218 protein-coding genes and 5 tRNA genes (2 of these 223 cut by a window edge) are annotated in these 223,433 nt (G+C 63.3%); 113 read left to right on the top strand and 110 right to left on the bottom strand.

Translation table 11 applies throughout. The features are described from left to right. A protein-coding gene (gene trpE, locus ACQY4G_RS13185; protein ID WP_421991500.1) for an anthranilate synthase component I crosses the window boundary here: on the bottom strand, positions 1 to 1,479 show its 5' portion. Its footprint begins 60 nt before the window's first position; the window shows 1,479 of its 1,539 coding nt (coding positions 1-1,479); its start codon is at positions 1,477 to 1,479; the stop codon falls past the left edge of the window. Further along, positions 1,448 to 3,382 (bottom strand): SurA N-terminal domain-containing protein, encoded by a 1,935-nt coding sequence (locus ACQY4G_RS13180; protein WP_421991498.1) that lies wholly within the window; start codon positions 3,380 to 3,382, stop codon positions 1,448 to 1,450. The genes trpE and ACQY4G_RS13180 overlap by 32 nt, the downstream gene beginning before the upstream one ends. Before the next feature lie 196 nt (positions 3,383 to 3,578). On the opposite strand from ACQY4G_RS13180, the gene tpiA reads away from it, so the two are divergent. From tpiA to ACQY4G_RS13165, 3 genes are all read left to right on the top strand, one after another. Beyond that, entirely contained in the window at positions 3,579 to 4,340 is a 762-nt protein-coding gene (tpiA, locus tag ACQY4G_RS13175; RefSeq protein ID WP_291176385.1) for a triose-phosphate isomerase, read from the top strand. Positions 4,341 to 4,418: 78 nt separating this feature from the next. Beyond that, positions 4,419 to 4,775, top strand: a complete 357-nt coding sequence (gene secG / locus ACQY4G_RS13170; RefSeq protein WP_291171170.1) for a preprotein translocase subunit SecG — start codon at positions 4,419 to 4,421, stop codon at positions 4,773 to 4,775. A 106-nt stretch (positions 4,776 to 4,881) separates the two neighbouring features. Beyond that, complete coding sequence (locus ACQY4G_RS13165; protein ID WP_421991496.1) at positions 4,882 to 6,516, top strand: CTP synthase; 1,635 nt, start codon at positions 4,882 to 4,884, stop codon at positions 6,514 to 6,516. Between the two features lie 327 nt (positions 6,517 to 6,843). Here ACQY4G_RS13165 and ACQY4G_RS13160 read toward each other — a convergent pair whose 3' ends face one another. Beyond that, positions 6,844 to 7,320, bottom strand: coding sequence for an Hsp20 family protein (locus ACQY4G_RS13160; RefSeq protein WP_067689215.1), 477 nt, complete (start codon positions 7,318 to 7,320; stop codon positions 6,844 to 6,846). 165 nt (positions 7,321 to 7,485) lie between these two features. Here ACQY4G_RS13160 and grxC point away from each other — a divergent pair, with 165 nt between their 5' ends. The 4 genes from grxC to ACQY4G_RS13140 all read left to right on the top strand — a co-directional run bounded on the left by grxC (position 7,486) and on the right by ACQY4G_RS13140 (position 9,154). Further along, positions 7,486 to 7,749, top strand: a complete 264-nt coding sequence (gene grxC, locus ACQY4G_RS13155; RefSeq protein ID WP_291171164.1) for a glutaredoxin 3 — start codon at positions 7,486 to 7,488, stop codon at positions 7,747 to 7,749. Next, the gene (locus ACQY4G_RS13150; RefSeq protein ID WP_421991494.1) at positions 7,750 to 8,568 is read left to right on the top strand and encodes a carbon-nitrogen hydrolase family protein; all 819 of its coding nucleotides are present in this window, start codon (positions 7,750 to 7,752) and stop codon (positions 8,566 to 8,568) included. Positions 8,569 to 8,577: 9 nt separating this feature from the next. Continuing rightward, complete coding sequence (locus ACQY4G_RS13145; RefSeq protein ID WP_421991492.1) at positions 8,578 to 9,039, top strand: DUF1178 family protein; 462 nt, start codon at positions 8,578 to 8,580, stop codon at positions 9,037 to 9,039. Positions 9,040 to 9,077: 38 nt separating this feature from the next. Beyond that, positions 9,078 to 9,154, top strand: a tRNA-Arg gene (locus tag ACQY4G_RS13140). Here the strand turns inward: ACQY4G_RS13140 and ACQY4G_RS13135 are convergent. From ACQY4G_RS13135 to hppD, 5 genes are read right to left on the bottom strand one after another with little or no spacing between them, the layout of a single operon-like run. Next, positions 9,155 to 10,333, bottom strand: coding sequence for an MFS transporter (locus ACQY4G_RS13135; protein WP_421991490.1), 1,179 nt, complete (start codon positions 10,331 to 10,333; stop codon positions 9,155 to 9,157). Further along, a complete protein-coding gene (locus ACQY4G_RS13130) occupies positions 10,330 to 11,244 on the bottom strand; it encodes a haloalkane dehalogenase (RefSeq protein WP_421991488.1) in 915 nt (304 codons plus the stop codon). The genes ACQY4G_RS13135 and ACQY4G_RS13130 overlap by 4 nt, the downstream gene beginning before the upstream one ends. A gap of 48 nt (positions 11,245 to 11,292) precedes the next feature. Further along, positions 11,293 to 12,219 carry a mechanosensitive ion channel family protein gene (locus ACQY4G_RS13125; protein WP_421991486.1) on the bottom strand — a complete coding sequence of 309 codons (927 nt, stop codon included), beginning with the start codon at positions 12,217 to 12,219 and terminating at the stop codon, positions 11,293 to 11,295. A 57-nt stretch (positions 12,220 to 12,276) separates the two neighbouring features. Then, entirely contained in the window at positions 12,277 to 12,858 is a 582-nt protein-coding gene (locus ACQY4G_RS13120) for a VOC family protein (RefSeq protein WP_421991484.1), read from the bottom strand. Beyond that, positions 12,855 to 13,976, bottom strand: coding sequence for a 4-hydroxyphenylpyruvate dioxygenase (gene hppD, locus ACQY4G_RS13115; RefSeq protein WP_421991482.1), 1,122 nt, complete (start codon positions 13,974 to 13,976; stop codon positions 12,855 to 12,857). The genes ACQY4G_RS13120 and hppD overlap by 4 nt, the downstream gene beginning before the upstream one ends. A 191-nt stretch (positions 13,977 to 14,167) precedes the next feature. Between hppD and ACQY4G_RS13110 the strand changes: the two genes are divergently transcribed. From ACQY4G_RS13110 to ACQY4G_RS13090, 5 genes are all read left to right on the top strand, one after another. Further along, positions 14,168 to 14,464, top strand: a complete 297-nt coding sequence (locus ACQY4G_RS13110; RefSeq protein WP_234002287.1) for an FtsB family cell division protein — start codon at positions 14,168 to 14,170, stop codon at positions 14,462 to 14,464. Positions 14,465 to 14,591: 127 nt separating this feature from the next. Then, positions 14,592 to 15,668, top strand: a complete 1,077-nt coding sequence (gene pdhA / locus ACQY4G_RS13105) for a pyruvate dehydrogenase (acetyl-transferring) E1 component subunit alpha (RefSeq protein WP_421991480.1) — start codon at positions 14,592 to 14,594, stop codon at positions 15,666 to 15,668. Positions 15,669 to 15,671: 3 nt separating this feature from the next. After that, positions 15,672 to 17,072, top strand: coding sequence for a pyruvate dehydrogenase complex E1 component subunit beta (locus ACQY4G_RS13100; protein ID WP_421991478.1), 1,401 nt, complete (start codon positions 15,672 to 15,674; stop codon positions 17,070 to 17,072). Positions 17,073 to 17,208: 136 nt separating this feature from the next. Beyond that, on the top strand, positions 17,209 to 17,751 hold the full coding sequence (locus tag ACQY4G_RS13095; RefSeq protein ID WP_421991476.1) for a hypothetical protein: 543 nt from the start codon (positions 17,209 to 17,211) through the stop codon (positions 17,749 to 17,751). Between the two features lie 32 nt (positions 17,752 to 17,783). Then, positions 17,784 to 18,242 carry a hypothetical protein gene (locus tag ACQY4G_RS13090; RefSeq protein ID WP_421991474.1) on the top strand — a complete coding sequence of 153 codons (459 nt, stop codon included), beginning with the start codon at positions 17,784 to 17,786 and terminating at the stop codon, positions 18,240 to 18,242. Here ACQY4G_RS13090 and trmFO read toward each other — a convergent pair. Continuing rightward, on the bottom strand, positions 18,239 to 19,606 hold the full coding sequence (trmFO, locus tag ACQY4G_RS13085) for a methylenetetrahydrofolate--tRNA-(uracil(54)-C(5))-methyltransferase (FADH(2)-oxidizing) TrmFO (RefSeq protein ID WP_421991472.1): 1,368 nt from the start codon (positions 19,604 to 19,606) through the stop codon (positions 18,239 to 18,241). The two genes, ACQY4G_RS13090 and trmFO, sit on opposite strands and share 4 nt — an antisense overlap. Positions 19,607 to 19,659: 53 nt before the next feature. On the opposite strand from trmFO, the gene ACQY4G_RS13080 reads away from it, so the two are divergent. After that, the gene (locus ACQY4G_RS13080; protein ID WP_421991470.1) at positions 19,660 to 20,328 is read left to right on the top strand and encodes a lysoplasmalogenase family protein; all 669 of its coding nucleotides are present in this window, start codon (positions 19,660 to 19,662) and stop codon (positions 20,326 to 20,328) included. Here the strand turns inward: ACQY4G_RS13080 and ACQY4G_RS13075 are convergent. Continuing rightward, a complete protein-coding gene (locus ACQY4G_RS13075) occupies positions 20,325 to 21,167 on the bottom strand; it encodes a TauD/TfdA dioxygenase family protein (RefSeq protein ID WP_421991468.1) in 843 nt (280 codons plus the stop codon). The genes ACQY4G_RS13080 and ACQY4G_RS13075 overlap by 4 nt on opposite strands. Next, positions 21,164 to 24,001, bottom strand: coding sequence for a DNA gyrase subunit A (gene gyrA / locus ACQY4G_RS13070; protein WP_421991466.1), 2,838 nt, complete (start codon positions 23,999 to 24,001; stop codon positions 21,164 to 21,166). Before gyrA ends, ACQY4G_RS13075 begins: the two co-directional genes overlap by 4 nt. 306 nt (positions 24,002 to 24,307) lie before the next feature. On the opposite strand from gyrA, the gene ACQY4G_RS13065 reads away from it, so the two are divergent. Continuing rightward, positions 24,308 to 25,600 carry a hypothetical protein gene (locus ACQY4G_RS13065; protein WP_421991464.1) on the top strand — a complete coding sequence of 431 codons (1,293 nt, stop codon included), beginning with the start codon at positions 24,308 to 24,310 and terminating at the stop codon, positions 25,598 to 25,600. A 57-nt stretch (positions 25,601 to 25,657) separates the two neighbouring features. Here the strand turns inward: ACQY4G_RS13065 and ACQY4G_RS13060 are convergent, their stop codons facing one another. From ACQY4G_RS13060 to ACQY4G_RS13045, 4 genes are read right to left on the bottom strand one after another with little or no spacing between them, the layout of a single operon-like run. Next, complete coding sequence (locus ACQY4G_RS13060) at positions 25,658 to 26,377, bottom strand: NYN domain-containing protein (protein WP_067689122.1); 720 nt, start codon at positions 26,375 to 26,377, stop codon at positions 25,658 to 25,660. Between the two features lie 54 nt (positions 26,378 to 26,431). Continuing rightward, entirely contained in the window at positions 26,432 to 27,073 is a 642-nt protein-coding gene (locus tag ACQY4G_RS13055) for a carbonic anhydrase (RefSeq protein WP_421991462.1), read from the bottom strand. Next, a complete protein-coding gene (locus ACQY4G_RS13050; RefSeq protein ID WP_067689112.1) occupies positions 27,073 to 27,381 on the bottom strand; it encodes a P-II family nitrogen regulator in 309 nt (102 codons plus the stop codon). The genes ACQY4G_RS13055 and ACQY4G_RS13050 overlap by 1 nt, the downstream gene beginning before the upstream one ends. Continuing rightward, the gene (locus ACQY4G_RS13045) at positions 27,378 to 28,361 is read right to left on the bottom strand and encodes a sodium-dependent bicarbonate transport family permease (protein WP_291171126.1); all 984 of its coding nucleotides are present in this window, start codon (positions 28,359 to 28,361) and stop codon (positions 27,378 to 27,380) included. Before ACQY4G_RS13045 ends, ACQY4G_RS13050 begins: the two co-directional genes overlap by 4 nt. 97 nt (positions 28,362 to 28,458) lie before the next feature. Between ACQY4G_RS13045 and lipA the strand changes: the two genes are divergently transcribed. Next, positions 28,459 to 29,400: a lipoyl synthase gene (lipA, locus tag ACQY4G_RS13040; RefSeq protein WP_421991460.1), complete on the top strand. Its 942-nt coding sequence runs from the start codon at positions 28,459 to 28,461 to the stop codon at positions 29,398 to 29,400. After that, positions 29,400 to 29,855, top strand: coding sequence for a type II toxin-antitoxin system RatA family toxin (locus tag ACQY4G_RS13035; protein ID WP_067689106.1), 456 nt, complete (start codon positions 29,400 to 29,402; stop codon positions 29,853 to 29,855). Before lipA ends, ACQY4G_RS13035 begins: the two co-directional genes overlap by 1 nt. Here the strand turns inward: ACQY4G_RS13035 and ACQY4G_RS13030 are convergent. Then, the gene (locus ACQY4G_RS13030) at positions 29,852 to 30,355 is read right to left on the bottom strand and encodes a CinA family protein (protein WP_291171122.1); all 504 of its coding nucleotides are present in this window, start codon (positions 30,353 to 30,355) and stop codon (positions 29,852 to 29,854) included. The two genes, ACQY4G_RS13035 and ACQY4G_RS13030, sit on opposite strands and share 4 nt — an antisense overlap. 8 nt (positions 30,356 to 30,363) lie before the next feature. Beyond that, on the bottom strand, positions 30,364 to 31,506 hold the full coding sequence (locus ACQY4G_RS13025) for a bifunctional 2-C-methyl-D-erythritol 4-phosphate cytidylyltransferase/2-C-methyl-D-erythritol 2,4-cyclodiphosphate synthase (RefSeq protein WP_421991458.1): 1,143 nt from the start codon (positions 31,504 to 31,506) through the stop codon (positions 30,364 to 30,366). Positions 31,507 to 31,588: 82 nt separating this feature from the next. Between ACQY4G_RS13025 and dusB the strand changes: the two genes are divergently transcribed. The 7 genes from dusB to hflX all read left to right on the top strand — a co-directional run bounded on the left by dusB (position 31,589) and on the right by hflX (position 40,816). After that, positions 31,589 to 32,608, top strand: coding sequence for a tRNA dihydrouridine synthase DusB (gene dusB / locus ACQY4G_RS13020; protein ID WP_421991456.1), 1,020 nt, complete (start codon positions 31,589 to 31,591; stop codon positions 32,606 to 32,608). Then, entirely contained in the window at positions 32,605 to 33,663 is a 1,059-nt protein-coding gene (locus ACQY4G_RS13015; RefSeq protein WP_421991454.1) for a two-component system sensor histidine kinase NtrB, read from the top strand. Before dusB ends, ACQY4G_RS13015 begins: the two co-directional genes overlap by 4 nt. Before the next feature lie 9 nt (positions 33,664 to 33,672). Further along, the gene (gene ntrC / locus ACQY4G_RS13010; protein ID WP_421991452.1) at positions 33,673 to 35,085 is read left to right on the top strand and encodes a nitrogen regulation protein NR(I); all 1,413 of its coding nucleotides are present in this window, start codon (positions 33,673 to 33,675) and stop codon (positions 35,083 to 35,085) included. Positions 35,086 to 35,169: 84 nt separating this feature from the next. Continuing rightward, a complete protein-coding gene (locus ACQY4G_RS13005; RefSeq protein WP_421991450.1) occupies positions 35,170 to 37,401 on the top strand; it encodes a sensor histidine kinase in 2,232 nt (743 codons plus the stop codon). A 6-nt stretch (positions 37,402 to 37,407) separates the two neighbouring features. Beyond that, positions 37,408 to 38,793, top strand: coding sequence for a sigma-54-dependent transcriptional regulator (locus ACQY4G_RS13000; protein WP_067689082.1), 1,386 nt, complete (start codon positions 37,408 to 37,410; stop codon positions 38,791 to 38,793). A 167-nt stretch (positions 38,794 to 38,960) separates the two neighbouring features. After that, positions 38,961 to 39,500, top strand: coding sequence for an RNA chaperone Hfq (gene hfq, locus ACQY4G_RS12995; RefSeq protein WP_291171105.1), 540 nt, complete (start codon positions 38,961 to 38,963; stop codon positions 39,498 to 39,500). Positions 39,501 to 39,517: 17 nt separating this feature from the next. After that, positions 39,518 to 40,816 carry a GTPase HflX gene (gene hflX / locus ACQY4G_RS12990; protein ID WP_421991448.1) on the top strand — a complete coding sequence of 433 codons (1,299 nt, stop codon included), beginning with the start codon at positions 39,518 to 39,520 and terminating at the stop codon, positions 40,814 to 40,816. Here the strand turns inward: hflX and mazG are convergent. Further along, positions 40,813 to 41,577, bottom strand: a complete 765-nt coding sequence (gene mazG / locus ACQY4G_RS12985; RefSeq protein WP_421991446.1) for a nucleoside triphosphate pyrophosphohydrolase — start codon at positions 41,575 to 41,577, stop codon at positions 40,813 to 40,815. The genes hflX and mazG overlap by 4 nt on opposite strands. Before the next feature lie 312 nt (positions 41,578 to 41,889). On the opposite strand from mazG, the gene ACQY4G_RS12980 reads away from it, so the two are divergent. Then, the gene (locus tag ACQY4G_RS12980; RefSeq protein WP_421991444.1) at positions 41,890 to 43,572 is read left to right on the top strand and encodes a BCCT family transporter; all 1,683 of its coding nucleotides are present in this window, start codon (positions 41,890 to 41,892) and stop codon (positions 43,570 to 43,572) included. Positions 43,573 to 43,642: 70 nt separating this feature from the next. On the opposite strand, the gene ACQY4G_RS12975 is transcribed toward ACQY4G_RS12980, so the two are convergent. From ACQY4G_RS12975 to ACQY4G_RS12935, 9 genes are read right to left on the bottom strand one after another with little or no spacing between them, the layout of a single operon-like run. Then, on the bottom strand, positions 43,643 to 43,810 hold the full coding sequence (locus tag ACQY4G_RS12975) for a hypothetical protein (protein WP_157075049.1): 168 nt from the start codon (positions 43,808 to 43,810) through the stop codon (positions 43,643 to 43,645). Beyond that, positions 43,807 to 44,574, bottom strand: a complete 768-nt coding sequence (locus ACQY4G_RS12970; protein WP_421991442.1) for an MBL fold metallo-hydrolase — start codon at positions 44,572 to 44,574, stop codon at positions 43,807 to 43,809. The genes ACQY4G_RS12975 and ACQY4G_RS12970 overlap by 4 nt, the downstream gene beginning before the upstream one ends. Continuing rightward, the gene (locus ACQY4G_RS12965) at positions 44,571 to 45,347 is read right to left on the bottom strand and encodes a TatD family hydrolase (RefSeq protein ID WP_421991440.1); all 777 of its coding nucleotides are present in this window, start codon (positions 45,345 to 45,347) and stop codon (positions 44,571 to 44,573) included. Before ACQY4G_RS12965 ends, ACQY4G_RS12970 begins: the two co-directional genes overlap by 4 nt. Further along, a complete protein-coding gene (metG, locus tag ACQY4G_RS12960) occupies positions 45,347 to 46,906 on the bottom strand; it encodes a methionine--tRNA ligase (protein WP_421991438.1) in 1,560 nt (519 codons plus the stop codon). The genes ACQY4G_RS12965 and metG overlap by 1 nt, the downstream gene beginning before the upstream one ends. Beyond that, positions 46,899 to 47,849: a DNA polymerase III subunit delta' gene (locus ACQY4G_RS12955; protein WP_421991436.1), complete on the bottom strand. Its 951-nt coding sequence runs from the start codon at positions 47,847 to 47,849 to the stop codon at positions 46,899 to 46,901. The genes metG and ACQY4G_RS12955 overlap by 8 nt, the downstream gene beginning before the upstream one ends. After that, a complete protein-coding gene (gene tmk, locus ACQY4G_RS12950; RefSeq protein ID WP_421991434.1) occupies positions 47,849 to 48,487 on the bottom strand; it encodes a dTMP kinase in 639 nt (212 codons plus the stop codon). The genes ACQY4G_RS12955 and tmk overlap by 1 nt, the downstream gene beginning before the upstream one ends. Further along, on the bottom strand, positions 48,484 to 49,632 hold the full coding sequence (locus ACQY4G_RS12945; RefSeq protein ID WP_421991432.1) for a D-alanyl-D-alanine carboxypeptidase family protein: 1,149 nt from the start codon (positions 49,630 to 49,632) through the stop codon (positions 48,484 to 48,486). Before ACQY4G_RS12945 ends, tmk begins: the two co-directional genes overlap by 4 nt. A 46-nt stretch (positions 49,633 to 49,678) precedes the next feature. Next, the gene (locus ACQY4G_RS12940) at positions 49,679 to 50,674 is read right to left on the bottom strand and encodes an SPOR domain-containing protein (protein ID WP_421991430.1); all 996 of its coding nucleotides are present in this window, start codon (positions 50,672 to 50,674) and stop codon (positions 49,679 to 49,681) included. Further along, positions 50,658 to 51,680, bottom strand: coding sequence for a lytic murein transglycosylase (locus ACQY4G_RS12935; RefSeq protein ID WP_421991428.1), 1,023 nt, complete (start codon positions 51,678 to 51,680; stop codon positions 50,658 to 50,660). The genes ACQY4G_RS12940 and ACQY4G_RS12935 overlap by 17 nt, the downstream gene beginning before the upstream one ends. A gap of 126 nt (positions 51,681 to 51,806) precedes the next feature. On the opposite strand from ACQY4G_RS12935, the gene ACQY4G_RS12930 reads away from it, so the two are divergent. Further along, positions 51,807 to 51,896 (top strand) — tRNA-Ser (locus ACQY4G_RS12930). A gap of 1 nt (position 51,897) precedes the next feature. Here the strand turns inward: ACQY4G_RS12930 and ACQY4G_RS12925 are convergent. From ACQY4G_RS12925 to ACQY4G_RS12900, 6 genes are all read right to left on the bottom strand, one after another. After that, a complete protein-coding gene (locus ACQY4G_RS12925) occupies positions 51,898 to 52,083 on the bottom strand; it encodes a hypothetical protein (RefSeq protein ID WP_421991426.1) in 186 nt (61 codons plus the stop codon). A 48-nt stretch (positions 52,084 to 52,131) separates the two neighbouring features. After that, positions 52,132 to 53,991 (bottom strand): cation:proton antiporter, encoded by a 1,860-nt coding sequence (locus ACQY4G_RS12920; RefSeq protein WP_421991424.1) that lies wholly within the window; start codon positions 53,989 to 53,991, stop codon positions 52,132 to 52,134. Positions 53,992 to 54,024: 33 nt separating this feature from the next. After that, on the bottom strand, positions 54,025 to 55,440 hold the full coding sequence (gene lpdA / locus ACQY4G_RS12915) for a dihydrolipoyl dehydrogenase (RefSeq protein WP_421991422.1): 1,416 nt from the start codon (positions 55,438 to 55,440) through the stop codon (positions 54,025 to 54,027). Positions 55,441 to 55,611: 171 nt separating this feature from the next. Continuing rightward, on the bottom strand, positions 55,612 to 55,989 hold the full coding sequence (locus tag ACQY4G_RS12910; protein WP_421991420.1) for an acyl-CoA thioesterase: 378 nt from the start codon (positions 55,987 to 55,989) through the stop codon (positions 55,612 to 55,614). Continuing rightward, positions 55,982 to 56,335, bottom strand: coding sequence for a hypothetical protein (locus ACQY4G_RS12905; protein ID WP_421991418.1), 354 nt, complete (start codon positions 56,333 to 56,335; stop codon positions 55,982 to 55,984). The genes ACQY4G_RS12910 and ACQY4G_RS12905 overlap by 8 nt, the downstream gene beginning before the upstream one ends. A gap of 47 nt (positions 56,336 to 56,382) precedes the next feature. Next, positions 56,383 to 57,690 carry a pyruvate dehydrogenase complex dihydrolipoamide acetyltransferase gene (locus ACQY4G_RS12900; protein ID WP_421991416.1) on the bottom strand — a complete coding sequence of 436 codons (1,308 nt, stop codon included), beginning with the start codon at positions 57,688 to 57,690 and terminating at the stop codon, positions 56,383 to 56,385. Positions 57,691 to 57,822: 132 nt separating this feature from the next. On the opposite strand from ACQY4G_RS12900, the gene ACQY4G_RS12895 reads away from it, so the two are divergent. Beyond that, complete coding sequence (locus ACQY4G_RS12895; protein ID WP_067689007.1) at positions 57,823 to 58,275, top strand: universal stress protein; 453 nt, start codon at positions 57,823 to 57,825, stop codon at positions 58,273 to 58,275. A gap of 4 nt (positions 58,276 to 58,279) precedes the next feature. Here the strand turns inward: ACQY4G_RS12895 and ACQY4G_RS12890 are convergent, their stop codons facing one another. From ACQY4G_RS12890 to radA, 9 genes are all read right to left on the bottom strand, one after another. Further along, a complete protein-coding gene (locus tag ACQY4G_RS12890; protein WP_421991414.1) occupies positions 58,280 to 58,801 on the bottom strand; it encodes a peroxiredoxin-like family protein in 522 nt (173 codons plus the stop codon). A gap of 50 nt (positions 58,802 to 58,851) precedes the next feature. Continuing rightward, on the bottom strand, positions 58,852 to 61,170 hold the full coding sequence (rnr, locus tag ACQY4G_RS12885; protein WP_425061764.1) for a ribonuclease R: 2,319 nt from the start codon (positions 61,168 to 61,170) through the stop codon (positions 58,852 to 58,854). Positions 61,171 to 61,316: 146 nt separating this feature from the next. Beyond that, on the bottom strand, positions 61,317 to 62,858 hold the full coding sequence (proS, locus tag ACQY4G_RS12880) for a proline--tRNA ligase (RefSeq protein WP_421991412.1): 1,542 nt from the start codon (positions 62,856 to 62,858) through the stop codon (positions 61,317 to 61,319). A gap of 132 nt (positions 62,859 to 62,990) precedes the next feature. After that, on the bottom strand, positions 62,991 to 63,545 hold the full coding sequence (gene phaR / locus ACQY4G_RS12875; RefSeq protein WP_421991410.1) for a polyhydroxyalkanoate synthesis repressor PhaR: 555 nt from the start codon (positions 63,543 to 63,545) through the stop codon (positions 62,991 to 62,993). 74 nt (positions 63,546 to 63,619) lie between these two features. Then, positions 63,620 to 64,654, bottom strand: a complete 1,035-nt coding sequence (gene alr, locus ACQY4G_RS12870) for an alanine racemase (RefSeq protein ID WP_421991408.1) — start codon at positions 64,652 to 64,654, stop codon at positions 63,620 to 63,622. Positions 64,655 to 64,661: 7 nt separating this feature from the next. Then, positions 64,662 to 66,308: an MFS transporter gene (locus ACQY4G_RS12865; protein ID WP_291176262.1), complete on the bottom strand. Its 1,647-nt coding sequence runs from the start codon at positions 66,306 to 66,308 to the stop codon at positions 64,662 to 64,664. A 45-nt stretch (positions 66,309 to 66,353) separates the two neighbouring features. Continuing rightward, on the bottom strand, positions 66,354 to 66,791 hold the full coding sequence (locus ACQY4G_RS12860) for an iron-sulfur cluster assembly scaffold protein (RefSeq protein WP_421991406.1): 438 nt from the start codon (positions 66,789 to 66,791) through the stop codon (positions 66,354 to 66,356). Then, positions 66,788 to 67,309, bottom strand: coding sequence for a CvpA family protein (locus tag ACQY4G_RS12855; RefSeq protein WP_291176256.1), 522 nt, complete (start codon positions 67,307 to 67,309; stop codon positions 66,788 to 66,790). The genes ACQY4G_RS12860 and ACQY4G_RS12855 overlap by 4 nt, the downstream gene beginning before the upstream one ends. A 21-nt stretch (positions 67,310 to 67,330) precedes the next feature. Next, positions 67,331 to 68,698: a DNA repair protein RadA gene (radA, locus tag ACQY4G_RS12850; protein WP_421991404.1), complete on the bottom strand. Its 1,368-nt coding sequence runs from the start codon at positions 68,696 to 68,698 to the stop codon at positions 67,331 to 67,333. 72 nt (positions 68,699 to 68,770) lie between these two features. Here radA and ACQY4G_RS12845 point away from each other — a divergent pair, with 72 nt between their 5' ends. Beyond that, on the top strand, positions 68,771 to 71,086 hold the full coding sequence (locus tag ACQY4G_RS12845) for a patatin-like protein (protein ID WP_421991402.1): 2,316 nt from the start codon (positions 68,771 to 68,773) through the stop codon (positions 71,084 to 71,086). Here the strand turns inward: ACQY4G_RS12845 and ACQY4G_RS12840 are convergent. From ACQY4G_RS12840 to dnaK, 3 genes are all read right to left on the bottom strand, one after another. Next, positions 71,083 to 71,706, bottom strand: coding sequence for a DUF6445 family protein (locus tag ACQY4G_RS12840; protein ID WP_421991400.1), 624 nt, complete (start codon positions 71,704 to 71,706; stop codon positions 71,083 to 71,085). The genes ACQY4G_RS12845 and ACQY4G_RS12840 overlap by 4 nt on opposite strands. A 38-nt stretch (positions 71,707 to 71,744) precedes the next feature. Then, entirely contained in the window at positions 71,745 to 72,857 is a 1,113-nt protein-coding gene (gene dnaJ, locus ACQY4G_RS12835; RefSeq protein ID WP_421991398.1) for a molecular chaperone DnaJ, read from the bottom strand. A gap of 68 nt (positions 72,858 to 72,925) precedes the next feature. Then, positions 72,926 to 74,857, bottom strand: a complete 1,932-nt coding sequence (dnaK, locus tag ACQY4G_RS12830; protein ID WP_291171047.1) for a molecular chaperone DnaK — start codon at positions 74,855 to 74,857, stop codon at positions 72,926 to 72,928. Positions 74,858 to 75,034: 177 nt separating this feature from the next. Here dnaK and ACQY4G_RS12825 point away from each other — a divergent pair, with 177 nt between their 5' ends. The 3 genes from ACQY4G_RS12825 to ACQY4G_RS12815 all read left to right on the top strand — a co-directional run bounded on the left by ACQY4G_RS12825 (position 75,035) and on the right by ACQY4G_RS12815 (position 77,331). Then, complete coding sequence (locus ACQY4G_RS12825) at positions 75,035 to 75,514, top strand: copper chaperone PCu(A)C (protein WP_291176244.1); 480 nt, start codon at positions 75,035 to 75,037, stop codon at positions 75,512 to 75,514. 80 nt (positions 75,515 to 75,594) lie between these two features. After that, positions 75,595 to 76,050 carry a vgr related protein gene (locus ACQY4G_RS12820; RefSeq protein WP_291176241.1) on the top strand — a complete coding sequence of 152 codons (456 nt, stop codon included), beginning with the start codon at positions 75,595 to 75,597 and terminating at the stop codon, positions 76,048 to 76,050. 114 nt (positions 76,051 to 76,164) lie between these two features. Next, on the top strand, positions 76,165 to 77,331 hold the full coding sequence (locus tag ACQY4G_RS12815; protein WP_421991396.1) for an indoleamine 2,3-dioxygenase: 1,167 nt from the start codon (positions 76,165 to 76,167) through the stop codon (positions 77,329 to 77,331). Between the two features lie 52 nt (positions 77,332 to 77,383). On the opposite strand, the gene ACQY4G_RS12810 is transcribed toward ACQY4G_RS12815, so the two are convergent. The 5 genes from ACQY4G_RS12810 to hrcA form a co-directional block, all read right to left on the bottom strand. After that, complete coding sequence (locus ACQY4G_RS12810; protein WP_067688952.1) at positions 77,384 to 77,674, bottom strand: glycine zipper domain-containing protein; 291 nt, start codon at positions 77,672 to 77,674, stop codon at positions 77,384 to 77,386. A gap of 67 nt (positions 77,675 to 77,741) precedes the next feature. Next, positions 77,742 to 78,968, bottom strand: coding sequence for a threonine synthase (locus ACQY4G_RS12805; RefSeq protein WP_421991394.1), 1,227 nt, complete (start codon positions 78,966 to 78,968; stop codon positions 77,742 to 77,744). Then, complete coding sequence (locus ACQY4G_RS12800; protein WP_421991392.1) at positions 78,968 to 80,719, bottom strand: DUF885 domain-containing protein; 1,752 nt, start codon at positions 80,717 to 80,719, stop codon at positions 78,968 to 78,970. Before ACQY4G_RS12800 ends, ACQY4G_RS12805 begins: the two co-directional genes overlap by 1 nt. A 23-nt stretch (positions 80,720 to 80,742) precedes the next feature. Further along, positions 80,743 to 81,336 (bottom strand): nucleotide exchange factor GrpE, encoded by a 594-nt coding sequence (gene grpE, locus ACQY4G_RS12795; RefSeq protein WP_421991390.1) that lies wholly within the window; start codon positions 81,334 to 81,336, stop codon positions 80,743 to 80,745. A gap of 12 nt (positions 81,337 to 81,348) precedes the next feature. Then, positions 81,349 to 82,392 carry a heat-inducible transcriptional repressor HrcA gene (hrcA, locus tag ACQY4G_RS12790; RefSeq protein ID WP_291171037.1) on the bottom strand — a complete coding sequence of 348 codons (1,044 nt, stop codon included), beginning with the start codon at positions 82,390 to 82,392 and terminating at the stop codon, positions 81,349 to 81,351. A gap of 85 nt (positions 82,393 to 82,477) precedes the next feature. Here hrcA and rph point away from each other — a divergent pair, with 85 nt between their 5' ends. Together rph and rdgB are read left to right on the top strand one after the other, a co-directional pair. Further along, positions 82,478 to 83,194 carry a ribonuclease PH gene (gene rph, locus ACQY4G_RS12785; RefSeq protein ID WP_067688941.1) on the top strand — a complete coding sequence of 239 codons (717 nt, stop codon included), beginning with the start codon at positions 82,478 to 82,480 and terminating at the stop codon, positions 83,192 to 83,194. After that, on the top strand, positions 83,191 to 83,817 hold the full coding sequence (gene rdgB / locus ACQY4G_RS12780; RefSeq protein ID WP_421991388.1) for an RdgB/HAM1 family non-canonical purine NTP pyrophosphatase: 627 nt from the start codon (positions 83,191 to 83,193) through the stop codon (positions 83,815 to 83,817). Before rph ends, rdgB begins: the two co-directional genes overlap by 4 nt. Positions 83,818 to 83,820: 3 nt before the next feature. Here rdgB and ACQY4G_RS12775 read toward each other — a convergent pair whose 3' ends face one another. Then, positions 83,821 to 84,417: a CAP domain-containing protein gene (locus ACQY4G_RS12775; RefSeq protein ID WP_421991386.1), complete on the bottom strand. Its 597-nt coding sequence runs from the start codon at positions 84,415 to 84,417 to the stop codon at positions 83,821 to 83,823. A 47-nt stretch (positions 84,418 to 84,464) separates the two neighbouring features. On the opposite strand from ACQY4G_RS12775, the gene hemW reads away from it, so the two are divergent. Together hemW and ACQY4G_RS12765 are read left to right on the top strand one after the other, a co-directional pair. Next, positions 84,465 to 85,619 carry a radical SAM family heme chaperone HemW gene (hemW, locus tag ACQY4G_RS12770; RefSeq protein ID WP_421991384.1) on the top strand — a complete coding sequence of 385 codons (1,155 nt, stop codon included), beginning with the start codon at positions 84,465 to 84,467 and terminating at the stop codon, positions 85,617 to 85,619. Beyond that, positions 85,616 to 86,512, top strand: a complete 897-nt coding sequence (locus ACQY4G_RS12765) for a tyrosine recombinase XerC (RefSeq protein ID WP_421991382.1) — start codon at positions 85,616 to 85,618, stop codon at positions 86,510 to 86,512. Before hemW ends, ACQY4G_RS12765 begins: the two co-directional genes overlap by 4 nt. Here the strand turns inward: ACQY4G_RS12765 and ACQY4G_RS12760 are convergent. The 4 genes from ACQY4G_RS12760 to rsmI are packed head-to-tail and all read right to left on the bottom strand — an operon-like array spanning position 86,509 to position 89,340. Beyond that, entirely contained in the window at positions 86,509 to 87,102 is a 594-nt protein-coding gene (locus ACQY4G_RS12760) for a DedA family protein (protein ID WP_421991380.1), read from the bottom strand. The two genes, ACQY4G_RS12765 and ACQY4G_RS12760, sit on opposite strands and share 4 nt — an antisense overlap. 19 nt (positions 87,103 to 87,121) lie before the next feature. After that, the gene (gene gshB / locus ACQY4G_RS12755; RefSeq protein ID WP_421991378.1) at positions 87,122 to 88,090 is read right to left on the bottom strand and encodes a glutathione synthase; all 969 of its coding nucleotides are present in this window, start codon (positions 88,088 to 88,090) and stop codon (positions 87,122 to 87,124) included. 33 nt (positions 88,091 to 88,123) lie between these two features. Next, complete coding sequence (locus ACQY4G_RS12750) at positions 88,124 to 88,474, bottom strand: YraN family protein (RefSeq protein ID WP_421991376.1); 351 nt, start codon at positions 88,472 to 88,474, stop codon at positions 88,124 to 88,126. Then, positions 88,471 to 89,340, bottom strand: coding sequence for a 16S rRNA (cytidine(1402)-2'-O)-methyltransferase (rsmI, locus tag ACQY4G_RS12745; protein WP_421991374.1), 870 nt, complete (start codon positions 89,338 to 89,340; stop codon positions 88,471 to 88,473). Before rsmI ends, ACQY4G_RS12750 begins: the two co-directional genes overlap by 4 nt. 19 nt (positions 89,341 to 89,359) lie before the next feature. Here rsmI and ACQY4G_RS12740 point away from each other — a divergent pair, with 19 nt between their 5' ends. Together ACQY4G_RS12740 and parE are read left to right on the top strand one after the other, a co-directional pair. Then, on the top strand, positions 89,360 to 90,517 hold the full coding sequence (locus tag ACQY4G_RS12740; RefSeq protein WP_067688915.1) for a penicillin-binding protein activator: 1,158 nt from the start codon (positions 89,360 to 89,362) through the stop codon (positions 90,515 to 90,517). Positions 90,518 to 90,580: 63 nt separating this feature from the next. Then, positions 90,581 to 92,557 carry a DNA topoisomerase IV subunit B gene (gene parE / locus ACQY4G_RS12735; protein WP_421991372.1) on the top strand — a complete coding sequence of 659 codons (1,977 nt, stop codon included), beginning with the start codon at positions 90,581 to 90,583 and terminating at the stop codon, positions 92,555 to 92,557. Between the two features lie 41 nt (positions 92,558 to 92,598). Here parE and ACQY4G_RS12730 read toward each other — a convergent pair whose 3' ends face one another. Both ACQY4G_RS12730 and ACQY4G_RS12725 read right to left on the bottom strand, forming a co-directional pair. Continuing rightward, on the bottom strand, positions 92,599 to 93,495 hold the full coding sequence (locus tag ACQY4G_RS12730) for a hypothetical protein (protein ID WP_421991370.1): 897 nt from the start codon (positions 93,493 to 93,495) through the stop codon (positions 92,599 to 92,601). 157 nt (positions 93,496 to 93,652) lie between these two features. Continuing rightward, a complete protein-coding gene (locus tag ACQY4G_RS12725) occupies positions 93,653 to 94,882 on the bottom strand; it encodes an alpha/beta fold hydrolase (RefSeq protein WP_421991368.1) in 1,230 nt (409 codons plus the stop codon). 102 nt (positions 94,883 to 94,984) lie between these two features. On the opposite strand from ACQY4G_RS12725, the gene ACQY4G_RS12720 reads away from it, so the two are divergent. Then, the gene (locus tag ACQY4G_RS12720; protein WP_291171015.1) at positions 94,985 to 95,851 is read left to right on the top strand and encodes an AAA family ATPase; all 867 of its coding nucleotides are present in this window, start codon (positions 94,985 to 94,987) and stop codon (positions 95,849 to 95,851) included. Between the two features lie 76 nt (positions 95,852 to 95,927). On the opposite strand, the gene ACQY4G_RS12715 is transcribed toward ACQY4G_RS12720, so the two are convergent. Continuing rightward, positions 95,928 to 97,325, bottom strand: a complete 1,398-nt coding sequence (locus ACQY4G_RS12715) for a methyl-accepting chemotaxis protein (protein ID WP_067688899.1) — start codon at positions 97,323 to 97,325, stop codon at positions 95,928 to 95,930. A gap of 126 nt (positions 97,326 to 97,451) precedes the next feature. Here ACQY4G_RS12715 and ACQY4G_RS12710 point away from each other — a divergent pair, with 126 nt between their 5' ends. Next, complete coding sequence (locus tag ACQY4G_RS12710; protein WP_067688896.1) at positions 97,452 to 98,636, top strand: vWA domain-containing protein; 1,185 nt, start codon at positions 97,452 to 97,454, stop codon at positions 98,634 to 98,636. 1 nt (position 98,637) lies between these two features. Continuing rightward, on the top strand, positions 98,638 to 99,471 hold the full coding sequence (locus tag ACQY4G_RS12705; protein ID WP_421991366.1) for a DUF817 domain-containing protein: 834 nt from the start codon (positions 98,638 to 98,640) through the stop codon (positions 99,469 to 99,471). Here ACQY4G_RS12705 and ACQY4G_RS12700 read toward each other — a convergent pair. The 3 genes from ACQY4G_RS12700 to ACQY4G_RS12690 all read right to left on the bottom strand — a co-directional run bounded on the left by ACQY4G_RS12700 (position 99,468) and on the right by ACQY4G_RS12690 (position 102,653). Next, entirely contained in the window at positions 99,468 to 100,754 is a 1,287-nt protein-coding gene (locus ACQY4G_RS12700) for a spinster family MFS transporter (protein ID WP_291177893.1), read from the bottom strand. The genes ACQY4G_RS12705 and ACQY4G_RS12700 overlap by 4 nt on opposite strands. A 157-nt stretch (positions 100,755 to 100,911) precedes the next feature. Beyond that, positions 100,912 to 102,114, bottom strand: coding sequence for an exo-beta-N-acetylmuramidase NamZ family protein (locus tag ACQY4G_RS12695; protein ID WP_421991364.1), 1,203 nt, complete (start codon positions 102,112 to 102,114; stop codon positions 100,912 to 100,914). After that, positions 102,111 to 102,653 (bottom strand): DOMON-like domain-containing protein, encoded by a 543-nt coding sequence (locus ACQY4G_RS12690; RefSeq protein WP_421991362.1) that lies wholly within the window; start codon positions 102,651 to 102,653, stop codon positions 102,111 to 102,113. Before ACQY4G_RS12690 ends, ACQY4G_RS12695 begins: the two co-directional genes overlap by 4 nt. Before the next feature lie 32 nt (positions 102,654 to 102,685). Here ACQY4G_RS12690 and tyrS point away from each other — a divergent pair, with 32 nt between their 5' ends. From tyrS to ACQY4G_RS12665, 5 genes are all read left to right on the top strand, one after another. Continuing rightward, a complete protein-coding gene (tyrS, locus tag ACQY4G_RS12685; RefSeq protein WP_421991360.1) occupies positions 102,686 to 103,915 on the top strand; it encodes a tyrosine--tRNA ligase in 1,230 nt (409 codons plus the stop codon). Between the two features lie 113 nt (positions 103,916 to 104,028). After that, the gene (locus tag ACQY4G_RS12680) at positions 104,029 to 104,367 is read left to right on the top strand and encodes a PilZ domain-containing protein (protein ID WP_421991358.1); all 339 of its coding nucleotides are present in this window, start codon (positions 104,029 to 104,031) and stop codon (positions 104,365 to 104,367) included. A 75-nt stretch (positions 104,368 to 104,442) separates the two neighbouring features. Further along, positions 104,443 to 105,735: an MFS transporter gene (locus tag ACQY4G_RS12675; RefSeq protein WP_421991356.1), complete on the top strand. Its 1,293-nt coding sequence runs from the start codon at positions 104,443 to 104,445 to the stop codon at positions 105,733 to 105,735. A 13-nt stretch (positions 105,736 to 105,748) separates the two neighbouring features. After that, positions 105,749 to 106,666, top strand: coding sequence for a cysteine synthase A (gene cysK, locus ACQY4G_RS12670; RefSeq protein WP_067688872.1), 918 nt, complete (start codon positions 105,749 to 105,751; stop codon positions 106,664 to 106,666). Further along, positions 106,666 to 107,361, top strand: a complete 696-nt coding sequence (locus tag ACQY4G_RS12665; protein WP_421991354.1) for a dienelactone hydrolase family protein — start codon at positions 106,666 to 106,668, stop codon at positions 107,359 to 107,361. Before cysK ends, ACQY4G_RS12665 begins: the two co-directional genes overlap by 1 nt. A gap of 57 nt (positions 107,362 to 107,418) precedes the next feature. On the opposite strand, the gene ACQY4G_RS12660 is transcribed toward ACQY4G_RS12665, so the two are convergent. From ACQY4G_RS12660 to ACQY4G_RS12645, 4 genes are all read right to left on the bottom strand, one after another. Then, positions 107,419 to 109,224 carry an acyl-CoA dehydrogenase C-terminal domain-containing protein gene (locus tag ACQY4G_RS12660; RefSeq protein WP_421991352.1) on the bottom strand — a complete coding sequence of 602 codons (1,806 nt, stop codon included), beginning with the start codon at positions 109,222 to 109,224 and terminating at the stop codon, positions 107,419 to 107,421. A 51-nt stretch (positions 109,225 to 109,275) separates the two neighbouring features. Then, on the bottom strand, positions 109,276 to 109,734 hold the full coding sequence (locus ACQY4G_RS12655) for a MerR family transcriptional regulator (RefSeq protein WP_067688863.1): 459 nt from the start codon (positions 109,732 to 109,734) through the stop codon (positions 109,276 to 109,278). Between the two features lie 32 nt (positions 109,735 to 109,766). Further along, on the bottom strand, positions 109,767 to 110,099 hold the full coding sequence (gene hisI / locus ACQY4G_RS12650; protein WP_421993660.1) for a phosphoribosyl-AMP cyclohydrolase: 333 nt from the start codon (positions 110,097 to 110,099) through the stop codon (positions 109,767 to 109,769). A gap of 396 nt (positions 110,100 to 110,495) precedes the next feature. After that, positions 110,496 to 111,248, bottom strand: coding sequence for a double zinc ribbon domain-containing protein (locus tag ACQY4G_RS12645; RefSeq protein ID WP_421991350.1), 753 nt, complete (start codon positions 111,246 to 111,248; stop codon positions 110,496 to 110,498). A 55-nt stretch (positions 111,249 to 111,303) separates the two neighbouring features. On the opposite strand from ACQY4G_RS12645, the gene ACQY4G_RS12640 reads away from it, so the two are divergent. Then, positions 111,304 to 112,062 carry a methyltransferase gene (locus ACQY4G_RS12640; protein WP_421991348.1) on the top strand — a complete coding sequence of 253 codons (759 nt, stop codon included), beginning with the start codon at positions 111,304 to 111,306 and terminating at the stop codon, positions 112,060 to 112,062. Here the strand turns inward: ACQY4G_RS12640 and ppdK are convergent. The 3 genes from ppdK to ACQY4G_RS12625 all read right to left on the bottom strand — a co-directional run bounded on the left by ppdK (position 112,059) and on the right by ACQY4G_RS12625 (position 118,027). After that, entirely contained in the window at positions 112,059 to 114,722 is a 2,664-nt protein-coding gene (gene ppdK, locus ACQY4G_RS12635; protein ID WP_421991346.1) for a pyruvate, phosphate dikinase, read from the bottom strand. The two genes, ACQY4G_RS12640 and ppdK, sit on opposite strands and share 4 nt — an antisense overlap. Positions 114,723 to 114,781: 59 nt before the next feature. Continuing rightward, entirely contained in the window at positions 114,782 to 117,004 is a 2,223-nt protein-coding gene (glyS, locus tag ACQY4G_RS12630) for a glycine--tRNA ligase subunit beta (RefSeq protein WP_421991344.1), read from the bottom strand. A 111-nt stretch (positions 117,005 to 117,115) separates the two neighbouring features. Then, entirely contained in the window at positions 117,116 to 118,027 is a 912-nt protein-coding gene (locus ACQY4G_RS12625) for a glycine--tRNA ligase subunit alpha (RefSeq protein WP_421991342.1), read from the bottom strand. Between the two features lie 139 nt (positions 118,028 to 118,166). Between ACQY4G_RS12625 and ACQY4G_RS12620 the strand changes: the two genes are divergently transcribed. The 4 genes from ACQY4G_RS12620 (at position 118,167) to pth (ending at position 121,533) form a co-directional block, all read left to right on the top strand. Continuing rightward, complete coding sequence (locus ACQY4G_RS12620) at positions 118,167 to 119,096, top strand: TraB/GumN family protein (RefSeq protein WP_421991340.1); 930 nt, start codon at positions 118,167 to 118,169, stop codon at positions 119,094 to 119,096. Positions 119,097 to 119,163: 67 nt separating this feature from the next. Further along, positions 119,164 to 120,051 (top strand): TraB/GumN family protein, encoded by an 888-nt coding sequence (locus ACQY4G_RS12615; protein WP_421991338.1) that lies wholly within the window; start codon positions 119,164 to 119,166, stop codon positions 120,049 to 120,051. A 134-nt stretch (positions 120,052 to 120,185) separates the two neighbouring features. After that, positions 120,186 to 120,878, top strand: a complete 693-nt coding sequence (locus ACQY4G_RS12610; RefSeq protein ID WP_067688843.1) for a 50S ribosomal protein L25/general stress protein Ctc — start codon at positions 120,186 to 120,188, stop codon at positions 120,876 to 120,878. 85 nt (positions 120,879 to 120,963) lie between these two features. Next, complete coding sequence (gene pth / locus ACQY4G_RS12605) at positions 120,964 to 121,533, top strand: aminoacyl-tRNA hydrolase (RefSeq protein WP_421991336.1); 570 nt, start codon at positions 120,964 to 120,966, stop codon at positions 121,531 to 121,533. On the opposite strand, the gene ACQY4G_RS12600 is transcribed toward pth, so the two are convergent. After that, positions 121,530 to 122,561, bottom strand: a complete 1,032-nt coding sequence (locus ACQY4G_RS12600; protein ID WP_067688837.1) for a magnesium transporter — start codon at positions 122,559 to 122,561, stop codon at positions 121,530 to 121,532. The genes pth and ACQY4G_RS12600 overlap by 4 nt on opposite strands. Before the next feature lie 150 nt (positions 122,562 to 122,711). Here ACQY4G_RS12600 and ACQY4G_RS12595 point away from each other — a divergent pair, with 150 nt between their 5' ends. The 6 genes from ACQY4G_RS12595 (at position 122,712) to ACQY4G_RS12570 (ending at position 128,264) form a co-directional block, all read left to right on the top strand. Next, positions 122,712 to 123,707: an SDR family oxidoreductase gene (locus ACQY4G_RS12595; RefSeq protein WP_421991334.1), complete on the top strand. Its 996-nt coding sequence runs from the start codon at positions 122,712 to 122,714 to the stop codon at positions 123,705 to 123,707. Positions 123,708 to 123,771: 64 nt separating this feature from the next. Then, positions 123,772 to 124,872, top strand: coding sequence for a redox-regulated ATPase YchF (gene ychF / locus ACQY4G_RS12590; RefSeq protein WP_421991332.1), 1,101 nt, complete (start codon positions 123,772 to 123,774; stop codon positions 124,870 to 124,872). A gap of 10 nt (positions 124,873 to 124,882) precedes the next feature. After that, a complete protein-coding gene (locus ACQY4G_RS12585) occupies positions 124,883 to 126,151 on the top strand; it encodes an ectonucleotide pyrophosphatase/phosphodiesterase (protein ID WP_421991330.1) in 1,269 nt (422 codons plus the stop codon). Positions 126,152 to 126,214: 63 nt separating this feature from the next. Further along, positions 126,215 to 127,012, top strand: a complete 798-nt coding sequence (locus ACQY4G_RS12580; protein WP_421991328.1) for a DUF1206 domain-containing protein — start codon at positions 126,215 to 126,217, stop codon at positions 127,010 to 127,012. A 36-nt stretch (positions 127,013 to 127,048) separates the two neighbouring features. Next, complete coding sequence (locus tag ACQY4G_RS12575; RefSeq protein ID WP_421991326.1) at positions 127,049 to 127,789, top strand: MauE/DoxX family redox-associated membrane protein; 741 nt, start codon at positions 127,049 to 127,051, stop codon at positions 127,787 to 127,789. Positions 127,790 to 127,805: 16 nt separating this feature from the next. Beyond that, a complete protein-coding gene (locus ACQY4G_RS12570; protein WP_067688820.1) occupies positions 127,806 to 128,264 on the top strand; it encodes a MaoC family dehydratase in 459 nt (152 codons plus the stop codon). A gap of 1 nt (position 128,265) precedes the next feature. Here ACQY4G_RS12570 and ACQY4G_RS12565 read toward each other — a convergent pair whose 3' ends face one another. Beyond that, a complete protein-coding gene (locus ACQY4G_RS12565; protein ID WP_421991324.1) occupies positions 128,266 to 128,751 on the bottom strand; it encodes a hypothetical protein in 486 nt (161 codons plus the stop codon). A gap of 281 nt (positions 128,752 to 129,032) precedes the next feature. Further along, on the bottom strand, positions 129,033 to 129,911 hold the full coding sequence (locus ACQY4G_RS12560; protein WP_421991322.1) for an SDR family NAD(P)-dependent oxidoreductase: 879 nt from the start codon (positions 129,909 to 129,911) through the stop codon (positions 129,033 to 129,035). Positions 129,912 to 129,968: 57 nt separating this feature from the next. On the opposite strand from ACQY4G_RS12560, the gene ACQY4G_RS12555 reads away from it, so the two are divergent. Then, positions 129,969 to 130,571, top strand: a complete 603-nt coding sequence (locus tag ACQY4G_RS12555) for a TetR/AcrR family transcriptional regulator (protein ID WP_421991320.1) — start codon at positions 129,969 to 129,971, stop codon at positions 130,569 to 130,571. A gap of 143 nt (positions 130,572 to 130,714) precedes the next feature. Here ACQY4G_RS12555 and mutL read toward each other — a convergent pair whose 3' ends face one another. Next, on the bottom strand, positions 130,715 to 132,517 hold the full coding sequence (mutL, locus tag ACQY4G_RS12550; protein WP_421991318.1) for a DNA mismatch repair endonuclease MutL: 1,803 nt from the start codon (positions 132,515 to 132,517) through the stop codon (positions 130,715 to 130,717). Between the two features lie 195 nt (positions 132,518 to 132,712). Here mutL and ACQY4G_RS12545 point away from each other — a divergent pair, with 195 nt between their 5' ends. The 5 genes from ACQY4G_RS12545 to rodA are packed head-to-tail and all read left to right on the top strand — an operon-like array spanning position 132,713 to position 138,407. Next, positions 132,713 to 133,756 carry a rod shape-determining protein gene (locus tag ACQY4G_RS12545; RefSeq protein WP_067688804.1) on the top strand — a complete coding sequence of 348 codons (1,044 nt, stop codon included), beginning with the start codon at positions 132,713 to 132,715 and terminating at the stop codon, positions 133,754 to 133,756. Between the two features lie 13 nt (positions 133,757 to 133,769). After that, on the top strand, positions 133,770 to 134,660 hold the full coding sequence (gene mreC / locus ACQY4G_RS12540) for a rod shape-determining protein MreC (RefSeq protein WP_421991316.1): 891 nt from the start codon (positions 133,770 to 133,772) through the stop codon (positions 134,658 to 134,660). Beyond that, positions 134,660 to 135,211 (top strand): rod shape-determining protein MreD, encoded by a 552-nt coding sequence (locus ACQY4G_RS12535; protein ID WP_421991314.1) that lies wholly within the window; start codon positions 134,660 to 134,662, stop codon positions 135,209 to 135,211. The genes mreC and ACQY4G_RS12535 overlap by 1 nt, the downstream gene beginning before the upstream one ends. Further along, the gene (gene mrdA / locus ACQY4G_RS12530; RefSeq protein WP_421991312.1) at positions 135,211 to 137,292 is read left to right on the top strand and encodes a penicillin-binding protein 2; all 2,082 of its coding nucleotides are present in this window, start codon (positions 135,211 to 135,213) and stop codon (positions 137,290 to 137,292) included. Before ACQY4G_RS12535 ends, mrdA begins: the two co-directional genes overlap by 1 nt. A 41-nt stretch (positions 137,293 to 137,333) precedes the next feature. Then, positions 137,334 to 138,407, top strand: a complete 1,074-nt coding sequence (gene rodA / locus ACQY4G_RS12525) for a rod shape-determining protein RodA (protein ID WP_067688795.1) — start codon at positions 137,334 to 137,336, stop codon at positions 138,405 to 138,407. Here rodA and ACQY4G_RS12520 read toward each other — a convergent pair. Next, positions 138,404 to 139,084, bottom strand: coding sequence for a LuxR C-terminal-related transcriptional regulator (locus ACQY4G_RS12520; protein ID WP_421991310.1), 681 nt, complete (start codon positions 139,082 to 139,084; stop codon positions 138,404 to 138,406). The two genes, rodA and ACQY4G_RS12520, sit on opposite strands and share 4 nt — an antisense overlap. A 164-nt stretch (positions 139,085 to 139,248) precedes the next feature. Here ACQY4G_RS12520 and ACQY4G_RS12515 point away from each other — a divergent pair, with 164 nt between their 5' ends. Together ACQY4G_RS12515 and ACQY4G_RS12510 are read left to right on the top strand one after the other, a co-directional pair. Further along, a complete protein-coding gene (locus ACQY4G_RS12515) occupies positions 139,249 to 139,569 on the top strand; it encodes a hypothetical protein (RefSeq protein ID WP_291170951.1) in 321 nt (106 codons plus the stop codon). A 99-nt stretch (positions 139,570 to 139,668) separates the two neighbouring features. After that, a tRNA-Lys gene (locus ACQY4G_RS12510) sits at positions 139,669 to 139,744 on the top strand. A gap of 291 nt (positions 139,745 to 140,035) precedes the next feature. On the opposite strand, the gene ACQY4G_RS12505 is transcribed toward ACQY4G_RS12510, so the two are convergent. From ACQY4G_RS12505 to ACQY4G_RS12490, 4 genes are all read right to left on the bottom strand, one after another. Continuing rightward, positions 140,036 to 141,256 (bottom strand): esterase/lipase family protein, encoded by a 1,221-nt coding sequence (locus tag ACQY4G_RS12505; RefSeq protein WP_291173474.1) that lies wholly within the window; start codon positions 141,254 to 141,256, stop codon positions 140,036 to 140,038. Positions 141,257 to 141,279: 23 nt separating this feature from the next. Then, the gene (locus ACQY4G_RS12500; protein WP_421991308.1) at positions 141,280 to 142,284 is read right to left on the bottom strand and encodes an alpha/beta hydrolase; all 1,005 of its coding nucleotides are present in this window, start codon (positions 142,282 to 142,284) and stop codon (positions 141,280 to 141,282) included. Next, complete coding sequence (locus ACQY4G_RS12495; RefSeq protein ID WP_428483071.1) at positions 142,284 to 144,557, bottom strand: TonB-dependent receptor; 2,274 nt, start codon at positions 144,555 to 144,557, stop codon at positions 142,284 to 142,286. Before ACQY4G_RS12495 ends, ACQY4G_RS12500 begins: the two co-directional genes overlap by 1 nt. A 65-nt stretch (positions 144,558 to 144,622) precedes the next feature. Further along, entirely contained in the window at positions 144,623 to 145,621 is a 999-nt protein-coding gene (locus tag ACQY4G_RS12490; protein ID WP_421991304.1) for a helix-turn-helix domain-containing protein, read from the bottom strand. Positions 145,622 to 145,970: 349 nt separating this feature from the next. Here ACQY4G_RS12490 and ribB point away from each other — a divergent pair, with 349 nt between their 5' ends. Further along, on the top strand, positions 145,971 to 147,215 hold the full coding sequence (gene ribB / locus ACQY4G_RS12485; protein WP_067688755.1) for a 3,4-dihydroxy-2-butanone-4-phosphate synthase: 1,245 nt from the start codon (positions 145,971 to 145,973) through the stop codon (positions 147,213 to 147,215). Positions 147,216 to 147,220: 5 nt separating this feature from the next. Next, a complete protein-coding gene (gene ribH / locus ACQY4G_RS12480) occupies positions 147,221 to 147,643 on the top strand; it encodes a 6,7-dimethyl-8-ribityllumazine synthase (protein WP_421991302.1) in 423 nt (140 codons plus the stop codon). Here the strand turns inward: ribH and ACQY4G_RS12475 are convergent. Then, on the bottom strand, positions 147,640 to 148,731 hold the full coding sequence (locus ACQY4G_RS12475; protein ID WP_421991300.1) for a hypothetical protein: 1,092 nt from the start codon (positions 148,729 to 148,731) through the stop codon (positions 147,640 to 147,642). The genes ribH and ACQY4G_RS12475 overlap by 4 nt on opposite strands. Then, a complete protein-coding gene (locus ACQY4G_RS12470) occupies positions 148,731 to 149,780 on the bottom strand; it encodes a phosphotransferase family protein (RefSeq protein ID WP_421991298.1) in 1,050 nt (349 codons plus the stop codon). Before ACQY4G_RS12470 ends, ACQY4G_RS12475 begins: the two co-directional genes overlap by 1 nt. A gap of 78 nt (positions 149,781 to 149,858) precedes the next feature. On the opposite strand from ACQY4G_RS12470, the gene ACQY4G_RS12465 reads away from it, so the two are divergent. Next, entirely contained in the window at positions 149,859 to 150,104 is a 246-nt protein-coding gene (locus ACQY4G_RS12465) for a hypothetical protein (protein WP_067688743.1), read from the top strand. A 75-nt stretch (positions 150,105 to 150,179) separates the two neighbouring features. On the opposite strand, the gene eno is transcribed toward ACQY4G_RS12465, so the two are convergent. Continuing rightward, complete coding sequence (eno, locus tag ACQY4G_RS12460; protein ID WP_421991296.1) at positions 150,180 to 151,469, bottom strand: phosphopyruvate hydratase; 1,290 nt, start codon at positions 151,467 to 151,469, stop codon at positions 150,180 to 150,182. A gap of 162 nt (positions 151,470 to 151,631) precedes the next feature. Between eno and ACQY4G_RS12455 the strand changes: the two genes are divergently transcribed. The 6 genes from ACQY4G_RS12455 to ACQY4G_RS12430 all read left to right on the top strand — a co-directional run bounded on the left by ACQY4G_RS12455 (position 151,632) and on the right by ACQY4G_RS12430 (position 154,474). Beyond that, positions 151,632 to 152,282 carry a hypothetical protein gene (locus ACQY4G_RS12455; RefSeq protein WP_291173447.1) on the top strand — a complete coding sequence of 217 codons (651 nt, stop codon included), beginning with the start codon at positions 151,632 to 151,634 and terminating at the stop codon, positions 152,280 to 152,282. A gap of 22 nt (positions 152,283 to 152,304) precedes the next feature. Then, complete coding sequence (locus ACQY4G_RS12450) at positions 152,305 to 152,739, top strand: phage holin family protein (protein ID WP_067688734.1); 435 nt, start codon at positions 152,305 to 152,307, stop codon at positions 152,737 to 152,739. Beyond that, a complete protein-coding gene (locus ACQY4G_RS12445; RefSeq protein WP_421991294.1) occupies positions 152,736 to 153,059 on the top strand; it encodes a hypothetical protein in 324 nt (107 codons plus the stop codon). The genes ACQY4G_RS12450 and ACQY4G_RS12445 overlap by 4 nt, the downstream gene beginning before the upstream one ends. A gap of 48 nt (positions 153,060 to 153,107) precedes the next feature. After that, positions 153,108 to 153,638, top strand: coding sequence for a hypothetical protein (locus ACQY4G_RS12440; protein WP_067688727.1), 531 nt, complete (start codon positions 153,108 to 153,110; stop codon positions 153,636 to 153,638). Between the two features lie 108 nt (positions 153,639 to 153,746). Beyond that, positions 153,747 to 153,977: a DUF4170 domain-containing protein gene (locus tag ACQY4G_RS12435; protein WP_067688724.1), complete on the top strand. Its 231-nt coding sequence runs from the start codon at positions 153,747 to 153,749 to the stop codon at positions 153,975 to 153,977. An 8-nt stretch (positions 153,978 to 153,985) separates the two neighbouring features. Then, the gene (locus tag ACQY4G_RS12430; RefSeq protein WP_421991292.1) at positions 153,986 to 154,474 is read left to right on the top strand and encodes a GNAT family N-acetyltransferase; all 489 of its coding nucleotides are present in this window, start codon (positions 153,986 to 153,988) and stop codon (positions 154,472 to 154,474) included. On the opposite strand, the gene greA is transcribed toward ACQY4G_RS12430, so the two are convergent. From greA to carA, 5 genes are all read right to left on the bottom strand, one after another. Next, entirely contained in the window at positions 154,467 to 154,934 is a 468-nt protein-coding gene (greA, locus tag ACQY4G_RS12425; RefSeq protein WP_067688718.1) for a transcription elongation factor GreA, read from the bottom strand. The genes ACQY4G_RS12430 and greA overlap by 8 nt on opposite strands. A 114-nt stretch (positions 154,935 to 155,048) precedes the next feature. After that, positions 155,049 to 158,372, bottom strand: coding sequence for a carbamoyl-phosphate synthase large subunit (gene carB / locus ACQY4G_RS12420; RefSeq protein WP_421991290.1), 3,324 nt, complete (start codon positions 158,370 to 158,372; stop codon positions 155,049 to 155,051). Further along, positions 158,372 to 158,980, bottom strand: coding sequence for a hypothetical protein (locus tag ACQY4G_RS12415; RefSeq protein ID WP_421991288.1), 609 nt, complete (start codon positions 158,978 to 158,980; stop codon positions 158,372 to 158,374). Before ACQY4G_RS12415 ends, carB begins: the two co-directional genes overlap by 1 nt. Positions 158,981 to 159,086: 106 nt before the next feature. Continuing rightward, complete coding sequence (locus ACQY4G_RS12410) at positions 159,087 to 159,794, bottom strand: hypothetical protein (protein ID WP_421991286.1); 708 nt, start codon at positions 159,792 to 159,794, stop codon at positions 159,087 to 159,089. Between the two features lie 53 nt (positions 159,795 to 159,847). Next, the gene (gene carA, locus ACQY4G_RS12405) at positions 159,848 to 161,026 is read right to left on the bottom strand and encodes a glutamine-hydrolyzing carbamoyl-phosphate synthase small subunit (protein WP_421991284.1); all 1,179 of its coding nucleotides are present in this window, start codon (positions 161,024 to 161,026) and stop codon (positions 159,848 to 159,850) included. 150 nt (positions 161,027 to 161,176) lie between these two features. Here carA and ACQY4G_RS12400 point away from each other — a divergent pair, with 150 nt between their 5' ends. The 5 genes from ACQY4G_RS12400 to rpoD are packed head-to-tail and all read left to right on the top strand — an operon-like array spanning position 161,177 to position 167,060. Further along, positions 161,177 to 161,629, top strand: a complete 453-nt coding sequence (locus ACQY4G_RS12400; RefSeq protein ID WP_291178012.1) for a GatB/YqeY domain-containing protein — start codon at positions 161,177 to 161,179, stop codon at positions 161,627 to 161,629. Next, complete coding sequence (locus ACQY4G_RS12395) at positions 161,626 to 162,357, top strand: hypothetical protein (RefSeq protein WP_421991282.1); 732 nt, start codon at positions 161,626 to 161,628, stop codon at positions 162,355 to 162,357. The genes ACQY4G_RS12400 and ACQY4G_RS12395 overlap by 4 nt, the downstream gene beginning before the upstream one ends. A 22-nt stretch (positions 162,358 to 162,379) precedes the next feature. Then, positions 162,380 to 163,078, top strand: a complete 699-nt coding sequence (locus tag ACQY4G_RS12390; protein WP_421991280.1) for a hypothetical protein — start codon at positions 162,380 to 162,382, stop codon at positions 163,076 to 163,078. 36 nt (positions 163,079 to 163,114) lie between these two features. Continuing rightward, on the top strand, positions 163,115 to 164,995 hold the full coding sequence (gene dnaG, locus ACQY4G_RS12385; protein WP_421991278.1) for a DNA primase: 1,881 nt from the start codon (positions 163,115 to 163,117) through the stop codon (positions 164,993 to 164,995). Between the two features lie 52 nt (positions 164,996 to 165,047). After that, positions 165,048 to 167,060 (top strand): RNA polymerase sigma factor RpoD, encoded by a 2,013-nt coding sequence (rpoD, locus tag ACQY4G_RS12380; protein ID WP_067688689.1) that lies wholly within the window; start codon positions 165,048 to 165,050, stop codon positions 167,058 to 167,060. Positions 167,061 to 167,069: 9 nt separating this feature from the next. Here the strand turns inward: rpoD and ACQY4G_RS12375 are convergent, their stop codons facing one another. Further along, positions 167,070 to 167,336 (bottom strand): hypothetical protein, encoded by a 267-nt coding sequence (locus tag ACQY4G_RS12375; protein WP_421991276.1) that lies wholly within the window; start codon positions 167,334 to 167,336, stop codon positions 167,070 to 167,072. 124 nt (positions 167,337 to 167,460) lie between these two features. On the opposite strand from ACQY4G_RS12375, the gene rpiB reads away from it, so the two are divergent. Genes rpiB through ACQY4G_RS12350 form a run of 5 tightly spaced genes read left to right on the top strand, consistent with a single transcriptional unit; the run spans position 167,461 to position 170,650 of the window. After that, on the top strand, positions 167,461 to 167,898 hold the full coding sequence (gene rpiB / locus ACQY4G_RS12370) for a ribose 5-phosphate isomerase B (RefSeq protein WP_421991274.1): 438 nt from the start codon (positions 167,461 to 167,463) through the stop codon (positions 167,896 to 167,898). A gap of 37 nt (positions 167,899 to 167,935) precedes the next feature. Then, a complete protein-coding gene (gene glyA, locus ACQY4G_RS12365; protein WP_421993658.1) occupies positions 167,936 to 169,213 on the top strand; it encodes a serine hydroxymethyltransferase in 1,278 nt (425 codons plus the stop codon). An 11-nt stretch (positions 169,214 to 169,224) separates the two neighbouring features. Further along, on the top strand, positions 169,225 to 169,464 hold the full coding sequence (locus ACQY4G_RS12360) for a hypothetical protein (protein WP_291178029.1): 240 nt from the start codon (positions 169,225 to 169,227) through the stop codon (positions 169,462 to 169,464). Continuing rightward, entirely contained in the window at positions 169,465 to 169,935 is a 471-nt protein-coding gene (nrdR, locus tag ACQY4G_RS12355) for a transcriptional regulator NrdR (protein ID WP_421991272.1), read from the top strand. Beyond that, positions 169,922 to 170,650 carry an RNA methyltransferase gene (locus ACQY4G_RS12350; RefSeq protein WP_421991270.1) on the top strand — a complete coding sequence of 243 codons (729 nt, stop codon included), beginning with the start codon at positions 169,922 to 169,924 and terminating at the stop codon, positions 170,648 to 170,650. Before nrdR ends, ACQY4G_RS12350 begins: the two co-directional genes overlap by 14 nt. Here ACQY4G_RS12350 and ACQY4G_RS12345 read toward each other — a convergent pair. Next, positions 170,640 to 170,951, bottom strand: coding sequence for a chorismate mutase (locus tag ACQY4G_RS12345; protein ID WP_291178034.1), 312 nt, complete (start codon positions 170,949 to 170,951; stop codon positions 170,640 to 170,642). The two genes, ACQY4G_RS12350 and ACQY4G_RS12345, sit on opposite strands and share 11 nt — an antisense overlap. A 205-nt stretch (positions 170,952 to 171,156) precedes the next feature. Here ACQY4G_RS12345 and rpsD point away from each other — a divergent pair, with 205 nt between their 5' ends. Next, complete coding sequence (gene rpsD, locus ACQY4G_RS12340; protein ID WP_067690276.1) at positions 171,157 to 171,771, top strand: 30S ribosomal protein S4; 615 nt, start codon at positions 171,157 to 171,159, stop codon at positions 171,769 to 171,771. 89 nt (positions 171,772 to 171,860) lie between these two features. On the opposite strand, the gene ACQY4G_RS12335 is transcribed toward rpsD, so the two are convergent. The 7 genes from ACQY4G_RS12335 to ACQY4G_RS12305 all read right to left on the bottom strand — a co-directional run bounded on the left by ACQY4G_RS12335 (position 171,861) and on the right by ACQY4G_RS12305 (position 180,175). Further along, complete coding sequence (locus ACQY4G_RS12335; protein ID WP_421991268.1) at positions 171,861 to 173,864, bottom strand: alpha/beta hydrolase family protein; 2,004 nt, start codon at positions 173,862 to 173,864, stop codon at positions 171,861 to 171,863. A gap of 252 nt (positions 173,865 to 174,116) precedes the next feature. Then, on the bottom strand, positions 174,117 to 174,878 hold the full coding sequence (locus ACQY4G_RS12330) for a M50 family metallopeptidase (RefSeq protein ID WP_421991266.1): 762 nt from the start codon (positions 174,876 to 174,878) through the stop codon (positions 174,117 to 174,119). Between the two features lie 26 nt (positions 174,879 to 174,904). Further along, positions 174,905 to 176,029 (bottom strand): tRNA guanosine(34) transglycosylase Tgt, encoded by a 1,125-nt coding sequence (gene tgt / locus ACQY4G_RS12325; RefSeq protein WP_421991264.1) that lies wholly within the window; start codon positions 176,027 to 176,029, stop codon positions 174,905 to 174,907. A 2-nt stretch (positions 176,030 to 176,031) separates the two neighbouring features. Then, positions 176,032 to 176,979, bottom strand: a complete 948-nt coding sequence (locus ACQY4G_RS12320; RefSeq protein WP_421991262.1) for a DUF481 domain-containing protein — start codon at positions 176,977 to 176,979, stop codon at positions 176,032 to 176,034. Between the two features lie 56 nt (positions 176,980 to 177,035). Next, positions 177,036 to 177,800 carry an ABC transporter permease gene (locus ACQY4G_RS12315; protein WP_291173381.1) on the bottom strand — a complete coding sequence of 255 codons (765 nt, stop codon included), beginning with the start codon at positions 177,798 to 177,800 and terminating at the stop codon, positions 177,036 to 177,038. Beyond that, the gene (locus ACQY4G_RS12310) at positions 177,797 to 178,738 is read right to left on the bottom strand and encodes an ABC transporter ATP-binding protein (protein WP_421991260.1); all 942 of its coding nucleotides are present in this window, start codon (positions 178,736 to 178,738) and stop codon (positions 177,797 to 177,799) included. Before ACQY4G_RS12310 ends, ACQY4G_RS12315 begins: the two co-directional genes overlap by 4 nt. A 6-nt stretch (positions 178,739 to 178,744) precedes the next feature. Then, a complete protein-coding gene (locus ACQY4G_RS12305; RefSeq protein WP_421991258.1) occupies positions 178,745 to 180,175 on the bottom strand; it encodes a carotenoid oxygenase family protein in 1,431 nt (476 codons plus the stop codon). Positions 180,176 to 180,220: 45 nt separating this feature from the next. Here ACQY4G_RS12305 and ACQY4G_RS12300 point away from each other — a divergent pair, with 45 nt between their 5' ends. Then, complete coding sequence (locus ACQY4G_RS12300) at positions 180,221 to 180,787, top strand: TetR/AcrR family transcriptional regulator (protein ID WP_067688654.1); 567 nt, start codon at positions 180,221 to 180,223, stop codon at positions 180,785 to 180,787. Here the strand turns inward: ACQY4G_RS12300 and queA are convergent, their stop codons facing one another. The 5 genes from queA to ACQY4G_RS12275 form a co-directional block, all read right to left on the bottom strand. Beyond that, entirely contained in the window at positions 180,788 to 181,816 is a 1,029-nt protein-coding gene (gene queA, locus ACQY4G_RS12295) for a tRNA preQ1(34) S-adenosylmethionine ribosyltransferase-isomerase QueA (RefSeq protein WP_421991256.1), read from the bottom strand. Positions 181,817 to 181,857: 41 nt separating this feature from the next. Further along, positions 181,858 to 182,541 carry a peptidylprolyl isomerase gene (locus tag ACQY4G_RS12290; RefSeq protein WP_421993656.1) on the bottom strand — a complete coding sequence of 228 codons (684 nt, stop codon included), beginning with the start codon at positions 182,539 to 182,541 and terminating at the stop codon, positions 181,858 to 181,860. An 83-nt stretch (positions 182,542 to 182,624) separates the two neighbouring features. Continuing rightward, positions 182,625 to 183,134, bottom strand: coding sequence for a pantetheine-phosphate adenylyltransferase (gene coaD / locus ACQY4G_RS12285; RefSeq protein WP_291178065.1), 510 nt, complete (start codon positions 183,132 to 183,134; stop codon positions 182,625 to 182,627). Continuing rightward, positions 183,134 to 184,024 (bottom strand): polyprenyl synthetase family protein, encoded by an 891-nt coding sequence (locus ACQY4G_RS12280; protein ID WP_067690269.1) that lies wholly within the window; start codon positions 184,022 to 184,024, stop codon positions 183,134 to 183,136. Before ACQY4G_RS12280 ends, coaD begins: the two co-directional genes overlap by 1 nt. 14 nt (positions 184,025 to 184,038) lie before the next feature. Continuing rightward, entirely contained in the window at positions 184,039 to 184,296 is a 258-nt protein-coding gene (locus ACQY4G_RS12275) for an exodeoxyribonuclease VII small subunit (RefSeq protein WP_291173363.1), read from the bottom strand. Positions 184,297 to 184,359: 63 nt separating this feature from the next. Between ACQY4G_RS12275 and ACQY4G_RS12270 the strand changes: the two genes are divergently transcribed. The 6 genes from ACQY4G_RS12270 (at position 184,360) to ACQY4G_RS12245 (ending at position 189,779) form a co-directional block, all read left to right on the top strand. Continuing rightward, a complete protein-coding gene (locus tag ACQY4G_RS12270) occupies positions 184,360 to 184,755 on the top strand; it encodes a DUF2177 family protein (RefSeq protein WP_291173360.1) in 396 nt (131 codons plus the stop codon). A 3-nt stretch (positions 184,756 to 184,758) separates the two neighbouring features. Continuing rightward, positions 184,759 to 185,439 (top strand): hypothetical protein, encoded by a 681-nt coding sequence (locus ACQY4G_RS12265; RefSeq protein ID WP_421991254.1) that lies wholly within the window; start codon positions 184,759 to 184,761, stop codon positions 185,437 to 185,439. 10 nt (positions 185,440 to 185,449) lie between these two features. Continuing rightward, positions 185,450 to 187,696: a phosphoribosylformylglycinamidine synthase subunit PurL gene (gene purL, locus ACQY4G_RS12260; RefSeq protein ID WP_421991252.1), complete on the top strand. Its 2,247-nt coding sequence runs from the start codon at positions 185,450 to 185,452 to the stop codon at positions 187,694 to 187,696. Beyond that, positions 187,693 to 188,610, top strand: coding sequence for a GFA family protein (locus tag ACQY4G_RS12255; protein ID WP_421991250.1), 918 nt, complete (start codon positions 187,693 to 187,695; stop codon positions 188,608 to 188,610). The genes purL and ACQY4G_RS12255 overlap by 4 nt, the downstream gene beginning before the upstream one ends. An 80-nt stretch (positions 188,611 to 188,690) precedes the next feature. Then, the gene (locus ACQY4G_RS12250) at positions 188,691 to 189,068 is read left to right on the top strand and encodes a hypothetical protein (protein ID WP_291173924.1); all 378 of its coding nucleotides are present in this window, start codon (positions 188,691 to 188,693) and stop codon (positions 189,066 to 189,068) included. Positions 189,069 to 189,107: 39 nt separating this feature from the next. Continuing rightward, on the top strand, positions 189,108 to 189,779 hold the full coding sequence (locus ACQY4G_RS12245) for a nitroreductase family protein (protein ID WP_421991248.1): 672 nt from the start codon (positions 189,108 to 189,110) through the stop codon (positions 189,777 to 189,779). Between the two features lie 85 nt (positions 189,780 to 189,864). On the opposite strand, the gene ACQY4G_RS12240 is transcribed toward ACQY4G_RS12245, so the two are convergent. Continuing rightward, positions 189,865 to 190,698 carry a Coq4 family protein gene (locus ACQY4G_RS12240; RefSeq protein WP_421991246.1) on the bottom strand — a complete coding sequence of 278 codons (834 nt, stop codon included), beginning with the start codon at positions 190,696 to 190,698 and terminating at the stop codon, positions 189,865 to 189,867. A 69-nt stretch (positions 190,699 to 190,767) separates the two neighbouring features. Then, positions 190,768 to 191,664, bottom strand: a complete 897-nt coding sequence (serB, locus tag ACQY4G_RS12235) for a phosphoserine phosphatase SerB (protein WP_421993654.1) — start codon at positions 191,662 to 191,664, stop codon at positions 190,768 to 190,770. On the opposite strand from serB, the gene miaA reads away from it, so the two are divergent. The 8 genes from miaA (at position 191,657) to ACQY4G_RS12195 (ending at position 199,003) form a co-directional block, all read left to right on the top strand. Next, positions 191,657 to 192,610 (top strand): tRNA (adenosine(37)-N6)-dimethylallyltransferase MiaA, encoded by a 954-nt coding sequence (gene miaA / locus ACQY4G_RS12230; RefSeq protein WP_421991244.1) that lies wholly within the window; start codon positions 191,657 to 191,659, stop codon positions 192,608 to 192,610. The two genes, serB and miaA, sit on opposite strands and share 8 nt — an antisense overlap. A 108-nt stretch (positions 192,611 to 192,718) precedes the next feature. Beyond that, positions 192,719 to 194,470, top strand: a complete 1,752-nt coding sequence (gene ilvB, locus ACQY4G_RS12225) for a biosynthetic-type acetolactate synthase large subunit (protein WP_421991242.1) — start codon at positions 192,719 to 192,721, stop codon at positions 194,468 to 194,470. Continuing rightward, the gene (locus tag ACQY4G_RS12220) at positions 194,470 to 194,769 is read left to right on the top strand and encodes a hypothetical protein (protein ID WP_067688617.1); all 300 of its coding nucleotides are present in this window, start codon (positions 194,470 to 194,472) and stop codon (positions 194,767 to 194,769) included. Before ilvB ends, ACQY4G_RS12220 begins: the two co-directional genes overlap by 1 nt. Further along, a complete protein-coding gene (ilvN, locus tag ACQY4G_RS12215; protein ID WP_067688612.1) occupies positions 194,766 to 195,281 on the top strand; it encodes an acetolactate synthase small subunit in 516 nt (171 codons plus the stop codon). Before ACQY4G_RS12220 ends, ilvN begins: the two co-directional genes overlap by 4 nt. A gap of 133 nt (positions 195,282 to 195,414) precedes the next feature. Further along, a complete protein-coding gene (gene ilvC, locus ACQY4G_RS12210) occupies positions 195,415 to 196,449 on the top strand; it encodes a ketol-acid reductoisomerase (RefSeq protein ID WP_421991240.1) in 1,035 nt (344 codons plus the stop codon). A gap of 30 nt (positions 196,450 to 196,479) precedes the next feature. Continuing rightward, positions 196,480 to 197,082: a DUF6151 family protein gene (locus ACQY4G_RS12205; RefSeq protein WP_421991238.1), complete on the top strand. Its 603-nt coding sequence runs from the start codon at positions 196,480 to 196,482 to the stop codon at positions 197,080 to 197,082. Positions 197,083 to 197,166: 84 nt separating this feature from the next. After that, positions 197,167 to 197,811 (top strand): YceI family protein, encoded by a 645-nt coding sequence (locus ACQY4G_RS12200; protein ID WP_421991236.1) that lies wholly within the window; start codon positions 197,167 to 197,169, stop codon positions 197,809 to 197,811. 43 nt (positions 197,812 to 197,854) lie between these two features. Further along, positions 197,855 to 199,003, top strand: coding sequence for an alpha-hydroxy acid oxidase (locus tag ACQY4G_RS12195; RefSeq protein ID WP_421991234.1), 1,149 nt, complete (start codon positions 197,855 to 197,857; stop codon positions 199,001 to 199,003). A gap of 124 nt (positions 199,004 to 199,127) precedes the next feature. Here the strand turns inward: ACQY4G_RS12195 and ACQY4G_RS12190 are convergent, their stop codons facing one another. Further along, the gene (locus tag ACQY4G_RS12190; protein WP_421991232.1) at positions 199,128 to 200,255 is read right to left on the bottom strand and encodes an epoxide hydrolase family protein; all 1,128 of its coding nucleotides are present in this window, start codon (positions 200,253 to 200,255) and stop codon (positions 199,128 to 199,130) included. A gap of 2 nt (positions 200,256 to 200,257) precedes the next feature. After that, on the bottom strand, positions 200,258 to 200,680 hold the full coding sequence (locus tag ACQY4G_RS12185; protein WP_067690257.1) for a PaaI family thioesterase: 423 nt from the start codon (positions 200,678 to 200,680) through the stop codon (positions 200,258 to 200,260). Positions 200,681 to 200,905: 225 nt separating this feature from the next. On the opposite strand from ACQY4G_RS12185, the gene leuA reads away from it, so the two are divergent. Further along, a complete protein-coding gene (leuA, locus tag ACQY4G_RS12180; RefSeq protein WP_421991230.1) occupies positions 200,906 to 202,588 on the top strand; it encodes a 2-isopropylmalate synthase in 1,683 nt (560 codons plus the stop codon). Here the strand turns inward: leuA and ACQY4G_RS12175 are convergent. Further along, positions 202,585 to 204,402, bottom strand: a complete 1,818-nt coding sequence (locus ACQY4G_RS12175) for a sensor domain-containing diguanylate cyclase (protein ID WP_067688598.1) — start codon at positions 204,400 to 204,402, stop codon at positions 202,585 to 202,587. The two genes, leuA and ACQY4G_RS12175, sit on opposite strands and share 4 nt — an antisense overlap. A gap of 392 nt (positions 204,403 to 204,794) precedes the next feature. On the opposite strand from ACQY4G_RS12175, the gene ACQY4G_RS12170 reads away from it, so the two are divergent. After that, on the top strand, positions 204,795 to 205,844 hold the full coding sequence (locus tag ACQY4G_RS12170; protein WP_421991229.1) for an amidohydrolase family protein: 1,050 nt from the start codon (positions 204,795 to 204,797) through the stop codon (positions 205,842 to 205,844). Between the two features lie 82 nt (positions 205,845 to 205,926). Continuing rightward, the gene (locus ACQY4G_RS12165; protein WP_067688593.1) at positions 205,927 to 206,895 is read left to right on the top strand and encodes an NAD(P)H-dependent flavin oxidoreductase; all 969 of its coding nucleotides are present in this window, start codon (positions 205,927 to 205,929) and stop codon (positions 206,893 to 206,895) included. Here ACQY4G_RS12165 and ACQY4G_RS12160 read toward each other — a convergent pair. From ACQY4G_RS12160 to ACQY4G_RS12150, 3 genes are all read right to left on the bottom strand, one after another. Continuing rightward, positions 206,892 to 207,425: an AHH domain-containing protein gene (locus tag ACQY4G_RS12160; protein ID WP_421991228.1), complete on the bottom strand. Its 534-nt coding sequence runs from the start codon at positions 207,423 to 207,425 to the stop codon at positions 206,892 to 206,894. The genes ACQY4G_RS12165 and ACQY4G_RS12160 overlap by 4 nt on opposite strands. A 6-nt stretch (positions 207,426 to 207,431) precedes the next feature. Continuing rightward, positions 207,432 to 208,130: a hypothetical protein gene (locus ACQY4G_RS12155; protein WP_421991226.1), complete on the bottom strand. Its 699-nt coding sequence runs from the start codon at positions 208,128 to 208,130 to the stop codon at positions 207,432 to 207,434. Positions 208,131 to 208,336: 206 nt separating this feature from the next. Continuing rightward, the gene (locus ACQY4G_RS12150; protein ID WP_421991224.1) at positions 208,337 to 208,822 is read right to left on the bottom strand and encodes a flavodoxin family protein; all 486 of its coding nucleotides are present in this window, start codon (positions 208,820 to 208,822) and stop codon (positions 208,337 to 208,339) included. Between the two features lie 80 nt (positions 208,823 to 208,902). On the opposite strand from ACQY4G_RS12150, the gene recJ reads away from it, so the two are divergent. From recJ to ACQY4G_RS12090, 12 genes are all read left to right on the top strand, one after another. Next, positions 208,903 to 210,681 carry a single-stranded-DNA-specific exonuclease RecJ gene (recJ, locus tag ACQY4G_RS12145; protein ID WP_421991222.1) on the top strand — a complete coding sequence of 593 codons (1,779 nt, stop codon included), beginning with the start codon at positions 208,903 to 208,905 and terminating at the stop codon, positions 210,679 to 210,681. Between the two features lie 84 nt (positions 210,682 to 210,765). Further along, positions 210,766 to 210,840, top strand: a tRNA-Glu gene (locus tag ACQY4G_RS12140). Positions 210,841 to 210,886: 46 nt separating this feature from the next. Continuing rightward, positions 210,887 to 210,961 (top strand) — tRNA-Glu (locus tag ACQY4G_RS12135). A 62-nt stretch (positions 210,962 to 211,023) separates the two neighbouring features. Then, entirely contained in the window at positions 211,024 to 212,211 is a 1,188-nt protein-coding gene (locus ACQY4G_RS12130; RefSeq protein WP_291170360.1) for a sensor histidine kinase, read from the top strand. A 135-nt stretch (positions 212,212 to 212,346) separates the two neighbouring features. Then, entirely contained in the window at positions 212,347 to 213,690 is a 1,344-nt protein-coding gene (locus tag ACQY4G_RS12125; protein ID WP_421991220.1) for a porin, read from the top strand. Between the two features lie 117 nt (positions 213,691 to 213,807). Beyond that, on the top strand, positions 213,808 to 214,854 hold the full coding sequence (locus ACQY4G_RS12120; RefSeq protein WP_421991218.1) for a substrate-binding domain-containing protein: 1,047 nt from the start codon (positions 213,808 to 213,810) through the stop codon (positions 214,852 to 214,854). A 15-nt stretch (positions 214,855 to 214,869) separates the two neighbouring features. Further along, positions 214,870 to 216,255 (top strand): phosphate ABC transporter permease subunit PstC, encoded by a 1,386-nt coding sequence (gene pstC / locus ACQY4G_RS12115; RefSeq protein ID WP_421991216.1) that lies wholly within the window; start codon positions 214,870 to 214,872, stop codon positions 216,253 to 216,255. Then, the gene (pstA, locus tag ACQY4G_RS12110; RefSeq protein WP_291170368.1) at positions 216,248 to 217,498 is read left to right on the top strand and encodes a phosphate ABC transporter permease PstA; all 1,251 of its coding nucleotides are present in this window, start codon (positions 216,248 to 216,250) and stop codon (positions 217,496 to 217,498) included. Before pstC ends, pstA begins: the two co-directional genes overlap by 8 nt. Before the next feature lie 38 nt (positions 217,499 to 217,536). Next, complete coding sequence (gene pstB, locus ACQY4G_RS12105; protein ID WP_234002319.1) at positions 217,537 to 218,283, top strand: phosphate ABC transporter ATP-binding protein PstB; 747 nt, start codon at positions 217,537 to 217,539, stop codon at positions 218,281 to 218,283. A 13-nt stretch (positions 218,284 to 218,296) separates the two neighbouring features. Next, positions 218,297 to 218,968, top strand: coding sequence for a phosphate signaling complex protein PhoU (gene phoU, locus ACQY4G_RS12100; RefSeq protein WP_067690248.1), 672 nt, complete (start codon positions 218,297 to 218,299; stop codon positions 218,966 to 218,968). A gap of 70 nt (positions 218,969 to 219,038) precedes the next feature. Further along, positions 219,039 to 219,725 (top strand): phosphate regulon transcriptional regulator PhoB, encoded by a 687-nt coding sequence (phoB, locus tag ACQY4G_RS12095; RefSeq protein ID WP_067690245.1) that lies wholly within the window; start codon positions 219,039 to 219,041, stop codon positions 219,723 to 219,725. Between the two features lie 63 nt (positions 219,726 to 219,788). Then, positions 219,789 to 220,703: a hypothetical protein gene (locus ACQY4G_RS12090; RefSeq protein ID WP_421991214.1), complete on the top strand. Its 915-nt coding sequence runs from the start codon at positions 219,789 to 219,791 to the stop codon at positions 220,701 to 220,703. Positions 220,704 to 220,765: 62 nt separating this feature from the next. Here the strand turns inward: ACQY4G_RS12090 and ACQY4G_RS12085 are convergent, their stop codons facing one another. The 3 genes in view from ACQY4G_RS12085 to ACQY4G_RS12075 are tightly spaced (at most 47 nt apart) and all read right to left on the bottom strand, a layout consistent with a single transcriptional unit that may run on beyond the window. Then, the gene (locus tag ACQY4G_RS12085) at positions 220,766 to 221,440 is read right to left on the bottom strand and encodes an extensin family protein (protein WP_421993652.1); all 675 of its coding nucleotides are present in this window, start codon (positions 221,438 to 221,440) and stop codon (positions 220,766 to 220,768) included. Positions 221,441 to 221,487: 47 nt separating this feature from the next. Continuing rightward, entirely contained in the window at positions 221,488 to 222,123 is a 636-nt protein-coding gene (locus ACQY4G_RS12080; RefSeq protein WP_421991212.1) for a LysE family translocator, read from the bottom strand. A gap of 10 nt (positions 222,124 to 222,133) precedes the next feature. Further along, positions 222,134 to 223,433, bottom strand: partial view of an error-prone DNA polymerase gene (locus ACQY4G_RS12075; protein WP_421991210.1) — the 3' portion only. It continues 2,540 nt past the right edge of the window; 1,300 of the gene's 3,840 nt are visible here — the last part of the coding sequence; its start codon lies off the right edge, out of view — the gene reads right to left on this strand; its stop codon occupies positions 222,134 to 222,136.

Genomic DNA, 223,433 nt, shown 5'->3' with positions numbered 1-223,433 from the left:
CGCACCCGCCTTCGCTTCGCATTCTCTTTGTTCATAGGCTGGATCGCTATCGGCGACGATCCCGGCGCCTGCCTGCACATGCATCGTACCGTCTTTGACCACGGCGGTGCGCAGGACGATGCAACTGTCGACAGAGCCGTCCGGCGCGAAATAGCCCACACCGCCGGCATAGGGGCCGCGGGTGGCCGGTTCGAGTTCCGCGATGATCTCGCACGCACGCACCTTGGGCGCGCCGCTTACGGTGCCTGCCGGAAATCCGGCGAACAGCGCGTCGATCGCATCCTTCGACGGATCGAGCCGTCCGGTGACATTGCTGACGATATGCATGACGTGGCTGTAACGCTCGACGGTGAAGCTCTCGGTGACGGTGACGCTGCCCGATTCAGCCACCCGGCCCACGTCGTTGCGCCCCAGGTCGAGCAGCATCAAGTGCTCGGCCCGCTCTTTCGGGTCGGACAACAGCTCTAGTTCGGCGAGCCGATCTGCCGCCTGCGTTGCGCCGCGTGGACGGGTGCCGGCAATCGGCCGGATCGTCACTTCGCCGTCGCGCACGCGGACGAGGATTTCCGGGCTCGATCCGACGATGGCGAAGCCGGGCATGTCGAGGAAATAGAGGAATGGTGACGGATTTACGCGCCTCAGCGCGCGATAGAGCGCCATCGGTGGCAGCGCGAAGGGCGAGGTGAAGCGCTGCGAGAGCACGACCTGGAAGATGTCGCCAGCCTCGATGTAGTCCTTCGCGCGCAGGACCATGGCCTCGTAATCGGCTGCCGGCATAGTGGGGTCGAGCGCCGGTTCGGGATGGTCGGCAAGGTGATCGCTCGCATCCGCATGGGGCTGGACCAGCTTGCGCAGAACTTCGTCGATCCTGTCGCCTGCTCGCTCGATCGAGCCGCCCTGCCATACCGGTGCAATGCAGAAAAGCGCATCGCTGAGCCGGTCGAACACCAGCAAGACGGTGGGGCGCACGAACAGCATGTCTGGGAGGTCGAGTGGATCTTCAGGTGGGCGCGGCAGCTTTTCGACCAGTCCGATGGTTTCATATCCGAAATGGCCGACAAGGCAGGCCAGCGCCGGCGGCAGTTCCTCGGGCACGGAGCAGCGGCACGAGTCGACCAGCGCGCGCAGGCTGTCGAGTGTTCCGTGCTGGCAAGGTTCGAAGCCATCGCGCGCGAATTGCCATTGCGGATTGATCTCGGCGCGGTCGCCGGTGGCGCGGAACACCAGGTCGGGATCGAGCCCGATGAGGCTGTAGCGCCCGCGCACCTCGCCGCCCTCCACCGATTCGAGCAGAAAGTCGCCGCGACCGTCCTCGAACAGCTTGAGCGCAGCGCCAACCGGTGTTTCGGTATCGGCCACGATTTCGCGCCACACCAGCGCGGGAGTGCCCTGCGCCAGCGCTTCGCGCGCCCGTTCGACGCCCTTCAGGCCGCTGCCCAAGCGCGCCTCAGTTGCCGGTGAGCTGTCTGCGGACAGCATCGATGGCCGTCTGATTGCGCGACACGCCCAGTTCCTGCCGCATCGCCAGCCCGAGCTGTTCGGCATATTCGTCGCCCAGCAGCGGGCCCATCTGGCGCTGAGCCTGCGCGATCAGCGGGTCGTCCTGGGCGATATCGTCCATCGCGATCTCGTCGACCTTGACCACGAAGAAACCGGCATTCCCTCCCGCGTCGAGTTTTTTGACCGTGCCTTCGGCCATGCTGAAGAGCAACGCAATTGGCGGTGGAATGCGCCGCTCGCGCTGGCGCGCGAGGTCTTCGCGGGTCATGTCGATCGACTGGGCTGGGGGCACCCGGCGGTCTTCCGCAGCGAGAGCATCGGCGATCGAGTCGCCATTGCGGAGGCGGGCAATCACGCGGTCGGCCGCTGCCTGTGCCGCCTTCATCCCTTCGCTGGACCGCCAGCGCGCCTCGACCAGTTCCTCGATTTCTGCATAGGGAGCCACGGCAGCAGGGGTGATGTCGCCGACCTCGTAGACGAGATAGGTCTGTCCACCGTTGACCGGAGCGATCTCGGGCTCTTCCTCGTCCATTTGGAATGCCGTTGCCAGCGCGGGCTGCAAGACTTCGGGAACCGTTTGCTGCGGATTTTCGAACAGGCGGCCGTTGGCGAGCGCCGGGCCGACGGTCGTCAGCTCAAGGTCGATTTCGTCGGCCACTTCGGCCAGCGTGGCGCCATCGGCGAGCTGATCCTCGATTTCGGTCGCAAGGTCGGCGAGGCCGCGAACGCGCTTTTCCTCGCGCAAGCTGTCGGCGATCTCGCCTCGAACTTGGGCGAGGCTCTGGGCCGGTCGTGAGTCGATCGAATCGATGCGTGCCAGGTGCCAGCCGAGCGGGCTGCGTGCCGGTCGAGTCATCTCGCCACGTGCGGCGGAGAAGTAGGCGGCGGCGACAGCTGGCGAGGCCTGCGCGGCCAAGCCCTCTCTTGCGACATCGACGACCGGCGCAGCGCGCAGTCCGGCTTCGCGGGCAACCTGTTCGAAGGGTGCTCCGCCCTCCACCCGTTGCCGGATCGAGTTGGCCGCGGCTTCGGTGGGCACGATCAATTGGGTGAAATCGCGTGTCTCGCTAGCCGCATATTGCTCGGCGTCGCGCTCGTAACGTGCAGCGATCTCGGCAGCAGTCGGTTCGATGCGGTCGCCCAACGCAGCCGAATCGAAGGTTGCATAGCGGATCGTGCGACGCTCCGGGCGGACGAAATCGTCTCGGTTGTTATCGTAAAAGGCGCGTAGCACTTCCGCATCGGGCTCGCCCGAGGGAGCATAGGTTGCCGCGGGGAGGAGCGCGATCGAGCCCTCCCGGCGTTCCTTGAATAACTGCGCGTAGCGATAGGCCAGCTTGTCCGGAACGGTCGCGCCGAAGCCTGCCGGAAACAACATCTGCTGGGAAAGGAGGCCGATTCCGAGGTCCTCACGCACCTGTGCATCGGTAATGCGCTGTTGCGCCAGCGCCTGGCGATAGGTGTCTTCGCTGAAATTGCCATCGGGCCCGCGGAAGGCCGGGATCATCCGGATCTCGCTGTTGACCAGATTGTCGCCCGCACGAATGCCATGTTCGTCGGCATAGGCCTTGATCGCAGCCCTATTGATCAGGGCCTCCAGAGCCGAGTTCAAACCGCCGTCGCGAAGAAATTCCCGCATTGTCGCAGTGGGTTGTTCCTGCCTTACCCGGTCAAGGCTGTTGTTCGCGCCGCGCAACAGGTCCGAAGTCGAGATTTTTTCGTCACCCACCACCGCGACGCGGTCGCCGCCGGCAATACCACCGAAGGTCCCGGTGCTCGAAACATCGGCGCTGGCAAAGGCAAGAGCGATCAGGCCGAGGAACGCCAGCGCAATGGCAAGGCCGAGCTTCGTCTTGAAGAAATTGCGAAAAAACTGGAACATGGCGTGCGGGCGATCCCGTTGGCTGGCTGCTGTCGGTCAGGCGGTGCCTGGATGGGTTGGGGCGCTTTATCCCCCCTGCGACCCGTCGGCAACAGGTTGCAAAGGGTTTTGACGTGGGAACAATCCTTCTCTAGCGGAGCGCAGCTCAAGCCCCATATAGCGGGCCATTCAACCAGACATATCGCAGGATCTACCCATGGCCGAACGGCCCTACATCGTCGGAAACTGGAAAATGAACGGCACGCGCGCAATGCTTTCCGAAGCGCGCGCGATCGACCGTGCTGCGCAGCGCTATATGAAGGTCGAGGTAGCTGTGGCGCCTCCCTACACGCTGATCCATGCCGTGCATAAGGAGGCCGAGCAGATCGGTGTCGGGGCGCAGGATTGCCACCCGGGCGCGGAAGGCGCGCATACGGGCGACATCAATGCTTCGATGATCGCCGACGCTGGAGCGAAGTTCGTAATCCTTGGCCACAGCGAGCGGCGCCAGGGACACGGGGAGTCCAACGAGCTGATCAACGCGAAGATCGAATCGGCGCTCGAAGCCGGCCTGCGCGTCATCCTGTGCTGCGGGGAAACGCTGGAGACGCGCGATGCCGGAGATGCCGAGAGCTTCGTACTGAATCAGATAAAGGCGGCTCTGCCGCTGTTCGGGGAGCCGGCCGAGCGGCTGACGATTGCCTACGAACCGATCTGGGCAATCGGCACCGGTCGCACCGCCACCCCGGAAGACATCGAGGCGATGCATCGTTCGATCCGCGAACTGCTTAACGAGACATACGGTGAAGAAGCCTCCGCGGCGGTCCGGATACTCTATGGCGGATCGGTAAAGCCCGATAACGCGCCCGAAATTCTTGCGACGCCCGAAGTGGGCGGGGCGCTCGTCGGCGGGGCCAGCCTCTCTGCCGAGACCTTTCTTGGAATCGTCGTCGGCGCCTCTGAATCCGAAGAGGCCTGATCGCCCGCCGCTTGCCGTTTTGCCGAGGCGCGCCTAAATGCGCCTCAGCCCGTTGATACCAGTCCCAAGAGTACCCGCATGTTCCTCTTCCTCACCGTCCTCCAGGCGATCGTCGCCGCCGCGCTTGTCGGCGTCATCCTGATGCAACGCTCCGAAGGTGGCGGTCTGGGTATCGGCGGCAGCCCCTCGGGCATGCTGAGCGCGCGCGGTGCGGCGGACTTCCTGACCCGTTCGACAAAATGGCTGGCGGTCCTGTTCGTGATCCTCTCGATTGCGCTGGCTGCCGTCGCGGTGGACACGACGGGCGGCGATGCCATCGAATCGACGCTCGATCGGTCAGTCGCTCCGGCTGCGCCCGTCGATCCGCTCGGCCCGGCAACCACTGGTGAAGAGGCCCCGGCAAGCGACGATCCGCTTGCCGACGTCACCCAGTAACTCACACCCCAATCGCTGGTGCTTTCGATTGCGCCGCCCGCGCGGTGCGATTTGCGGTGCTTTGCGCTTGCCCCGACTCAACGAATAAGCTTAAGGCCCGACTCCCATGGCGCGGTATATCTTTATCACCGGCGGCGTGGTCTCCTCGCTTGGCAAAGGTCTCATGGCAGCATCGCTTGCTGCCCTCCTCCAGGCGCGTGGCTACAAGGTCCGCATTCGGAAATTCGACCCCTATCTCAACGTCGATCCGGGCACGATGAGCCCGTATCAGCACGGCGAGGTCTATGTGACCGACGACGGGGCGGAAACCGACCTCGATTTGGGCCATTACGAACGCTTCACCGGCGTTTCGGCGCATCAGGGCGACAACATCACGAGCGGAAGGATCTACCAGGACATCATCGCCAAGGAACGCCGCGGCGATTACCTCGGTGCGACGGTCCAGGTGGTCCCGCACGTGACCGACGAGATCAAGGCTTTCGCGCTGGCGGGCCAGGACGACCACGATTTCATCCTGTGCGAGATTGGCGGCACGGTGGGCGACATCGAAGGCCTGCCCTTCATGGAAGCCATCCGCCAACTGCGGAACGAGCTCGAGCCGTGGCAGACGCTGAGCGTCCACGTTACGCTTGTGCCCTACATCGCTGCAGCAGGCGAGCTGAAGACCAAGCCGACCCAGCACTCGGTGCGCGAACTCGCCAGCCTCGGTATCAAGCCCGACGTGCTGCTGTGCCGCGCCGAGCACCCAATTCCCGATGGCGAGCGCCAGAAGATCGCCAACTTCTGCAACGTGCGCAAGGAAGCGGTCATTCCAGCGCTCGACGCTCCGTCGATCTACTCGGTACCGCTGCAATATCACGGCGAAGGCCTCGATACCGAGGTGCTGCGCGCCTTCGGCATCACCGATGCACCCGATCCCGATTTGTCGCGCTGGTACGATGTGGTCGATCGCCATTCCAATCCCGAAGGCGAGGTCACGATCGGTGTGGTCGGCAAGTATGTCGGCCTGCAAGACGCGTACAAATCGTTGAACGAGGCGCTTGTCCACGGAGGTATGGCGCACCGCGTCAAGGTCAACCTCAAGTGGATCGACGCGGAAGTCTTCGAAGGCGACGACGCGGAAATCGCCGCCAAGCTAGAGCCGATGCACGGCATTCTCGTTCCCGGCGGCTTCGGCGAGCGTGGCAGCGAGGGCAAGATCGCGGCGGTGCGCTTTGCGCGCGAGCGCAAGGTACCCTTCCTCGGTATCTGCCTCGGCATGCAGATGGCATGTATCGAGGCGGCGCGTTCCGCCGGTTACGAGCAAGCCTCGTCGACCGAATTCGGCGAGACCGAGCAGCCTGTCGTCGGGATCATCACGGAGTGGATGACCGAAGAGGGCCTCCAGACCCGCGAGGCCGGCGGCGACCTCGGCGGCACGATGCGGCTTGGAGCCTACGACGCCAAGCTGGCTGCCAACAGCCATGTGTCCGGCATCTATGGGGGTGAGACGACGATCTCCGAACGACACCGCCATCGTTACGAAGTCAACGGCGCCTATATCGAACCGCTAGAGAAGCAGGGCCTGATCTTTTCGGGCATGTCGCCCGATGGCCTTCTGCCGGAGATTGTGGAGCGTCCCGACCATCCCTGGTTCGTCGGCGTGCAGTTCCATCCGGAGTTGAAGTCGAAACCGTTCGATCCGCACCCCTTATTCGCCGGATTCGTCGGAGCTGCGCTGGAACAGGCGCGCCTGGTCTAGCAGCCCTGAAAACCCGGAAATCTCTAAGATTATGATATCGTTGAGTTCCGTGAGCCGGAACTTGTAAGCACGCGACAAAATCCAATCGGGCCCGCGCAGCGGGTTTATCTTTTGATACATGTCGGGCACTATGACGTTGTTTCCCGGCGGATTTGCGCGGGTTTTCGAGACAGACGCTTCGCCAGCAAGCGGTGGGGCTTGCCTCGATGACGGTTGTCTTCTGCGACCCGGACGGCCGATTTCGGGGTAGGGCGGCGTACAACGTCGCGGGGGCGGAACCAGGTTCCGCCCCCTTTTTCGTATTCAGTCTGTGTGTTGGAACGAGGCTCAGGCAGCCTTGCTGTCGCCGCCCTGGTCTTCGTCCTTGACCACTTCGAGCGGCTGCTGGCCGCCGATGGCGATCTTCTTGGGCTTCATCGCATCGGGCACTTCGCGCACGAGGTCGATCACCAGCAGGCCATCGGCCAGGTCGGCATTGGCGACCCGCACGTAGTCGGCCAGTTCGAAGCGACGCTCGAAACCGCGGTTGGCGATGCCGACATGCAGCATTTCGCCTTCGTTCGACTCGTCGCGCTTCTTGCCGGTCACGACCAGCAGGTTCTGCTGCGCGACGATATCGAGATCGCCCTCGCGGAACCCGGCCACGGCCAGCGTGATGCGATAGTCGTCATCGCCGCGGCGCTCGATGTTGAAGGGGGGGTAATTGTCGCCGCCGGCGTTGCGCGCCTGGCGTTCCATCAGGTCGAACACGCGGTCGAATCCGACGGTTGAGCGACGGAAAGGGGTAAGATCCATACGGTTCATCGAAACAAATCCTCTTGTGAGCGATTCTATCAGGGCGGGGCCCGTGATCGGCACCCCGGCGCCGCCACACCCATTGTGGCGACACACTCGAGATAGGAACGCCGAAATCGCTTTCAAGTGGTCCGACGGCGCGCTAGCTTGATCGCTGAAAACAAGGGAGTTTCGATGAGCCAGCCCCAGGTCGACATCTATACCAAATTCGGCTGCGGATACTGTTTCCGCGCCAAACGCCTGCTCGATGAGAAAGGCGTGGACTATGCCGAACACGATATCACCATGGGTGGCCCGAAGCGCGAGGAAATGCTCCAGCGCGCGCCCAATGCGATGACCGTACCGCAGATATTCATCGGTGAAACGCATGTCGGCGGGTCGGATGAGCTCGCCGCGCTTGAGCGTGCGGGCAAGCTCGACACGCTGCTGACCGGCTGAATGCCGAAAATCGCGGTCCTCCAGATGACCTCGGGCATCGATCCTGAGGCGAATGCCGACGTGCTTGCCGGAGCGGTCGAGCGCGCTGCGGGCGAGGGTGCCGAAATGCTGTTCACGCCGGAGATGTCGGGCCTGCTCGACCGCGATCGCAAGCGCGCTGCGCCTTCGATCCAGCGCGAAGAGGATACTGCTGCGCTGACAAGGGTCCGCAATGCCGCGCACAAGGCGGGGATCTGGGTTTCGCTTGGTTCGCTTGCCGTGGAAAGCGAAGGAACACGCTGGGCCAATCGGGCTTTCGTGATCGATCCGCTAGGACAGATTGCCGCGCGTTACGACAAAATACACATGTTCGATGTCGACCTCGCCAGCGGCGAGAGCTGGCGCGAATCGAATGCTTACAAGTCCGGCGCGCATGTCGTCACGGTCGACGACACGCCTGTCGGCAAGCTTGGGCTCACAGTCTGCTATGACATTCGCTTCCCGGCGCTGTTCGAGGCGCTTGGCCGGGCCCGGTGCGATTCTATTGCGATTCCCGCAGCCTTCACCGTGCCCACGGGCAAGGCACACTGGCACGTACTCCAGCGCGCCCGCGCGATCGAGGCGAGCGCTTTCGTGGTGGCCGCGGCACAGGTCGGCGAACATGCCGACGGGCGGCGGACCTATGGCCACAGCCTGGTGATCGATCCTTGGGGCGAAGTGTCGCTCGACATGGGTGGCGAGAAACCGGGATTGGGCTTTGCCGATATCGACCTCGCCCGCATCGCCGAGGTGCGGGCACAGGTTCCGAGCCTTGCCAACCGGTGCGAAATCCCCAAATAGGCCGCAGCAATGATCGTATTCGACCTCTCCTGCAGCGAAGGCCACCAGTTCGAGGGTTGGTTCGGTTCTTCGGACGATTTCTCCGAACAGAAGGCCGCCGGCTTGTTGTCGTGCCCGCAATGCGGCTGCGCGCAAATCGGTAAGGCGCCTATGGCTCCTTCGGTCCCGGCGAAGGGCAATGCCCGCACGGCCGATCGCACCAAAACCACGCAGATGGCCACGGGCGAAATGCCTGCCGCGGTCAAACAGGCGCTCGAAACGCTTGCAAAAGCGCAGGCCAAGGCGCTGGAAAGCAGTACGTGGGTCGGTGACAAATTCGCGGAGAAGGCGCGTGAAATGCACTATGGCGAGGCCGACGAAGCCCCGATCCATGGCCGCGCCACGCGTGACGAGGCCGAGGACATGGTGGCCGAAGGGATCGCGGTGGCTCCGCTTCTGGTGCCCGTCGCCCCGCCGGAAGAACTCAACTGATTGCCACGCGTTTTCGAAGCGCTATACGGGGGCGGGAAGCGCCCGTAGCTCAGTAGGATAGAGCATCAGATTCCTAATCTGGGGGCCACAGGTTCGAATCCTGTCGGGCGCACCATTACCTTCCATAGTGACGCCCCACCATGGCAAGGCCGCTGAGCACCAGCGAGCACGCTCCCAGCAGGATGCAGGTGCCGGCCCAGCCGAAGGCATCGTAGGCGGCGGTGCCGGCCCAGCTGCCGAGCCCGCCGCCAATGAACATGATGACGACATAGACCGTGGTCAGGCGCGTCCTGATCGCGGGATCGAGCGCGAGGAAGGTCATCCGTCCCGTGACGTCGACGCCCGGCCCGACGAGGTTGGCGATGAACAGCGGCACGAGCAGGCCCCATAGCGACCCTCCCAGCGGCCATAAGAGGAGGATGCCGATGAGTTGTACGACCGCAAAAATGGTGCGGGCCTTTCGCGGGCCGATATGGTCCGCCCATCGCCCCAGTCGCGGGGTCGACACGATGCTGACTGCGGCGAGACCCGCCAGATAGCCCACCGTATCCGTACCGTAGCCCATCTTCGGCGAGGTCAGGTAGAGCGCGAGTCCGAGCCAGACCGCGATGAATTGCGCGAAATTCAGCCCCTGGATGGCGCCCGACAGCAGGATCTCGCGGTTGCGGGTGACCAGCGGAAAGACCGAAAGAAGCAGGCTGCCGTAGGATTGCCGGTCGCCGGCCGATCGTTCGCCGCCCTCCATCAGGCGGGGGAGGGCGAGGGTGACGGACAGCATCAGCGCTGTCGCGATCCAGTATACGGCGCGCCAACCATAATATTCCGCGACGACACCGGCGCCAACCCGCGCAATCAGAATGCCGAGAATGACGCCGGCGGCGAGTTTGGCCGTGACTTGGCCGAGCCGTTCCGGCGCGACGCGTTTTGAGGCGTAGGCGGGCAGGAGATAGGGCGCGATGGTGAAGTAGCCGAGCAGGGTGGAGCTAATCACGAACAGGGTGAAGCCCTGTGCCAGCGTCATGATAGCCAGCGAGGCGGTCTGACCGGTGGCGAAGGCGATCGTTAGCCGGCGGTTGGAAATCCGGTCGCCCAGTGGCAGCAGCATGAAGATGCCGACCGCCAGCGCGAGCTGGTTGAGCGCGGGCACGAGCCCGATGCGCGCATGGCTCACGCCGAAATGGCCGGCAACTTCGCCGATGATCGGATGGATGTAATAGGCATTGGCCGTCACCACCGCGGCTGCGATGGCGAGCGATGTCTCCTGCGCTTCGGTCAGTCGCGCGGGGTGGTTCAAGCCAGATGGCCTGCCTTGCCCGCCATCTCGATGACGCCCTGGGCAAGCGCTTCTGGCTGGTCTTCCTGACAGAAGTGCCCGCATGTCGGGAGCGTGCGATGGGGCTGGCCTTGCGCTCCGGCGATCCGCTCGATCAAGAGTTTCTCGCTGCCCTTGGTGATCGGATCGTCTTCGCCGAACAGGGTCAGAAAGGGTTTGTCGTAAGCGGCCAGCGCTGGCCAGGCCCGCTTGTTGTCCTCGACCCCGGGCATGCCATCCTCGACCGGAACGAGCGCGGGGAAGGCGCGTGCTCCGGCCTTCGAGGGTTCATCGGGGAAGGGCGCATCATAAGCGGCGATTTCGGCTTCGCTGCGGGGCGTTGCCGTGGCGCGATCGAGCAGCGGCCCGATGTGGAAATCTGGCGAGCTCTTGGCAAATTCGCGCCAGGCGAGGAACGCCTGGCTCGGCGTCCCGCCCGCAGGCAGGAAAGTGTTGCTGGCAACGACGCAGGCGAAGAGATTCGGATCGTGGGCGACCATGCGCAGCCCAAGCAATCCGCCCCAGTCCTGACAGAACAATGCGGCGGGCCGCGGTTCGACTGCCGCGCGCCACTGCTTGAGCCAGTCGACGTGGCGAGCATAGGTGTAGAACGCAATGTCGTCCGGCTTATCGCTTTTGCCGAACCCGATGAGATCGGGCGCGAGGACGCGGAAACCGGCATCGGCGAGGATCGGGATCATCTTGCGATAGAGAAAGGACCAGCTGGGTTCGCCGTGGAACAGCAGCACCGGCGGGGCATCCTTCGCGCCCTCGTCCACATAATGCTGCCGCGCCGTCAGCCCGTCGCCGAGATCGACCTCGAACCAGTTCTCGGCAAAGGGATAGTCGGGAATATCGGCAAAGCGTTCGGCGGGTGTGCGCAGGATCTGCATCGGTCTCTCCTCCCAGGAGACCGAAAAACCCGGTCTCGATTCGAAACCTTAAGGGGTCTTGCGACTGGTGTCACCCAATTGGCTGACCGGGACGGTCTCCTTGAAGGTGTGGGTGACATAGGGGAAGGGAATTTCGATTCCGGCTTCGTCCAGCGCGGCCTTGATCGCGCGAACCACCTTGTCCTTGCTCTCCCAGCCGTCGCGCGGGGTCGAACCCGCCCACCAGCGCACGAGGAAATCGACCGAGCTGGAATTGAATTCCTGCGCGAAGATATCGATGCCCTTGCTCGCCAGCACATCGTCGATGTCCTCCACCGCGCGGCGGATGACGTCGGCCGCATGATCGAGTTGCGTGTCGTAGGAGACGCCAACCACCACTTCGTGGCGCCTTTGCTCTTCGTCGGTGAATATCTCGACCGGGTTCTTGAACAGGATCGAGTTGGGCACGACGGTCAGCTCGCCCGACAGCTTGCGGACATGCGTTTCGCGCAAAGTGATGTGTTCGACCTTGCCGGTGATGCCCTCGCACTCGATCACGTCGCCGATGCGCATCTTCTCGCGCACCATTATGAGCACGCCGGCGAGGAAGTTTTCGAAGATGTCCTGGAAGGCGAAGCCGATCGCCACCGCGCCGATGCCGAGACCAGCAAGCAGGCTCGCGGGCGTCATGCCCGGCATCACCACGATCAGCGCGACCATCAGCCCGATGATCCAGATCGCCAGGCGCACGATAGTGTCGATCAATTGCTTGAGGCTGGGGCGGATTTCCGAGCTGCCGATGAGCCGGTCCGCGATCCGGACGGCGAATTTGGCCACGATCCAGGTCAGCAGCAGGACGAGCAGCGCGATCACCATGCCGGGAACCGCGCGTACGAGCCCTTCGGCCATGTCGACCAGCTGGTCCTGCAATGTCGAGAATGTGTTGACCGTCTGGTCGTAGGTTTCGCCGGCCGGCGTGGTTTGCGTTGCTTGCATGAAACTCCCCGCTTGTTCCGATCTCAACGGGACAGGCGGAGCCGGGTTCCGGCGTAATTAACCCTTTACCTTTTCGGCGTGTTCCTTGCGCGCGATCTCATGCAACCAATCGGCATGGCGCGGCGCTTTCTTGGTCTCGCTCCATTCGTCGAGCATCAGCGGCGCGACGCGTTTCAGTTCGGCATATTGCTCGTCGGTTCCGATGTCGGCCGTCAGTTCGACGCGGTGGCCGTTGGGATCGAAGAAGTAGATCGACTTGAAAATGCCGTGATGCGTTGGGCCGAGGACGTCGATGCCGAGGCTCTCGATATGCTCCTTCGCGGCGATGAGGTCTTCCTCGCTTGCGACGCGAAAGGCCAGATGCTGGACCCAGGCGGGCGTGTTCTCGTCGCGGCCCATATCCTTCTGGTTGGGCAGCTCGAAGAAGGCAAGGATATTGCCGTTACCCGCGTCGAGGAAGACATGCATGTAGGGATCGTATTCCCCGGTCGAGGGCACGTGGTCTTCGGCAAAGGCGGTGGTGTAGTCCATTCCCAGCACCTTGCCGTACCACTCGACGGTCTCTTTCGCGTCCTTGCAGCGGTAGGCGGCGTGGTGGACCCCGCCCAGCTTTACGGGATGGTCGGCAACGTCGCTCATTCGGCAGGCTCCGATTCGACCGTTTCCGCGTCCTCGACATTGAGCACGCCGCGGCGAACCTGGTCGCGCTCCATGCTTTCGAACAGCGCCTTGAAGTTGCCTTCGCCGAAGCCTTCGTCACCCTTGCGCTGGATGAATTCGAAGAACACCGGACCGACCTGCGCCTCGGCGAAAATCTGTAGTAGCAGGCGCGGCTGCCCGCCTTCGGTCGTACCATCGAGCAAGATGCCGCGCATCTTGAGTTCGTCGACGTTCTCGCCATGGCCGGGCAGGCGTTCAGACAGCATCTCGTAATAGGTTTCGGGCGGGGCGGTCATGAAGGGCACGCCCAGTTCCTTGAGGTTGTCCCAGCACTTGACAAGATCGTCGCAGATCAGCGCGATGTGCTGGATGCCTTCACCGTTGAATTCGCGCAGGAACTCTTCGATCTGGCCCTTGCCGCCTTCGCCTTCCTCGTTGAGCGGGATGCGGATCTTGCCGTCGGGCGCGGTCAGCGCCTTGGATGTCAGGCCGGTGTACTCGCCCTTGATGTCGAAGAAGCGGATTTCGCGGAAATTGAAGAGCGTTTCGTAATAGTCGGCCCAGTATTTCATGCGACCGTTGTAGACGTTGTGCGTCAGGTGATCGATCACGTTGAAGCCCGCACCCTCGGGCCACTTTTCTACGCCGTCGAGATATTCGAAATCGATGTCGTAGATCGACAGGCCTTCGCCTTCATCGTCTGCATAGCGATCGATCAGGTAGACGATCGCGCCGCCGATACCGCGGATGGCGGGGATGCGCAGTTCCATCGGGCCGGTCTCCACCGCCACCGGCTCTGCGCCGCGCTCGAGCAGTTCGTCGTAGGCTTTCTTGGCGTCGCGGACGCGGAAACCCATGCCGCAGGCCGAAGGACCGTGTTCGCGCGCGAAGAACCATGCCGCGCTCTTGGGTTCGTAATTAAGGACAAGATTGATCTGACCCTGACGCCACAGATGCACGTCCTTCGAGCGGTGCGTGGCGACATGGGTGAAGCCCATAGCTTCGAAAACCGGCTCGATGACGCCCTTTTCCGGTGCGCAGAATTCGACGAATTCGAAGCCGTCGAGGCCGATGGGGTTTTCGAAGAGATCAGGCATTTCAATCCTCTGGAACTGCGGTTTGGTTTCAATGGAAACTAGTTACGCCTCAACCGGCGCCCTGTCAAGGAACCAACGGGTCGATACCATGCGATGTTCCGCGCGTGAGACGAGCCGTTCGAGCGAACGAGAATTGGCTTGCGCGAGTGGTTTAACTGTGATTCTGTGCCGCCATGAGGCGATTGGGTTCCATGGCTGCGATTCAGAAGGGGAAGGCCACCCAGCATGCGGCGCTGGCGGTGCTGCTCGTCATGGGCGGGTTTGCCATTGCCGGTCCCTCTGGCCTTCTCGCATGGAGCGAGAATCTGCGCTTGCTCGACCAGCGTGAGGCCCAGCTCGCCGAGCTCGAGGCTGAGCGCAAGGCACTCGCCAACCGCGTGGCACTGCTCAATCCCGATGCGGCCGATCCCGACATGGTCGGCGAATTGCTGCGCAAGCAACTCAATGTCGTCCATCCAGACGAAGTGGTCATAAAGCTCGAGGACTGAAGCGGGCGCAACCTTCGCTTTCCGTAAGGGTTTTCGTATGCACACGCGCTCTGCCGTTGCGCGTGGCCCGCGCCTGTGCCTATAGGCGCAACCGATATTCCTCCCCGGAAGAACAAGGACAGAAGTCTTGGCCAAAGCCCCCCGGAGCAAGAAGAAGCCCGCGAAGTCGCCTGCAGAGGATACCGACTTCGTTCTCCACTCGCTGCAAGACGCGCTGGAGAAGGATAGGCGTTACGATGCGACCAAGGAGCAGATGCTCCATTTCTACGAGCAGATGCTGCTCATCCGCCGCTTCGAAGAGCGTGCCGGCCAGCTCTACGGCCTTGGCCTGATCGGTGGCTTCTGCCACCTCTACATCGGCCAGGAAGCGGTCGCGATCGGCCTGCAATCGGCGCTCGACGGTGACAAGGACAGTGTCATCACCGGCTATCGGGACCATGGCCACATGCTTGCTTATGGCATCGATCCCAAGGTCATCATGGCCGAGCTGACCGGCCGCGAAGCCGGCATTTCGAAGGGCAAGGGCGGGTCGATGCACATGTTCTCGACCGAGCACAAATTCTACGGCGGCCACGGCATCGTCGGCGCGCAGGTGGCGCTTGGCGGCGGGCTCGCGCTGGCCCACCAGTACAACGAGGATGGCGGGCTGTGCCTCGCCTATTTTGGGGACGGTGCGGCCAATCAGGGCCAGGTCTACGAAACGATGAACATGGCCGCCTTGTGGAAGCTGCCGATCGTTTTCGTGGTGGAGAACAACCAGTACGCCATGGGCACCAGCACCGCCCGTTCCAGCGCGGAAACCGAGTTCCACCGCCGCGGTACAGCCTTCCGCATCCCCGGCATGGATGTGAACGGCATGGACGTGCTCGAAGTGCGGCAGGCTGCTGAAATCGCGTTCAAGCACGTGCGCGAGGGTAAGGGGCCGGTACTGATGGAATGCAACACCTATCGCTATCGCGGCCACTCCATGTCCGATCCCGCGAAGTACCGGACGCGCGAAGAGGTGCAGGACGTGCGCGAGCACAAGGACCCGATCGAAGGGCTCAAGAAAGTGTTGATCGAAAAGGGTTCGAGCGAAGACGAGCTCAAGGCCATCGACAAGGATATCCGCAAGATGGTGACCGAGGCCGCCGACTTCGCCGAGAATTCCCCCGAGCCGCAGGCATCCGAACTCTACACCGATGTTCTGGTGGGGGAGTATTGAGCCATGGCTATCGAACTCAAGATGCCCGCGCTGTCGCCCACCATGGAGGAAGGCACGCTTGCCAAGTGGCTGAAATCCGAAGGTGACGAGATCGTCGCCGGCGACATTATCGCCGAGATCGAGACGGACAAGGCAACGATGGAATTCGAAGCGGTCGACGAAGGCACGCTCGGCAAGATTTTGGTGGAGGAAGGCACCGAAGGCGTGAAGGTCGGCACGGTCATCGCCATGCTGGCGGGCGAGGGCGAAGACGCGTCCGATGTGGAAGCGCCGGCCGCAAGCGAACCGGTCGAAGACGTTCCCGGTGAAGGCAAAAACGTTGGCCGACCCGACAACTCGGGCGAGGGCAGCGAAGCGGATATCGCCAAGCCTGCACGCAAAGCTGACGTGAAGGACCCGGACGTTCCGGAAGGCACGGACTTCATCTCGACCACGGTCCGCGAAGCCCTTCGCGACGGCATGGCCGAAGAGATGCGCAAGGACGAACGCGTATTCGTCATGGGTGAGGAAGTCGCCGAGTACCAGGGCGCCTACAAGGTCACGCAGGGCCTGCTCGACGAATTCGGTGCCAAGCGCGTCATCGATACGCCGATCACTGAATACGGCTTTGCCGGAATCGGCACGGGTGCGGCGATGGGCGGCCTGCGCCCGATCGTCGAGTTCATGACCTTCAACTTCGCCATGCAGGCGATCGACCACATCATCAATTCGGCGGCCAAGACCAATTACATGTCGGGTGGCCAGATGCGCTGCCCGGTGGTCTTCCGCGGACCCAATGGCGCAGCGAGCCGGGTCGGCGCGCAGCACAGCCAGAACTACGGCCCGTGGTATGCCAGCGTGCCCGGCCTGATCGTGATCGCCCCCTATGACGCGGCCGATGCCAAGGGCCTGATGAAGGCCGCGATCCGCTGCGAGGACCCGGTGGTTTTTCTTGAGAACGAGCTGGTCTACGGGCGCAGCTTCGATGTCCCCGACATGGATGATTACGTCTTGCCGATCGGCAAGGCCCGGATCATGCGCGAAGGCTCGGATGTAACCATCGTGGCCTATTCGATCGCCGTCGGCCTGGCTCTGGAAGCGGCTGAGGAATTGGCAGACGAGGGCATCGATGCCGAGGTGATCGATCTGCGCACGCTGCGCCCGCTTGACAAGGAAGCGATCCTGACCTCGCTCGCCAAGACCAATCGACTGGTGATTGCGGAGGAAGGCTGGCCGACCTGCTCGATCGCCTCGGAAGTCATCGCGATCTGCATGGAGGATGGCTTCGACCATCTCGATGCACCGGTTCTGCGGGTGACCGACGAGGACGTGCCGCTGCCCTATGCCGCCAATCTCGAAAAGCTCGCGCTGATCGACACGCCGCGCATCGTCAAGGCTGCGAAAAAGGTCTGCTATCGCGACTGACGCGCAAGGAAGCGGGGCGGGCGCCGGCAACCTGCTGGACGAATGTCCGGAGGTAGCGCGCGTCGCTTTCGCCAGCGCGCGGCCCAACCCGGATCTCTGGCTCGGCGCGCTTGCGCTCGACGGGCGAATCGGGCGCATGGTGCTTGGTGCCAGCGAACCCTTGCTCGGCCAGATGCGCTTGGCATGGTGGCGCGACCAGCTTGGCAAGACTGTTTCGCAGCGGCCACGTGGAGATGTCCTGCTCGACCTGCTCGGCCAGGCCTGGGAGGGCGGCGAGCCTGCGTTGCTGGCGCTGGTCGACGGTTGGGAAGCCCTGCTTTCGCCGCGGCCGCTGGAGGATGCTGCGATGGCCCGGTTCGTCGATGGCCGCGCGGCACTCGCGACGGGTCTGGCCGAACGAGCGGGACAGTCAGCATACCGACCAGAGGCCCAGCGCGCCGGTAAGCTGTGGGCATTCGCCGACTTGGCCATTCGCGCACAGGACGAAACAGAACGGGACGCCGCGCTCGATCACGGGATCCGACTCGCGGAGCAGCGATTGGCGCTGCCCGGCGAATTACGCCCGCTGGCCATGATCGGCGGATTGGCGCGTCGCTCTCTACGTTCGGGCGGGCGCGAAATGCTCGGCGACCGATTCAGCCCACTTGTGGCCTTGCGGTTGGGACTGTTCGGACGCTAGGTTAAGCGCTTGGGGCTACAGGGGTTTGTCCGTTGAACCGGATCGTGCTCGGAGCATTGGTGACGCTTGCGCTGGTCGGGCTGGGGGCCTTCTGGTGGCAGGGCAGGGCCGCGATCGAGCGCGGCGCGCCGCCTCCCCAACCCGTCGAGACCAGCGAACCTTTGCCCGAGATTCCAGCTTCCGATCCGGGCGACATGGTCGGCCCCGAGCCGCCGACCGCATCCGAATTGACCAAGGAACAGCGCCGCTTTTTCCGCTACGATCGCAACCGCGACTGGCGTATCACGCGCACCGAGATGCTTTCCAGCCGGACTGCCGGGTTCCGAAAGCTCGACAGGGACGGCAACAACCTCCTCGATTTCGAGGAATGGGCCGTGGCCACGGTCGAGAAATTCGAAGGGGCCGATGCGGATGGCGACAACCAGCTTACCCCTGGCGAATTCGCGACCACCGCGCCCAAGCCAAAGAAAACGCTGCGCTGCGCCTGCTAGGCGGGCACTGCCTCCATTCCCGTCAGCCATTCGCCGAAATCCGACTTGGCGCGGGTCGTATAGGCTTCCTTGCGAACCTTCTTGCTTACATCGTGCAGCGGCGGGAAGAGGCCGAAGTTGACGTTCATGGGCTGGAAGGTGTCTGCTTGGGCATCGCCGGTGATGTGCGCCAGCAGCGCACCGAATGCGGTCGTGCGCGGTGGTGCGGCCCAGTCACGGCCCGACAGTTCGGCAGCGGCCATGAGACCGGCCATCAGTCCGACCGCCGAGCTTTCGACATAGCCCTCGCAGCCGGTGATCTGGCCGGCGAAGCGGATATGCTCCGACCCACGCAGGCGGAGCTGGCGATCGAGCACGAGCGGAGAATTGAGGAACGTATTGCGATGCAGCCCGCCGAGCCGCGCGAATTCGGCATTTTCCAGCCCGGGAATCGTCCGGAACAGCTCGACCTGCGCACCATATTTCAATTTGGTCTGAAAGCCGACCATGTTCCACAGCGTGCCGAGCTTGTTGTCCTGGCGCAGCTGGACCACGGCATAGGGCCAGCGGCCCTGCGGATGCTCATCGGTTGTGTCGTAGGGATTGTCGAGCCCCACGCCCTTCATCGGACCGTAGCGTAGCGTTTCGACCCCGCGCGCCGCCATCACCTCGATCGGCATGCAGCCATCGAAATAGGGGGTCTCCGCCTCCCATTCCTTGAACTCGGTCTTCTCGCCGTCGATCAGCCCTTGGTGGAAGGCGAGGTATTGCTCCCTGGTCATCGGGCAGTTGATGTAATCGCCGTCCTCGTTGCTGGCTTCGGTCCGCTTGTTCCAGCGCGACTGAATCCAGCACTTGCTCATGTCGATGCTGTCGCGATGGACGATCGGCGCAATCGCGTCGAAGAATGCGAGGCGGTCCTGACCCGTGGCGCCGACGATGCTTTCGGCCAGCGCCTGAGCGGTCAGCGGACCGGTTGCAACGATGGCGGGGCCGTCGGTGGGCAGCGCATCGACCCGCTCACGTACCACCGTCACATTGGGATGCTCTTCCAGCGTCCGCTGGACCTCGGCGGAGAAGACGTCACGATCGACCGCCATCGCTGAACCGGCGGGTACGCGTGCGACTTCGCCGGCGCGCATGACGATGCTGTCCAGCCGCCGCATCTCGTGATGCAGCAGGCCGACGGCGTTCTTGGTGTCATCGTCGGAACGGAAGCTGTTGGAGCAGACGAGCTCGGCCAGCCCGTCGGTCTGATGGGCAGGGGTCATCTCACCGCTGCCGCGCATTTCGGAGAGGCGTACCGTAAACCCGCGCCGGGCGAGTTGCCACGCCGCCTCGCTGCCAGCCAGCCCGCCGCCGATTATGTGGATATCATGGGTCATCGCGCGCGCCCTAATGCTTGCATGGGCCATTCGACAAGGCCTAGCGAGAGATCATGCCGCACGCTGCCCTTGCCAAACATCGCCCCTGGCTGCTTGCCAGCCTCGTCGCGGGCGTCAGCTATTTCTTCGTCTCCGACGATCCCATCGGAGGCGTCTGGCTGATGCTGTGGAAGGGGGCGGGCGTGGCCTTCCTCGCTATTTACGCGGCGTTTCGTGGACATGGGCTCGATGGGCTTCTGATTGCAGGCGTCCTGACCTTCGGGGCGCTCGGCGATGTCGCACTCGAAGTCAGTTTCCTGATCGGAGGGGCATTCTTCGCGCTGGGCCACCTCGTCGCGATAGCTCTCTATCTGCGCAATCGGCGCTCGCGGGCCAGCGGCAGCCAGACGATGACGGCGCTGTGCCTACTGCTCCTCACCCCCTTGATCGCGGGACTGATGACCTATCCGCTGGACAACTGGCTCCTTGCGACTGCCTATTCGGGCCTTGTCGGAGCCATGGCGGCGGCGGCATGGACCAGCCGTTTCCCGCGATATCAAGTAGGAGTGGGCGCGGTATTGTTCGTGGTCAGCGACCTTCTGATTTTCGCCCGCGAAGCGACGGCTCTGCCCAAAGCGATCACGGGCTGGCTGATCTGGCCTCTCTATTTTGGGGGGCAGTTCCTGATTGCGGTCGGCGTCGTACAGACGCTCCGCATGGACAGGAACCGGATACCTGCTTAGCCCTGCCAGGCAGCGATGGTGGTCCGGTGCAGTTCCCTGCGATGCGCCTCGTACCCACCGGTTGCCTTGTGCAAGACCGAACGATTGTCCCATATCACCAGCATGTCGGGCTCCCACTTGTGTCGATAGACGAACTCGTCGCGCACCTGCCACTGCGCGAGTTCGGATAGCAAGGCGAATGCTTCGGCCTGCGCCATGCCCTCGATGCCGACGATGTAGCCGAGCGTCGAATAGAGGCATTCGACACCGGTTTCGGGATGGCGCTGGACAAGTGGGTGGGGTTGCGTGGCTCGCGCGCTGTCATCGGTCTTGATCGCCATGGACCGACCCACGTCGCGTTCGCCATAGGTGCCTTCGGGTGCGTAGGCGAGCTTGGCACTATGGATGGCCGTCAGCGTACGCAGATAGTCTTGTCTTGCTTCAGGCAGCGCGGCGAAGGCGGCGGCTTGATCCGCGAACAGCGTGTCGCCGCCGGATGGCGGTATGTCGATCGCCAGCAGACAGGTTCCGGCAGGCGGACGCTCCAGAAAGCTCCAGTCGCTGTGCCAGTTTTCCGCGAAGAGCGGACTTTGCTCGTCCGCTTCGCGCAGGATCGCGGCGACATGCTCGCGCCCCTCGATCGGTGCGAAGAAGGGATCGTGGCCGAACCCGCCCATCGCCTGGGTGAAGGCTTCGAGCGCGTCATCGTCCATGGGCTGTCCCGGAAAGGCGAGCACCTTGTGTTCGAGCCAGATCGAACGAATTTCCGCCGCCAGTTCATCCGTTATCGGTCGCGACAGGTCGAGCCCGGTGACGCGTGCGCCGCACGCCTCGCCACTGGGCTCGACCAGCAGGTTCATCCGCCGGCTTCCCCATCGATGTTCCGGTCAGAATGCTTGGTCGTATAGGGCTCGGTTCTGTCGAGCCCGCCCCGTTCGGCGATCTCTTCGGCCACCGCGGCTTCGGCTTCGTTTTCCGGTTCTTCTGTCTCGTCGATTCGCGCCGCTTTGACGATCTGCTCGCCCTTGGCGACATTGAATATGCGCACGCCCGAGGAAGTGCGGCCGGAGATCGCAAAACCCTCGTGGCTCTCGAAACCGCCTTCGATTAGATGGCGGAAGGCGAGCGGCAAACGGATGAGCTTGGCCTGGTCCGTCACGAGCATCAGCTGCATCCCATGCCGGACCGGGAAGCTGGCGACCACATGACCGTTGCGTTCGGGATTACTCGACGGTTCGCCGATATTGGTCAGGCCCTGGCCGCCGCGTCCGGTGGTACGGTATTCGTAGGCCGAGGAAATCTTGCCGTACCCATTCGCGGTGAGCGTGAGAATGAACTCCTCCGCCTCGGCCATTTCAGCGACCTTTGCGGGGTCGAGCGTCGGCTCGTTATCGTTGTTTTTCCACTCAGCTGCGCGCAGATAGGCATCGCGCACTTCGGTATCGCGTTCACCGGCATCGAGCACTGCCATGGAGACGACCTGCTCGCCGTCCTTTAGTTTCATGCCGCGCACGCCAATGCCGGTGCGGCTCTTGGTTTCGCGAGCGTCGGTGGCGGAGAAGCGGATTGCCTTGCCGGCGTCGGACGCAAGGAAAATCTCCTGGTCCTCCGTCAGCAGGCGCACACCGATAAGCCGGTCGCCGCTACCTTCGACGAAGCCCATCGCATATTTGCCGTTGCTGGGAACATTGGTGAACGCATCCATCGAATTGCGGCGCACCATGCCCTGCTCGGTCGCGAAGACGATATTGAGGTTGGACCACTCGCCTTCGTCCTCGGGAAGGGGCAGGACATTGGTTACGCGTTCATCGTCGCCCAGCGGCAGCAGATTGACCATCGGCCGGCCCTTGGTCTGCGGGCCACCTTCGGGCAGCTTCCACACCTTCAAGCGGTAGACGCGGCCGGTATTGGTGAAAAACAGCACGGGATTGTGCGTCGAGGTGACGAACATCTCGACCACGGCGTCTTCTTCCTTGGTGGCCATGCCGCTGCGGCCCTTGCCGCCGCGTGCCTGCGCGCGGAAGGCGTCGAGCGGGGTGCGCTTGATGTAGCCGCCATGGGTCACGGTGACGACCATCGCCTCGCGCTCGATCAGGTCCTCGTCCTCGATCCCGTCCCATGCCGGGGCGATCTCTGTGATGCGCGGGGTGGCGTAGGTGTTGCGAATCTCTTCGAGCTCTTCGCGCAACACCCCATAGAGCTTCACACGATCGGCGAGGATCGAAAGATATTCCTCGATTGCGAGGCTGAGCTCCTTGAGTTCGTCGCCGATCTCGTCGCGGCCGAGCGCGGTGAGACGATGGAGACGGAGGTCGAGGATGGCCTTCACCTGTCGTTCCGACAGGCGATAGGTTCCGCCGGCCTGTTCGTCGGTCGGCTCGATCGCCTCGACCAGCGCGATATATTGCGCGATGTCGCCGATCGGCCATTCCTTGGCAAGCAGCTTGGCGCGCGCGTCGGCCGGATTGGACGAGCCGCGGATCATCGCCACAACCTCGTCGAGGTTCGAGACCGCGACCACGAGACCGAGCAAGATATGCGCCCGCTCGCGCGCCTTGTTCAATTCGAACTTGGTGCGGCGGGTGATGACCTCCTCGCGGAAGCCGATGAAGGCCTGCACGAAATCGCGCAGGGTGAGCACTTCGGGCCGTCCGCCGCGGATCGCCAGCATATTGGCCGGGAAGCTCGCCTGCGCCGGCGAGTACCGCCAGATCTGATTCAGCACGACTTCGGGAGAGGCATCGCGCTTGAGGTCGACAACAACGCGCACCCCCTCGCGCGAAGATTCGTCGCGGATGTCGGAAATGCCCTCGATCCGCTTCTCCTTCGCCGCTTCGGCGATCTTCTCGACCAGGCCGCTCTTGCCGACCTGGAAGGGGATCGAAGTGAGTACGATCGACTGGCGATTGCCTTTGGTTTCGACCTCGTGACGGGCGCGCATGAGAATGGAGCCGCGGCCCGTGGTATAGGCAGCGCGCGCACCCGACTTGCCGAGGATCAGCGGGGCGGTGGGGAAATCGGGCCCCGGGATGATTTCGAACAGCTCTTCCGACGTGATCGCCGGATTCTCGATAAATGCCAGGCAGCCGTCGATCACTTCGCCGAGATTATGCGGCGGGATATTGGTCGCCATGCCGACCGCGATACCGCCAGCGCCATTGACCAGCAGGTTGGGGAAGCGGGCTGGCAGCACGGTCGGTTCCTGACGCGAACCGTCGTAATTGTCGGCGAAGTCGACCGTGTCCTTGTCGAGATCGTCGAGCAGGGCATTGGCGACCCGGGCGAGGCGCGCCTCGGTGTAGCGCATCGATGCCGGCGGGTCGGGGTCCATCGACCCGAAATTCCCCTGACCGTCGATCAGCGGCACACGCAGCGACCAGTCCTGCGTCATGCGGGCGAGGGCATCGTAGATCGCAGCGTCGCCGTGGGGGTGGTAGTTACCCATGACATCGCCGACGATCTTCGCGCTCTTGCGATAGGGGCGACCGGCGACGAAGCCGCCTTCCTGGCTGGCGAAGAGGATGCGGCGGTGGACCGGCTTCAGCCCGTCGCGCACATCGGGCAGTGCGCGGCTGACGATCACGCTCATCGCGTAATCGAGGTAGCTTGTTTTCATCTCATCGACGATGTCGATGCGTGCATAATCGTGACCGCCAGGGGCGGGGGTATCCAGGATGTCGGTATCGTCGGACAAAACGTATAATTCCGTATTGCGAACTGCTTATGTTCTGGTCGGATGAAGCTTAGGCGAAAGGGGGGGGCAACGCCACTCGGGGGCGGGAACCAAACCCCTCTATCGCGCGCTTTTCCACATATGGGTAGCCATCCGACGGATAGTAACCATGAACCGCGGGCGGGGTGGGCATTCAATGGCCGTTCAGCCCGGTACCGCTAGAAGAATTTGCAATGAGAGCCCGCACGCGGCATGTGCCGCCCGGACAAGTCCGAACCGGAGCCGGGAGCGCTCGATCCCCCCTTTCCACTCTTGGGAGTTCAATACATGATTTTCACTAATCTCGCCCGCAAGAATGGTGCGGCCTCGACCCTTGCTCTGGCTATAGCCCTGGCCACTGGTGGTGCGCTTGCAGCGACTGCGCTGGGAACACCCGCTTTCGCGCAGAAGAAGGAAGAGGAATCGAAGCCTGAATATTCTTCGGGTTTCATCGAGGCCTACAAACCGCTCGAAGCCATCGCGGGGACGGAGCCCCTCGACTACGCAACGCTCAAGGCCGGCTTCCCGGGATTGATCGCGGCCATCGAGAACGATGACGATCGCTATGCCGCCGGCAGCTTCATTTACTCGAATGCAGCCAAGCAGCAGGACCAGGCTGTCGCGCTGCAGGGCATGGAAATGATGCTTCAGAGCGGCAATGTTCCTCAGGCTAACCTTGGACAGTTCAACTTCGTGGCCGGCCAGCTGGCTTATTCGCTCGACGATTACGCGAAGGCGCGCACCTATCTCCAGACAGCAGCCGATGCCGGTTACACGGACAATGACCCGCTCATTTTCGTTGCCGAAAGCTACTTCGCAGAAGGTCAGCCGCAACAGGGCCTGACTTACCTCAGCGAACTCATCAACGCCAAGGTCGCGGCAGGTGAGACGGTTAGCGAAGAATGGCTCCGCCGCGGTCTGGCCCAAGCCTACAACAACCAGCTGGCCTCCGAGGCGAACAAATATTCGAGCTGGTATGTCAGCCAGTATCCGGGGGCGGACAGCTGGGGCGATGCAGTCGCCATCCTGCTCAATACCGGCGGATACGAAAATCCCGAGATCCTCGACCTTCTGCGCCTCGGTCAACGCGTAGGCGTGCTGCGCGACGACCAGCTCTATCTCGAATATGTCGAGGCTGCCGACTATCGTCGCCTGCCGGTGGAAGTCGTCTCGATTATCGACGAGGGCTATGCTGCGGGCAAGCTCGACAGGACCGATCCCTATGTAATCGATACGCGCCGCCAGGCGGCGGAACGTGCCGCGCAGGACCGTGCGGACATCGACGGCCTCATCGCGGATGCCAATGCGGCGGGTGCATCGATCAACACGGTGCTTGCGGCTGGGGACACGCTCCTCGGTCTGGAACGTCCCGCCGATGCGGAAACCTTTTATGCCAAAGCGCTCAACATGCCTGGTGTGAATACGCCGATGGTCATGACGCGCCTGGGCATCGCGCAGTTCGACCAAGGGAACTATGCCAAGGCCGAGGCGACCTTCAACAAGGTCGAGGGCGCGCGCAAGGCGATCGCCAACCTCTGGGCCATCTACGCGACCCAGCAGGCTGCCGAAGCGACCATGTAAGGGCTGAAAGCCTGTCTCGAAACGAAGGGCGCGGACTGTGGTTCGCGCCCTTTTTTCTTAGCGCAGTCGCTTGACGAAGCTCTGCCCGTTGGCGCGCCGTTCAACCGAGAAATTGGGGATCGCCTCTATCAGGTCGGTGAGGCGCGCGAAGCCGTAATTGCGCGTATCGAAGCTGGAGCGGTTGCCCGCACGCTGACCGACCTCGGCGAGCTTGGCAAACCCGTTCTCGTCGCGTTTGCTGGCGGCGTAGGCGTCGAACAGCAGGTCGAGCAGGTCCTGATCGAGCACGTTTGAATCCTTGCTCGGGCCGCTCTTGCCGTTGCCCTCCTTCTCTGCCCTGACCAGCGCGTTGACGTCGATGAAGCGGGTGCAGGCTTGGCGGAAAGCCTCGGGCGTCTTGGCTCCTCCAAAGCCATAGACGGGTAGGCCGTCCTGTCGGATGCGCATGGCGAGCGGCATGAAATCGCTGTCCGAGCTCATGATGCCGAAGCCGTGGACCCGCCCGCGATAGAGCATGTCCATGGCATCGATGGTCATCTTCATGTCCGTCGCGTTCTTGCCCTTGGTCATGTCGAACTGCTGCTGCGGCTCGATACCATAGCGGTGCATCAGGTCGATCCATCCCTTGAGGCTCGTTTTGCGCCAATTGCCGTATGCACGCCGGATGTTGACCTGGCCGAGTTCTGCAAGGACGGTCAGGACCGGATCGATACCGGCCGGGCTCGCATTGTCCGAGTCGATCAGGAGGGCGATGTTGCGCTGTTCGAATTCTGCCATAGGCGCGATACATGGCCGTGCGAACAGGGCGGGGCAAGGCCATTGTCCAGCGTTTCAATCTTCGGGCAGGAACTCGCCGGTTTCTTCGTCGAGTGAGTAGAGCACGCCTTCGTAGATCGAGAAATGCGCGCCGCGCAGCTTGAGGTCGCCCGCCTGCTCCTTCTCGGCAAGCCACGGGAAAGTCCGCAGATTGGCAAGACTCTGTCGGATTGCGGCGAATTCCATCGCCATTTCCGCTTTGCGACCGCTGGTGCCATACTTGCGGGCCACCGGCTCGCGCACCCCGGACAGCAGGTTGATCCAGTTGGCCACGAAGCCGCCTTCACCCGGAGCTGCACTCGAGAAATCCTGTGTAAGCGCCGCCTTGCACCCGCCGCAGCGTCCGTGGCCCATGACGACGATCTGCTTCACTTCAAGCATCTGCACCGCGAATTCGACTGCGGCGGAGACGCCATGCAGGCCCGGCGTCGTCTCGAACGGCGGAACGAGCGCCGCGACATTGCGCACGACAAAGATATCGCCGGGATCGACGTCGAAGATCTGCGCGGGATCGACACGGCTGTCCGAACAGCCGATCACCATCAGCTTCGGGTGCTGGCCCTCCATCGCAGTTTCTTCGAACCGAGCGCGCTGGCGCGGATATGTGTGTTCGCGAAAGCGCTGATACCCCTTCAGCAGCTCGGCATATTCAGGCATCAGAATCGCTCGCCACGGATCACCTGAACGTCCCACATCGACAAGAGCAAGCCATGGCTGGTGAGGATGGGGGCGATGTCCTCGGCCAAGGCCATCGCTTTGTCTTCCGGCGCGATGGTCAGGACGAGGACCTTGTCCGTCCCCATCACCCGCTCCTCGCGCCAGTGGCCGTCGCGGCCCTTGCCCGATTGCACCGGCGTAATCGTCCAACCCGTAATATCGGCACGGTCGATCGCGTCGGTCACGCGGCGTACCAGAGCTACGTCGGAGAGGATTTCGATCCGCTTGCGGATTACCGTTTCGATCATGGGACGAGACCTCCCTGGCCGGCGATCATCGATGCGAAGGCGCTGATCAAGCCGATATTGACGAGTACGTTGAAGGGGAAGGTGATGCTCAGAGACATCGTCAGATAGATGCCCGGATCCGCTTCGGGCAGGGCAAGCCGCATAGCGGCCGGGACGGCAATGTAGCTGGCGCTGGCGCACAGCACGCCCAGCGCGGCGGCCGAGCCGACGTCCAGTCCCACAACGGTGCCCAGGATCGTACCCACCGCGCCGTTCACCAGCGGCAGGAAGATCGCGATCGCGCCGAGGCGCCAGGTCACGGCGCGCGAATCCATCATCCTGCGGGCGGCAATCAGGCCCATGTCGAGCAGGAAGATGCACAATACGCCCTTGAAGCCCGCCTCGAAGAAGGGGCTGACATCGGCAAAGCCATCGGTTCCCCCGATGAGTCCGATCGCGAAGGCACCGAGCAACAGCACCACCGAGGAGTTGAAGAACACCTCATGCAGCATCTCGCGCATGCTCTGGCCGTTCTCGGCGCCGAAGCCGCGCGCCAGCAGCAGTCCGGCAAGGATCGCGGGGCTTTCCATGGTGGCCATCACCGCCACCATGTAGCCCGCCGAAGGCTTGCCCTGGAATTCGAGGATTTCGACTGCGGTGACGAAGGTCACGACGCTGATCGAGCCGTAATGGGCGGCAACGGCACCGGCGTTGATCCGGTCCAACCGTCCGAAACCGCGGATCAGCCAGAACGCGAAAATCGGAAGAATGAAGCCGGCGGCGATGCCGGCTACCAGCGCGATGACGACGGTTACGCTGAACCCTGATTCGGATACCGCTACCCCGCCTTTCAGGCCGATCGCGGCCATCAGGTAGAGCGACATGCCCTTGGCGATGGCTTCGGGAATGGCAAGGTCGGATCGGGCAAGGGCTGCCAGAATGCCGAGCACGAAAAACAGAACCACGGGCGAGGTGAAGGTCTGTAGCGTTGTCGCGTCCATGGCGGGGCCGTAGCGCGGGGTCACGGGCCCGGCAAGAGCGGTGCGAATAGCTATGCCGCTTGCCCGCGGGCGGGTGGCCCCCTAGATGGGCCTCGACATGAACGATCTCTCCTCTGCACCCCGACCCGATGGCGAACGCCCCAAGATGCAGCGCAAGCCCGACTGGATCCGCGTCAAGGCTCCGGTCAGCAAGGGCTATCAGGAAACGCGCAAGCTGATGCGCGAGCTGAACCTGCACACCGTGTGCGAGGAAGCCGCCTGCCCCAATATCGGCGAATGCTGGACAAAGAAGCACGCCACGGTGATGATCCTCGGCGACACCTGCACGCGCGCCTGCCGGTTCTGCAACATCAAGACGGGCATGCCGATGCCGGTCGATCCGCTCGAACCCGAACACACCGCTGCCGCCGCGGCCGCGATGGGCCTCGAACATATCGTCATCACCAGCGTAGACCGCGACGATCTGCCCGATCGCGGAGCGGGACAGTTCGTCAAGGTCATCAACGCCCTGCGCCGCGAAACACCTGACACGACGATCGAAATACTGACCCCCGACTTCAAGGGCCGGATGAAGCAGTCGATCGCCGAGATCTGCAAAGCGGGGCCGGACGTCTTCAACCACAATCTCGAGACGGTGCCGCGGCTCTACCCGACGATCCGCCCGGGCGCACGCTACTATGCCTCGCTGCGCCTGCTCGAAGAGGTGAAGGTGCACAACCCGCTGATCTTCACCAAGTCGGGCATCATGCTCGGCCTTGGGGAAGGCCGGCTCGAAGTGCATCAGGTGATGGACGACATGCGCAGCGCCGACATCGATTTCATTACGATGGGCCAGTATCTCCAACCGACACCCAAACATGCCAAGGTCGAGGATTTCGTCACGCCGAAACAGTTCGCCGCCTATGGGTCGATCGCCCGGGCCAAGGGGTTTCTGCAGGTCGCTTCGAGCCCGCTGACGCGTTCGAGCTACCACGCGGGCGACGATTTCGCCGAGATGCGTGCCGCCCGAGAAGCGAAGCTGGCCAAGCAAGGCGCCTGATGCCCGGAATTCGCGAGAAGCGCCGCCTACCCTATAGCCAGGAGCAGATGTTCGACCTGGTTGCCGATGTTGGCAACTATTCAAAGTTCCTGCCCTGGGTGATCGCCACGCGGGTGAAAACCGATAGCGAGACGGAAATGATCGCCGACATGCTGGTCGGCTTCAAGGCGATTCGCGAGAAATTCACCTCGCGCGTTCTCAAGAACCGTCCCGAGCATATCGAGGTGATCTATGTCGACGGGCCGCTAAAGGACCTCGACAACAACTGGACCTTTTCTCCGACCGAAGACGGCGGATGCGAAGTCGATTTCTGCGTCGACTTCACCTTCCGCAATGCGGTGTTCGAAGCGCTGGCGGGGCAATATTTCGACCGCGCCTTCCGCAAGATGGTTCAGGCCTTCGAGGACCGCGCGGACGAGCTTTACGGGCGCGAGAACGCGGCAGCCAACCTCTAGGGCAGCAATAGCTCCAGCGCGCAAATCGTCGCCTTGCGGCGAATGTCGGCGCGCGTAGTCGGGTCGAAGAGTTTGAGTTCACCTTCCGGTTCGCCGTCTTCACCCCGCACGACGCGCGCGAAGACAACCGTTCCGACAGGCTTGAGGTCGGTTCCTCCTCCTGGGCCGGCTACCCCGCTGATCGCCACTGCGACATCTGCGTTGCTCTTTTCGAGGGCGCCCTTTGCCATGGCCCAGGCGCAGGCAATCGATACCGCGCCGAAAGTCTCGATGATCTCCAGCGAAACATCGAGGCATTCCATCTTGGATTCGTTCGAATAGGTCACGAAGCCGCGGTCCAGCACCGCAGAAGACCCTGCAATCTCGGTCAGTGCGGCGGCTACCAGACCGCCGGTGCAGCTTTCGGCCAGCACGACCTTGCGCCCGGCGGCGGTGTTCTCTTCGACCACGCGTTTCGCCAGCGCATCGATATCTTCGGGGAGGAGGGCTTCGAGGGGCATGGTGTTCCTCAATTGCTCAGGACGGTAGCGATCGCCTGCGCCGCGATCCCCTCGCCGCGCCCGGTGAAACCAAGGCGCTCGGTAGTGGTGGCCTTTACCGATATCGCTCCGATGTCAACGGCGAGCAGTTCGGCGATACGCCTGCGCATGGCGTCGCGGTGGGGGCCGATCTTCGGTGCCTCGCAAATGATCGTGAGGTCGATATTGCCGACACGATAGCCAGCGTCGCGGACCAGACTGGCGGCGTGGCGCACGAACCGGTCGCTGCTCGCACCCTTCCATTGCGGGTCGTTGGGCGGGAAATGGCTGCCGATGTCACCATCGGCAATCGCACCGAGAAGTGCATCGACGATGGCGTGGAGCGCAACATCCGCATCGCTGTGCCCGGCAAGGCCGCGATCGTGTTCGATACGCACGCCGCCCAACCACAGCTCCTCTCCTTCGGCCAGGCGGTGGACATCGAAACCCATTCCTGTCCGCACGGCAGGCAATTCGGTCATGAAATCCTCCGCATATGTCAGTTTGGCGAGGCGTTCGTCGCCGGGGACATGCACGACAGAGCCACCCGCCGCGCACAGCACCTGCGCATCGTCGCCCGCGCCAGCGTCGCCCTGCCAGGCGGCATGGGCGGCGAAAATGTCGTCAAACCGGAACGCCTGCGGTGTTTGGACCCGGCGCAGGCTCTCGCGCTCTGCAGAGCCCGTCATCACGCCGTCGGTGTCGATCGACAGGCTGTCGACCACCGGCAGGACGGGTATGGCTCCCGGATGATCGGAAAGAGCGGCGAGCAGGCGTGCGATCACCTCGCGCGGCAGGTCCGGCCGGGCGGCATCGTGAATGAGGACCCGCTCAGCCCTCCCAACCGCTTCGAGCGCGCGGGCAACGGATTGCTGCCTGGTCGTTCCACCGATCACGAGATCATAGCCGTCGAGGCCTACCAAGACTTGCTGCGCGGCCTCTTCACCGTTTTCGGGAATGGCGACGACCAGTGGGCTGGCACCCGCCGCCAGCAGGGTTTCGACCGAATGCCGCACGACCGGTTTCCCGCGCCATGGCGCGAACTGCTTGGGCAGCGGCTGCCCGGCGCGCAGGCCTTGCCCGGCAGCGACCACGATTGCGGCGAAGGAGGGGAGGGGACTCGTGTCCTGCATACGAAAGCTGCGCGCTAGCCGCTTGCCGTTTTCGCTGCAACGCACTATGTGCCTGCCCAATATTTAGGCAATGAAACCCAGCATGACCACGCATCCCCTTCCTCCGGCGCCGCCGAAGCCGATCCTCGTCGGCGACGTGTCGATCGACACGCCGGTCGTGCTCGCGCCCATGACGGGTGTGACCGACCTGCCGTTCCGCAAGCTCGTGCGCCGCTACGGCTCGGGGCTCAACGTCACCGAGATGATTGCCAGCGAGGCCGCTATCCGCGAGACGCGGCAGAGCATCCAGAAGGCGGCGTGGGATGCGACCGAAGAACCGGTCTCGATGCAGCTCGTCGGCTGCGATCCCGTGAGCATGGCCGAGGCGGCCAAGCTGCAGGAAGGCAATGGCGCCGCGATCATCGACATCAATTTCGGCTGCCCGGTCCGCAAAGTCGTCGGCCAGCTCGCCGGTTCCGCGCTGATGCGCGAGGTCCCGCTCGCGACCAGACTCATGGAAGCGACCGTCAAGGCAGTCGACGTGCCCGTCACGGTAAAGATGCGCATGGGCTGGGATCATGCCGATCTCAACGCCCCCGAACTCGCGCGAATTGCCGAGGACCTCGGGGTCAAGATGATCACGGTCCACGGCCGCACGCGCAACCAGATGTACAAGGGGCATGCCGACTGGGCCTTCATCCGCAAGGTCAAGGAAGCGGTATCGATCCCGGTCATTGCCAACGGCGACATCTGCACGGTCGACGATGCTGCAAAGGCGCTCGATCAGTCCGGTGCCGACGGCATCATGATCGGCCGCGGCGCCTATGGAAAACCGTGGCTCTTGGGTCAGGTCATGCATTGGTGGCGCACGGGCGAAGTGCTCGAAAGCCCGAGCTTCGACGAGCAGTACGAGACGCTGGTCGAGCATTATACAATGATGCTCGACCATTATGGCGAGGGAGTCGGAGCCAAGATCGCGCGCAAGCATCTGGGCTGGTACACCAAGGGAATGCACGGTTCCGCCGAGTTCAGAAATCTCGTCAACTTCATCGACGATCCTACCAAGGTTCTTGAGGAAATCGAACGCTTCTACGAACCGTTCCTCCGGCGCCGGGCCGCGTGAGCTCGCCTGTCGGCGCACCCGACGCGCGGGCCCAGATCGCCGCGCTGATCTTCGCCGTCCTGCTGCTCGACGAGGACGACCGGATCGTCGAAGCGAACCACGCGGCGGAAGAAATGCTAGGCCGCAGCGCTCGCAAGTTGTGCGAAAAGCGGATTTGGGACGTGGTGGGGATTTCCGACCAGCGTCTGAGCGACAAGCTTTCGACCTCCGACTCGCAAGTCATAGCGCGCGGTGTCACGATAGCGACGTCGATCGGAGACCGCCGGGTGAACATCAGCAGTTCGCCGATGCACGGCGCTGCGGGATGGCGGGTCGTCACGCTCTCCGATGCCGGCCAGCAGGACAATGACGAGGACGAGACCGAGCGGGTCGAGCTCCGCGCGCCTGCCGTCCTAGCGCACGAAATCAAGAACCCGCTATCCGCCATTCGTGGGGCCAGCCAGCTGCTGACCCGGCGGGCGGCCGGCAAGGACAAGCCGCTCGCACGGATGATTTCGGCCGAAGTGGACCGCATCGCGGGGCTGATCGATCGCATGCAGCAGCTGGGAGCAAAGCCGGTCGAGATCACCGGCCCCTGCAACCTCCACCAAGCGATCCGCAACGCTATGGCCACTGTGAGGGCAGGGCGCAGCGAGCCCTGCGAGCTGGTCGAGGAGTTCGACCCCTCGCTCCCGCCCGTGGCCGCCGACCAGGGTGCGCTCGAGCAGGTACTCATCAACCTGATCGCCAATGCTTGCGATGCGAGCAAGGATCGGGACCAGCCCGTCATCGTTCGAACTCGCTTCGTCAGCGGTCTCGTGTTCAACACCATCCGCCTGGGAAAGGCGACGCGCCTGCCCATTGAAATCACTGTTACCGATAGCGGTCCGGGGATCGATCCGGCGTTGCGCGACCATGTCTTCGAACCCTTCGTTTCGAGCAAGCCGCACGGCCAGGGTCTGGGCCTCGCCCTCGTCCGCAAGCTCTTGCGCGACATGGGTGGTCGCATCTCGCACGAGCGCGACGATCGTGCGGAGCTAACGCATTTCCGCATTAACCTGCCGGTCGTGGGTTAGGGGATAACGATGACGCACTCAGTTCTGCTGGTCGAGGACGACAAGGGCATTGCCACGGTCATTACCGAGGCCCTGCGCGAGGAAGGCTTCGACGTAACGACTTGCGAAAGCCTCGCCAAACGCGACGCCTTGCTCGCCGAACACCGATTCGACGTCATTCTCACCGATGTTATGCTCGAGGATGGTGACGGACTTGCCTCGATCCATACCGTCCGCGCTCTCGCGCCCGATGTCCCGGTAATCGTCCTGTCCGCGCAGAACACACTCGATACGGCGGTCCGCGCCAGCGACAGCGATGCCTTCGAATACTTCCCCAAGCCGTTCGATCTCGATGAATTGACACAGGCGGTTGCGCAGGCGGTCGCCAGCCGACCTGCCCCGGAGAATGTGGGCGAGGGTGAGGACAGCGCCTTGCCCCTGATCGGGCGGAGCCCGGCGATGCAGGGCGTATTCCGCATGATCACCCGTGTGCTGCGCAACGACCTTACGGTGTTGATTACCGGGGAAAGCGGCACCGGCAAGGAACTCGTCGCCGAAGCGATCCACGAGCTCGGCGCACGCAAGACCGGTCCGTTCGTCGCAGTCAATATGGCGGCCATCCCGCACGAATTGCTCGAAAGCGAATTGTTCGGACACGAACGCGGCGCCTTCACCGGCGCTATAGGCCAGCAGATTGGCAAGTTCGAACAGGCCAATGGCGGGACACTGTTTCTGGACGAGATCGGCGACATGCCGGCCGAGGCGCAAACTCGGCTATTGCGCGCTCTGCAATCGGGCACCATCCGCCGGGTCGGCGGGCGACAGGAAATCGGGGTCGACGTCCGCATCGTCGCAGCAACCAATCGCGACCTTGCACCGATGATTGCGGATGGCCGGTTCCGCGAAGATCTCTATTATCGCCTCAATGTGGTGCCGATCCACCTGCCTCCCCTGCGCGAGCGCCGCGAGGATATCGCCGCGCTGGTGCGGCATTTCCTCGGCCAGGCGTCGGATGAGGGCTTGCCTGCCCGGGTGGCGAGTGCCGATGCCATTGCAGCGCTCACCGCGCGCGAATGGCGGGGAAATGTGCGCGAATTGCGCAATGCTGTGTTCCGTCTCGCATTGATGGCACGCGAAGATACGATCGACAAAGGCGCGGTCGACGATATCCTTCCGCCTACCAAACCCCGCGACGAAGGGGACGACAGGGTCGGCCTCGAATCAGCCGTGGAAGCGTGGATCGAGAGCGCCCGCCCGGCCGATGGCGCATTGTATCACGCCGCACTGGCAGCCTTCGAAAAGCCGCTCTTCGAACTCGCTCTCGAACGCACCGAGGGCAATCAGCTGCGTGCAGCGCGGCTTCTGGGCATAAATCGCAACACGCTGCGCAAGAGGCTCTCGGAACTGGACATCGCGCCGGAAGCATTCGCGCGTAGGCGTTAGTCGCTGCGCTGCGGCTGGCGCGGACCTCCGTTTGTCGATTTTATACTTGCAAATGTGCAACAGGGCAGTTGTAAGCGCGCCACGATGGCGACGAGCGTAGCAGGAACGAGGCGGCAGACGCCGCGCTGGTGGCGCAGGTTCGTCGTGACGGCGCGGCGGCAGAACATCTTCGCCTATATCGAAGCGCTGGCTGCCATTGCCTTCCTCGTGATGGTGGCGAGCACCTGGGCTACCTTCACCAACGCCCCACCCAACGGCGCTCTGCTGCCTTCGCGACAAGTCGCGGGCCTGCTCATCGGCACGCTCGTTCCGGCGATGGCGCTGCTCGTCCTCGCAGGTCGCCGCATAGCATTGCGCCGCGCCGCGGGGAGCACGGCGCGGCTGCATGTCAGGCTGGTGTTTTTCTTCTCGATGATTGCGGCCGTGCCGACGCTTTTGGTGGCGGGATTTGCAGCCTTCCTGTTCCAGTCCGGCGTCGATTTCTGGTTCTCCGACGATTCGCGCGGGCTGATGGAGAATGCAAACCAACTTGCCGAGGGCTATTACGAGGAGAACCAGCTCGATCTGGCCAACGAAACCATCTCGATGGCGATGGACATGCGCGCGATTCTCGGTCGGGTACAAGTGACCGATCCGAATTTCGCGCTGGTATACCAGTACCAGGCCGAACCGCGCGATGTCATCGAGAGCGCCATCCTGCAGGCAATGCCCGACGCGACGATGCGCACCGCTGTCGTTTATGGCCTCAACGAGGAGAGCGACCCACGGGCCTTCGCGCAGGATTCGCTGGCGCAGCTTTCGGGCGGGGCGCAAGTAGCGGTGCGTGGCAGTCCCGAACGGATCGAGGCGGTCGCGCCGATCGACCGCGAGGCCGGGATATACCTATACACCGCACGCAACGCCGAGGCGGGCACCTTTCGCAGCTGGCAATCGGCGCGTTCTATCTCGACCGCCTATGATGAATTGACCAAGCGCGCTCGCGCGCTGCAGCTACGCTTCAATCTCGCGCTATTTTTTGTATCGCTGGCCCTGGTCGGACTGGCTGTATGGTTCGCGCTGCGGTTTGCCGACCGTCAGGTGGAACCCCTGACAGACCTCGTCGCAGCCGCAGACAAGGTGGGCGCGGGTAACTTTGCACTACGGGTCGAGGGGCGCACTGGTGCGGATGAAATCGGCCTGCTCAACCGGGCCTTCAACCGGATGACCGCACAGCTCGAAAAGCAGACCGATGCGCTTCTGTCCGCGAATACTGAGCTAGAGGAGCGCCGCAGCTTCATCGAAGCGGTGCTGGAATCGGTCAGTGCGGGCGTGATCTCGGTCGACAGCGATCTTAACATCCTTTTGATGAACGCCCCGGCGCAATCCATGCTCGGCCAGGACACGGATGTGAAAAGCCCGCCGGGTACGCTCGACGAATTGGCGCCTCAGATCGGTGCCATGGTAAAGGCGGGGCTGACGCAGGGCGTCGTATCGCACAACCGTAGCGGCGAATTGCTGACACTCGCGGTGAAGATCGGCCGCGAAAGTGACGGGCACGTGATCACTTTCGAAGATATCACGCGCCAGTTGCTCGACCAGCGGCAGGCCGCCTGGTCCGATGTCGCGCGGCGTATCGCACACGAAATCAAGAACCCGCTGACTCCGATCCAGCTCGCCACAGAACGTCTCAAGCGTCGCTATCGCAAGCAAATCGAAAGCGATGGCGAACTGTTCGACGAATTGACGAGCACGATCGTGCGACAGGTTGGCGATCTGCGTAAGATGGTGGACGAGTTTTCCAGCTTCGCACGGCTTCCGAAGCCAAGCTTTCGGCCCGAGGATGCGCTCGACCTGGTGCGCCAGTCGCTGTTCCTCCAAGAGGTTGCACATCCGGAAATCGACTACCGGCTCATCGCGCCCGATGGCGGCCCCATTCGCATCCAATGCGACCGGCATCAACTCGGCCAGGCACTAACCAATACGTTGAAAAATGCCTACGAGGCGATCGAAACGAAGGCGCAGTCCGCGGATGTTGACTATCGCGGGAAGATCCTGGTCGAGGTCCAATCCGACGATGAGGCACTGGCCGTATCGGTACAGGACAACGGAATCGGCTTGCCACAGGACCGAGAAAACATCCTCGATCCCTATGTCACCACGCGCGAGAAGGGCACGGGACTGGGCCTCGCGATCGTCAACAAGATCGTCGAGGAACATGGCGGCGAAATGACATTCACCTCGGTCGATACCGGGGGCACGCGCGTGACGATGCGGTTTGCGCGCGACCCGCTCGCCAGCGTTGGCGATGCGCAGGCAAGCATGAGAAGAGAAGGATAGGGACGCATGGCGCTGGATATTCTGATCGTCGACGACGAACGCGACATCCGCGAACTGGTCGCCGGAGTGCTGAGCGACGAAGGCTATGAATGCCGCACCGCCGGTGACAGTACGTCGGCCCTCGATGCGGTCGACGAAAAGCGGCCGAGCCTCGTCTTGCTCGACGTCTGGTTGCACGGCAGCCCGATGGACGGGCTCGAGGTGCTCGACGCGATCAAGGTACGCGAACCGGACCTGCCGGTGATCATATTTTCCGGTCACGGCAATATCGATACCGCGGTCAGCGCAGTCAGCCGCGGAGCTGTCGACTTCATCGAAAAGCCATTCGAAGCCGAGCGCTTGCTCCACCTCGTGGAACGCGCGACCGAGACCGAGCGCCTGCGCCGCGAGAACACGCGTCTGCGCGAAAACCTTGTTCAGGGAGACGAGTTCACGGGGAATTCCGCGGTCATCAACGCGGTTAGGGCGACGCTCAAGAGGGTTGCCGGCACTGGCAGTCGGGTTCTCGTAACCGGCCCGGCGGGAGCCGGTAAGGAAGTCGCCGCGCGCCTGCTGCACAGCTGGAGCCATCGGGCGGACAAGGCCTTCGTGATCGTGAACTCGGCCCGCATCACGCCCGAACGTTTCGAAGAGGAGCTGTTCGGAGAAGAAGCCGAAGGAAAGCTGGTTCGGCCGGGCCTGCTCGAGACGGCGGATGGGGGCACCCTTTTTCTCGATGAAGTGGCGGACATGCCGCTTTCCACCCAGGCGCGCATCCTGCGGGTGTTGACCGAACAGAGTTTCGTCCGTGTTGGCGGCACGCGTCAGATCGGCGTCGATGTTCGGGTAGTTTCGTCCACGTCGCGCGACCTTGCGACGGAGATGGAGGAAAAGCGCTTTCGCGAGGATCTCTTCTATCGCCTCAACGTGGTCCCGGTGGAGGTTCCATCACTCGCCGAGCGACGCGACGATATACCCTCGCTCGCCGACAGCTTCTTCGCCCGCTATGCGACCGAGCAGGGTTTGCGTCCGCCCACGATCAGCGAGGAGGCGATGGCGGCGCTTCAAGCCTATGACTGGCCGGGTAATGTGCGCCAGCTGCGCAATGTGGTCGAACGCACCATCATCCTGACGCCGCGCGAAAACCTCGAGCAGATCGAGGTCGACATGCTGCCCGAAGAGGTGCTGGGCGGGAAGGCCGGAGGAAACGGCGGTGTCGGAGCGATGATGGGCGCCCCGCTACGCGAAGCGCGCGAGAATTTCGAGCGCGAGTATCTTACCGTGCAGATCCGCAGGTTCTCGGGAAACATTTCCAAAACCGCGAATTTCATCGGCATGGAACGATCGGCGCTGCATCGCAAACTCAAGCTGCTCGGCATGGTCGAACGCAAAGGTGCCGATCGCAAGAACTGATGCGCACGGCCCAAGTTGCGCGTTCTCTGACACAATCAGGAATACGTTGCGCCATTTGAGATTATCTTCCACGATACCTATGTTCCTACCGATTGGCGAACACACTCGGGCGTGGTGGGCGCCCAGATTGCGGTCTTTCGAAAGGCCGCCAAGAAACGGGAAAAGACATGTCCGGCGATCGAACACTCTCGGCACGACCGCGTTCAAAACCGCCCGAAAGCGGGCAAGGTAACCGTCCTCCGAACCTGCAGGACGCATTCCTGAATTTATTGCGCAAGAACAAGGCGCCGGTGACGATGTTTCTCGTCAAGGGCGTCAAGCTGCAGGGCATCGTAACCTGGTTCGACAATTTCTCGATCCTGCTGCGCCGCGACGGCCAGTCGCAACTGGTCTACAAGCACGCGATCAGCACCATCATGCCCGCGCAGCCGATCGATACCAGCCAGTTCGTCAGCCAGGGCTCGGGTGCCAAGCAGCGCCTGCTGCAGGACGTTTTCCTCAGTCGCGTGCGGCAGGCCGAAGCACAGGTGACGATGTTTCTCGTCAACGGCGTGATGCTGCAGGGCAAAATCGCTGCTTACGACCTGTTCTGCATGCTCCTGGAACGCGACGGCTATGTGCAACTGGCTTACAAGCATGCCGTATCGACGATCCAGCCAGCCACTCCGGTCGATCTGACCGAGGATTGGGAAGAGGACGACAGCTGAGTTTCGACGATGATTTGATGGGCGAGGTCTCCCGCGGGGCGCGGGCCCTCGTGGTGTGTCCGGATATCCGTGGCATGGCCTACGACCTCGATGCCCATTCGCGCCTCGCGGAAGCGGAGGGGCTTGCTCTCGCGATCGGGATAGTGATCGCCGAAAGCTTCGTCCTGCCGGTGCGTGACGTGCGTCCCAATCTCCTGTTCGGCGCCGGGCAGGTCGACAATATCCGGACCTCCTGCGAGCAGAACGAGGCCGAACTGGTCGTCGTCGACGGGGCGCTCAGCCCGATTCAGCAACGCAATCTCGAGGAAAAACTCGGGCGCAAGGTGATCGACCGAACCGGGCTGATCCTGGAAATCTTCGGCGAACGCGCAGCCACCGCGGAAGGTCGCCTGCAGGTCGAACTGGCGCATCTCGATTACCAGCAAAGCCGCCTGGTGCGCAGTTGGACCCACCTCGAACGCCAACGCGGCGGTTTCGGCTTCCTCGGCGGGCCGGGCGAAACGCAGATCGAAGCCGACCGGCGAATGATCCGCCAGCGCATGGGCCGCCTGCGCAAGGAGTTGGAGCAGGTCCGCAAGACGCGTGGCCTGCACCGCGAGCGGCGTGAGCGTGCGCCGTGGCCGGTAGTCGCGCTGGTCGGCTATACCAATGCGGGCAAATCGACGCTGTTCAATCGCCTGACAGGGGCAGGGGTGATGGCGGAGGATCTGCTTTTCGCCACTCTCGACCCGACGATGCGCGCGATTGCCTTGCCGGGGGTCGAGAAGGCGATCCTCTCGGATACGGTCGGGTTTATTTCGGACCTGCCCACACAGCTCGTCGCGGCCTTTCGCGCGACATTGGAGGAAGTGACATCGGCGGATGTCATCTGTCACGTGCGCGACATTTCGAACCCTTCGACTGCTGCGCAGAAGGCGCAAGTGCTGCAGGTCCTACGCGACCTCGACGTCGTCGGGGGGGAGGGGGAGGATGCCTCGATACCGATCCTCGAAGTCTGGAACAAATGGGACCGCCTAACTCCCGAAGCCGCAGACGATCTGGCTGCGCAGGTAGAGGCCGATGAGCATATCGTCGCCACATCTGCTGTAACGGGCGAGGGCGTCGATCTCCTGCTCGAACGGCTAGGAGAAATGCTGACCCGCAATGCCTCGCTTCGAACCTTCGAGGTTCCGGCCAGCGACGGTCGCAGGATCGCTTGGCTGCATGCCCATGGGGAAGTGATCGAGGATGTCGCGGACGATGAGGGCGGCGCCATGCGGCGCATTACGGTGCGGCTCAATCCCAAGGAGCTGGGCCAGTTCGAGGCGATCGGCTAGCCTATCTCGCGCTTGGCGCGCTGCCAGTATTCTTCCTGCGAATCGAGATCGAGACGAGAGAAATCCTCTTGCTCACTTGCAGCTATCTTCTCCATCTTCCTGAAGCGCCTCTCGAATTTTGCATTGGAGGCGCGCAAAGCCTGTTCGGGATCGACGCCGTAACGGCGCACGATGTTGACCGCGGCGAATAGGACGTCGCCGGCCTCCATCAGGCGATCCTCGCCCGTCTTTGCCTGGTCGAGTTCTTCGATTTCTTCCTGAAGCTTCGCGATTGGTCCTTCGACATCGGGCCATTCGAAACCGACTCGTGCCGCTCGTTTTTGGAGCTTGTGCGAACGAAGCAGCGCCGGGAGCGCCTTGGCCACGCCATCCATGGAGCTCGTCGCGCCGGAAGCCGCGCGCTCGGCCGCCTTGAGGTCTTCCCAGCGCCGATCTTCCATAACGCCGCCTTCGTCGCCGAAGATATGCGGATGGCGAGCAACCATCTTGTCCGCAATGTCGCGCGCGACGTCCTCGTAGCCAAAATCTCCGCTTTCTTCGGCCATCCGGGCATGGAAGACGACCTGGAAGAGCAAATCGCCCAATTCGCCGCGCAGGTCGTCCATGTCGGCGCGCTCGATGGCGTCGGCGACTTCGTAGGCTTCCTCGATCGTGTAAGGCGCAATGGTCGCGAAGCTCTGGGCGGTATCCCATTCGCAGCCCGTTTCCGGGTCGCGCAGCCGCGCCATGATTTTCAGCAGTCTGTCGGTCTGGTCGGACATCGGGCCAATCTAGCCAGTGGGGCAGGAGCGCGATAGAGGACGCGCGACACCATCCCCACCCTGACTACTGCGACGATAATATATATTATGTTAAATGAACGATGTCGGGAAACATTGGCTGAGGCGAACGATAGAACGTCGCAGGAGGCCGGCTGATTGGCGTCGGCCCCATCAAATTTCCGCCGTGAACCGCGTCATTTGCATTGCCAATCTCGCTTTCTATGCTGACTAGCTATCGCAAAACTCGCGCCGCCATGCGAATTGCAACAGCGCCAAAGACGGCACCCACAATCCAAGAGGAAATTCTCCCCGATGACAGCCCGAAGCGACACTCCGGTTGCGCCACCCCTGGTCGAACTTCCGATCGAAACGCATGACCGCGGTTTCTACGATGGCTTCAGCCGGGCGGTAACGATCCCATCCAAGGTGATCGTTTCACTGCTGATAATGTGGGCGATCTTTTTCCCGGTCAGTGCAAGCGAGACCCTGACCGCCGCCAATTCGAACATCATCGCCTCCTTCGCGGGCTGGTACGTCTATCTCGTCGCTTTCCTCATGTTCACCTGTTTCATGCTGGCCCTCGTGCCCCAGTCTGGTAACCTGCGCATCGGCAATCCGGGCGAGAAGCCGGAATTCGGGCGTTTTTCCTGGTTCGCGATGCTGTTCGGAGCCGGCATAGGTATTGGATTGCTAACCTATTCGACCGGCGAACCGCTGGCGCATTTCACGGACAATCCAGAAATCATCCGCGGCTCGATCGAGACGCGATCGGCAGAGGCGGTACGCTCTGCCTATACCTTTACATTCCTGCACTGGGGGTTCGCCGCTTGGGCAACCTACGCGCTGGTCGGCCTGGCGATTGGCTATGTCGCCTATCGTCGCAACCTGCCGCTCACGGTTCGCTCGGCGCTTGCACCGCTGTTCGGTCTGCATTTGTCGGGCAGATGGGGTCACCTGATCGATATCGTCGCGGTCGTCGCGACCATTCTCGGAGTGGCCGTGACCATGGGTCTCGGCGTAGAGCAATTCGTGGCCGGCCTCTCTCGCCTCGGGCTTGGCGACTGGCTGCTCGAGCCCGACGGTTCATCTTCGGCCATGGCGATCATCGTGGCCCTGGTAGTCCTCATCGGTGCCTCGACCCTCAGCGCTCTGTCGGGCGTGGGCCGAGGAATCAAGTGGCTGTCGAACCTCAATATGGGCCTGTCGTTCGCGCTCTTGGCCCTGTTCGCCATCGCGGGCTCGGGCTTCTTCGGCCTCCGGCTGCTGGGTGTAGGCCTGTGGGATTACCTGCGCACGCTCGTGCCGAATTCGCTCACTTTGTTCGAGCCCGGCGGCGCATTCGGCGCTGCGCTGGTGCAATGGCAGCTCGACTGGACGGTCTTCTACTGGGCCTGGTGGATCGCTTTTGCACCCTTTGTCGGCATGTTCATCGCGCGCATCTCGCGTGGCCGGACGATCCGTGAATATGTTCTGGGCGTGATCCTAGTGCCCTCGCTCATGTGTTTCGTGTGGATGACCATCGTCGGCGGCACCGCGATCGATCTCGAACTCAGCGGAGCCGCGCAAGGCAGAATCGTCGATACCGGCATTTCCGACCAGCTCTACGCCACGCTTGCCGTGCTACTTGATCCTGCGATCGCCGCGATCGTTTCGGGCCTCGTCGTTGTCCTACTGATGACCTACCTCATCACTTCGACCGACAGCGCAATCCTGATCGTCAACACGATCAACGGGGCGGGAGATACCGAAGGCGCTCGCCGCTTTCACATCCTGTTCTGGGGCGCGGCGCTGGCCTTCATCGTGGGCAGCATGCTGATCCTCGGCGGAATCGATGCGATCCGCATCACCATGATCATCGGAGCCTTGCCGTTCAGTTTCGTCGTGGCCTTGATGGGGGTCTCGATCTTGAAGGCGGTTGCCTTCGACATTCGCCGCAAGCGTCATGGCGTCCCGACTACTGCGGATGGCTGCGCGGATATGGAAGTCCAGAAGTAACGGAATTCTCGGCGTATTCTCTACGCCAGTGCTTCATCGCCATGCGATCCAATCGACGCCCAAAGTGCGATTAGCGCACCATATCGATGAACAGGATCACGATTGCGAAGATGCCTGCCCACGCGCCCGCCATGAAGAAGCCTTTCTTCCATCCCACATTGTGCGAACGAAAACCCGACGCGATGAAGATCAAGAAGCCGACCAGCGAGACCAGGGAAACGATCTGATACTCGTTCATGCCACCATCTCCAGTCCGTCATACCCGACCGTGACGTGATCGGGGACCTCGGCGCATAGGCTGCGATAATCCATGCTTTTGTCCATATGCGTTAGTACCGTCCTGCGAACCTTGGCCTTGCGCGCCAGCTCAAGGGCCATGTCGAGATTGGCATGTGTGGGATGCGGTCGCCTGCGAAGGCAGTCCACAACGAGTATGTCGGCGCGTTCGAAGCAGCGGACCATGGCGGGCGTTATCTCGCTGAAGTCGGTAGCGTAGACAATCGACTTGCCATCCGCTTCGAAACGGAAACCGGTACTGGTCACCGGCCCGTGCGGCATCTCGACATGGTCGAAGGAGAAACCCGCAACCAATTGAACGCTCGCGATATCCTTGAGCCCGACGATTGTAGGATAGCCGAACTGGCCCTCGAAGACGTAGTCGAAACGCCGGCGCAGCCGCTCGCAGGTGACCTTGCTGGCAAATCCGGGCAATGGGTTGCTGCGATCATAGCGCATGACGCGCAGATCATCGATGCCGTGGCAATGGTCCGCATGGTCGTGCGTCCAGAAAACCGCGTCGACTTTTTCGATCCGATTGGCCAACAATTGAGCGCGCAGATCGGTCGAGGTGTCGACCAGTATCTTCTGGCCCGTGTCGTTCTCGACGATGATCGACACACGCGAGCGGCGATTGCGCGGTTCGCGGGGATCGCATTCGCCCCAGTCATTGCCGATCCGCGGCACCCCGGTAGAGGTGCCCGAGCCGAGCATCAGCAGCTTCATGCGGTCGCCTTGTTGAACAGCGTGTAGAAGTTTCGTGTGGTGTAGCCTGCCAACTCGTCGAGGCTTTCGGAGCGCAGATCGGCGAGGAACTGCGCCGTGTCACGCACGTAACCTGGCTCGCACGTCTTGCCGCGATGCGGGACGGGCGCGAGGAACGGGCTGTCGGTTTCGACCAGCAACCGGTCCTCGGGCACGCCCTTGGCAAAATGCTGCAAGTCCTTCGCGTTCTTGAAGGTGACGATGCCCGAGATAGAAACCGATAGGCCGAGGTCGAGCACACGCTCGCCGAACTCGGCCGAGGCGGTGAAACAGTGGATCAGCGCGGGGAAGGCCCCCTTCCCCAATTCATCCTCTAGTATTGCCAGCGTGTCCTCTTCCGCATCGCGCGTGTGGATGATCACGGGTAGCTGAACCTCACGCGCCACATCGATGTGGAGGCGGAAAAGCCTCTGCTGCGCCTCGCGGTCCGAATGGTCGTAAAAATAGTCGAGGCCAGTTTCGCCAATACCGACGACCTTGGTATCGCGGGTCGCCTCGAGCAATTCTTCGCGGGTCAGGTCGAGATGCTGGTCCGCATGGTGCGGGTGGATCCCGACGCTGGCGAAGACATCGGGCTTGGCCTGCGCCGTGCCGACGACCTGACCCCACTCCGCCCGCTTGGTCGAGATATTGAGGAAAGTCTGAACACCCGCGTCCCGTGCGCGATCGAGCACACCGGCTTGGTCATCGACCAGGCCTTCGTATTCGAGGTGGCAATGGCTGTCGACCAGCATCAGGCCGGCTCCTCGGCCAGTAACTCGAGACGCGGGAAGACAGGGGTGGGTTTGGCGATCGCGTGCCCGGCGGAAACGAGAGCGTGGAACCACCCGGCATCGGCGAGATCGGCGTAGCTGCGACGATCTGCATCGACACCGAGTTGGTCGAGCACCGCAGCGGCTTTCTCCGGCACCACGGGCTGGATCGCGATGGCGAGGTCGCGAATGGCGATGAAAAGTGTCTGCAGCACGGCCTTCATGCGCTCCGGATCGGCTTTCTTGAGCGCCCAGGGCGCCTGCTCGTCGACATAGGCATTGCAGGCGTAAACGGCCTTGAGCCAGGCTTCGATCCCGACCGAAAAGGCGAACTGATCGAATTGGCGCGGCAAGGTTTCGGCGCACGCTTCGCCTACCTTGGCGAGCAGCGCCTTGTCGTCACCCTCCGGCTCGAAGGTCTCGAGCTTGCCGTTCATGTTCTTGGCGATCATCGAAAGCGTGCGCTGCGCGAGGTTTCCGAAGCTGTTCGCAAGCTCTGAATTGACCTTATTTACAAGCGCTTCCGCCGAATAGCTTCCATCTTGTCCGAAGGTAACCTCGGCCATCAGGAAATAGCGCAACGCGTCGACGCCGAATTTGTCGGCCAGTTCCATCGGATCGGTCACATTGCCGGCCGATTTCGATTCCTTGACTCCGCGGTTGAGCAGGAAGCCGTGTCCGAAGACCTTTTTCGGCAAGGGCAGGTCCGCACTCATCAGGAATGCGGGCCAGTAGATCGTGTGGAAGCGGACGATGTCCTTGCCGATCAGGTGGAGGTCGGCGGGCCAGAATTTGTCCCACAACTCGCCGCCATCGGGGTAGCCTACGCCGGTAATGTAGTTGGTCAGCGCATCGACCCAGACGTACATTACGTGGTCGTCGCTATTGGGCACCTTCACGCCCCAGTCGAAACTTGTGCGGCTGACGGAGAGGTCCTGCAGCCCGCGCTCGACAAAGGCGATCATCTCGTTGCGGCGGCTTGCCGGTTCGAGGAAACCCGGTGTGTTGAGCAATTCGAGCAGCGGTTCGGCATATTGGGAAAGGCGGAAGAACCATGTTTCTTCTTCGGTCCATTCGACCGGCGTGCCTTGGGGCGAGAGCTTTTCGCCCCCCTCGCCTTCGACGAGTTCTTTCTCGTCATAATAGGCCTCGTCCCGGACCGAGTACCAGCCTTCGTAGCGGTCGAGATAGAGGTCGCCTTTCGCCTCCATCGCCTGCCAGATGGCCTGGCTGGCGCGATGGTGGTCGGCATCGGTAGTACGGATGAACCGATCGTAGGAGATGTTCAAGACATCGAACAGCTCCCTGAAATGGCCGGACATTTCATCCGCCAGCTCACGCGGGGTCTTGCCCAGTTCGCGCGCCTTCTGGGCCATTTTCAAACCATGCTCGTCGGTGCCGGTCTGGAAACGCACTTCACGTCCACGCAGGCGCTGGAAGCGGGCGATTACGTCGGCCGCGATCGTCTCATAGGCATGGCCGATATGCGGCTTGCCGTTGGGATAGTGGATCGCGGTGGTAAGGTAATAGGGTTCAGCCATCGGCCCGCTCGCTAGCCGCAGCCGCCTTCGCGAGCAAGGTACCGATTTCCATTGCGAGCAGTCCGGCATCGAAATTATAGGTCGGCTGCTCGCCCGTGAGCCGGACGAGTTCACCATGCGTGTCGATAACCGGCCGCGGGTCGGCTATCGGGCCGTCCAGACGTTGAGCGATCACCGAACGCGCGAGTTCGAGCACCGCGCGGATGCGATCGCGATCGGGCCGCGCGCCGATCAGTCCGGCAAGCGTGCCGCGCAACCGAAAATCCGCATCGCCGCGCTCGAGAATATCGCGCATCGCCTGCGCGACCTTGCCCAGCTCCATGTCGACGAATTGCAGCGCGGCGCCCGGCGATCCGGCGGCAGCGGCAATGGCGGCCGCGCGGGTTGGATCGTCGGCCTGGGGCGAAAGGTCGCGCAGCAGCCGGTCCATCTCGGAATCGGGAATGGTCGGGAACCGCAGCACGCGGCAGCGCGAACGGATTGTCGGCAGGAGCCGTGCGGGACTGTGCGCGACCAGCAGAAAATAGGTCCCGACCGGCGGTTCCTCGAGGCTCTTGAGCAGGGCATTGGCCGCGTTGCGTTCGAGGTCGTCTGCCGGATCGATGATGATCGCGCGCCGCTCTCCCATTGTCGGACGCGTGCCGAGGCGGGACTGCATCGCGCGGATTTGCGCGATGCGGATGCTGCGCGCCAGCTCGAAGGGTTTGCCGTCGGCGCGCTTCCGCTCTTCCTTGTCGTCCTTGGGCGCATAGGTGAGCGTGTGGATATCGGGATGGTGCGCCCCCTCCCCATCCGCCGCGCCCACGAGTTCGCGTGCCGCGGAGAGCGCGAAGCTGCCCTTGCCCACGCCGCGCCGCCCGGCGAGCAGCCATGCATGGTGCATCCGCTCACCGGCCATCGCCTTGCGCCATTCACGCCATGCTTCATCGTGCCCGAGCAACATCACCCGGTCCCCGCCAGGCGGTAGCCAACCGTTTCGAGAACCCGTTGGTGCACCTCTTCGACCGAGCCGCTGCCATCGACAACCGCGAACTGATCCGGTTCCGCACGCGCAAAGTCGAGGAAAGCCGCATTAACCGCGGTATGATAGTCGGCTGTCCGCCCGCCGATGGCATCGCTGGTGGCGCCATCCCGCGCAGCGAGGCGGTCGGCGACATCGGCGGTCGGCACGTCGATCACGATGGTAAGGTCGGGCAGCAGACCGGCGCTTCCGAATTCATGCAGTGCTCTTACCGCGTCATCGCCGAGACCTCCCGCAACGCCTTGGTAGGCGCGGCTCGAATCGAGAAAGCGGTCGCAAATCACCCAGGTCCCGCGATCGAGCGCCGGACGGATCTTGCGCGCCACGTGGTCGGCGCGCGCTGCGGCGAAGAGCAATGCCTCTGCCTCCAATGTCCATCCCTCGCCCGGCGGTGCCAAGAGAAGCTCGCGGATTGCCTCGGCACCCGGCGTGCCGCCCGGCTCGCGCGTCTGCTCGACCGTCAGGCCGCGCTCGCGCAGGTGTTCGGCAAGCAGGCGGGCCTGTGTCGATTTGCCCATGCCCTCGCCGCCCTCGAACGCGATGAAACGACCGCGGCTCACGTAATCCAACTCCGGAAAGCGTTGAACACGCGCTGGAGCATCGTCGCATCGAGCACTTCCTCGCTCGCCACCAGCGGTACGCGGTGTTCGGGCATCCCGGCGATCGTGACGACCAGCTCGGCCACCTGCTCACCCTGGGCGATGGGCGCCCGCAACGGGCCTTCGTACCGCAGCGAAAGGGCGACCTCGGGATCGGTCCCTTTGGGTATGGAAATCCGCACGCCGCTCGGCGCCTCGAGCCCCACCTCGGGAGCGCCGCCGCCCTGCACGCGGGCGCTCGCGATCCGTGCCTCGGGGGCGAAGAGGGTCTTGCCCTCGAACGCCTGATAACCCCATTCGATCAAGGATCGCGAAGCGTGCGCGCGTTCGCGACTTCCGGGGCTTCCCGCAACAACCATAATCAGTCGCCTGCCGTCGCGTTGCGCCGATCCCAGGAAACCGAAGCCAGCCTGGTTGGTGTAACCGGTCTTGATGCCGTCGGCGCCGCGCACCACGCCCGAAATCGGATCGTGGTTGCGCTGCGCGATTCCGTTGTATTTCAGTTCGCTGGCGCCGACGAAATGGCGATATTTGGACGGATGACGCGTCACCATGGCCTGAGCCAGAGTGCCCAGGTCGCGCGCGGTCACGAAGGTCCTGCCCTCGTCCATCCAGCCATTGGGATTGCCGAAATGGCTGTTCGCCATCCCGATTTCACTGGCCTTTGCATTCATTGCCGCGACCCAGTCCTCGACCGATCCGGCCGCCCCTTCGGCTAGGACGATTGCGCCGTCATTGGCCGATACTGTCGTTACACCGTGTATCAGGTCATCCACCGTGACCCGCGCATCGGCAGGGAGGAACATGGTCGATCCCTTGCGGCTCCATTGCCGGAAGGTTTCCGGCCTGATGCCGTAGACCTGTTCGGGAAAAATCCTCCCCTCCTCCATCCATTCGAAAGTGAGGAATGTCGTCATCACCTTGGTGATCGAGGCGGGCATGAAACGCCGGTCGATATCGCGTTCGAACAGGGCCTGACCGCTCGATGCATCGAGCAGGTAGGCGATCGGTGCATCGTTTTCGTTCGGAACCGCTGGTGCAGGCGATTTCTGGGCACCCACCGGCGCCGCGAGCATTGCCGTTGCGAGGGCAGCTAACGATTTCACGCAGTAACGCAAGTGTGCTCCCGTGCCGGGCGAGAGCCGCGGCGTATCAGTCGATTAATCGGATCAGGGCGTCGCTATAACCGCGCTCGCGGAGCTTGGCGAGCGCCTGCTCGGCCTGTCCACGGGTTGCGAATGGTCCGACTCTCACCAGCGCGAGACTGCCGCTGGTTTCGACATAGCCCTGAACTTCGCGGGCCAGGCGATCGGCATTCCCACGTATGGCGAAGGCTCCAAGCTGGATGGCAAACCGGCCATCCGGGTCGGTCGGAACCATCACGGGTGCACGCGCCGGACCGCCATCGACCGCCATCGGCAATTGCGGGCGTAAGACCTCAGGCGCGGGGGCGGCAGGTTGCTCGTTCACATCGTCTGGTGCGGCAGCAGTCACGGCGGCCTCCTCGTCGGGATCGAGTGTGGCGATGGTGCCGGGCGTTGGCACGACCCCGCTGACCTGTGTCTGGCGGGGATCGCCTAACGGAGCCGAACCGCGTGCGGGCAGGCGCCGTTTGAGGACTTCGAGCAGGCCCGTGGGCGTATCCATGCGCAGCGGCGCCTCACGCCCCGCGCGCAGGTCTGCCCGGTGTTCCTCTGGCGGATTGACTCGGCGCATTCGGATGGGGGCACCCTCGCCCACGCGAAGCTGTGTCAGCGCCGCGCTCGACAGGGCCAGCAGCCGGTCGTTGGTCATCGGACCGCGCCGTTCGAGCCGCACGAGGATGGTCCGTCCCGTATCGAGCGCGGTAACCTCGACATAGCTCGGCAAGGGGAGCGTGCGATGCGCGCCGGTCACGCCCATCGCTCCGGGCTCGTCGCCCGTCACGTAGCCGACCTGGTCGTAATTGAGCGTATCGACCGGCGTGTAGGTCACGCCATCGATGGTAAACGGATCGCCGAGGACGATCGGGTAATCCGCTGCCGGACCGTTCTCGATGGAGCGTGTCGCCGGTGCCGGCGCCGTCTGCGCAGTGCTCGCGCATGCGCCGAGACCGATCGCGCCAAGTCCCGCCAATGCAGCGAAAACGATCCTATTCGGCAATCTCATCGGCCAGCAGCCCCACACTCATCGCGTAATAATTAGAGCAGTTGTATTCGAGGATGACCCGATAATTCGAGGTTAACAACCACGCCGATGTCCCCGGCCCATCGGGCTGGAAGAGAGTCACCAACACATCGTCGTCGATCGCGCGCTGGGGCTGCACGCCCAGATCGCGCCATTCGCGCACGGTCTTGTAGACGCTGTGGCGCCCATGAACGCGCGAACAGACCGGCGCGACCAGCCGGGTTCGATAGGCCGAGACGTCGAAGCCGGAGGGAACGTAGGCGCCCACCCCCCATGGCTGCCCTGTCCGCCAGCCCGAGTCGCGAAAATAGTTGGCGATCGATGCCAGGGCGTCGGCCCCGTTGTTCATGATATCGGCGCGGCCATCGCCATTCCCGTCGGCCGCGAGGCGCAGATAGACGGAGGGAAGGAATTGCGGATTGCCGAAGGCGCCCGCCCAGCTGCCTTTCAACTCGCTTCTGGAATAGCCTTTATCGGCGACCTTCATCAGCGCGACCCATTCGCCCGCGAACAGATCGCGCCGCCGCCCCTCCCAGGCCAGCGTGGCCAGCGCCTGAGACAGGTCGAACCCGCCCTTTACCGCGCCATAGGCGGTCTCGTGCCCCCAGATCGCGACGAGGATTTCGCTCGGCACGCCGTATTCGCGCTCGATCGCGCGAAGGGTGCGCGACCAGCTTGCATGCGCATCGCGCCCTCCCCGGATACGCGCCGCATCGACATGCCGTGCGATATAGGGAGCTAGCGCTGGATAGCCCGCGCGCGTCGGGGCTCCGGGCTGGCCGCGATCGAGTTCGATCACGCGGTAGTTCGGTTCCAGCCCGGCGGTCATGCGCTGCAACGTGGTCTCGCTGACGCCCTCGGCGCGGGCCCGAGCGATGAGCAACTGGAGATAGGCATCGAAACTCAGGCTGCCCTGCGCCTGTGCCGGCATTGCGGGGAGAGAGAGGGCGAGCGCCCCGAGGGCGGCGAGCAAGCGGCGTGAAATCATGCGGCGATTGTCGCAGAGCGAAGCTTAACGGCAAGTGTCATTTACCGAATACCAAGAACCTCTTGTCGATGTTCCCGCAAGGGACGTGACAATCTTCGCCGATGTGACTAGCGAGGGCGCGCTCGCGGACAGGTGGCAGAGCGGTTGAATGCACCGGTCTTGAAAACCGGCAAGGGTGCAAGCCCTTCGTGGGTTCGAATCCCACCCTGTCCGCCAGCTACTCCTTCTCTTCCCCGGATTTGCGAATCAGCGACTGCGCCTGACGGTCCTTCTTCGGATAGTCCGCGGGATCGACCGCCGACTGGTTCTTCAGCGCCCGGTGATCCTTGATGATCGCGCTGTCGCCGGATTCTGCGCCGGCGTCCTTCTCGCCCTGCTGCCGGGGCCTGTCAGGGTTTCTCATTGGTATCTCCTTTCAGCACCAACGCCCGAGCCGGCAAGCGGTTGCACATCAGCGGCCGCGCTGCGCGATCTCGTCCATTGCATCGCGCAGCTTGGGATCCCACTCGGCCTTCAATTCCCTGATCTTGGCGAGCAGTTCCTCGTTCTCATAGGGCGGGATGTCGAGCCGATAGGCATCGGCGACTTCGCGCATCGATGTGCGGTCCATCTCCTCGAAGGCGTCGGCCATCGCGATCGCGGCCTGCCGGTCGTGCCCCAATGCCTCGTAGACCGAACGGCCCATTCGCAAGGCGCTGTCGTAGGTCTCGCGGATGATGTCGCGGCAGCCCATTGCCCACAGGTGGTAGACATGGTCGCGGTCCTTGGCGCGGGCGACGACGTGGAGCTTGGGGAAGTTGTCGCAGGCATAGCGCACGAGCTTGTCGATCTGCTCGCGCTCGTCGAGCGCGACGACGAGGATCCGCGCACGCTCGATCCCGGCGCTCGCCAGCAGGTCGGGCCGCGTTGCATCGCCGTAATAGGTGGTGATGCCGAACTTCTTGAGGTTTTCCAGATGCTGGCTGTTGTAGTCGATCACGGTTGCGCGGTGCCCTGCGGCGTCGAGCATGCGATCGACTATCCCGCCGACCCGCCCCCGCCCGGCGATGATGATCGGGTTCTCCTCCTCGATCGGGTCGGCCTCGTCGGGCGCCTGGCCGGTGCAGTAGGCATGCGCGATCAGCTTGTCGTAGAGGATGAACAGCAGCGGGGTGACGAGCATGGTCAGCGCCACCACCAGCAGCAACTGGTCGGCAAAGGCCTGGTCGAACACGGCGTTGGCGACGCCGAAGGCGATCAGCACGAAGGCGAATTCGCCCGCCTGGGGCAGGCTCAGGCAGAACAGCCACAAGGCCTGGCGGCGCAGGCCGTAGAGCCAGCCGACGACCAGCAGCACCGCCATCTTGGCCGCGATCGTCACGGCCGCCCAGAAGACCACCGATTGCCAGATGGTGCTGGCCAGCACGAAGTCGATTCCCGCGCCGACCGTGATGAAGAACAGCCCGAGCAGCAGGCCCTTGAACGGGTTGATGTCGCTTTCGAGTTCGTGGCGGTATTCGCTGGTTGCGAGCACCACGCCCGCCACGAAAGCGCCGAGCGCGGGCGATAGCCCCACGAGCGACATCAGCAGCGCGATCCCGATCACCACCAGCAGCGCCGCGGCGGTAAACAGCTCGCGCAGGTTCGCCTTGGCGATATAGCGGAACAGCGGACGGATTGCGTAGATGCCGATGGCGATCACTGCGGCGACCGCGCCGATCCGCGTCACGCCGGCCAGCCATCCCGGCATATGCGCGGTGAGGTCGATACCGCCATGCGCGCCGCCCCCGCCATACGCCGCAGCAGCGCCGGCAAGCTCCGGCACGGCAAGCAGCGGCAGCAGCGCGAGGATCGGGATGACCGCCACATCCTGCACCAGCAGCACCGAGAAGCTGGCTTCTCCGCCCTCGGTCCTAAGCAGCCCTTTCTCGGTCAGTGTCTGGACGATGATCGCGGTCGAGCTGAGCGCCAGCACCATCCCGATCGCCAGCGCGGTCTGCCAGGGCTGGCTGTCGATCAGCGCAATCCCGGTGATGATCAGTGTGGTCAGCAGCACCTGTCCGCCGCCCAGCCCGGCCAGCTTGCCGCGCATCGCCCACAACCGCCTAGGTTCCATCTCGAGACCGATGATGAACAGCATCATCACCACGCCGAACTCGGCGAAAACCTGCAGCGCCTCGACATCGACATCGAACCGCGCAAGCAGCGGGCTGATCGCCATGCCTGCCAGCAGGTAGCCGAGCACCGAACCGAGCCCGAACCGGCTCGCCAGCGGCACCGCCAGCACGCCGGCGACGAGGATCATGAAGGCGAGGATCAGGAAGCTCGTCACTCTTGTCGCACCCTCCCCCTCGACCTCGCCCCGTCAGATATGCAGCGCGCGCCCGTAGCTCGCAAGCACGCTTTCGTGCATCGATTCGCTGATCGTCGGGTGCGGGAAGATGGATTGCATCAGCTCCGCCTCGGTCGTCTCAAGCGTCTTGCCGACGACGAAGCCCTGGATCATTTCGGTCACTTCCGCGCCCACCATATGCGCGCCGAGCAGTTCGCCGGTCTTCGCATCGAACACGGTCTTGCACAGGCCTTCCGCCTCGCCCAGCGCGATGGCCTTGCCATTGCCGATGAAGGGGAAGCTGCCCGCCTTGACCTCGTAACCCGCTTCCTTCGCCTTGGCCTCGGTCATTCCGACGCTGGCGATCTGCGGGTGGCAATAGGTGCATCCGGGAATGTTGTTGCGGTCGAGCGGGTGCGGATGAACGTCCTTGTTGCCCAGCTCCTGCGCGATGGCTTCGGCGCAGGTGACGCCCTCGTGGCTGGCCTTGTGCGCCAGCCAGGGGCCGGGCGTGCAGTCGCCGATGGCCCACAGGCCCTTCGACTTGGTGCGGCCGTAATCGTCGATCTGGATGAAGCCGCGATCCATTTCTGCCAGCTTGTCGAGCCCGATGTTCTCGGTGTTGGGCACGATGCCGATGGCCACGATGCAGTGCGTGAACTCGGTTTCGCTTGTCTTGCCGTCCTTGTCCTTGATCTTGGCCTTCACGCCCTTGTCGGAAACCTTGAGGTCCTCGACCCCGGCGCCGGTCATGATCGACATGCCCTGCTTGGTCAGGCTCTTCTCGAGGAAGGCGGAGACGTCCTTGTCTTCCACCGGCACGATCCGGTCGAGCATTTCGACCACGGTCACCTCGCAGCCCATGTCGTTGTAGAAGCTGGCGAACTCGATCCCGATCGCACCCGATCCGATGACGAGGAGCTTCTTGGGCATTTCGGGCGGGGTCATGGCGTGACGATACGTCCACACGCGCTTGCCGTCGGCAGGGGCAAACGGCAGGTCGCGCGCGCGTGCGCCGGTGGCGACGATCACGTGCTTGGCGCTGAGCTTCTCTTCGCCCTTCTCGCCCTTCACGGTGAGGCTGGTGGGGCCGGTCAACGTGCCCTCGCCCATATGCACCGCGATCTTGTTCTTCTTCATCAGCCCGGTGACGCCGCGATTCAGCTGCTTGGCCACCCCGCGGCTGCGCTTCACCACGGCTTCGAGGTCGACCTCGATCTTGCCGGCGATCTTCAGCCCGTAATCGCTCGCATGCTGCGCGTAGTGCAGGATCTCGGCCGAACGCAGCAGCGCCTTGGTCGGGATGCAGCCCCAGTTGAGGCAGATGCCGCCGAGCAGCTCGCGTTCGACGATGGCGGTCTTCAGGCCCAGCTGCGCGCAGCGGATCGCCGCAACATAGCCGCCGGGTCCGGAGCCGAGAACGATGACGTCGTATTGAGTATCAGCCATTCAGATTAAGCCTTTCAAGCCTGAATGATGTTACACCTGTTACACGGTCCAAGCGCAAAAAAGCCTGGGGTCGCAGATGCGGAATCTGGGGTTCGATGGGTGCAGGGTTCATGGCGCAGCCGAGAGATCATGCAGGCACCCTGGCACGATCGGCGCACTGTAGGACAGCGTTCATGCCCACCGCTCCGAAATCGCGCGCGGACGGTCGTTCTCGTCGAGCAGGACGAATTTGAACCTGCCCTCTGCCACCTTGGTCTCGGCCTCGCCATTGCGCTCGCGAGCGATGGCTTCGGCGGTGATGGTGAGCGAGGTGTTGCCCGTCGCGGCGATGTCGCAATAGACGGAGAGCTCGTCGCCCACCTGCATCGCGCCGGGGAAGGCGAAATCACTTGCCGAAACGACCACCGCCTTGCCCTTGCCGTGGCGACTGGCGAGTGAACCGGCGCCGAGCGCCATCTGGCTCATCAGCCACCCGCCGAACACCCCGCCATAGGGGTTGAGGTCGGTCGGCATGGCCGTGACGCGGATGAGGGGGGAGCGGTCAGGCACTAAGGCTTTCCCGCTTGAGATACCGCCAAATAGCTGCAGCTACCGCGCCTAAAACAGCTGAGATTGTCACCCAAATCGCGAAAGACTTAGGAGCCTGCGAGAAGCCCTCGCCATACATTGCGATAACAAGCAGGAACATTGTCAAAGTGCCTGCAATGGCGGAGAGAACTGTAAAGTTGCGGTCACTGCTCAGCAACTCGATCCTCTTAGACAGCGCAACAAGGGGGATCCCAACGACAGCGATTGAAATTGGAATTATGATCAATGAGCCAAGAGCGCCGTAGAGCCACTCTGCCGTTTCAAATGGACCACCCATAATGAGCCGATGCAAAGGATAGAGAATCAAGGACGCAGCCCACGTGCCCCCGGCAACGGCGACAAATTCCCGCATTCCTAGACCACCAGCCCCATCGGGTTTTCGACCAGCTGCTGGAAGGCTTCCATCAGCTGTGCGCCGTCGGCGCCGTCGATGGCGCGGTGGTCGAAGCTGCCGGTGGCACTCATCACCGTGGCGACACCTAATGCGCCGTCGATTACATGCGGGCGCTGCTCGCCCGCGCCGACCGCGAGGATCATCGCCTGCGGCGGGTTGATCACTGCGTCGAACTGCTTGGTGCCGAACATGCCGAGGTTGGAGAGCGAGGCGGTGCCGCCCTGGAATTCATGCGGCTGCAGCTTGCCGTCGCGCGCCTTGCCCGCAAGCTCTTTCATCTCGGTGCTGATCTGCGCGAGGCCCTTGCGGCCTGCATCGCGGATGATCGGCGTGATCAGGCCCGAAGGCGCGGCCACCGCGACCGAGATATCTTCGCGGGTATACTGGAACAGCTCGTCGCCCTGGAAGCTGACATTGCAGGCAGGCACACGCTGGAGCGCGCGGGCCAGCGCCTTGATGAGCAGATCGTTGACCGAGAGCTTTATGCCGTCCGCCTCGAGCGAAGCGTTCAATTGCTTGCGCAGGTCGAGCAGCGCATCGAGCCGCACGTCCACGGTAAGGTAGATGTGCGGGATGGTCTGCTTCGCTTCGGTCAGGCGCTTGGCGATGACCTTGCGGACATTGTTGAGCTTGGTCGCTTCGTAGGGCGCGTCGAGATCGCTTTGGACCCGATCCCCTGCGGAGGCAGGGGCCTCGGCCGGTTTCGCCTGGCTGCTGGAGGCCCCAGCCTTTGCTGGGGTTCCGGCGCTTTCGACATCCGCTTTGACGATGCGGCCGTTGGGACCGCTGCCCTCGATCGAGGACAGGTCGAGACCCTTCTGCTCGGCAATGCGCTTGGCCAGCGGCGAGGCGATGATGCGGTCGCCCGAGGGTTTGGGAGCCGTCTCTTTCCGAGCCCCTGCGGAGGCAGGGGCCTCCTTCGGTTGCGCGTCATCGTTTGAGGCCCCAGCCTCCGCTGGGGACCGGTCGGCATCGGATTGCGCATCCTTGGAAGGCGCCGCCGCGGCCGCCTCCTCCAGATCCTCACCCACTTCGGCGAGCATGGCGATGACCGTGCCGACCTTCACGCCCTCGGTGCCTTCCTCGACCTGGATCGCGGCGATCGTGCCTTCGTCCACGGCTTCGAATTCCATCGTCGCCTTGTCGGTCTCGATCTCGGCCATGATGTCGCCGGCTTCGACCGTGTCCCCCGGCTTCACCAGCCATTTGGCGAGCGTGCCCTCCTCCATGGTGGGCGACAGGGCGGGCATCTTGATCGGCGTGGGCATGGTTGTGACGTTACGTCCTCGCTGGGGAGTGAGTTCGAAGGCACCTCTGGCGAAAAGGTCGGTGCGCCGCAAGGTCCTTGCGCAGAATACGAATTACCGGATAGGTCGCGCGCAAGGGGGCCGGGGAGCACTATGCGTACATACCTTGTCGTGATGGACGAGACCGAGGAGGCGAGGATCGCGCTGCGTTTCGCCTCGCTGCGCGCGCAGAAGACCGGCGGATCGGTGCATATCCTCGCGCTGGTGCCGCAGCAGACCTTCAACGCGTTCGGCGGCGTGCAGGCGACGATCGAACAGGAAGCGCGCGAGCGGGCCGAAGTCATGGCCAATAGCGCGGCGGGGAATATCTTCGGCGAAATGGGTAAGATGCCCACCATCGCGGTGCGCCCCGGTCCGCCCGCCGACGTAATCCGCAAATATATCGAGGAACACGGCAATATCGCCGCGCTGGTGCTGGCGACGAGCGCCGAGGGCGGCTCGGGCCCGCTGGTGACGCATTTCGCGGGCCATGCCGGGCACCTGCCCTGCCCGCTCTACCTCGTCCCCGGCGGTCTCAGCCGCGAACAGATCGACGCGCTCGCCTGACCGCTCAGCTCAGCGTTCCGCGCGTCGGATAGTCGTTTTCCAAAGTAAAGCTCAGACCGCTGAGCAAGTCGTCGAGATCGGGCCGTGTGAAGGGCGCGTTCTGGACTACCGCGAAATGCAGCGTGCCATCGGGTTTGACCAGGAACAAGCCCGGCTCTGAGAAGACGTCGGGTTCCTCGCTGCCCTCGCGCTTTTCACTGATGTAAAGGCCCCATTCGCGGGCCGTCTCCTCGCTCAGCGAATGCGCGATCGGCACATCGCCCGTGTCCCATTCATCGTGGCTGACGGCGGCGCGCTCGGGGCTGTCCATCGATACGGCGAACACGTTGATGCCCTTCTCGGTAAATTTGTCGAGCTTGCTGCCGAGTTCGCTCAAATATTTCTTGCAGATCGGGCAGTGCTTGCCGCGATAGAACACCAGCATGGTGAAGGCGTCGGGCGATTGCTTGGACAGTTCGAAACGCGCATCGATGGTGAGCGGCAGGTCGAGATCGGGGACGGGCTTGCCGGGTATGAGCTGGGTCATGGGTTTGTCTCCTTTACCCAGCCAATGAGCAGCCCGCCCTCCCCGTTCCGTTACTTCTTCTTGCGCCCCTGGTGGCGGATGTTACCCGGCCGCCCGCGCTTGCCCTGCGGGTGTGACTGGCGCGGGGCGCCGGTTCCTTTCTTGGGGCCGCGCTTCTGGTGGCTGCGCTTCTTCGCCGGAACCCGGTTGCCGCGCGGCTCGATACCCGAACCATCGCTGTCGGGCACTTCGAATTTCAGTGCACCGGTCAGCGCATTGGCCTCGGCGAGCTTCAGTTTCAGCCGGTCGCCCACGGCATATTCGGTTCCGCTGCTTTCGCCGACCAGCTTCTGTGCCTTCTCGTCATAGCTGAAATATTCGCGGCCCAGCGTGCTGACCGGGACCAGCCCGTCGCCGCCGAGTTTCTCGATCGTGGCGAAAAAGCCGAAGCCCTGCACCCCGGTGATGCGCGTATCGAACGTCTCGCCCACGCGGCCCGAGAGCCATGCCGCGACATAGCGATCGATCGTGTCGCGTTCCGCCTCCATTGCGCGGCGCTCGGTCTGGCTGATCGCATCGGTGATCTGGTGCAGCGCGGTCCTGTCGCGGTCGGATAGGCCCGAGGTATCGGGTAGGTCCAGCTTGGGCTTGGGCTGCTCCAATTTGTAGGCATCGACCAGTGCGCGATGGACCAGCAGGTCGGCATAGCGGCGGATCGGCGAGGTGAAATGCGCATAGCTGCCGAGCGAGAGGCCGAAGTGGCCCGCATTCGCCGGGCCGTAATAGGCCTGCGTCTGGCTGCGCAGCACCGCTTCCATAATCAGCGCCTTTTCGGCCGGGTCTGCGATGTCCTTGAGCATGCGGTTGAACAGGCCCGGCGTGATGACCTGCCCCAGCGCGAATTTCTTGCCCTGCGTGGCGAGATATTCACGGAAGGCGAGCAGCTTTTCGCGGCTCGGCTGTTCGTGCACACGGTAGACGACGGGCGCGGCCTTGGCCTCGAGCGCCTTCGCCGCGGCGACGTTGGCGGCGATCATGAAATCCTCGACCACGCGGTGCGCATCGAGCCGTTCGCGCACGGCGATCTCCTCGATCACACCCTCGTCGTTGAGGCGTACCTGCCGTTCGGGCAGTTCGAGATCGAGCGGATCGCGCGCCTGCCGCGCCTTGAACAGCAGCTTCCACGCACCCCACAGGTTTTGGAGGTATTCGGGCGCGTCGCCCGCATCGATGGCGGCCTGCGCATCCTCATAGGCGATGTTCTTTGCGAGCCGCACGATCGCGCGGGTGAAGCGCCAGTCGCTGACCTTGCCGTCCTTGTCGATGCGGATGTGGCAGGCCATCGCCGCACGGTCGACGTCCTGCTTGAGGCTGCAGACGTCGGCGCTCAGCAGTTCGGGCAGCATCGGCACGACGCGGTCGGGGAAATAGACCGAATTGCCGCGCTTCCTCGCCTCGCGGTCGAGCGCGCCGCCAGGGCGGACGTAATAGCTGACGTCGGCGATGGCGATGATCGCGCGGTAGCCGCCCTTCCCATCGGGCTCGGCCCAGATCGCATCGTCATGGTCGCGGGCATCGGCGGGGTCGATCGCGACGATGGGTATGTCGCGCAGGTCCTCGCGATGGTCGGGCGAAAGCGGTAGGTCGACCGCCCGCTCCGCCTCGGCGATGGTTTCCTGCGGGAAGATGTGCGGGATGCCGTGCTTGGCGATGGCGATCAGGCTGAAGGCCTTGGGTGCAAGCGGGTCGCCGATGACCTCGACGACCTTGACCTTGGAGCGGGCGGATTTGCCCATGCGCTCGGCCAGCACCAGCTCGCCTTCCTTGGCCTCGCCGACATCGCCGATGGGCGCACTGTCGCGCACGCGCTTGTCGACGGGGGCGAGCCAGTAATTGCCGCTGCCATCCTTTTCGACGACGCCCATCAGCCCTTCAGTGCGCGCGGGCAGCTTTTTCATCGGCGTCGCGCGCCATCCGCGCTCGGTTTCTTCATTGCGCGCAAGAATCCGGTCGCCGCGCTTGAGAGCGGCCATCTTCTTGCTTTCCCTCACCATCAGGCGCGGCGGTTTTTCCTTGTTGTCCGGAGCCCAGTTCTCGGGCTCGGCGACAGGCTCGCCATCCTCGATCGCGACGATCTTGAGGACGGTGACCTTGGGCACGCCGCCCATGCGGTGATAGGCGGTGCGTTTGCCGTCGATCAGGCCTTCTTCGGCCATGTCCTTGAGGCGCTTTTTCAGCGCGATCTTTTCCTGACCCTTCAGCCCGAACGCCTTGGCGATCTCGCGTTTGCCGGCGGGTGTGTCGGAGGTCTGGATGAATTCGAGAATTTGTTCTTTGCTCGGCAGTCCCTTGGGCCGCCGATGTTTGTTCTGTTTTGTCATTCGCACCATATGGGGATGGGCAGGCGACATGTCACCTCTTCCGCCTCACTGCGTCAGCCTCCCCATTCCTGTCGAGCGAAGTCGAGACACTCTGACACAGCGCAGCAGTATCTCGACTACACGCTCCGCACTCCGCTCGATACGAACGGTTGGTGTCAGTAGGCCTTGGCCAACAGGATCCGTTCGACCGCCGCATCGCCGGTGAAAATGCAGGCCCCGTCGACCGGCGCGGCATCCATCGGCACGTTGCGGATGGTGAGCTTGTGTTCCTTGAGCCGCTCGACCACAGCGTCCAGCGCGTCGCCCGTAGGCTTCGACCACTGGACCTCGACCCAGCCCGGATAGCGCGAGGCCGCGAAGTGCTTTTCGACCTCGGCGAAATCGGTGACGCCGCGCGTGATGTTCGCATCGCGGCGTTCGGTCGCTTCGGTCAGCAGCGCGGCCTGCATGTCGGCAAGGATATCGGGAATGGTCTGCCCGGCCACTTCACGGGTCGGGTTCTGGAAGGCGGGCTTGCCGGTCTCGGGATCCCATAGCCGGTCGCGGCGCAACATCGAGACCATGCCATTGTCCATGTCGCGTCCACCGATCTCCACGATGATCGGCGCGCCCTTGCGAACATAGTCCCAGCGCTTTTGCGCGGCCTTGCCGGGGCGCGTGTCGAGCAGCACGCGCAGCGGCTCGCCGAGCACGTTCTGGCTCGCCAGGGTCGCGCGCAGCGCCTCGCAATAGTCGATCAGCGCCTCGTCTTCGGGCTTGTCGCGCAGCATGGGCAGGATCACGACTTGCTGCGGTGCGATCTTGGGGGGCAAACGCAGGCCGTCGTCGTCGCCATGGGTCATGATGACACCGCCGACCATCCGGGTGGAGACGCCCCAGCTCGTCGTATGGGCAAGACTTTCGCGGCCTTCGCGGTTCTGGAATTTGATCCCGCTCGCTTGCGCGAAATTGGTCCCGAGATAGTGGCTGGTGCCGGCCTGAAGGGCCTTTCCGTCCTGCATCATGGCTTCGATCGACCAGGTCTCGACCGCGCCGGGAAAACGCTCGTTCTCGGGCTTCTCGCCGGGAATGACGGCCAGCGCCAGATCCTCGTCCGCAAAGGCGCGATAGACCTCGAGCATGGTGAGAGTGTGCTCCTTCGCCTCGGCCTCGTCGGCATGGGCGGTGTGGCCTTCCTGCCAGAGGAATTCGCTGGTGCGCAGAAACATGCGCGTGCGCATTTCCCAGCGCACGACATTGGCCCACTGGTTGAGTTTCAAGGGAAGGTCGCGCCAGGACTGGATCCAGCGAGCCATCGCATCGCCGATGATGGTCTCGGAAGTCGGGCGGACGACCAGCGGTTCCTCCAGCTTGGCTTCCGGATCGGGTATCAGCCCACCATCCTTATCCGCGATGAGGCGATGATGTGTCACGACCGCCATTTCCTTGGCGAAGCCTTCGACGTGTTTCGCTTCGCGCTCGAAGTTCGATAGCGGAATGAAGATCGGAAAATAGGCGTTCTCGTGACCTGTCGCCTTGATCCGGTCGTCCAGCAAACGCTGCATGCGCTCCCATATGCCGAATCCCCATGGCCGAATGACCATGCAGCCGCGCACCCCCGATTCCTCGGCCATCTCGGCAGCGCTGATGACTTCCTGGTACCATGCGGCGAAATCGTCTTCGCGGCGTGCATTCAAGGCATGGCGGATCTGGGCCACGGTGCGGTCTCACTTCAAAGTTGAATTCGCATCGCCCCTAGCCGCTCGTGTCGCGCGAAGTCGAGACACCAATTTGCTCTGCCAGCCAGTCTCTCGACTACGCCGGAGACGAACCGAGCTGGCAGGCTTGGCCTACTTGCTCATCTCGTCGAGCTTCTTCTGCATTTCCGCCATTTGCTTGCGCATCTGGGCCAGTTCGTCCGACTGGTCCGCGCCACGATCCTTCTGGGGCGTGGCGCGATTGCCCGGAATGAACGCCTCGGCCGCGTTCTGCATCATCTTGAAGTTGGCCTCCGCCATCTTGGCGAGCGGATTGCTTTCGATCCCCTTGGCGAAGGCCGCCTGGAGCTGCTCGCGGTTCTTGCGCAGGTTCGCCATGCTCGCTTCGAGATAGCTCGGCATCATCGCCTGCATCGAATTGCCGTACATACTGATCAGATCGCGCAGGAAGCTGACCGGCAGCATTTGCGTGCCGTGGCTTTCCTCCTCGACGATTATCTGCGTCAGGATGGTATGCGTGATATCGTCGCCCGTCTTGGCATCGAGTACATGGAAATCGACGTTCTCACGGACCATTTTCGCCAGATCGTCCAGCGTGATGTAGCTGCTGGTATCCGTGTTGTAGAGCCGCCGGTTGGCGTATTTCTTGATGATGATCGGTTCGCCTTCGGCGGTCCGCTTGGCCATGTGCGCCTGCTCCCAATTGTGCGTTGCAAGAGGCTTAGCACGTGCACAAACTGCGGCGCAACATGACGCGAAGGTCAACCGAAGCGATTGCCCAGCAAGGTCAGCAGTTCATATTGCGAAACAGCGGTTTGCTGCGCAGCATCGGGAAGGTGATAGGGCAGTTCGACCCAGTCGCCTTCGGTGAGCTCGGACGCCCCGGAAAGATCGAGGACGATCATGTCCATCGACACCTTGCCGAGGATCGGAAGGCGGCGATCGCCCGCGATGAAATGCGCACCGCCCCAACTGCGCAGGATGCCGTCGGCATAGCCGAGCGAGACGACACCCACCCGCATCCGCTGCCTTGCAGTGAAGGTGGCATTGTACCCGACCGTCTCCCCCGCATCGATCTCGCGGGTCTGGATCAGCGCGGCTTGCGGGTGGACCACCTGCCCGATCTTGCCTTGCAGCTCTGGGCGCTGGATTCCGCCGTATAGCGACAAGCCCGGCCGGGTTAGGTCGAAACGATAGTCGCTACCCAGCGCAATGCCCGCGCTGTTCGCGAGGCTGGCCTCCTCATGCGACACTATCGGAAGGCAGGCCCGGAATGCGTTCAGCTGGCGCGCGTTCATTGCGCTGTCCTCGTCGGCACAGGCAAGGTGGCTCATCACCACTTCGACATCGAGCGCCTGAATCGCGGGATCGCTCGCTTCGGCAGGGGCAATGCCAAGCCGGTTGATGCCCGTGTCGATCATCAAATGGCAGGGTCCGCCCCCGCCCTCGTTCCAGAGCTTCGCCTGCCGCAGGCTGTCGATGACGGGCCGGACACCCTTCGCACGTGCATAGCCGACCTCATCCGCAGTGAGGGGCCCGTGAAGTACCGAAATCCGATCCGCCGGGACATGCGCGAGGACAGCGGGCACCTCGCTCCAATGCGCGACGAAGAAATCGCGACAACCCGCCTCGTGCAGGACCGGCACGCACCGGTCCACGCCCAGGCCATAGCAATCGGCCTTTACAGCCGCCCCCGCGCGAGCCTTTCCGGAAAGCGTGTCGAGTGCGCGCCAGTTGCTGGCCAACGCGCCGCTATCGATACGCAGCCGCAGGGTGGGCGGCGGGAGGTCGGTCATCGCAAGCTCACGGAAGGACCGGCGATGCGGGCGGATCCTGCCCGCTATCCTCGAAATCGCGCGGCGGACCGTCGGGGAGGCCCCACCAGGCGACTATCAGGCCGAAACCGACGACGGCGATGGTGTACCAGAGCCCTGAATAGGCATTGCCGGTCATCGCCACGATATAGCCGGCGATCAGCGGCAGGAAGCCGCCGAGATACCCTGCCCCGATGTGGTAGGGGATCGACATCGAACTGTAGCGGATTTTGGCCGGGAACATCTCCGACAGCAGCGCCGCAACCGAGCCGTAAGTCAGCGCGGACAGCACGCCGAGTACCAGCAGCAGACCGATGATCCCGAGGATGCTCGTCAAAGGCGGTGTCTGGCGCGCGAAGTCGTAGCCATTGGTCTCGAGCCAGGCCTGGATGATCGCCCGGCGCGTTTCGTCGGGCAGGTCTTCGTAGCTGTAGCTTTCGCTGCCGATCGTGACTTCGGCGGCATCCGCCTCGCCGATCGAATAGGGTACGCCCAGCGCGGTCAAATCCTGCAGCGCGCGGCCGCAGGGACTGGCCTGGACCTCGGCGAAGGGATCGTACTCGCAAGCGGCGCCGCTGACGGTGACAGGCGCCGCGCGCGCGCTTTGCTCCAGCCCCGGATTGGCGAGCGAACCGATGCCCCAGAAGATCGGAAACAGCAGCGCGAGCGAGGCGATCGCGCCGATGATGATCGGTTTCTTGCGCCCGACCCTGTCGGACCATTTGCCGACGACGATGTAGAAGCTCATCGAGATCGTGCCCGCGATCAGCAGCATCCATTCGACCACACTCTCATCCACGCGCATCGGTCCGCGCAGGAAGGACAGGCCCGAAAAGAACGCGGTGTACCAGATCGTCGTCAGAATACCGGTGATCCCGAACAGGGCGACGAAAATGCGCTTGGGATTGCCCGGATAGGTCAGGCTCTCCTTGAACGGATTGGCGCTGGTTTCGCCCGCGGCCTTCATTGCCTGGAACACCGGGCTCTCGGACAGCTTGAGGCGCATCCACAGCGAGATGAACAGCAGGATGATCGACAGCAGAAAGGGAATGCGCCAGCCCCAGTCGAGGAAATCCTGCTCGGGGATCAGTGCGCGGCAGGCGATCACCACCGCGATCGACAGGACGAACCCGCCGACCACGCTCGCCTGGATGAAGCTGGTATAAAAGCCCCGCTTTTCCGGTGGAGCGTGTTCGGCGACGTAGATTGCCGCGCCGCCGTATTCACCGCCCAGCGCCAGCCCCTGCAGGATGCGCAGGCAGATGACGATGATCGGTGCGGCGAGACCGATGCTCGCCGCGCTGGGGATCAGGCCGACACCCGCCGTGGCGATCCCCATTAGCGTGACGGTAACGAGGAAGGTATATTTCCGTCCCAGCCTGTCACCGAGGAAACCGAACAGGATCGCACCCAGCGGACGGAAGCCGAAACCGACCGCGAAGCCGGCCCACACCAGCAGGATCTCGAGCGTTTCGTTGTCGCTCGGGAAGAAGGCCGCGCCGATCAGCCCGGCCAGCGTGCCGTAGATGAAGAAATCGTACCATTCGAAGACCGTCCCCGCGCTGCTCGCGGCGATGACGAGGCGGATTTCCTTTTCGGTCGGTTCCCTCTGCAATGTGGCGGCACCCTCGGCCATGTCGCGCTCCCTCCCTCGCGATTGTTTTCGTTGTGGGAAGCGGGTCTAGCGGGGGGCGGAGGGCTTGGAAAGCGCGTCCAGCGCGGCTCTCCACGGCAGGAGGATCGCCTCGTGCCGTCCGCGATGGGGCCGGGCGGGTTCGAGCAATTGGAGGCGCGGGAGAATCGTGCTCGGCACGTCGCCTTCGAGCCAGTCGCTGAGGGAAACGAGGACGCCCCGGACATCGTCCGTGTTCATCCCCTGCGCCTCGCGCGCGAAGATGGCGGCCGAGGCCTGGCCGACGGCGCAGGCAGTGACCTTGAGGCCGACCTTGGCCAGATAGTCGTCCTGCGCAGAAGAGAGTTCGATCACGCTGCCACAGCTGCGCGAGCGGGCATTGCCCTGCGCAATCGCCTCGCGATCGAGCGGATGATCGGCCAGCTCCACGGCCAGCGCCAGCAATTCGGGCGAATAGAGGACGGGCGCGCGCGTGGCCGCCATCATTCTTCGCCAGCGGCCTGTTCGCGCAGGCGCGCCCGCCGCTCGGCGAGCGCCTCGACCAGCGCGCGCGAGCTTGCATCGACCAGTTCGTAACTCCGCGCGGTGGTGATCCAGCTCGGCCGCCCCTTGAAACTCCACACAGAGTCGTACCCAAGCACCAGCAGCGAGAAGGCGATGACTACGATCACCGTGCCCTTCAAGGCCCCGAAACCGAAGCCGAGAACCCGGTCTACCGGACCCAGCACCGACCCGCGCGATACGCTGCCGACATTGTTGGCGATGACCTTCATCGCGGCATAGGGGATCAGCAGCAGAAGCGCGAAGGCCAACAGCGAGGTGGTGATATCCTCGCCCAGATGATCCTGCAGCGCCAGCGTAAGCGGCGTGTGCAGGAAGCGGATGGCAAAACCGGCCAGCACCCAGGCGGCGAGCGACAGCACCTCCTGCATGAATCCGCGCATGAAGCCGCCCGCCGCGGCAATGCCGACGATCAGCAGCACCAAATAGTCGAAACCCGTCATTACCCTTCCTTGGGCCGGGACTTATGAATTCCCGATTATCCGGTCAACGAGATTGGCCAGTTGTCCCAATCCGTCAAAGGTCAGCTTGGACGAGCTGCCCTTCACGTCCGACGGCCCGAAACCGCGATCGAAGCCGAGCTTGGCCGCTTCGCGCAGCCGCAGTCCGCCATGCGCCACGGGCCGGATCTCTCCGGCGAGCGAGACCTCGCCCAGCCATACGCTGCGCGGCGGCAGCGGTTTGACGGCCATCGCACTGACCAGCGCCGCAGCCACGGCAAGATCGGCTGCCGGATCGGATAGTCGGTACCCGCCCGCCACGTTGAGATAGACTTCCGAAGAGGAAAAATTCAGCCCGCAGCGCGATTCCAGAACCGCCAGCAGCATGGCGAGACGACCGTTGTCCCAACCCACGACCGCGCGGCGCGGTGTCGCCCCCGATTGCAGCCGCACGATCAGGGCCTGGATCTCGACCAGCACAGGGCGTGTACCCTCGATAGCGGGGAAGACGGCGCTGCCCGCCATCGGCTCGTCACGGCCCGAAAGGAACAGCATCGAAGGATTGTCGACCTCTTCCAGCCCCTCCCCCGCCATGGCGAAGACGCCGATCTCGTCGACCGCGCCGAATCGGTTCTTGAGCGCGCGCAGGATACGGTACTGGTGGCTGCGCTCGCCCTCGAAGCTCATCACCACATCGACCATATGTTCGAGCACGCGCGGGCCGGCAATGTTGCCGTCCTTTGTGACGTGACCGACCAGCACCAGCGCAACGCCGTTTTCCTTGGCGTAGCGGATCAGTTCGAAGGCGCAGCCGCGCACCTGGCTGACCGTGCCGGGCGCGCCCTCGATCGTGTCCGAGTGCATGGTCTGGATCGAGTCGATAACCAGCAGCTTGGGCGCATCCATCGTGCCGAGCGTGGTGAGGATATCGCGCACGCCGGTGGCCGCCGCCAGCTTGACCGGAGCATCCGACAATCCGAGCCGCGCCGCGCGCATGCGCACCTGTCCCGAGGCTTCTTCGCCGCTGACATAGACGACTCCATGCCCCTCGCGCGCAATCTTTGCAGCGGCCTGCAACAAAAGCGTGGATTTGCCGATGCCAGGATCGCCGCCCAGCAGGATCGCCGATCCGGGCACCAGCCCACCGCCCAGCGCGCGGTCGAATTCGGCAAGGCCGGTGGGCTGGCGCGTGGGCAAGGCACCCGGCTTGTCGAGCTCGACGAATTGGACCGCCCTGCCCCCGCTCGACAGATCGTGCTTCATCGAGAACACGGTGGCGGGGGCATCTTCGACCAGCGTGTTCCATTCCGCGCAATCGGCGCATTGCCCCTGCCAGCGATGCGACACACTGCCACAGGCCTGGCAGACATAGCGTTTCTTGGGCTTGGCCATGGCCCACCGCTAAACGGAACATTTAAAGAACGCAATTGCCTAAAGCGATTTATCCCGTCATGACGGTGCGCGATGCGCCAGAAGGAATTGAGGATCGCACTGGTCTGTTACGGCGGGGTAAGCCTGGCGGTCTATATGCATGGCGTCACGCGCGAGCTTTGGCAGCTCGCCCGGGCGAGCCGGGACTTCCATACCGGAGCCACTCCGCGTCTCGGTGTCGACGCCGTTTATCGCGCCCTGCTCGAGACGGTCGCCGAGGAGAGGGATCTTCGCTTGCGCGTGCTGCCCGACATCATGAGCGGCGCTAGCGCGGGCGGGATCAACACCGTATTTCTCGCACAGGCAATCTATTCCGGACAATCGCTCGAGCCGCTGACCAACCTCTGGCTGGAAGTGGCGGATGTCGACGAGCTGGTCGATCCCGCCGCACGGCTGAAATGGCGCTTTTCGAAGATCTGGGCGCAGCCGTTCGCGACCTGGCTGCTCAGCCGTCCCGGCACCGATCTGGCCGACGAGGTCGCTCCCGAGACGCAGGCGGAGGTCGAGCGCAAGGTTTCGCATCTGATCCGCGGGCGCTGGTTCGAACCCCCGTTTTCGGGACTTGGCTTTTCACGTCTGCTCGAACGCGCCTTCTCGGCGATGGCCGACAGCGAAATCGAGGACCCCTTACTGCCGCCGGGCCATCCGCTCGATCTCTATGTGACCGCGACCGATTTCCACGGGTATCTGGAGCTGCTGCGACTGCACAGCCCGCCGGTGGTCGAGGATACCGAGCACCGCATGCCGATCACCTTCCGCGCCCGTACACCGCAAAAGGGCGGGACCGACCTGGCGAACCCGCTCGAACTCGTTTTCGCCGCTCGCTCGACGGCGAGCTTTCCGGGTGCCTTCCCGCCGCTGCGGATAGGGGAAATCGACCGGCTTTCCGATCTGACCGAACGCGCCTGGTCCGGTCGCGAGGATTTTCTCGAGCGCATCATGCCGGTCCATGTTGCGCGGGAAACGCTTGATAACGTATCGCTTATCGACGGGTCGGTGCTGGTCAACAAGCCGTTTGCCGGGGCCATATCGGCCTTGCAGGGAAGACCGGCGCAGCGCGAGGTCGACCGGCGCTTCATCTATGTCGATCCCCGGCCCGACCGGACTGCCGGAAGCGGCAAGGAGAAAAGCGAGCCCGTCGGCTTCTTCTCGGCCATCTTCGGCTCGCTTTCGACACTTCCGCGCGAACAGCCTATCCGCGACAATCTCGAACAGCTGGAAGAACAAAGCCGCGAGGCCGAGCGGCTCAGCCGCATGGTTTCGGCGCTGCGGCCGGAAGTCGACGGTGCGGTTGAAAAACTGTTCGGACGCACGCTGTTCCTCGACCGGCCGACGCCGCCCAGGCTCAAGAACTGGCGGCAAAAGGCGCAGCAGGCGGCTGCGGAACGGGCCGGCTATGCCTTCCATGCCTATGCCCAGGCGAAATTTGCGGGAATAGTCTCTCGGCTCGCGCGCCTGACGCTGACTGCCGCTCCCAAGCTGGGTTTCGACGAGCCGTCGCCGATCGAGGCGGTGCTCCGCGAAGAGCTCGTGCGGCGCGGTCTAGATACGCTTGCCGCCCCCGCCGGTGGCGCATCTCCCAAGGCGATCGCATTCTTCCGCGAGCACGATATCGGCTTTCGCATCCGCCGCCTGAGGCTGCTCGCGCGCCGGCTTGCGCGCGATTGGGAAATCGATCCCGAGATTTCCGACGATGCGCTCGAGACGGGCCGCGATGCGGTCTATCGCATCCTCGCCCTCTATTTCGAGAAGGAAGGAACCGCTCCGCTGGGCGCGGCCTTCGAGCCCCTGGCGGAAGGCGTCATGCGCGATCCCGGCACGCTGCTCGACATGATCGAGGCGAAGCGGCTGTTGCCCGACCTCGACGACCGTGCCGAGGAACTGCTTGCCGCCGCGCTCGAGCAAATGCCCAAGAACCTGCGTCGGCGGATGCTGCTGACCTATCTCGGTTTTCCCTATTACGACGTCGCCACCCTGCCCCTGCTGCGCAACGAAGGCCTGACCGAATTCGATCCGGTCAAGGTCGACCGCATCAGTCCCGACGATGCGCGCAGCATTCGCGAAGGAGGGACCGCGGCAACCCTGCGAGGCATCGAATTCTATAATTTCGGCGCCTTTTTCAGCCGCGCCTATCGCGAGAACGATTATTTGTGGGGTCGATTGCATGGAGCTGAGCGGATGGTCGATCTGATTTGTTCGACACTCGTCAAACCCTTCGACGACAACACCTGCCGTCACTTCAAGCGCGAGGCCTTCCACGCGATCCTCGACGAGGAGCAGGCGGCGGGCCGGTGTTCTCAGCGGCTCATCGATGCCATCCGCGCGGAGGTGGTTGAACGGCTGCCCTAGTCCCTCGTGCGGGCGAAGAAGAGCAACATGACCAGGCGCGCGCTTTCGGCATCGGTGCCGAAACCCGGCGCGGCGTTGTGGAATTGCCAGGGCGAGAACAGCACCAACCGGTTGAAGCGCATCGGCACGCGCATCACACGTTCCCATCTCGATGGCTGGGTCGTGTCCTTGTTGACCACGTCGCCGACGAGCTCGTCGAGACTGTCATATCCGGTAGCAGCCAGTTCGGCGCCATTCGCAGGGACGCGCTCCAGCCCGGTGCGCTTGTGGCGGTAGAAATCGGTCCCGCCCGCGCCCGCCCTGGCGCAGTCCTCGGGTCGCGAGAGATAGAGAATGCCGGAATAGAAGGCAGGGTCGATATGCACGCCGCTGCGCCCCTTGTCCGATTTCAGCGTGATGCGGCAGTGACCATGCTCGGTCCCCTTCGCGCCCGTCAGTTCGACGCCGACATGACGTGATACTGAGGCGTTGATCCCTTCCACCGGAAGCGCGCTCGTAGAGTCGCGACCCGGGTAGTTACCGCCGCTACCCGGCCGGGCATATTCCAGCGCCAGCGCGGCGCGGCGCGCCGCCCAGGGGTCGGTAAGAAAATCGTCGATAATCGTCAGCGAGGGCAGCATGGGACGCGTTTTATCGCGGGCTCCACGCAGCTTGGCAATCACCCGCCGAAGGCATCCTTCAACTTGTTGAAAAAGCCGCGGCTTTCGGGACACTCGTCCCCCGTCTCGAGTTCGCGAAACTGCTCGAGCAAGGCGCGCTGCTCCTTGCTGAGCCTCGTCGGCGTTTCGACCGCGATCTCGACCACCAGATCACCGCGACCACGCCCCTGCAATACGGGCATGCCCGCGCCACGCTGGCGCAGCTGCTTGCCCGACTGGATGCCGGCCGGAATTTCGATCGTCACGTCCTCGCCATCGAGGTTGGGAATGTCGATGGACCCGCCGAGTGCAGCGGCGGTGAAACTGATCGGGACCCGAGTGGCAAGCGTAGTACCCTCGCGCTCGAAAATGTCGTGCGGCTTGACGTGGATGAAGATGTAGAGATCGCCCGGAGGCGCACCGCGCGGGCCCGCCTCGCCCTTGCCCGACAGGCGGATGCGCGTGCCGGTATCGACGCCGGGAGGAATCTCCACCTCGAGCGCCTGCGCCTTGTCGATCCGTCCTTCCCCGCGACAGTCGCGGCAAGGCGAGGTGATTACTTCGCCGCTGCCGTGGCAATTGGGGCATGGCCGTTCGACCACGAAGAACCCTTGTTTGGCACGGACCTGGCCCTGGCCATGGCACAGGTTGCAAGTGCGTGCACGGGTTCCGGGCGTTGCTCCCGACCCGTGGCAGGTGTCGCAATTCTGCGAGACTTCGATCTCGATCTCGGTCGACTTGCCGTGGAAGGCCTCCTCGAGGTCGATCTGCATGTCGTAGCGAAGGTCGGCGCCGCGGCGCGGACGGGCCCGGCCGCCGCCACCGAAGGCGCTGCCGAAGATGGTCTCGAAAATATCGCCGATATCGCCGAAGTCCGCGCCCGGGTGGCCGCCACCGCCGTTCTGGAAGGCGGCGTGGCCGTAGCGATCGTAGGCCGCGCGTTTCTGCGGATCCTTGAGCACTTCATAGGCGGCACTGACCGCCTTGAACGTGCTTTCGCTCTCGTTGCAGCCGGGATTACGGTCGGGATGGTGCTTCATCGCCAGCTTGCGGTAGGCGGACTTGATCGTCGCGCCATCGGCATCGCGGCTAACTCCGAGCAGTTCGTAAAGGTCTGTTTCGGTCGTCGACATGGCTTTCCAATGGCTAATCGCCACCGGTGCAGAGCAGCACCGATGGCGATTGGCTTCTCATCAGGCGATCAGTTCTTCGCGTCTTCGTCGACTTCGGAGAATTCGGCGTCGACCACCTCTTCTTCAGCGCCGCCCTCCGCGCCTGCGTCACCGCCTTCCGGAGCGTCCGAGGCAGCATTCGCCTGCTCCTGCTCGTAGATCGACTGGCCCATCTTCATGGCCGACTGCGACAGATCCTGCGCCTTGGCGTTGATGTCTGCAGCGTCGTCGCCCTCGAGCGCGGTCTTGAGCGCGGCGACCTTTTCCTCGACTTCGCTCTTCAGCGAAGCGTCGATCTTGTCGCCATGCTCTTCGAGCTGCTTCTCGGTCGCGTGCACCAGGCTGTCGGCCTGGTTTCGGGCTTCGGCGCTTTCGCGGCGCTTCTTGTCCTCGTCTGCGAACTTTTCGGCGTCCTGGACCATCTGCTCGATGTCGTCGTCGGACAGACCGCCCGAGGCCTGGATGCGGATCTGCTGTTCCTTGCCCGTGCCCTTGTCCTTGGCCGAGACGTTGACGATGCCGTTGGCGTCGATGTCGAACGTGACTTCGATCTGCGGCACACCGCGCGGCGCGGCGGGGATACCGACCAGGTCGAACTGGCCGAGCATCTTGTTGTCCTGCGCCATCTCGCGCTCGCCCTGGAAGACGCGGATGGTCACCGCATTCTGGTTGTCTTCCGCGGTCGAGTAAGTCTGCGTCTTCTTGGTCGGGATCGTCGTGTTGCGGTCGATCATCTTGGTCATGATGCCGCCCAGCGTTTCGATACCCAGCGAAAGCGGGGTCACATCGAGCAGCAGCACGTCCTTGACGTCGCCCTGGAGGACGCCGGCCTGGATCGCCGCACCCATGGCGACGACTTCATCGGGGTTGACGCCGGTGTGCGGCTTCGAGCCGAAGAATTCCTCGACCGTCTCGCGCACCTTGGGCATGCGGGTCATGCCGCCGACGAGGATGACCTCGTCGATCTCGTCCTTCGAGACTCCGGCATCGGCCAGCGCCTTCTTGCACGGATCGAGCGTGCGCTTGATCAGATCGCCGACGAGCTGTTCGAGCTTCGAACGGCTGAGGGTTTCGACGAGGTGCAGCGGGGTCGAGCTGCCGCCTTCCATGCGCGCGGTGATGAAGGGCAGGTTGACTTCGGTCGAGGCCGAGCTCGACAGCTCGATCTTGGCCTTCTCGGCCGCTTCCTTGAGGCGCTGCAGCGCGAGCTTGTCGGTCCGGAGATCCATGTTCTCCTTCTTCTTGAACTCGTCCGCGAGGTATTCGACGATCGCGCTATCGAAGTCTTCGCCGCCCAGGAAGGTGTCGCCATTGGTCGACTTCACTTCGAAGACACCGTCACCGATTTCGAGGATCGAGACGTCGAACGTGCCGCCGCCAAGGTCGTAGACGGCGATGGTCTTGCCGTCTTCCTTGTCCATGCCGTAGGCGAGCGCCGCGGCGGTCGGCTCGTTGATGATGCGCAGGACTTCGAGACCCGCGATCTGGCCGGCGTCCTTGGTCGCCTGGCGCTGCGCGTCGTTGAAATATGCGGGAACGGTGATCACCGCCTGCGTGACGGTTTCGCCGAGATAGCTCTCGGCTGTTTCCTTCATCTTCTGCAGGATGAAGGCGGAAACCTGGCTGGGCGAATATTCCTCGCCGCCGGCTTCGACCCATGCGTCGCCGTTCTTGCCCTTGACGATGTCGTAGGGGACGAGCTCCATGTCCTTCTTGGTCAGCGGATCGTCGAACCGGCGACCGATAAGGCGCTTGATCGCGAACAGCGTATTATCCGGGTTGGTGACGGCCTGGCGCTTGGCGGGCTGGCCGATCAGGCGCTCGCCATCCTTGGTGAAGGCGACGATCGAGGGCGTCGTGCGCGCGCCTTCCGAATTCTCGACGACCTTGGGCTTGCCGCCGTCCATCACGGCAACGCAGGAGTTGGTGGTGCCGAGGTCGATACCGATAACTTTGCTCATGGTTTCCCCATCTCTTTCAAGTCGTTGGACACCGCATCTTTGGTTCCCCGATCATGGCGGAACCGGTCGGCGGCTCTATCCGGTGGTGTGTTACCCGGGCGATATAGGTGCGGTTTTTCTTGGCACAAGGGAGAGGCGGCGCTAGTTTTTCAGGACCACGCAGAGGGGAACAAATCCATGAAATTTACCCGTTTCGCGCCTTTGGCGCTTGCATTTACGACGGTCGCCTTGGCTGGCTGCTCGGGTGAAGCGGAAGAAGCAGCCGCGCCCGCAGCCGAGGATGTGACGCTGGAAGTTAGCAATGCCCGGCTGATGTTACCCGCGGTTTCCGGTCGGCCCGGCGCGATCTATTTCGATGTCGAGAACACCGGCGAAAAGAACTACGCGATCCGCCGCGCCGATGTCGAAGGCGCGAGCAATGCCGAACTCCATGGCTCGATGGAGATGGACGGCCAGATGATGATGGACAGCGTGGGCCAGATTCTGGTGAACGCAGGCGAGAGCGAGAGTCTCGAGCCCGGCGGTTTTCACGTGATGGTCTTCGATCTCGATCCAGCGCTGGAAGCGGGTGGCTCGACCGATATGACGCTGACCGTCGTGGGCGGAAAGACCAAGACATTCCCGGTGGAAATCCGGGCCGCGGGTGACGAACGCTGAACGCTGCGCGCGACACCGGCGGGGACGATCTCCGCGACGACAGTGTCGCGCCAACCTGCCCGGTAGGCGGCGAACGGCCGTTGACACCCGGAGAGATTGCGCTTGCGCGTACCGTATTCGGGGATGCGATCGACTATGCCAAAGTCACGATCCGGCGGCGGAAGTGGTTTCCCTTCCAGCCACGCCGGATCACCATGGCTCCGCGCGGCCATGTGCATTTCCATCCTGACGGTGACGCCTATTGCGAGGATTTCTCCAAAGCCGACGTTTTGCGGCAAGGCCTGCTGGTCCACGAATTGGTGCACGTCTGGCAGGTTCAGACGAAAGGGGACTGGTACCTTCTCACGCACCGGATGCCCTGGGCACGGTATGCCTATTCGCTCAAACCGGGTTGGCCGCTCGAACGATACGGAATCGAGCAGCAGGCCGAAATCGTCAAGCATGCCTTTTGGCTCCGCAACGGCGTAAGGCTGGCCGGGGTCTCCGACCCGTCCGCATACGATGTGCTTGTCCGTTTCCCTGGAGCTGGCTCCTGACGTTACGGCATAGCAGTTTTCCACCAGTGTGAACTTGAGCGAACAAGTTTCATTGGATACGATTGCATGCATTGACCGGGCGGCCCAACCCGCGCCCGGCGATGAGTCATCACAATGGAGCTTTCCGATTATGGTTTGAGCCGCGAGCGCGGCTTTCTTTCGCATTACGAGATCGACGAGATCACGCTTCCGGCCACCTTTACTTCGATTACCGAAGCGGCAGCGCGGCTTTCCGAGCTGCTGACGTCGGGCCGCGTGCGCCAGCTGCTCGGCAGACTGCCCGAGCCCGACATTGGCGATTGGGCCCGCAATGCCCCCGAAGAAGAAGTCCGCACGGCAATGGTGCACTATTCCTTCCTCGTGCAGGCCTATGTCTGGGGCGAGCCGGAACCGCCTCCATCCCTGCCGGCCAATCTCGCCCGCCCGATCTGCGCGCTGGCGGATCGCCTGGGACAGGCCCCGCTGCTGCCCTATTCCGCCTATATGCTCGACAATTGGTACCGGCTCGACAAATCGGCACCGATTACGCTCGACAACATCGCCATGTTCCAGAACTTCCTCGGCGGGATCGACGAGAACTGGTTCGTCCTCATCCATGTGGCGATCGAGGCGGAAGCCGGTGTCCTGCTCGACAATGCCGCGAGGCTGGTCACCGTCGCCCGGGAAGGTATGGAGAGCGAAGCCATCCGCCTGCTGCGGGAAATGGATCGGGCGTGGGAGCGCATCTACGCCAATTTCGCGAGAATGCCCGAGCGCTGCGATCCCTATATCTATTTCCACCGCGTTCGGCCCTACATCCATGGCTGGGCGAACAATCCCGCGCTTGCAGGCGGTGGTCTGGTCTACGAAGGCGTCGAGCGCTTCGGAGGCAAGCCACAAGCCTTCTGTGGCCAGACCGGCAGCCAGTCATCGATCGTCCCGGCGATGGATGCCCTGTTCCAGGTCGGTCACAGCGAGGATCCGCTCAAGAGCTTCCTCGACGAGCTGCATCATTACCGCCCTGTCGAGCACCGGCGTTTCATCGAGGACTTGGCGAGACAATCGACGCTGCGGGATTTCGTCGGCAAGAGCGGTAACGAAAAGCTCGGGGAAGCCTTCAACGCCTGTGTCGAACAATCTGCGCGGTTCCGCACCCGGCACCTCGAATATGCGGCAAGCTATATCAACAAGCAGGCCGGCTCGATCGCGAGCAATGATCCCGATGTCGGTACGGGCGGCACCCCGTTCATGAAATATCTCAAGAAGCACCGCGACGAAAACCGCGCGCAAGTCGTTTCATGAGAGGAGCAGGGCCGTCCGCGCGGGCGGCCCATACCCTCGCCCGAGCTATTGCCTACCAGTAACGCGCGTAGCGATCGTCATAGCGGCAGTCGTCGTCGACATAGCGCCCGTCGCCGTAATAGCCGTCACAATCGTCGTCCTTGTCGGTGGCGTACCCGATGACCCCGCCGATGGCCGCGCCCGCCAGCGCATAGGTTTTGATGTCGTCACCAAGGATTGCGGCCAGGCCAGCTCCGGCTGCTGCACCGGCCGCGGTTCCTTCGACGGCGTAGTTCTGCGCGCAGCCACCCAGTGTGAGAGTCGATAGGGCGAGTGCCGGGGCGAGAAAGACCTTGCTGTTCATGGATTGTCTCCGTTTGCGTCCCTGTTGGGAACGGTACGGGCCAGCCAGGGCGTTGGTTCCGCTTTGCCTAAAGCGTCCGGAGCGCAGGTAGCGCATCCTTGTCGATCGACTTCGACCGATCCTCCATGGTGTATTTGAGCCCGGTTGCGCAGTTGAACAGCACCGCTTCGTCATCGGCGGCGACCCATCCTTCGGCAAGCGCCTTGCGATAGGCGGCAAGCGTCGCCCCACCTTCGGGACAGAGCAGCAGGCCGTCTTGCATGGCGCTGTCCGAGGTCGCGCGGATGATCTCGTCTTCATCGACCGCAACCGCCTTACCGCCACTTTCCCGCACCGCGCGAATGATGAGGAAATCACCCACCGCCTTGGGCACGCGAATACCCGCTGCGACCGTGTGTGCATCTTCCCAGCGTTCGGCATGCTCCTCGCCCTGTTCGAAGGCGCGCACGATCGGGGCGCAGCCGCTCGCCTGCACCGCGAACATCTTCGGCCGCACGGATCCGATCCAGCCCAGTTGCTCCAGTTCGTCGAAAGCTTTCCACATGCCGATCAGACCCGTGCCGCCGCCGGTCGGATAGAAGATCGCCTTGGGCAGCCGCCAGTTGAGTTGCGCAGTCAGTTCGAGGCCCATCGTCTTCTTGCCCTCGATCCGATAGGGCTCCTTGAGCGTCGAGAAATCGAACCATAGCCCCTCGGCCGCGCCCTGCCCCACGATCGCGCCGCATTCGTCGATCAGGCCGTTGACCCGGTAGACGCGCGCGCCCTGCGCCGCGATTTCGCGGACGTTGATCTCGGGGGTGTCGGAGGGGCACAGCACCACCGTCTCGATCCCCGCACGCGTCGCATAGGCGGCCAGCGCCGCGCCCGCATTGCCATTGGTGGGCATGGCGATGCGGGTGACGCCCAATTCCTTGGCCATGGCCACCGCCATCACCAGTCCGCGCGCCTTGAAGCTGCCCGTGGGAAGGCGTCCCTCGTCCTTAACGAGCACTTTGGGGCCACCCGATTTCGGAATCGGAACCAGCGGGGTCTCGATCTCGCCGAGGCTGACGATGCTGTCGGTATGGCGGACTGGCAGAAGCTCGCGCCAGCGCCACAGGTCCGTAGGCCGCGCCTCCAGAGCCGCCTTGGATAGCGCCCTTCCCGCCGCTTCCAGATCGTAGCGGACCAGCAAGGGTCGCCCCGCGTCGGACAAGCCGTGCAGCCTGTCGGCCTCGTAGCGCTTGCCTGTGATCGAACATTCGAGATGGGTGACGAAGGTTTTCCGTTCGCCTTCAAGGTTCGAGGTCAGCATCAGTCGTAGCTCACTCCGGGAAGACCCTGTCCGCCATCGGCGATGAAAGCATCGATCCGCGCCTCGAGTGCCGGAAGCGGGACCGAGCCGAGCGAGAGCACGACATCGTGGAACTTGCGGATGTCGAAATCCTCGCCCAGAGCCTCTTCGGCCTTTGCACGCACGCGGCGCATGGTCATCTCGCCGAGCTTGTAGGCCAGAGCCTGGCCGGGCCAGCTGATATAGCGGTCGATCTCGGTCCCCACCTCGCGCTCGGACAGCGCGGTATGGCGCGACAGGTAATCGACCGCCTGCTCGCGGGTCCAGCCATAGTGGTGGATACCGGTATCGATCACCAGCCGTGCCGCACGCCACATCTCGTAGGAAAGCTGGCCGAACCGTTCGTAGGGAGTGCGGTAGATGCCCATCTCGTTGCCGAGATATTCGACATAGAGGCCCCAGCCCTCGCCGAAACCGGAGAAATAGGTCTGGCGCCGGAAGCGCGGGGCGTCCTCGCGCTCGAGTGCGATTGCTGCCTGGAACGAGTGCCCCGGCGCGCATTCGTGCATCGTCAGTGCGGGGATGTTGTATACCGGGCGCGAGGGCAGATCATGCGTATTGATCTGGCAATACTCGAGCCCGCCCCTGCCCGCGGTGTAGAAGGGGGCGATCGCCGGATCGACCGGACGCAGGCCATGGCGATAGCGCGGCAGGAAACCGAAGTACTCGCCCAATTTGTCGTCCACGCGCTTGGCTGCATAGGCCGCGACACCCATCAGCTCGTCGGGCGTGTCGGCCACGAATTGCGGATCGGTACGCAGGAAGGCGATGAATTCTTCCAGCGTGCCTTCGAATCCGGCCTCCTGCTTGGCCTTTTCCATCTCGGCGGTGATCCGCGCGACCTCAGCTAGGCCGATTGCGTGTATCTCCTCGGCGGTGAGGTCGAGCGTGGTGAATTGGCGGATCTGCTGCGCGTAATAGGCCGCACCATCGGGAAACTCGCTCGCACCCAGCGTGGTGCGCGTGTTGGGCAGGTATTCGTCGCGGAAGAACGCCAGCCATGCGGCATAGGCCGGCGTGACCCGGTCGCCTATCGCAGCCCGCGCCGCATCGCGCAGGCGCTCGCGTTCATCCTCGGGGATGCTGCGGGGCATGTCGGCTAAAGGGCGCCAGAAGGGGCTGTCCTCGGGATCGTCGACGACATAGGAGGCGATCGATACGTCGCGCCCTTCGAGGGTGACGCGCGGCACCGAGAAGCCGCGCTCGAGACCGGCCCGTGCATTGGCCCTCTGCTCGGCGAAATAGCGCGGAATGTCGCGCATCCGGCCGATGTAGTTCTCGTAATCCTCGACGGTCGAAAACCCGCTGCGACCCGCCAGGTAGGACCAGAAATTGCTGTCGCTGTCGAAGGGCATCTCCCATTCGGCAAAGCGGGCATCGCCGATCTCAGCCTCGAGAAGCGTGCGCAGAACCAACGCATTGGTGCGTGCCTCGCCGCTCAATGTGGCGCCGTCGATCGCCCCGAGTTGCTCGAGAAAGCGCTGGTATTGCGCCGCACGCGCCCGCTGGGCCTCCGGCGTCACCGACGCCAGGCTGTCGCCTTGCCGCACACCGCCTGCGTCAGTCTCGGTCAGGCCGTATTGATCGAGCCGGTAGTCGTAATAGGCATCCGCCAGCGCGGCGAGCCGATCGTCGGCGCTGTCCTGCGCAAACAGCGGTGAGGCGAAAGCGGAAGCGACGAGGACCGCCGCTCCGAAAATGGCAGTCCTCATCGTCTCTCCCCTATCCGGTCGGGTCAGTCCGGCTTCTTTGCCACGCCGACCATGGCCGGGCGCAGCAGGCGATCCTTGATCATGTAGCCGGCCTGCATTTCCTGCACGATGGTACCGGGTTCGGCCTCGTCGGTGGGCACTTCCATCATCGCCTGGTGCTGGTTCGGGTCGAGCGGCATGCCCTTGGCGGCGATCCGCGTGATTCCGTTGTTGTTGAAGACCTTCTCCAGCTCGCGCTGGGTCGCCTCGATCCCGGCGATGAAGTTCTTGGCCTTCTCGTGCTCGCGCAGTTCCGCCGGCACGTGTTCGAGCGCGCGCGACAGATTGTCGGCCACGCTCAGAATGTCGCGCGCGAAGCTGGTCGCGCCGTAATTGCGCGCATCCTGCACGTCCTTTTCGAGACGGCGGCGCACATTCTGGGTTTCCGCGCGGGCATAGAGCACGTCCTGCATCGCGGTTTCGAGATCGCCGCGCAGCTTGGCGAGCGCTTCCTCGAGCCCGTTGTCCTCCTCGGTCTCACCGTCGTCGCGCAGGTGCTCGGGAACGCCCTCCATCTCGCGCGCCACTTCTTCGTCGACCGCCTTTTCACGCGGTTCGTTCTTGTTCTCGTCGTTCACTGGAAAACCCTGCTAGCCAATTCTTTTGCCCAAGGATCGGGCGGTGAAATCCACCATGGGGACGACCCGCGCGTAATTCAACCGAGTCGGCCCGATGACTCCCAGCACGCCGACGACCTTGCCCTCGCGGTCGCGATAGGGCGACGCGATCACGGATGAGCCCGAAAGCGAGAACAGCCGGTTCTCGCTGCCGATGAAAATTCGCATTGCATCGGCCCGGCGCGCGCGTTCGAGCAGGCTGGCGACCGATTGCTTGCTTTCCAGATCGTCGAGCAGTGAGCGGACGCGCTCGATATCGTCCAGCGCCGCCTCGTCGAGCAGATTCGCCTGTCCGCGTACGATCAGCACCGGTCGGTTGCTGGCATCCTCACTCCATGTCGCAAGGCCCCGCTGCACCAGATCGCGGCTCGCCTCGTCGAGCGCCGATTTTCCGCTGCTGATTTCCTTTTCCACCACATTGGCTGCCTCGGCGAGCGTGCGACCGGACGTCCGCGCGGTCAGGTAATTGCTGGCCTGTTCTAGCGAGGTGCCGAGCGCTTCCGCAGGGAGCGCGAGAATCCTGTTCTCGATATGCCCATCCTCGCCCACCAGCACGGCGAGCACGCGATTGGCATCGAGCGGGGTCAGCGACACCTGGGCCAGTTTCGGCTCGCGTGCCGGCACCATGACCATGCCCGCAGCACCCGAAAGGTCCGAGAGAAGTGCGCTGGTCTCTTCCAGCGCGCGCTCGATCGGGCCGGGTTCGGCCAGGCGCTGCTCTATGGCGGCGCGTTCCTCGCGGGTGGGCTCCCCCACCTGCATCATCGCATCCACGAACAGGCGCAGGCCCGTCTCGGTCGGCATTCGCCCTGCGCTGGTATGCGGTGCTGCCAGCAATCCGCGTTGCTCAAGCTCGGCAAGGACAGAGCGGATAGAGGCGGGTGAGAGGTTTACCCCGCTCTCGCCCGCAAGTGCCTTCGACCCCATCGGCGCACCGCTATCGAGATATCCCTCGACCACGAGACGAAAGATCTCTCGCGCACGGTCTGACAAGTCGGTTAGCGGCGGGGAATTCATGCGTTCTATCTAGCCACTCCCCTTGCAGCCTCAAGACCCATGCGCCACACGCACGCCTGAGATTCGACTGCAATGGAGAACCTGAATGCGACCTTCCGGCCGTGCGCCCGACGAAATGCGCGCCATCACTATCGAGACCGGCTACACCAAACATGCCGAGGGCAGCTGCCTGATCAGCTTCGGCGAAACGCGCGTGCTGTGCACCGCGAGCGTCGAAGAACGGATTCCGCCATGGCTGCGCGGCAAGGGCGAAGGCTGGGTTACCGGGGAATACTCCATGCTCCCGCGCGCCACGCACACCCGCGGCCAGCGCGAAGCAGCCAAGGGCAAACAGAGCGGACGCACGCAGGAAATCCAGCGCCTGATCGGCCGTAGCCTGCGCGCCGTGGTCGACCACAAGAAGCTGGGCGAGCGGCAGATCACGCTCGATTGCGATGTGATCCAGGCCGACGGCGGCACGCGCACCGCGTCGATTTCGGGCGCCTGGGTCGCGCTTCGCCTCGCGGTCGACGAATTGATGAAGTCCGGGGCGATCACCCAAGACCCGATCAGCGCGAAGGTCGCCGCCATTTCCTGCGGCATCTACCAGGGCACGCCGGTGCTCGACCTCGACTATCCCGAAGACAGCGGCGCCGATGCCGATGCCAATTTCGTGCTGATCGAAGGGGGCAAGATCGCCGAGGCGCAAGCGACCGCCGAAGGTGCGCCCTATGACGAGGAAGCCTTTCTGCGGCTCCTTCGCCTGGCGCAGATGGGCTGCGCACAGGTATTCAAGGCTCAGGATGAGGCGACACGCAAATGACACGGCGCATCGGTTCGGGCTCGCTGGTCATCGCGACGCATAACGACGGCAAGCTGAAAGAGATTTCCGCGCTGCTCGAACCGCATGGTGTGACATGCATTTCGGCCGGATCGCTCGGCCTGCCCGAACCGGCCGAGACGGGCACCACCTTTGTCCAGAACGCGCTGCTCAAGGCGCGGGCGGCGGCGGAATCGTCGGGCCTCGTGGCCCTCGCAGACGATAGCGGGATGTCGGTCGATGCGCTCGACGGTCGGCCCGGCGTCTACACTGCCGACTGGGCCGAGCGGCAGTGGTTCGAAGGCGAACCGGGCCGCGACTGGTTCATGGCGATGGGCAAGGTCGAGGGCATGCTGCAGGCAAAGGGCGCCGATGTCGACCGCTCATGCGCCTTCCACTGTGTCCTCGCGCTCGTCTGGCCCGATGGCGAGCAGGCAGTCTACGAGGGCACCGCGCCCGGCACGCTGACCTGGCCACCGCGCGGCACGATGGGGTTCGGATACGATCCGGTATTCGTACCGAAGGGACGCAAGCTGACCTTCGCAGAGCTCGATCCTGCAGAAAAACACGCCATCAGCCACCGCGCCGACGCCTTCGCCAAGCTGGTCGCCGAACAATTCGGCTGAGGCTCAGTAGGCTTTCTGGCCCCAGACATTGCCGGCCGGCCAGTAACGGCACACGAGCACGTCGTTGCCGCGCGCCGTGACCACTGCACAACCGACTTCCTTGGTCTCGCGCCAGACGATCTGCGTATAATGGCCGACATCCGCCCAGTTCCCGGTCTTGGAAATATTGGGGAAGTGGGCGTGGCGGTAGTACTGCTTCTCCGCGATGAACATCCCGACCATGGTTTCGACCGACCAATGTCCGGCAGTGCCCATCCAGAGATTCTCTCCGGTCCGGTTACGGGTGCCCTGATCCGCGTGTTGCAGCACACCCTGGTGCGAAAGATGCTGCGCCCATTCGCGCGCCTCGCGTTCGAGATGAACGTTCCATTTGAGGGGCTTGAGGCGAAGCGCCTCGCGTTCTTGATTGTGCGTCCGCAGGATCCGCGCGGCCAGATGCAGGTCGGAGGTTCCGCGCTGGTCGATCGACCGCGTTGCGGGAAAGGCCTCGAACGAGGATGCCGTCGACGACGATCCGCTTGCGGCCACACCGCTCCCCGTGGCACATAGCAGCGCGACGACGCCGACGAGCGGCGCGATCCATTTTCTCGACCCGTCCATGACGCCCGAGATTCCGTTCCGACGATTAAGAATAGCTGAAGACATCCTTGGCCCGCGCTCTCTACATCCACTGGCCCTTCTGTATTGCAAAATGTCCTTATTGCGACTTCAACAGCCATGTCCGGGAATCTGCGGATATGGCGGCGTGGAAAGCCGCTCTGATTGCGGACATGCGCCACGAATATGCCGAGGCCGGATCGCAGGGATCGCTGGCCAGCATTTTCTTCGGTGGCGGAACGCCCTCGCTTATGCCGCCGACGCTGGTTGCCGCCCTTCTGGCCGAGGCCGAGCGCCTGTGGGGCTTCGATCCCGCAATCGAAATCACGCTTGAGGCCAATCCCAGCAGTGTCGAAGCGGCCAAATTTGCAGACCTTGCTGCGGCGGGCGTCAATCGTGTTTCGCTCGGCGTGCAGAGTCTGCGCGACGACGCCCTGAAATTCCTCGGCCGACTGCATGGCGTCGACGAGGCGCTGGCGGCGGTCGAGCTTGCACAGACCCATTTCCGACGGGTTTCGATCGATCTGATCTATGCCCGCCCCGGTCAGACCGAAGCACAATGGCGAACCGAACTCGGCGAAGCGCTGGCGCTCGGCACCGACCATATGTCGCTTTATCAATTGACCATCGAGCCGGCGACGCGCTTTGCCACCGATGTGCGGCGGGGCATTTTCGAGCCGCTCGACGACGACGACGCAGCCGATCTATTCGCCCTCACGCGACAAATGACCGCCGTAGCGGGCCTGCCTGCCTACGAGATCAGCAATCACGCGCGGCCCGGGCAGGAAAGCCGGCACAATCTCACCTACTGGCGCTATCACGACTATAGCGGCATCGGCCCCGGAGCGCATGGACGGCGTCGCGACGTCGCGACGGTACGGCATCGCAAGCCGGAGAACTTTCTCTCCGCAGTCAAGGCGCAGGGCCATGGTATCGGCGAGGCGCGCAGGCTTGATCGCGGCGAGCAGGCCAGCGAAGCATTGCTGATGGGGCTGAGACTTGCCGAGGGAATCGATCTCGCGGCACTCGCCCGCCGGTTCGACGGCACCCCATCCGCGCTCGTCGATGAAGCCAAGCTGGCGCTCTATCGCGACCTCGGTCTCGTTTGGATGGATCGGGAGCGGATCGGTGTCACGCCGCAAGGCATGCCCTTACTCGACGCCCTCCTGGGCGAGGTGGTCCGCACCGACCTCGTGACGTCATGAGTAAGGCCGACCTGCTCGGGGCTTGGCACGATCACCTGGCGCTCGGCCTGCGCCGCTCGCCGCATACGGTCCGGGCTTATTGCAGAGCTGCGGAGCGGCTGCTTTCCCGTCTCGACATGGCCTCATGGCATGAGGTCGCCGACATCACTGCCGCGCGCTTGCGCACTCATCTCGCCTCACGCCGCGCGGACGGCTTGTCCAAAGCTTCGGCTGCGCGCGAGCTTTCCGCGCTCAAGGGATTTATCGCATTCGCGCGCGCTCAGGCGGGCCACGCCGTTTCCGATCCGCCTCGCGTACGGGGGCCGCGGATCAAGAAGGGGCTGCCTCGCCCCGTCACGCCCGACGATGCTATCGGACTGGCCGACACGGTGGAGGCGCTGGCCCGGGAAGACTGGATAGGTGCGCGCGACCGTGCCGTCCTCATGCTTCTCTATGGTGCCGGCATGCGTATCGCGGAGGCGCTTTCACTCACGGGCGCCGCGCTTCCCTTGGGTGAACGGCTGACCGTGACCGGCAAGGGGGGCAAGCAGAGGGTCGTGCCGCTGCTGCCGATCGTGCGCGATGCGGTGGCCGACTACGCCGCCCGCTGTCCCTGGCCGCTGGCGAAAGACCAACCGCTGTTTCGCGGCGCGAAAGGTGGGCCGCTGTCGCAGGGCATGGTCCAGAAGGCGACCGCCGGCGCACGTAAAGCGCTGGGCCTGCCCGACAGTGCCACGCCGCACGCGCTGCGCCACAGTTTCGCGACCCATCTGCTCGGGTCGGGGGCAGACTTGCGCAGCCTGCAGGAATTGCTCGGCCATGCCAGCCTCGGGTCCACGCAAATCTATACGCAGGTCGATGCGGCAAGCCTGCTCGATGCCTATCGCAGCGCGCACCCGCGCGAGAAGGATTAATCCCGGTTCCGCGGCTTCCAGGTTGTGACCCGCCAGAGATAGCCGCCTATCGCCACGACGAAGATCGCGAGGACGAGCCAGCCCAACAGTTCCTGCGACCGTGCCAGCCTGCGACCAAGCTCGACCATCAAGAGGTTCCAGACGAAGGCGCCCGCGAAGGTGTAAACCAGGAAGCGCGTCGTTCCCATGTGCAGCAGTCCCGCGGGTATGGAGATCAGCGTGCGCAGCACCGGGGTAAAGCGCATCGCGAAGACCACCCACGGACCGTGCCTCCGAAAGAAGGCCTGCGCGCGCTCGACATCGTGCCAATCCATTGTCAGCCATCGCCCGTGCCTTGCGACGAAAGGCTCGAGACGGGTTCGCCCCCAGCGGTCGCAGATCCAGTACCACCAATAATTTCCGAGCGTGGTGCCCGCGCTGCCGACCACAAGCAGCGGCCAATACTCCATCGTTCCGCGTGCAACGGCGACCCCACCCAGCCCCATGATGATCTCGGACGGGAGCGGCGGGAAAATATTCTCAAGCGCCATCAACACGAAAATGCCGAACAAGCCGCCGAGTTCGATGGTGCGGATGATGAATTCGGTCATTGATCACGCGGTCGTGGGGTCACATCGCCGCGTGGCGTCGCTCGATCGCGTCCCAGATCAGGCCCGCGGTATCGGTGCCGTTGAATCTGTCGATCGCCACGATGCCGGTAGGCGAGGTGACGTTGATTTCGGTCAGCCACTTGCCACCGATCACGTCAATTCCGACAAACACAAGCCCGCGGCGTTTGAGTTCGGGGCCCATGGCGGAGCAGATTTCCTCTTCGCGCTCGGTCAGCGTCGTCGCCTCGGCATGGCCGCCCTGCGCGAGGTTCGAACGAAACTCGCCCTCGCCGGGGAAGCGATTGATGGCCCCTGCGAATTCGCCATCGACGAGCACGATCCGCTTATCGCCCTCGCTCACTTCGGGGAGGAAAGGCTGCACCATGTGCGGCTCGGGCCAAGTCTGGTCGAAGACCTCCGAAAGTGCGGAAAGATTGGTGCCGCGTTCGTCCAGGCGGAAGATCGCCCTACCGCCATTGCCGTGCAGCGGCTTGACCACCACCGAACCGTGCTTCTTCTGAAAGTCGCGCAGATCGTCGAGATGCCGGGCGACCAACGTGGGTGGCATGTATTGCGCATAGTCGAGCACGAACATTTTCTCGGGCGCGTTCACGACCTCGCGCGGATCGTTGACCACCAGCGTCGTCCCCTTGAGCCGGTCGAGCAGCAAGGCGCTGCTGATGTAACCCAGGTGAAACGGCGGATCCTGTCGCATCAGCACGACATCGATATCCCGCGCGAGATCGATCCGCCGACGATCACCCGCGCTGTAATGGTCGCCCTCCACGCGCTGCACGGTAACCGGCGCGGCGTGCGCCGTTATCCGGCCGCTCGGCGTTCCGTCGCTTTCGTAGGCGAGGCTGGCGACATCATAGTGCCAGAGCTCGTGCCCGCGCGCCTGCGCGGCCAGCATCAGCGCGAACGAGCTGTCGCCCGCGATGTTGATGCTCTCGAGCGGGTCCATCTGGACGGCGACGCGTAGCGGCATTCTAGTCTCCGATCATCCCGGCCCGCCTCACGATCAGGGCTGCCAAGCATTGGCGATGTGGCGAGGGAAACTGCCCGGCGCAAGCAGGATCACGTCGATGCGGATATCCTCGCCCTTCTCAGCATAGCGGTGGGCAACCGCCTCGACAGCTCCGGCGACGCGCGATAAACGGTATTCATCGATCGCATGGTCGAGATCGGCGCGCTTACGGCGCCATTTGACCTCGATGAAAGCGACAATGGCGCCCCGTTTGGCGACGAGATCGATCTCGCCCGCCGGTGTCTTCACGCGGCGATCGAGGATTTGCCAGCCCTTGGTCCTGAGCCAGATCGCCGCGCGGGTTTCGCCTTCACGGCCGCTCTTCTCGGCCAGTTGGCGTTTCATGCCGAGCGCAGTTCCATGGCCCGGGCATAGAGGGTCTTGCGATCGACGCCCGTCGCCTTGGCCACCTGCGCCGCGGCCTGCGAGGCCTTCATCGTGCGCAGCGCATCGATCAGCATGGCATCGGCATCCTCCTCGCTGGCAACCCGCTCGGGAGGCGGGCCGACCAACAACACGATTTCACCCTTGGGCGGATGTGCCTCGAAATAGGCGATCAGCCCCGCAGGCAGGCCGCGGCGCATTTCTTCGTGCAGCTTGGTCAACTCGCGCGCCACCGCAACCTCGCGATCCGGCAGGACCTCGCCGATCGTGGTGAGCGATTTGGTCAGCCGGGGCGCGGTTTCGTAGAATACCAGCGTGCTGTCGATGGCCGACAGTTCCTCGAGCATTTCGCGGCGGGCCTTCTCTTTGCTCGGCAGGAAGCCCGCGAAAAGGAACCGATCGTTGGGCAGGCCCGACAGCGCAAGACCGGCAACGGCCGCACATGCACCGGGAAGAACCGTGACCGGGATGCCCTCCGCGCGGCAATCATTGACCAGGCGATAGCCCGGATCGGACACCATCGGGGTTCCCGCATCGCTGACCAGCGCCACCGCGCGGTCGCGCGTGGATTCGACCAGGCGCGAGCGGTCGCGGTGCTCGCTGTGGTCGTCATAGCGCCACATCGGCTTAGAAATCCCCAGGTGCTTCAGCAGCTTGCCGGTCACCCGCGTATCCTCGCAGGCGATCCCGTCGCAGCGTTTCAGCACGTCGATCGCCCGCAGCGTGATATCGCCGAGGTTGCCGATCGGGGTGGCGACGATATAGAGCCCCGGAGCAAGTGAATTTTCGGGTTGGGTCGCATCGGTCACCCTTCCCCCATGAACCATCAATGAGGGACGCGGCAAGATGAAGCGCTGGACTTTCGACCGTCGGGCAATCGTAACGGTGGGGCTGGCCGCCCTGCTCGGCGCCTGTTCGGTCATCCCCAAGGGCGCCGAGCGTCCGGCCCCGGTTGTGACGACACCGACGCCCGAACCGACCGAGAGCCTGCCGACCGACCAGACCCGCCACCGTATCGCGTTGCTGGTACCGATGTCTGGCCGCAACGGTCCGGTCGGCCAGTCGATCGCCAATGCGACGACCATGGCACTGCTCGACACCAATGCGAGTAATCTGCGGATCACCACCTACGATACCGCAAAGGGTCCCGAGGCCGCCGCGCGCCAAGCGATTGCCGAAGGCAACAAGCTGATTCTCGGCCCGCTGTTGGGGTCGAATATCCCCTCGGTGACCAACACCGCCCGGGCGGCCGACGTGCCCGTGATCTCCTTCTCCAACGATACCGGTGCTGCAGGGCCCGATGTGTTCATCATGGGACACATCCCCGAGCAGTCGATCATGCGTACCGTCCAGTACGCGCGCGCACGCGGCTCGCAGAACTTCGCGATCATCTCGCCCGATGGCGAATATGGCGCGCGCGCCGAGGACGCGATGCGCCGCGCAGTTTCGGCCTATGGCGGCACCGTTGTCTGGACCGAACGCTATGCGCGCGGAAATACGTCGGTGGTCAGCGCCGCCGAACGGCTCAGGGCGCATGGCGGCTATGATACCGTGCTTGTCGCCGATGGCCCGCGACTAGCTGCGCAGGCGGCCGGTGTTTTGTCGCCCGGCGGCGGCGGGACGATCCAGCTCCTCGGCACCGAGCTGTGGAGCGGCGAAGGTTCTGTCACACGGGCCTCGGCGCTCGACGGCGCGCTGTTCTCTGCCGTTTCCGATGATCGCTACAAGCGCTTCGTCGACAGCTACGAGGCGCGGTTCGGCGGGCAGCCCTATCGGATCGCCACGCTGGGCTACGATGCCGTCCTTCTGACGCTGCGTGTCGCCCGCGACTGGCGTGTGGGCCGCGATTTTCCCGACGGCGCCCTGCGCAGCGAGGACGGCTTTCTTGGCCTCGACGGCGCGTTCCGCTTCCGTCGCAATGGCTTGGTCGAGCGCGCCTTCGAAGTGCGCGAGGTGCGTAATGGAGCAGTCGTGGTGGTGGAGAATGCACCTACCCGCTTCTGAGCAGAGCGGATAACGTCGCCAGCCAGCTTGCGAGGCCGGGTGGGCGCGATATAGCCTGTCCCCATGTCCGACGATCTGTTCGAAAACACGCCCACATCCAGCGGCGACTATGATGCTTCCTCGATCGAGGTTCTCGAAGGCCTCGAACCGGTGCGCCGTCGCCCCGGCATGTATATCGGCGGGACCGACGATCGCGCGCTCCACCATCTCGCCGCAGAAGTTCTCGACAATGCGATGGACGAGGCGGTTGCGGGCCACGCGACGCGGATCGAGATGCGGCTGGAGGAAGGCAACCGGGTCGTGATTGCCGACAACGGTCGCGGCATCCCGGTCGACGAGCATCCGAAATATCCCGGCAAGTCTACGCTCGAAGTGATCCTGTCGACGCTCCATTCGGGCGGCAAGTTCTCGGGCAAGGCCTATGCCACCAGCGGTGGTTTGCACGGTGTGGGTGTCTCGGTGGTCAATGCCCTGTCCAGCGACACGCGGGTCGAAGTCGCGCGCGACAAGCAGCTCTACGCGCAGAGCTTTTCCAAAGGGCAGACGCTGGGCCCCATCGAACAGCTCGGCCCGACGCCCAACCGCCGCGGCACCACCGTCAGCTTCGTGCCGGACACCGAAATCTTCGGCGACCGCAAGTTCAATCCCAAGCGCTTGTTCAAGCTCGCACGCTCGAAAGCCTATCTGTTCGCAGGGGTCGAAATCCGCTGGAAATGCGACGAGAACCTCGCCAGCGAGGAGGCGCCGGCCGATGCGGTGTTCAAATTCCCCGGCGGCCTCGCCGATCACCTGGCCGAACAGATCGGCGCGCGCGAATGCGTTACCGCGCAGCCCTTCACCGGCAATCAGGATTTCCCCGAAGAGGCGGGCCGCGTCGAATGGGCGATCGCCTGGCCACTCTATTCGGACGGTTCGACCAGCTGGTACTGCAACACCGTGCCGACCCCCGACGGCGGCACGCACGAACAGGGCCTTCGCGCGGCACTGACCAAGGGCCTGCGCGCTTTCGGCGAACTGACCGGGATCAAGAAGGCGAAGGACCTTACCGCCGACGACGTGATGACCGGCGCGGAAGTCATGCTCAGCGTTTTCATTCGCGATCCGCAATTCCAGAGCCAGACCAAGGACCGCCTCACCTCGCCCGAGGCCGCGCGCCTGGTCGAGAATGCGGTGCGCGACCATTTCGACCATTTCCTCGCCGACAATATGGACCGCGGCAAGGCGCTGCTCGGCCAGGTGATGGAGCGGATGGATGAGCGCCTGCGACGGAAACAGGAACGCGAAATCAAGCGCAAGACCGCGACCAATGCCAAGAAGCTGCGCCTGCCCGGCAAGCTCACCGACTGTTCGGGCGAAGGCGATGGCGAGACCGAGCTGTTCATCGTCGAAGGCGACAGCGCCGGCGGCAGCGCCAAGCAGGCGCGCGACCGCAAGACGCAGGCGATCCTGCCGATCCGCGGCAAGATCCTCAACGTCGCCAGCGCATCCGCCGACAAGATCCGCGCCAACAGCGAAATCGCCGACCTCACGCTGGCGATGGGCTGCGGGACACGCAAGGATTGCGACCCGGAAAACCTGCGCTACGACCGCATCATCATCATGACCGATGCCGATGTCGATGGCGCACATATCGCAACGCTGCTGATGACCTTCTTCTTCCAGGAAATGCCCGAGGTCGTGCGCAACGGGCATCTCTACCTCGCCCAGCCCCCGCTCTATCGCCTCACCGCAGGAAAGGAGAGCCGCTACGCTCGCGACGACACGCATCGCGCCGAGCTGGAGGAGACGGTATTCAAGGGCAAGAAGGTCGATGTCGGGCGGTTCAAGGGCCTGGGTGAAATGAACCCCGCGCAATTGCGCGAAACGACGATGAACCCCGACACCCGCAGCCTGATCCGCATCACCCTGCCGCCCGAGTTCGAGGACCGCGCGAAAGTGAAGGAACTGGTCGACCAACTCATGGGCCGCAATCCCGAACACCGCTTCAACTTCATCCAGAACAATGCGGGCGACATGGACCGCGAGATGATCGACGCGTAGACTGGGCGACCGGTCTGCGCGCCGATATCTCTTGCGTCACGCTATGCCGTCGGTGGTGTGTGTTCGACCTTATGCTTTATCTTGAGGCCCAGCCCGACCAGGTCGAGCAGGATCATCGCGACCTTGGCCGCAGCTGCCGCGCCACCTGAAAGCGCCCCGGCTGCGATCCAAGCGATCATCTTCGCAATGGCGACTACATAATCCTTCCACGACATGTCCGCGAACATGTGGGCGAAAAACTCCGAGAATATCGTCCAGAATTCGGCCTTGTGGATCAGTTTCAGAAACTTCGCCCAGTTCTTCGCTTTGATGGCGTAAAGGATTGCCTCCCATAGTTCCTTGTTCCGCCCGGTCTGTCGCCAAGTCTTCATCGCTTCGCGCAAAGCGGCCGAACTGGCCTTCTTCGGCGGCTTCATCTTCAGGCCAATTGCGCTGGTCAGCGTGCCGATGATCTGGATGAGGACATCTACATAGAAAGCGGCTTCGGCAATGGCGCTTTCGTCTGAGATGTTTTCGCTCAAATATTCGACCTGTCCATCATTGTATACCGCCAACAAGCTATCGCCATTGCGCACCATCACCGGAGTGGCCGCCTGTACATTCGCATAGGCCAGCGCGCCGTCGCACTTCGGAATATCGCAGGCGTCGATAACGAATGCCTCGATTTCAGGCCGGATATCCTCCCAATCATGTTTGCCCAGTCCCCGCCGACCCGCAGCCTGCAAGGCAGTGTCCAGTCGATCCGGAACTTCCTCCAGGACCAAATCGACAAGCTCGCGGGAGGCCCGGAATGGTGCCTCGATTTCCAGTGGGTCGATCGTCCGCAAATAGGCATCTATTCCCGCGGATCCCGAAACGATCGATTGCAGAGATTCGCGTTTAAAAAGGGTGTCCTCCCTGTGCGGTGGAACCCGGTTCAATACTTTAGCCGTAGACATTGAAATCCTCCTCGAGATCGAAAAGCGACCCGTGGGGACCCGAATTCATATAGGCCAAAATACCAAAATATTTCCGGAATGACACCTGGCGTAGTTTCGCAGCGCTAAACCTAACGATAAGCGCGCTTTTCGCCTATGAAAAAAGAGAGGGGCAAGATTAGTCCCGGTCCGCTTGGACCACAGTATGCACGTGCAGCTCCCCCTCTAGCGTGCGGTGCACCGGGCACTTGTCTGCAATCTCGATGATGCGCCGGCGCTGGTCCTCGTCCAGGTCTTCGCCGTGCAGCGCTATTTTCCGATTGAGCGCCTGCATCTGCCTGCCCTCTTCCATCGCCTCAACGTGGTCGCATTCGTCCTTGTGGTTGCGCTCGTGGAGCACCTCCACCGTCACGCCTTCGAGCGGCCAGCCCTTTTTGTCCGCGTACATCTTCATCGTCATGGCGGTGCAGGTGCCGAGCGCGGCATTGAGGAGGTCGTACGGCGTCGGGCCGGTATCGTCGCCGCCATAGCTGGTCGGCTCGTCGGCGACGAAGCGATGGCTCTTCGTGTGGACCTCTGTGCCGAACTTGCCGTGGCCGGTTTTGACCACCACCCCGTCTTCTGGCATGGGCCAGTCTTCGCGCATGGGTATGTAGCGACCGGCCCATGACGCGATCACGCTAGCGGCGAAATGCGCATCGGCATCGTTCAGGAGCAAATGGTCTGCGCCTTCGAGGCTGACGAAACTCTTGGGATGCTTGGCCGCGCGGAAGAGAGCGCTGGCATTCTCGATCCCCACCACGTCGTCGGTGGGGGAATGGAGGAACAATAGCGGGCGCTTCAACCGCGCGACCTCTTCCAGCAGATCGGTATTTTCCACCTTTTCGAGGAAGTCCCGGCTCAGCGCGAAATCGCGCCCTCCGATGGTCACCTCTCCCTCGCCTTCCTTACGGATTGCTTCGAGATCGCCGTCGATCCGCTGAAGAACGTGCGGAACATCGCTGGGCGCGCCGATCGTGGCGATGGCCGCCACCTTGTCGAAGCCGAGATCGTCCGCGGCGGCAAGCACGGCCGCACCGCCCAGACTGTGCCCCACCAGCAGGATCGGCTGCGCGAAACGGTCGAGCAGTTCCTCCGCCGCCGCAACGAGATCGGCGACATCGGTGGCAAAGCCCGCGCGTCCGAACTCGCCCTCGCTTCCGCCCAGCCCGGTGAAGTCGAACCGCAAGCAGGCGATACCTTCCTTGGCCAAGGCCCGCGAAACGCTGACCGCAGCACGGCTCTGCTTGGTGCAGGTGAAGCAATGCGCAAACAGCGCAGCACCACGCACCAGGCCGGTAGGCAGTTCGAGCGAACCTTCGAGCGTATGGCCCGCATCGGTGGCGATGGTGATCTTCTTGGTCGGCATAGGTCCTCCACATCCGTGTGCCGCGGCACACTGGTTACAACGCCCCCTTGCACGAGCGGTGCCCGGCCCCTAACGCTCGCGTAAAGTTGCAAGGGAAAACCGATGACCGATCAGACCTCCGAGCCGGCCCGTTTCGAAGGCACGAAATCCTATATCGCCACCGACGACCTCAAGGTCGCGGTCAACGCTGCGGTAACGCTGCGCCGGCCGCTGCTGGTCAAGGGCGAACCGGGAACGGGCAAGACGGTCCTTGCACACGAGATCGCTCAGGCCATCGATGCGCCGCTGATCGAATGGAACGTCAAGTCCACCACCAAGGCGCAGCAGGGCCTGTACGAATATGACGCGGTCGCCCGCCTGCGCGATGGTCAGCTGGGCGACGAGCGGGTCCACGACATCTCGAACTACATCAAGAAGGGCAAGCTGTGGGAGGCATTCACCTCCGAACAGCTCCCCGTGCTGCTGATCGACGAGATCGACAAGGCCGATATCGAATTCCCCAACGACCTGTTGCAGGAACTCGACCGGATGAGCTTCGACGTTTACGAGACGCATGAGCGGATCGAGGCGAAAGAGCGCCCGATCGTGGTGATCACTTCGAACAACGAAAAAGAATTGCCCGACGCTTTCCTTCGCCGCTGCTTTTTCCATTACATCAAATTCCCCGACACCGAGACGATGCGCGAGATCATCGAGGTACACTTCCCCGGCATCCAGAAGAGCCTCGTCACCAAAGCGATGGAAATCTTCTACGAAATTCGCGACGTACCGGGCCTCAAGAAGAAGCCCTCGACCAGCGAGTTGCTCGACTGGCTCAAACTGCTGCTCAACGAGGACATGCCACTCGAGGTGCTGCAGGATGCGAACCCCAACGCGGCGATTCCGCCGCTTCACGGTGCGCTCCTCAAGAACGAGCAGGACGTGATGATGTTCGAACGTCTCGCCTTCATGGCGCGCCGCCAGAGTTGATCGGCGGATCAGGCAAGCAAAAGGGGCGCGTACCGATCACGGTCCGCGCCCCTTTTGCTTGCTATTCCAACGATCGCTAGAAGCTGTAGGCCAGCTCGAAATCGCCCCAGCGGCGGCCGTTGATGTGGAGCGGCACATAAACGTTGCGCACCACCAGATAGTTCTTCCCATCGCCTTCCTGGCGATAAACCGCCATCGTGTAGGGGTCGCTCGTCGCCTTGGCGACATGGTCGATCCCTTCGAGCAGGATCCGCCCGTTGCGGCAGTATTTGGTATCGTGCGCGAGCTCCCCGGTGGGCTTGCGCGAATGTTCGGTCACATGGGTGGGCAGGAAGCCGTTCATATCGGCTTGCGAACACATGATCACCCCGCCCCCCTCGCTGCTCACACGGTCGTTGAGCGGACGCCAGTTGGCATCGGCCCAATCGCTCAGGCTCGTGCGGTATAGTGGCGGATTGGTGCCCGGAACCTGGCGGTAATCCCGGTCGAAGAGTTGTTCCATCGTCAGGTCGCCTGCCTCGATGGCTTTCTCGGCGAGTGCGACGATTTCCTGCGCGTGGCCTTGTGCCTTCTCGACCATCGCGCTGTCCTGCGGCGAGAGGCCGGCCTTGACCAGCTTGTCGAACATGTCGCTGGCAATCAGCTCCAGCTCTTCCATCCGGCCGTGCGCGGTCGCCAGCTTGTTTTCATTTTCGCTGACCGCACCGTCGAAATCGCCAAGCACGTCCTGCACACGGTGAACGTGGTCCGAAATCGTCGAGGTATTGCGCGCGATCTGGTCCTGCTGCCCGTCGACCTCGAGCAATAGCGCGGTGACGCTGCGCATCGTGTCCTCGATCGAGCCGACCGAGTTCTTCGCCTGGCTGCTCGCCTCGGCGCCGCTCTCGATCTTCTCGATGACCTGCCCCGCTTCGTTCCCGAGCATGTCGATCGTGCGGCCGATTTCCTCGGTCGCCTTGCGTGTCTCGCTGGCGAGCGATTTCACCTCGTTGGCAACGACCGCAAAGGTGCGCCCCTGCTCGCCGGCACGCATCGCCTCGATCGTGGCGTTGAGCGCCAGGATATTGGTCGTTTCGGCGATCTGGTCGATCTCCTGGCTCGAACGGCGGACCTGGTCCATCGCCGCGGCAAAGCCGGTGACGTGTTCGGTCAGCGTTTCGACGAGGCTGAGCAAATTTCCGATCTCGTTCAGCGAATTGCTGATCATCAGCGAGCCGTCATTGAGCCGCTCGATCGCGCGTTCGGACAGTAGGCGCGCTTCGTCGCTTGCCTCCAAGACCTTGCGCTGATCTTCGTCGAGCGCACGGACCGTACCCTGCAATTCGACATATTCGCTACGCAAATGACCGAAGGAATCGATAACGCCCTGCACGATGCCGGCGACGTCCGAGCAGCCCACGGTAACCTTGCCGCAGGCTTCGGGAATCTGGTCGAGGGCCGATGCGCCCCTGGCATCGATCGCGCTAAGTTCCATTGTCCAATTGACCCCTGTTTGGATTCTTATGCGACCTCCGTAGGGTAGGATGGTTAGCGGAGCGTAAAGAGAATGTCATAAATCGGGCACTGGTGCAGGGTGCAGGCACACGCTAGACCGGCTGACATGTTCTTCAATTTCGTCGACGAGCTGCGCGCTGCGGGCATTCCCGCGAGCTTCAAGGAACACCTCACGCTGATCGAGGCGCTGGATCGCGATGTGATCGAGCAATCGCCCGAGGCGTTCTACTACCTGTCCCGCGCCACCTTCGTGAAGGACGAAGGCCTGCTCGACCGGTTCGATCAGGTTTTCCAGAAGGTCTTCAAGGGCATATTGACCGATTACGGCCAGAACCCGGTCGACATTCCGGAAGACTGGCTGAAGGCGGTGGCCGAGAAATTCCTCTCCGAGGAAGAGATGGAAGCGATCAAGAGCCTGGGCGACTGGGACGAGATCATGGAGACGCTCAAGAAGCGGCTCGAGGAGCAGGAAAAGCGCCACCAGGGCGGCAACAAATGGATCGGCACGGGCGGCACTTCGCCCTTCGGTAATTCCGGCTACAACCCCGAAGGCGTGCGGATCGGCGGCGAGAGCAGACACAAGCGCGCGCTCAAGGTGTGGGACAAGCGCGAGTTCAAGAATCTCGACAACACGAAAGAGCTCGGCACCCGCAACATCAAGATGGCGCTGCGCCGGTTGCGCCGCTTCGCGCGCGAGGGTGCCGCCGACGAACTCGACCTCGACGCGACGATCGAAGGCACCGCCAAGCAGGGCTGGCTCGACATCCACATGCGGCCAGAACGGCACAATGCGGTCAAGCTGCTGCTATTCCTCGATGTCGGTGGCTCGATGGACCCGTTCATCAAGCTTTGCGAAGAGCTGTTCAGCGCGGCCACCGCCGAATTCAAGAATCTCGAATTCTTCTACTTCCACAACTGCCTCTACGAAGGCGTGTGGAAGGACAACCGCCGCCGCTGGCAGGAGCGCACCAAGACCTGGGACGTGCTCCACAAATACGGGCACGACTACAAGGTGATCTTCGTCGGCGATGCGGCGATGAGCCCCTATGAGATCACCCATCCGGGCGGCAGCGTCGAGCATATGAACGAGGAAGCCGGCGCCACCTGGATGCAGCGCGTGACCAACACCTATCCCGCGACCGTCTGGCTGAACCCCGTGCCCGAGAAGCAATGGAGCTATTCGCAGTCGACCAAGGTGATGAAGCAGCTGGTCAACGACCGCATGTATCCGCTGACGCTCGACGGACTCGACGATGCGATGCGCGAGTTGAGCCGCAAGGCGGGCGCCTAATTTGAGGCACAGCCGCTTCGAGGCGGTTCGCCTCCGCCTCGAACGCTTCGATCCGGGCACAGGCTGGCGGCTCTGGCTCTACGAATTCCTGTTGTTCGGCTTCAAACAGGCATGGGCCTGCCTTTTCGGCGGGCTCTTGCTCGCGCTGTTGCTGGCGACGCATTTCTTCTACCCGGACAACGCAGCACTTCATCGCTACGACTTTCTCACGCTTTCCGCGATCGCCATACAGGCGGCCATGCTGACCTTCCGGCTCGAGACCTGGGCCGAGGCAAAGGTCATCCTGATATTCCACGTGGTCGGCACGGTAATGGAACTGTTCAAGACCGCTGCCGGATCGTGGATCTACTCGGAAGCCAGCGTGCTCCACATCGGTGCGGTACCGCTGTTTTCGGGCTTCATGTATGCGGCGGTCGGAAGCTACATCGCGCGGGTCTGGCGGATCTTCGACTTTCGCTACACCGACTATCCTGCGCGTTGGGCCACATGGGTGCTGGCCGCAGCGATCTACATCAACTTCTTCGCTCACCACTGGCTGCCCGACATTCGCCTGATGCTTTTCGCCGCGACCATCGTGTTGTTCTGGCGCACGCGCGTGCATTTCCGCAACTGGCGCGAACATCGCTGGATGCCGCTCCTGCTCGGCTTCCTGCTGGTCGCGCTCTTCATCTGGGGCGCAGAAAACATCGGCACTTTCGCGCAGGCCTGGACCTACCCCGGACAGGAGGACGGTTGGCAGATGGTTGGCCTCGCCAAGCTGGGCAGCTGGTTCCTCCTCATGCTGATCAGCTTCGTACTGGTCGAGCTCGTCTCGCCCGTTCGCGCGCCCGACTAGCCCTTTTGGTCGAGCTCCTCGTTCAGCCGGAGCGAGCAGCGCCAGAAGAAGAATGCCGGCACCAGCCCCAAGAACGCAGCCCCATAGAGCACGTAGCGTACGCTTTCTTCCCCATATTCGGGGCGCAGCACATCCGACAGCATGCCGAAGAAGAGCGGCCCAAGCCCCAGCCCGATAAGGTTCTGGAAGAACAGCAGGACTGCTGCCGCGATCGCCCTGGCCCGCAGCGGCACCAGACCCTGGGCGGCCGAATAGGTCGGCCCATAATAGAGCGAATTGAAGAGGGTCGGCAGGAACAGCAGCACCAGCGCGAATGCCCAGTTCTGGGCCTGGTAAGCAAAGAAGGCGAGCGGTACGGCCAGCGCCATTCCCACTGCGGGCGCAGTGAGCACATGCCTGCGGTTCTCCGCGCCGTACCGGTCGGCAATCCAGCCTCCCAGGAAGGTGCCTGCGATCCCTGCGGCGCCATTGACCACCCCGAACCAGAAGCCCACTTCACCCGGTGTAAGCCCATGCGTGCGCTGGAAGAAGATGGTCGTCCAGGTCGTCTTGCCATAGGCGAGGAATGCGGCGGCAGAACCTGCTACCAGCAGCAGGACGAACGCCTTCGAACCCATCACCGATCGGACCGCCTGACCCAGCGGCATGGTCTGTTGCGCATTCGATGCGGCCTGCGCCTCCGCCATGGTGCGGCGTGGCTCCTTGAGGACATAGGCCACGACGAAGGCCAGCAAAACACCCGGTACGCCGACGATAAAAAACGCCATGCGCCAGCCCACCAGGTCGGCCAGCACCCCGCCGATCATCATCCCGAGCAGCGTGCCGATCGGAATGCCCAGTGCATAGAAGGCAAGCGCCGAGCTGCGCTTCTTGGGTTCGACCATGTCCGCGATCAGCGAATGCGCGGGCGGCGTGCAGCCCGCTTCCCCGATCCCGACACCGATGCGTGCCAGCAGCAATTGGACGAAGTTCTGCGCCATCCCGCACAATGCGGTCATCGCCGACCAGGTCGCCAGCGCGATCGCGATAAGGCGGGGGCGATGCGTCGAGGGTCGGTCCGAAAAGCGGGCGATCGGCAGCCCCAACACGGTGTAGAACAAAGCGAAGGCCAAGCCCGTCATCAGCCCGATCTGCGTATCGCTCAACCCCAGCTCGAGCCGGATCGGCTCGGCGAGGATATTGACGATCTGCCGGTCGATGAAATTGAAGATGTAGACGACCAGCAGGATCCACAGGGTGACCCTGACCGACCCGCCGGCCTGGCGCGCTGCCGCAGTTGCCATGAAAACTCTCTCCCGAAGCGCGGGTATGCCCGTCGCTGGATCGCAAGCTCCATTGCTCCGGTGGCTTCGTCAAGCCCATTCGTCGAAAATCGAAGAGTGGGTCGGTTTTCCGGTCGAAGTTGTTTTGGCCGCGCAGAGTCCCCTGCGCGGTCGGCGATCAGCTGTAGATCAGGTGCGGCGCGATGGTTTCGCGCCACGCGGCCTCGTCGGCAGCCGCGAGTTCATCGAGATCGTTGGGCACGGCGGTCTTGTCCTCAACCCATTCGCGCAGTGCCGGGCCGCCGTTGATGACATCGATCGCAAGCCGGTCGAACTCGTATTCATAGGGAAAATCGCGCCAGATCGGATAGTCGGGATACAGGCTGCGAATCGCCTTGAAGGCCAGCGCCTGCAGCCGCCAGGGCTGGAAGGCGTGATGATCGTAGAACTTGCCCTCGGCATGCACCATCAGCCCGTTGCACAGCGTTCCGGCGTGCTTGTGAAAGGTCGGCTCGAACCAGCATTCGCGCAGTGCGCAGCCGCGCAACCACACGGGCGCGAGGCGCTCCATCTCGGCGAGCACCGCCTTGGCATCGATGTCGGGCGCGCCGAACAGCACTTCCAGCGGACGGGTGGTTCCCCTTCCCTCGCTCAGCGTCGTTCCTTCGAGCATGACCGTACCGGCATAGGCGCGCGCCATATTGAGGGTTGCGGCATTGGGACTGGGATTGATCCAGACGCGCCCATCGGGCCACCCGTATCCCGGGGACTTCCCCGGCTTCCAGCCCTCCATCTCGATCACCTGCAAGTCGACATCGAGGTTGAAGTGTTCGACGAACCAGCGCGCCATTTCCCCCATGGTAAGGCCATGGCGCATGACCATCGGGCCCGCGCCGACGAAGCTTTCCTGTCCCGGCACGAGCAACGTGCCCTCGACCGGTCCGCCGGCGGGATTGGGGCGGTCGAGCACCCATACGCTCTTGCCCGACTTCGCGGCCTCTTCGAGCAGGTACAGCAGCGTTGTGACGAAAGTGTAGATGCGACAGCCGAGGTCCTGCAGGTCGAACAGGAACACATCGGCGCTCGACATCATCTGTCCCGTCGGGCGGCGTACTTCGCCGTAGAGGCTAAAGACGGGAATGCCATATTGCGGATCGGTCTCGTCCGCGGTTTCGACCATATTGTCCTGCTTGTCGCCCTTCAGCCCGTGCTGCGGACCGAAGGCGGAAGACACGCTGATGCCGCGATCGATCAGGGCATCGAGCGAATGGTCGAGATTGGCGGTGACCGAGGCGGGGTGAGCTATCAGAGCTACACGCTTGCCCTCGAGCGGCTTGCGCAGTTCCTCTTCGGTGATGAGGCGATCGATACCGAATTTCATGCGCCGCTGGGTGCCGCAAGCCGCGCGGTGAAGCAAGCCGGATCATGGAAATCGGGCTGCTCCCCCCCATGCGCCAGTGCCCAGTAGCTCTTGTGCCCTCCGATTTCCTCGATCACGCAGGTCGGTGCCATCGCGCAATCCTCTTGTGGGAGGCCAGCTGTCGGAATGGAGGAATCGAAGATGGCGAAGCTGCTGCCCAGACGCATGGTGCAACCCGGCTCGCGCGGCATAGGCCGTTCGGTCATGCCTTCGCGGCGGGCCGTGAAGTCATAGGCGTTCCAGCGTTCGGAAGGCGACAGGTTGAATTCGCAATAGGCCTGTCCGCCGTCGGGCTGCAGGAAAAGCTCGAAGCAGGTGGTTTGCCATAGACTGTCCGCCCTGCCCTTTCCCGCGAAAGGAGGCACGACGAGCCTGCCCGATCCCTCGATCCGCCAGCGCAGGCGCAGCCAGTTGTCGTCGCGCCCGATCACGCGCGATTCCACCTTCGCAACCGCCAGCGGTGGATGGGCGGAATGAGGGTGCAATCGATACGTTTCCATGCCGCCCCTTACCTGCTAGCGGGCGCTTCGTCATGAGCAACTACTCTTCCGATCTCCTGCGCCTGCTCGACGAGCGCGGCTATATCCACCAGGTCACCGATCCGGAAGGCCTCGATGCCCTCGCCGGCAAGCAGATCGTGCCCGGCTATATCGGCTTCGATGCCACCGCGCCTTCGCTGCATGTCGGCAGCCTGGTGCAGATCATGATGCTGCGGCGCCTGCAACAGGCGGGCCACAAGCCGATCGTGGTGATGGGTGGAGGGACCACCAAGGTCGGCGATCCCAGCGGCAAGGACGAAAGCCGCAAGATGCTCACCAATGATGACATCGAGGACAATATCGCGGGCATCCGCAAGGTGTTCGAACGGCTGCTGACTTTCGGCGACGGCCCCACCGACGCGGTGATGGTCAACAATGACGAATGGCTTAGCCGGCTCGGCTATATCGACCTGCTGCGCGACGTCGGCCCGCACTTCACGATCAACCGCATGCTGACCTTCGATTCGGTCAAGCTGCGCCTCGAGCGCGAACAGCCGCTGACCTTTCTCGAATTCAACTACATGATCCTGCAGGCATACGATTTCCGCGAGCTGGCGCAGCGCTACGGGTGCCGGTTGCAGATGGGCGGCAGCGACCAGTGGGGCAATATCGTCAACGGGATGGAGCTCGGTCGCCGGATGGACGGGACGGAGCTGTTCGGCCTGACCACCCCGCTCCTGACGACCGCCGACGGCGCCAAGATGGGCAAGACTGCGGCGGGCGCCGTCTGGCTCAATGAAGAGCAACTGCCCAGCTACGATTTCTGGCAATATTGGCGCAATGTCGACGACCGCGACGTCGGGCGCTTCCTGCGCCTGTTCACGGACCTGCCGCTCGACGAAATCGCGCGGCTCGAGACGCTCGAAGGGTCGGAAATCAACCGGGCCAAGACTGTCCTTGCCAATGAGGTAACCAAGCTCGTTCGGGGTGAGGAGGCAGCCAGGCTGGCCGAACGAACGGCTGCTGAAACCTTCGCCGGTGGCGGTACGGGCGCCGACCTTCCCTCGCTCGAAGTGGGCGATGACGGCATGCGTATCGGCGCGGTACTGACCGCGCTCGGATTCACCGCCTCCAACGGCGAAGCCAAGCGTAAACTGGCCGAAGGCGCGGTGAAGCTCGACGGGATGGTGGTGACCGATCCGGGGTTCCTCGTGAATGTCGATCGGAACGAAGAAGCCAAACTCAGCCTGGGCAAGAAAAAGCATGCGATCATTCGGCGCTAACTCTCGACGAATTGCGCCTTTTTCGCGGCCGATCCGATGTTGCGGTTTACCAATTGGCAGCCTTTTGCACACATAAGGGTGTCTGATCGTTTCACCGCAAAGGGCCCCCCGGCATGAGTTCAGGTGCACAACTGAGCGTTACCGACCAGCGGCGCATGACGCGCCATCCGGTCGACCACCCGGTTATCGCCGAACATTTCGGCAAGGGCGACGTGCGCCTGCATATTGCGAATATCTCCGCCAACGGCTTCATGATCGACAATGCCGAGGACATCGGCCGCGGCGAGCGCGTGATCGTCCGTCTACCGGTCATCGGCCGCATCGAAGCCTATTGCATCTGGACGCGCGACAACCGCGCCGGCTTCCAGTTCGAACGCATCATCCGGGTCGACGATTTCCTCGCGATGATCGATACGCTGCAGCCCAATCCGCGCCTGCGCAAGCTGCGTTAGGCACGCAACACCTTCTACTGGAACGACAAGCAGGCCCGTCTTCACAACCGAAGGCGGGCCTGCCATGCGTCCGGGGTGAGCGAAACGATTGCGCCTTCCCCTGACACCTCGCCCCTTCGGATCGCGAATTTCCGCGCCTATTGGCTGAGCCGGCTGTCGATGACGCTGGCGCAATACGCGATGATGCTGATCATCGGGTGGCAGACCTACAATATCGCGCGCGACGGCGGGATGGATGTTGCCGCCGCTTCCGGCCAGTTGGCGCTGATCGGCCTGCTGCAATTCGTCCCGCTGTTTCTGCTCACACCGTTTTCGGGCTGGGCGGCAGACCATTTCGACCGGCGCGATCTGGCGCGTCTCACCATTCTGGCGCAACTCGGCTGCGCCGGGGTGCTCGCATGGCTCACTTGGAGTGGTAGCCTGACCCTTGTCGCGCTGTTCGGCGTCGCAGTCATCCTCGGCATCGTGCGTGCGTTCAACGGTCCCGCCCTGTCCGCACTGGCGCCCAATCTGGTACCCAAGGCGATCCTGCCCAATGCCATCGCGCTGTCGAGTATCGCCTGGCAGGTCGGCATGATCGTGGGCCCGGCGATTGGCGGCTACACCTACGCCATCCTGCCCGCCCTGCCCTATATCGCCGCCAGCGTGCTGTTCGCGGTCTCGCTGACTGCGCTGTCCTTCATCGGCAAGGTCCCGCAGCCCCCGCGCGAAGCGAACAAGCGACCGATCCACCAGATGGTCGAGGGATTGCGCTATGTCGTGCGCAACAAGATGGTTCTGGGCGCAATCACGCTGGACCTCTTCGCCGTTTTTCTCGCCGGCGCGACCGCGCTGTTTCCGGTCTATGCACGCGACATCCTCGAAGTTGGCGAGACCGGCCTGGCGCAGCTCGCAATGGCGCCGGCCGTGGGTGCCGCGCTCACGGCCCTGTGGTTCAGCTTTCGCCCGCTCAGAACCAATGTCGGACCCAAGATGCTGTGGGCGGTGGCGATCTTCGGCCTTGCCACTGTGATCTTCGGCCTATCGGAATCGATGCCGCTCAGCCTCGCAATGCTGTTCATCGTCGGTGCGGCGGACATGTTCAGCGTCTATATCCGCCAGTCGCTGATCCAGCTCCACACGCCCGACGACAAGCGCGGGCGCGTATCCTCGGTCAGCCTGCTCACGATCAGCGCCTCGAACGAATTCGGCGACTTCTTCTCCGGCAGCCTCGCCTTCCTCGTCGGCCCGGTGCTGGCGGTGGTCGGCGGCGGCGTAGGTGCGATCGTTACCGTCGCCCTCTGGGCGCGCATTTTTCCGGTCCTGCGGACAACGCGGACCTTTGACCCTCCGCAAGAATTGCTAGACACTCCCCCGAAGAGAAATTGAAGGAGCAGATGCCATGAAAGCCGACTCCGTCCTCGCCACGATTGGCGGCACCCCGCATATCCGCCTGTCACGCCTGTTCCCGGACCACGAGGTCTGGGTAAAGAGCGAGCGCGCCAATCCGGGCGGTTCGATCAAGGATCGCATCGGCCTCGCCATGATCGAGGATGCCGAGAAGGCGGGCAAGCTCAAGGAAGGCGGAACGATCATCGAGCCGACCAGCGGCAATACGGGCATCGGACTGGCGATGACCGCCGCGGTCAAAGGCTACAAGCTGGTACTGGTCATGCCCGAAAGCATGAGCATCGAGCGCCGCCGCCTGATGCTCGCCTATGGCGCGACATTCGACCTTACGCCCAAGGAAAAGGGGATGAAGGGTGCGATCGAGCGCGCGCAGGAACTCGTCGAGACGACCGAAGGCGCCTGGATGCCCAGCCAGTTCGACAATGAAAGCAACTGGAAGGTGCATGCCCGCACCACTGCGAAGGAAATCCTCGACGATTTCGCCGACTCGCCGATCGATGCGCTGATCACCGGCGTGGGCACGGGCGGCCACCTGACGGGCTGCGCCGAAGTGCTGAAGGAGCACTGGCCCGAAATGAAGGCCTGGGGTGTCGAGCCTACGCTCTCCCCGGTCATCAACGGCGGCCAGCCCGGCCCGCACCCGATCCAGGGCATCGGCGCAGGCTTCATTCCCGGCAATCTGCACACCGACGCGATCGAAGGCGCGCTCCAGGTCGACGCCGCGGACGCCAAGGAAATGGCACGTGAATGCGCGGTCAAGGAAGGCCTGCTGGTGGGCATCTCGAGCGGTGCGACGCTCGCCGCGATCAAGGCCAAGCTGGCCGACCTGCCCGCCGGTTCGCGCGTGCTCGGCTTCAATTACGATACGGGCGAACGGTATCTGTCGGTGCCGGATTTCCTGCCCGAGTGATGGAGTTCGAGAAGGTCGGATACCGGGATGGCGCGGTCGAACTGACGGGGCTTCACGCGCGACCCCAAGCGAGGCCGCGCGGAGCGGTCGCGATTTATCCGACCTTCATGAACTCGACGCCCGGCGTGGAAACGAAAGCCATGCAACTCGTCGAGGCGGGTTATGCAGTGCTGATCGCGGATTTCTACGGCCCCGATGCCCCGTCGGACTTCGACGAGGCGTTCGAGGCCATGCGCAAGCTGCGCAGCGATCCGCACGCGATGCGGAAGAGGCTGCGCGCGGCGCTCGACCTGCTTCGAACGCTCGAGCCGGACACACCTCAGCTGGCGATCGGCTTCTGTCTCGGTGGCATGGCCGTGTTGGAAATGGCGCGCGACGGGCAGGACCTCGCAGCGGTTGCCAGCTTTCATGGCCTGCTCGAAACCGCACTGCCTGCAGACAAGCCGATCAAACCGCGCATCCTAGTTTGCCATGGCGATGCCGATGCCATGGTTCCGCGCGAACAGGTGGCGGCGTTCTGGGAGGAAATGGACGGCGTCCAGGCCGACTGGCATTTCCACAGTTATGCGGGCGTCGAACACGGCTTCACCAATCCGCGTATGCTCGACGGCTCACCCAACCCTGCCTATGACGCCAGCGCCGACCGACAGAGTTGGGCGGCGATGCACAGCCTGTTCGACGAGGTCCTCGGCTGAAACGAAAAAGGCCCGGACGTCTCCGCCCGGGCCCTTTCATCGATATGCGCCCGTGGTTCAGGCCGCCGTGGCGAAAGCGTCCTCGCCCAGCGCCATCATGCTGTCCGCCCCGCTTTCGAGCTTGCGGCGCAGCGCGCCAGCATCGGGCAGGAAACGGTCCATGTAATAACGGGCGGTCGAAAGCTTGGCTTCGTAGAACGCCGTGTCTTCTGTGCCCCCGGCCAGCGCCGCCTGCGCGACCTTGGCCATTCGCAGCCACATCCAGCCCAGCGTCACAATGCCCATGATGTGCATGTAGTGATGCGCGCCAGCGCCGAGATGGTTGGGGTTTTGCATCGCATTGTTCATGAACCACATGGTCGCGGCCTGCTGCTGACCGAGCGCCTTTTCGAGCTGTTCGGCCATGGCGCCGAGATCCGCATCGCCCTTGGCGGCTTCGATGTCTTCGCCGACGGCCTTGAAGAAAGCCTGGATCGCAGCGCCGCCCTTGCTGGCGAGCTTGCGGCCGCACAGGTCCATCGCCTGCACGCCATTGGTGCCTTCGTAGATCTGGGCGATGCGCGCATCGCGCACGAACTGGCTCATGCCCCATTCCTCGATGTAGCCGTGACCACCGAAGACCTGCTGCATATTGGTAGCGACTTCATAGCCCTTGTCGGTGCCGTAACCCTTGATGACCGGGGTCAGCAGGCCGATCATCTGGTCGGCTTCGGCACGTTCCTCTTCGGTCTGCGCCTTGTGGCTCAGATCGACCTGCAGGGCGCCCCAAAGGCACAGAGCGCGCATGCCTTCGGTGAAGGCCTTGGCGTCCATCAACATGCGGCGCACGTCGGGGTGCACGAAGATCGGATCGGCCGGTGCGTCGGGCTCGGCCGGGCCGGTGAGCGCGCGGCCCTGGCGCCGGTCGAGCGCATAGGCGACCGCGTTCTGGTAGGCGGCTTCGGCCTGGCTCAGCCCCTGAATGCCGACGCCGAGACGTGCCGCATTCATCATGATGAACATGGCGGCGAGACCCTTGTTCTCCTCGCCAACCATCCATCCTTTGGCACCGTCGTAATTGAGGACGCAGGTCGAGTTGGCGTGGATGCCCATCTTGTGTTCGATCGAGCCGCACATCACGCCGTTGCGCTCGCCCACCGAGCCGTCCTCGTTCACCAGGAACTTCGGCACGACGAAGAGCGAAATGCCCTTGGTGCTGTCGGGCGCGCCGGGAGTCTTGGCGAGAACGAGGTGGATGATGTTGTCGCTCATGTCGTGTTCGCCGGCGGAAATGAAGATCTTGGTGCCGGTGACCGAATAGCTGCCGTCGGCCTGCGGTTCGGCCTTGGTCCGGATCATGCCGAGATCGGTGCCGCAATGCGGCTCGGTCAGGTTCATGGTGCCGGTCCACTCGCCCGAGACCATTTTCGGCAGGTAGGTTTCCTTCTGTTCCTGGCTGCCCTTGGCGATCAGCGCCGCGATCGCGCCGTTGGTGAGGCCCGGATACATGCCGAAGGCCTGGTTGGCGCCGGAAATGTACTCTTCCATCACGAAGCCGAGGACGTGCGGCATGCCCTGCCCGCCGAATTCCTCCGGATGCGCCAGCGTGCCCCAGCCCGCTTCGCGGAACTTGTCGAAAGCGTCCTTGAAGCCCTTGGGCGTGGTCACCGAACCGTCGTCGTGACGGGTGCAGCCCTCCTGATCGCCCGACTGGTTGAGCGGGGCAAGGACCTCGGCGCAAAACTTGCCGCCTTCATTGACGACCGCATCGGTCACGTCGGGACTGACCGCCTCGAAGCCCGGGAGATTGCCGTAGCTGGCAAGGTCGAGCATCTCATTGATGACGAAGCGGGTATCGCGGGTCGGCGCGGAGTAGATGGGCATCTGCGTGTCCTTGGGTTGGGGGTCGGTAGAGGTTCTCGCCGGGAAGGCTGATTAGTCGAGGTCGAGCGTTTCGATATGTTCGATGAATTCGGTGAGTTCGTTGATCGAGCTGTCGATATCGTCACGCTGTTCTTTCAGCTTGGCGACATGCGCCTTGCATTTCTCGATCGTGACGCGGCGCTGTTCGACGCGGCCGTCGCCCAGATCGTAGAGGTCGATCATTTCGCGGATCTCGGTCAGCGAAAAGCCGACGTTCTTGGCGCGCATGATCCAGGCCAGACGTGCACGGTCGCGCTTCGAATAGATGCGGGTCAGGCCGATCCGCGACGGCGCGATCAGCCCCTCGTCTTCGTAGAAGCGCAGTGCGCGCGCGGTGCAGCCGAATTCACTGGTGAGGTCGGAGATCGAATACTGCTCGCGACCGAGTTCGTCCGGCCGTTCGATATGGGCGCCGGCGTGGCGACGATCGCCATTCGCGGCGGCTTGATCCTTCGAGAGCGGCTGTGTCATGCCACTCCAATAACCCAACGTTTACGTAAGCGTCAAGTATTGACGGGTTGGAGAACGTCGCCGTCCATAACGCGATAGAAGCAGCTCGTCGCTCCGGTATGGCAGGTGGGCCCGGCCGGACGGCATGACAGCACGAGCGCATCCTGGTCGCAATCGACTCGGATTTCCTCCACTGCCAGCACATCGCCCGAGGTCTCGCCCTTCTTCCAAAGCTTGCCGCGAGAGCGAGAGTGGAAATGGGCAAAACCGGTCTTGCGCGTCGCGGCGATCGCTTCGGCATCCATGAAGCCCACCATCAGCACCTCGTGGGTTTCGTGATGCACCACGACGGCGCTCAACAGGCCCTTGTCGTCGAACTTGGGCATGAAGGTCGTCCCCGCCTCGCGCTCGGTCTTCTCGTCCACACTTCCGCCTTTCGCACTCTGATCGATGTGCCACGCTTGTTGCAAGATAACCACAAAGTCGACCCAAAATCCGGCAATCCTGCAAATGCTTGTTTGAACAATGCGGCATTTGAGGAACAAATGCATTTGCAGGCAAGTGAGGCCTGCCCACCGGAGCAGCGGTGCCAGCAGAGCGCCAGGTTCAGGGGGTCAACGGATCCGCTGCCGCGAAGAGGGTTTACGCGGCGCATCCGGAACGATGAGGGATGGACCGAGGGTGCATGCTGGGGGGCTGCACCCGTGCCGCAAGGCCGGTCCGGTAATATTCGTCACGTGGCGCCCGGGATCGCAAGGTCCCGGGCGTTTCACATGGGCCGGTCAATGGCCCAGCGCCTCGTCCAGAACCCGGGCGAAGCAGGCAATCTTCACGCTCCGCGCGCCGGCTCTTTTGAGTGCCTTCACGCAGGCAGTACTGGTCGCGCCACTGGTCAGGACATCGTCGACCAGCAGGATATCGCGCCCTCGTATCGCCGCGATGCATTTCGCATGAACCCTGATCGAGCCCGCCAGCACCTTCGCCCGCGCCTTCTTGCCCAGGCCGCCCAGGGTCGGCGTCGGTTTCGTGCGGACCAGCCCGCCGACACACATGCGTCCGTGCCCCATGTCGGCCAGCTGCCCACCCAGCAAGGCCGCCTGGTTGTAGCCGCGCTGCCACAACCGCCGACGGTGCAGCGGCACGGGGACGATCACCCGGTCCGCATTCGGTTCGGGTAGCCGCGCCGCGATCAGCCGTGCCAGCATCGGCGCGAGCGCGATCCGGCGGCCGTGTTTGAAGGCGAGCACCAGCTTGCGCGAAACGTCGGTGTAGAGCGTGCCCGCCGCGATCCCGTCATGCAGCGGCGGATCGGCGAGGCAGGGCGCACAGATGGCGCCCTCGTCCGGACCGCGATCCCCGAACGGCCGCTGGCAGGCGGCGCAGCTCGGTTCGGACGGGATCGCCAGATCCTCCCAGCACACCGCGCACAAACCGCCCTGCTCGGCGATCGCACCGCCGCAGGCCGGGCAGCGGGGCGGATAGACGAAGTCGAGCACCGGCGCGATGCTTTCGGCAAGGAGGCGGCTTGTCGACACATTCGCATGCTGCCGCGCTTGCACGAGGCTGGCAAGCGCGGCAGGGCGTGGCGCGATGGCAAGCCAGGCCCCTCCCCGGATATTCTCGCGCCGCCGCCGGATCGCCGGTCTACGCCGCGCCCGCGTCAGGCAGGCCAAGCGCGATGCCGCGCGCTATGTTCTAGACGACATGGTCGAGGACGTGCTCGACCGGCTAGAGTTCATTCGCCTCTCGCCGCAGCGCGTCCTCGTCATCGGCGACTGGACCGGTACGCTCGCGCTGTCGTTGCGCGGGGGCGGGTCGCTCGTCGACGAACACGACGTTGCGACGCTCGACGAAGAGCTTCCAATCGAGGCGGAGCCCTACGACCTCATCGTCAGCCTGTGTTCGCTCGACCGGGTCAACGACCTGCCCGGTGCGCTGCTGCACCTGCGCAACGCATTGGCGCAAGGCGGCCTGATGATCGCCAGCATCGTCGGCGCGGGAAGCCTAACCAACCTGCGCCGCGCGACGCTTGCCGCCGAGCCCGAACGGCCGGCGGCGCGGATGCATCCGTTGGTCGACAACCAGGCCGCCTCCGCCCTGATGCAGCGCGCGCTGTACAAGCGGCAGGTGGTCGACAGCCGCACGCTGACCGTGTCCTTCGGATCGCTCGACCGGCTTGTGTCGGACCTGCGCGACCAAGCTCTCGGCAGCGCGCTGACGAGCGCCCCGCCGCCGCTCGGCAAGGCCGCGCTCGAACGCGCCGAAACGGCGTTCCGTCAGAGCGCCAACAAGCAGGGCCGTGTGCTCGAGAGTTTCGAGATCCTGACCCTAACCGGCTGGAAAGACTAGCGTAGGCTGGCTTGCGCCGCTGCCAGCCGTGCGATCGGCACGCGGTAGGGCGAGGCGCTGACGTAGTCGAGACCGGTCTTCTCGCAAAAGGCGATGCTGGCCGGATCGCCGCCATGCTCGCCGCAGATGCCGAGCTTGAGCCCGTCGCGCGTCGCCCTGCCCCGCTCGGCCGCAAGCTCGACCAGCTGGCCGACACCGTCGACATCGAGGCTGACGAAGGGGTCGCGCGCGAAGATGCCCTTGTCGACATAGGTCGTCAGGAACCGCCCGGCATCGTCGCGGCTGACGCCGAGCGTGGTCTGCGTCAGATCGTTGGTCCCGAAGCTGAAGAACTCGCCCACTTCGGCGATCTCGCCGGCCATCAGCGCTGCGCGCGGCAGTTCGATCATCGTGCCGACGAGGTAGTCGACCGAGCACCCTGAGGTGTCGAAGACCTCCTTCGCCACACGGTCCACCACGTCCTTGAGCAGCGCCAGCTCGCGCCGCGTCGCCACCAGCGGGATCATGATCTCGGGCACCGGCGCTTCGCCGCTATCCTTGGCGACCTGGCAGGCGGCCTCGAAGATCGCGCGCGCCTGCATCTCGTAGATCTCGGGATAGGTGATCCCGAGACGGCAGCCGCGATGGCCCAGCATGGGGTTGAACTCGTGCAGCTCGCCAGCACGGCGGCGCAGCTTGTCCACATCGACGCCGGTCGCGTCGGACAGCTCCTCGAACTCGGCATCGCCATGCGGCAGGAACTCGTGGAGCGGCGGGTCGAGCAGACGGATCGTGCACGGCAGGCCTGCCATCACCTCGAAAATGGTCGAGAAGTCGCTGCGCTGCTCGGGCAGCAGCTTGTCGAGCGCGGCGCGACGACCGGCCTCGCTGTCCGCGAGAATCATCTCGCGCACCGCGCTGATGCGGTTCGCGTCGAAGAACATGTGCTCGGTGCGGCACAACCCGATACCCTCGGCGCCGAACTGGCGCGCCATGCGGCATTCGGCCTCGGTTTCGGCATTGGTGCGGACCTTCATCCGGCGATGCTTGTCCGCCCATTCCATGAGCGTGCCGAAATCGCCCGCGAGTTCGGGCTCGATGGTCGCGACTTCGCCCGCCATCACCTGGCCGTTTGCGCCATCGATGGTGATGACATCGCCTTCCAACAGATCGCGATCGCCGATGCGAAGGCTGCGCCCGGCGCGGTCGATCGACACGGCAGATGCACCCGAAACGCAAGGGCGGCCCATCCCGCGCGCGACCACGGCAGCGTGGCTGGTCATGCCGCCGCGGGCGGTGAGGATGCCGGTGGCGGCGTGCATGCCGTGAATGTCCTCGGGGCTGGTTTCGACCCGCACCAGGATCACCTTCTCGCCGCGCCCGGCCCAGGTCTCCGCCGTGTCGGCATCGAGCACGATCCGGCCGCTGGCGGCGCCCGGCGAAGCGGGCAGGCCGGTGGTCAGCACATCGCGCGGCGCATCGGGGTCGAGCGTCGGGTGGAGCAGCTGGTCCAGCGCCATGGGATCGACCCGCAGGATCGCGGTTTTTTCGTCGATCAGCCCCTCGCCGACCATGTCGACCGCCAGCTTGAGCGCGGCCTTGGCAGTTCGCTTGCCATTGCGCGTCTGGAGCAACCAGAGCTTGCCCTGTTGCACGGTAAACTCGATGTCCTGCATGTCGGTGTAATGCCGCTCGAGCAGGTCGAACAGGCGCGCGAGCTCGGCGAAGGCCTCGGGCATGGCCTCCTCCATGCTCGGCTTGTCGGCTCCCGCAGCTTCGCGTGCCGCCTTCGTCAGATATTGCGGCGTGCGGATGCCCGCGACCACGTCCTCGCCCTGCGCATTGACCAGCCATTCGCCGTAATAGGCCTTCTCGCCGGTCGAGGGATCGCGAGTGAAAGCCACGCCGGTGGCGCTGGTGTCGCCCATATTGCCGAACACCATCGCCTGCACGTTCACCGCGGTGCCCATGTCGTGCGGAATGTCGTTCAGGCGGCGGTAGATCTTGGCCCGCTCGGTATCCCAGCTATCGAACACCGCGCCGATCGCGCCCCACAGCTGTTCGACCGGATCCTGCGGAAACGGCGTGCCCAACTCTTCCTCGACGATCGACTTGTATTGACCGACCAGCGTCTTCCACTCCTCGGCGGAAAGCTCGGTATCGGCGTAATAGCCATTATCTTCCTTGGCGATTTCGAGCGCTTCTTCGAACAGGCCGTGATCGACGCCGAGCACCACGTCGCCATACATCTGGATGAAGCGGCGGTAGCTGTCCCAGGCGAAGCGTTCGTCGCCGCTGGTCTTCGCCAGGCCCTCCACGGTCTCGTCGTTGAGGCCGAGGTTGAGCACGGTATCCATCATGCCCGGCATCGAGATCGCGGCGCCCGAGCGGACCGAGACGAGCAGCGGATCCGCCGCATCGCCGAAGCCCTTGCCGACCGTTGTCTCGACGTGCTTCAGCGCTTCGGCGACATCGCCGCGCAGCTTATCGGAGAAGTCGCTGCCGCCCGCGAGATACTTGAGGCATTCCTCGGTCGCGATGGTGAAGCCGGGAGGGACCGGCAGGCCGATGCTCGCCATTTCGGCGAGGTTCGCGCCCTTGCCGCCGGTAACGGTCTTGTCCTTCTGTCGTGCATTCGAATGCGGAGCATCGCCGCCGAAGGTGAAGACCGTTTCGTTCATGTTAGTCCCTGTTAAGCTGAGACATGGACCGCGTGTTACACGGTCCAATAGAGAAAAACCTATCCCTCGATCCGAGAGAAATCGGCGACTTTGTGCACTGCAGCACGGAACGCTGCAAGCAGGTCGAGGCGATGTGCCCGCTTGTTTTCTTCTTCCGCATTTACCGTCACTTCATCGAAGAAGCGGTCGATCGGTGCGCGCAGGGAAGCGAGCGCCGCCATCGCTTGCGAGAAGTCTTCCGCCTCAATGGCTCGCGCGGCCGCCGGTTCCGAAGTTGCCAGAGCATCCATCAGCGCCTTTTCGGCCGGTTCGGGCGTGTAGGAAAGCGCTTTGGCATGGCGCTCGGCCATCTTGGCGTCGATCACCGCCTTCATGTCCGGATCGTCGACCAGCGCGAGCGGGTCTTCCTCGCCCGTACGCGCGATCTCGCCCTCGACGCCGTGCCAGTCTTCCTTCTTGAGGATGTTGGCGGCGCGCTTGTAGCCGGCGAGCAGGTTGGCGCCGTCTTCGGTTCCGAGGAAGGCCGCCAGCGCCCGCGCCCGTGCCTCGACGCGGTCGACGCGCATGTCGGGGCGCCCCTGCCAGCTGCGCGAGGCCTGAATGAAATCGTGCCGCACGCCTTCATCGCGCAGCTGTACGGCGAGACGATCGAGCAGGAAGTCGGCCAGCTTTTCCGCGAGACCCGAATTCGGGCGACCATCCCAGGCGTGGATCACCGTATCCAGCGACAGCTTGAGATTGTTCGCCTGCACAAGACGCAAGTATCCGAGCGCGGCCCGACGCAGCGCAAACGGATCCTTCGAACCGGTCGGCAGGATGTCGATCTTGAAAAAGCTCAGCAGGTTGTCGAGCTTGTCGGCGAGGCTGACCGCAACCGTTGTTGGGGCGGTCGGTACCTCGTCATTTACGCCGACCGGCTTGTAATGGTCGCGGATCGCTTCGGAGACCTCGACCGGCAGACCCTCGGCCTTGGCATAGTAGCCGCCCATCAGGCCCTGCAGTTCGGGGAACTCGCCAACCATTTCGGTGACGAGGTCGGCCTTGCTGAGTTCGGCGGCCTGGCGCGCCAGCTTGTGATCGCCGTTCGGAGCCTTCGCGTCGAACACCAGCCAGTCCGCCAGCTTGGCCACGCGCTCGACCTTGTCGGCGACAGTGCCCAGCTTCTCGTGGAAGGTGATCCGCTCCAGCCCCTTCGCGTGTTCGGCGAGAGTTTTCTTGCGGTCGACGTCCCAGAAGAAGCGCGCATCGGCGAGGCGCGCGGCGAGGACCTTGCGGTTGCCGTCGACCACCCGCGCGCCGCCGTCTTCCGCCTCGATATTGGCGGTGCAGATGAAGGCGTTGGCCAATTGCTGAGTCCCAGCGGAGGCTGGGACCTCCGTCGGTTGCGCTCCATCGCCCGAGGCCCCAGCCTGCGCTGGGGACCGGTGACACACGAAATACTTCTGGTTCACGCGTGCGGTGAGCTGGATCGTCTCGGGCGGGACCTCGAGGAAGTCCTCTTCGAACCGGCCGAGCAGCGGGACCGGCCATTCGGTGAGGCCGGCGTTCTCGATCACCAGCCCCTCGTCCTCGACCAGCGTGAGACCGGCTTCGGAAGCGACCTTTGCGGCGCCCGAACGGATCAAGTCCTGCCGTTCCTCGTGGTCGACGATGACGTGACCTGCGCGTAGCTTCATCGCGTAGTCGTCGGCATTGCCGATGGTGATGTCGCCCGAATGGTGGAAGCGGTGGCCGAGCGTGACCGCGCCCGAAGTTACGCCGTGCACTTCGCACTCGACCACATCGTCACCCAGCAGCGCGACGATGCCCGAAAGCGGGCGTACCCAGCGCAAGGACTCGGTGCTGATCGAGGCAGCGCCCCAGCGCATCGACTTGGGCCATGAAAAATCGCGGACGATCGCGGGGATTGCCTCGGCGAGCAGGTCTTTCGTTGCCCGGCCGGGGATGTTCTTGACGGCGAAATAGGTCGCCCTGCCCTTCACCTCGCGCGTTTCCAGATCGCCGCGCTCTACACCGGCCTTGCGGCAGAACCCGTCGATCGCCTGATCCGGCGCACCGACCGGCGGCCCCTTCAATTCCTCGCTCACAGCCTCGGTGGCTTCAGGCAGACCGCGCGCAATCAGCGCAAGGCGGCGCGGGGTCGACCAGACGGTGATTGCACCGGTTTTGACACCGGCGGCATCCATCTCGCGGCGGAACAGCTTTTCGAGTTCGGCGCGCGCGCCGGCCTGCATGCGGGCGGGAATTTCTTCGCTGCGCAGTTCAAGGAGGAAATCAGACATCTGTGCCCCCCATGCTCCGTTCGTCTCGAGCGAAGTCGAGAGACCGCATCTGTGCGCCAGGCCAACGTGTCTCGACTGCGCTCGACACGAACGGATGTGTGGTCGCGGAGTTCATTTCGACCACTCCGGATATTTCTCGGCCCACGCGGGCGCTTCCTTTTCCATATGCGCTTCGCACGATCCGCGCGCGAGATCGCGGACGCGGCCCATGTAGCTGGCGCGCTCCTGTACGCTGATCACGCCGCGCGCCTGCAGCAGGTTGAAGATGTGGCTCGCCTCCACCGCCTGCTCGTAAGCGGCGATGGGCACGTCGTTTGCGAGCGCGTTCTGGCACTCGGCCTCGGCCTTGTTGAACAGGTCGAACAGCGCATCGGTCTCGGCGACTTCGAAGTTCCACTTCGACATCTGCTTTTCGTTCTCGAGGAACACATCGCCATAGGAAACGCCGCGACCATTGAAATCGAGGTCGTAGACGTTGTCGACGCCCTGGATATACATGGCGAGCCGTTCGAGCCCGTAGGTCAGTTCGCCCGCGACGGGCTTGCAGTCGAAGCCGCCCATCTGCTGGAAATAGGTGAACTGGGTGACTTCCATCCCGTCGCACCAGACTTCCCAGCCCAACCCCCATGCGCCCAAAGTCGGGCTTTCCCAGTCATCCTCCACGAAGCGGATATCGTGCTTCAAGGGATCGATGCCGATCACCTCGAGGCTCTTCAGATAGAGCTCCTGGATGTCCGGCGGGCTCGGCTTGAGGATCACCTGATACTGGTAATAGTGCTGCAGCCGGTTGGGGTTCTGGCCATAGCGGCCGTCTGTCGGGCGGCGGCAGGGCTGGACGAAGGCCGCGTTCCACGGCTCCGGCCCCAGCGCGCGCAGCGTGGTCGCGGTATGGAAGGTCCCCGCGCCCATGCGCATGTCGTAGGGCTGGAGGATGAGGCAACCGTTCGCGCTCCAGAAATCGTGCAGCGCGAGGATCATGTCCTGGAAGGAGTGCGCGGGGTCTCTTTGGGGATTGCGGTCCATGGCGCGCGGCAATGGCGCAAGCGCGAAACAGGGTCAATGCCGCAGCGCAGCAACGGGCGCGACGCGCTTTGGTGCAACTCCTTTGCCAGCGGAGTGCCCGCTCGCTATCGCAGGACAGATCTACAAGGAATCGCAGCGCATGATCCGTTTCTCCAACCGCCCGGCCCTCGCCTGCCTTGCCACGTTGGCATTGTCGCTGCAGGGCTGTGCAACCTACCCCGATACCGAAGTCGCGACCGCGCCCGCTACCGCCGAGGCCCAGGCGCCTGTCGGTCCGGGCCTGTGGAAGGTCGCGGACGAGGATACCACGATCTACCTTTTCGGCACGGTCCACGCGCTGCCGGAAAACGTCGAATGGTACGAGGGCCCGATCGAGACAGCGCTCGCCGCCTCGCAGGAACTGGTTACTGAGATTCCCGGCAATGCGGCCAAGGATCCGGCCTCGCAGCAAATGGTCATGGCGAAGGCATTGCTTCCGGCAGACGGGTCTTTGCGCGAGATGCTGACCGAACCCGACCAGACCAGCTACGAAATGGCGTTGACCAGGCTCGGCATGCCGCCGGCCTCCTTCGACCGCTTCGAACCGTGGTTCGCGGGCATGACTCTCGCCGTAGTCCCGCTGTTGCAGGCGGGATATGCCGCGGAAAGCGGAGTCGAAGTGAAGCTCGAGCAGCTGGCCCCGCCCGATGCGAAGCGCGCGGCGCTCGAAACGCTCGAGCAACAGATCGAGCTGTTCGACACGCTGCCCGTGGAATCGCAGATCGCCTTCCTCATGGTTTCGGCGGACAATATCGATCGGGTGGTGCCGATGATGGACCGGATGGTCGCCGAATGGCTCGAAGGCGATGCCGATGGCCTCGCGGCACTGATGAACGAAGGGCTGACCGATCCCGTTCTCGCCGATGCCCTGCTCTACAGGCGCAATGCAAGCTGGGCCGAATGGATCGACACTCGGCTCGACTCTCCGGGCACCGTCTTCATCGCCGTCGGTGCGGGTCATCTCGCGGGCCGGGACAGCGTGCAGGATTATCTCGCCGGACGCGGCTTGACCGTGTCGCGCGTTCAGTAATCGTCCCATCATCGGGCAAGAGCGATTGCAGACTTGCGCAACCCGCCGAACCATGCAGGTAGGCGGCATGTCCTTGCGCTTCATTCCCTCGCTCTGCGCAGCGCTCCTTCTGCTGTTGGCCGCCTGCTCGCAGAAGCCCGACACGGCCAAAGCCGAAGGTCCCTATCCCGCGCTGTGGGAAATCGCCAACAGCACGGGCTCGGTCGAGGGCTGGATGTTCGGGACGATACATGCGCTGCCCGACGACACGCGGTGGCGCTCTCCCCAGCTCGACAACGTTCTCGGCCAGGCCGACATGCTGGTCGTCGAGGTCGCCGATCTCGACGACGGCGCGGCATTGTCGGCAATGTTCGAGGAAATGGCCTTTGATCGCCCCGCGGGCCCGATTACCGAGCGGATCGATCCCGAATTGCAGGGCGAATTCGAGGAACTGCTGGTCAGGGCAAAGGTCCGACGTACCTATTTCGATCCGATGGAAAGCTGGGCCGCCGCCCTGGCACTGGCGCAGGTCGCGCAATCGGGTAAGGCGGAAAATGGCGCCGACCGCGCGCTGCTGGCGGCTTTCGACGAGCGTGAAGTGGTCGAACTGGAAGGCGCGCGCGGCCAGCTCGCCATCTTCGACAGCCTGCCCGAAACCGAGCAGCGAGACCTGCTCAACGCCGTGCTCGGTGAATCGCGGGAGTACCAGGGCGAAATCGGAAGGCTGGCGAAGGCCTGGCTGGAAGGCGATACGGAGCGCCTCACACGGCTCACCCAGCGCGGCATTCTGGCCGATCCCGAACTCGCGCAGGTGCTGCTGCGCGATCGCAACGCCGATTGGGCCGCACAGATCGAAAACCTGCTGTCGGCGAGCGACAAGCCCCTGATTGCCGTTGGGGCAGGTCATCTGCTCGGCGATTCGGGCCTGCCCACGCTTCTCGAAGCGCGCGGGTTCACCGTGCGCAGGATCGAATAGGCCGCGCGCCGGCAAGCCTTCACGCTTGCTTTTCCCGCGCGGCCTGCTAAGCGCGCGGCCTTCGGCACCATGGTCATCCCTGGAGGCGTGGTGGACCGGAACCGTAACCAAATGCATTTCGAAAGGTAAGCGACATGAGCGATGCTCTGACCCTGCCGGCCGAGACGCGCGAACGGGCTGGCAAGGGAGCCTCCCGTGCACTGCGTCGCGAAGGCCGCATCCCCGCCGTGATCTATGGCGGCAAGGAAGAACCCACGATGATCCACGTGGAAGAAAAGGAGCTGGTCAAGCAGCTCATGACCGGTCACTTCATGAACTCGATCGTCGAGATCGAGCTGGGTGGCAAGAAGGTCAAGACGCTTCCCAAGGACGTGTCGCTTCACCCGGTCACCGACCGCCCCGAGCATGCCGACTTCTTCCGCCTCGCCAAGGGCGGCAAGATCGAAGTCTCGGTGCCCGTGGTGTTCCTCAACGAAGAAGACAGCCCGGGCCTCAAGAAGGGCGGCGTTCTCAACGTGGTTCGCCACGAGCTCGAGCTGGTCTGCGACAACGACAAGATTCCCGGCGAAATCGAAATCGACGTCACCGGCAAGGAAGTCGGCGATTCGATCCACATCAGCGAAGTGACCCTGCCCGCGGGCAGCGAGAGCGCGATCACCGATCGCGACTTCACCATCGCCACGCTGGTGGCTCCTTCCGCGCTCAAGAAGGCCGAAGGCGACACCACGCAGGAAGGCGAAGAAGAAGTCGATGCCGACGACGTCCCGGCCACCGAACAGGGTGCCGACGAGGACGCCGAACAGGAACAGGAAGACAAGAGCGAATAATCGCTTTTGCCTGTTGCAACGCAAGCGCCGGTCCCCTGCGGGCCCGGCGTTTTGCTTTTGCGGGCGGCAAAGCTAAGGGGCGCGCATGCAGATTTGGACAGGCCTCGGAAACCCCGGACCGAAATACGCGCTCCACCGGCACAATGTCGGCTTCATGGCAGTGGGTGTCATCGCCGAGGTCTTCGGCTTCGGTCCGGTTCAGAAGAAGTTCTCCGGCTGGGTGCAAGAGGGACGGATCGGCCCGCAGAAGATTCTCCTGCTCAAGCCCGCTACTTTCATGAACGAAAGCGGCCGCGCTGTGGGCGAGGCATTGCGGTTCTACAAACTCGAAACCGATGCGCTCACCGTCTTCCACGACGAACTCGACCTCGCACCCTTCAAGGTCAAGGTGCGCAGGGGCGGCGGCCTTGCGGGCCACAACGGACTGCGCTCGATCAACCAGCATCTCGGCTCCGATTTCCGCCGCGTCCGTATCGGCATCGGCCATCCCGGATCGAAGGAACGGGTGCATGGCCACGTCCTTGGCAATTACGCCAAGGCAGAGATGGACGACCTTGCGCACATGCTCGCAGGTATCTCCGCCGAGGCGGAGTGGTTGGCGAAGGGAGACGATGCCCGCTTCATGAGCGAACTGGCTCTGAGATTGCAGAACTAAAGCAGAAGCGTCGCCAGCCCCAGGAAGACACCCATGCTGGCGACATCGCTCATAGTCGTGAGGAAGATGCTCGATGCCGTCGCGGGATCGGCACCGACCTTCTTGAGCGTCAACGGAATGAGCGCCCCTGCAATCCCGCTGATGGTGCATGCCAAGACCATCGCAATCAGTACCACGATGCCGAACCAGATCGGGTCCGCCTCGCCCTGGATCAACGCATAGGCATACATGCCCGCCCCGGCAGTAAAGCCCACGAGCAAGCCATTGGCAAAACCGAGCATGCCTTCCTTGCGGATCAAATGCCCGGCGCTGTCGGCCTTGACCTCCCCCAGCGTCATCCCGCGAAGCGCGACAGCCAGCGCCTGACATCCCGTATTGCCCGTCTGCCCCGCCATTACGGGAAGAAACACGGCGAGAATGACGAGGCGGCTGAGCGTGTCTTCGAACATGCCCACCACCGCCGCGGCCACGAAGGCGGTGAGCAAGTTTACCTGCAGCCACGGGTGGCGCAGTTTGAGGCTTGTCGACAGGGGCGTGAACAACCGCTCTTCCTTCTCGACACCGACCATCTCGCCGGCCTGCGCCGACAGCTCGATCGCGCGATTGGCGAAGAGCTCGGGCCCGCGCACCAGGCCCACCAGGCGATAATCGTCGTCCACGATCGGATAGACCGGAAAATGCTTGTGCAGTGCCGCCTTCAGCGCATCGCCCAGCGACATGTCGCGCCGCAGGGCGAAGGGTTCGGCAATCATGATGTCCTCGAGCCTTGTCTCGGGTGTCGCGAGCAGCATTTCGCGCATGACCACCAGGCCAAGCAGGTGATTTTCGGAATCGACGATATAGAGATAGGTAATGAAAGCGCTGCGAACCTGCTGACGCAGCATCTCGGTCGCCTCGGCCACGGTCGCCGTCGGGGCGAATATGCCCACGGCCGGCTGCATCAGGCTGGCGACCGTATCGGCCTTGCCACCCTTGGCATCCGGTTCGTCCGCAAAGCCCTCCGGCTCGCTCAGGACAATGGTCGACATATCTCAGGACCCCCGTTGGCGATTCGTGCGCGACCCGGCCCCTTGTGTTGTGTGCGCGAACCTAGAGTAAAGCGCTGCAGGAGCAACAGACTTCATTCGCTGGCAAATTTCGCGACCGGAAGGCATGATGCGATCGACAGGAGACCAGACATGCCCGAATTGACACGTCGCACACTGCTCGCCGGTGCCGCCGCCACCGGTGTTCTAGCCTCTACCGCTTCGCTGGCGCAGGACGATTTGGTCGGCGGCGCGCCCGACCTGCGTGGCAAGGCGATACTGATTACCGGATGCTCGTCCGGTTTCGGACGGCTGATGGCGGAAGACTTCGCGCGCAAGGGGGCCAAGGTCTTCGCCACGATGCGCAACCTGCCCCGCCCCGAGGCCGATGAATTGCGCTCGCTGACCGAGGCCGAGAGCCTCGATCTGCACGTCATAGAAATCGATGTCACCGACGATGCCCAGGTCGCGGCGGGTGTTGCCGAGGCGGAGCGGATCGCCGGCGGCGCGCTCGACGTGCTGGTCAACAATGCGGGCATATCGACCGCCGGGCCGATCGAGATCCAGGACATGGCGGCAACGCACTTGCTGTTCGACACCAATGTCTATGGCCCGCACCGCCTTGCCCGCGCAGCGCTTCCGGCCATGCGTCGGCGCCGGTCCGGCCAGATATTCAACGTCAGCTCGCAACTCGGGCGAGTGATGGTGCCCGGATACGGCCAGTATTCGCCCACCAAATTCGCGCTCGAAGCGATGAGCGAGCAGATGGCCTATGAACTCGTCGCGCACGGCATCGACATCACGATCATCGAGCCGGGGGGTTATCCCACCAAGATCTGGGAGAACGCCAACCGCTTGACGATGGCTTTGCTGGATCGCGCGGACGAGAGGCACCTGGCAGGATATCCCGCGATGATCGAGCAGCTCCGGCAACGCGGCGGCGGCGGCGGATCGACCGATCCGATGGACGTGCCCAACGCGATCGCCGCAATTATCGGCATGCCACCCGGCACCAGGCCGCTGCGCAAGCCCGTCCATCCGGGGCCCAAGCCGCAAATCCCGATCAACGAAGTCAGCGCCAAGGTCCAGGTCGGCTGGCTCGGCGAATCGCCTTTCGGCCCGATGATCAAGGCGGTGCACAACGTCTGACCCACTGGCAATTCGTGTGAGGCGCGGCTAAGGCGCGCGCCACACACATTTTCCGGAGTTTCTGATGGGTTTCCGCTGCGGGATCGTCGGCCTGCCGAATGTCGGCAAGTCCACCCTTTTCAATGCATTGACCGAGACGCAGGCCGCACAGGCCGCCAACTATCCATTCTGCACGATCGAGCCCAATGTCGGCCAGGTCGCGGTGCCCGACGACCGGCTCGACCGGATCGCGGCGATCGCCAAGTCGGCCAAGGTGATCCCGACGCAGCTCGCCTTCGTCGACATCGCGGGCCTGGTGAAGGGTGCGAGCCAGGGCGAAGGCCTGGGCAACCAGTTTCTCGGCAATATCCGCGAAGTCGATGCGATCGTCCACGTGCTGCGCTGCTTCGAGGACGACGACATCCAGCATGTCTCGAACAAGGTCGACCCGCTGGCCGATGCCGAGGTGGTCGAAACCGAACTGCTGCTCGCCGATCTCGAAAGCCTCGAAAAGCGCGTACCCGCAGCAGCCAAACGCGCCACCGGGGGCGACAAGGAAGCCAAACTGATGGCCTCGGTACTCGGCCAGGCGCTCGACCTGCTCAAGGACGGCAAGCCCGCCCGCCTGACCGAACCCAAGGACGAGGAAGAAGCACGCGTCTTCCGCCAGGCGCAGCTGCTCACCGCGAAGCCCGTGCTCTATGTCTGCAACGTCGCCGAAGAAGACGCGGCAAGCGGCAATGCGCTGTCCGAACAGGTCTTCGCCAAGGCCGCCTCCGAAGGCGCCGAAGCGGTCGTCGTTTCCGCGGCGATCGAGGCCGAACTGGTCGCCATGCCACCGGAAGATCGCAGCGAATTCCTCGCCGAACTGGGCCTTGAGGAAAGCGGCCTCAGCCGCGTGATCAAGGCCGGCTACAAGCTGCTTGGCCTGCAGACCTTCTTCACCGCGGGCCCCAAGGAATCGCGCGCCTGGACCTTCCCCGCCGGTGCCAAGGCCCCGCAGGCGGCGGGCGAGATTCATACCGATTTCGAGCGCGGGTTTATTCGTGCTGAAACAATTGCCTTCGATGACTACGTCGCTCTCGGCGGCGAAAGCGGCGCGCGCGAAGCGGGCAAGCTGCGGCAGGAGGGCAAGGAATATCTCGTGCAGGACGGCGACGTGATGCTGTTCAAGTTCAACGTCTGAGGACACGCAAATGAAGCGGATCGCAGCAGCGCTGGCCCTTGGCCTTGCGAGCATCGTCGGAGGCTGCGCAACCTCTCCCGATGCGCCGGTGGCCAGCGCACCGGTCGAGCAGCGGGAACCGGTTACCATCCTCGTCTCGATCGACGGGTTTCATCCCGACCATCTAGACCGCGGGCTGACCCCGACCCTGTCGCGGCTCGCGGCGGAGGGGGCGATCGCGTCGATGCGCCCTTCCTTCCCGACCAAGACTTTTCCCAACCATTGGACACTGGTCACGGGCCTGGTGCCCGACCATCACGGTATCACCGCCAACCGGATGGAGGACGAGGACAGGCCCGAAGAGACTTTCACCATGGCGACGGTGGATCCCTATTGGTGGAGCGAAGCCAAGCCGGTCTGGGTCGAGGCGGAGGAAGCGGGCATCCGCAGCGCGGCGATGTTCTGGCCCGGCTCGGCGGTTCCGTGGGGCGGGACGGCGGTTCGCTTCGGGCCCGTCACCGACGGCATCATGCCAAGCGACTGGCAGGCCTTCAGCATGCAGGTCTCGAACACGCAGCGCGTCAATTCGGTGCTGGACTGGTTACGCCGCCCCGCGGAAATCCGTCCGGAATTCGTGACACTCTACTTCGACACGATCGATACCGCCGGACACGATGACGGCCCGGTCGGTGAAGAGATCGACGCCGCACTGCGCGATATCGACGGCCACATCGCCCATCTCGTCTCCGGTCTCGGCACACTGGACCAATCGGCCAATCTGGTGATCGTCTCGGACCACGGGATGGCAGCGACCAGCTCCGAGAAGATGATCGTACTCGCCGATATCGTTGACCCCTCGCTCTATCGCCTTGTCGAACGCGGGGCCTATGCGACCTTCGAAGCGACCGAGGGCAATACCGCCGCGCTCGAAGCGGCGCTGCTGCGCGACCATCCCAACATGGAGTGCTGGCGCAAGGGCGAAATGCCCGCGCGCTTCCAATATGGCACGCATGAGCGGATCCCTCCCTATTTCTGTCTCCCGGACACGGGCTGGACGATTACGTCCAGCGCTTCGGATGCGACATGGAGTGGCGGGAATCACGGCTATGACCACTTCGCGCCCGAGATGGCCGCGCTGTTCATCGCCCACGGCCCGGCCTTTCAGAGCGGCGTGATCCTCGACGGTTTCCAGAACACCGCGGTCGCGCCGTTGCTGCGCCATCTCCTGGGATTGCCGCAGGCAACCAGAGCAGACGGCGAGCTGGCCGATGTCGCAGGAGCGCTCGCCCAGCAAAATTAAGTGCTTGCCGGAACGAGCGCGCGCGCATCCCGTTGCCTTGGAAAGCTCAACGGGGAGAGATACGTGGTCGATAAATCGGAAAAATTCAGCGCCCTGGTGCGCGTCGGCTATTTCAGCCGCGCCATTCTCTATTCGGTACTCGGCCTCATCGCGCTCACCAGCGCCGGCCGGATCAGCGAAGGAACGAATGGCATCTTCCAGGCCATCCAGGATTTCCCGCTCGGCACTGCAATCCTCTGGCTCATGGTCGTCGGGCTGTTCGCCTATGCGCTGTTCCGGTTCGCTTCGACCTTCTTCGACATCGAGAATCATGGCAGCGACAAAACCGGCTGGGCCAAGCGCATCGGTCATGCCGGCAGCGCGATCGGTCACCTTGCCCTTGCCTATTCGGCATTCAACTTCGCCACGTCCGGAAGCGATAGCGGGGGCGGCGCGCAGGAAGCCGCTTCGGGTGTCCTTTCGATGGAGTTCGGCGGCGCGATCCTCGGATTGCTCGGTGTTGCCTTCTTCATCACCGCCTTCTTCCAGGCCAAAAAGGGATTGAGCGGCAGTTTCATGAACCGGATCAGCGCGCAGGCTCCCTCGCAGACCCGCCTGATCGGCGGCATCGGCTATGTCGCCCGCGCGGTGGTTTTCCTGGTCATCGGTTGGTCGCTCTTCCGGACCGGATTCATGGCGGGCGGATCCGACCAGGTGAAGACGCTCGGCGATGCGGTCGCGAGCCTTGCGGGTGAGGGTGTGATCTTCACTCTCGTGGCGATCGGCCTGCTCGCCTTCGGCCTCTTCAGCCTTGTGCTGGCGCGCTATCGGATCATTCCCGACATGGGCTCGCATGGGAAGGTACCCGCGTTTCGTTCCTAGGTTGATATATACCCCCCTAGGGTATATTTGACCGCTATGAAGAAGACTGCAGAACTCTACCGCATGGTGATGGACAAACACGTCTGTCCCTATGGCACGAAATCCAAGTGGCTCCTCGAGCGGGAGGGTTTCGCAGTCGAAGACCGTCACCTGTCCACGCGCGAACAGACAGACGCGTTCAAAGCGGAGCATGGTGTCGAGACAACCCCTCAGACATTTATCGATGGGGCCCGCATCGGCGGCTATACCGAACTCCGCAAGCACCTGGGTTACGACAAGGGAAGCGAGGACGAGACCAGCTATACTCCCGTCCTAGCTGTCTTTGCGGTGGGTGCCGCACTGGCTGTGGCGCTGAGTTTCTTCAGCTACGGATCCCCCTTCACCATCCGCACCGCCGAATGGTTCGTCGCCTTGTCGATGGCCATGCTGGCCATGCTCAAGCTGCAGGATGTCGAGCAATTCTCGACCATGTTCGTCGGATACGATTTGCTGGGCCAGCGCTGGGTGCCCTACGCCTATGCCTATCCATTCCTAGAAGCGACCGCAGCGATCCTGATGGCCGGACGCCTGCTTCCTTGGCTGTCGATCCCGATCGCACTGACCATCGGCACCATCGGTGCCGTAAGCGTATTCTACGCTGTCTACATCCAGAAGCGCAGCATCAAATGCGCCTGCGTCGGCGGATCGGGCAATGTGCCGCTGGGTTTCGTCTCGCTGACGGAAAACCTGGCAATGATCGGCATGGGCATTTGGATGTTGCTTCGCCCGTCATTGTGATCCATTGCATTTTGAAATGCAGTTCTACGAAGATATCGAGATCGGAAAAAGGCGGAGCTTCGGCCGCTACGAGGTCACGCGCGAAGAGGTGATCGAATTCGCGTCGAAATACGACCCGCAGCCTTTCCATCTCGACGACGAGGCGGCAGCTCAGACGCATTTCGGTCGATTGTCGGCGAGCGGGTGGCACACCTGCTCGATGACCATGGCGATGATGGTCGAGAATATGGCGAAGGAGAAATCCGCCGGCCTCGGCTCGCCGGGTGTCGACAACCTTCGCTGGAAGAAACCGGTCTATCCGGGCGACACGTTGCGCTGCGAGACCGAGATCTTCGAGAAGCGCCGCAGCGCCTCACGGCCCGAGATGGGCATCTTCAAGACCAGGATCAGGACCTTCAACCAGCATGACGAGATCGTGCTGGAGATGCAGTCCAACGGACTGATCCGTACACGCGACCCGCAGGGAACCGATTAGCCTACGCCCCGCACTGGGCGATACCGCTCTTGCGATACACGACCCGCTCGTTCGCATTGCGGATCGTCAACGTCGCCGGGAAATCGCTGACTTCTTCGCCTGCCCGCTCGCCCTCGGCTTCGTCTAGATCGATCGTCATCGAATAACTCATGCCGTCATATTCGCGCCTCGCGAGATAGGGCAATTCCGCGCTGCCTTTATCCGCCGCCAGCGTAACCAGCTCACCGCCGCGCAGGAAGTATCCGGTCTCGGCCATCGCCAGCGCGACTGCCGACAGCCCACCGCCCTCCGGTGCGAAGCTGCAGCCAGGGCCGTAGAGATCGTGCTGTTCGATTTCGCGGTAACGGATGGCGTCGAGTTCGAGTTGCTCCGGAGCCGGGGTCTGGTTCGCCTCGACCTCGGCGACCGCTGCAGCGCGCTCCTCGTCGGTCGGTTCGGCCGAGCAGGACGCCAGCGCCACGGAGAGGAGCAGGATTATGGCGCGCATCAATATCTCCCGTACTGTTCGTCGACGGATTCCCTCGACCGCTCCGCCCACGGCGCGGCCTAATCGGTTTTCCGGCCTCTCTCCCATATTCGCGTAATTGAGACCGTACCAGTCTTGGTCTCGTTCACTGAACCTTGGATCTGTGACCGCAGTGCAGTTTCTCGGCACGGCAGATCGAGCCAGATCCGGCTGGATTGCCCACCATTCGCTCCGCTGTGGGAACGGAATGGCCTTTCGCGATCGGTATGACGTCGGCGTGTCCCGCAAGGGTTGGCGCTCGCCTAGATCAGACCGACCAACTGTGCACTGTCTTCCCAGAGAGCACGGGTTGCCGCCTCATCGCTAGCCAATTCGGATGGATCAGGCCACGTCAGCCGCCCCTTGCGCAGGGCGCAATAAATGCGGTCGTCCGGGGCCCTTGCCACCATTGTCAGTTCGCTAAGCCCGCGACCCGCATGCGCCAAGGTGTTCATACTCTTCGCGAAGGGCACGAACAGCGGCAGCAGCGGCCAGACCAGCGTTCGCACGATCCAGGGCTGGCTGCGAACGAGCCCGGTGCCCGGCGTGAGACCGGGATCATAAGCGAATACAGACCATTTTCCGGCGCGCGCCTCATTCGTGGCGGCGAGGTAACGTGCTGTCATCAGATTGCACAGCTTCGACGCGGAGTATGCACGCATCCCGCCGACGGCAGCGACTCGGTCGCCCTCTGGGTCGCGATCAGGATGCGCCAGCAGTTCGGCATCTGCGTGACGTGGTGGCGGAACACCCGTTTTTTCGCGCGGATCGTGCGTGCCGCTCGATGTGATAACGAGGCGGGCGCCGGAGCCGAGCCTTGGCATGACGAGGCGTAGCAGCAGGTAATGCGCCAAGTGGTTGGTTGCGAAGGTCGTTTCAAAGCCATCGACGGTGCGGGTGGCGGCGGTCGCTCGCTGTCCACCTGCATTCAGAACCAGATGTGTGATGGGCTCGTCCGGAATGGCCTCACAGAAAGATCGCACGGAGGCGAGGCTGGCAAGATCCAGCGGTTTTCCCTCCCACTTTGGAGGCAAGGACGCGTCGCCTCGCACGCCCATGATTTTTCGACCCGGCAGCGAGGAAATTCGCTGCGCCGCGACGCGGCCCAGCCCCCGCGTGCCACCTGTCATCACAACAGCCATGACCAATCCTTACGCAGTAAAGTTTACGCTGCATAGTTGAGGTGCTAGGAGGTGTCAATGCAAGCCCGAGACGACCAACGCTATCATCACGGAGATCTCCGCAGCGCGCTCCTCACCGCCGCGCTCGACAGGCTCGAAGCGGACGGTCCGTCCGCGCTGTCGCTTCGAGCCCTGGCGCGTGCGGTCGGCGTCAGCCCAATGGCGCCCTATCATCATTTCAAGGATCGAAAGGCGCTGCTGGCCGCCGTCGCAACTGCCGGTTTCGAGCGCTTGCAGCAGCATAAGCTGGAGAACGAAGCCGCCCACCGGAACGCCCGCGAAGCGTTGCCGGCGGGCGCCGCGAATTATGTTCGCTTCATCCTTGCCAACCCCAATCTCTACCGGCTCATGCAGAGCGCCGAATTCGCGGAGCGGAGCACGTACCCCGAGCTCCACAGGGCAGCCGCCGCACCGGCAGGAACCCTGAGAAACCTTATCGCTCGAGCTTTCGAAGAGCATGGAGTGCAAGGACGGTCGATAGAGGATTGTGCAAGGATGGTTTGGGGCCTTGCCCATGGTATCGGCACGCTTGCCCTCGACGGGCAGATCAGCCGGGACGCCGCGCCCGAGTTGGCCCAGTCGGGAACGGCGGCAATGGTCGAAGGCTGGCTGAACCGATAGTGTTTAATGTCCAGCGACGTCCGCTTGCGCAACGTCCTGCTCCACTGGCGAACGTCCACAACCGGCGTCGTGATCGAAACCTCTCGGTAACGGCCTAAATCCCGCGAAGGCCGCCGCTTCTTTAAAGTTGCGAGACCACTCTTCTAATGTCGCCCAAACAGCTTCTCGACGTCCTCGAGGGCTAGCTTCACCCATGTCGGCCGGCCATGGTTGCACTGCCCCGAACGCGGCGTGCGCTCCATCTCGCGCAGTAGTGCGTTCATCTCGTCGACACGCAGCACGCGCCCTGCCCTGACCGAACCGTGACAGGCCATCGTCGCCAGCACGAGATCGAGCTTCTCGCCCAGCAGCAGCGCCTCGCCATTGAGCGCAAGATCGTCGTCGATGTCGCGCAGCAGCTTTTCGGGATCGGTCCGCGCGATCGCGTGCGGCAGGCTGCGCACCAGCATGGCGGAGGGTCCGAACCGCTCGATCGCCAGGCCGTGCTCGGCGAGTTTCGGCGCCGCTTCCTCGAGCCGGTCGCAGCTGGTCTCGTCGAGCTCGACCACCTCGGGGATCAGCAGCGCCTGGCTGCGCGCGACCGCTTCCTCAGCGCCTGCGCCACGCAAGCGTTCGAGCACAAGCCGTTCGTGCGCCGCATGCTGATCGACCAGCACCAGCCCGTCCTTCGCCTCGGCCACTATATAGGTGTTGGCGACCTGACCGCGCGCGATGCCGAGCGGATAGTCCCGTGCTTCCTCGGCAACTGGCGCTGCTTCCTCGGCGCGGCCTCGCGGTTCGGCTATGACATCGGCATCGGCACCCCGCCACGCTGCGCTCGGTTCGGAAACCCGCTGCTGCGGTGCGGACCAGTCGCGCCCCTCGAAGATCGAGCGCAGTGCGGGCGAGGGTTCCTCGCGCACCGGCTCCTGCTGCCAGCGGCTCATGGCGCCTGCATCGGGCGCCTGCGCGCTGCGCTTGTCGCCGGTCGCCAGCGCCTGCCGCAGGCCCGAGACGATGAAGCCACGCACACCCTGAGCATCGCGAAAGCGGACCTCGGTCTTGGCGGGATGCACGTTCACATCGACATCCTCGCAGGGCAGTTCGAGGAACAGCGCCAGCACCGCATGGCGATCGCGCGCGAGCATATCGGCATAGGCCCCTCGCACCGCGCCGGTGAGCAGCCGGTCCTTCACCGGGCGACCGTTGACGAACAGATACTGGTGATCGGCCACGCCGCGATTGTAGGTCGGCAGGCCGGCGATCCCGGTCAGCCGCATTACGCCGCGCTCCATGTCGATGAGGACGCCATTGTCCTTCAACTCGCGCGCGATCAGCTGCGCCACGCGATTGGCGAGCCCGTCCCCGGCCTGCAGTCCGAAGATCTGCCGCTCGCCATGGTCGAGCGTGATCGCGACATCGGGCCGCGCCATAGCCAGTCGCTGGACGACATCCTTGCACGCGGCATATTCGCTGCGCGGCGTGCGCAGGAACTTGCGGCGCGCGGGGATCTTGCCGAACAGGTTTTCGACCTTCACACGCGTGCCCGGCGGCAGCGCGGCCGGTCCTTCGCTAACCAACTCGCCATGATCGACCACGCGCTTCCAGCCCTGCTCGGCATCATGCGGACGGCTCTCGATCGTGAAGCGCGCAACGCTCGCAATGCTGGGCAGGGCCTCGCCGCGAAAACCGAGCGTCGCAACCTGCTCGATCGCCTCGTCGGGCAACTTCGATGTCGCATGCCGCTCGAGCGCCAGCGCCATCTGCCCGGGTTCCATCCCGCAGCCATCATCGGTCACCTCGAGGCTGGTCAGGCCGCCTTCGACCAGCTTGACGGCAATGCGCGAGGCCCCTGCGTCGATCGCATTTTCGACCAGTTCCTTGAGCGCGGACGACGGTCGCTCGACCACCTCGCCGGCGGCGATACGGTTGACGAGATTATCGGGCAGGCGACGGATCTGCGGCATGGTCGGTTCATGGTAGCGATGAAGCGCCGCGATTCCGAGGTGGCGCGTTCAGCTATCCCCCGCGGCGACCGTGGAAATTTTTGGCATTCCCTGCGTATTCTCGCTAAGGCACCGCCACCATTTCACCCCGGAGAGGTGCGAGCGGGTTCACGCCCCCTCGCCTGACCACGCGACATTACGGAAAATCGAATAAACATGGGCTTCTGGAACAATCTCTTCAAATTCGGCGTGCAGAACATGGCGATCGACCTGGGGACCGCCAATACGCTGGTTTACGTGCAGGATCAGGGCATCGTCCTGAACGAGCCGAGCGTGGTCGCGCTTGAGACGATCAACGGCATGAAGCGCGTCAAGGCCGTGGGCGACGATGCGAAGATGATGATGGGCAAAACACCCGATTCCATCGAAGCCATCCGCCCGCTACGCGACGGCGTGATCGCCGATCTCGACGTGGCTGAGGAGATGATCAAGCACTTCATCCGCAAGGTGAACGGCCGCAAGAGCCTGATGCGCTATCCCGAGATCACCATCTGCGTGCCCTCCGGCTCCACCAGCGTCGAACGCCGCGCGATCCGCGATGCCGCGTCCAACGCGGGCGCCAGCCAAGTCTATCTCATCCTCGAGCCCATGGCTGCCGCGATCGGCGCGGACATGCCGGTGACCGAACCGGTCGGTTCGATGGTCGTCGATATAGGCGGCGGCACCACCGAGGTGGCGGTGCTCTCGCTGCGCGGCCTCGCCTATACCACCTCGGTCCGTACCGGCGGCGACAAGATGGACGAGGCGATCGTCTCCTATGTTCGCCGACATCACAATCTGCTGATCGGGGATAGCACCGCCGAGCGGATCAAGAAGGACTTCGGTGTCGCCCGCCCGCCCGAAGACGGCGTGGGTGAAAGCATCACGATCAAGGGCCGCGACCTCGTCAACGGCGTGCCCAAGGAAATCACGATCAACCAGGGCCATATTGCCGAGGCGCTTTCCGAACCGATCGGTGCTATCGTGGAAGGCGTGCGTATCGCGCTCGAAAACACCGCCCCCGAACTGGCGGCCGACATCGTCGACCAGGGCATCGTGCTCACGGGCGGCGGCGCGCTGATAGGCGGGCTGGACGAATATCTGCGCGAAGAGACCGGCCTGCCGGTCACGATCGCCGAAGATCCGCTGTCCTGCGTGGCAGTGGGCACCGGGCGCGCAATGGAGGACCCGATCTATCGCGGCGTCCTGATGACAGCATAGGAAGGCATAGGGGATGGCGCCGACAGGCTCACGGCGCTCGGGGTATTCTCGCAGGGCGCAATACAACCTCTTCACCGGTTACGTGATCGCGGGCGTGGGCGCGCTGATCGGCGCGATCCTGCTCGCTCTGTCGTTCTTCCAGCCCCAGTTCTTCGGGGGGCTGCGCGGCGTGGCCCAGGATGGGGTTTCGCCCGCGACCGAAACGGCCGCTACCGTGCGCACGGGTTCGAAAGGGTTCTGGGACACGGTGAGCGGTTATTACCGCGCCGGCTCGAAGAATGCCGAACTCAAGCGCGAGATGGAGATCGCGCGTATCCGCCTGGCCGAGGCGGAGGCGGTGAAGCAGGAGAATGCGCGCCTGAAGGGCTTGCTCGACCTGCAGGACGAGGAGCGCGAACCTGTGGCCGTGGCCCGTTTGGTGGGCTCTTCGGCGTCGAGCACCCGGCGTTTCGCCTATCTCGGCGCAGGCTCGAACGACGGCGTTGCCATAGGGATGCCGGTGCGCTCGCCGCGCGGAGTGGTGGGCCGGATTCTCGAAGTCGGCAGCGAAAGCTCGCGCGTGCTGCTATTGACCGATTCCGAGAGCGTCCTGCCGGTCCGTCGTGCCGGTGACGAAGTCGTCGCTTTCGCCGAAGGACGCGGCGACGGTCTCCTGCGTATCAAGCTGATCAATCTGGGGATCAACCCCCTCGCCCCCGGGGATGTGTTCGTTACCAGTGGCGCGGGTGGATACTACCCGCCGGGTATCGCAGTGGCGATCCTGACCGAGACTACCGACGACGGCGGCCTGGCGCGGATCGTCAGCGACCCTGCGGCGACCGATTACGTCAGCGTCGAGCCCATATTCGAGCCCGAAGCGGCGCTGGGCGCGGCCACACCGATCGAACGCGAGCTGTCCGAGTGATGGAACGCAACGACCCGCGTTCGCGCAGCGACGCCTACGGAAGCAGGATCAACCGTTCGCATTCTCCACTGCTTGCCAATTTCGTACCCTGGGCGTCGATCGTCCTGGCATCGATACTGCCGATCTTTCCCGTCGCGACCGCGCTACCGATCGTCCCCCCGCTCGGCCTGCTGATGCTGCTGGCCTGGCGGCTGGTCCGTCCGGGCTTGCTGACGGTCTGGGCCGGAATGCCGCTGGGTCTGTTCGACGACCTCTACAACGGCCAACCTTTCGGTTTTGCGATCCTCACCTGGTCGATGATCATGCTTGCCGTCGAACTGATCGACACCCGTCTGCCATGGCGCACCTTCTGGCAGGACTGGTTCAGCGCGGGTATACTGATTTTCGGCTATCTGGGTGCAGGCTGGCTGCTTTCGGGTGGTCAACCGACCGTCCACTCGCTGATCGCCCTGGTTCCGCAACTCGTGCTTACCATCCTCCTTTTCCCAATTGCAGCGCGGCTTGTCGCTACGCTCGATCGGTTCCGCCTGACCCGGTGGAGGGCCGTCTGATGCGGCTGCGTAAACGGGCGCGTCCGCGCGAAGTCGTTACCCAGTCGACACTCGAAAACGCATTCGATCGCCGGACCTTCGTCATTGGAACGGCGATGGGCGGACTTGGTGTGCTTCTGGCCGCCCGCATGGGCTATATCGCCATCGCCGAGAACGAGAAGTACGAGCTCGAAAGCGAGAGCAACCGGGTAAACCTGTCGCTGATCCCGCCCCGTCGCGGCTGGATCCTCGACCGTAATGGCGCCCCGCTGGCGTCGAACCGGGCCGATTTCCGCGTCGACATCATTCCCGAACGCACCCCCGATACCGACGCGACGATCGATGCGCTGACCACCATCCTCGATCTCGACGAGAACCAGGCGGCGGACATCCGCAAGCGGGTCGAAGACGGTCCAGGCTACCAGCCCGTCGAAATCGCCTCGGGCATCAGCTACGATGATTTCGCGGCCGTAAGCGTGCGCCTGCCCGACCTGCCCGGCGTCATCCCTCAGAGGGGCTATTCGCGCTTCTACCCGACCGGACCGACGGTGGGCCATCTCCTCGGCTACGTCGGCACCGCCAACGCCGAAGAATATGACGAACAGGACCGCAACCCCCTGCTCGTCACGCCGGGATACAAGATCGGCAAGGATGCGCTGGAAAAGCAGTTCGAACAGGAATTGCGCGGCGTCCCCGGTGCGCGGCGCGTCGAGGTTACCGCATCGGGCCGTATCGTTCGCGAACTCGAAACGCGCGAGGACGTGCAGGGTGATCCGGTACGCCTGACGATCGACGGTCCGCTGCAGGACTATGCCGCGCGGCGCATCGGCCTGGAGAGCGGCTCGGTGGTCGTCATGGATTGCGAAACCGGCGATCTGTTGTGCATGGCTTCCATGCCCAGTTTCGACCCCAACAGCTTTTCGCAAGGCATCGGCCGCGTCGAATACGCCATGCTGCGTGACGACGAACGCGTTCCGCTCCGCAACAAGGTGCTCAAGGGCCTCTACCCGCCCGGTTCGACCATCAAGCCGATGCATTGCATGGCCTTTCTGGACGCCGGCGTTAAGCCGGAGGAATCGATCATCTGCGGCGGTGGGCGACGCGTGGGCAATCGCTTCTTCAACTGCTGGAGCAACCACGGCCGCGTCGATATGGCGAAGGCCATCTACCAAAGCTGCGACAGCTATTTCTATCATTTCGCCCAGCAGGTCGGGTTCGAGAAGGTGGCACAATGGGCGCACAAGATGGGCCTCGGCGAAGAATTCGATCTGCCGGTGGCCAGCCAATTCTATGGTACGGTGCCCGAACCCGATTGGAAGATGCGTAAGTTCGGCCGCGAATGGCAGAATTACGACACCGTCAATTCGTCGATCGGTCAGGGCTATTACCTCGCCAGCCCGCTCCAGCTCGCAGTGATGAGCGCCCGCCTGGCAACGGGCAATCGCGTGTTGCCGCGTCTGCGCCGAGGCAGCGACAGTATCCGGTTCGAAAGTTTCGGGTTCAGCCCGGACGAGATCGGTTATGTCCGCCAGGCGATGAGCGACACGGTCAACGGGCCCGGTACCGCAGGCCGTGCGCGCCTGCCGATCGAAGACGTCCTTATGGCGGGCAAAACGGGTACGGCCCAGGTCGTTTCGCTCAGCAAGTCGGACGGCAAGACCGGGCCGTGGAAGTTCCGCGATCACGGCCTGTTCGTGTTCTTCGCCCCCTTCGATAATCCCAAATATGCCGGTGCCGTCGTGATCGAACATGGCGGCGGTTCGGGTGCCGCCTACCCGATCGCTCGGGACGTGATGACCTTCATGTTCGATCCGGCGAAAGGGATGGAAGCGTTGCGCGCTCTCGAACAGCAGTGGGGCGGCACGGCCAAGGAGCGGCTCAACGCCAAATATCGCAACTACGCGGCAGCCGAGGGCCAGGTCATCCCGCCGGCACCCGCCCGCGACGAGGATATCTTCGATCAGGTCGAGGCCGAAGCCCGGCTTGCTGCACGCCAGACCGAAAACCTTGCCGAGCAGGCGAGCCCGTCGCGCGTCGACAATCGCACGGCTGCGGAGGTCTCTCGTGGCTCCGACGCGGCCAACCGGGACGACTTGCAGTGACCGGTATCGTCCCTGCCCCCGTCGCGCGGCAGCCCTGGCAGATGCTCTTTCCGCTGTTCGTCCTGATCGGCTTCGGCGCGCTGGTCCTGTTTTCGGCGGCCGCCGGAAGCTGGGACCCTTACGCTTCATCGCATGTGATCCGGTTCGGCGTTTTCCTTGCCATGGCCTTCGTGCTCAGCCGCTTTTCGCGCGAGCTGGCTATGTTCTTCGCCTTTCCGATCTATATCGTCGTGCTGCTGATGCTGGTGGCCGTGGAGGCGATCGGCTTCGTCGGCGGCGGCAGTCAGCGCTGGCTGGACCTCGGCTTCATGCAGCTGCAACCCTCGGAATTGATGAAGCCGGCGGTGGTGCTGATGCTGGCCCGTTTCTACGCCACGCTCCCGATCGGAATGATCCCGACGTGGCGGGCCTTGATCCCGGCGGGCGCGCTGATCATGACACCTGTCGCGCTGGTCCTTCTTCAGCCGGATCTCGGTACTTCGCTCGCCATCGTGTTCGGCGGCGCGATGGTCATGTTCGCGGCCGGTCTGCCGATGCGCTGGTTCCTGGGGGCCGCCGTCGCCGCGGCGGTGCTGGCCCCATTGGCATTCTTCTTCGGTTTGCAGCCTTACCAGCAGCAGCGCGTCTTCACCTTTCTCGACCCCGAAAGCGATCCTCTGGGCGACGGCTATCACATCACCCAGTCCAAGATCGCGATCGGTTCCGGCGGCTTTTCGGGCAAGGGCTTCAACGAAGGCTCGCAAAGCCATTTGCACTACCTGCCCGAACCGCACACCGACTTCATCTTCGCCACCATGGCCGAGGAATGGGGCTTCGTCGGCGGCCTCGTGGTGATCGGCGCCTTCGCAATGATATTCCGATGGGGACTGTCGGTCGCGCGCGCCAGCAGCGATCGCTTCGCCAAGCTGGTCGCGCTGGGCATGACCGCGACGATTTTCTTCTACGTCGCCATCAATCTGATGATGGTCATGGGGCTCGCGCCCGTGGTCGGCATCCCCCTGCCCTTCATGAGCCATGGCGGCAGTTCGATGTTGACCAATATGATCTGCATCGGCTCGCTGATGATGGTCCATCGCTGGAACCGCAAGGCTCCGCGCACCGGATTGCTTCGCTAGAGTTCGACGAGGCCCAGCTTGAGCGCACGAACAGTTGCGGTGACGCGATCGTTGGTCTGCAGCTTGTCGTAGATCCGGCGCGTATAGGTTCGCACGGTTTCGGGCGAAATCTCGAGGATCGTCGCAATATCGTTCGAGGATTTGCCCCGCCCCATCCATTCGAGGACCTCGCGTTCGCGCTCCGACAGGACGACCGAAGGCTTGCCTTCGTCGATGACCTTGCAAATCTGCAGATGGGCAGCGAGCAACAGGGATTGCACCTGCTGCAGCCGGCCCATCGCAAAATGGTCCGGGTCCTGCCCGAACCGCACCAGGGCAAAGGCGTCGCGATTACGCGGTCCGAAGAGCGCGAAGGCCACCCAATTGTCGACACCCAATTCGTCTAGCCGCTCGAAATAAGCCTCCGCTCCCCGGTCTCCCTGCGCCAGCTTGCGTGCTCCCGTCCATGTCAGGATCGGACCGTGTTCGAACGTCAGCTGGGGCACGGGATCGCGGCGCTTGTAATCCGCGCCGATGTAGAGCTTCTGGTACTCCAGAGGATAATCGCGGGCCCAGATGAAAGCCTTTTTGGACGTCTGCGATTCGAACGCCGGGGTGAAATGATAGCTGAACCAGCTAGCGCCCTCGTCCTTGCAGTTCGCGTATACGTATTCGAGAATCGCCTCGCAATCGTCCATTCTCGCGATATGTGCCGCAAATGCCTGCATCGGTCGATCAGCTTTCGGGCCTGTCCCCTTACTGAGGGACTGGAACCTATCATTTGTTTGGCTAAAGGCCCACCGGAATGAACGCCAACGCTCGGTGGGGGGCAATCGTTGGCTCGTTAGGAACGCACATTACCATGACCCCCGAGAATCACCGGCGACGGGCCGGCGACGATATCGATTGCGACTGCGACAACCTCGCCGGGAAGGTCGGAGACGACACCTGCGACAAGGTATTGGTCGAAGTCTGCCGAGCCAACAAGCTCGGTGTGACGATTACCATATGGGATCTGCCGCAGGTCACAGGGCTGCCACTACACGAAGCTTTTGCAGCCGTCCGCGCGCTGGAATTCGGTCGAATCCTGTCGATCGGCGACGATCCGGCCAACCCCTTCGGCGCGACACTGCATATCCAGGACGCTGCAATGACACGGCTGGACAAGCTTCGCGCAGCCTGAGTTGGCGATTAGGGCTTTTCATCGCAAAAAAGCCCGCTATATGGGCGCCTCCCGAGTCGGGAACGCCTCTTCCCAAGAGGCCGCGGCACGCCGCAGTGTGGACGCATAGCTCAGTTGGTAGAGCAGCTGACTCTTAATCAGCGGGTCCTAGGTTCGAGCCCTAGTGCGTCCACCAATTTTCAAACACTTACGGATGATTGGGCGGCGCGACCACCCGCTTGGGTCCCAATGGGGTCACAGATCCGGATCATACGCGAACCCACCGCATTACGCCCAGGTATCGGAAATCCAGATACCTCGGCCATTGAAGTGCCGGCGGGCACGAAGAATGCGCATCCTGGGTCCGGAATAGGTGTGCAGGCTCACTTGCTGCACACGCTATCCGCCCCACGTAGTTCAAGCCGTTAGCGGCAAACCAACGCGCTCGCCGAAGCTTCTAACCCCCTGCCAAAATGTCCACATCGGATCAGGGTGCGGACAGATATTGCAGAACATAGTTGGTCGACGTGCTGACCCATCCCAGTTCAAGATGGTTGACCGCCACCGTGACGCTGCCGCCATGCGTCGTCATGCCCACGGTGTCGCGGCAGCTCGCGATGAAGACCACCCCGTCCGACGGTCCGGTATGCTCGTTATGGAGCAGCGCGATGTCGGGCTGGTTCCCGCAGATGTTGTGGATACGCACACTGCTGGGCGATGGCGCCTGGCGGATCACGTCGACCAGCGAGCGCGACAGATAGGCCGACAGGCCCGGCCCCGAGCTGTAGAAGCCCTGGCCGCCATGAAAGGTCGTGTACCAATCCTGTTCGTAGGTGGGCAGGCCATAGGTTCCGCTCCAGTCCTTCAGCAACTGGGCCGATCCCGGGAAATAGGCCGAGCTGTAAGTCCATTCCGGGCCCGAGCGCCACAGGCCGTAGCAGACCAGCTTGTCATGCGGCGTCGGTCCGTTGATGACCCCACCGCAGGCCGGATACACCGTCAGGCTGAATGTCCATCCGTGGCGGAAAGACAGATCGATGCCGTTGTTCGCCGACCCGAGCAGGATCAGGCGGCGGACGTCGCCGCGATAGGCCGTGCCCCAGGATTTGCGGACGCTGGAGACATACATCCGCGCATTCGACGCGGCTTTGGACCATGCGACGACGTCGACCTGGCCGGCACCCGTGCGGGATTTGATAATGGCGATCGCATCGGCAATCTGTTCGGACCAGAAATAGCCATCGCCATTCTTGTGCGGCAGGCCGAGTGCGAAGACGCGGTAGCCACTGCTCGACAAGTCCTGCATCAGGCCGGTGGACGGGCAGCTTGAACGGCCACATCCGTAACTGCCCGCTTCGTTGGGATCGGCCCAGGCGATATCGGCATCCTGATTGGCGCCGTGCACAAGCAGGACCGGCACCTTCGTTCCCACATTCCAGTTGGGCGCGTAATAGAGAAGAAAGCGCGAGCTGTGCGGCCGGGCGGTTCCGAAGAAGGTCGCACGCTGTCCGGATTGATCGCCCCGACCGTCGCTCGGGAAACTTTCCTGGGTGAAGGCCGTGAGATTGTCGCGCCACCGTTCGACCCGTACCCATCCATTGTCGATCCCGTTGGAGAAGGTGGCTTCCAGGGTGGTCGATCCAGCGGTGGCGGGAAGCCCCCATGCGAGCGCACATAGGCTCAGCAATAGTGTCCATATCCGTTTCATCGTCGCTCTCCCTTTAAGATGTCCTACTGTGTCGGTGGCTCCATCATTCGATGCAGATAGTCGGCGATCATGCGGCGGGTGGCCTGCGCGATGTCGAGGACCCCGAACGACAGGAAGGCATGGATCGTGTCGCGGGCGCAGTGGTGGACACTGTCAATGCCGACCGACCCTAGCTTTTCGTGATAGGCGATCGCTTCGTCCCGCAAGGGATCGAAGCCCGCCGTCACGATCATCGCGGGGGCCAAACCGGCGGGAACCGGCGCCAATAGCGGCGAGATGCGGGGATCGTGTGCCTCGGCAACATCGCCGGCGAGGTAGTTCTCACGCGCAAATTCGATCGCTTCGGCCACGAGAAAGAAGTCGCCACCGCCAAATCGGGCGCGAGACGGAAAATGGGTATGAGGGCTGGCGATATCGGTCATCGGATAGATCAGCACCTGGCAGGTCAGCTGCGGGCCGTTACCGAGAGCAGCTTCGCGCGCGAGCACGGCGGCAAGATTGCCTCCCGCGCTGTCGCCGATCACGGCCAAGCGGGTCGGATCTCCGCCGATCGACCCGCCTTCCCGATAGAGCCAGTCGAGCGCGCTTCGGGCATCGCGCAGCCCGGCGGGAAAAGGATGTTCGGGGGCGAGCCGGTAATCGAGGCTTAGGATCGCGACCCCACTGAGCGCAGCAAGCGATCCCACCAATCCGTCGTATGCGGATATCCCGCCCAACGACCAGCCACCGCCATGCAGGAACAGCGCCAGGGGCGCGGCTGCGTCGGCGGGAACCGCCGGCCGGTACAGCCGGGCAGCCCGCTCACCGTCGCCGCCCGGCACTGCGAAATCGACGACGTCTCCCGGCGCGACGTCACGGTCGGGCCCGCGAAACCGATCGAAAACGGCATCGGCGAACGCGCGCGATGCCGCCATCCCTTCGGCGGCAATGCGATCGGTCCATTCGCTGCGCATGGCGTCGTAGCCACGCAGCAGCGCGCGGGATTGCCGATCGAGCGATCCCTGCTCGTCAGAACTGTTTTCCGACATCAGAATCGCAGGATAAAGCGCAGATCGTAGGTGGCCGGCGCGCCGTAAAAGCCGAGCTGCACGCCCGGGAAATCCGCCAGGTTGAACCCCTGCACACGCACGGCGTTGTCGGTGAGATTTTCCACACCGGCGCGAAGTTCCCAGCGCTCGTCGCGGTCGCCAAGCGCCACGAATCCGTTGATGCGTTCATAGCCGGGCTGACGCAGCACCGGGGAATCGGTGATCTCCGTAGCAACCTCGGACCGGTAGGATCCGTCCACGTGGATAGTCAGCGCCAGGTTATCGGAGATCGGCCGCCGCCAGGTGGCGCCAAGGCTCGCGTTGAAATCGGGTGCATTCACCGGACGTCGATCGCTCACATCGGTGACCGCGCCGCCGACCAGAATATCGAATTCGCGATACTCGGCATCGAGCAGGCCGAGCGATCCGGTCAAGGTCAGTTCGTCGGTCGGACGCGCGATTAGCTCGAATTCCGCACCATAGGCGCGCGAGGAGGCAGCGTTCGTGAACAGGCTGACGAATACGCCGGTTACGGGATCGGAACCGAAGGACGTGACCTGCACATCGGTGTAGTCATTGTAGAAGAAGGCCGCGTTGAGGACGAGGCGCCCGTCGAGCCAGCTGGTCTTCGCGCCGCCCTCGTAGCTCCAGACATATTCGGGGCGGAAGGGACGGAACCCGAAATCGGTATTGGCACGCCCATCGAACCCACCGCTCTTGAACCCGCGCGAGGCGGACAGGTACACCATCGCATCGGGGCTCACCTCATAGCTGATCGAAGCGCGCGGCGTGAACGCCTCGAAGCTCGCCTCACCGGAGATCGGCGTTCCGGGCACGCCCACCCCGGTCAGGAAATCGGGCGTATTCTCGATCACCGAGACACTCGGATCGAAGAAATTCTCGAAGAGCCGGGCCGAACTGCGATCTTCCCAGGTATAACGGGCGCCCGCCGACAGATTGAGCCGCGGCGTCAACGCGTAAGTGAGATCGGCGAAGATAGCGTAGCTGTCGGTTACCTGGCGGGTCTCGGCGAGGCTGGAGGTCGGGAAACCGAAAGCGGTAACCGGAAAGCCGAACAAGGTTGCAGCCCCATTGTCGACGCCCGAAAACGTCGTGTCGTCATCATGGAAGTAGTAAAGGCCCGCGGTCAGGCTCAGCCCGCCCGGGTCCTCATAGGTAACGCGCAGCTCCTGGCTAAACTGCTCCTGTTCCTGAAGCAGCAAGATATCCAGAATGGGCAGGGGCGAACCGTCGGTATCGAGATTCAGGTCGAAGTCGAACCACCGAAGGGCGGTGATCGACTCCAGAGTTACCTTGTCGCTAGCCTCGAACCGGCTGGTCAGCGCAACCCCATAGCCGGTCTGATCGCTCAGACCGTTGGCATTGACGTCTACGCGATAGGGATCGTTGGATGCCGGGAATGTCACATTGCCGGTTCCGTCGAAGCCCGTGATCGACGTCTCGCGAACCGGGCTGCGCGAGGTATCCGGCCGGTCGATCCGGACATCGCCGCTGAGCAGGAACTCGACTCTGTCGGTGGGTTCGAACAACAGACTGACACGCCCGGCGAGGGTTTCGACATCGCCGTCATCGCGTCCCGTCACGCTGTTTTCGGCAAAACCGTCACGCTTGGTATAGGCCGCTGCCAGCTTGCCTTTGAGCCCGTCACCCGCGAGCGGACCGCTGATCCGGCCCCTGGCCGTGACCATTCCAAAATTGCCGACGCCGGCCTCCATATAGGCGGACAGATCGTCGGTCGGTCGGGTGGAAACGAACTTGATCGCGCCGCCGATGGTGTTGCGTCCGTAAAGCGTGCCCTGCGGCCCGCGCAGCACTTCGATCCGCTCGACGTCGAACACTTCGAGAAACGCCGCCTGCGACCGGGCGATGAACACGTCGTCGACATAGACGCCGACGCCCGGGTCGGCGAAAGCGAGGGAATCGTTCTGGCCGACCCCGCGGATATAGATGACGGCATTGCCGGCATCCCCCTGATCCAGATAGAGATTGGGCGTGGCGTACTGGATACCCGACAGCGTGTCGGCCTGAAGATTGGCAAGGCTTTCCGCGTCGAACGCCGAAATCGCGATGGGCACATCCTGAAGCGACTCCTCACGACGCCGTGCGGTGACGACGATAGTGTGGCCTTCCTCGGCGCGCGGCTCGGCGGATTGCATTTCCTGCTGTGCCATGGCCGGCACCGCATGCGCCATTGCCGAAGTGGCGCACAGAGCGGCCAGCAGACGCGCGCGTCCTCTTGCGTTTTTCATCATGTCCTCCCCGTTCGGTCGCGCATGTCGGCGGCCGTTATCTCGAGGAGAAACTGCAGCGAGTATGGCTATCGAGTCGAGGACGCGCTCGCGCAATCATGCAGGACATTTTCGCTCAAAACGTCTGCCGCGAACCGCGCTGGAGTGGTTCCGGTCCATTGCTTGAAAGCGCGAGAAAAGCTGCGACCATCGGCGAAGCCGAGCAGGTCGGCCACGGCCTCCGGGGACCGTCCCGCTTCCAGCAAGCGCCTGGCCCGGCGATCGAGTGTTTCGGCCCGTAGTTGCCGGAAATTGCACCCGCTTTCCAACAGTCGTCGGCGCAATGAGGCAACGCTCATGCCCAGCGCCCGTGCCACTTGGCTCTGGTCATCCATGCCGGTTTCGAGCTTGCTGCGGACGCGTGATACGAGGTCGCGGCGCTTCGTGGTCACAGGCCCATCCGGCCTGGCGAGAACGGCCAGGATCCGATCGTAGACATCGATCGAGTTGAGCGTCTGGCCCCGAGCGGCGGGGGCGAGATCTGCTGCCGTGCCGACATACTCCAGCATATAGGCCGGCGCTCCCAACCGCACCGGTACCGACCAGTACCCGAGCATGCCATCCGTCCCGCGCCGCGCCCGGCGACTATGGACTGCACGAAGATGCGGCGTCAGTTCACGCCCTGCCCATAGCGACAGCAATGTGTGAACGAAGATCATGACCCCTTCCATCACCGTTGCCCGCATCGAGGGGCCATCGTCGAAGGCGAAGGGAAACTCGGCATCGTCGATCCGGTAGAGGATGCGGCTGCCGTGCCGCTCGATGCGATTGTAATTCCCGCCATGGAGCAGGTTGTAGGTTTGCGCGGACAATCGCATGGCATCGCCGAGGCTGGCCGCATCGCAAATGCGTTCACCGACGAGATTGGTGGCGCCAAGCAATAGCGGGCGTGTCGACAGGGCGCAGGTCTCGTCCTCGATTTCCGCCAGCCTGATCCGCATCATCTTGAAGTATTCATACGGCGTAAGATCGGGATCGATGGCCTGGCCATCATCCACCGGATCGTGATGCTTATCCTGAACCGTCAAAGGTCGCCTCGACATCGCAAAAGGCTAAGTCAGCGCCTTGCAGGCGTCAATTGCCGACGAGCTCGACCGCATATGTCATGCCGGATCACGCTTCATCCCGGTATTTCAGGAAGTAAGCGGGGAAGCGCTGCGCAGGCCGATTTCATGGTGCCAGCGAAATGACCCCATTTCCATCGGTATGGGAAAGCCTACGCGGCATGCCATATCGACGGTCAACAGGTTCGAGCCCGATTGCGTTGACCAACCCCCTTTCCTTTTCCAAAGCACAAATCTAGTGCCGAGAAACGCTCGTCACATTCGATGTGAATTGCTATTGGAAGTCACATTGTAATGTGATAGCGCTGGCGGCATGAACACGATCGAAAAAGTACGCACGCTCGTTTCGCAGGGACTCATGACCCGCGCCGGGCTCGCCCGTGCCGCGGGACTTCATGCCAACACCCTGCGCGATTGCAGCGAGGAAAGCTGGAACCCGACCGCCGAAACGCTCGCGAAACTCGAGGCCTTCCTTGAAGCCAACGACGAAACACCCGTCATCGTCGGCGCCGAGGAAATCATCGACGAAGCGCGCAACGGCCGCATGTATATTCTAGTCGACGACGAGGATCGCGAGAACGAAGGCGATCTCATCATCCCGGCGCAGATGGCTACGCCCAGCGCGATCAACTTCATGGCGACCCATGGTCGCGGACTGATCTGCCTGTCGCTCGACCGCAAGCGGGTCGAAGCTCTCGGCCTCGAGCCCATGAGCCGCGACAATAGGGAGAGCATGCAGACTGCCTTCACGACCTCGATCGAGGCGAAGGAAGGCGTTACCACCGGCATCAGCGCGGCCGACCGCTCGCGCACGGTCTCGGTCGCCATCGATTCCACCAAGGGCCCCGACGATATCGTCACCCCCGGCCACGTCTTCCCGCTAACCGCGCGCGATGGCGGCGTCCTGGTTCGTGCAGGCCATACCGAAGCGGCGGTCGATATCTCGCGGCTCGCCGGACTGAATCCCTCGGGCGTCATCTGCGAAATCATGAACGAGGACGGCACCATGGCGCGCCTCGAGGATCTGATCGGCTTCGCACGCAAGCACGACATGAAGATCGGCACGATCCGCGACCTGATCGAATACCGGATGCGCCACGACCATCTGGTGGAGCGGGTCGGCGAGGACAGCTTCGAATCCGATTATGGTGGGGACTGGCGCCTGCTGACCTATCGCAACACGGTCGATGGCAGCGAAAGCTATGTGCTGCAGAAGGGCCACGTGGTCGAAGGCAAACCCACCCTCGCCCGCGTGCATCCGATTTCGATCTTCGATGACGTCCTCGGCAAACCGGGGCCGCGCAAGCGCACGCTCCAGCGCGCAATGCAGGCGGTGGGCGAACATGGTGCAGGTGTCATCGTCATCATTACCGGGCGCCCGGCTTCGAACAGCGGCTACAGCGAAAACGATGCGCGGCGCAATGTGGGCATCGGCTCGCAGATCCTAGCCGATCTCGGGATCGAGGACATGATCCTGCTGAGCAATTCGCAACCCAATGTCGTGGCGATCGAGGGATATGGCCTCAACATCGTCGACCACAAACCCATTCCGGAGTGACCTGCATGGCCCGTTTTCTCATCGTCGAAGCCCGATTCTACGATCGTCTCAACGACATGCTGATCGCCGGCGCGCGCGCGGCGCTCGAAGCGAAGGGTCATGAGGTCGAGGTGCTCACCGTTCCCGGGGCGCTCGAAGTGCCGGGCGCGATCGCGCTCGCATCGGAGAGCGGTCAGTACGACGGCTATGTCGGGATCGGCGTGGTCATCCGCGGCGAGACCTATCATTTCGAGATCGTCGCCGGCGAAAGCGCGCGCGGGATCATGGCGCTGACGATGGACGGCATGGCGATCGGCAACGGCATCCTCACGGTCGAGAACGAGGACCAGGCGCTTGTCCGTGCCGATCCCAAACAGAAGGACAAGGGCGGCGAGGCGGCGCAGGCGGCGATGGCGCTGCTCGATTTGCAGGGCAAGTTCGCGGCCTAGGCAGCGCCGTCGAGGAACTCCTCAAGCCCCAGCGGCGCGAAGGGGCCGATAATCAGCTGCTCGAAGACGCCGATGCCTTCGGCGCCATCGCTGCCGGTCACACGCATCGGGACCTGGACGTGCAGATTCTCGGGGGCCAACGGGTCGAGGTCTAAAAGGTCGATGTCCTCGCGCTGTACCTTGAGCGGGCCGTGGTACATGCCGTGGCCCCATTCGGGATGGGTGTAGCCGAGACCGCGCATCTGGAACCGGCCGAGCGGTTCGAAGGTCACCTGTTCGGGCGCGCCGCGCAGCGCCAGCGAAAGCGTGCCGCCCGAGGGCCAGCGCGTACCCGCCTCGAGCCGCGTGCGCATGCTGCCGTGGCCTTCGGCGACATCTTCCGCCGCTGCGCCCTCCCCCGCCCAGGCCGCGCGCGTATTCCACGCATTGCCATGTTCATCATTGTTGACGTGGAAGAACAGGCTTCCTGCAGGAAAGTTGATCGGCGTCCATTGCCAGAAAAAACCTGGCATGGGCGCGCCGGGCATCGGTTGCATGTCACGCGCTCCAACCGGGCGAACGCCCCAGCTGCGATCGCGCGTACCCATCGTGCCGTCGGCCAGCTCCTGCTTGTCGCCATCGACTTCGATCCATCCCCGGTAGCGCCCGTTCTGCGTCAGCCGCGTATAATCCATGAAGGCGCGTGGACCGATCCGGTGCGTAAAGCGCGGTTCCTCGATCGGAAAGGCGCGGCCGGTAAAGGTGATGTCGGCCGCCATGCCATCGAATGGTTCGAGCCGGATGCGCAGGATATTGAGCGCCTCGATGATCTCGACCGAGATTGGCCCCGCCGCCATTGCCATGCGCTCCATCCCCAGCTCGGCGCTGGCATGGACGCAGTGCTGCACTCCGTCGCGTATGATCGTGAAATGCGCATCGATCACATCGAGATGGGGATAGATGCCGAGCGCCGCGGCAAAAAATCCGCTGCCGTCCGGCGCATAGCCGTTGAAGAAATAGCGGTCGTAGAAATTCCGATCGGTGCCGGCATAGGCCACCGGCTCCGGCGTCTGGTGGATCGGATAATCGTCACCCCGGCTCAGGACCACTAGGTCGCCTCCTTCAATACCTGGATACTATCGCGTGCCAGGGCCAGCGAACAGGCCCCGCGCGCCATGGAGAGAAAATTGGCGTCGCCGCGCTCGGTCCGCTCGACGAATGCCGAGCTGAAAACGGCGGTCGAGACACCGTGCAGAATGCCGAGCCGATAATCTTGCTCGATCTCGTCATGCGACAGCGCGACACCGCGCGCCCGCATTTCCGCGCGCCACAGGTCGAGCAACTCGCGCTCGTGATTGCGCCACAGGCCCTCGCCCACGCCGCAGCCGAGGAAATAGCCGACATCGATCATCGGCCTTCCGACCGCTACGGTCTGCCAGTCGAGGATGGCGATGGGCTCGGCCCCGCCGCGAATGTCGAACAGCATGTTGTCGAGCCTGAAATCGCCGTGAACGAGGCATTGGGGCGGGTCATCGCGCTCGAACCAGTGCGCGCTTGCCTCGGCCAGTTGGTCGCAGATTGCCATGTAGTCGGGCTCGAGCGTATCAGCATAGCGTTCGCGAAAGATTGCCTGAGCTTGCGGATACATACTGCCGAGCCGCTCGCGCAGATCCGGCGGCGGGGCGAGCCATTGGGCGGCAAGCAGGTCCTCCCTCCCCCAGCTCGGTGCGTGGATGGCGGCGGCCTGGCGGATCGCCGCGCGCGCGTCACCTATCCCGCATCCCCTGATCTGATCGCCCTGCCGCGCCGGTCCGACATCCTCGAAGAGAAGGACGAACGCGCCTCCGGTTTCGTCGACCTCGGCGAAACGCACTTGCGGCACCCGCACGTGAAGGAGCGGCGCAGCCTGGCGATAGAATTCTACTTCCTTCCGATAGAGCCCGAACATCGCGGCGGTCCCGCGGCTGGTCGCATCGGCGGCGGGGAACTTGCCGGCTATCGTCTTCGGCACATCGTTCCCGGACAGGTGAAAGCGTACGCTGTCGCCCACCTGACCGGTGCCGATCGGCTCCCAGCGGACGTGAGACACTTTCGCGCCAAGCACACCGCCCAGCCACACTGCATCGACCTCGTCCGGATGTACCGGAAATCGTTCCAAGCCCCTCTCCCACAAAGAGCAATCGGCGGAACGCTAGCTGGCACAAAGCGTCATGACAATCATGCAGGAAGAAACATCATGAACGGCCCCTTCGAATGGGCCGCATCGATCGGAACGGTGCTTGCCGCATCCATGATCGCCTTCGACATGGGACGCCGCGCGACCGCCTGGGGCTTCGTCCTGTTCTGCGTGGTCTCGACCCTGTGGATCTATATCGGACTGACCGAAAACGCGATACCACTCGCCGCGATGAACGGCGTCCTGCTGCTCATCAACGCCTGGGGCGTATGGCAATACTGGTTCCACCCGAAAAACAGGACTTGAACCTCCGCGGCGGCGGAAAGCTCAGGCTATCGGCACGATCGGAAACGAGGCTCCCACCTTCGTGGGATTCGCGCGTTAGGCGCCAATCCGTCCGAAGCATTCACGCCCGGCATAATGCGCGCTGTCGCCCAGCTCTTCCTCGATGCGGATCAGCTGATTGTACTTGGCGAGCCGATCCGATCGCGCGAGGCTGCCGGTCTTGATCTGACCGCAATTGGTCGCGACCGCGAGATCGGCGATGGTGGCATCCTCGGTTTCGCCCGAGCGGTGCGACATGACCGCCGTATAGCCCGCGCGGTTGGCAATGCTGACCGCGTCGAGCGTCTCGGTCAGCGTCCCGATCTGGTTGACCTTGACCAGCAGCGAGTTGGCCAGCCCCTGGTCGATGCCTTCACGCAGGCGCTGAGGGTTGGTGACGAACAGGTCGTCGCCAACCAGCTGGACTGTGTTGCCGATCCGGTCGGTCAGCGCCTTCCAGCCTTCGAAATCGTCCTCCGCCATGCCGTCCTCGATAGAACGGATCGGATAGTCGCGGCACAGCTTGTCGAGATATTCGGCCATCTCATGCCCGTCGAGAGATAGCTTCTCGCCCGAGATTTCGTATTTGCCGTCCGCAAAGAATTCGGTCGAGGCACAGTCGAGCGCAAGTGCGATGTCCTCGCCCGGCCTGAAGCCCGCCTGTTCTATCGAGGCCATAATGAAGTCGAGCGCATCGCGCGTGCTGGCGAGGTCGGGGGCAAAACCGCCCTCGTCCCCCACGGCCGTGGACAGGCCTTTTTCATGCAGCTTCTTCTTGAGCGTATGGAACACCTCCGCGCCCCAGCGAACGGCTTCGGCGAGACTGTCCGCGCCGATCGGCATGACCATGAACTCCTGGATGTCGATCGGGTTGTCGGCATGTTCGCCGCCATTGATGATGTTCATCATGGGCACCGGGAGGACATGAGCCGAAACGCCGCCGATATAACTGTAGAGCGGCAGACCCCGCGCGTTGGCGGCCGCCTTGGCCACCGCCATGCTAGTGCCGAGAATGGCGTTCGCGCCGATGCGGCCCTTGTTGGGGGTGCCATCCAGAGCAATCATCGAGAGATCGATATCGCGCTGGTCTTCCGCATCGAAGGCACCGATCAGCAGGTCGCGGATTTCGGCATTCACCGCGTCGACTGCCTTGCTGACGCCCTTGCCGAGATAGCGTGCCTTGTCGCCATCGCGAAGCTCGACCGCTTCATGCGCGCCGGTCGAGGCGCCGCTCGGCACTGCCGCGCGACCGAAGCTGCCATCGTCGAGCAGCACGTCGACCTCGACAGTGGGATTGCCCCGGGAATCAAGAATTTCGCGGGCGTGGATGTCGATGATCGCGGTCATGGTTGCTGGCGCTCCGGGACAAAGGTGTTGTAATATGCTAAAACACCCCCAGGTGGGGAGTCGGCAGCGCTCTATGCGTCGGAACATTGCGGCGCAAGTTGCGTTGCAACATCGATGGCCAGTCAGGCGAACGAATACGAATTGAGGGCAAGGACGAGTACCATGGCAGAAACCACCGCAGGCGGCGCCTCGGGCAAGCGCAAGAGCGCAGCCGCCAAGAAACCCGCAGCCAAGAAATCGACAGCCGCCAAGACGCCGCGCAAGACCGTGGCGAAGAAAGGCGAAGCGAAGGAGACCGCCCCCGTGACCAATACCGCAAAAACTCCGCAAACCCCGGATCATCGTACCGAAGCCAAGTCGCGCTTCAACGCGGCCCTGGAAGAAGCCAAGGCCGGTGCCGCCGCGCTGAAGGCCGAAGGGAAGGACCGCGCGGTCGCCTATCGCGACCAGGCCAAGGGCAAGAGCGACGACTGGGTTGCCGATGCCAAGGCCTATGGCGACGAAGCCAAGGTCAAGGGCCGCGAACTGGCGACCGAAGGCAAGGTCAAGGCCGGCGAAGGCCTTCGTTCGCTGAGCAAGCTGGTGAACGAAAACGCTCATCAGGTCGATGAAAAGCTCGGCGCGAAATATGGCGATTATGCCCGCAGTGCCTCCAAGTCGCTCGATGGCTATGCCACCAGGCTGGACGAAAAGAGCGTCGACGACCTCGTCGAAGACGGTCGCGAATTCGTGCGCAAGAGCCCTGGCAAGGCGCTCGGCATCGCGGCGGTTGTCGGCTTCATGCTTTCGCGTCTATTCCGCGGCTCACGCTGAGCGACTGTCGACGGGGGTATGAATGCGGGAAGACGAAAACGAGCGGGCCGACGACCATTCCGGTCCGCTCGATCTGCCTGACGAACATGAGCCCCCCGAAACGGAGGAGGATGACGACCAGCAATTTTCGCTGACCGATGACGTCCTCGCGCTGCTCGAAGACGGCAAGACCTATGCCGAGGCGGAGCTGCGTTACCAGAAGAGCAGGGCGGGCTTCATCGCCAATCGCGTGAAAGGCGCCGTAGCTTTCGGGCTCGGCGCCTTTGGCGTGTTACACCTCGCCCTGATTGCAGCGACCGTCGGTCTGGTTATCGCCCTGGCGCCATTGATCGGTCCATGGGGCGCAACTGCCATCGTCACTCTCGCCCTCATTGTCGCCGGAGCGATCCTGTTGCGCCTGCTGAAAGGGCGTATCGACGATATCCGCGACGCCTTCGAGGAGGATGAGACGGAATGAGCTATCGGCGCACCCGCATGCTGGAAGACAAATATCTGCGCGATTCCGCGCGCGCCTTGGTCGAAGCCGATATCGAACATCTCAAATCCGATTTCGCGCACAAGGGATTGGCCGAACGTGCGGTCGACCGAATGAAGGAGGGCGCCACCGATCTCTATGAAGAGGCGGTTGACGTCGCCGAGGACAACAAAGGCGCGCTTGCCGCGCTCGTTGCGGCCATCGTAGTCTGGTTCGCCCGCAACCCGATCATGGAATTGTTCGGACTGAATGCGGAAGCTGACGACGATTGCGATGAACTCCAAGGTGAGGCGGAACGTTAGGTCGACGAAAACCGTTGATCTTGCGAACACGAATCCCGGAGGAAACCGATGGTCGATACAGCCGAAAACAATGTCACCCCGATCAGTGCCGACAGCAAGCTGAGCGATGAGGAAAAGCGCGAGCAACTGCGCGCGCGGATCGAAGCGGGCGAACAGCGCAACGAAGAACGCAGCCTTGCCGATCAAGCCAAGGATGCTGCCGACAGCGCGCTCGAATTCACCAAGGCGCATCCGTTCGCTGTCGTTGGCGGCGTATTGCTCGCCGGGCTTGCAATCGGCGCGATGACGCGCCGTGGGCGGCGCCTCGGGCGCCGTGGCGGCGTACTGGCCGGCCTCGCGACCGACGCCGCAATGGCCTATGGTGCACGCATGATCGACGGCGTCCTGGACGGTGCGCAATATGCTGGAGACCGGATCGAAGATATCGGCGACAGCGCCTCGACCACTGCGCGCGGTCTGCGCCGGGACGCCGCCTACAAACTCGATGTCGCGGGTGACGCGCTACGCAGCTCGGGCCGTAAGGCCACTCGCAAAGGCAGCCGTGCCTATCGCGCATTGCGAACCCGTATCACGCATTGAGCGAACGCATCCGACCGAATGCCATAGCGGCGCGACAGGCTTGCCTGTTGCGCCGCTTTCGCTATGTGGCGCAGCCAATCCTCCCTCCCCCAAGAGAAAGACATCCCGATGGAAGAAACCGAGAGCAAGCAGACGCTCTATCTGGTGATGGGTGGCCGGGTTGCCGACCCGCGCAGCGTTACCTTCGCCGATCCCGAGAGCATTCACGTGGCCGGCGTATTCAGCAGCTACGATGCAGCTGTCGACGCCTGGCGCTCGAATGCCCAGCGCACGGTCGACGATGCCGAGATGAAATACGTTATCGTCCACCTGCATAAGCTCCTCGACCCCGGCGCCTGAATAGCCCCATGGCCTATTCGATCAGGCCATATCGGGACGACGACGCCGAGGCGCTGGCCGAGGTAAATGCCTCCGCGATCGCGGAGATCGGCCCGCACGCCTATTCGACCGAGCAAGTCGCGGCATGGATGGCGCGCCATCCCGGTGCGGAACGGTACCGGGAACGCGTTGCCGCGGGCGATGTAATCTTCGTGGCCGCCGATCGGGACGATCGACCGGTAGCCTATGCGCTGATCGAGGCGAACGGCCATCTCGATCACCTCTACAACCATCCGGATCATACGCGCCTGGGTCTGGCCACGCAGTTGCTGGCAAGGGCCGAAATCTACGCGCGGGCGCATGGAATCGAGAGGCTCTACACGGAGGCGAGCGACCTCGCCCGCCCCGCGTTCGAGCGGGCAGGTTACGTTGTGACCGATAAACGCGAATTCACCATCGCCCATGATGGCCGGGATATCCCGATCCACAATTGGGCGATGGAAAAGGCGCTTAGATGAATTCGATCTTGTCGATGAGGTAGAACTTGTCGCCCGAGGGTACGGTCACCTCGACCTCTTCCTCGAGCTGCTTGCCGATCAGTGCACGACCGATAGGCGAGCTGTAGCTGATGCGGCCCTTGGCGGCATCCGCTTCGGTCTGGCCCACGATCTGGTACTTCACCGGCTTGTCGTCTTCGTCGAGCAGCGTGACGGTCGCACCGAAGATCACTTTATCACCGCTGAGCGTGGTCGGATCGATGATCTGCGCACGGCTGATCTTGTCCTCGAGCTCACCGATCATCGCCTCGACCTGCCCCTGGCGTTCCTTGGCGGCGTGGTATTCGGCATTCTCCGACAGGTCGCCATGCGCCCGCGCTTCCTCGATCGCATCGACGATCTTCGGGCGCTCGGCACGCAGGGCTTTCAGGTCTGCCGTGAGCTTTTCGTAGCCCTCGGCCAGCATCGGCACTTTTTCCATCGGACCCCTTTGTCCTTCCTGTTCCGGCCAACCTCCGGGACAATTCGAACCTGGTCCGCCGGAATGCGGAACCCAATCGGTTCGGATGTCGGGGGGTGAGCTGAGTGTTCGTCGTCAGCTATAATAGTCTTGCAACGAACGCACTTCAAGCTGGTCCGGCGAAACCTCTGCTATTGCTTGCGCGACGGCAAGCGATGCGGCGGCCGTCGTGTAGTAGGGAAGCTTCTTTTCCAGCGCGGCCTCGCGGATCGATTTGCTGTCGAGCAGCGACTGCCAGCCCTCGGTGGTGTTGAAGATCAGCTGCACTTCGCCGTCGATGATGGCATCGACGATGTGTGGGCGCCCTTCGGCTACCTTGTTGACCGGTTCGACGTCGAGGCCCTGTTCGGCAAGGTAGGTCTGCGTGCCGCCGGTGGCGATGACCCGGAAGCCCTTGTCGAGCAGCGTCTTCACCGCGGGCACGATCAGCGGCTTGTCGCTATCCTTGACCGAGACGAACAGCGTGCCCGATTGCGGCGGCGTCATACCCGCACCCAGCTGCGATTTGAGAAAGGCCGGCGCAAAGCTGCGGTCGATACCCATGACTTCGCCGGTCGACTTCATCTCGGGCGACAGCACCGGGTCGGCGCCCGGGAAACGCGCGAAAGGGAACACTGCCTCCTTCACCGCCATGTGGTCGGGATAGAGGTCGAACGGCTCGAAGGTGTGCAGCCCCTCGCCCGCCATGACGCGTGCGGCGACCTTGGCTATGGGCTGCCCGATGGCCTTGGCGACGAAGGGCACCGTGCGGCTGGCGCGCGGGTTCACCTCGATGAGGTAGACCTCGCCGTCCTTCACCGCGAACTGCACGTTCATCAGGCCGCGCACCTTCAGCGCCTTGGCGAGCTCGGTCGCCTGACGGGACATTTCCTCGATGATCTCGGCAGGCAGGCTGTAGGGCGGCAGCGTGCAGGCGCTGTCGCCCGAATGCACCCCGGCTTCCTCGATATGCTGCATGACGCCCGCAATGCGGACCTCGAAGCCGTCGGCGACGACATCGACATCGCACTCGATCGCATCGCGCAGGTACTGGTCGACCAGCACCGGGCTGTCGCCCGAGACGTTCACCGCCGTGTTGATATAGTCGTCGAGCTGCGCTTCGCTGTCGACGATTTCCATCGCACGGCCGCCGAGCACGTAGCTCGGGCGCAGGAGTACCGGATAGCCGATCCGCGCGGCCACGGCGGCGGCCTCGTCGCGGCTCTTGGCGATACCGTTCATCGGCTGCATCAACCTGAGCTTGTTGACCAGCTTGGCGAAACGTTCACGATCTTCGGCAAGGTCGATCGCGTCGGGGCTGGTGCCGAGGATCGGGATGCCTTCGCGCTCGAGCGCGGCCGCCAGTTTGAGCGGTGTCTGCCCGCCGAACTGGACGATGGTGCCGACGACCTCGCCCTTCGACATTTCGACGCGCATGATTTCGAGCACGTCTTCTTCGGTCAGCGGCTCGAAGTAAAGACGGTCGGAAGTGTCGTAATCGGTCGACACCGTTTCCGGGTTGCAATTGACCATGATCGTCTCGAACCCGGCCTCGGCCAGCGCGAAGCAGGCGTGGACGCAGCAATAGTCGAATTCGATGCCCTGCCCGATCCGGTTGGGGCCGCCGCCGAGGATGACGATCTTCTTGCGGTCCGACGGCATGGCCTCGTCCTCGGGCTCGCCGAAGCTGGGCGCCTCGTAGGTCGAGTACATGTAGGGCGTGATCGCCTCGAACTCGGCGGCGCAGCTATCGATGCGCTTGTAGACCGGGTAGACCCCGAGCTTGCGGCGCAGGTCGCGCACTTCCTGTTCGCTGGTCGCGCCCGCCATGGCGCGCAGCGCGTCGTGTAGCAGGCCCGAGCGCTTGGCCTGGGTCTCGCCCAGACCGCCTGCGACACCGACCGAGCGCACGGCCAGCGTGGCAAGGCGCTTGTCGGAGAAGCCCATGGCCTTGAGGCGGCGCATCTCGGCCGCATCGCCCGGCAGGCCGTTGTGCCCGATCATCTTCTCTTCGTAGATGATCGCCTCGATCTGGCGCAGGAACCACGGATCGAACCCGGTAATACGCGCCACCTCCTCGACCGTGAAATCCTCGCGGAAGGCTTGTGCGATCTTGAGGATGCGGTCGGGCGTGCGCTGCGATAGCGAAGCGGTGATGACCTCGCGGCTGACGCCCTCGAACTCGGTGATGCGGTTGAAGCCATCGAGCCCGGTTTCGAGACCACGCAGCGCCTTCTGCATGCTTTCCTGGAACGAGCGGCCGATCGCCATCACTTCGCCGACCGACTTCATCGCGGTCGACAGTTCGTTCTTCGATCCCTTGAACTTCTCGAAAGCGAAGCGCGGGATCTTGGTGACCACGTAATCGATCGTCGGCTCGAAACTCGCGGGCGTCGCGCCGGTAATCTCGTTCTGGATCTCGTCGAGCGTGTAGCCCACCGCCAGCTTCGCCGCGACGCGCGCGATCGGGAAACCGGTGGCCTTGGAAGCCAGCGCAGACGACCGCGAAACGCGCGGATTCATCTCGATCACGATCAGGCGGCCATCCTTCGGATTGACTGCGAACTGTACGTTCGAACCACCTGTTTCCACGCCGATTTCGCGCAACACGTTTATGCTGGCGGTGCGCATGATCTGGTATTCCTTGTCCGTCAGCGTCAGCGCGGGCGCGACGGTGATGGAATCGCCCGTATGCACACCCATCGGATCGACATTCTCGATCGAGCAGATGATGATGCAATTGTCCGCGCGGTCGCGCACCACCTCCATCTCGTATTCCTTCCAACCGAGGAGCGATTCCTCGATCAGGACTTCGGTGGTGGGCGATGCGTCGAGGCCTTCCCGCACGATGCGATCGAACTCGGCCTTGTTGTAGGCGATGCCCCCACCCGTGCCGCCCAAGGTGAAGCTGGGGCGGATGATCGCAGGCAGGCCGGTGCGTTCGAGCACGGCAAAGGCCTCGTCGACCGTGTTCGCCACGCCGCTGCGCGCGCTTTCGAGGCCGATTTTGTCCATCGCCTCGCGGAAGCGCTGGCGGTTCTCGGCCTTATCGATGGCATCGGCATTGGCGCCGATCATCTGCACACCGAACTTCTCGAGCACGCCCTGGTTCGCCAGGTCGAGCGCGCAATTGAGCGCGGTCTGCCCGCCCATCGTCGGCAGCACCGCGTCGGGTCGCTCCTTCTCGATGATCTTGGCGACTATCTCGGGCGTGATCGGCTCCACATACGTGGCGTCGGCCATTTCCGGATCGGTCATGATCGTGGCGGGGTTGGAGTTGACCAGGATGACCCGATAGCCCTCTTCCTTCAGCGCCTTGATCGCCTGCGTACCCGAATAGTCGAACTCGCAGGCCTGGCCGATGATGATCGGGCCGGCGCCGATGACGAGGATCGAGGAGATGTCGTTTCTTTTGGGCATCAGAGTGGAACTTCCGAAAGCGTTTCGAGACTGGGCGCATCCTGCGCCAGCGGCGAGGCGGGTGGCGGGAGGACGACGGTGAAATCGGTATGCAGCCGCGCGAGCCGGCGATAATCCGCCTTGCTCACGCCGCTGCGACGCGGAAAAACGCACGTGCGGCGGATCGAGACGATATCGTCGCCCGTCCGCACTGCGATATAGGTCAGCACATGATAGCGCAGCGGACCGGTGCCACGCATGGTGACATCGAGCTGGCGTACCTGCTCGCCATCCTGTTCATGCCGCTCGATCTCGGTCAGTCCGCGTGAGGAGAGGCGGTCTTCCTGCGCCGCGTGAACCCCGTCGAGCGCAAACAGCGCTGCCGAGAAAGGCGACCATCCCGCGGTTGCGCGGCAATCCATGCGGCCGGCTACGGGACCGGCGGCGGTTTCGTACTGCATCGGGCGCCAGAAGGTTGCGATCACGGTGCCATCGACTCCCTCGAGCCGCTCGACCCCACCGTCGCCCGTGAAGGTGACGCCGGGCGTGAGCTGCACTTCATGTGGGTCGGGCCCTTGCGCGACGGCAGCCGTCGCCAGCCCCGCCGCGAGAAGGGCCGCGAAACGCATCAGACGCCGGCCTGCGTGCCCGAATAGTCGAACTCGCCGGCCTGGCCGATGATGATCGGGCCGGCGCCGGTGCTGAGGATCGAGGAGATGTCAGTGCGTTTGGGCATTAGAGAGCATCCAAATCGAAATCGAAATGATTCTTAACAAAGGTTTTGATTAGATCGACGAGTAGGGCCGCCCCTACCGCTTTAGCGCCCTTGCCTAGAAAGGAAGCCGCATCTTCGACTGCCATGAGGACACCAACCTTCAATTGAACAATGCGCAGTTGTGCGGAATCCCACAGCACTTCCGCAGCTTGCAAGCTGTTTAAGACCCTCTCCTTCTCCTCCGGTTCTGCGTCGTTGACCCCTCGAACGTCCTCGGAGATGCTTGCAAACTTGGTCGCAATTTCTTGATAGTCTGGGGAGTTGTGATTCAGAGGGACGATGCGATCGGAAGCGGGTGCCGTTGAAAGAAAGATATCACCATCTTCTCCGAAGTCGGATGGAGGATCACCCTCAGTAAGAAAGATTCGACCTTTCGCCTCGGCAACTCCGGGTGGAAGAGGTTTATCGTTCGGAGCTTCTTGGTAGGGGTTTCGAAGACCATTGGCCTCCAAGATTGACGTAAAATTCTCTTCGTAGTCTTCGAACCAGCTTATTCCTTCACCGGAAAGCGAAATCCGCTGTTGAACCAATGGACCGAGGTGACGGTACATTCTGGTGCGATAATCGTCATCGAGATCGCTCGTAATTGTTTCTCGCCATTGGGGACGTATCTCTAATCCATAGCGATCAAGCAATTCACCTACGCGAAACTCTGTCTTGCCGCTCATTGACGCTTCGTAACCAATGGTGCCGAGGAGGATATCAATAAAATCCCTGTATCTCACCCCAACATCCCCACGAATTTCTCGAACAGGTAGAAGCTGTCCTGCGGGCCGGGGCTCGCTTCGGGGTGGTATTGCACGCCGAAGGCCTTCTTGCCCTTGATGCTGATCCCGCAATTGGTGCCGTCGAAGAGCGAGACGTGGGTCTGTTCGACCGTGTCGGGCAGCGTTTCACCGTCGACCGCGAAGCCGTGGTTCATGCTGGTGATCTCGACGAGGCCCTCGCTTGCGCCCCACCCTTCCCCGACACGCTGGACGGGGTGGTTGGCACCGCGGTGACCCTGGAACATCTTGGCGGTCTTTGCGCCTGCCGCGAGGCCGAGCATCTGGTGGCCAAGGCAGATGCCGAACAGCGGCACATCGGCATCGAGCAGGCCCTTGATCACCGGCACGGCATATTCGCCCGTCGCCGCCGGATCGCCTGGACCGTTGGAGAGAAACACGCCGTCGGGCTTAAGCGCCATGATGTCGTCGAAGGAGGTGCGCGCGGGCACGACCGTGACCTTGGCTCCCGCTTTCACCAGGTTGCGGAAGATATTGTCCTTCGCGCCGTAATCGATCGCGACGACATGCGGCTTCTCCGCCCCGCCCTCGGTATAACCGAAACCGAGTTGCCAGTGACCGCCGGTCCAGTTTTCCTGTCCTTCGCGCGTCACGCCGGGGACGAGGTCGAGCCCTTCGAGCCCGCTCCATTCCGCTGCCTGCTTCTTCAGCGCCTTGAGGTCGAATTCACCCCGCGGACTGTGCGCGATCACCGCATTGGGCGCGCCCGACAGCCGAATCCGGCGGGTCAGCGCACGGGTGTCGACGCCCGAAAGGCCGATCTTGCCATGATCCTTCATCCACTCGACGAACTCGTTCTGCGCGCGGAAGTTCGAATGCGGAGTCACTTCCTGCCGCGTCACGCAGCCGACCGCACCCAGCCCCCGGCTCTCATGGTCTTCCTCGTTCGCGCCGACATTGCCGATATGCGGGAAGGTGAAAGTGACGATCTGGCTGTCGTAGGAAGGATCGGTCATCACTTCCTGGTAACCGGTCATCGCGGTGTTGAAGCAGACCTCGCCCACCGCCGAGCCGCTGGCGCCGAAGCCCTTGCCCCAGATGACGGTGCCGTCTCCCAGCACCAGGACTCCCGTGGCATCTTTAGGTTGCGCGTGCGAAGATGCGGACAGGGCCATGGGCGCTCCGGGTAAGAGGGTTTCCAGCGATGTTGCTAAGCCTCAGCCGCTAGAGCCGTGGACCGGTTCCGTCAAGCGGAACACTTGGCTTTGCGCCAGCTTCTTCTAAATGTGGCGCCAACCATCCACAGCTTAGCGCAAAGAGGCAGCATGCTCCGCGAAAAAATCCAGTCCGAGACCGTCACCGCCATGAAGGCCAAGGACAAGGACCGCACCGCCGCGCTCCGGCTGATCGGCGCGAAGATCAAGGATCGCGATATCGAACTGCGCACCGCCGACAAGAAGCCCGAGGACGACGAGATGGTCACCGACGTGCTGCTCAAAATGGCCAAGCAGCGCCGCGAATCGATCGAAATGTACGAAAGCGGCGGCCGCACCGAACTCGCCGAAAAGGAAAAAGCCGAATTGGCGGTGATCGAGGAATTCCTACCCAAGCAGATGAGCGAGGAGGAAACCCGCGCCGCGATCGCCGCTATCAAGGAAGAGCTTGGCGCCGAGGGCATGAAGGACATGGGTCGGGTGATGGGGGAACTGAAAGCCCGCCATGGCGCTACCCTCGACATGAGCAAGGCCAGCGGCCTCGTAAAGGAAGCACTGTCATGACCAAGACGCCCGTCGCCTTCTCCCTCGCACTCGTGCTTGCCGCCTGCGGCTCCGGCGCGGACGATCCGCCGACCGACCTTGAAACGGCAGCGAGCGATGGCGAAGCGGAGGCGTTGGCGCGCAATATCGAAGCGGTCGACTTCCTCGATCTCGAACTGGGTGCGAAGATCGTCGGCCCCCAGGGCACCGAAGTCGAAACCGCCCTGTCCAATCCGGAAGGTAATTTCGCCGATATGCGCAGCTATGTCGCCTGCCCGTCGGGCATGACCGAATGCGACCCGGCAACCGCGCCCGAGGGCACGGTCTATACCTATGTCCACGTCGTCTATCCCGGCGAGGACAACGAGCCCGACAGCGGCAGCGGGGAAGGCGCCGATGCTTCCGATGTCGAGCGCGCGACCGCCTTCCGCATGACGCGTCCCGCCAACGGTTTCACCGGCGCGGTCGGCTATTCGAAGGACGAGGCAATGGCCGCGATCGGGGCCAAGGCCGATGTCGTCGTCACCTGCGACGACGGTGCGCTGGTGTGGACCGTCAGCGCCGGCGATGGCGGAGACCAGTGGGAGCAGGCCGAACCGCTCACCTTCTGGTGGCAGTCGACCGTGCCCCCCGCCGGTCCCGCACCGGCCTATGCGATCAATGCCAATTACACCCGCGCGACCGGCGCCGGGCCTTATCCCGGCGATGCTCCGGGCGCGGCCAACGCCTGCAACGCCCCTGCCCTGTGAGGCGAGGAAGGATGTCCTGACGATGCGCCTGTCGACGTTTGCGATTTCCACCGGGGTCTTGATGCTCGCCGCCTGCGGGTCTGCCGAACCCGAACCCGCGCCCACTCCCTCGCCAACCATCGCCGCCCCCCGAACTCTTGTGGGTGCCGATCTCGACCTTTCGACGCTGGGCGCGAAGATCGTCGGGCCGCAGGGGCCGGAAGTCGAAACCGTGCTGAGTGCCGGCAATCGCCAGATCGGGACGCTCGTCAGCTATGTCGCCTGCCCCGCGGGAGTGGCGGCGTGCAATCCGAGCGAGATGTCCGCAGAAACCGCCTATACCTACGTCCACCGGATTACGCTTGCCGACGCGGACGAGACCGCCGAGGCCGCGCCTACCGATGGTCCCGAGGTGGTCGAAACTGCGCCCACCCTCTTCCGCACGATCCGCAAGGCAAGCGGGTTCAACCAGTCGATCGGTTATTCGACCGCCGAAGCCGAGGCCGCGCTGGGCGATCCCGATGCAATCTCGATCAGCAGCGACAATGGCAGCCTGATCTGGCGCGTGGTCCGTGGATCCGGATGGAAGCCGGGCAGCACGATGACTTTCTGGTGGCAGTCCACCCTGCCCCCGCAGGGGCCGGCCGAAGCCTATCTTCTCGAGATCGAAGGCAACCAAGTCGCCGCCACCGGCCCCTTCCCGCCTGAGGATAAGCCTGTGGAGGGTTCCGGCCCCCGCTAGCGCTGGAAGCGGGCCCTCAGTAAGGTCTACGACCTTATGGCCCTCTCTCCCCAATGGCTCGACGAATTGCGCATGCGGACCACCTTGTCCGCGGTGATCGGTCGAACCCTGCGGCTGACCAAGGCGGGGCGCGAGTTCAAGGCGTGCTGCCCGTTCCATAATGAGAAGACGCCCAGCTTCTACGTCAATGACGAGAAAGGCTTCTACCACTGCTTCGGCTGCGAGGCGCATGGTGACGCGATCCGCTGGCTGACCGACCAGCGCGGCATGCCCTTCATGGACGCGGTGAAGGAGCTGGCGGCGGAAGCCGGAATGGAGGTTCCCGCGCCCGATCCACGTGCCGCGCAGCGGGCGGAGAAGCGTGCCAGCCTGCACGATGTCACCGCCGCGGCGCAGGAATGGTTCGAAGGGAATTTGCGCGGGGCCGAGGGTGCGCAGGCGCGCCAGTATCTCGGGCGCCGCGGCTTTTCAGATGCCACCATTCGCGAATTCGGCTTCGGTTATGCGCCCGAGGACCGGCAGGCGTTGAAGCGAGCGCTGAGTAGATTCGAAGAGCCCATGCTGATCGAAGCGGGCATGCGGATCAGGATCGAGGACCCCGGATCGCGGTCCGGGGCAGGCAAGGAACCCTACGACCGGTTCCGCGGGCGGCTGATGCTGCCGATCCACGATACCCGAGGGCGCGTGATCGCCTTCGGCGGCCGCATACTCGACAGCGAGGCCAATCCCAAGGCGCCCAAATACCTCAACAGTCCCGACACACCGCTGTTCGACAAGGGGCGCACGCTCTACAATCTCCACCGCGCCGCGCCCGCCTCGCGGCAGAGCGGGCGGATGATCGTGGTCGAAGGCTATATGGACGCGATCGCGCTGGCGAACGCCGGTATCGGCGAAGCGGTAGCTCCGCTTGGCACGGCGCTGACGGAAAACCAGATTGAATTGTTATGGCGCCAGGTCGAGCGACCGATCCTGTGCTTCGATGGCGACAATGCCGGCCAGCGCGCCGCAATGCGGGCAATCTCGCGCGCGCTGCCGATGCTGCGCCCGGGCCATTCGCTGTCGATCGTCCGTCTGCCTGCCGGTCTCGACCCGGACGACCTGCTGCGCGAGCAAGGCGTCGGTGCGCTGGAGGATTTGCTCGCGCGAGCCGCCAGCCTGCTCGACACGCTGTGGGAGTTCGAGAAGGCCTCCGCCCCGCTCGATTCTCCGGAAGAAAAGGCGGGCCTCAAAGCGCGCCTGCTCGACCACGTGGACAGCATCCAGCACCCTGATATCCGCGCGCTCTACAAGCGCGAACTGCTCGAACGGTTTTCCGCTTTCGCTTTCCCGCCCAGACCACCGCGCAAATTCCGGCCTCGGGGTGAATGGAAGAAGGGCGGGATCAGGCAGCCGGCGCCCACGCTTTCGCCCGATGCGCGGGATAGTTTGACTCGCGCAATGAAGGGCGGTGCACGCGACGCCTTTACCCGCGCCGTCATTGCGGGGCTGGTCAAGTTCCCCGACCAGATCCTGCGCCACGAGGAAGCGCTTTCCGATCTCGCGCGGCGTGACCAAAATGTCGGCCCCGCGCTCGATTCGTTGCTTGAAGCCGCCGAGACGCTTGATTTGTCCGCGCAATCGACCATATCGCTCGAACGAGGCCTTCCTGCCCCACCGGAAAAAGCTCATTTCGCCTTCCTCGATGAAGGCACAGACCCAGGTGACGCGCGCGAGGATCTGGCCGAGGCCGTGTCGCTGCTGGTCGAAAGGCCGGCGCTGGAATCCGCCCTGGCGGAAGCAACAGCGCGTTTCGAACGCGATCCGGAAGGTTCCATCGCCGAACAGGCCCGATTGCGCGAGCGGTTGCTGGCACTAAACGAGCGGTTGAAGCGTTTCGGTCGCAGGAAAGCTGCGGCAGACGGCGAATCGGATGCATGATCTTGGCGGGAACGCGGCCCGCCGGAAGTATTAGACTGGATTTGAAATCTCTATGGCCACCAAGTCGAAGACCAAGGACGACGGCGACGCTCCCCTGATCGATCTCAACGAAGCGTCGGTCAAGAAGCTCATTACCAAGGCGAAAAAGAAGGGTTACGTCACTTACGACGAGCTCAACGACGCCTTGCCGCAGGGCGAAATGAGCTCGGACCAGATCGAGGACATCCAGTCCGCGCTATCCGACATGGGCGTCCAGATCGTCGAAAGCGACGAGGAGGCCGAGGCCGCTGCCGAAGAGGCCGCGGAGGTCGAGGAAATCGCCTCCGACGCCAAGAAAGATACCAAGGCCGCGGCCAAACCCGCCGCCAAGAAGGCCACCGGCGGCGAACGTACCGACGACCCGGTGCGCATGTATCTGCGCGAAATGGGCGCGGTCGAACTGCTCAGCCGCGAGGGCGAAATCGCCATCGCCAAGCGTATCGAGGCCGGCCGCGACATGATGATCATGGGCCTGTGCCAGAGCCCGATCACCTTCCACGCCATCATCCAGTGGTCCGAGGCGCTGAACGCGGAGGAAATGCAGCTGCGCGAGATCCTCGATCTCGACGCCATGCTCTCGAAGGAACCCCCGCCCGAAAAGCTGGAAGAGGGCGAGGACGAAGACGACGACGGCGAGATTTCCGAAGAGACCGCCGGTCCCACGATCCGCGACGATGACGACGACGGCGATTCGGACGAAGACGGCGAAGACGGCGAAGAAGGGTCGTCCAAGAGCGACGATGACGAGGAAGAGGACAACACCATGTCCCTCGCCCAGATGGAGGCTGCGCTCAAGCCCGACGCCATCGAACGCTTCGCCCGTATAACCGACCTTTTCGGCAAATTCGAGAAGCTCCAGAAGGAGCGGGTCGATGTCATGGCCAAGGGTGAGGCATTCTCGCCGGCCAAGGAAAAGAAGTACGAGGCACTATCCGAACAGCTCACGGCCGAAGTCGAAAGCGTCCAGTTCCACGCGACCAAGATCGAATTCCTGGTCGACAACCTCTATGCCTTCAACCGCCGCCTGACTGCGCTGGGCGGCCAGATGCTGCGCTTGGCAGAGCGGCACAAGGTCAAGCGGATCGACTTCCTCGATGCCTATATCGGCAACGAACTCGACGACAGCTGGCTGAAGGAACGCGCCAAGAAGGACAAGAAGTGGGCGGCCTTTGCCGAGAAGGAAGCCGATGCGGTCGAACGCATTCGTGCCGAGATTTCGGACATCGCGGCGCAGACCGGCATGGCGCTGGAGGAATTCCGGCGGATCGTGAACAAGGTCCAGAAGGGCGAGCGCGAGGCGCGCATCGCCAAGAAGGAAATGGTCGAGGCGAACCTGCGCCTCGTGATTTCCATCGCCAAGAAATACACCAACCGCGGCCTGCAGTTCCTCGACCTGATCCAAGAAGGCAACATCGGCCTGATGAAGGCGGTCGACAAGTTCGAGTATCGCCGCGGCTACAAGTTCAGCACCTACGCGACATGGTGGATCCGCCAGGCGATCACCCGCTCGATCGCCGACCAGGCGCGCACGATCCGCATCCCGGTCCACATGATCGAGACGATCAACAAGCTGGTGCGCTGCTCGCGCCAGTTCCTGCACGACCAGGGCCGCGAGCCGACACCCGAAGAGATGGCGGAGAAGCTCTCCATGCCGCTCGAGAAGGTGCGCAAGGTGATGAAGATCGCCAAGGAACCGATCAGCCTAGAGACCCCGATCGGCGACGAGGAAGATTCGCACCTCGGCGATTTCATCGAGGACAAGAACGCAATCATCCCGGTCGATGCGGCGATCCAGGCGAACCTCAAGGAAACGGTCACCCGCGTCCTCGCCTCGCTCACCCCGCGCGAAGAACGCGTGCTGCGCATGCGTTTCGGCATCGGCATGAACACCGACCACACGCTCGAGGAAGTCGGCCAGCAGTTCTCGGTGACCCGCGAACGTATCCGCCAGATCGAAGCCAAGGCGCTGCGCAAGCTCAAGCATCCGAGCCGCAGCCGCAAGATGCGCTCGTTCCTCGATCAGTAGTCTCCGTCGCTAACCGATAGTGAGAGAGTTGGCTTCTATCGACTCCTTCGCGCTCTCATAGGCTCCAGCAACGCCGCTTTGAAAAGGCTCAGGCAAGTTCATTCTTGCGGCACTCTCTTGTGCCGTATCGAGAACGAACATTGCTTCTTCCTTCGTGAATTGGCCTTTCCAAACAAGCATCTGCAGGGTGCCCACCGAGGCATTGATACTGCCGATAAGACTGCCCGAAAATGCGAAGGCTTCCATCGCAGCGTCTCCGAATTCGTCTTCCTTCACAGTCGTCCTCCATCACAACAACGGTCAGTTTCGTTGCATAACCAAAGGCCGATCACGAGGTATTGATGTAGAAAGTTGTTCACGATGGGTGGAGGGAATCGCTACCCTCCCCTATGTGGCACCCATGCGTATCGCCATTGCCTCCGACCATGCCGCCATCGACCTCAAGGCCGAGCTGCGCGACTGGTTGATCGAGCAGGGCCACGAGGTCGCGGACCTTGGCCCCGAGACCACCGAGAGCGTCGATTATCCCGACTTCGGCTACAACCTGGCGAGCGTCGTTGCAGACGGCACAGCCGAGCGCGGTGTCGCGCTGTGCGGCTCGGGCATCGGTATTTCGATGAGCGTCAACCGCAACCCCGCCGTGCGCTGCGCGCTGGTTTCGGAGCCGCTCTCCGCCAGCCTCGCGCGCGAACACAACAATGCCAACTGCATCGCCATGGGTGCACGCCTGACTGGCAGCGACATGGCCAAGGCGTGCCTTACCGCCTTCCTCGATACCGAATTCGCCGGCGGTCGCCACCAGCGCCGCGTCGACAAGCTTTCCAATCCGGAGATCTGATTTGGCCACCCAGCCCGCAAACACCGACCGCGACCCGATGTACCGTTTCTGGCACGACACGCTCGCCGAGGCCGACCCCGAGATCCACTCAGCGATTCGCAAGGAACTCGCCCGCCAGCAGGACAAGATCGAACTGATCGCGTCGGAGAATATCGCTTCCACCGCAGTGCTCGAAGCGACCGGTTCGGTGTTCACCAACAAATATGCCGAGGGCTATCCGGGCAAGCGCTATTACGGCGGCTGCGACTATGCCGACGTGGTCGAAACCTTGGCAATCGAGCGCGCGAAGCAGCTGTTCGGATGCGGTTTCGCCAACGTCCAGCCCAATTCGGGCAGCCAGATGAACCAGGCGGTGTTCCTTGCGCTGCTGCAGCCGGGCGACACCTTCATGGGTCTCGACCTCAATTCGGGCGGTCACCTCACCCACGGCTCACCGGTCAACCTGAGCGGCAAGTGGTTCAATCCGGTCAGCTACGGCGTGCGCAAGGGCGACGAGCTGATCGACATGGACGAAGTCATGGCGATCGCGAAGGCCAACAAGCCCAAGCTGATCATCGCGGGTGGGACCGCCTATTCGCGCGTGTGGGATTGGGCGGCCTTCCGCAAGGTGGCGGACGAGGTCGGCGCCTATCTGATGGTCGACATGAGCCACATCTCCGGCCTCGTCGCGGGTGGAGCGCATCCCTCGCCCTTCCCGCATGCGCATGTCGTCACCACCACCACCCACAAGAGCCTGCGCGGTCCGCGCTCCGGCGTGATTCTGTGGGACGACGAGGAGCTGACCAAACCGCTCAACATGGCGGTCTTCCCCGGAATGCAGGGCGGCCCGCTGATGCATGTTGTCGCCGCCAAGGCGGTCGCTTTCGGCGAGGCGCTGCGCCCCGATTTCAAGGACTACGCCAACCGCGTGGTCGAGAATGCACGCGCGCTGGCCGACGGCATCGAGGCGAACGGTCTGCGCGTGGTTTCCGGCGGCACCGACAATCACTCGATGCTGGTCGACCTCACGGCCAAGGATGTCACCGGCAAGGCGGCCGAAGCCGGCCTCGACCGTGCCTGGCTGACCTGTAACAAGAACGGCATTCCCTACGACACGCGCAGCCCCTTCGTGACCAGCGGCATCCGCCTCGGTACGCCCGCCGGCACGACGCGCGGTTTCGGACCCGACGAGTTCCGCCGGATTGGCGCGCTGATCTGCGAAGTGGTAGACGGTCTGTCGCGCAATGGCCCCGAAGGTGATGGCCAGGTCGAAGAGCAGGTGCGCGGAAAGGTCGCCGAATTGTGCGCCGCTTTCCCCGTCTATCCCGGCCGCTAAGGAGACAGACGATGGACGACAAGGAACCCCAGGGGCACGAAAACCGGCATCAGGATCACGATCTCGTTTCCGACGCCGGTGACGAAATCAAGGGCATGGCCAAGCAGGGTCTCAACCATCCGTCTACCAAGCCGGTTCTGACCGGTGCCGCAGTCGGTGCGATCGCGGGCGGCATCCTGCCGGTCGTGACCTGGCCCATCGGCCTCGTCGCGGGCGCGGGCTTCATGCTGTACAAGCGCCTCCGACCGTAAATGCGCTGCCCATTCTGTGCCCATGACGACAGCCAGGTAAAGGACAGTCGTCCGACCGAGGATTCGACCTCGATCCGCCGCCGCCGCCAATGTTCGAGCTGCGGCGCACGTTTCACGACCTTCGAACGCGTGCAGCTGCGCGAGGTGACCGTGGTCAAGTCGGGCGACCGTCGTCAGCCCTTCGATCGCAGCAAGCTCGAACAGTCGATTTCGCTCGCCTGCCGTAAGCGCGACGTGCCGCAGGAACGTATCGACCAACTCGTATCGGGCATCCAGCGGCAGGTTGAAACTGCCGGCGAAGCGGAAGTGCCGTCGCAACGCATCGGCGAGATGGTGATGGATGGACTCAAGGGTCTCGACAGCGTCGCCTATATCCGCTTCGCCAGCGTCTATCGCGATTTCAGCGAGGCGCGCGATTTCGAGGAATTCGCCAGCACGGTGCAGGAAGCGGCGTACAATGAGCGAGGCTGATATCCGAAAGCCGGTCGTGGTGCTGGTCCGACCGCAATTGGGCGAGAACATCGGCAAGGCTGCGCGTGCGATGCTCAATTTCGGGCTGACCGAAATGCGCCTCGTCGAGCCGCGCGACGGCTGGCCAAACCCTTCCGCGGGGCCGGCCGCATCGGGCGCCGATGTCGTGCTGGAACGGGCGCGGGTCTATGCCTCGACCGCCGAAGCGGTCGCCGATTGCGCGCATGTCTACGCAACCACGGTCCGCAAGCGCGGCGTGACGAAACCCGTCGTCACGCCCGAGGAAGCGAGCCGCGAGATGGCCGTGGCGGAGGGGCGCAGCGCGATCCTGTTCGGCCCCGAACGCTCGGGGTTGGAAACCGAGGACGTGGCGCTGGCCCGCGCGATCCTGACCGTCCCGATCAATCCCGAATTCGGCTCGCTCAATCTCGCTCAGGCGGTGATCCTGTGCGCCTATGAATGGTCGAAGCACGAGGAGCTGGTGCAGCCCACGCAGGAAGAACTGCTGCCCCCCGCGCCGCAGGAAGACCTCGACGGACTGATCGCGCATCTCGAAACTATGCTCGAGCCGAAGGGCTATTTCCGCCCCGAGTCCCGTGCCGAAGCCACGAGGCGCACCTTACGCGGTGTGTTGACCAAGCCGGGCTGGAACCACCTCGAAGTGCGCACCCTGCGCGGTGTGCTGTCCTCGCTCCAGCGCGAGCCTAAGTTCTGATCCGATCCCATTCGACCAGTTCGTAGGCGATCGAGGTCTCGACGAGCTCTTCCCAGATCTTCGCAATCCCGTCCGCAGGAAGTCCCCTGCCCTCCGCATCCGCACGGGCGTTGGCGATAACCTCCGCCTTGCGCCCTTCGTCGCGCACCACGCTGCGGTCGGTCTTGATCCGGGCGGCGGCCCGCATGTAGCCGAAACGGCGGTCGAGCAGTTCCATCAGCTCGCGGTCGGTGGTATCCACCCCAACACGCACTTCGGTCATGTTCGTGCAGTCTTCAGGCAGTTTGAATTCGTCACTCATGGCACTGCGCCCTGCCGCGCTTGAACCCGCTTGTCGAGCGCCTATCTTACCGCTTGACGCGCTGCACAATATTGCTAGGAGCGCGCCTTCGCAAATTGGCTCCGCACCCCGGTGAAGCGGAAGCCGCGCTGATCGACGATCAGCGGTGCGATGCCGGGTTGGATGGTCACCGATGGGGTGGCCCAGCAAATTGAAGGAAATACCTATGACGAAGCGCACCCGCGCCAAGTACAAGCTCGACCGCCGGATGGGTGAAAACATCTGGGGTCGCCCGAACTCCCCGGTCAACAAGCGTTCCTACGGCCCCGGCCAGCACGGCCAGCGCCGCAAGGGCAAGATGAGCGACTTCGGTCTGCAGCTGCGCGCCAAGCAGAAGCTCAAGGGCTATTACGGCGACGTCACCGAGAAGCAGTTCAAGCGCACCTACCAGGAAGCCTCGCGCATGAAGGGCGACACCGGCCAGAACCTTATCGGCCTGCTCGAACAGCGCCTCGACATGGTCGTCTATCGCGCCAAGTTCGCGCCGACCATCTTCGCCGCCCGCCAGATCGTGAGCCACGGCCACATCTACCTAAACGGCGTGAAGACCAACATCGCCTCGGCCCGCGTAAAGGTCGGCGACGTCGTCAGCCTCGGTAGCAAGGCGAAGGAAATGGCGCTCGTCATCGAAGCGCAGAGCCTGCCCGAGCGTGACATTCCCGACTACGTCGCACCCGACGGCAACGACAAGGTGACCTTCACCCGCGTGCCGAAGCTCGACGAAGTGCCCTACCCGGTCACCATGGAACCGAACCTCGTGGTCGAGTTCTACTCGCGCTAATAAGCCGCGAGGAAAGCGAGATTGAAAAAGGGCGGTCCCTAGCGGGGCCGCCCTTTTTACTGGTCTGGCGGGAAATCGATCGGCGCGTTCTAACTCCCCAATGCCTTTGAGAGAAACGCATCGATTTCGGTCAGCATTTCCGTGCGCACCTTGCTATCGGACAGGCTGTGCTGCAGGTCCTCATACTCAGTGTAGCTGACCTGCTTACCGGCTTCGCGCAGCTCTCGAGCCATTGCACGGGAATGCCGTACGTCAACATTAAGATCGAGCGTGCCGTGAAACAGGGCTACCGGTGCTAGAAATTTCTCAGCATGTCGTAGCGGGCTTCCAGCTACGACATGCGCACCTTCGCCGATGAAGCGGTTGACAAGGCGCGCGTTAGTGTAGCCCCGCGAATCTTCGCGCAGGTATTTGAGATCGGTGACAGGCGCGATCGCGACGATGGCCTTAAAAAGTTCGGGATCGATCACCTGTGATTGCAGCGCTGCGTATCCTCCATAAGACCATCCAGCGATCGCCAGCCTGTCGGGATCGGCGATCCCCTCGGAAACCAGCCAGCGACCGGCATCGGCAACGTCGCCGATCGCGACATCCCAGGCCTTGAAACCGTTTCGACCATACCAAGCTTGACCATAGCCGGAAGACCCGCGGTAGTTCGGCTGGAGAACGGCGTATCCTCGCGCAACGAAGAACTGTACAATCCAATCGAACCCCCACTCGTCGCGAGCGGACGGCCCCCCGTGTGGCAAGACAATCGCGGGCAGGTCAGAGGCCTCCTTCCCAGGAGGCAGCGTGAGATAGCCAGGAATCTGGGTCCCATCCGAAGCCGGATAGGTGATCGGCGTCATCGCTCCCATCCGCCGATCAACTAGGTGTTCGCGCACTGCTAGAAGCGGCTCGAGCTTGCTTGTCTCCTTGTCAAAGAGGTAGGAAAATCCGGGCTGAGTATCGCTGGAAGCCACAATCAAAAGCCGGTTTTCGTCCGCACTTGCGCCAACGATGTTTATGAGTGGTGAGTCTGGCAAAGCGCGTGCAAGACTGCCAGCGAGATTCTTCAACTCCTCGTCGAAGTACGCCACCTCGCGCTTTTCCATCGCGTAGCTTGCCCCAACTACCCTGCGTTGTCGGCCAATCCGAATCAACCTGTCGACGTCGACATCGTCCCGCGCGAGGAGCATCCGCCCTTGGGCCGAACCGTCGAGCGACACTTCGGCCAATGCGTCGAAGCCGTTGCGAGTCACAAAGCCGAAAGCGACATTCCTGGTGCTATCCACTGCGACCGGATAGAAGTCGCTTGTCTTTTCGCCTTCAATTGTAATGTCGTCGAGCCGTTCCCAACTATCGCTCTGTGTCGTGCGATACATAAAGGTCTGCCCACCGCTCAGAATCCCGCGGTCATCTGCAAGGGAGCGGACCTTCAAGCGAATTCGCCCGGCTTGGTCGGCAATGAATCGAGACGCCATCGCGTCAGGCCGCTCCAACGTGGTGCGGCTACCGCTGACGATGTCTACTGAATCTACGCCCAGTCCCTCTCTTTCGTTGGCAAGCCGTGTCCCGGTCGAAAACTCTTTCACATATTCTCGCGTCATCAGGATGCGACCATCCTCTGCGGCTACATCGAGTGCGACAATGTCGCCCCCGTCCTGCCTATGTCCAAGAGCGCTCGAACTGCGCCGCTCAGTTAGAACTTGGAACTCCGACCCGTCGGCGTTCACTGAGAACATACGATCAAATGGCAGCAATAGTCCCCGTTCGTTCTGGGACATTACCCAGACTTGGCAAACAAGTCGGGTTTCGGTCGCCCATTCGCACCGATCCATATTTGCTTTGATCTCTGTGTTCCCAGCAATGGTCTTGACAGACGCATCACCCGAAAGGTCGATGACGTTCAGCACCTCAGAATGTTGGGGGCCAGGGGCGATGAATGCGATTTTGTTTCCCGAAGGCGACAGACTGATGTCGAGAACCGATGCGCGCGAACCATAGCGCGCGGCCGTTTCTTCCAAGGTTTCTGCTTGCGCTGGCAAGGCCATCGCCGTTCCGCCAAGCGCAACAAGACTGACGGCCATGGCCGCCTTCGATAACTTCTGCATGATTTTCGACCCTCACATCCAATGAGCTGGCATATTAGCTAGGGGATGACGGAGATGACAACCCATTCGACCAATTAGTTCAGATCAATTTAAAGAGACTGCCTGGATGTGAAGTTCAAGGAACAATCAAACCTAGTAGAATTGCTTATATCCACTACATCGGGCGGCGTGTGTAGGGAATATACTCTGGATTTAACGTGGATGCGCATTCGCGATTTGGGGCTTCGTCGGACTAGCCGCTGCCGCTAGTGGTCAATAGCGACTCGCGATCTGCAGGGATTTCCAGACCATCGCGACGATGGCGACGGTGATCGCGCCGCCCCAGAACCAGTAGGGCAGGAACAGCGCATCGGCGATCCGGCCCGTGTCCGAGAGGACCAGATGTCCCCCGACATAACCGCCCGGGCTGAACAGGTAGCCAAGGTCCTGGTAGACGCTAACCGCTCCTTGCACGCCGAGAAATTCGACCGCGATCCGCTGCCATTTCTCGTTTCCGCGCAGCGCAATGTAGAGCGAGACGACCGCAAACGCCGGCAGCACGATCCATCCGACGATCGACCGGACCCAGATCAGCGTGGAAACTGCAAGCGCCGCCCCCAGAGCCAGCAACACCCACCGGGTAGCGCGTCGCGAACGGGAGGCGATGATCATCAGGCACCCGGCGATCGTCGGGCCGAGCAGTCCGGTGGCAGCCACGATCGCCTGCCCGACACCCCACATGCGGCCCGAATATTCGGCAAATCCCGAACCGTTTGCGTAGATCACGAGCCGTTCGAAATCGGCGCCCAGCGCGACCGCTGCAAGCCCGTGCGCCATTTCGTGAAACCACGTCGCCAACAGCGTAAACGGCAGAAGGGCGAGCGTTCCGATTTCGGTCTGCCAGGCGATGATCGTCAGCACCGCGATGGCGACGATATAGCTCTGCTCGCGTTGGATCGTAGGTTTCACTTCGTCCTCCGCGTAGGGTAGGCCCCACTTGGCGGGCACGACGAGCGGCTGGGTATTTTTCTCCATGTCCGGCAGACTATATCCGTCCTGCCTTAACGCAAGTAATCCATGCGAAAATCGTTTGCGAAAGCCGAAAAGCGACCTTCGCGGATGGCATCGCGCATGGCCTGCATCAATTGCTGGTAAAAGGCGATATTATGCTCGGTCATCAGCATCGCCCCGAGGATTTCCTGCGATTTGACCAGATGATGCAGGTACGCGCGCGTATAGGTGCCGCAGGTATCGCAGGTGCAGCGGCTGTCGAGCGGGTCCTGGTCTTCGGCAAAGCGCGCATTGCGCAGGTTGATGGGGCCGTTCCACGTGAACGCCTGTCCATTGCGGCCCGAGCGGCTCGGCAGCACGCAGTCGAACATGTCGACGCCGCGCTCGACCGCTCCAACGAGATCGTCGGGCTTGCCCACGCCCATCAAGTAGCGCGGGCGGTCGGCGGGCAATTGGCCGGGCGCGAAATCGAGCGTCGCGAACATCGCCTCCTGTCCCTCGCCCACGGCCAGCCCGCCGATCGCATAGCCGTCGAAGCCGATATCGGTCAGCTTGTCGGCGCTGATCCGGCGCAGTTCCTCGTCGAGCGCACCCTGTTGGATGCCGAACAGGGCGGAGCTCTCCGCATGCTCGCCGCCCGTATCGAAACCGTCGCGACTGCGCCTGGCCCAGCGCATGCTCATTTCCATGCTCGCCGCGATCTCGTCGCGTGGACGGTCGGCGCGCGGGCATTCGTCGAAGGCCATCACGATATCGCTGCCGAGAAGTCGCTGGATCTCCATGCTGCGCTCGGGCGTAAGCATGTGTTTCGACCCGTCGATATGGCTGCGAAACTCGACGCCCTTCTCGGTCAGCTTTCGCAAGTCCGACAGGCTCATCACCTGGTAACCGCCACTGTCGGTCAGGATCGGCCGGTTCCAGTTCATGAACTTGTGCAGGCCGCCGAGCTTGGCCACGCGCTCGGCACCCGGACGCAACATCAGGTGATATGTGTTGCCGAGGATGATGTCCGCGCCGGTCTTGCGCACGGTTTCGGGCTTCATCGCCTTGACCGTGGCGGCCGTCCCGACGGGCATGAAGGCAGGCGTTCGAATATCGCCGCGCAGCATCTCGATCCGTCCGGTGCGCGCGGCACCGTCGGTCACATCGATGGTGAAGCTGAAACGTTCGGCCACGGTCAGAAGCCGTAGATAAGCGTTGCGCGGGTCAGCGTGTCGGTCGACACCTTCCCGGCCGGCGGGTTGCTGTCGTAATCGAGCTGGTAGGACATACGCGCACGCAGACGGTCGCTGACCTGGAAGTTCAGTCCGGTCACCAGGTTGATCGTCGTGTTGGCGCTGTCGATCAGGACCACGGCTTCGCCGCCCGTCTCGGCGACGGCACTCGCATCCTGGGTCAGCGTCAGCCGTTCGAAGATCCTCCAGTCGAAATCGAACCCGGCAAGCGCGGCGATCCGGCTGTCGTTGCGGCCGTCGGTGAACTCTGTGACCCGATAGGCGGGGCCGGCCTTGACGGAGAGGCTCAAACTGTTGTTGTCGAGGACCTGGTAACCGAGGCCGCCGGATATGGCGTAGCGCGCATCGACCCCCTGGATCTGATCGCGCTCGAATTGGGTGAGCCCATAGGCAAACACGCTTTCGTCGAATTGCCAGCGCGGCTCATAGGACAGGAAGAGCTGTTCCCGACTGGTAACGCCGTTCTGCCGCTGAAAGTCGAAGCGAGCGCGCAGGCGATGCGACCAGTCGATCCCCTCTCGCTTGAGTTTGAGGCCTGCGGTGACGCCGACCGTGTCGCTATTGCCGCTGGACTGGAAGCCGCCGAGCTCGCCCTCGCCCTTCCACATCTCGAACAGGCCGGCGCTGCGGATCGCCTGCTCCTTTGCCTCCGCAGCGGCTGCCTGTTTCGCTGCAAGCGAGGTTTGGAATGCGCTCGCGATTTCCTCGATCTCCGCCGTGTCATCGGGCCAGGTCGCGCGCGCCAGATCGAGCACAGTCTTCACCTTGGCTTCGTCGCCAGTCGCTATCGCGGCGTCGATCATCGCCTGCGCGCCTTCGGGAAGCTCGGCCTGCGCAGGCACGGTGGCACCGGCCAGCAGGAGCGGGAAAAGCATCGGGATCAATCGCATGCCGCGCGCCTAGCCTCTTGTCGGCCCGCTCGCCAGTCCGCAATCGAATGCAAGCCTTACGCGCGCAGGCGCCACCCGGTCTTGAAGATATAGCCGATCACGCCGACGCAGAAGGCCAGGAAGCCCAACGTGATGCCGAAGCTAAGCCAGATATCGACATCGCTGCTGCCATAGAAGGTCCAGCGAAGTCCGCTGACCAGATAGACGATCGGATTGGCCAGAGCGATCGTGTCCCACGGCTCGGGCAGCATGTCGATCGAGTAGAAGGTCCCGCCCAGAAAGGTGAGCGGTGTCAGGAACAGCATCGGAATGATGCCCAGTTTCTCGAAATTGTCGGCCCAGATGCCGAGGATGAAGCCGAACAGGCTAAAGGCCGCCGCGACGAGCATGATGTAGAATACCGCCAGCACCGGATGCGCGATCGAATAATCGACGAACAGGCGCGCGGTCAGCAGGATGATCGTGGCGAGGATCAGGCTCTTGGTCATCGCCGCACCGACGAAGCCGATCAGCGTTTCCGCCACGCCGACCGGGGCGCTGAGCAATTCGTAAATCGTGCCCGTGAAACGGGGCATGTAAATCCCGAAGCTCGAATTGCTGGTGGTCTCGCCCAGCAGGGTGAGCATCAGCAGGCCGGGGATGATGAAAGCGCCGTACTCCACTCCGCCGAGGTCGGGCATGCGATTTCCGATCGCCGCACCGAAGACGATGAAATAGAGCGACGTCGTGAGCACCGGCGCGAGTACCGACTGAAAGGCGGTACGCAGGAAACGCATGAGTTCGCGCGTGTAGATCGACCAGGTCGAACGCCAGGAGATCATGCCGCGCCCTCCCCCTCGCCCAGCAGCGACACGAAGATCTCTTCGAGGCTGCTCTCGCGCGTGTCGATGCCGGTGTAATCGATCCCGGCGGCGATCAGTGCCTTGGTCAGATCCGCAACCTCCGACTTGCCCAGTCCGGTACCATCGCCGCCCCGATAGCACAGCGAGGAGCCGCCCTGTTCCAGTTCGACGGGAAAGCGCGCGATTTCGGGTGGCAGCACCGCCAGCGGCTTGGCCAGCGTGATATGCGCCTCGGTCCGGCCGAGCCGCTTCATCATGGCTTCTTTCTCGTCCACCATCAGCAGCTTGCCGCGATTGATGATCCCGACGCGGTCGGCCATCATTTCGGCTTCTTCGATGTAGTGCGTTGTCAGAATGATCGTGACGCCGCGTTCGCGCATTTCGTCGATGATCGCCCACATGCCCTTGCGCAGTTCGACGTCGACGCCCGCGGTGGGCTCGTCGAGAAAGAGCAGGTCGGGTTCATGCGCGAGTGCCTTGGCGATCAGCACGCGGCGCTTCATCCCGCCGGACAGCGCCATGATCCGTTCGTCGCGCTTGTCCCACAGGCTCAGGGATCGCAGGATCTCCTCGATCCGCCCCCGGTCCGGTGCCAGCCCGAACAGCCCGCGCGAATAGCTCACCGCGCGGTGGACAGGCTCGAACATGTCCGTGCTGAGTTCCTGCGGGACGAGGCCGATCCGGCTTCGCGCCTTGCGCCAGTCGCGCGCCATGTCGTGGCCGAAGGCGCGGATCGTGCCCGAGGTCGGTCGTACCAGCCCGCAGACCGCGCCGATCAGCGTGGTCTTGCCCGCGCCATTGGGCCCGAGCAGCGCGAAGATTTCCCCCTTGCGAATGGTTAGATCGACGTCGTCGAGCGCTTTCAGCCCGCCGGGATAGACCTTCGACAGGCCGGAAAGTTCGAGAATCGAATCCACGCGCTCCTAGCTAGCGGCGATCCAGTTGCCGTGGAACCCCGGTGGAATCACATGCGGGATATGGATCGCCGCAATCAGTTCGAGGCTGGTCGCATCGAGGATTTCGAGCGCGCTGGTGCCTTGATTGCGGTCGATGACGTAGCCCATCACCCACCCATCGCCTTCGGGCGCATCCGGGCTGCGCGGCACGAACACGAACTCGCCGGGAATGCGCCCCTCGCCGAAATCGCGCTGCACGCGCTTTCCCGTTTCGAGGTCGTGGCGGTAAAGCGGCATGGGCGCGACGAATTCAAGGTCGCCATCCTCTGGCAGGCCGGTCACCCAGAGATAGCGATAAGCGCGCGTGAATAAGCGTTCGTCCGGGCGAGGAAACTCCTGGCCCGAAGGATCGATCGTCTTGCGCTCGACCTTTCCGCCCTTTCCGTCGAGTGTCCAGCGTTCCAGCCCGAGCGACTTTCCATATGGCCCCGGCATGTCGCCATCGAAAATGGTCTCGTAGGCGCACAGGTCGATCACCACGCGGCCGTTTGCATCTTCGAAGCTGTTGCCGACATGGAAGACATAGGCCGGATCGACGGCATGCCAGACGATGTCCTCGCTCGACCCGCCACGCGGCAGCAGGCCGACGCGGGCCGCGTGCTCGCGGTTCCAGCGATAGGGGAACTTGTAGCCGGCCAGCAGCGCCGAGACCGAAAATGTCACCGGCAGGTCGAGGATCACCACATAGTTCTCGGTCAGGGCGCAATCGTGGATCGAGGGGCCGTTGCGCACCGCGATGTCGGTTTCGCGCAGGACCGTGCCGTCGGCGGCCATGACAACATGGCGGATCGTGTCCTGCGAGGTCGCCTCGTAGCAGATCGCGTGGAATTCGCCGGTCGCGGGGCATTGGTGCGGATGCGCCGTGAAGGAGCCGGTCAGCCCGCCGCCGAAGTCGGAATAGGCGACCGATTCGAGATTGCCATCGAGCTCGACCGGAAAGCTGCTCGCTTCGACCAGAGCCATGATCTTCCCGCCGATGTCGAGCACGTTGGTATTGACCGTATCGCCAAAGCCGCGACGCGGACCGCCGACCGCGGGCGGGCCGCCCTTGCCTTCGAGTTCGCGCGAGCGGATGAACCGGTTGCGGTACCACTCGGCCCGGCCGTTCTTCAGCCGCACGCCGTGGACCATCCCGTCACCGATGAACCAGTGGTGCCCCTTGGCGCCATTGCCGTAAGGATTGGGTCCGATCCGGACATAGCGACCGTCGAGCTCCGGCGGGATGGTGCCGGTCACTTCGAGATCATCAAGCGTGAATTCCTCGGCAAGCGGCGTATGGACACCGCGCAGGAAAGGATTGGTGTCCGCGCCGGGCAGCCGCGCCCGATTGATCGTCGACACAGCCTGGATCGCGGGGGTGACTGCCTTGCGGATGGTTTTCTCGATGACGCTTGCCATGACCGACTCGCTCCGGTTAAAGTAAACACTGTAAACATAGAGGTCATGGTAACAGTGTCAACATCGCCTGCCGCCTACCATCACGGGAACCTGCGCGACGCGCTGCTGGCCGCTGGGCTGCAAGCGCTCGAAGGGCCCGGGGGCAAAGCCCCCTCGTTGCGCGAACTGGCGCGCGCAGTGGGTGTTTCGCCGACGGCCGTCTATCGCCACTTTCCCGACAAGCACGCGCTCGACAAGGCGCTGGCGAGAGAGGGACTGAAGCTGCTCGGCAACGAGCAGGCGGTCGCCGCGAAGGAGGCAGGGGGCGGCGCTGCGGGATTTGCCGCGACGGGCCGTACCTACGTGCGCTTCGCGCTCGCCCATCCCGCGCTTTTCCGCCTGATGTTCACGCAGGGCCATCCGGTCGGCGATGGCGAAGCGCCCGACGAGGCGCGCGCGCTGCTGACCGCCAATACGCAGGCGCTGGCAAGCGATCCCGAACGCGCGGAGCTTCTCGCCCTCCAGGCATGGTCGATCGCGCATGGCATCGCCATGCTCATGCTCGACGGGCGGATCCCGGCGGACGATGCGCTGATCGAGCGGATGCTCGATACCAAGAGCGTGTTTCCCTGATCAGGGCAGCAGCAGCGAGGAATCGCCGTAGCTGTAAAAGCGATACTCGCCGGCGATGGCGTGGTCGTAAGCGGCCATCATCCGTTCGCGGGTCATCAAGGCGCTGACCAACATCATCAGAGTTGATTTGGGCAGGTGGAAATTGGTCATCAACCCGTCGACCGCGCGGAATGAATAGCCGGGCGTGATGAAGATATCGGTGTCGCCCGCAAAGGGCCGGATAACGCCATCTTCGCCCGTCGCGCTCTCGAGCAGGCGCAGACTGGTCGTGCCGACCGCGATCACCCTGCCCCCGGCCTGGCGCGCGGCATTGAGGCGGTCGGCGACATCGGGCTCCATCCGGCCCCATTCGGCATGCATCGCATGATCGTCGGTATCCTCGGCCTTGACCGGAAGGAAGGTTCCCGCGCCCACATGCAACGTCAGCGTTTCGCGCGCGATCCCCGCCGCATCGAGCGCAGCGATCAGTGCAGGCGTGAAATGCAGGGCAGCGGTCGGCGCGGCGACCGCACCGTCTTCCTGCGCGAACATGGTCTGGTAGTCCTCGCGATCCCGCTCGTCGGTCGCGCGCTTGCCTGCGATATAGGGCGGCAGCGGCATCCGCCCCGCGCGTTCGAGCAGCACCTCGACCGGCTCGTCGCCTTCGAAGAAGAGCACGAAGCTGCCATCGGCGAGCCGTTCTTCGGCAATCGCCGTTACTCCCCCGCCGAATTCCGCGACGTCGCCGATCCGCAGGCGCTTGGCATTGCGCACGAAGGCCTGCCAGCGCCGCAGGTCGATCCGCTTGTGCAATGTCGCGCCGATCTTCGCCTCGCCCCGGCGCCCCTCGAGCTGCGCGGGAATGACGCGCGTGTCGTTGAAGACCAGCACATCGTCGGCGCGCAGCAGTTGCGGCAGGTCGCGCACGCCACAATCCTCGAACGGGCCCTCGCCCCGCACCACCAGCATGCGCGCGGCATCGCGCGGGCGCGCCGGACGCAGCGCGATGCGCTCGGACGGAAGTTCGAAATCGAAAAGGTCGACTTTCATGGCCAGCGCCGCTTAGGGACGCGGCCCGAAAGGCGCAATTGCTATTCCTGGATCGGTGCGTTCAGATCGTCGACGCTGATCTCGTCGGCCACGCGCGGTGCGGTATTGACCGGCACCGGCTTGTTGTCCGCCGCGATCGAAGCCTGAACGATACGCGTCGGATTTGCAGGTGGCTCGCCGCGCTGGATCGCGTCCACCGCCGCCATGTTCGAAATCACCCGCCCGAAATTGGTATAGGTATTGTCGAGGTTGAAGCGGGGGTAGAAGACGATGAAGAACTGGCTGTTCGCACTGTCGGGGCTGGCCGCACGGGCCATCGACACCGTACCGCGGACATGCGGCATGCGGTGAAATTCCTCCGCGATGTCCGGCAGCTCGGACCCGCCGGTTCCGGTACCCGTCGGGTCGCCGGTCTGCGCCATGAACCCATCGATGACGCGGTGGAAGATCACGCCGTCGTAAAAACCCTGGCGGGTGAGCGTCTTGATCCGCTCGACATGGTTGGGCGCCCAATCGGGTTTCAGCCGGATCGCCACCCGTTCGCCATTCGACAGATCGAGCAGTAGAATGTTCTCGAGATCTTCGTTCACATTGAAATTGACCGGCGTGAACACGCGGGTGTCGGCGGCAGCCTCGGCGGTCGCGGTCTCATCCTGCGCCTGGGCGGCGAAGGGCGTCGCGGCAAACGTAAGCGCGGCAGCAAGGGCAAGCGAAGTCTTGAGCATCGTCATTCCGTAGCAATGTCCTGGATTGCGGACCCTCTAGCGAGGCGTGACTGTCCGTTCAATGAATAGGTTAGGCGTGGCTCTCAGCCCCCGCGCCGACCGATTTTCTCGACCCGCGCTTCGACATCGGCGCGCACCGCGGGCGTCACGAATTTCTCGATCGGCCCGCCATAGAGGGCGATTTCCTTGACCAGGCGGCTGGCGATGGGCTGGAGTTCGACATCGGCCATGAGAAACACGGTCTCGATCTGGTCGTTGAGCTGCCGGTTCATGCCGGTCAGCTGATATTCGTACTCGAAATCGGTCACGCCGCGGATGCCGCGGATGACGATCCCGGCGTTCATGCGCTCGGCGAAATCCATCAGCAGCGAATTGAAGCCGACCACGCGTATGCTGTCAGAGGCTACGCCGGCGACCTCGCGCTCGACCATCGCGATGCGTTCGTCATCGTCGAACATGGGTGATTTCGCGATATTTGTGGTAACGCCGATGATCAGCTCGTCGACGAGCTTCGCACCGCGCTCGATAATATCCATATGGCCGAGCGTTATGGGGTCGAACGTACCCGGATAGATTCCGATGCGCTTGGCCATCAATGATCCCTCTTCACGATGAAATGCGCGAGATCGACAAGCAGGCGCGCGTCTTCACCATGTCCGGCCAGGTGCCGTCCCGCCTGCTCAACCAGCATGGTTGCCTGCGAGCGGGCCTGCTCGACCCCCATGAGCGTGACGAATGTCTGCTTGCCCTGCCCCTCGTCCTTGCGCAGCGCCTTGCCGGCCTTCTCTTCATCGCCTTCCACATCGAGCAGATCGTCGGCAATCTGAAAGGCAAGGCCGATGTCGCGGGCATAGGCGCGCAGATGCGTACGCCCTTCGGGGGGCACGCGTCCGAGCACTGCGCCCATTTCGACACTTGCCGCCAAGAGCGCACCGGTCTTGAGTTGCTGCAGGCGTGTGATCTGGCGCAGGTCATAGTGCTGTTCTTCGGACACGATGTCCATCATCTGACCGCCGGCCATGCCGTCATGACCGCTGGCGCGCGCGAGGGTCGCAACGAGTTCGGCGCGCACGAAGGGGTCGGTGCTGGTATCGGGCTGGGTCAGGATGTCGAAGGCCAGCGCATGCAGGCAATCGCCCGCCAGGACCGCGGTCGCCTCGTCGAAGGCCTTGTGGAGCGTGGGCTTGCCATGCCGCAGCTCGTCGTCGTCCATGCAAGGCAGATCGTCATGGATCAACGAATAGGCATGGATCGCCTCTACCGCGCAGCCCGCATTGATCGCGGCATCGCGATTGACGCCGAACAGATCGGCAGTCGCCGCCAGCAGCAGCGGACGCACGCGCTTGCCGCCACCGATTGCCGCGTAGCGCATGGCTTCTACCAACCTGGCCCTGGTATCCTGCGGCACCGGGAGGAAAGCGTCGAATGCGCTGTCGATCTCGCCCTGAATCCGTTCGAAGGCCTCGCCAAGCAAGTCGGGCATAGCCGCCACGACGGTCACGCGTTGCCGTCCGCATCGAAGGGCTCGGTGCGCGCCGGCTTGCCATCGGCCCCAGCAACGATCTTCTCGATCCGCGCCTGCGCGGTATCGAGCCGCGCCTGGCATGCCTTGCGCAGCTGTTCACCGCGTTCGTAAAGGTCGATGCTTTCATCGAGCGGGACGTCGCCGCTTTCGAGCCGCCGGACGACGCTTTCGAGTTCGCGTAACGCCTGCTCGAAACTCAGGTCGGAAATTTGTGACTGTTCCTCTGCCATCGCGGGCCAGCATTGACGGCCCGCCTGCGTGCGGTCAAGTAAGCCCCAGAGGGGGACGCGATTATGACGTGGATTGTCGCAGCGATCGCCGCTGCACTGGTTTTCGGGGCACTCGATGCGGTCTGGCTGAGCTGGGCGGGACCCAATTTCTACCGGCCCAGGCTAGGCGATATGCTGGCCGAGAGTTTTCGCATGGCTCCCGCGCTGGTCTTCTACGCCGCCTATATCGCCGCCATAGTCTGGTTCGCCGTGCGCCCCGGCCTTGCAAACGGCCTTGGTACCGCCGCGCTCAATGGGGCGCTGCTCGGCGCGATCTGCTATGCGACGTACGACCTCACCAACCAGGCGACTTTGCGGACCTGGTCGACCACGGTCACGATTACCGACATCGCCTGGGGCGCCTTCGCCACTGCCGTAGCGGCGAGCGCGGCGACGTATGCCGCCGAGAGGTTCGCATAGCCGATGTTCATCGGCCACTTCGCCCCTGCCCTTCTGGCCCGCGGAGTCACCGACGAAGCGCCACGGCTCGGGGTTTTGTTCATTGGAGCACAACTCGTCGACTGGGCGTTCTTCGCGCTGGCGATCATCGGGATCGAAAAGATGCGCGTCGTCCCCGGTATTACCGAAATGAATGCGTTCGACCTGTACCACATGCCCTATACGCACAGCCTGCTCGGCACCGCATGCTGGGCACTGGCATTCGCCGCGGTCGTGTGGTTCATCTCACGTAATGTCGTCGCGGCGACCTGGGGCGGGATCGTGGTGCTCAGCCACTGGCTGCTCGACCTGTTGACCCATCGGCCGGACCTTACCATCGCGGGCGGCGAAGCGCGCTACGGTCTCGGCCTGTGGAACCTGCCTTCGATCGCAATACCGCTGGAGATCGGCATCGTCCTGCTGGCTTACTGGTTCTACATCAGCCGCACCAAGGGCCCGCTGATCCCGCCGCTGATCCTGCTCGCGGCGATGCTGCTCTTCCAGGCGATCGACTGGTTCGGCCCACAACCCGTGCGGTCGGGATTCGGCCTGTACTTCGTCGGCATGCTGGCCTTCGCCTTTCTGACCGCACTTGCCTTCTGGGTGCATTCGACGCGGTGGCATAAAAACAAGGTGGGACTGGCGGTGTCGAGCGTGCAGCGCTAAGCGCGCGCGCATGGCAACCGTCGAATCCGCAATCACCCCCGAGGTCGTCGCACAGCACGGCCTCAGCCCCGAGGAATACGAACGCGTCCTGCACGCGCTGGGCCGCGAGCCCAATCTGGTCGAGCTGGGCATCTTCTCGGTCATGTGGTCCGAGCATTGCAGCTACAAGAGCTCGCGCCTCCACCTGAAAAAGCTGCCGACCGAGGCGCCGTGGGTGATCTGCGGTCCGGGCGAGAATGCCGGCGTGATCGACATCGGCGACGGGCAGGCCGCCATCTTCAAGATGGAGAGCCACAACCACCCGAGCTACATCGAGCCCTACCAGGGCGCGGCAACGGGCGTCGGCGGTATCCTGCGCGACGTCTTCACCATGGGGGCGCGACCGGTCGCCAACGCCAACGCGCTGCGCTTCGGGCGGCCGGAGCACCCCAAGATGCAGCATCTGGTCAAAGGCGTGGTTTCGGGCATCGGCGGATATGGCAATTGCGTCGGCGTGCCGACCGTGGCGGGCGAGACCAATTTCCACCCCGCCTATGATGGCAACATCCTCGTCAATGCGATGACCGTTGGCGTCGCCGATGCGGACAAGATCTTCTACTCGGCTGCGACCGGGGTCGGAAACCCGATCGTCTATGTCGGTTCGAAGACCGGCCGCGACGGTATCCACGGCGCGACCATGGCGTCTGCCGATTTCGAGGAAGACGCCGACGCCAAACGTCCCACGGTGCAGGTGGGCGACCCTTTCACCGAGAAGCTGCTGATCGAAGCCTGCCTCGAACTCATGGCGACCGATGCGATCGTCGCCATCCAGGATATGGGCGCGGCGGGGCTGACTTCGTCCTCGGTTGAAATGGCAACCAACGGCAAGGCAGGCATCCGGCTCGACATGGACAAGGTGCCGTGCCGCGAAGAGGGCATGACGCCTTACGAGATGATGCTTTCGGAAAGCCAGGAGCGCATGCTCATGGTGCTGAAGCCCGGCAAGGAAGAAATGGCCGCGGCCATCTTCGAGAAATGGGAACTCGATTTCGCCGTCATCGGCGAAGTGACAGACACGCAGCACATGGTGCTCGAATTCGGCGGCGAGGTCGTGTGCGATATCCCGCTCGGCCCGCTCGCGGCCGATGCGCCCGAATACGACCGCCCCTACCTCTCGAAGGAAGACTACACCGCCTGGGCGGGCATCAAGCCGATGACCGAGCGCCCGGACACGGACGATGTCGGCGGCGACATGATGAAGCTTCTGGCCTCGCCCAATCTGTCCTCGCGCAAGTGGATTAGCGAGCAGTACGACAGCCAGGTCGGCGCGGACACGCTGCAGACCGGCGGCGATGCGGGCGTGGTCCGCGTCCACGGCACCAAGAAGGCGCTGGCGATCAGCACCGACTGCACCCCGCGCTATGTCCATGCCGATCCCTATGAGGGCGGCAAGCAGGCGATTGCCGAGACATACCGCAACCTATGCGCAGTGGGCGCGCGCCCGCTGGCGGTGACCAACTGCCTCAATTTCGCCAATCCGCAGCGCCCGGAAATCATGGCGCAGTTCGTTCATGCTCTCGAAGGCATGGGCCGCGCCTGCCGCGTGCTCGACTTCCCGATCGTGAGCGGCAATGTCAGCCTCTATAACGAGAGCAAGGCGACCGGTGGCGGTTCGGCGATCCTGCCCACCCCGGCCATCGGCGGTGTGGGCCTGATCGACGATTACGACCGCATGATGACCATGCCGTTCAAAGCCGAGGGCGAGGCGATCTACCTCATCCATGCCGAAGAATGGGCCACCGCCGATCCCGAGCGTTCGCATCTCGGCAAGTCGCTGTGGCTCAGCGAAATTCACGGCCGCGACGAAGGGCGAACCCCACCCACCGATCTCACGGTCGAGAAGAGCGCAGGCAGGATCATTCTGCAGCTCATCGCCGACGGCCTGGTCAGCGCGGTTCACGACGTATCGGATGGCGGTCTCGCCATCGCGCTTGCCGAGATGGCCATGGCCGGCGGCATCGGCGCAGACGTCGAGTGGAACGAGGAATATACCAAGGCCGCATGGTGGTTTGGTGAAGACCAGGGCCGCTATGTCGTGACCGTCCCCGATACGCAGGCGCTCAACGAGGCGCTCGCCAAGGGCACGGAGAACGACGAGACCGCCTCGATCGGCTTCCGCCGCATCGGCAAGACCGGCGGCACTACGCTGCTCGATAAGTCGATCGACGAAATGCGCACCGCCCACCGCAGCTTCTTCAGCGAGTGGATGGAGGCGTGACGACCCTCGAGGGCGGCTGTCATTGCGGCACGATCGCAGTGAAGCTTGAAACGCCCTCGAGCGTGGGTGCCATCACGCCGCGCATGTGCGGTTGCGGTTTCTGCCGCAAGCATCCCGCAAAATGGTTCGCAGATTCGCATGGGCGCCTGACGCTGTCCTTCACAGCCGAACCGACGCGCTATCGGTTCGGCACAAAAACGGCGGATTTCCTGCTCTGCGCCCAATGCGGCGTGATCGTCGCAGCAATCTGTAAGGTCGAGGATGCGGCATATGGGATCGTCAATCTCAATTGCTTCGAAAGGCCAGGCGGGTGGCAGGAACCCGATGCTCTGAGCGATTTCGACGGCGAGGGTACGGGCGATCGTCTCGCGCGCCGTGCTCGCAACTGGATGCCGGTCACTTTGCCGAATGTGTGGTCGACGGATGGTGGGCACCCTCTGTCTTCATGGGGTTCGTCTGATGGAATGGAGTCGACCAGATCCGGCGAAGGGTCCAAGAGGCCTGGCATGACCGCTGGATATTCCGGAACACCGCTCGCCAAGAAGCTCAGCCTGCGCGACGGCCAGCGTGTATGGTTCGACGGCATGCCCGAAAGTGTGCAGGACGAGATCGGCGAATATGCGCTCGAACTGACCTTTGTCGGCGGCCCGGAAGAAGGCCCCGACGCTGCGCATCTGTTTGTCACCGAACGCGCATATCTGGCGGCCAAGCTGGCCGTCCTGAAGGAGCATATGGCACGCGATGGGCACGTCTGGGTGAGCTGGCCCAAGCGGGCATCCAAGGTCCCGACCGACATTACCGAGGACACCATTCGCGATGTCGCTCTGCCGATGGGGCTGGTCGATACCAAGGTCTGCGCAGTCGACGAAGTTTGGTCGGGACTCAAGCTGGTCATCCGCAAGGAGCTACGCTGAACCGATTCTCCTTTCCAGATCGGCCGGTTCCGCCCTAGAGAGGTCTCAGGGTCGCGCTCGCCAGAAGGGGAGACGGCGACATGAGCAATCGGACATGGCTGGGACTTTGTGCAGGGGCCGCGCTGGCATTTACGGGCGCCACGGGGGCGCTCGCGCAGATGTACGAGAAGATCATGCTGGTGAATTCGACCGGCTATACGATCGCGCAAATCTACATCTCGCCCGCAACGTCGGACAGCTGGGAAGAAGATGTGCTCGAATGGGACGTGCTCGAGGATGGGCAGCAGTTCGAGGTCGATTTCCGCCGCGCCGAGAATACCTGCGACTGGGACCTCAAGGTCGTCTACAGCGACGGTTCGGATGCGATCTGGGATGGACTCGACCTGTGCGAGGACTGGCATTTCGAACTGTTCTACAATGCGCGAACCGGGGATACCCACCTGACCGCATCGAGCTAGGGGTCGAGACACTCGCAATCATGCGGTAGGAACGGTGTCATGCGCGATCATGAAACCGTTCCCTATTCGCTCCCCCGGATCCCGGACGAGGAAAGCATCGCCCGGGCCCAAGCCTTGCGCGACAGGCTTAAGCAGCGGCGTACCTGCCGCTATTTCTCGGACGAACCGGTCCCCCGCGCGGTGATCGAGGCAGCGATCGAGGCGGCGGGAACGGCGCCCAACGGCGCCAACCACCAGCCCTGGCATTTCGCAGTGGTGTCATCGCCCGGAAAAAAACGCGCCCTGCGCGAGGCGGCGGAGGAAGAGGAGCGCAATTTCTACGCCGGCAAGGCCAGCGAGGAATGGCTCGAAGCGCTGGCGCCGCTTGGGACCGACGAGGACAAGCCCTTCCTCGAAACCGCACCCTGGCTGATCGTCGTGTTCGCCCAGCGCAAAGGCGGCATCGAGGAAGACGGCAAGACGCAGAACTACTACGTCAACGAAAGCGTCGGCATCGCCTGCGGCATGTTGATCGCAACGCTGCACGAGGCGGGGCTCGCCACTTTGACCCACACGCCCTCCCCCATGGGATTCCTACGCGAGCTGTGCGGGCGCCCCGATCATGAAAAACCCCTGATGGTTGTTGTGGTCGGCCATCCCGCAGAGGGAGCGACCGTGCCTGCCCATGCGCTGAAGAAGAAGCCGCTGGAACAGATCGCCAGCTGGCTCTGAAATGCGGGACTGGCGGGGACGTCAGAGGTTCATGCGGCTCGAATTTGCCTGAGATTCCCGCTTATGCGGGAAATCGCCCCTGACGTCAGGCCGCGGCCATCTCAGGCGTCTTGCGCGGGGCGAGAAGATCGTAGGGATCGATCCCTTCTTCGCGCCAGACGCGATGGCATTCGCGATAGAGATCCGGTTCGGGAATGTTCAGTTCGGCGCGCGCCTGCTGCAGATCCTTGCCGAGCAATTCGCGGATCGACAGCTCCACCAATGGCGGACAGGCCCGCCCGGTCCGATGGGCCTGGCGCACTGCTTTCATGACCGGCGCCTTGCTCTTGACCAGCTTCTTGAGATGCAGCGACCCGGCATAGCCCAGCAACAAATGCCCCTGACTGGGGCTCTGGCCGTGGGTGAACAGCAGTACGCATTGTTCACCCAGCGCATCGCGGCCATAGCCGGTCAGCACATGCATGAGATCGTGCGTGTCGCGCTGGCGATAGCCAAACCACTGGATGAGATCGTCATAAGTCGGGCGCTGCGCCTTTTCCGACTCTTCTACCAGACCTGCCGCAGAGAGGCCTTCGCGTTCCATAAAGTCGCAATAGGCATGTGCAACCGAGCCTTCCGGCAGCTGGCGCAGCGCATCGTGATCGTCGAGAATCGGAGGAAGGAAGGGCTCGCTAGCACGGAGCGCCTCGCCATGCGGGCTCAGCGTCAGAGCGCGCACCCGGGGGATGAACTGGCCGGATGGCAACGCGTCGTAGATCTTGAATACCTCGACCGTGTTCTCCTTGTCCTTCAACAGCTCGCGAAAGTGTTTGAGCGCGGTCACCGGCCGATAGCGCGCCTTGGGGCGGCGCGGATGACGCAGCGGCGTTCCATCGCGAGCGGTTTCGAAGTCGGCGATGTCGAAGGCGCTGCTAGTCATGGGCTTGTTCATAGTGGGTAGGTCCTTAACAGAAACTCACCCTACAGGATTGGACAAGCGCGCCAAGTTTCACGCATTCGCGACATCGTCGGTCCATTCGCTTTCCGGAATGCCGAGAAGTTTGAGGATCGACGTCAGGCTCTCCCCGGCGATGCGCCCGTTCGCGGCCTCGCGCGCCTTGGGCTTGGCCCGATAGGCAACGCCGTAATCCGCCGCCGCCATCATCGGGATGTCGTTGGCCCCGTCACCTGTGGCGAGCACGCGCGCGCCCTCGCCCAGTCGGGCACGTTCCTCCTGCAGCGTCGCAAGCTTGGTCGAGGCATCGCTGACCGGGCCGGCGAGCAGCCCTGTCAACGCTCCGCCTGTGACGGCAAGCCGATTGCCTACGACGCGTTCGAAGCCCAGCTGATCGGCCACCGGATCGGCGAAGTGGTGAAAACCGCCTGTCACCAATACGGTCCGACACCCCCTGCTGCGCAACGTCGCGACGAGCGTGCGGGCACCCGCCACCGGGCGGATGCGTTCGCCCAGACAGCGGTCGATCGCGCCTTCCTCCAGCCCCTCGAGCAGGCCCACTCGCTCCCTTAGCGCGCTTTCGAAATCGAGCTCGCCCTGCATGGCACGCTCGGTAATTGCTGCAACCTTGTCCTTGATCCCGGCAAAATCGGCGAGCTCGTCGATGCATTCCTGCCCTATCATGGTCGAATCCATGTCCGAGACAAATAGCCGGGGGATCTCGATCTCATGGTCGGCCACCAGCAGGTCGCAATCGCCGAAATGCTCGATGAGGGTGGCGGTCAACGCTGCGTGATCGCCCTGCGGCAGCGAGAGCTGGAGCACGTCGCCGCAGAAATCGAGCATGCCTGCTATCGCCACCGGCATGTCCACCGCGGCGCAGGCCTCCATCGCCGCGTCGAGCCGTGTTTCCACGCCGTCCATGTCTGCTATCAGCCGGGCGATGAGCACCAATATGTCTCCAGATTTGAAACCGGTCGCGCTCATTGCAGGGCCGACCGCTAGCGGCAAGAGCGATCTCGCGGTCCAGCTCGGACAGAGGCTCGGGCGCGATGGCCGGCGCGGTGTGGTGATCAATGCGGACAGCCAGCAAGTCTATCGCGACCTGCGCATCCTGTCCGCGCGCCCGACCGAAGAGGAAATGGGCGGGATCGAGCACCGCTTGTTCGGCACTTGGGACGGAGCCGAGGCGTGCTCGGCAGCGGAATGGGCGGAAGCCGCCAAGCGCGAAATTGCCGGTGTTCATGCCACCGGAGGCGTGCCGATCCTGTGCGGCGGGACCGGACTTTATATACGTACGCTGCTCGACGGCATTGCCCCGGTGCCCGAGATCGATCCCGAGATTCGCCATGCCGTTCGCGCGCTCGATCAGGCAGAGGCCCGTGCAGCACTGGAAAGCGAGGATCCTGCCGCTGCTAAACAACTTGCGCCGGCCGATGCGTCCAGAACGACACGTGCGCTAGAGGTTGTCCGCTCGACCGGAAGGACGCTGGTCGAATGGCAGACGCTAAAAAGCGGAGGGATCGCTCGCGAAACCACACTGGCCCCATTGGTCGTCCTGCCGGAGCGTGAATGGCTGTTCGCACGGTGTGACCTGCGCTTCGAACGCATGATGGACACTGGAGCGATCGAGGAAGTCGAAGCGATCGAGGCGCGCGGTCTCGATCCCTCGCTTCCCGTGATGCGTGCAATCGGTGTGCCCGAAATCCGCGGCTTTCTCCAAGGCAATCTATCGCGTGCGCAAGCCATCGCTGCTGGCCAAACTGCCACGCGCAAGTACGCCAAGCGGCAGTATACCTGGTTCCGCAACCAACCGCCGGAGGCGTGGCCGCGCGCTGATAACAAAACTATCGTGGAGTGCGATTATTTTGTTTCTTTGTTTCACTCAGGTGGTTGACCGCGCAATCTATCGGGCGTATTCGGGAACCAGTCGGCCCGGCGCTCCAGACCCCAGCGCCGGGCCGATTTGTGTCTCTCAAATGCCCGAAACGGGTCGGAGGGTGGAGTGAGTACCGAGCGCAGCGGCGCCGCAATCCTGATCGAATGCCTCAAGCGGCAGGGGGTCGAATTCGTTTTCGGCTATCCCGGCGGTGCGGTCCTGCCGATCTACGATGAACTCTTCGCCGACAATGACATCCGCCACATCCTCGTTCGCCACGAAGCGGGCGCAGCGCATGCCGCGGAGGGCTATGCCCGCTCGACGGGCAAGCCCGGCGTGGTGCTGGTCACCAGTGGCCCGGGCGCAACCAATGCGGTCACGGGCATTGCCGATGCCTATATGGATTCCATTCCGCTGGTGGTGATCACTGGCCAGGTGCCGACCGCGCTCATCGGGACCGATGCGTTCCAGGAAGCCGACACGGTCGGCCTGACGCGCCACTGCACCAAGCACAACTATCTCGTGAAAGACCCCGAGCGGCTCGGCGCGACGATCGAGGAGGCCTTTCGCATCGCCACCACGGGTCGCCCCGGCCCGGTCGTCGTCGATATCCCGAAGGACGTGCAGATCGCGCTGGCGAGCTGGGATTCGCAGGACGACACCCCCCTGCCCTCGCATCGCTACCACCCCCGCATGGTCGGCGCGGCGGACGAAATCGCCGAAGCCGTGGACATGCTCGCCAAGGCCGAGCGTCCGGTGCTCTACACCGGTGGCGGGGTCATCAATGCAGGGCCCAGAGCAAGCGGATTGCTCCGCCGACTCCAGAACGTGACCGGCACGCCCGTCACCAGCACGCTGATGGGCCTCGGCGCCTTTCCCGCCGACCATCCCGATTGGCTCGGCATGCTCGGCATGCACGGCACCTATGAAGCCAATATGGCGATGAACCGCGCCGACCTGATCGTGGCAATCGGCGCGCGTTTCGATGACCGCGTGACCGGACGCCTCGATGCCTTCGCCCCGCAGGCGAAGAAAATCCACATCGACATCGACCGCGCGAGCATCAATAAGATCGTGCCGGTAGATCTAGGCATCGTCGGCGACTGCGCGCATGTGCTCGAACAGCTGGTCGAGGCCTGGGGCGGTCGAAAGCCTCAAGACCTCTCGGAATGGAAGGCCCGCATCCTGGGTTGGAAGGCGCGCGACTGCCTCGCCTATCCCGAACGCGGCGGCGATCTCATCATGCCGCAGAAGAGCGTCGAACGGCTGTTCGCACTGACGAAAGACCGCGATCCGATCATCACCACCGAAGTCGGCCAGCACCAGATGTGGGCGGCGCAGTATTTCGGCTTCATGGGACCGAACAAGTGGCTCACCAGCGGCGGCCTCGGCACGATGGGTTACGGCCTGCCCGCAGCCATCGGCGCTCAGCTGGGCAATCCCGACAGCCTGGTGATCGACATTGCGGGCGAAGCGAGCATCCAGATGAACATCCAGGAACTCGGCACAGCGAGCCAGTACCGCCTGCCGGTCAAGATATTCATCCTCAACAACGAATACATGGGCATGGTCCGCCAGTGGCAGGAGCTTACCTATGAGAGCCGCTATTCGAACAGCTATTCGGACAGCCTGCCCGATTTCGTGAAGCTCGCCGAATCCTATGGCTGGAAGGGAATCCGGATCGAGGATGAAGGCCAGCTCGACGCCGGAATCGAGGCGATGCTCGCGCATGACGGCCCGGTGATGGTCGATTGCCAGGTCGCGAAGGAAGCCAACTGCTTCCCGATGATCCCGAGCGGCGCGGCGCATACCGACATGTTGCTCTACGGCGACCAGGTTGGCGGCACTATGGACGACGAAGCGAAGGCGCTGGTGTGATGGGTATGGAGCAGAGAATCCCGCCGCAGTTTGCGGATCGCGCGGAACGCCGAGTGTGGTTCACGCGCGAGGACGCCGAAAGGCTGCTCGACTGGATCGAGGACAGCGGCCAACGGTTCTTGGGCATGGATGTCGCGCAGAAGCAGGAGGGCGATGCCTGGATCCTTCTGCCCGACAGCCTCGACCTCAGTCGCCAAACCGAGAATTTCGAAGCCGTGCGCCGCGGTCGCGATTTTCTCCGTGAGTACGACGGCGAAGGTCGCATGTTCGAGCCCGTGTGGCAGGACCGTAAGAAATGAAGATCGCGCAGCAGGCCGAAGAACGGCATGTCCTCAATGTCATCGTCGACAACGAGGCGGGCATTCTCGCGAAGATCGCCGGGCTGTTCACGGCGCGCGGCTACAATATCGACAGCCTGACGGTGGCCGACATATCCGAAGACCACGCGATCAGCCGCATTACGATCGTGACGCGCGGGCCGGAACCCGTGATCGACCAGATCCGCGCCCAACTCGAACGGCTTGTACCCGTGCACAAGGTCATCGACCTGACCGAGGAAGGCGCGCACGTCGAACGCGAGCTCGCACTGGTGAAAGTCGCCGGCAAAGGCGACAACCGCGTCGAGGCACTGCGCATCGCCGAACTGTTCCGTGCCAATGTCGTCGACACCACAACGCAAAGCTTCGTCTTCGAGATTACCGGCTCGCCGGACAAGATCGCAAGTTTCATCGCCCTGATGCGCGAACTCGGCCTCGTCGAGGTCGGCCGTTCAGGGATCGTGGGAATGATGCGCGGGGTAGGCGCGGAGTAGGATAATTCACCGCTTGCCATCCTCGCAAAGGCGGGGATTCCGCTTGTCCATTGCGGCAGAGCGACAAAAACAAACAAGAAAGCGTGGCCCCGTCTTCGCGGGAGTGACGATCGAAGAACAAAGGATCAAGAACGTGCAAGTTTATTACGATGCCGATTGCGACCAGCAGCTGATCAAGGACAAGAAGGTCGCCATTGTCGGTTACGGCAGCCAGGGCCACGCTCATGCGCAGAACCTACGCGACAGCGGAGTCGGCGAAGTCGTCATCGCTCTGCGCGAAGGATCGGCGACGGCGAAAAAAGCCGAAGGCGCGGGCTTCACCGTGAAGACCGTCTCCGAAGCCGCCGAATGGGCCGATGTGCTGATGATCCTCGCGCCCGACGAGCACCAGGCAGCCATCTATGCGGGCGAAGTCGCTGGCAAGATGAAGCCGGGCAGCGCGCTCGCCTTTGCCCACGGCCTCAACATCCACTTCGGCCTGATCGATCCGCCCGCCGACATCGACGTGATCATGATCGCGCCCAAGGGGCCCGGCCACACGGTGCGCGGAGAATACATCAAGGGCGGCGGCGTACCGTGCCTGATTGCGGTGCACCAGGAAAGCAGCCAGTCGGGCGACAACGGCTTCGCCAAGGCACTGGCCCTGTCCTACGCCAGCGCCGTCGGCGGTGGCCGCAGCGGCATTATCGAGACCGACTTCAAGGAAGAATGCGAGACCGACCTATTCGGCGAGCAGGCGGTGCTGTGCGGCGGGATCACCCACCTCATCCAGGCCGGTTTCGAAACGCTGGTCGAGGCCGGATACGCGCCCGAGATGGCCTATTTCGAATGCCTCCACGAAACCAAGCTGATAGTCGACCTGCTCTATGAAGGCGGCATCGCCAACATGCGCTATTCCATCTCGAACACCGCCGAATACGGCGACATCAAGACGGGTCCGCGCATCATTACCGAAGAGACCAAGGCCGAAATGAAGCGCGTGCTGGCCGATATCCAGTCGGGCCGTTTCGTGAAGGACTTCGTGCTCGACAACCAGGCCGGTCAGCCCGAACTGAAGGCAAGCCGCAAGGCGGCCGCCGCGCATCCGATCGAGCAGACCGGCGCGCAGCTGCGTGCGATGATGCCGTGGATCGGCGCCAACAAGCTGGTCGACAAGGACAAAAACTGAGCTAGGGTCGCGCTCATGGAGGGAGAGACCATGAGCGCGCCCGACACCCTGCCCTTTGCCTGCCAATGCGGAAAGGTAACCGGCGTCATCGAACAGGCGAACGCGCGGGAGGGCGACCGTGTGGTCTGCCACTGCGTCGACTGCCGCGACCTCGTACGGTACCTTGGACAGGAGGAGCGCGTTCTCGACGATCTCGGCGGCACCGACCTCTACCAGTCGCGCTGTGCACGGGTGAAGCTGCATTCGGGCCGGGACAAGCTCGCCAGCCTCCACATGACGGAGGGCAAGACGCTGCGGTGGTACGCCAGCTGCTGCAATTCCCCGATGTTCAACACCTACGCCAACGGCAAGGTGCCATACGTCACCACGATCCTCGCCAATGCCGATGCGGCGCGCCGCGATGCGTTGCTCGGCGCTCCTGTCGGGCATGTCTTCGCCGAACAGGCGACCGGCGATGCAAGCGGACTGGAGCTCATGCCCTTCAGCCGGTTGATGCGGCGCTTTTTCGGTCGGATGATCAGGGATCTCCTGGCTGGCGATAGACGGCGCAGCGCCTTGTTCGATCCGAAAACGCTCGAACCGATCGCCGAACCGATCAGGCTCTCGCCCGAACAGCGCGACAGCCTGCCTTAGTGTGATCGCAATTTGCGATGATCCCGACGGGAACAGGCGTTTCACGCCGGTTTTTTGTTTGTGAGCACCAACAGGAGGTCAGACGTGAAGAAGACGATCATCGCCGCGGCGCTTGCGGCCAGCGGAACTCTCGCCGTGACGGGCATTTCCGCGCAGGAGCGACCGCAAATCCCGGGTACGACGGACGTAAGCCGTGTCGAGGCCGGTACCTATGCCCTCGATCCCGCTCACACACTCGTCGGCTGGCGGGTCAGCCACTTCGGTTTCAATGACTATCTGGGCGTATTCGGCGATATCGAGGGTACGATGACGCTCGATCCAGCGAATATCGAGGCGTCCGAATTCGACATCGCGATACCGATCACGAGCGTCGCCGTACCGAGCGCGGAATTGAGAGATCACCTTCTGCGTCCCGGCCAGGATGGCGCCGAGCCCGATTTCTTCGGTCCCGATCCCGATGCCGCGCGCTTCGTCTCGACTTCGGTCCGGCAGACCTCCGATACGACCGCGGTGGTTACCGGGCAATTGACCATGAACGGTGAGACCCGCCCCGTAACCATGCTGGTCGAGTTCTCCGGCGCCGGCCAGAACCCGATGAACCAGAAGTCGACAGTCGGCTTCCACGCGCGCGCCACGATCGACCGCACGCAGTGGGGCATCGACTATGCCGCGCCGATCGTCGGTGCCGAAGTCGATCTCGACATCAGCGCCGCCTTCGAACGCCAGTAGAGTCCTCTCGACAAGCGCTTCGCGACGCGTCACGACCCGTCGCATGCGCTTGTCAGACTGTCACAATATAGACGATTTCCGCCGCCTTGCCCGAGCCAGGCTGCCCTGGCCGGTGTTCGACTATATCGACGGGGCGGCCGACGACGAGATTACCAAGGCGCGCAATACCGGCGCCTTCGACGAAGTCGATCTGGTGCCCGACGTGCTCGCGGGCGTCGCCGAGATCGACACTTCTTGCACGATCATGGGCCGCAAGAGCGGATTGCCGCTCATGCTCAGCCCCACCGCGCTCCAACGCGCCTTCCACCGCGATGGCGAACGGGCGGTGGCCAAGGCTGCCGAGAAATTCGGTGTGTGGTTCGGCATCTCCAGCCTCGCCACGCATTCGATCGAGGAGATCGCGGCGCTCACCGGCGGACCCAAGCTGTTCCAGCTCTACGTCCACAAGGACAAGGGGCTCAACGCCAGCATGATCGAACGCTGCCAGGCGGCGAATTTCGATGCGCTCGCGCTGACGGTGGATACGATCGTTTCGGGAAAGCGCGAGCGGTGCCTGCGTTCGGGCTTCACCACCCCGCCGCGGTTTACCGCTAGCGCGCTGTGGAGTTACGCGACGCGGCCGCGCTGGACGCTGGACTATCTCTTCGGGCCGAAATTCCGCCTGCCCAACCTCGACGGGCATGTGCAGGAAGGCACGGGCAAGGCGGTCAGCATCCAGGACTATTTCAACACTATGCTCGACACCGGGATGGACTGGAACACCGCAGCACGCATCCGGCAGGACTGGGGCGGGACCTTCGCGCTGAAGGGTGTGATGAGTGCCGCCGACGCACGGCGCGCGGTCGAGATCGGCGCCGATGCGATCTGGATATCCAACCACGGCGGCCGGCAATTGGACGGCAGCCGCGCGCCATTCGACCAGCTGCGCGAGATCGTCGATGCGGTAGGCGGCGAAATCGAGATCGTCCTCGATGGCGGTGTACGGCGCGGGACGCATGTGTTGAAAAGCCTCGCCGCAGGCGCGACCGCTGCCTCGGGCGGGCGACTCTACCTCTACGCGCTGGCGGCGGCAGGCCAGCCCGGCGTCGAACGCGCGGTCCGAATCCTCAAGGAAGAGATAGAGCGCGGCATGCGCCTGATGGGGGTGACGTCCGTCGACCAGCTGACATCCGACCGTCTCCGCTGGCGCTAGCTTTCAGCCCCGGTCATTGCGAGGAGCCGCAGGCGACGCGGCAATCCATGACACTTGGCTTGCCGTGAGCTCGGAATATGGATTGCCGCGCGGCTTCGCCGCTCGCAATGACTGAAAGTGAGCTTCAAACCAATTTGGCGAAGCAGGCGCGCAATTCGTCGACGAACAGGTCCGGCTGCTCCCAAGCGGCGAAATGGCCGCCGCGGTCGAGTTCGTTCCAGTAGACGAGATTGGTCAGCGTGCGCTCCACCCAGGCGCGTGGCGCTGGCAGAATTTCCTTGGGAAACGCGCTTGCCCCGGCGGGGATGGTCACCTTGCCCTGCCCGATCTTGCCGAAGCTTTCCCAGTAGAGCCGCGCCGCCGAAGCGCCGGTCGCGGGCAGCCAGTAGAGCATGATGTCGTCGAGCACCTGGTCCATCGACAGCGCCTCCCAGGGCGATCCGCCATTGTCGGTCCAGTAGTAGATCTTTTCCAGGATCCACGCGGCGAGCCCAACCGGAGAGTCGACCAGCGAATAGCCGATCGTCTGCGGCCGCGTGCTCTGCTGCTTGGAGTATCCCGAGTCCCATTCCTGGTAGAAACCGAGCCGTTGCATCGCCTTCAGGACTTTCGGATCCTTGCTCTGCACGTCCTGCGGCCCCGGACGCCCGATCGGCATGTTGAGGTGGATACCCTTGCACCCTGTCGGCGCTATCTGCCCTATGGCGGTGGTCACAGCCGCGCCCCAGTCGCCGCCCTGCGCGACCCATTGGGTGTAGCCAAGCCGCTCCATGAGCTCGACCCAGGCACTCGCAATCCGTTCCACACCCCATCCGGTGCCTTCCGGCTTGCCCGAGAAGCCATAGCCCGGAAGCGAGGGTGCGACGACATGGAACGCCATCACATCCGGGTCGGACGGCTCCGCCAGCTCGTCGATCACGCCTAGGAATTCGACCACCGATCCCGGCCAGCCATGGGTTATGACCAGCGGCATCGCATCCTCGCGCGAGGAACTCTTGTGCAGGAAATGGATGTCGAGACCATCGATCTCGGTCACGAACTGACCGATCGCGTTGAGCCGCGCCTCGCAGCGCCGCCAGTCGTATTCGATCCTCCAGTAGGCTACGAGTTCCCTCAGAGCCGCAAGCTTGGTCCCCTGAGACCAATCTTCGACCGGCTCCTTCTCGGGCCAGCGGACGTGGTCGAGCCGGTCGGCAAGCGCCACCAACTCGCCTTCTGGAATGTTCAGCTCGAATCGCCGGACCTCGCTCATATCTACTCTCCTGCGGCCTTCTTCGAGGCCGCCACGACGCGGCCGGCGTCGGCAAGCAGGATGGTGCTGGTCGCCTTGGCCAAGACCGTACCGGTCGCATCCTTGAGATGTCCCTCGTAGAAACTGGTCCGCTTGCCGTGCCGTTCGACCCACGCCTCGGCGATCACAGGGCCGGGCCGCGTGGGCGCGAAGAAACTGACCTTGAGTTCCAGCGTCATGGGTACGATGTCCTGCCCGTTCCTGGCCATCGCCGCATGTGCCATCGCGGCATCGATCCACCCGCTGATGAAGCCGCCTTGCACGACCCCGCCGGAATGGCACTGTTCGCGCTTGGCCTCGTACTCGAGACTCGCCCGCCCTTCGGGGTTCGTCGAAACGATGCGGATCAGCCCCATCGTCTCGTACAGCGAATGCGCTTCGGCCATGCTCTCTCCCTTCGTGAAACAATATGTCTCGCGATGCCCAAGCTTCTTTTGCTTTACAACCCCGGTAAGGCGCATCATAGCAAGAGCCATGCAACGTGCACTCGGACTGATTATCCTGCGACTTACACGCCCTTGGGCGTGATAGCTTGCGTGCCTGCCCGGGTGCGCTGAGCGCCCAGGGGACCCACCACCGTCGCAGAATTCCACAAGCTCCGAGATTTTCCCATGCCCATGCTCCGCGAACCGAGCGCCAAATATGCGCCCTTCCCGCAGGTTCCCCTGACCGACCGGCATTGGCCCACCCGCACCATCACCGCGCCGCCACGTTGGCTGTCCACCGACCTGCGCGATGGCAATCAAGCGATCGTCGACCCGATGGATGCGCATAAGAAGAACCGCTTCTTCGACCTGCTGGTCGAGGTCGGCATGAAGGAAATCGAGGTCGGCTTCCCCAGTGCGGGCGCGACCGAATTCGATTTCATTTCGGGTCTGGTCCGGTCGGGCCGGATACCGGACGACGTGGCGGTGCAAGTGCTCACTCAAAGCCGCGAGGACCTGATCCGCACCAGCTTCGCCAGCCTGACGGGCGCGAAACAGGCCATTGTTCACCTCTACAATGCGGTCAGCCCGGCATGGCGCGAGGTGGTTTTCGGCATGACGCGGGAACAGGTGCGCGACATTGCCGTGCAGGGCGCAACAGTCATGCGCGACGAAGCGGGCAAGCAGCCCGATACCGACTGGCACTTCCAGTATTCACCCGAAACCTTCTCGACCGCCGAGCTCGATTTCAGCCTGGAGGTTTGCGAAGCGGTGATGGAGGTGCTGGCACCGACACCCGAGCATCCGATTATCCTCAACCTTCCGGCGACGGTCGAGGCCGCGACGCCCAACATCTATGCCGACCAGGTGGAGTACTTCATCCGCAACCTGCCCCATCGTGAGAGCGCGGTTATCAGCCTGCATACTCACAACGATCGCGGCACGGGCGTCGCTGCGGCGGAACTGGCGCTGATGGCTGGCGCCGATCGCGTCGAAGGCTGCCTGTTCGGCAATGGCGAGCGCACGGGCAATTGTTGCCTCGTGACGATGGCGCTCAACATGTACACGCAAGGCGTTGATCCGAAGCTCGATTTTTCGGACATCGACCGGGTCATCGAAACCGTCGAATATTGCAATGAATTGCCCGTACACCAGCGTCACCCCTATGGCGGCGAACTGGTCTATACCGCCTTTTCCGGCAGCCACCAGGATGCGATCAAAAAGGGCTTCGCGGCGCTCGAAACGCAAAACGATCCGCATTGGCGCGTACCCTATTTGCCGATCGACCCGGCCGATCTCGGACGCAGCTATGAGGCAGTGATCCGCGTCAACTCGCAATCCGGCAAAGGGGGCTTCGCCTGGGTGCTCGAACAGGACCAGGGTCTCAAACTGCCCAAGAAAATGCAGGCCGATTTCAGCCCCCACGTCCAGCGGATGGCGGACGAACTGGGCCGCGAACTCGACGCTGCCGACATCTGGAGAGCATTCAGGCAAGCCTATCACGTCCAGACCGCCGACAAGCATTTCCAACTTGTCGATTACGAAGAACGCCGCGCCAACGACGGCACCCGCCTATTCACCGGAACGATAGCGGTAAAGGGACAAGAGCAGACCGTTTCGGGCCGCGGCAACGGCCTGATCTCTTCGGTACTGACGACCATCGAGGACGCATTCGGCCTGCAACTCGAAGTGATCGACTACACCGAGCACGCCTTGACCACCGGCCGTGACAGCCGTGCTGCCGCCTATCTCGAATGTCGCGATGCCAATGGTCGTACCATCTGGGGCTGCGGGATCGACGAAGACGTCGCCACGGCGAGCGTCAGGGCGGTGTTGAGTGTGGCCAATTCTGCAGTCGAAGCCGGTTAGTTCGCTACAGCGAAAGGAGGCGATTTCTCGTCGCCCGACGAGATGCCACCGTAGCGCCCCATGTCCTGTGCATAGCGCAGGCAGTTGCGACCCGCTGCCTTGGCCGAATAGAGCGGTCCGTCGGCAGCCTGCATCGCCATCGAAGAACTGCACCGTTCGGCGATCCGCGCGATGCCGATGCTGGCGGTGACGTTGAATGTCCCACCGTCATTGTCGGTCATGACATGCCGCTGAATTGCCAACCTCAGGCGTTCGCAGATTATCGAGGCGTGTTCCATCGCGGGGCCCACCGCGATCATTCCGAATTCCTCTCCGCCGAGACGTGCGAAGAAGCAATCATCGGTGGCATTCTCGCGCATGAGCTGGGCGATCTGCTTGAGCACGAGATCGCCGACCGCGTGACCGTATGAATCATTGACGCGCTTGAAATGGTCGAGATCGACCAGCGCGAAAGCGAAGGGTTGCTCGTCTGCGAATTCGAGCTGGGCCTCGAGGATATCGAGAAGCGCCCGGCGGTTTGGAAGCCCGGTCAGCGAATCGGTCCGCGCTTCCCACGAAGCCTGGAGCTCTTCGAGCTTGCGTTCGGTGACATCGCGGATTGTCACGACGAACGTGGATGCCTGTTGTTTCGACGGCTCGATCGCACGCAGCTTGGCTTCGAGCCAACGAGTCTGGCCACGCCTTTCGACAGAGCGCTCCATAATTTCCGTATGTCCCGGATATCGCGCCGCGGAATCGAGTGTGCCATCCACTATCGCCCGGTCGTAATCGCTGAAGAAAGCAGCCAGATGCAGTCCCTCCACTGCATCGCGTCCACTGAGACGGTTGGAAGCGGGCGAAGCGAAACGGATCATGCCCTCCCGGTCGAGGTGCAGCAGAGCATCGTCGGAATGGTCCGCGATCAGGCGCTGCATGGCCTCGCGGTCTGCAAGTGCTTCCATCAGGCGCTGACGTTGCTTGAGCGCGACTGCCAGCGGGAACGCCATTAACAGCAGGATGCTGAGATAGAATTGCAGGAACAGCGCCTTTTGCCACAGCGGGATCCCGAGTTCCGCGAAGACGCCGACACCCATGCCCAACGATCCGGCCGCGGCCACCGATATGATGAGCACAGCGATCGAAGCGCCGAACCGCTCCAAGCGGAAACTGGCAACGACCAGCGGAACGATCGGAAGAAATAGCGACGGCACAGTCGATTGCAGGAAGGCGATCGCCGAGATACCCAGCGTGAGCAAGATCATGGCGATGAAAGGCAGGACCCGACCCGGTTCGCGCACTCGCGCGAAGTCGGGTTTCTTGTAGGACGCCAGGAGCAGAGCCAGCGGGAGCACCAGCAATGTCCCGAGACCGTGACCCACCAGCCATGAGAAGGCATGATCGTGCCAGCCCCCGCCTACGATCCGGGTGACCAGGATACCGCCGGGGATCGCCGCCGCGGAAGGACCCACGATCCCTGCCAGAAGTCCCAGCGAGACGACGCCGCCCTCGCTTTCGATATAGTCGCGCTGCGGCCGGAAACGTACAAGCAGCCAGGCGATGAGCCAAGCTTCGAATATGTTTATCAGGGCGAGAGGGAATGCCCATTCCGGCCCGAATCCGAACAGGCTGGTCGCAAGCGTGCTGAGCACGATGAGGACGGCAGCCGCAACGAAATGCTTGCTACGCGGGATGGAGAGAAACAGCGCGGCCGCGATTGCGGTGCCGGGCCATACGAGTGCCAACCCACCTGCAAATCGCGTCCAGAAGATCGTCAAGGATGTTACGGCGAAGAATATCGCCGCATAGACGGCAATCCGTCCGATTGGAAACGTCATTCGATCGGTCACCCCCTTAGGACGGCGTTAGCCGGGCAGGGTTAACGGCACGGAGGACCATGGATGAGTAAAATCACTTAATGGGCGCCGCCGGGAGGACACGATCCGTGAGCTTGCTCGATCGCCGCGCCGCAGCCGGCCGCAGTCTAGCGCGGGATAGGCACAACCCAAAGATTCCCGGTCGTCGACGCCGCTTCTGCTGCCCCGCCGACGAATCGCCTGGATGGATGAACCTGCTTCGCTCACAGCTCCATCGAACACAATTGGCAATCGAGGCGCTCGCCCCCTGATTTCTCTTGTCAGACCTCCGCTCCACGTGTTCCATCCCGCAGGCCTCGCTTGCGGGGCTTCGACATGTGACCTTAACGGCAGCGAAGGGGAGTAAGCAGCCGATGAGTGAGGATATCCTCGAATCCGAACTGCCGATTATCGATCCGCACCACCATTTGTGGGACTTGCGACCTCTGGTGCCGGCCTTTCCCGAGCCCCGTCACGATTTCATCGAAGCCATTGCCGGCGCGGCCTACTACACCTTCGACCAACTGCATGCGGATACGCACACCGGCCACAACATCGTCGGTACGGTATTCATGGAATGCGGCGCCTTCTACGATGCGAGCCGAGACGAGGCGATGAAACCCGTCGGCGAAGTCGAATTCGTCAATGGCGTGGCGGCGCAGGGAGCCAGCGGACTTTATGGCGATTACCGGCCCTGCGCGGCAATTGTCGGACATGCGGACCTGACGCTTGGCGACGCGGTCAAGCCGGTAATCGAGGCGCTGGTTGCCGCAGGTAATGGCCGCTTCAAGGGCATCCGTCATGCAGCGGCCTGGGACGCAGATCCCGAAGTGCTCGGCCCGCCCTTCCATGCGCCCGAAGGGCTATACGGCTCGGACGAATTTCACGCCGGCATGGCAGCTTACGCCGAATACGGCCTCACATTCGACGCCTGGCTGCTCGAGCCGCAACTCGGCGACGTGCTCGATCTGGCCAGGGCTTTTCCCGATCAGCAGTTCATCCTCGACCATTGCGGCACGCCGCTCGGTATCGCCTCCTATCGTGGCAAGCTGCACGAGCGCTTCGACAGCTGGCGGCGCTCGATCCATGCCATCGCCGAATGCCCCAACGTGGCCGTCAAGCTGGGCGGTCTCGCAATGGCATTTTGTGGATTGCCGGACGAAGGCCCTGCAAAAGGTTACGGCTCGGAGCATCTGGCAGGGCTTTGGCGCCCCTATATCGAAACTTGCATCGAGGCGTTCGGAGCGGATCGGGCGATGTTCGAATCGAACTATCCCGTCGATCGCTGGGGGGCCAGCTATCCGGTGTTGTGGAATGCGTTCAAGCGGCTAGCCAAGGGGCATAGCGCGGAGGAAAAGCGCGCGCTCTTCGCCGGTACGGCAGCGCGGATCTACGACATCGAACACATCCTGCCCGACGCTTGACGTTTACGTAACGTCACCCTCGACAAGCGGGTAAACGCACCATACGCCCGCCTCTCACGACATCAGAGAGGATCTGCCCGACATGACCCTGCCCGCCCCTTTCGACAGGTTGCGCCTGCCCGTCATCGGTTCGCCGCTGTTCATCGTCTCGGGGCCGGAACTCGTCATCGCGCAGTGCAAGGCGGGGATCGTGGGCGCCTTCCCGGCGCTCAATGCCCGTCCGCAGAGCCAGGTCGACGAATGGCTGCACCAGATTACCGAAGAACTCGCGGCGCACAATCGCGACAATCCGGATCGCCCGGCGGCCCCCTATGCCGTCAACCAGATCGTCCACAAGTCGAACGACCGGCTCGATGCGGATATGCAGACCTGCGCCAAATGGCAGGTGCCGATGGTCATCACCTCGCTCGGGGCGCGCGAGGAAGTCTTCCAGGCGGTAGACAATTGGGGCGGCATTACCTTGCACGACGTCATCAACAACCGCTTCGCGCGAAAGGCGATCGAGAAGGGCGCGACCGGCCTGATCCCGGTTGCTGCGGGTGCCGGCGGACATGCCGGCGTGCTCAGCCCCTTCGCGCTGATGCAGGAAATCCGCGACTGGTTCGACGGCCTCGTCGCGCTGTCGGGCTCGATCGGACACGGCCGCTCGATCCTAGGCGCACAGGCGCTGGGTGCGGATTTCGCTTATATTGGATCCCCCTGGATCGCCACTACTGAGGCCAATGCCGACGAACGCTACAAGCAGGCCATCGTAGAAGGCAGCGCCGATGGCATCGTCTACACCAATCTCTTCACCGGAGTGCATGGCAATTACCTGCGCTCGAGCATCGAAGGCGCGGGCCTCGATCCCGAAAACTTGCCCGAGAGCGATCCCAGCAAAATGAATTTCGGCAGCGGCGGCAACACCAAGGCCAAGGCGTGGAAGGATATCTGGGGATCGGGCCAGGGTATCGGTACGGTCAGGGAAAGCGCTCCCGTCGAAGACACCGTCGCTCGCCTTGAGCGTGAATACGTCGCGGCCAAGGAAGCACTGGCCAAGGCGACCGCTTAGGGCGCAGTCGCGCCCCACAAGACTTCGGCCATCGCATCGAGGTCGGAGAAATCGATTCCCCTTCCGAGCGGGTCCCTGCGGTTGAGCCGCAGCGGTTTGCGTTCGTCGAGCAGCCGCCGACGCAGGGCGCGCTGGAGCACGGCGAGCCGCATCAGCGCCATCTGCGCCGCCCCGTGCGGGTCGGCAAGATTCTGGCGCGACCATTGCCTTTCGACGCTGCCAACGCGTTCGATGACCATCTGGTTGTAATTGCGATGCGGCCCCCGGTGAAGCGGTAGCGCGAGCCGCAGGGCAGCGTCTTCGCTCGCTGGCAACAGCAAACCGTTCAGGCGAAAATCGTCGAAGCCGATTCGATCTGCGCCCAGAATATCTAACAGCGGCTCGATACACGCCTCACCCAGCAATTGGCGGGGTAGGAGATGATGCCTCTGCAGACCGGGATCGTGTTGCGGCGAACCGCGCCGGTTGACCGCCCGAAACGGGAGACGTTTTCGAGGGATCGTTGCTTGGTTTGGTGCCCGTCCCTTCACGAGAGCCTAAGCGCGAGTGATCCGGATAAGTCCTGCGTTGGGATCGGGTACGAGCAATAGTGTGTCGCCGGCCTCGGTTACGAATTCGCGGCTTGCGGACAAGCATTCGCGACCTACCAGTTCGTGTACGACACGCACGGCGAGACGCGTTGCCGTGGTTCTATCGGTGCACAAGCCGGGCTCGATCGCCATTTCGCTGCCGATAAAGAAATCCAGCCCCTCGGTGGTCAGCGCCCCTCGCTCGTCGAAGCGCATACCGAGCATGCCGAGAGCGGGGAACGGCCCGCCGGCAAGCCAGGCATCGACAGTCCGGGCGAAGAATTTCGGAGCTATCGCCGAACGCGCGGGTGGCCAGCAGACGGTCCTGATGCCGTCGAGTGACCTGGTCAGTGCGGCACCCAGGCCCAGGAGAGCGCGCACGATGGGCAGAGCATTCGCACCATGCGCGATATGCGGACCGGGAAAGAGCCCAAGCGCTTCGCCCGACGCCTCGCTTTCGACTTCGCAATTGAACAGATATTCGATTTCCGGAATGGCGATGCCGGGCCCCGGACACAGGCCGAGCAGGTCGAAGGTCAATCCATCGGCAAGCAATTCGAGCCAATCGGAATCGTCTTCCAAAGGATCCTTTCGAACAACGACATGCGGCGCATGCGCAGCGATGGCGGGATCGTGGCTGATCGAGATGCGGGGGTGATGCGCCAATGCCGCTCGAATGGTTTCGCAGTCGGGCCGACTCCCATGTTCGAACAAGAGCACCAAGCCGCGCGCGGCCGGCGCATGCTTTCTGCCGCTTCGCGCATGGTCCATCACCGTTTGCTGCCGCCCTTCTCCCCCATGACCGCAACCTTGACCGCAATCCGATACCCCGTCGAGTCCGCATGGGGTTTATGATCGAGTTCGGATGAACTTCAGAAGATGCCCTGCGCAATTCCTTCGGCCAGCGCCGCTCCGAGTTCGACCGCCCTGTCCAGCGACGCTTCATCGACCGTCTTCGGAGCCAGGATTTCTTCCGGCTCCTGCGCATCCATCATCTCGATCCACGGTTCGGTCACGCGCTTGAGCCGCCAACCCGTTGCGATTCGATCGATCTGCCGTTGGGCGCCTTCCCCATCGGAGCCCGCGGCGATGACCGTGGCATAGGGTCTGCCTTCGATGCGCCCGAGGACGGGGTAGTAGCAGCGGTCGAACATCTCCTTCATTTCACCGCTCATGCTGGCGAGATTTTCCGGGCAACAGAACAGATATCCGCCGGCCGCGAGGAGATCTTCCGGCGAGACGTCGGCGGCGCGCATCAGGCGACCGCCCTCCCCCGAACCCCGGTTTGCCGCGCGAGCGATCTGTTCGCTGGTTCCGGTACGACTGTGCCAGATGATGAGCAGTGGGCCTGTGGACATCGATGAAGCATCGCCAGCGCCTGTCGATTGTCAATCGGCGGAACTATCGCCGCCCGCACGCAGCAGCTATTGTCGACCACATGGCATCGCAGGCCCTCTCGCATGTTTTCGGGGTTTCCTCTTCTCTCACCGGTCGCGCCTGGCGCTGGCGGGGGGGGAATATGGAATTGGGTAGCCGTTCCGCATTGGAAGACGATATCGTCCGGCAACTCTTGCTGTCGCGCGGGGTCGAGCCCGAGGATATCGAGCGCCATCGTAATCCCACACTTCGCAATTTCCTGCCCGACCCATCGGTGTTCCGTGACATGGATGTCGCCGCAGACCGGATCGCGCAGGCGGTCATCGCGGGCGAGACGATCACGATCTACGGCGATTACGACGTCGACGGGGCGACCAGTTCGGCATTGTTGATCCGCCTGTTGCGCGATCTGGGAACGGAGGCGGGATACTACATCCCCGACCGCCTGCTCGAAGGCTATGGCCCCTCCGGCGAGGCGTTGGTCAAGCTCGGCGAGGCCGGTTCCAACCTGATCGTGACCGTCGATTGCGGTGCCATGGCGCACGAGGCGCTGGGTATGGCGCATGAAGCCGGCATCGACGTTATCGTGGTCGACCACCACAAATGCTCCGCCGAACTTCCCAAGACGGTCGCTCTGGTCAATCCCAACCGGCTGGACGAAGAAGACGAGGCCGCGGCGCATGGCCACCTCGCCGCTGTCGGCGTCGCCTTCCTGCTTGCCATCGCATTGGTCCGCACCTTGCGTGAACGCGGCTTTTTCGCGCAGCGCAAAGAGCCCGACCTGCTGTCCCTGCTCGATGTCGTGGCGCTGGGTACGGTGGCCGATGTCGCCGCTTTGCACGGCCTCAACCGCGCATTCGTTTCGCAAGGCCTCAAGGTTATGGCCCGGCGCGACAATATCGGCATGGGCGCGTTGATCGACGCAAGCCGGCTCAAGCGCGCTCCCGCCTGTTCCGACCTCGGCTTTGCCCTGGGACCGCGCATCAATGCCGGCGGACGCGTAGGCGAGTCCACTCTGGGTGTTCGCCTGCTGACCACGCAAGATCCCGAGGAAGCGCGCGAAATCGCCGCGCAATTGTCCGCCCTCAACAAAGAGCGCCGCGCGATCGAGGCGACGGTACAGGAAGCGGCCGAAGAACAACTGGCAGCGCAACACAACCGTGCCGTCCACCTGCTCGCGGGCGAAGGCTGGCACCCCGGTGTGATCGGCATCGTCGCCGGCCGGATCAAGGAAAAGACTGGCAAGCCCTCGCTGGTAGTGGCCCTCGATGGCGACACCGGCAAGGGTTCCGGGCGCTCGATTGCCGGGGTCGACCTTGGCGCTGCGATCATCCGCGCACGCGACGAGGGATTGCTGGTCGCGGGCGGCGGACATGCGATGGCCGCCGGACTGACCGTGGCCGCAGACAAGGTCGACGCGCTCGCCGAATGGCTCGACGCGGCACTCGAAAGCCAGGTCGCGCGCGCCTCGGCAAACCGCGCAATGGCGCTCGACCTCGCGGTCGCCCCAGGCGGATTGACGCCCGAGCTGGTGCAGTCGCTCGAACAAGCCGGACCCTATGGCGTCGGCTGGCCCGGCCCTCGCGTCGCCGTGGGACCGGTCCGGCTCGTCAAATGCGATATCGTGGGGACCGATCATGTTCGCCTGATCGCGGCCGGCGACGATGGCAAGAGTTTCAAGGGCATCGCCTTTCGCGCCGCCGACAGCGATATGGGTCAAGCCCTCCTGCACGGCTCGCGCGGTCGCCGACTGTGGCTTGCGGGGCGGGTCAAGATCGACGATTGGGGTAGCAGACCGCAGGCCGAGCTGCACCTCGAGGATGCCGCCTGGGCCGATTGACGAAAATGCACGCATTCGAGGGTTGACGGCCCGCACCCCCGCGCCTAATTGGCCCGCCACGCCACCGACCCGCCAAGCGGGTGTGGCCCGTTCGTCTAGCGGTTAGGACGCGGCCCTTTCACGGCTGAAACACGGGTTCGATTCCCGTACGGGTCACCACGGTGGCGGTATTGCCTTGGCAATCCGCGAAAAGCGCCACGCATGTGGCCCGTTCGTCTAGCGGTTAGGACGCGGCCCTTTCACGGCTGAAACACGGGTTCGATTCCCGTACGGGTCACCACCTTTCCCAAGTTCCGAAAAGCCGCTGGCGCGCAGTGCCGCCCCTCGCTAAGCCGCGCGGCCATGAGCAAGCGAAGCTTTCCCTGGTCCGGATTCGTGCTGGCAGTCGCCGCCTGCACGATCCTTGCAACGCTAGAGATCGACCTCGTCTATGTCGGCCTTGTCCTGATAGTCTGGATCGGCTCGCTCTATCTCGTTGCGGCGCGTCCGCCAGAGGTCAAAGAAGTGTCGTCGGGCCGTGCCTTCACCCGGGACAACATGGCGGATCTCTTCGAGCATTCCGAAACGCCCGTCGTCATCACGGAACGCGACCGCGTGGTCATCGCCAATCTCTCGGCGCGAAAGCTGTTGGGCGGCCACATCGTCGGACAGGACGTGCGAATGGCGCTGCGCCAGCCGGAAGCGATCCGGCTGCTCGAGCGCAATGCCGAAGGCGGTGCGGTGGTCCGCGGCCTCGCCCGCCGGACCGACATCTGGCGGATCAACCGCAAGACCCTGCCAGGCGAACTCGCCGTCATCGAGTTCGTCAACAAGACCGCCGAAGCCGATATCGCCCGGGCGCACACCGATTTCGTCGCAAATGCCAGCCACGAATTGCGCACGCCGCTGGCCGCGATCATCGGCTACGTCGAAACGCTGCGCGAAGATGTCGAAAACCTCGATCCCAAGATGGCCGACAAATTTCTCGGCACGATCCAGCGCGAAGCCAAGCGTTTGCAGGATCTCGTCAGCGATCTGATGTCGCTGTCTAGGATCGAAGCGGAAAAGCACGATCTGCCCGAACACACGCTCGAATTCGCCAAGCTCGCAGAACGCGCGGCACATGATGCGGCTGGTGGGAATCGCAGCCAGTGGCTCGATTTCGAAGCAACGGGCGAATTCACGATTCGCGGTGACCAGCAGCAGCTCGAACAACTCGTTCGTAACCTGGTCGACAACGGCTTCAAATATGGCTCGCCAAGCCAACCCGTTACCGTCCGCTTGCATCCCAAGGGACAGAATCGCCTGCGAATGACGGTCACCGACCGCGGCGATGGAATTGCGCCCGAGCACATTCCCCACCTTACCCGTCGGTTCTATCGCACGGATCCCGGCCGAAGCCGCGCCTCGGGGGGCACGGGCCTCGGGCTCGCCATCGTCAAGCATATCGTCGAACGCCATCGCGGACGGTTGGACATCGACAGCACGCTTGGCGAGGGCACGCGCGTCACGGTTACCCTACCACTGGAACGCGAGCAGGCAGAAACTTGATGGGACGCAATTGGCTGTTTTTCATGCGGTTGCATCAGGTGTCGTAAAGTCGGTGGCGAAGTGTCACATTAATGTAATTTAGTGGTCATAGAGGCGTCGCCGAAACGCAACTTTCCCTTCAAAGGAACCGCTTCGATGACCCGTACCCACCGCCTCTCCATGGCGGCTGCGGCGCTTTGCTGCACCATGGCCACACCGGTGCTTGCCCAGGATGCAACCGTTTCGGCCGAAGAATTGGCCCAATTGCGCGATCAACTCGCCGCGATGAGTGCCCGTATCGACCAGCTTGAAGATGCGCTGGAATCCGCCCAAGCCGCGAACGAAGCGCAGGACGCGACCATCGCTGCCCACGCAGAAGCCGTGGCAGCGAAGCCCGACCCCGTCGTGGCGACCCTTGAAAAGCGCGACGGATGGAGCTTCAAGCCGCGCGGCCGCCTGATGTACGATGCAGGCTGGACCGATGCTCCTGAATCGACCGGCGCAAGCGATGGTTTCGGTAACGAAGTTCGCCGCGCACGCCTCGGCGCATCGGGCGATATCCCTGGCGGTTTCGGTTACAAATTCGAGGTCGATTTCGCCGGTAACGAAGTCGAGGTCGCCGACGCCATTCTCTCCTACGAGGACGGCCCGATCGAGATCGCCATCGGCCATCACAACAATTTCCAGTCGCTCGAAGAGCTGACCAGCAGCCTGCACACCACCTTCATCGAACGCGCCGCCTTCACGGATGCCTTTGGTTTCGAACGTCGTATCGGCGCTTCGATACAGTACGCCAATGGCCCGCTGCTCGCACAGGCCGGTGTTTTCACCGACAATTTCGACGACACCGACAGCAAGAATCGCGGCGTCGACGCACGCCTCGTCTTCATGCCCAAGGCCGGCGATGCGCAGCTGCATTTCGGCGGCTCGTTCCACTACAATGATATCGACGACCCCGCGGCAACCGTTCGGTACCGCCAGCGTCCGCTGGTGCACTTCACTTCGGAGCGGTTCGTAAACACCGGCCGGCTTGGCGCGGATAGCGAAATGGGCTTCGGCCTCGAAGGTGCCGCCATTGTGGGTCGCTTCCACGCTGCGGCCGAGGGGTACTGGCAGAAGGTCGATATGCCGGGCATGGCCATCGATCCGACCTTCTTCGGCGGATATGTCGAGGCGGGCGTGTTCCTCACCGACGATTCGCGTGGATACAAGGGCGGCAAGTTCGACCGCACCAAGCCGAATGCCCCGGTCGGCGAAGGCGGCATGGGCTCGGTTCAGTTCAACCTGCGCTTCGACCACATCGATCTCAACGATGCCGGTATCCTCGGCGGAAAGCAGGCAGGCTATTTCGCCTCGCTGATCTGGAAGCCGACCGACTATACCGCATTCATGGTCAACTACGGCCGGCTTGACTACACCGACGCCGTGCTGGCCACGTCCACCGGCGACACGTCCTATGGCGTGGATGCTGTCGGCCTGCGCGCCCAGATCGACTTTTGACCGCTGGCCCTCATGCAATCGAAACCCGCCATATCACGGACCGGGTCAGATTATTGTCGCAACCATGTAACATTGAGTCGCTTTTGCGCCGCTAGCTACAAACCCAAGAGGCATCTCATGACCAAGACCAAATCCCTTATCTTCGCTGCGGTTTCGGCCGCTGCTCTCGCCGCATGCGGCAGCAATGGCGGTGACTCCGCGTCGCGGGATTCGATCCGCGCCGTCGGCTCGTCGACCGTCTTCCCCTTCGCCAAGGCGGTCTCGGAAGCCTTCGTGCGTTCGAATCCCGAATTCAAGTCGCCGATCATCGAATCGACCGGCACCGGGGGCGGCATGAAGCTGTTTTGCTCGGGCGTCGGCGCCGACACTCCCGATATGACCAATGCCTCGCGTCGCATGAAAGCGAGCGAATTCGCCGACTGCCAGGACAATGGCGTGGCTGATGTGATCGAATTGCAGGTCGGTCTCGACGGAATCGCTTTCGCTTCGGCACAGGGCGGCATCGAGATGAACCTGACGCCCAAGCAGGTTTACGAAGCGCTTGCCGCATCGCCCTATGGCGGCGAGCAGACCAACCAGACCTGGTCGGATGTCGACCCGTCGCTGCCCGACCAGCCCATTCTGGTCTACGGCCCACCCTCGACTTCGGGCACCCGCGACGCGTTGAAGGAACTCGTCCTTGAAGCCGGTTGCGAGACCAATGAGGACATGGAGGCTCTCAAGGAGAGCGACGAGGATCGCTACACCCAGATCTGCACCGAAGTCCGTTCGGACGGCGCCTATGTCGACCAGGGCGAACAGGACAATCTGATCGTCCAGAAGATCGAGGGCAATCCCAACGCCGTGGGTGTCTTCGGCTACAGCTATCTCGAAGAGAATGCCGACAAGGTGCAGGGCCTCAACATGAATGGCGTCGCCCCGACCTACGAGAACATTTCGAGCTTCGAATATCCCGGTGCCCGTCCGCTCTACGTTTACGTCAAGAAGGCACACCTCGATGCGATCCCGGGCCTGAAGGAATATCTCCTCCAGTGGACCAAGATGTGGTCGAAGGATGGTGATCTTGCCAAGATCGGCCTTGTGGCTTCGCCCGATGACGTTATGGCGGCCAACCTGAAGGCAGCCACCGAGTTCACGACGCTCGACGGCGCGCAGCTCAAGTAAGGTTGAATGTAACGCATGTCGCCAGCTATCCTGCTCTTCCTGGCCCTCGGGCTCGGGCTCGCCGGATGGTTGGCGGCTCGCGCTCGTGCATGGACCTTTCGGCGCGATAGCGCCAACGGCAGAATCGCCAGCCTGCCGAATTATCACGCGTGGTATGTCGCGCTCTGGATCATTCTTCCCGTCCTGGCATTCGTCGCGCTGTGGAGCGTGATCGCGCCCGGCCTTGTAAGCCAATCGGTACTGGCCAGCCCGGCAGCTGCCGATCTTCCCAATTTCGGGTTCCAGCGCCAGACCATTCTCAATGAAGCGCGCGCCGTTGCGACCGGCGCCGCTCCGGCCGTGTTCAATCCACAAGCCGCCGCGCTCGTCGAACCCTATCGCGAGGCGCTGTCGCATTACAATCTGATCGGGATTGCGGTCACCGCACTGATTGCGTTTCTCGGGGGGACCTATGCCTTCCTCCGCCTGAAGCCCGATTTCGCGGCGCGGACCAAGGTCGAACGGATCGTGATGGCGATCCTGCTGGCCGCCTCGCTGGTGGCGATCCTGACCACAATCGGCATCCTTGCCAGCCTTGTATTCGAGACCGCCCGCTTCTTCGGGATGGTTTCGCCGATCGATTTCCTGTTCGGGACGCATTGGGGCCCCGACCCCATGGCCAATCCGGACAATCCTGATCCAACCCGCTACGGCGCCGTTCCGCTATTCTGGGGTACGCTTTTCATCGGCGCGATAATCGCGATGATCGTGGCGATCCCGCTCGGATTGATGAGCGCGATCTACCTCACCCAATATGCCAATCCGACGCTGCGAAAGTGGATCAAGCCGACGCTCGAGATTCTCGCCGGCGTTCCGACCGTGGTCTATGGGTACTTTGCCGCGCTTACCATTGCGCCTGCGATCCGCGACATCGCCCTCTCGCTCGGTGCAAGCAATCCCTCGACCGAAAGCGCGCTGGCGGCAGGACTCGTCATGGGTGTGATGATCATTCCCTTCGTCTCCTCGATGGCCGACGACAGCATCACCGCGGTCCCGCAAGCCATGCGCGACGGCAGCCTGGCCATGGGCGCAACCACCAGCGAGACCATCCGCCGCGTTCTCGTGCCCGCTGCACTGCCCGGCATCGTCGCCGGGATCATGCTCGCCATCAGCCGCGCCATCGGCGAAACGATGATCGTGGTGATGGCCGCCTCGACCGCCGCCAACCTGTCGGCCAATCCTCTCGATCGGATGACCACGGTGACCGTCCAGATCGTCAAGATGCTGACCGGTGAAGGCAGCTTCGATCACCCGGCAACGCTCAGCGCATTCGCACTGGGATTCGTGCTCTTTATGGTCACGCTCGGCCTCAACTTCATCGCGCTCAGCGTGGTCAAAAGGTATCGCGAAGCTTATGAGTGAGCGCGTCGCCCCCACCCGCACGCCCGCCTTCGAGGCACGGCTCAAGAAACGCTATGCTGCCGAACGGCGGTTCAAGGCCATCGGCCTGACCGCGATCCTGTTCTCGGTTGCAGTGCTCTTGTTCCTCCTGGCGACGATGACCTTCAACGGGATCGGCGGTTTCCAGCGGGTGGAACTGCAGGTTCCGGTGGATTTCACAGAGGCCGGGATCGCGGTCGACCCTGCATCCATGGAGCAGCCCGGTGCCCTCGCCACGCTAGAAGCGCAGGGCCTCCGCGATGTCGTGCGCTTTTTCGCAGAAGAGGAATTGGGCGAGGAAGCGGCGCAGCAAGTCGGCTCGCAGGCCTGGCGCGATGTGGCTGCGGCGATCATGGCCGATCCGTCGATCCTGCGCGAGGAGGTGGAGTTCTCTCTGCCCGCATCGGCGGATCTCGCCTCAGGCTACGAGGGCGAAGGCTCGCAGGACATGCAGGCGCTCGCTGCGCAACTCTACGAACGCGGCCAGATCGAGAAGAATTTCGACGGCGGGTTCCTCACCCGCTCGGATGCCACCAATCCGCAGCAGGTCGGCATCTGGGGTGCGCTCAAGGGGTCGATGCTGACGATGATCGTCACGCTCCTGCTCGCCTTCCCAATCGGCGTCCTCGCGGCGCTTTACCTCGAAGAGTATGCGCCAAAGAACAAATGGACCGACTTCATCGAACTGTCGATCAACAACCTCGCGGCAGTTCCCTCGATCATTTTCGGCCTGCTCGGTCTCGCCGTATTTCTGACCCTGTTCCCGAACCTGCGATCTGCGCCGGTCATCGGCGGGATGACGCTCGCGCTCATGACCATGCCCGTAATCGTGATTTCGGGCCGTAACGCAATCAAGGCGGTGCCGCCCAGCATCCGCGACGGGGCACTCGCGGTGGGCGCATCGCCCGTGCAGGTCGTGTTCCACCATGTCCTGCCGCTGGCGCTGCCCGGCATCCTGACCGGCACGATTATCGGCATGGCCCGCGCGCTGGGCGAAACCGCCCCGCTGCTGATGATCGGCATGCGCGCATTCGTCGCCACCCCGCCCGACGGCTTCACATCGCCGGCCACGGTGCTGCCTATGCAGATCTTCCTGTGGTCCGACGAAATCGACCGCGGCTTCGTGGAACGCACCAGCGCGGCGATCATCGTGCTATTGCTGTTCCTGCTCGTTATGAACGGGCTCGCTATCTACCTGCGCAACAAATTCGAGAAAACCTGGTGACCGTAGTCCACGACAACCTCGAGAAGACCGAAGCGAAGATGAGCGCGAAGGGTGTCTCCGTCTTCTACGGCGACAAAAAGGCGATCGACGACGTGTCGATCGACATCCCGACCGAATACGTCACCGCGTTCATCGGCCCGTCGGGCTGCGGCAAATCGACGTTCCTGCGCACGCTCAACCGCATGAACGATACGATTCCCACGGCGCGGGTCGAAGGCGAGATCGATCTAGACGGACAGGATATCTACCGTTCGGGCATGGATGTCGTGCAATTGCGCGCGCGTGTGGGAATGGTGTTCCAGAAACCCAATCCCTTCCCCAAATCGATATACGACAATATCGCCTATGGGCCGAAGATCCACGGACTGGCCGAGGGCAAGGACGAACTCGATGCGATCGTCGAGAAGTCGCTCAAGCGCGCAGGTTTGTGGGAAGAGGTGAAGGACCGGCTGCAGGACAGTGGCACTGCCTTGTCGGGCGGTCAGCAGCAGCGCCTGTGCATCGCACGCGCCATCGCTGTCGATCCGGAAGTCATACTGATGGACGAACCCTGTTCGGCGCTGGATCCGATCGCAACCGCGAAGATCGAAGAGCTGATTGCCGAACTGAGCGGTCGATTCGCGATCGTCATCGTGACCCACTCGATGCAGCAGGCTGCTCGGGTCAGCCAGCGTACTGCGTTCTTCCACCTGGGAAAAATGGTGGAATATGGCCGGACTTCTGACATATTCACGAATCCGCACGAGCAGCGCACCCAGGATTACATCACGGGCCGCTACGGATAAGATTATGAACTCGATGCACGAACACACTGTAAAGGCCTTCGACGAGGACATCACCCGTCTGCGCGGGTTGATCGCCGAAATGGGCGGCCTCGCAGAAGCCGCGATCGCCCGGTCCCTCGAAGCGCTAGTCAAAGGCGACGACGAGCTCTCGGACAAGGTCATAAAAGGCGACAAGAAGATCGACGCTCTCGAGAGCGAGATCGACAAGCTCGCCGTGCGGATCATTGCCCTGCGTGCGCCGATGGCCGACGATCTTCGCGAAGTGATCGCGGCGCTGAAGATCGCTGGCGTCGTGGAGCGCATCGGCGACTATTCCAAGAACATCGCCAAGGCGAGCAAGCAAATCGGCGGCAATCGCAAGCAGTTCGAGCCGCTTACCCTGCTTCCGGCCATGGCCGAGGTCGCTGCAGAAATGGTTCACGACGTGCTGACCGCCTATGCCGCCCGCGACGCCGAACTGGCGCGCGAAGTGATCGCGGCGGACGAGAAGGTCGATGCGTTCTATAATTCGATTTTCCGCAACCTCGTCAGCCACATGGTCGAAAATCCTTCGACCATTTCGAGCGCCGCGCAAATGCTGTTCATTGCGCGCAACCTCGAACGTATCGGCGACCATGCGACCAATGTCGCCGAAATGGTGCACTTTGCGGCAACCGGCAACTATCCGGTCGACGAGGATGGTTGACACAAAATTGTAGTGCGGAGGTCATAAAGCCTTGCAGACCGAAGTTGAAACTTCCCGGAAAGGCAAGGACTTGCACGCCGCCAAACTGCTCCTGGTAGAGGACGATCCGGCCCTCTCCGAACTGCTCGAATATCGCTTCACCAACGAAGGCTATCAGGTCCGCACGACTTCCGATGGCGATGAAGCTCTGCTGCTCGCTTCCGAGGACGTTCCCGACCTCGTCATCCTCGACTGGATGATCGAGGGGACCAGCGGGATCGAGGTCTGCCGTCGCCTGCGCCGCGACAAGGAAACCGCGCACGTCCCGATCATCATGCTGACCGCGCGCGAGGCCGAGGACGATCGCGTTCGAGGTCTAGATACCGGGGCCGACGATTATCTGACGAAGCCCTTTTCGCCGCGCGAATTGCTCGCCCGCGTTGCCGCCGTGATGCGCCGCATCCGCCCAGCGCTTGCGGGCGAAAGCATCGAGGTGGGTGACATCACGCTCGACCCTGTAGCGCACAAGGTGACACGGCGTGGCCGCACGCTCCAGCTCGGGCCGACAGAATACCGCCTGCTCAAATTCTTCATGGAAAGTCCGGGCCGCGTATTCAGTCGCGGGCAATTGCTCGACGGCGTGTGGGGCACCGAGAGCGAGATCGAACTGCGCACGGTCGATGTCCATATCCGCCGCCTGCGCAAGGCCATCGAGATCGAGGGGGCCAAGGATCCCGTCCGCACGGTTCGCAGCGCCGGATATTCGCTCGAAGCGTAAGCGACCGGTTCAGCGCGGAAACAGGTAGATTGCCCTAACGTTCTTCGCTTACGGAGAACGCGTATGTTCGAGAAGCCCCTTGCCGCCCTGATGGCGTGCTGTTGCACGGCCGCGGTCTTAGCATGCATTCCCGCGGTCCAGGAAGGCGACAGCACCGAAGGCGAGCTCGCTTCGGGTGCGGGCTCTTCGCCGGCTCCCTCGGCCGTGCCAGTCGCCAGCAGTCGCGAAATCGATGGTAAATGGGACATTGTCAGCTTCGACGATTACGAGCCCGCGCGGCTTCGCGGCGCGACCCGTGTCGCCTTTGCCGATTTCGGCGACAGCGGAGTCTCACTGCGGATCGAATGCAATTATTCGGGCGCAGCAGGCGTAGTCGTCGATGGCAGGTTCGAACCCAGACCCGACGAAGGCATTCAGACGGCCATGGGCTGCGGCGAAGAACGCGAGGCGCGCGATGCTGCGCTGTTCGGCTTCTTCCGGACATCACCGACGGTCGAGCGACTGCCAGACGGCAAGCTCGTCCTGAGGGCAAACGGGAAGGAACTCCTGCTTCAGCGCCCAGACGAGCGCAGGCTCGAATTCCTGCCGCGCCCTGCCGAACTCGAAGGCAATTGGCGCATGGTCGGCGTAACGCGCTATCTCGACGGCAACGGCTATGCCGGCATCGGCCTGTCGGACGTGCCCGGACGCGTGCGCTTCGCCGATGGCCGGGCCAGCTACACGGGCTGCGTGCAATATGATTTCGCCTACAGCTATTCCGAAGAGGGGCGTCTACTGAAAACCTCTGGCCCTGCCGTTCCGTCCACACCGACGGATTGCAGCGAGCTTGGCACAAAGCGGCAGGGTTCGGCCGAGATGCCGGTCCAGTGGGACGCGCTGAGGGTTCTCCACGCGAGTCCGCTGGTCGAATGGGCCGGACCGGAGGAAATCCTCATATCGACCGACAGTATCGGCCTGGTGCTATCGCGCGCTCCGTAATGGACGATGGAACAGTCGGGCGATCGCTCGGCAACCGACAAGGTCGATTGCGCCTCGTCCCGCTAGCGGCACACTCCGCGCCAACGGGGACTCATATCCAAGTGAAAATGATCGGCGTGCGCGGCGTTGTAGTCGGGCGAGAGGACGGTGGCGAAGCTGCCGCAGGCCCCGTCGCGCACCTCGCGTAGGAAGCGCCCCTCGTCGCCCTCGCCTCGCCAGTCGCGCAGCACGCTGATGCGCGTGCCATCCTCGAGCACGAAACCGGCGATATCCAGCGCATTCGCGGTCGCGTGCTCGCTCCAGGGACCCTCGTCGCGCCCATAGAGGCGGCGGCAGGAATAGGCGCCAAGGTGCTCTATTTCGGCAATTCCCGAATCGAAGATGCGTCGTGCCGCCGGGTCGAGAACGTCTCGTTCCCACAGGAGCAGCGCGATCGCGGCCGGACAGGTGACCGGCGGGGTCGCCGGCGAGAGCGGTAAGTCGCCGAGCCGGGTGCGGTCCTCTCTGCGGCACGCGCCCTCGCCCGCCGGTTCGAGCACCTCGTGCGCGATATCGCTGCGTTCGAGCACCGCGCGGCATGCGCGAACGTCGTCGCGCAGCGCGCGCAGCTTGGCCTCGGTCGCCCAGCCCACCGGGTGGCGCAGGTCGAGCGGAGCCCAGGGATCGTGCTGCGGATGTGCGGCCAGCCATGCGCGTCCGGCAAGCAGGCAGGCTGCGAGTATCAGCAGCAGGACCATGCGCCGGTCGCCGGCGAATGTCCCGATACTCCGCGATATCGTCAGCTTCACAACCCGCTCTCCAGCAGTTCGGCCAGAACCAGTGCCGAGATCACCAGGAACAGCGCTCCGATGCCACGATCGATCCAGCGGCGGGTCGCGGCGCGCTCCATCAGGCGCGCGAGCCGTTGGCCGGCGACGATGTAGAGCGCGCCGATCGGCAGATCGATCGCCAGCGCCAGCACCGCTAAAATCACGATCTGCGGGCCGATTGTCGAGCCTGGATCGACGAAGGGCGGGATGATCGCGACCATGTAGATCAAAGATTTTGGATTGCCGATGCCGATGAATATCCCGTCGCGAAAGGCATGGCGCGATGGCTGCCGGGCGGGTGATGGCGCGTCGCCCTCCGGGTGGAAGGAATGGCGGATCGCCTGCACGCCGAGCCAGGCGAGATAGCCGATCCCGGCAAAGGCCAGCATGCGGAAGGCGAGCGGATAGGTCGCCGCCAGCGTCCCGAGCCCGAATGCGGCCAGCACCCACCAGGCGAGGTAACCGATCTGCATCCCCAGCAGCGCCGCCCAGCCCGAGCGCGCGCCGCGCCAGATCGCCTGCCCCATGACGAACAGCATCGACTGCCCCGGCACAAGGCTGGTGGTCGCGGTCACCAGCGCGAAGGCGACGAGCTTCTCGGCATCGATCATGTGGCGGCCCCTAGTGGAAGTCGCGGCTCGGGGGAATGATCCTCACGTCGCGCGGGTGCCCGCCCCGCCATCCGCATTCGCAATTGCCCGGCGGCGGTTCCTCCCACGGTTCGACCGGCTTGTAGGGATCGTCCTTGCCCTGGCGCAGGTTGTCACGCGGATTGACCTTGGCAGGCAGCGGCGAGGTGACATGATCGGCGCGCGCGACCGGCGCATCGAGCATGTCGTCGGACAGGCGATACAGCTGGTCGGTCGCATCGGTCATATGCTGCGCGATCACATGGATTACCTCGTCGTCATATTCGACCCGTCCGCGCACCTCCATCAGGCGCGAACCCATCACCACACGGCGCTGTTTTTCCTTGAGATCCGGCCAGACGACGAGGTTGATGACGCCGGTTTCGTCCTCCAGCGTGATGAAGCAAACGCCCTTGGCCGAACCGGGCCGCTGGCGGATCAGCACCACGCCTGCGACATGGACCATGGAGCGTAGCTTGCGCGCGCGCAGGTCGCAGGCGCGCACGAAACCGCGCTCGGCCAGGCTGGCGCGCAGGAAGGCCATCGGGTGCGCCTTCAGGCTGAGGCGCGTGGTCTGGTAATCCGCCACGACTTCCTCGCTGAGCGGCATCTGAGGAAGCCGCGTGCGTGTGGCCTCTGCACCTTCGTCGCGCGCGGCAGCGGCAGCGAACAGCGGCAGATCGGGCGCGCCGACGATGCTGCGCGCATCCCACAGGGCCTGGCGCCGCGAGAGGTTGATCGAACCGAAACAGGCCGCGCTCGCAAGCCGCTCGATATGCGCCGGACCGATGCCGGCACGGTCCCTCAGCGCCGCGACGTCGGCGTAGCGCCCGCGCTCCTCGCGTTCGGCAATCAGTCGCGCCGCCACGGCTTCGGGCAGGCCATCGACCTGTCGTAGACCGAGGCGGAGGGCGATGTGGGTGTCCTGGCGCCCGGAGTATGGATTTGACTCACGCGGAGACGCGGAGACGCGGAGATTTCTTTGGCTCTCACAGAGGCGCAGAGGCGCAGAGGAATTGCACTCGGGGCGAAGCCGCTCTCCAACTTCAAAAGTATCGGCTTGCCGAGACTTCGCATTGGATTTCCCGCTTCGCGGCGAAGAACCCTCTCCGCGCCTCTGCGCCTCTGCGAGAGAAAAATCTTCTTCCATTCCCAATGTCTCCGCGTCTCCGCGTGAATCACCTTCCCCGATCGCCTCCAAGGTACAATCCCACTGCGAGCAATTCACATCCGCCGGCAGCACCGTCACCCCGTGCTCCACCGCATCGCGCACGATCTGTGCCGGGGCGTAA

Origin of the sequence: Qipengyuania sp. (genome assembly GCF_965277845.1) — a bacterium.
Lineage (GTDB): Bacteria > Pseudomonadota > Alphaproteobacteria > Sphingomonadales > Sphingomonadaceae > Qipengyuania.
Note: the sequence above shows the minus strand (reverse complement) of the source record. Positions and strands in the feature narration are given on the sequence as shown.

Bases quoted from the DNA above. Each gene is read 5' to 3' on its own strand.
- ACQY4G_RS13180 (WP_421991498.1), bottom strand. From the start codon at position 3,382: ATGTTCCAGTTTTTTCGCAATTTCTTCAAGACGAAGCTCGGCCTTGCC.
- tpiA (WP_291176385.1), top strand. From the start codon at position 3,579: ATGGCCGAACGGCCCTACATCGTCGGAAACTGGAAAATGAACGGCACG.
- secG (WP_291171170.1), top strand. From the start codon at position 4,419: ATGTTCCTCTTCCTCACCGTCCTCCAGGCGATCGTCGCCGCCGCGCTT.
- ACQY4G_RS13165 (WP_421991496.1), top strand. From the start codon at position 4,882: ATGGCGCGGTATATCTTTATCACCGGCGGCGTGGTCTCCTCGCTTGGC.
- ACQY4G_RS13160 (WP_067689215.1), bottom strand. From the start codon at position 7,320: ATGAACCGTATGGATCTTACCCCTTTCCGTCGCTCAACCGTCGGATTC.
- grxC (WP_291171164.1), top strand. From the start codon at position 7,486: ATGAGCCAGCCCCAGGTCGACATCTATACCAAATTCGGCTGCGGATAC.
- ACQY4G_RS13150 (WP_421991494.1), top strand. From the start codon at position 7,750: ATGCCGAAAATCGCGGTCCTCCAGATGACCTCGGGCATCGATCCTGAG.
- ACQY4G_RS13145 (WP_421991492.1), top strand. From the start codon at position 8,578: ATGATCGTATTCGACCTCTCCTGCAGCGAAGGCCACCAGTTCGAGGGT.
- ACQY4G_RS13130 (WP_421991488.1), bottom strand. From the start codon at position 11,244: ATGCAGATCCTGCGCACACCCGCCGAACGCTTTGCCGATATTCCCGAC.
- ACQY4G_RS13125 (WP_421991486.1), bottom strand. From the start codon at position 12,219: ATGCAAGCAACGCAAACCACGCCGGCCGGCGAAACCTACGACCAGACG.
- ACQY4G_RS13120 (WP_421991484.1), bottom strand. From the start codon at position 12,858: ATGAGCGACGTTGCCGACCATCCCGTAAAGCTGGGCGGGGTCCACCAC.
- hppD (WP_421991482.1), bottom strand. From the start codon at position 13,976: ATGCCTGATCTCTTCGAAAACCCCATCGGCCTCGACGGCTTCGAATTC.
- ACQY4G_RS13110 (WP_234002287.1), top strand. From the start codon at position 14,168: ATGGCTGCGATTCAGAAGGGGAAGGCCACCCAGCATGCGGCGCTGGCG.
- ACQY4G_RS13100 (WP_421991478.1), top strand. From the start codon at position 15,672: ATGGCTATCGAACTCAAGATGCCCGCGCTGTCGCCCACCATGGAGGAA.
- ACQY4G_RS13095 (WP_421991476.1), top strand. From the start codon at position 17,209: ATGGTGCTTGGTGCCAGCGAACCCTTGCTCGGCCAGATGCGCTTGGCA.
- trmFO (WP_421991472.1), bottom strand. From the start codon at position 19,606: ATGACCCATGATATCCACATAATCGGCGGCGGGCTGGCTGGCAGCGAG.
- ACQY4G_RS13080 (WP_421991470.1), top strand. From the start codon at position 19,660: ATGCCGCACGCTGCCCTTGCCAAACATCGCCCCTGGCTGCTTGCCAGC.
- ACQY4G_RS13075 (WP_421991468.1), bottom strand. From the start codon at position 21,167: ATGAACCTGCTGGTCGAGCCCAGTGGCGAGGCGTGCGGCGCACGCGTC.
- ACQY4G_RS13065 (WP_421991464.1), top strand. From the start codon at position 24,308: ATGATTTTCACTAATCTCGCCCGCAAGAATGGTGCGGCCTCGACCCTT.
- ACQY4G_RS13060 (WP_067689122.1), bottom strand. From the start codon at position 26,377: ATGGCAGAATTCGAACAGCGCAACATCGCCCTCCTGATCGACTCGGAC.
- ACQY4G_RS13055 (WP_421991462.1), bottom strand. From the start codon at position 27,073: ATGCCTGAATATGCCGAGCTGCTGAAGGGGTATCAGCGCTTTCGCGAA.
- ACQY4G_RS13050 (WP_067689112.1), bottom strand. From the start codon at position 27,381: ATGATCGAAACGGTAATCCGCAAGCGGATCGAAATCCTCTCCGACGTA.
- ACQY4G_RS13045 (WP_291171126.1), bottom strand. From the start codon at position 28,361: ATGGACGCGACAACGCTACAGACCTTCACCTCGCCCGTGGTTCTGTTT.
- lipA (WP_421991460.1), top strand. From the start codon at position 28,459: ATGAACGATCTCTCCTCTGCACCCCGACCCGATGGCGAACGCCCCAAG.
- ACQY4G_RS13035 (WP_067689106.1), top strand. From the start codon at position 29,400: ATGCCCGGAATTCGCGAGAAGCGCCGCCTACCCTATAGCCAGGAGCAG.
- ACQY4G_RS13030 (WP_291171122.1), bottom strand. From the start codon at position 30,355: ATGCCCCTCGAAGCCCTCCTCCCCGAAGATATCGATGCGCTGGCGAAA.
- ACQY4G_RS13025 (WP_421991458.1), bottom strand. From the start codon at position 31,506: ATGCAGGACACGAGTCCCCTCCCCTCCTTCGCCGCAATCGTGGTCGCT.
- dusB (WP_421991456.1), top strand. From the start codon at position 31,589: ATGACCACGCATCCCCTTCCTCCGGCGCCGCCGAAGCCGATCCTCGTC.
- ntrC (WP_421991452.1), top strand. From the start codon at position 33,673: ATGACGCACTCAGTTCTGCTGGTCGAGGACGACAAGGGCATTGCCACG.
- ACQY4G_RS13005 (WP_421991450.1), top strand. From the start codon at position 35,170: ATGGCGACGAGCGTAGCAGGAACGAGGCGGCAGACGCCGCGCTGGTGG.
- ACQY4G_RS13000 (WP_067689082.1), top strand. From the start codon at position 37,408: ATGGCGCTGGATATTCTGATCGTCGACGACGAACGCGACATCCGCGAA.
- hfq (WP_291171105.1), top strand. From the start codon at position 38,961: ATGTCCGGCGATCGAACACTCTCGGCACGACCGCGTTCAAAACCGCCC.
- hflX (WP_421991448.1), top strand. From the start codon at position 39,518: ATGGGCGAGGTCTCCCGCGGGGCGCGGGCCCTCGTGGTGTGTCCGGAT.
- mazG (WP_421991446.1), bottom strand. From the start codon at position 41,577: ATGTCCGACCAGACCGACAGACTGCTGAAAATCATGGCGCGGCTGCGC.
- ACQY4G_RS12980 (WP_421991444.1), top strand. From the start codon at position 41,890: ATGACAGCCCGAAGCGACACTCCGGTTGCGCCACCCCTGGTCGAACTT.
- ACQY4G_RS12975 (WP_157075049.1), bottom strand. From the start codon at position 43,810: ATGAACGAGTATCAGATCGTTTCCCTGGTCTCGCTGGTCGGCTTCTTG.
- ACQY4G_RS12970 (WP_421991442.1), bottom strand. From the start codon at position 44,574: ATGAAGCTGCTGATGCTCGGCTCGGGCACCTCTACCGGGGTGCCGCGG.
- ACQY4G_RS12965 (WP_421991440.1), bottom strand. From the start codon at position 45,347: ATGCTGGTCGACAGCCATTGCCACCTCGAATACGAAGGCCTGGTCGAT.
- metG (WP_421991438.1), bottom strand. From the start codon at position 46,906: ATGGCTGAACCCTATTACCTTACCACCGCGATCCACTATCCCAACGGC.
- ACQY4G_RS12955 (WP_421991436.1), bottom strand. From the start codon at position 47,849: ATGTTGCTCGGGCACGATGAAGCATGGCGTGAATGGCGCAAGGCGATG.
- ACQY4G_RS12940 (WP_421991430.1), bottom strand. From the start codon at position 50,674: ATGAGATTGCCGAATAGGATCGTTTTCGCTGCATTGGCGGGACTTGGC.
- ACQY4G_RS12935 (WP_421991428.1), bottom strand. From the start codon at position 51,680: ATGATTTCACGCCGCTTGCTCGCCGCCCTCGGGGCGCTCGCCCTCTCT.
- ACQY4G_RS12925 (WP_421991426.1), bottom strand. From the start codon at position 52,083: ATGAGAAACCCTGACAGGCCCCGGCAGCAGGGCGAGAAGGACGCCGGC.
- lpdA (WP_421991422.1), bottom strand. From the start codon at position 55,440: ATGGCTGATACTCAATACGACGTCATCGTTCTCGGCTCCGGACCCGGC.
- ACQY4G_RS12900 (WP_421991416.1), bottom strand. From the start codon at position 57,690: ATGCCCACGCCGATCAAGATGCCCGCCCTGTCGCCCACCATGGAGGAG.
- ACQY4G_RS12895 (WP_067689007.1), top strand. From the start codon at position 57,823: ATGCGTACATACCTTGTCGTGATGGACGAGACCGAGGAGGCGAGGATC.
- ACQY4G_RS12890 (WP_421991414.1), bottom strand. From the start codon at position 58,801: ATGACCCAGCTCATACCCGGCAAGCCCGTCCCCGATCTCGACCTGCCG.
- rnr (WP_425061764.1), bottom strand. From the start codon at position 61,170: ATGGTGCGAATGACAAAACAGAACAAACATCGGCGGCCCAAGGGACTG.
- phaR (WP_421991410.1), bottom strand. From the start codon at position 63,545: ATGGCCAAGCGGACCGCCGAAGGCGAACCGATCATCATCAAGAAATAC.
- alr (WP_421991408.1), bottom strand. From the start codon at position 64,654: ATGACCGACCTCCCGCCGCCCACCCTGCGGCTGCGTATCGATAGCGGC.
- ACQY4G_RS12865 (WP_291176262.1), bottom strand. From the start codon at position 66,308: ATGGCCGAGGGTGCCGCCACATTGCAGAGGGAACCGACCGAAAAGGAA.
- ACQY4G_RS12860 (WP_421991406.1), bottom strand. From the start codon at position 66,791: ATGATGGCGGCCACGCGCGCGCCCGTCCTCTATTCGCCCGAATTGCTG.
- ACQY4G_RS12855 (WP_291176256.1), bottom strand. From the start codon at position 67,309: ATGACGGGTTTCGACTATTTGGTGCTGCTGATCGTCGGCATTGCCGCG.
- radA (WP_421991404.1), bottom strand. From the start codon at position 68,698: ATGGCCAAGCCCAAGAAACGCTATGTCTGCCAGGCCTGTGGCAGTGTG.
- ACQY4G_RS12845 (WP_421991402.1), top strand. From the start codon at position 68,771: ATGCGCCAGAAGGAATTGAGGATCGCACTGGTCTGTTACGGCGGGGTA.
- ACQY4G_RS12840 (WP_421991400.1), bottom strand. From the start codon at position 71,706: ATGCTGCCCTCGCTGACGATTATCGACGATTTTCTTACCGACCCCTGG.
- dnaJ (WP_421991398.1), bottom strand. From the start codon at position 72,857: ATGTCGACGACCGAAACAGACCTTTACGAACTGCTCGGAGTTAGCCGC.
- dnaK (WP_291171047.1), bottom strand. From the start codon at position 74,857: ATGAGCAAAGTTATCGGTATCGACCTCGGCACCACCAACTCCTGCGTT.
- ACQY4G_RS12825 (WP_291176244.1), top strand. From the start codon at position 75,035: ATGAAATTTACCCGTTTCGCGCCTTTGGCGCTTGCATTTACGACGGTC.
- ACQY4G_RS12815 (WP_421991396.1), top strand. From the start codon at position 76,165: ATGGAGCTTTCCGATTATGGTTTGAGCCGCGAGCGCGGCTTTCTTTCG.
- ACQY4G_RS12810 (WP_067688952.1), bottom strand. From the start codon at position 77,674: ATGAACAGCAAGGTCTTTCTCGCCCCGGCACTCGCCCTATCGACTCTC.
- ACQY4G_RS12805 (WP_421991394.1), bottom strand. From the start codon at position 78,968: ATGCTGACCTCGAACCTTGAAGGCGAACGGAAAACCTTCGTCACCCAT.
- ACQY4G_RS12800 (WP_421991392.1), bottom strand. From the start codon at position 80,719: ATGAGGACTGCCATTTTCGGAGCGGCGGTCCTCGTCGCTTCCGCTTTC.
- hrcA (WP_291171037.1), bottom strand. From the start codon at position 82,392: ATGAATTCCCCGCCGCTAACCGACTTGTCAGACCGTGCGCGAGAGATC.
- rph (WP_067688941.1), top strand. From the start codon at position 82,478: ATGCGACCTTCCGGCCGTGCGCCCGACGAAATGCGCGCCATCACTATC.
- rdgB (WP_421991388.1), top strand. From the start codon at position 83,191: ATGACACGGCGCATCGGTTCGGGCTCGCTGGTCATCGCGACGCATAAC.
- ACQY4G_RS12775 (WP_421991386.1), bottom strand. From the start codon at position 84,417: ATGGACGGGTCGAGAAAATGGATCGCGCCGCTCGTCGGCGTCGTCGCG.
- ACQY4G_RS12765 (WP_421991382.1), top strand. From the start codon at position 85,616: ATGAGTAAGGCCGACCTGCTCGGGGCTTGGCACGATCACCTGGCGCTC.
- ACQY4G_RS12760 (WP_421991380.1), bottom strand. From the start codon at position 87,102: ATGACCGAATTCATCATCCGCACCATCGAACTCGGCGGCTTGTTCGGC.
- gshB (WP_421991378.1), bottom strand. From the start codon at position 88,090: ATGCCGCTACGCGTCGCCGTCCAGATGGACCCGCTCGAGAGCATCAAC.
- ACQY4G_RS12750 (WP_421991376.1), bottom strand. From the start codon at position 88,474: ATGAAACGCCAACTGGCCGAGAAGAGCGGCCGTGAAGGCGAAACCCGC.
- rsmI (WP_421991374.1), bottom strand. From the start codon at position 89,340: ATGGTTCATGGGGGAAGGGTGACCGATGCGACCCAACCCGAAAATTCA.
- ACQY4G_RS12740 (WP_067688915.1), top strand. From the start codon at position 89,360: ATGAAGCGCTGGACTTTCGACCGTCGGGCAATCGTAACGGTGGGGCTG.
- parE (WP_421991372.1), top strand. From the start codon at position 90,581: ATGTCCGACGATCTGTTCGAAAACACGCCCACATCCAGCGGCGACTAT.
- ACQY4G_RS12730 (WP_421991370.1), bottom strand. From the start codon at position 93,495: ATGTCTACGGCTAAAGTATTGAACCGGGTTCCACCGCACAGGGAGGAC.
- ACQY4G_RS12725 (WP_421991368.1), bottom strand. From the start codon at position 94,882: ATGCCGACCAAGAAGATCACCATCGCCACCGATGCGGGCCATACGCTC.
- ACQY4G_RS12720 (WP_291171015.1), top strand. From the start codon at position 94,985: ATGACCGATCAGACCTCCGAGCCGGCCCGTTTCGAAGGCACGAAATCC.
- ACQY4G_RS12715 (WP_067688899.1), bottom strand. From the start codon at position 97,325: ATGGAACTTAGCGCGATCGATGCCAGGGGCGCATCGGCCCTCGACCAG.
- ACQY4G_RS12710 (WP_067688896.1), top strand. From the start codon at position 97,452: ATGTTCTTCAATTTCGTCGACGAGCTGCGCGCTGCGGGCATTCCCGCG.
- ACQY4G_RS12700 (WP_291177893.1), bottom strand. From the start codon at position 100,754: ATGGCAACTGCGGCAGCGCGCCAGGCCGGCGGGTCGGTCAGGGTCACC.
- ACQY4G_RS12695 (WP_421991364.1), bottom strand. From the start codon at position 102,114: ATGAAATTCGGTATCGATCGCCTCATCACCGAAGAGGAACTGCGCAAG.
- ACQY4G_RS12690 (WP_421991362.1), bottom strand. From the start codon at position 102,653: ATGGAAACGTATCGATTGCACCCTCATTCCGCCCATCCACCGCTGGCG.
- tyrS (WP_421991360.1), top strand. From the start codon at position 102,686: ATGAGCAACTACTCTTCCGATCTCCTGCGCCTGCTCGACGAGCGCGGC.
- ACQY4G_RS12680 (WP_421991358.1), top strand. From the start codon at position 104,029: ATGAGTTCAGGTGCACAACTGAGCGTTACCGACCAGCGGCGCATGACG.
- cysK (WP_067688872.1), top strand. From the start codon at position 105,749: ATGAAAGCCGACTCCGTCCTCGCCACGATTGGCGGCACCCCGCATATC.
- ACQY4G_RS12665 (WP_421991354.1), top strand. From the start codon at position 106,666: ATGGAGTTCGAGAAGGTCGGATACCGGGATGGCGCGGTCGAACTGACG.
- ACQY4G_RS12660 (WP_421991352.1), bottom strand. From the start codon at position 109,224: ATGCCCATCTACTCCGCGCCGACCCGCGATACCCGCTTCGTCATCAAT.
- ACQY4G_RS12655 (WP_067688863.1), bottom strand. From the start codon at position 109,734: ATGACACAGCCGCTCTCGAAGGATCAAGCCGCCGCGAATGGCGATCGT.
- hisI (WP_421993660.1), bottom strand. From the start codon at position 110,099: ATGCCCAAGTTCGACGACAAGGGCCTGTTGAGCGCCGTCGTGGTGCAT.
- ACQY4G_RS12640 (WP_421991348.1), top strand. From the start codon at position 111,304: ATGGCAAGCCAGGCCCCTCCCCGGATATTCTCGCGCCGCCGCCGGATC.
- ppdK (WP_421991346.1), bottom strand. From the start codon at position 114,722: ATGAACGAAACGGTCTTCACCTTCGGCGGCGATGCTCCGCATTCGAAT.
- glyS (WP_421991344.1), bottom strand. From the start codon at position 117,004: ATGTCTGATTTCCTCCTTGAACTGCGCAGCGAAGAAATTCCCGCCCGC.
- ACQY4G_RS12625 (WP_421991342.1), bottom strand. From the start codon at position 118,027: ATGGACCGCAATCCCCAAAGAGACCCCGCGCACTCCTTCCAGGACATG.
- ACQY4G_RS12620 (WP_421991340.1), top strand. From the start codon at position 118,167: ATGATCCGTTTCTCCAACCGCCCGGCCCTCGCCTGCCTTGCCACGTTG.
- ACQY4G_RS12615 (WP_421991338.1), top strand. From the start codon at position 119,164: ATGTCCTTGCGCTTCATTCCCTCGCTCTGCGCAGCGCTCCTTCTGCTG.
- ACQY4G_RS12610 (WP_067688843.1), top strand. From the start codon at position 120,186: ATGAGCGATGCTCTGACCCTGCCGGCCGAGACGCGCGAACGGGCTGGC.
- pth (WP_421991336.1), top strand. From the start codon at position 120,964: ATGCAGATTTGGACAGGCCTCGGAAACCCCGGACCGAAATACGCGCTC.
- ACQY4G_RS12600 (WP_067688837.1), bottom strand. From the start codon at position 122,561: ATGTCGACCATTGTCCTGAGCGAGCCGGAGGGCTTTGCGGACGAACCG.
- ACQY4G_RS12595 (WP_421991334.1), top strand. From the start codon at position 122,712: ATGCCCGAATTGACACGTCGCACACTGCTCGCCGGTGCCGCCGCCACC.
- ychF (WP_421991332.1), top strand. From the start codon at position 123,772: ATGGGTTTCCGCTGCGGGATCGTCGGCCTGCCGAATGTCGGCAAGTCC.
- ACQY4G_RS12585 (WP_421991330.1), top strand. From the start codon at position 124,883: ATGAAGCGGATCGCAGCAGCGCTGGCCCTTGGCCTTGCGAGCATCGTC.
- ACQY4G_RS12575 (WP_421991326.1), top strand. From the start codon at position 127,049: ATGAAGAAGACTGCAGAACTCTACCGCATGGTGATGGACAAACACGTC.
- ACQY4G_RS12570 (WP_067688820.1), top strand. From the start codon at position 127,806: ATGCAGTTCTACGAAGATATCGAGATCGGAAAAAGGCGGAGCTTCGGC.
- ACQY4G_RS12565 (WP_421991324.1), bottom strand. From the start codon at position 128,751: ATGCGCGCCATAATCCTGCTCCTCTCCGTGGCGCTGGCGTCCTGCTCG.
- ACQY4G_RS12560 (WP_421991322.1), bottom strand. From the start codon at position 129,911: ATGGCTGTTGTGATGACAGGTGGCACGCGGGGGCTGGGCCGCGTCGCG.
- ACQY4G_RS12555 (WP_421991320.1), top strand. From the start codon at position 129,969: ATGCAAGCCCGAGACGACCAACGCTATCATCACGGAGATCTCCGCAGC.
- mutL (WP_421991318.1), bottom strand. From the start codon at position 132,517: ATGCCGCAGATCCGTCGCCTGCCCGATAATCTCGTCAACCGTATCGCC.
- ACQY4G_RS12545 (WP_067688804.1), top strand. From the start codon at position 132,713: ATGGGCTTCTGGAACAATCTCTTCAAATTCGGCGTGCAGAACATGGCG.
- mreC (WP_421991316.1), top strand. From the start codon at position 133,770: ATGGCGCCGACAGGCTCACGGCGCTCGGGGTATTCTCGCAGGGCGCAA.
- ACQY4G_RS12535 (WP_421991314.1), top strand. From the start codon at position 134,660: ATGGAACGCAACGACCCGCGTTCGCGCAGCGACGCCTACGGAAGCAGG.
- mrdA (WP_421991312.1), top strand. From the start codon at position 135,211: ATGCGGCTGCGTAAACGGGCGCGTCCGCGCGAAGTCGTTACCCAGTCG.
- rodA (WP_067688795.1), top strand. From the start codon at position 137,334: ATGCTCTTTCCGCTGTTCGTCCTGATCGGCTTCGGCGCGCTGGTCCTG.
- ACQY4G_RS12520 (WP_421991310.1), bottom strand. From the start codon at position 139,084: ATGGACGATTGCGAGGCGATTCTCGAATACGTATACGCGAACTGCAAG.
- ACQY4G_RS12515 (WP_291170951.1), top strand. From the start codon at position 139,249: ATGACCCCCGAGAATCACCGGCGACGGGCCGGCGACGATATCGATTGC.
- ACQY4G_RS12505 (WP_291173474.1), bottom strand. From the start codon at position 141,256: ATGAAACGGATATGGACACTATTGCTGAGCCTATGTGCGCTCGCATGG.
- ACQY4G_RS12500 (WP_421991308.1), bottom strand. From the start codon at position 142,284: ATGTCGGAAAACAGTTCTGACGAGCAGGGATCGCTCGATCGGCAATCC.
- ACQY4G_RS12495 (WP_428483071.1), bottom strand. From the start codon at position 144,557: ATGATGAAAAACGCAAGAGGACGCGCGCGTCTGCTGGCCGCTCTGTGC.
- ribB (WP_067688755.1), top strand. From the start codon at position 145,971: ATGAACACGATCGAAAAAGTACGCACGCTCGTTTCGCAGGGACTCATG.
- ribH (WP_421991302.1), top strand. From the start codon at position 147,221: ATGGCCCGTTTTCTCATCGTCGAAGCCCGATTCTACGATCGTCTCAAC.
- ACQY4G_RS12465 (WP_067688743.1), top strand. From the start codon at position 149,859: ATGAACGGCCCCTTCGAATGGGCCGCATCGATCGGAACGGTGCTTGCC.
- eno (WP_421991296.1), bottom strand. From the start codon at position 151,469: ATGACCGCGATCATCGACATCCACGCCCGCGAAATTCTTGATTCCCGG.
- ACQY4G_RS12455 (WP_291173447.1), top strand. From the start codon at position 151,632: ATGGCAGAAACCACCGCAGGCGGCGCCTCGGGCAAGCGCAAGAGCGCA.
- ACQY4G_RS12450 (WP_067688734.1), top strand. From the start codon at position 152,305: ATGCGGGAAGACGAAAACGAGCGGGCCGACGACCATTCCGGTCCGCTC.
- ACQY4G_RS12445 (WP_421991294.1), top strand. From the start codon at position 152,736: ATGAGCTATCGGCGCACCCGCATGCTGGAAGACAAATATCTGCGCGAT.
- ACQY4G_RS12440 (WP_067688727.1), top strand. From the start codon at position 153,108: ATGGTCGATACAGCCGAAAACAATGTCACCCCGATCAGTGCCGACAGC.
- ACQY4G_RS12435 (WP_067688724.1), top strand. From the start codon at position 153,747: ATGGAAGAAACCGAGAGCAAGCAGACGCTCTATCTGGTGATGGGTGGC.
- ACQY4G_RS12430 (WP_421991292.1), top strand. From the start codon at position 153,986: ATGGCCTATTCGATCAGGCCATATCGGGACGACGACGCCGAGGCGCTG.
- greA (WP_067688718.1), bottom strand. From the start codon at position 154,934: ATGGAAAAAGTGCCGATGCTGGCCGAGGGCTACGAAAAGCTCACGGCA.
- carB (WP_421991290.1), bottom strand. From the start codon at position 158,372: ATGCCCAAAAGAAACGACATCTCCTCGATCCTCGTCATCGGCGCCGGC.
- ACQY4G_RS12415 (WP_421991288.1), bottom strand. From the start codon at position 158,980: ATGCGTTTCGCGGCCCTTCTCGCGGCGGGGCTGGCGACGGCTGCCGTC.
- ACQY4G_RS12410 (WP_421991286.1), bottom strand. From the start codon at position 159,794: ATGAGCGGCAAGACAGAGTTTCGCGTAGGTGAATTGCTTGATCGCTAT.
- carA (WP_421991284.1), bottom strand. From the start codon at position 161,026: ATGGCCCTGTCCGCATCTTCGCACGCGCAACCTAAAGATGCCACGGGA.
- ACQY4G_RS12400 (WP_291178012.1), top strand. From the start codon at position 161,177: ATGCTCCGCGAAAAAATCCAGTCCGAGACCGTCACCGCCATGAAGGCC.
- ACQY4G_RS12395 (WP_421991282.1), top strand. From the start codon at position 161,626: ATGACCAAGACGCCCGTCGCCTTCTCCCTCGCACTCGTGCTTGCCGCC.
- ACQY4G_RS12390 (WP_421991280.1), top strand. From the start codon at position 162,380: ATGCGCCTGTCGACGTTTGCGATTTCCACCGGGGTCTTGATGCTCGCC.
- dnaG (WP_421991278.1), top strand. From the start codon at position 163,115: ATGGCCCTCTCTCCCCAATGGCTCGACGAATTGCGCATGCGGACCACC.
- rpoD (WP_067688689.1), top strand. From the start codon at position 165,048: ATGGCCACCAAGTCGAAGACCAAGGACGACGGCGACGCTCCCCTGATC.
- rpiB (WP_421991274.1), top strand. From the start codon at position 167,461: ATGCGTATCGCCATTGCCTCCGACCATGCCGCCATCGACCTCAAGGCC.
- glyA (WP_421993658.1), top strand. From the start codon at position 167,936: ATGTACCGTTTCTGGCACGACACGCTCGCCGAGGCCGACCCCGAGATC.
- ACQY4G_RS12360 (WP_291178029.1), top strand. From the start codon at position 169,225: ATGGACGACAAGGAACCCCAGGGGCACGAAAACCGGCATCAGGATCAC.
- nrdR (WP_421991272.1), top strand. From the start codon at position 169,465: ATGCGCTGCCCATTCTGTGCCCATGACGACAGCCAGGTAAAGGACAGT.
- ACQY4G_RS12350 (WP_421991270.1), top strand. From the start codon at position 169,922: ATGAGCGAGGCTGATATCCGAAAGCCGGTCGTGGTGCTGGTCCGACCG.
- ACQY4G_RS12345 (WP_291178034.1), bottom strand. From the start codon at position 170,951: ATGAGTGACGAATTCAAACTGCCTGAAGACTGCACGAACATGACCGAA.
- rpsD (WP_067690276.1), top strand. From the start codon at position 171,157: ATGACGAAGCGCACCCGCGCCAAGTACAAGCTCGACCGCCGGATGGGT.
- ACQY4G_RS12335 (WP_421991268.1), bottom strand. From the start codon at position 173,864: ATGCAGAAGTTATCGAAGGCGGCCATGGCCGTCAGTCTTGTTGCGCTT.
- ACQY4G_RS12330 (WP_421991266.1), bottom strand. From the start codon at position 174,878: ATGGAGAAAAATACCCAGCCGCTCGTCGTGCCCGCCAAGTGGGGCCTA.
- ACQY4G_RS12320 (WP_421991262.1), bottom strand. From the start codon at position 176,979: ATGCGATTGATCCCGATGCTTTTCCCGCTCCTGCTGGCCGGTGCCACC.
- ACQY4G_RS12315 (WP_291173381.1), bottom strand. From the start codon at position 177,800: ATGATCTCCTGGCGTTCGACCTGGTCGATCTACACGCGCGAACTCATG.
- ACQY4G_RS12305 (WP_421991258.1), bottom strand. From the start codon at position 180,175: ATGGCAAGCGTCATCGAGAAAACCATCCGCAAGGCAGTCACCCCCGCG.
- ACQY4G_RS12300 (WP_067688654.1), top strand. From the start codon at position 180,221: ATGGTAACAGTGTCAACATCGCCTGCCGCCTACCATCACGGGAACCTG.
- queA (WP_421991256.1), bottom strand. From the start codon at position 181,816: ATGAAAGTCGACCTTTTCGATTTCGAACTTCCGTCCGAGCGCATCGCG.
- ACQY4G_RS12290 (WP_421993656.1), bottom strand. From the start codon at position 182,541: ATGCTCAAGACTTCGCTTGCCCTTGCTGCCGCGCTTACGTTTGCCGCG.
- coaD (WP_291178065.1), bottom strand. From the start codon at position 183,134: ATGGCCAAGCGCATCGGAATCTATCCGGGTACGTTCGACCCCATAACG.
- ACQY4G_RS12280 (WP_067690269.1), bottom strand. From the start codon at position 184,024: ATGCCCGACTTGCTTGGCGAGGCCTTCGAACGGATTCAGGGCGAGATC.
- ACQY4G_RS12275 (WP_291173363.1), bottom strand. From the start codon at position 184,296: ATGGCAGAGGAACAGTCACAAATTTCCGACCTGAGTTTCGAGCAGGCG.
- ACQY4G_RS12270 (WP_291173360.1), top strand. From the start codon at position 184,360: ATGACGTGGATTGTCGCAGCGATCGCCGCTGCACTGGTTTTCGGGGCA.
- ACQY4G_RS12265 (WP_421991254.1), top strand. From the start codon at position 184,759: ATGTTCATCGGCCACTTCGCCCCTGCCCTTCTGGCCCGCGGAGTCACC.
- purL (WP_421991252.1), top strand. From the start codon at position 185,450: ATGGCAACCGTCGAATCCGCAATCACCCCCGAGGTCGTCGCACAGCAC.
- ACQY4G_RS12250 (WP_291173924.1), top strand. From the start codon at position 188,691: ATGAGCAATCGGACATGGCTGGGACTTTGTGCAGGGGCCGCGCTGGCA.
- ACQY4G_RS12245 (WP_421991248.1), top strand. From the start codon at position 189,108: ATGCGCGATCATGAAACCGTTCCCTATTCGCTCCCCCGGATCCCGGAC.
- ACQY4G_RS12240 (WP_421991246.1), bottom strand. From the start codon at position 190,698: ATGACTAGCAGCGCCTTCGACATCGCCGACTTCGAAACCGCTCGCGAT.
- miaA (WP_421991244.1), top strand. From the start codon at position 191,657: ATGAGCACCAATATGTCTCCAGATTTGAAACCGGTCGCGCTCATTGCA.
- ACQY4G_RS12220 (WP_067688617.1), top strand. From the start codon at position 194,470: ATGGGTATGGAGCAGAGAATCCCGCCGCAGTTTGCGGATCGCGCGGAA.
- ilvN (WP_067688612.1), top strand. From the start codon at position 194,766: ATGAAGATCGCGCAGCAGGCCGAAGAACGGCATGTCCTCAATGTCATC.
- ACQY4G_RS12205 (WP_421991238.1), top strand. From the start codon at position 196,480: ATGAGCGCGCCCGACACCCTGCCCTTTGCCTGCCAATGCGGAAAGGTA.
- ACQY4G_RS12195 (WP_421991234.1), top strand. From the start codon at position 197,855: ATGCGCTTGTCAGACTGTCACAATATAGACGATTTCCGCCGCCTTGCC.
- ACQY4G_RS12190 (WP_421991232.1), bottom strand. From the start codon at position 200,255: ATGAGCGAGGTCCGGCGATTCGAGCTGAACATTCCAGAAGGCGAGTTG.
- ACQY4G_RS12185 (WP_067690257.1), bottom strand. From the start codon at position 200,680: ATGGCCGAAGCGCATTCGCTGTACGAGACGATGGGGCTGATCCGCATC.
- leuA (WP_421991230.1), top strand. From the start codon at position 200,906: ATGCCCATGCTCCGCGAACCGAGCGCCAAATATGCGCCCTTCCCGCAG.
- ACQY4G_RS12175 (WP_067688598.1), bottom strand. From the start codon at position 204,402: ATGACGTTTCCAATCGGACGGATTGCCGTCTATGCGGCGATATTCTTC.
- ACQY4G_RS12170 (WP_421991229.1), top strand. From the start codon at position 204,795: ATGAGTGAGGATATCCTCGAATCCGAACTGCCGATTATCGATCCGCAC.
- ACQY4G_RS12165 (WP_067688593.1), top strand. From the start codon at position 205,927: ATGACCCTGCCCGCCCCTTTCGACAGGTTGCGCCTGCCCGTCATCGGT.
- ACQY4G_RS12150 (WP_421991224.1), bottom strand. From the start codon at position 208,822: ATGTCCACAGGCCCACTGCTCATCATCTGGCACAGTCGTACCGGAACC.
- recJ (WP_421991222.1), top strand. From the start codon at position 208,903: ATGGCATCGCAGGCCCTCTCGCATGTTTTCGGGGTTTCCTCTTCTCTC.
- ACQY4G_RS12130 (WP_291170360.1), top strand. From the start codon at position 211,024: ATGAGCAAGCGAAGCTTTCCCTGGTCCGGATTCGTGCTGGCAGTCGCC.
- ACQY4G_RS12125 (WP_421991220.1), top strand. From the start codon at position 212,347: ATGACCCGTACCCACCGCCTCTCCATGGCGGCTGCGGCGCTTTGCTGC.
- ACQY4G_RS12120 (WP_421991218.1), top strand. From the start codon at position 213,808: ATGACCAAGACCAAATCCCTTATCTTCGCTGCGGTTTCGGCCGCTGCT.
- pstC (WP_421991216.1), top strand. From the start codon at position 214,870: ATGTCGCCAGCTATCCTGCTCTTCCTGGCCCTCGGGCTCGGGCTCGCC.
- pstA (WP_291170368.1), top strand. From the start codon at position 216,248: ATGAGTGAGCGCGTCGCCCCCACCCGCACGCCCGCCTTCGAGGCACGG.
- pstB (WP_234002319.1), top strand. From the start codon at position 217,537: ATGAGCGCGAAGGGTGTCTCCGTCTTCTACGGCGACAAAAAGGCGATC.
- phoU (WP_067690248.1), top strand. From the start codon at position 218,297: ATGCACGAACACACTGTAAAGGCCTTCGACGAGGACATCACCCGTCTG.
- ACQY4G_RS12090 (WP_421991214.1), top strand. From the start codon at position 219,789: ATGTTCGAGAAGCCCCTTGCCGCCCTGATGGCGTGCTGTTGCACGGCC.
- ACQY4G_RS12085 (WP_421993652.1), bottom strand. From the start codon at position 221,440: ATGGTCCTGCTGCTGATACTCGCAGCCTGCCTGCTTGCCGGACGCGCA.
- ACQY4G_RS12080 (WP_421991212.1), bottom strand. From the start codon at position 222,123: ATGATCGATGCCGAGAAGCTCGTCGCCTTCGCGCTGGTGACCGCGACC.